Origin of the sequence: Candidatus Ruminimicrobiellum ovillum (assembly GCF_002392975.1) — a bacterium.
In the GTDB taxonomy this organism is placed as follows: domain Bacteria; phylum Elusimicrobiota; class Endomicrobiia; order Endomicrobiales; family Endomicrobiaceae; genus Ruminimicrobiellum; species Ruminimicrobiellum ovillum.
This window is the reverse complement of sequence record NZ_DGIC01000010.1, coordinates 107474-313488: the sequence shown is the minus strand read 5'-3', so window position 1 is coordinate 313488 and position 206015 is coordinate 107474. Positions and strand designations below refer to the sequence as shown.

Below are 206015 nucleotides of genomic sequence, written 5' to 3'. Positions count from 1 at the left end.
GACGGTGTTTTGTACGGTTCCGGAGCACTCGGCGGCGTAATAAACATAATAACAAAAACACCTACGAAACCGCTTGAAGGCAGCATAGATGTTTCTTTCGGTTCATTCAATACACAAAATTCTAAAGTGTATGTAGGAGGATTACAAAGTAACATATTATACGAAGTTGCCGCAAACAAAATAACCAGCGACGGACATTTAGAAAATTCACAATATAACGCAACAGATTTATATGAAAAGTTGGGATATATTTTCAGGGACGGCTCTTCGTTAATTTTTGAAGCAAAACAGTTTCAAGGTGTAAAACATGAACCGGAAACAAGAACGAAAGACGGCGGTATGATTTATTTAAATAATTATTGGGAAGATTATCACAGAAATTCATATCAATTGAATTTCGATAAACTTTTTTCAAGAGGGAAATTAACGATTAGAGGATACAGAAACGAAGGTGATCACAAATTTTCAAACAATTGGCATTCAAAAGACAGTTTGACCGGTGCAATGGCAAACTATGATTGGGAAATAGGCGATAACAATTTGTTGAAATTAGGTGCTGATTATAAACAACAGGAAGGAGAGCTGTTGACTCAATCCGCAAGCGGAAGAATGAACATCGGTAATTGGAAACTTTATGAATATGCATTTTATGCTTTAGATAAACACAACTTTACCGACAAATTAACTGCAGTTGCAGGTGTAAGATACAACAACAACGAAATTTCCGGAGAACAATTTATTCCTAGAGCAGGATTGGAATATGCTTTTACCGAAAGTTTATTGGTTAAAGGTTTATACAGCAGGGGATTTAGAAGCCCTTATTTAAACGAGTTATATTTAGTTCCGGTAAGAAACGAAAAATTGGAAGCAGAAATTGTCGACAATTATGAAATAGGTGCGGAATTTAAAAAAGATGACTTTATTTTTAATGTTACCGGTTTTGTTATGAAAGGCGATAACTTAATACAAAAAGCTCCCAACAAAATGGCTCCGCCGCCGATGCTTTTACAAAATGTCGGAGAATATGAATTTAAAGGTGCGGAATTATATTTAAGTTATATATTTAACAATTTTATTGATGCACAAGCGGGATATACTTATTTTGATGCCGGAGAACATACACAAGGAAGACCTCAAGATAAAATAGATTTAAATGTAAATTTTAAAATCAGTAAATGGGCTTTGGCATTGAACGGAATGTATATAGGAAACTATTACAGTCAGGATAACAAAGCAGAAAGATTAAGTGATTTCGCCGTTGTTAGTGCAAAGTTAAGTTATGAAGTAACCGACAATATAAAATTGTTTGTTAACGGAGAAAACTTAACAAATCAGGAATACGAAATATTTTTAGACAGAGATGCAGACAATTATCCTATAGCAAAAATGCCCGGTACTGCAGTATATTTCGGAACACAAATTAAGTTTTAATTAAAGAATTGAAATATTTTTAAGAGAGCAAAATTTTTATATTTTGCTCTCTTTTTTAATATGAAAACAAACCTCTGCCGTCCATAACTTCCAGAGCTTGAATTCTTTTTTCTATCGGCGGATGTGTGCTTGATAAATTTGATAAAAAATCAAATAAACTTACTTTTTTCTTTAATGGATTTTCTATGCACATAGGTGCCACAAGTTCATTGTTATTAACTTTACCGTTAAGAACGTCAACTATAGGAGAATTATTAATCTTTCTAAGTGCGGAAATCAATGCTTGCGGATTTCTTGTTAAAAGAGCGGATTTTGCATCCGCCTGAAATTCCCTTGTTCGTGACACGGCAAACCTTATCAACGGAGCCACAACATACCCATACAAAAGAAAAGCCAATCCGATTAACAATAATATTGCTCCGCCCTTATCGTTACTTTTTCTTGAAGATCTTCCTCTGCCAAGAGATCTAACCATAATATAGCCGACATATGTAAAAAAACCGATTAATAATGTGACTATCATCATAAGCTTTGTATCTTGATGAAGAATATGTGCAACTTCATGAGCTATAACCGCTTCAAGTTCGGAATTATCTAATGTTTCTATCAATCCTTTTGTAAGTATTACGGCACAATTATTTTTGTTTGTTCCTACAGCAAAAGCATTTAAACCCTTTTCGTATTCCATTATGTAAAGATTCGGTGTCGGTATTCCCGCCGTTATAGATACATTTTCTAAAATTCTACTTACTTGCTTTTTTGCGTCTTGCTGAATAATAAGTTCGATTTCGCGAGTTATAAACGCTTCAAGTCTGGATCTGTCTGCTGTTTCTATAAAGCTTTTTGTAAGTATTACGGCACTGTCTGCTTTGGTTCCGACAATCAAAGATTTTCTTCCTAATTCATCTTCAACAATATATAAATTCGGCGTCGGTATTTTTGCTTTTACTGATATATTTTCTAAAATTTGTTTTATTTCTTCGAGCGGTATTTTTGGTTTCAAAGTATCTTTTTTTATGGATAAAGTTTCCAACTTTCTTTTGATATCATCGTTGTAACTAACAGGTTCTCTTTGTATTTTTATTGCGTTTACCGTATTTATTATCATATTACAGCCTTCAAAAAAAGCTATAACCGTCCATAAGGTAGAAACCAGAATACATGCAATAAACAATATCCAATAATTATTAATAATTTGGATAAATACGGAACTATTATCAACTCTCATTTCGGGGAATAGTAAAAGCGCGACATATAATGCGACAAACATTAACACCAACAGACTTACAGGAAACAATAAAATTAACAAGACTGTTTTTCTTTTATTATTTTCGATATAATCGTAAGTTGTTATCATAATAATTTATTAAAATGATACTTTTACCGCTTTTCTTTCTTCTTCGTTTTCCAAGTTGAAAAATTGACCTTTTTCAAAATTGAAGAAATTTGCAATTATGTTGCTGGGGAACATTTCTATTTTAGTATTTAAAGCCAAAACATTTGTGTTATAGAATCTTCTTGAAGACTGAATTTTGTTTTCTGTATCTACAAGTTCTCTCTGCAATTCCAAAAAGTTTACATTTGCTTTTAAATCGGGATAATTTTCACTTAATGCAAATAAAGATTTTAATGTTCCGCTCAAAAAGTTTTCCGATTTAGCCTGTTCTTCTATGGTTTTGTTACTTGCAGACATCGCCATATTTCTTGCTTTTATAACCGCTTCCAATGTTGATTTTTCGTGTGCGGCATATCCTTTAACAACTTCAACCAAGTTCGGTATTAAATCGTATCTTCTTTTTAATAAAACATCTATATCACTCCAAGCTTCTTTCATTCTGTTTCTCAGTAAAATTAATCTGTTATAGGTTGACCACAAAAAAATAACTGCAATAACAACTAACACACATAAAACTATTAAAGCAATAAGCATTTTGGTTCTCCTTTTAATAAAATTTTACTCAGCAATATTATATCATACTTTTACAAAATTTTTTGATATTTTATATAATAAATCTAGTTAATAAAAATCGGAGTTTTTACATGAGACAACCGCACGGACAAAATTTTTTAACGGATAAAAATATTGCTCACAGAATTGTTGAAAGTGCAGATATACAAAAAAACGATACGGTTATAGAAATCGGACCGGGTAAAGCAGCACTTACCGACATTTTAAAAGATTATACCGATAACCTTATTGCTGTCGATATAGATTCAAATTTAGCACAAGCATTACAAACAAAATATAAAGACAATAAAAATATTACCATAATAAACAGAGATTTTCTAAAGTTTGATTTACCCGACACAAAATTCAAAATTGTTGCAAATCTTCCTTACAATGTGGGAACGGCAATAGTTCAAAAATTTTTACCGAACAAGAATTTTGTTTCCGGCGTAATAATGTTACAGAAAGATGTTATTACAAGACTTATTAGTAACGAAGGAACAAAAGATTACGGTTACATTTCTTTATTCAGACAATATTATGCCGATGCGGAGTTTTTGTTTGATGTTCCTCCGGGATGTTTTAATCCGAAACCTAAAGTTATGTCTGCCGTGGCAAAATTTTATAACATATATCCTCAAGAACCGAATACAAAACTTTTTCCGTTAATAAAACATTGCTTTACAATGAGAAGAAAAACAATGTTAAACTGTTTATCGACATTTTTAAAATCAGATAAAATACAAACAGCAAAACTTTTAACGGACAACAACATAGATGTAATGCTTCGTCCGGACAAACTTACTTTAGACCAGTACAAAATGTTAGCAACAACTTTGTAGTTCTGTCGTTCAAACTATAAGCTATAAGCTTTAAGCTCATATTATTTTTTTTCTAATTGATTGATTCTTTCTTCGAGTTTTCTTTGTTCGTTAAGAACATATTTCATTGCATCTGCAACAGGATCGGGAAGTTTGGAATGTTCCAATTTTGTGATTTCGTCTTGAGTATTTCCCATACTTACTCTTGCGGGAATACCGACAGCCGTAGCGTTTGCGGGAACACTGTGCGTTACAACGGATGCCGCACCGATTCTGGCATTATCCCCTATAGTTATTGCTCCCATAACAATAGCATTTGAACCGACAATAATGTTATTACCCAATGTAGGATGTCTTTTGGTTTTTTCCAAAGATGTTCCGCCCAAAACTACACCTTTATACAACAAAACATCGTTTCCTATTTCGGTAGTTTCCCCTATAACGATTCCCATTCCGTGATCTATAAAGAATCGTCTTCCTATTTTTGCTCCCGGATGAATTTCTATACCGGTAAAAAATCTTGTTATATGAGATAATAATCTTGCTAAAAAGAAAAATTTGTGTTTCCACAAATAATGTGCAAACCTGTGCGACCATATAGCATGAAGTCCCGGATAGCATAAAACCACCTCTAACCAAGATCTTGCCGCAGGATCTTTTTGAAAAACAGTTTGAACATCTTCTTTTAATAATTGAAATTTACCCATAGGTTAATTATACAAAAAAATATCTTCTTTTGTATATTAAAAAAATATGTTAAAATATGAGATTATGAGATATCTTAAAAGTTTGTTTATCATGTTTGCATTGATTTTCTTTTCTTATGCAAATGCACAAGCCTTTTTCTCAAAAGATGATATAGGTTCAACAACAGCACAATTTTTAAAGCTCGGTATAGGTGCAAAAAGTGCGGGTATGGGAAATGCCGTTACAAGCGTTTATAATGGAACGGATGCCGTTTATTGGAACCCCGCAAACTTAAATTATGCCGAAAAGAAAGAACTTTCTTTTTCTCATACAATATGGTTTGAAGACGTAAACTACGAATGGTTGGCTTTTGTTTTACCTACTTCCGAATACGGAGTTTTCGGGTTAGGCATGCAGTATGTTTCTTACGGAAATATAGATAAAATAGACAATCAACAAATTTCCGACGGTTCAATATCTCCTTTGGATATGGCATTATACTTATCTTATGCAAACTCTAACGGAAATTTGGATTTCGGTTTGAATTTAAAATATATTTATTCAAAAATAGAACAATCCGCTTCTGCGATAGCATTGGATTTGGGTGCCAAATATAATTTAACCGATAAAATTGCTGTCGGTGCCGCACTTACAAATTTCGGTACGGAGATGAAATTTGATAAAGAGACGGAGTCTTTACCTTTGTTATTTAAGATCGGAGCTTCATATTTTGTAATTAACGATTGGCTTGTTTCTTTAGATTTAAATTTTCCTAACGATAACGAAGTATATGTTAATTTCGGAACACAATACAACATTGAAATTGCGGAAAACTTAAATTTTGATTTAAGAGCAGGTTATGAAGGAAGGAACAAAGATATTCCCGGGTTTAATTGGATAAATCTCGGGTTTGGTTTAGAATATTTGGATTATGTGTTCGATTATGCTTTTGTTCCCTACGGTGATATTGGAATGACTCACAGATTTTCTTTCAGTATAAAGTTCGGTAAAACGGTAGAAAAGAATAATACGGTATCGCCGACCGAGACGACACCTTCCGTAGAAGTGCAAACCGAGACAAAAGAACCGGAAAAATCCGCAGAAAAAACCGATACACCGAAACAAACAACACAAACTCGGCAACAGCCGGAAATAACGGAAACTTCTAAACCGGCAGAAAAAACTGCTGCACAAAAACAGCAAGTTGCACCGCAAACAGAAAAAAAAGAAACTGTTGAAAAAGCAGAAAAAACAAATACAACACAACAACAAACAAAAAAAGTTAATACGCAAACACAGGCAGGGAAAAAATGATTATAGGATTAACAGGATCGTATTGTTCGGGTAAAGACACAGTTGCAGATTACATTGTTAAAAATAACGGTTTTACACATTTTTCGTTGTCGGATGAAATAAGACTTTTAATGAAAGAGCAGGGGATAGAACCTACAAGAGAAAATTTAATTAAGTTCGGAACACAATTAAGACAAGATAACGGTAACGGAGTGTTGGCAAAATCCGTTATGAAAAAATTTGAAGACGGTAAAGATTATTGTATTACTTCAATAAGACACAGTGAAGAAGTAAAAACATTTAAAACAATAAAGAATTTCGTTTTAATAAATGTAGATGCTCCCCAAAAAATAAGATTCGACAGAATGCAACAAAGAAAAAGACCGGGCGATCCGCAAACATTGGAAAAATTTATTGAACTTGAACAAAAAGAATCGCAATCTTCGGGTTCAGGTCAACAAGTTGCATTGTGCTGCACAATGGCAGACCTTGTTTTTGTTAATGATACAAACGATATAAATTTACTTTATTCAAAGATAGATAATCTTTTAAAAGATTTAAAATCAAAATATCATGAATAATGCAGATGTTATAGTAATAGGTGCGGGGGCTTCCGGGCTTATTGCCGCGGGTATTTCCGCGCAACAAGGGAAATCCGTTCTGTTACTGGAAAAGAAAACAAGACCTGCAATAAAACTTTCCATTACCGGTAAAGGCAGGTGCAATGTTACAAACAGTGCAGATTTAAAAGAGTTTGTCGATAGTTTCGGTAATAACGGCAAATTTTTATATAGTGCATTCGGCAAATTTTTTAATACCGATACCATTAACTTTTTTGAAGAGTTAGGGGTAAAATGTAATTTGGAACGAGGCGGAAGATATTTTCCCGAAAGCAATGATGCTCACGATGTAGTAAATGCTTTAATAAAATTTGTTAAGAATAACAATGTAAAAATTATTACCGGCAGCGAAGTAACAAAATTTGTTTGTAAAGATAAAAAAATAGAAAGTGTTTTATTAAAAAACGGCACACAATATTCCGCAACAAAATTTATTTTAGCAACGGGCGGAAAATCTTATCCGTTAACCGGTTCAACCGGTGACGGTTACAATTTAGCAAAGAGCGTGGGGCACACTATAATAAAACCGCAACCTGCACTTGTTCCTTTAGTGTCCGACGATAAAAATTTAAAAAAATTAAATAAATTAAAACTTAAAAATATTGAAATTTCAGTTTTGGCAGATAACAAAGTTATAACAAAACTGTTCGGAGAAATAGAGTTTACAATTTTCGGGTTAACAGGTCCTTTAATTCTTACGATAAGTTCGCAAGTGTTTTCTTTGCTTGAACAGAAAAAGCTTGTTGAAATATCCGTAAATTTAAAACCTGCTTTAGACGACAAACAGTTGGACGACAGACTTGTAAGAGAGTTGAACAACTTCGGTAATTTGCCCGTAAGAAACATGTTAAAAACTCTTTTACCGATACAGATGATAGAACCGTTTATGGATAAAAATAATATAAAATGGACAGAAACTTGTTCCGCAATAAACAAAGAAAAAAGAAAAAAAATATTTGACGGATTAAGAAATATAAAATTCAAAATTATCTCCACAAGACCTATAGATGAAGCCATTATTACAAAAGGCGGAATTTCGTTAAAAGAAGTGGAACAAAGCACAATGAAATCAAAGTTAATAGAAAATCTTTATTTTTGCGGAGAAATTTTAGATATAGACGGACCGACCGGCGGATTTAATTTGCAAGCGGCATTTTCTACCGGATATTTGGCCGGAAAAACGGAGGAATAGAGGGATAGAAGGGAGTATTTATATGAGTGTTTTTGAAATAATAATGTTATTATCTTTTGCAAGTGCATGGCCTTTTTCAATTTATAAAAGTTACACTTCAAGACAAAATGCGGGTAAAAGTCTTTTATTTATGTATGTTGTGGAACTTGGATATGTTGCGGGTTTGTTTCATAAATATTTTTATAATATGGATGGCGTTTTTTATCTGTATTTATTTAATTTTCTGTTAGTATTAGTAGATATTTGTTTATATTACAGAAATTTGTTAATCGCAAAAAAAATTATATAATGAATATAAGTTAAAACTTTTTCGGAGGCCAAAAAATGAGTAGGGCAATGATGATATACTTTGTAGCTTATTTAATAGCAAATTTTGCTGCAATAATGCTTACAGCAGCAATAGTAAACGGTATCCGTTACGATACCATAAAACTTTTCTTTTTTGCAATACTTATAACCGTTTTTCAATTTGTTTTAGAACATTTTTTCAAACTTGATATAATTTTAACCATATTTATTTATCCTATTATATACATGTTTGCAATATACATTTTTTCAAAAATTACAAAACTTGTACGAGTAGAAGGATTTGGTGCCTCAATAAAAGCTGCTCTTATGACAGTTTTTTTTCAACTTTGCACAAAAGCTCTGTTTGCCTGGAAATTAGCAAGAATTTTTAATATATAATTAAAATTAATGTTAATGGTTGGAATAGAGTTGTGAAGTTTCGGCTTCGGCGATAATATCGTATATCCCTTCAATTTCTTCTATTGTCATACCGTCTTTACAGTAAGCGGAATAATATCCGTTTGACGCAGCCATATTCATAACATAGATTTTATCTTCCGTTCCTCTGATTTTTAAAGGAACGGCACCTTTCAACATAATTTCTTTATTTACAGGATATTCTATATATACTCCGCTAATATCACCGTCATTGGCAAGTTTTTCGGTATCTGTTTTTCTAACACAAACAGTTCTTGTTTCATCCAACGGATAATTTATTTCTATCATATTTTTCATTGCTCTGACATCACATTTTGAAAGTTTTAACGGAAATGTAAAACCTGCAACAAGCGATGCTTGTTCAAAGTCCGTCCCGCAATCCGTCCAAGGATTTGCCATACCTATAAGCTTAGTTTTTTCTTCAACAACTTTTCCCGAACAACCGACTAAAACAACGAATGTTAATAATAAAAATATTATTTTTTTCATATAAAGCTCCAAGTTAAACAATTTTTATGATAATTTATATTTAATGTCGTTGTCGTTTAAGACCTTAAGATTTTATGTTAGAATGAAGCAACTAACGAATGAAGTGTACGTAAAAGTAAGCGTCAGCGATTGGTACTCGATTGAGCCAAATACAAAGTTATAATTTAAAAGATAAATCCGTTTAGCCAAAACAATAAAAAATTATGCGGCAGAAAGAATAGCTTTAATGTTTTGTACTTCTTCGCCGTTTATCAAAATTTGTGCAAAATTAATTTCGGGAACATCTATAACAAACAATTGCAATAAGTCTGCCAAAGCCAAAGCTTTATCTTGCGGTTTAGTTTCGGTATTATTCACTGCTTCAAATAATACATTTATTTGTTCTCTTAAAGGACGATTGCCGTCCGTATCGGATAAACCGTCAATTTTTACACCGGCAACCTTTTCCAATGCTTTTATGTAAGGAATTTCGTCTTTGCCATAAACATCTTCTGTTTCTATACCGGACTCAAAACATAATAATCTTGCTTCAACAAGAGCTAATGCATAATTTTCAAAATCATCCGTATTCGAATATTCTTTTTTAACATACTTTTTAAATTCGGTAGTTTCAAGAATACCTTGCACTATAGCGCCAAACTGTTTTAAAACAATTTTTCCTTTCTGTTCATTTTTATAATTAACTAAAGCGTCAAGCAATTCGCCTTTTAATATCGGCGTTTCGGCGAGTTTTATTTGTCTTGTTGCACCCGACAACGATTTATAACTCACATAAACATTTAATGCCGCTTCTATAAGTTTATCGTCAACATTTTCACCTTTTCTTACTGCCGAAAGCAACTTGTAGAAAACAGCCGAATTTTCTTCCTGTATATAATATCCTTTTTCAGTCGCAGCAAGTCTCCCGGTATCTGCAGCTTCTGACAAAGTAGCGGCAATACGGCTTCTGTTACCGAGTCTTGCTCTTAAAAACTTTACCGGATTAAAACTGAAACCATCATCGGAATGTTCGGCAAAATCCACAAGCCATCCGGGAATTATAACAGTTTGTGCCTTTTCAAATCTTTTTATCGTATCCACTACATCCGATGGCATTATACTATCGGGAGAAATTGAATTTTTATCAACATAAAACAATATCGTTGCATCTTCCGGATAAGTCCGTTTATCGTTCATATCCGACAACGAAACGTTTACTATATCTTCATTTCTAAACTTAAAATCCGACATTTTATTTTCGGTATCAAGTTGAACACCGATATAACCTGATCGAGTTAAAACATTTAACACTTTTTCAATATTGTTCACTGCCGTTTCAATATTTTGTACTGCAAACGCATTGTTTGTGTCAATTCTTTCAAATTGTAAAATTACACCTTCAACAGCAACAAATTCATTTTTGTTTAAAATATATTTTGAAGAAGACATTTTATCCGTTAACGAAGATATATCAAAGTTTAATTCATCGTTTGTAATTCTGTGTGTAAGTACTACTCTAATATTTTTATTATGTGCTTCCATAATTAAAGTTCTTAATGTTTCTGTAGATAGTTGACTTGAAACAACTATTGTATCGAAATTTTTACCCACAGTTTCGGCAACCCTGTTTTGTACAGATTCAATAGAAGAAAGTTCATCTTCAAAAACATAGTCCATATTTATCGGCATTTTTTTCATTGCCTTAACTCTTTCTTCACTTCTTTCGGATTGTAAAGCAATTTCAATATTTTCAAATATCGGCATTTCCGGATTTACCGGAATTATTTTATCAGATAATCTTCCGAGCAAGACTTTTCCTTGTTCGGTTTCTTTAACTCTTTCTTCAAATATAATGCGGTTTGTACCGTTATTACTTAAAGCATCGAAAATATCGGTAGAGTCGGCATTTGAGAGAATTGAAGTAAAGTATACATCAATATTTTCCCCGATCGACATTTTTGCGGTTGTAAAACCGAGCGAGTCATCTTTCTTTATATTTTCCGGGAAGAGATTATCGTCAACATAATTTGCTATAACCGCAACTTTAACACCCATATCGGAAAGCTCTTCAATTCGATTGCGAACAACATTGTTATATTCGGATGTGTTTATTACATAAGTTGTCGCATCGAGTTTTTTTATTTGTCTTTTTATTGTAACCGTTTTTATAAAATTTTTTGTCCGCTCAATAAAAGAGTATATAACAGCTTCAATATTATTAAGCATATGTAAAACAATGTTTACGGCTTTTCCGGTTATAGTTGCACCGCCTGCAAGAGTAGTAGCTTTTATTATAAATGCCAACCTGTTTTCCATAAAAAGTTTCAGATTTTCGTTTCCGCTTATGAACTGTTTATGTTTGTCGAGAAATTCTTTTTGTGTCATTGTTCTGCTTACAATCGCCATCATATCACCGAGTTCACGAAAAGGTGCAACAAAAATCGAATAAATGTCTTTAATTGCATTTTTTAAAGGTCCTGATTTTATATTTTCAATAAAATTCGGATATGATACTGTAAGTGCCGCTCTTAAAGGTTCATCGACACTTTCTGTTTTTTGCTCATTGCTTTTATATAATACAACTGCCTCGCCCGGCATTACGACATATACATTGTTGTAAACTTCGTTTCCCTGTGCCGATAAATCTAAATCTCTTGTAGAACAATAAACCCGCCACGGACCTGTTTTTTGTGAAGAAGGAAGTTTCCAATGAATAGGGGTGTCTGTCATATTCATCAAAACCACAGTATCATCATCGTAAATACCATATTCTTTAAGACGATCTCCCGAAATCATAAAACCGAAATGTTGTTCCTGCCAATCTTGAGATTGTGCTTCTCCGCCATCGGGATGCAACCACGCAATATCTTTATCACCGTTTTCATTTACCGCTTTTCCGGATAAAGGTTTCCATTTAGAACTATCCAAAGAAGGATGTTCCGCACGATATTTCGCAAGTGCTCCCATATATTTTGCCAACGGTGCCTGATTATCCCAGCGCATATTCAAATATTCGTTGCTTTGATTATACGGATTATTGTTTCCGTGCTGTGTTCTTAAAAATTCATCTCCCATAGAAAACATTACCGGGCCTTGGCAAAAAGATAAAATTGTCATAGCTGCGGCAACATATTCACCTATATGTTCATTATCGTATCCCAACCCCATACCGTACTCGTTAGGACCGTCATTATTGTTCCACCCGTTATCAAGATTATTTTTTTCACGAACAGCCAAAAGTTGAGCATAAGGATGACCGTCGTGTGAACCCATATAATAAACATAAGGTTGTCTTCTGCTGCCTACTTCATTGGGATCGGCAATAGCGGCAGCAAGAGCTCCAGGACCTGACCTTCCCATTATAAAATTACGAATTGCTTCTCTTATTCCGCTGTTCCATGTAAAAATATCTTTATGGAAATCGTCGGTAAAATAAGAGCTTACACCTTTTACACCGCCTGTTGCCATATATCCTTCGGCCACTACATCTATACCCTCTTTTTCTTTTATTGTTGAAAGAATTGCACTGTTATTAAATATTTGCATATATGCCGAATTAGGATCGAATTCTCTTGTTTCTTCATTTCTTGCTGCAGCAGCCATCAAATCGTGTCGAAACAAACGGACACCCATAAGAGCATACATTTCTTTATATTTTGTCATCATATTAAGCACTACGGGGTTGTTTGTATTGAAAGCATTTCCGCAACCGGAAGCATCGTCGTAGCCGGCCTTATTGTTGGGATTAAGCAAATAATAAGTTGAATTATCCAACAGTCTGTAACATAAAGAAGGATCTGTTTGAGCAGAACCTTCTCCCGTATGGTTATCAACCACGTCCATCCCGAAACGGATACCGTTTTTGCTTAATTTTCCTATAGTTTCTTTCAAAGTTATTAAATTTTCCTGCGGGTTTGACGGATCACCGAAATCCGGATTTAAAGCAAAAAATGTTACCGTTTGATAACCGGAATTATTTCTTAAACCTCTTTCATGAGAATACGGATCGTTTGCATCGGACTGTATCGGTTGAACTTCAACCGTATTTATTCCTATGGATTTTAAATGTTCAATAACATCATCGTCCGCAAGACCTTGCAATCTGCCTCTTTTTTCTTGCGGTAAATCTTGTTTTAAAGCGGTAAAACCGCCTACATGCAATTCATAAATAACAGGCCTTTGACTCTCTAATAAAACCGGAGGTTTTACCGTCTCAACGGAATCCAATTTTCTTAAATCCACAACGATAGATTTAGGGACAAAAGGTGCGGAATCTCTTGTATCGGGCTTATACAAATTCCCTTTTTCGCACACTATTAAAGAATCGTCAAAAACAAAACGGGATTCCTGTTGGAACGAAAAGGGATCTACCGCAAGTTTGTTCGGATTAAAATAATGTCCGTTTTGCGGTTCGTACGGGCCGTGTGCACGAAAACCGTATCTTTGTCCCGGCTTTATATTGGGAAGATAAATATTCCAAACGTCTTTTTTATTTTTAGACATTTCGTATCTTGTTTCGTTGCCTTGTTCATCAAAAAGACATAATTCCATTTTTTCGGCATTTTTAGAATATACTCCGAAATTGGTACCCTGCCCGTCATAAATAGCACCAAGCCCGTTTCGTTTCATCAACTCATAAATGCTGGTTGTTATATATTTATCTTTTGTAAATTGAATTTCCGAACGGGAAGCTACTGCTTTTGCATTATGAAACATATGTAAAACGTAGTTTACGGCTTTTCCTAAAATATTGTTTCCGCCGAACATAACGGTAGTTTTTATTATCGAATCAAGGGCTCGTTCCATAACCATTCTTGTATTTTCATCACCATTTACATATTGTTTATGTTTTTCAAGAAAATCTTTCTGTGTAATTGTACCGCTTACTATTGATGCCATATCATTAAGTTCTTTAAAAGGAACTATAAAAATGGAATAAAAATTTTCAACGGCAACAGCCAACGGTTTAAATTTAATTTTTGATGCAAGAGATGATTTATAAATTGAAAGTAACGGTTTACCATTATTATTTTCTATTAAAGCAATTTTGGTTTCTATATATTTTCTTTGTTCCGTAGAAAACTTTTGTGCGGCATTTTTTAATAAATTTATAGTTTGTTCATTCAAATAATTTTTATTTAAGGTATCAAACACGGCATCAATTTCACTGTTAGTAACGTTGTGTCTTACAGACAAAATTAAAAAGTCTATTACTGCATTTTGAACCGCAATACCATCGCTAACGTCTGTTTCGGTAACAGAAGCAGGTGTTTCTTCTTCTATCGGTTCGTTTTCATAAAATACTTTACCGTTTTTAATTGTAAGTTTTTGACCATTAGCATTTATATATATTGTGTCCGGATTAATTTCTATATTTTCTATTTCTACAACTTTTTTCCCGTAACCTGAATTTATTGTATCTTCTATAATTTTTGCATCAAGCATTTTGTTTGCTTGAAGCTTTCTTAAAGTTTGTTCGGAAAAAATTATGGTAAATACGGCTTTAACGGGATCTACCGACAACGGAGACATTTCAAAAACTGCAGATTTTTTAATAAAGTCAAACGCATTTCTTTCAAACATTGATGCTTGACGGGTAATTATGGAATTGTATACTTTATCGTATTCGGAAATTGTGCCGACCGTTTCCGGGGTAATAACGACATAACTTTGTTTTTTATCTTCAAGAAGTTTTGAAATTCCCGCCGTATGGAACCCGCCGGAAATTATAACATCTATTTTTGCAGCGTTTTTTAACATGTTTTCAGCATTGCTATTACGTACGGGTTTTACTTTTGATATATTTTTATCGTTTCCGGTAACGATAGATTTAACAAAATATTCGTCACGGTCGGTATTTACCGAATAGAACTTTTCTGCCGTATCAATAGAACTTTTTAAAGCATCAAGATTAGAAGAAACTATATATTTGTTTAATATACGTTCAAACTCACTAAAAGCATAGTTATAATTTTTATATTCTCTGTAATTTATTTTGTTTTGTAACAAAGATTCGAAAATCGAAACAAATCTTTCCAGAAACAAAACTTCTTGTTCGCTTAAAGTCATTGACGATTTGTTTCTTATTTCGTTTACAAACATTTCTTCTTGACGAACAAAATCGATAGGGTTTGTTTGTGAATTGAGCAGAATATATGAAGAAAGCAATTTTATTTGCGGAAAATTTTCATAATCTTTTGTTTTTTGTAAATATTTACTTAATTCAAGATAAAAAACTTTTTTTGTTTCGGGAGATTTTGATAGTTCGGTAAGTGCTTTATATTCTGCAAAAGATAATTCTTTTTTCAATAAATTTACGGCATTTGCCGTTTCTTTGGATATGGTATCGGTATTGATTTTGTTTCTTATCGAAAGAATTTGTTTAAACAAAGAAAGTTGCGGATATTTATCTGTATTTATACCGTATTTACGTGCAAACTTAAATAAAGTTTTAAAATATTTTTCTGTGACAATTTCGTTTTTCTTATGTTTTTGAGACAGTTCGAGAATTTTTTTATTATCTTTGCCGTAGTTCTTCTGCCCGAGAAGCTCTATTTGGCGGTGTAACGGTAAAAGTTGTGCTTCAACAATTGACTGATTCCTTTTCATTTCAGCAAGTCTTAAAAGATTTGCGGAATATGCACTGAAATTTTCGGCACCTTTTAAAATATTTGTTTTGTTTTCCGTAACGGAAAAATATTCCGCACCGGACAATTCCCCTACGGACATCATTGCTTCAATAAAAGCTTTCTTGGTTGAATTGTCGGATATATCGGCAAGCCATTTTGTGCTTAGTTTTCCTTGCGGAGCACCTTCAACATAAATATCGGATATACCATAGTTTTTATCCAAATAGGAAAGTATTGAAGATATATTTTTTTGTGTTTGATAGTCGCCATGCAAATCTTGAATTTGAACTATAACTTTTGATGTTGAAAAATCCGCAGAGTTTGTAACTTTTCCTAAATTGAAAGGAATTGCATTTTCAACATATGCGGGATATACCGAATTTACAGGTATTGTTGCCGGTGCGGCAAAACCGGAAATGCCGGATGACGACAGGATTAATCCCATCGTTATAAAAACAGATATGCACTTGTTTAGCAAAGTTTTTTTCAAAAGCATTTTATATTTTTATAGTTTTGTTTTTATACAACACAACAACAAAGCTACGACATTTTAACCGTAAATGCCCTCCTACACATATATTCTAACTCATATTCTGTTTTATCTCAATAGTTTTAGTATTATAAAAGTTTATGAGTTATATGCTTCAAATAACGCTTTTAACAATTCCTGGCCTTTTATCATTGTCTTATAATCAACATATTCGTTGCCGGAATGCATATTGCATACTGTTGCCAGCCCTATCAAGTACGGGGAAAACTGTTCACCTTTAGCATTTTGTTTGTTGGCATAAATATGGGTTTCAGCTCCCGCATGGAACGATGAAATTTCAGGTTCTATCCCGACTTGTCGAGCTACTTTTGAAAATAAATTCGGCATGTATTCGTCTTGATTTTTTTCGAACATCGGCATTTTTACATTAAATACAATTGTTGCCGTTGCAATACCTTCATATTGTTTATTAAATTCATCAACTGTTTTTTGCATGGTTTGTATAAGTTCGTTTTCTTTCACTTTGTTTGAACTTCTTATAGAATATGTTGCTGCGGCATCTGTGTTTATAACATTTGTAACATTTAAGTTGCCTGAAGAAATTCCGCCGATATTACAAGAAGTTACAACTTGCCCGTTTTCACTGTAAAAAACACCTTGCGGCATATCGGAAACCAAATCCGCAATTAATTTTGCTGCATTTTTTCTTGTGTTATCTCCGATATCGTTCCCGGAATGTCCGCCTTTTGGCGCTGATACTTTTAAATTTACATCCACATAACTTGCACCTGCAACCAAACATTGTCCGAGAGCATCACTGTCTAATACCAACACATACTTTGAATTTATTTTTGAAAAGTCTGTGTTTTTTATACCGGTCATACCGTTTTCTTCATCTCTGGTGAAATGAAGTTCCAATCCGCCGTGTTTTATATCAGACCTTTTTACAAGCTCTTTTGCAAAATACAATGCATTTGCAACTCCCGCTTTATCATCCGCACCCAGAGTTCTGCCTTTGGCTTTTATTAAATCGCCGTCCAAATAAGGAACAACGGGGGAATCGTCTCCCACAACATCCATATGCGAAGATAACAAAATCGGTTTTTTTGTTGTATCCGTTGCAGGTACTGTTATGTATATATTTTTATAGTCGTCTGTCTCGCAAGGCAAATTATTTGCTTTACAATAATTGCAAATCCAATCGATAACTTTTTCCTCTTTTAGTGACGGTGACGGTATTTCCGCTATAGAACAAAACAAATCTACCAATTCATTATTTTTTCTTAATTCGTTAATATTCATAATTTGCTCCTAAATTTTTTATTTTTCTTAGTGATTTTATTCTAACATAGTTTAGTTTTAATGTAAATTGAAAATTTCTTTTTTGTCGTTGGTTGCTCTCAAAGGATTTTAGGATTTTAAATAAGAATAAAACATTTACCGACTGCAGTGTACAAAAGTGAAACGGTACATAAAGGAGGGAAATGCAAAATTATTATTTAAAAGATAAATCCGTTTCGCTCAAAAACAAATTTCAATTATTTGCTAACTTGTTTGCTAATTTATACAATAATTGAAATTTATTTCGGAAGATAAATATGAATTTATTAAATAATATCAGCAATTTTTTCGGTAAATATATGGCTGTGATAGTTCTTGTTGTTACAGCCGCAACTTTATTTATTCCGCAAACGGGATTATGGGTTTCGTTATCGTGGATAAATTATCTTCTTATGATAATAATGTTCGGTATGGGACTTACTTTAAAGTTTGAAGATTTTAAGCTTGTTTTTGTTCGCCCGAAAGATATTATTACAGGTTGTGTTGCGCAGTTTACCATAATGCCGTTAATTGCTTTTATGTTATGTAAACTGTTTAACCTTGATGCCGCACTTATGACCGGTGTTATTCTTGTAGGTGCTTGTCCGGGAGGAACATCAAGCAATGTTATTACTTATCTTTCTAAAGGGGATGTTGCATTATCGGTAAGTATGACAAGCGTTAACACAATACTTGCTCCAATTCTTACTCCTTTAATTACATACCTTTTATTAAGTACCACCGTCAATGTCGATACTTATTCAATGTTTATTTCCATTATAAATGTGGTTATTATACCGATAGTTTTAGGTTTTATTATAAACAAATTTTTCGGAACATTTACTCAAAAAGCGATAAAAGTTCTTCCGGTGATTTCCGTTACAGGTATTTGTATGATTGTTGCAAGTGTTGTATCGCACAACGCATCAAAAATTTTATCCACGGGTCTGATAGTATTTACCGTTGTTATCTTACATAATGTTTTAGGTTATGCTTGCGGATTTGGGCTAGGAAAAATGTTGAAATTTAACATACCGAAAACTAAAGCAATTTCGATAGAAATCGGTATGCAAAATTCAGGTCTTGCAACAAGCCTTGCATCAACATCGTTTGCTTCTCTTGCCATGGCTACCGTTCCGGGAGCAATTTTTTCGGTATGGCACAATATTTCCGGAGCAATTTTAGCAAACATTTTTAACCGTTGGAATGAAAATAAAAATGAACAGATTAAAAAACATTTTCAGGGGATTTAAATACAGAAATTTCAGGTTATTTTTCCCTTCTCTTGCTATAACCCAAATAGGGTTATGGATACAGAATGTTGCTATTAGTTGGCTTGTTTACGATATAACAAAATCTGCTTTTACTATGGGCAGTTTAACTTTTATAAGTACTGCACCATTGTTTATTTTGTCCCCTTTTACAGGTGCGGTTGTAGATAAATATAACAGACACAAACTGTTAATCATTGTTCAATCTTTATATATACTGCAAACATTTTTAATGACAATTGTTGCTTTTTCCGGATTATTAAACCTTTATCTTATAGTAATTTTAGGTGTATTTTTAAATACGGTTGCAGCCATTGATGCACCGGTAAGACAATCGAGTTTCGTTCTTTTGGTGGATGATCCGAAAGATTTAGGTAATGCTATTTCGTTAAATGCTTCTTGTTTTAATCTTGCAAGGTTTATAGGTCCTGCCATAGGCGGACTTATTATAGGTTATTTAGGTGCAAAATATTGTTTCCTTTTAAACTTCTTGGTTTTGGTTCCCACTTTTTTTCTAATAAAAGCAATGAAAATAAAAGATTTTAAAAATAAAGAAACACAAAAAGAAAACATTTTTAGTTCAATTAAAGAAGGATTTTTATATTCAATAAAAAATTCGCCGATAATAACGGCACAAGTATACCTTTTTCTGTTTAGTTTTTTGGTTATGAGCTATCCTATGCTTTTACCTATATATACGGCGGATGTTCTTGTTTCAAAAGCGGATATTTTGGGATATTTGCTCGGTGCAACAGGTGTAGGTTCACTTACTGCATCTTTACTTATTGCATCTAAAATGTCGGTAAAAGGGTTACGAAGAATTTTGTTTATCGGTTGTATATTTGTAAGTTCCGCTTTTATTTTTACCGGACTAAATTCCAACCACTATTTTGTTTTGATAGCAATGTTCTTTTTGGGGGTAGGTTCAACATTTTTTATAACGCCGCAAAATGTGTTGGTACAAACTGCTGTTGCGGACGAAAAAAGGGGAAGAATAATAAGTTTAAATGCTTTATGCTTTTTAGGAACATTTTCTTTAAGCAGTTTTTTTACCGGTTCTGTTGCACAAAAAATTGGAATATCGAACACTTTTGTTTTTTTAGGTGTTACGGTTTTTATAATAAGTTGTTTGTTTAGTTACAAAATGTCTAAATACGATTACACTAAAAAGATTAATTAAGATTGAACAAAAGAGCAGAAGTGTTAGCTAATTATGTAAAAAAACATAACATTGCAGCAACAAAATATAAAGATTACGGCTGGCCGGAAAAGCAGATTCCTTTAGATTAAACAAGAAAGTAGACAAATTTCCTTTCCTTATTTTAAAAAATGACCAAAAATTGAAATAACAAAACTCCTTATTTCAAAAAATACTCAAAACTTGAAATAATAACTTGTCTTATTTCAAAAAATAGCATAAAATTGAAATAAGAATTTAATAAAGAGGTTTATAAAGGTGGATAATTTTAAAAGAAAAAACAAACTCATTGAGAAACAGATATTACGAACTTAATAAATATTTAGATTTATTCAAATAAAACAATACAGAAAAATAAAATGTATTAGAATACATTTTTTTAAAAATAATATCTATGGAGAATATATGAAACCTGGATATAATTACGAAATATTTGTAAAAGATATGTTTGATGCTATTATTAAAGCCGATAATATTGTTGGGCAAAAAAATATCAAGATAGAAATGCACAAAAAAATTTCTGATAATTGTGGTGTTGAAAGAGAATTTGACATTTACTGGGAATATGAAATAGCAGGTATAACATATAAAACAGTAATAGAATGTAAAGATTATAATAATACAATAAGTGTTGATAAAATTGATGCTTTCATAGGTAAATTAAAAGATATACCCGATTTAAAAGGCATTTTTGCTACTAGAAAAGGATATCAAGCTGGTGCTAAACAAAAAGCTATAACTAATAAAATAGATTTGTTAATTGTTCGAGAATTGACAAATGATGATTTTACTGATAAAGACGGAAATCCATTATTAAGAGCTGTACAAACAAATATTACTATTCTGCCAAGTTTTAAAATATTAGATCTTAATATAACATTAGATAAACAATATATACAAAACAATAAAATTGATGAAAAACAATTTTTAGGTAAAAAAATTTATGATACCGAACAAACTTTAATTGAAGATTTATCAAAAAACAAAACTTATCTATTAATTGAACTTTTAAAGGATATTATTAACAATTGTAAACATATACCTGGAATATATGAAAAATCTCTATGTTTTGATAATGCTTTTATTACATATCAAAATAAGACAAAGACAAAATTAAAAGAAATAAAAATTAAATATTGTATTTCAAAACCAATAACAACAATTTTTACAATTGATGCAATGAATATATTTCATGGAGTTATCGAGTATTTATCCAAGAATTCAAAAAAATTTGTTAGTAAAGATGGAAAAACAAAAGATATACTTTAATTTTAAAACATTTATTATTTAATATTATCTAGATTTTTGACAAATATATTGTAAAACATATTTGATTTTTAATAAAATAATAAAAAATTACTAAATGTAATTTTTTATAAAGCTTAATATTGATACATTTTTTTGGTGGAAGATTTAATCTTCGCCTATTTATAGCAATATAAATACGGTTACGAACTCCAAAAAAAGTGTCACCTTTTATAAGAGTATTCTATGTCTGAAATATGGCATAGATGCTCGGGTGACCTTTTTTATGTGGGCTTCGTAACCGCACTTAAGGAAGGTCGCCTTTTATTTTGTATAAGAAACCTTACAAAATGTCAAAAATAAAAAGGAGAGAAAAATGAAATTAAAAATTTTACTTTATGCTGTTATTATTTTTTTATCTTTAAATTTTTGCGCAACTAATTTAATGGCTAAAAAAAATGAAACTAAAATCGCAGAAGCAAATTCAAGGGTTATAAATGGTATTCAGTATATTTATACAAATGAATATCTAGACAAAATAAAAGATATTAAATTTATATTTACTATTGATGAACTGAAAAATTTAGAGCCTGATCTTTTGTTAAATAGATATTATGAAATAAATAAAAGTACAAAAACATGTGATAATAAAGCTTTCTTTGAAATAAGTCAGGAAATAGATAAATTTTACAAGTTTATTAAAGAAATTAAAACTAAAATAAAAAACGAAATAATAGATGAATCAAATACAATTAATTCTATTAGACAATACAAGAAATTATCTTATTCGTTTGATCGCAATCTCATTCCTATAGAAATAAAAGAAAATATTTTTAATTTAAATTTAGAAAAGTTGCTTGATAAAGAAAATAATATTAACAGTATGGGTTTAGATTATGAAAAGAATTTATATTATAACCGTCTAAAAGAAAATAAAAAATATCAGGAAAATCAAAAGCAAATAGATAATAAACTGAATAAGAAAGCTAGTTTATACGATTATATCATGGCAAGTAATTTTTGTAGTTATGATCCGTACTATATGCCGGATAATATAAAAAATCATACATTGTTTACTACTGATATGATAGTTTTACAAGTAATTCCTAATGGCATTTTAGCTATTCAAAATATTCCGCGACAATATCAATATGGTTATAGTGACTTTTATGGTACATGGAATCAATTGGCATATGGACATAAGGGGACAGAATACCCTACTATATTTATTAAGACAAACAAAAGCTTTATTGTTGGACAAACAATACGTGAATATATAAGATATTCAGGAAAAAACTTTACATATCCAACAACTTATGGTACAGCTACTGTAATGGTATTTAATATTGTCAGTGATTATTCAAAAAAACAAGATCAATATTTTGCTCTTGAAGAAGAAATAGAAAATTTACAAAAACAACAATTTGAATTTGAAGAAAATGCAAGAAAAAATTTTTATTTTTATAAATAATAGGAGAAAAAAATGAAAAAACTATCAAATTTATTAGTACTACTATTTTTATGTTTATCTAGTGTTAAATTTATTTATGCGGAAAGATTATATTTAACAAATGATATTTATTTTGAGAAACCAAAAATAGAGTTAGAAGTTAATAGTAGTTCTCCTAACACTAAATACTCGAAAACTATAATACTTGAAGATTTTGTTTTAAAAAAGAAAGATAAAAATAATTATTTTTATGTGGAAGCAACTTACTATGGTGGAGAAAAGAAACCAAGTTATACAAAACAAGAACAAATTGAAGGACATGTAGGTAAAGGAAAAAGAGAGTTGAAATCTTTGGCTTGTACAAATATCAAGGAAACAATATCGAGTAAAACAATAAATGGTTTCAATGTGACAAGCTTCATTACAACAGGCATTAAAAACAATAAAAAATATCACACTGAAGAAATACTTGTTTATGATGATTATGATACAGAAAACGAAATGTATAGAAGTTTTTGGATTTACTATGTGTGTTCAGATAATCTATTGAAATATGCAAATGAAATGATAAATTCAGTTAATAAGGAATAAAAATTTAAAGAATTATAGTCATTTTGTAGTTTAAGACCTTAAGATTTTGTGTTAGAATGAAGAAACTCAGGAATGAAGTGTACTTGGATCCCGTAAGGGTGTACTCGATTTCCTGAGTTTCAATATTATAACCAAAATATTAAGGTCGCTATAAGTTGTTAACAAGTAATTTGCAATTACTTGTCAATCTGTAACACCGCAACAAACGCTTCCGGCGGCAGTTCAACCTTCCCGAACTGTCTCATCTTCTTCTTACCTTCTTTCTGCTTTTCAAGAAGTTTTCTCTTTCTGGTGATATCACCGCCATAACATTTTGCAAGAACATCTTTTCTCATAGCAGAGATTGTTTCTCTTGCTATAATCTTATTATTTATTCTTGCCTGTATAGGAATTTCAAACATGTGGCGGGGAATAATTCCTCTTAATTTTTCCGTTAAAAAGTGTGCGGCAGTTTGTGCCTTATCTTTATGAACTATAACTGAAAAAGCATCCACAACTTCACCGTTAACAAGTATTTCAAGTTTTACTAAATCGCCGAGTTGCGGTGCTATATGTTCGTAATCGAACGATGCGTACCCTTTAGATACGGATTTGAGTGCATCGTAAAAACCTACAATAATTTCCGCTAATGGAATTTCGTATTTTAAAATGGCAATTTTCATGTTAACATATTTCATGTCAACCTGTTTGCCTCTTTTCTTTTGACACAAATCCATTAGTCCGCCGAGATATTCGGTAGGAGAAACTATCGTTGCCATAACATACGGTTCCCAAATTTCCTGGATTTCCGCATTGTTGGGAAACTTCGCGGGATTATCTATTGTTACCATCTGATTTTTTGTTTTTACATTGTATATAACGTTAGGTGCGGTAACCAAAAGGTTTAAACCGAATTCTCGCTCTAATCTTTCTCTAACGATTTCCAAATGAAGATGACCTAAAAATCCGCACCTGTAACCGAACCCTAAAGCTACGGAAGTTTCCGGAACATAAGTTAAAGAAGCATCCGAAAGTTGCAACTTTTCAAGAGCAACTTTTAAACTGTCGTAATCGGATGTGCTGTAAGGATAAAGACCTGCAAACACAAACGGATTAACTTCTTTATAACCTGCATGCGGATGAGTTGTAGGTCTTGAACTTTCAGTTATTGTGTCACCGATTTTAACATCTTGTATTGTTTTTATACCTGCAACGACAAAACCTACTTCACCGGCAGAAAGGCTGTCCGATTCTACGGGTTTTATTTTCATATATCCGACTTCAAGCACTTCGTATTGAGCACCTGAAGCCATAAATGTTACTTTCATACCTTTTTTGATTGTACCGTCGAACACTCTTATAATAATGACAACACCCTTATAAGAATCATAAAATGAATCGAATATCAAAGCGGATAACGGGTCTTCTTTTTTGCCTTGCGGTGCGGGGATATTTGCTATAACAGAATCTACAATTTCGTTTATACCGATACCTTCTTTTGCACTTGCAAGTATAGGTTGATCTATAACTTCCAAAGCATCCGTCATTTGTTCATAAGCGGAATCTATATCGGCGGTAGGTAAATCTATTTTGTTTATTACCGGAATAATTTTTAAGTTGGCATTTTTTGCAAGCATAGTGTTTGCAAGAGTTTGTGCTTCAACACCCTGCGATGCATCTATAACCAAAAGTGCACCTTCACATGCTTCCAAAGCACGGGAAACTTCATAAGTAAAATCCACGTGGCCGGGGGTATCTATAAGATTTAAAATATATTCCTGACCGTCTTTATCTTTATACTGCATTTTAACGGCTTTTGCCTTTATCGTGATACCTCTTTCTCTTTCAAGTTCCATACCGTCGAGAATTTGATCTTTCATTTCTCTTTTTGAAATGGTACCTGTATATTCAAGAAGTCTGTCGGCAAGAGTACTTTTACCGTGATCTATATGTGCAATGATGCAAAAATTTCTAATGTTTTTCAAAGTATTTTTTTCCTTAATTGTTTTAAATATTCTCTTTCATTTGTTTAACATACTCATCTTCGGGATAAAGCTGTTTCAACAAATTGTAAACTTCTTTATAACTTTCTTTATCTTGTTTTTTATTATAAACAACTGATAAATTTTTTAGGCCATCACTATTGTTCGGTACATATTTCAAAGATTCAATATACGATTTTTCAGCATTATCCAAATTGTTCAAAGAAAGCTCTAAATTACCGAGATAAATACATGTTTGCATATATTCTTCTCTTCTTCTTTCTTTCCAATTTTCTTTATAAAAATTGTGCGGTTTTTCTTGCAATAAATTTGGGAAATTAAGATGATCCAAATATTCTTTTTCGGCTAACTCGGGGTGACCCGCTTGACCATATAAACTTGCCAATTGATAATATGTTTGCGGGAATATCGGATCTATTATTTTATATTGGTTATAATATTTTATTGCTTGATTCAAACAATAATCTCTTTTTGTTGCTGCATCTTGTTTTGCCTGTTCGTTATTTTCCTGTGTATATTTGTTTACAAAATTATTGAAATAACTTACAAGTTTTGCATATACCAGCCCAACCAAAAACTTTGACTGAACATAGTTCGGTGCCAATTTCCATATTTCGTTATATTCCGCAAGTGCTTTTTCGGGATCATCGTTTTGCCATCTGTCGTTATAATTGTTTGCTTTAAAGTATCTCGGCATAATAAATGAAGGGTTTTTCTTTATTACTTCAGCATATAATTCTATCGCCTTTGTAAAATTACCGGCTTTTGAATATTGTATTGCCTGAGAATGTATTGCATCTGCCTGAAACTGTCCCCAAAAAATGCATATAAGATATATCGACATAGCCAAAACTGAAATTTGACATATTCTTCTTATTATAACAGGAACAACAATATTATTTTGGTCATCGACTCCTTCTTTTTTCAAAGAAATTATTGCAATAGAAATGATTGACCCTATTAACATCCACAACATTACACCCGAAGACACGAATCTTAACGACACACATACACAATCATGAGCAAGTTGCGCAACTATTGCCGAAACAAAACCTAACTGTAAATATGATAATGTGCTTATATTCTGATTGTTTTTTCTAAAATAAGATAAACTTCTAAAACCGACAGTTAAAACCATAAGCAACAATAGCAAAAATATACCGAGGCCTATTATCCCTTCATCATAAAATACTTCAAGATATTCATTTTCCGGATGATCGCTTTCAGTATTATGCATACCTTCTATAAAAAATATTTGCGGTCTTCTGTATGAAGGATATGTTAAATAAAATGTTCCTATACCCGTACCTATAATAGGATGAGTATTTATCATTTCCCAACATGAAAGCCATGTAAATACTCTGAAAGATGAACTGTCCGGTCTTTTTTTAAGTTGTAAGAATATACCGCCGCTTACTACGGATACAGTTATTAAAGCCATTAATAAAATAAGTATTACTTTTTTTCTTCTTGATATGTTTAATATAAAACCTATAAACAAAAATGCAAAAGCTATAATACCTACACCAAAACCTATCCAAGCTCCTTTTGAGTATGAAAAAATCGTTGAAAATGTTATGAGTGCCCACAAAAGTAAAAGATGAAAACTTTTCTTTTTAAAAAACAATGCTAAAACTATAGGACTCATTACAACAAGGAAATCGCCGAAAAAATTAGGATTGCCGAATGTAGAAAATATTCTGTTTCCAAAAGCCCATCTCCAAATAAAGGGATCCAACCCCTTTGCAGGAGGTGCAGGGAAATATCTTGTATCTATGAATTGAATTACCGCATATATACAAACAATATATGTTGCAAATATTAAAAAATTTACAATCCTTTTTAGACTTTTTTTATCTTCAAAACAATCTATTATTATTATTGCTAAAAAACAATATATAAATCTTCTTATAAATTCGTTTAATGATGCCAAATGAAACGGGGAATGTAAAAGAGAAATTAATCCCGATAACAAAAATAATATTATAGGCAGTAAAACAATTATATTTTTTCTGAAACTGTAAAAAAAATCACTTTCGAACTTATAAATAAGCCACGAACAGATTAATGCCATACCGCCGATTTGAACTATTGTTATTTTTATTTGTGCGGAATCGTAAGTGCCCAAATAAAAACTTACCGCCACTAAAAAATAAAACAGCGGTAATCCGTAAAGTACAAATTTTGAAGAAACTTTTTTTATAATATTTGAAAACATTTTTTACCTTAAAAAAGAAATAAGCCGACAATAGGATTTGAACCTACGACCCATCGCTTACGAAGCGATTGCTCTACCAACTGAGCTATGTCGGCAAATTTTTATAAATTATATCATATATTTATGTTAAATTAAAACTAATATTTTAACAATATTTTTTTCATATCAATTACAGCTTTTTCAAGGCCGTCAAATACCGCTTGAGCTATAATCGAAAAACCGATATTCAGTTCATTAATATTTTTTATTGAACATATATCGTAAACATTGTTATAATCCAATCCGTGACCGGCATTAAATATTAAATTTTGCTGTTGAGCCAACATTGATGCTTGTTTTATTTTTTCAAGTTCCGATAATGCTTTTTCTTTCCCCAACTTAAACAAGTTTGCATATTTGCCGGTATGAATTTCTATTGCATTTGCTCCGATATTCGCACAAGCTTCTATTTGTACAGGTTCGGGATCTATAAACATACTGACTATTATACCGTTATCTTTAAGTTTTTTTACAACTTCCGCCAAATAAGTTTTTTGACCGGCAACATCAAGACCGCCTTCGGTAGTAACTTCCTGTCTTTTTTCAGGTACTATGCAAACAGAATAAGGTTTTAATTTAAGTGCAATATTTACAATTTCTTCACAAGCTGCCATTTCAAAATTAAGTTTTGTTCTCATGCACTGTTTTATTTCGAAAACATCTTTATCTTGAATGTGTCTTCTGTCTTCTCTTAAATGTGTAGTTATGGAATCCGCACCTGCTTTTTCGCAGATTGCAACCGCTTTCACCGGGCTTGGATACTCTTCCATTCTTGCTTGTCTGAGAGTTGCTATATGGTCTATATTTACACCGAGTTTTATCATTTATTTTTCCTTTACTGTTTTTTCTATTTCTTTTTTAGCAACATTTATAACATCTTGTGCTATTTTTTTAATTTCTTTTTTATCCTGTCCTTCGAGCATCACTCTTAAAAGTTTTTCCGTTCCGGAATATCTTACTAAAATTCTTCCGTTATCTCCAAGTTTTTTTTCAATTTGTTTTATAAGTTTTGTGGTTTGCGGTAACTTTTCCAACGGAATTTTTTCTAAAACCTTTTCATTAATAAGAACTTGAGGATACTTTTTTATCCAACCACACATTCGAGAAAGAGGTTTATTTTCTTTTGTTAATATATTTAATAACTGTAATGCACTTATTAATCCGTCACCGGTATCGAGAAGTTGTTTAAAAATAATGTGTCCGGACTGTTCCCCGCCGATAATTGATTTATGTTTTATTAAATCTTCGTAAACATATCTGTCACCGACTTTACTTGTAACAACTTTTATTTTTTCTTGTTTTGCGGCTTTTATAAGACCGAGGTTTGCCATTACAGTTATAACAAGTGTATTGTTTTTTAGTTTATTGTTATCTTTTAAATATTTTGATACTACACCCAAAAAATAATCGCCGTCGCGAACTATACCTTTATCGTCGACTGAAATTACTCTGTCGGCATCGCCGTCAAAAGCAAATCCACAAAAAGTTTTTTTTGCTTTTACGACTTTTGCAACCGTTTCGGGATGTAATGCACCGCAGTTTAAGTTTATATTTTTGCCTGTAGGTTTATTATTTATGACTACGACATTAGCTTTTAGTTTCTTTAATACTTCCGGAGCAATTTTATATGATGCACCGTTTGCGCAGTCTATTGCTATTGTTTTTCCTTTCAATGCATCTTTAGGCATTAATGATATTAAAAATTTTTCATATTGCTTTACTAAGTTTTTACCGGAAACATTTTTTATTTTTGAGTTTTTCGATAATACTCTTTTTTCTTCAATATATTTAACTAAATGTTTTTCTAATTTTGCTTCGACTTTATCGGGAAGTTTTTTTCCCTTAGACGAGAAAAACTTTATTCCGTTATCCAAATACGGATTATGTGAAGCGGATATTACTATACCCGCCTGATAATTGTTGTTTTTTAACAAATATGCTACCGCAGGTGTAGGTAACACACCTAAGTCGGTAACTTTTATTCCTGCGGCATTTATACCGTATTGCAAAGCTTTTAATATTCTTTTGCCGGACTCTCTTGTATCTCTTCCGATTAAAATTCCGTTACCTTTCTTATCGAGAGTTTCTGCAAGAACATAACCTATTAAAGAAACTGTATTGTTATCAAACGGAAATTCGTTTGATTTTCCTCTTATACCGTCCGTACCGAAAAATTTCATACCGTTACCTTTATAAAATATATTTTGTAATATTATACACAATTATGTTCACTTTATAAATGAACTTTTATAATAAATTTTTCTTTTCCGTTAAATAATTAATTCTTTCTCTTTTTTTCAAAAGCTCGTCTATCTTTTCATCAATTATAACATCAGACTTCTTTATTGGTTTTGCTAAACTTATACCTTCCAAATCTTTACATCTGCTAAGTGCAACATATAACTGACCGGGAGCAAATGCACCATACCCCAAATCTATTAAAACATTATCGAAAGTTTTGCCCTGACTTTTATGTATTGTTACCGCCCAAGCAAGTTTCATAGGATACTGTGAAAAAGAACCGGCGTTTTCCGTTTCTATAATATTTAACTCTTTATTCCATTTATATCTGAAAAGTTCCCACTTGTATTGTTCTACAATTTCGGTTTTCCCGTTTTGCATTTTAACATATATTTTATATTTATCGTCGGATAAATCTTTTATAATATCTTCGATAACTCCGATAGAACCGTTCACCCATCTGTTTTTACTATCGTTATTTAACATCATCACCTGCGCCCCGATTTTCAGTTTAAGTTCATAATTTACGGGAAACGCGGAAACATTGTCCACATCTTCGGTTTCTGCCGTAAAAGTGTACGGATCGCAATGTATTTGTCCTAAAAATTTGTTGTTATAAAATTCCGCCGATTTGTTTGTTGTCGTCAATAAAACCGACAATTTTCTGTTTTCGGATTTTTTGTTCACATTTTTATTTAAAGAATCTATTATTTCGGAATTTACATGATTTGTTCTTATTGAATTAAGTATGTCTATAAATTTCTCGTCGGTTTGTCTGTAAACTTTTTGAAATTCTATTACATGACAAAATGTTTCGTTCATACATTTTGCACTGAAAAAGTACGGACTGTCATAATAATTGCGGAACAAAAATTCTTCTTCTTTTGTAACTACCGGCGGCAATTGCATTAAATCACCGATAAAAAGCATCTGTACTCCGCCGAACGGCAACTTCGGTATAGGACCGTTTAATCTTAAAAATTTATCCACACAATCTAAAAGATCAGCTCTTAACATGGAAACTTCATCGATAATAATAGTTTCCACATTTTTGTATATGGAATTTTTACCGTATCTTCTTTTTGTAACTTTGTCTAATGTGATATCTGTTTTAAATTTAAAAAAAGAATGTATTGTTTCACCGCCGGCATTTAAAGCAGCAACTCCGGTAGGTGCCAATATTACAAATTTTTTCTTAAACTGTGAAACGAGATACTTTAAAAAAGTGGTTTTTCCGGTTCCGGCCTTTCCCGTAACAAAAACATTATCGTTTGTTTGCAACAATATTTTTAAAGCATCTTGAAACTCTTCATTTATTTCTATTGACATTTATATACCTGAATAAGACATACATATAGATTATATTTTTTATACTTATCCACAAGTTAATAACAATTATCTTTTTTTGTGGATTTTTTGTTTGAAATTATTAAAATCAATTGATTTTTCAATTGTTTTTACTAAAACACAAAGCAAACTATATTATACAAATTATATAAAAACACACTACTTTATACACAATTGTTAATTACTATTTTTTTAAAACATTTGATATTCTTTCCAATTCTTCCAAACTGCTGTAATTGAATATAATTTTACCTTTTTTACCATTGCCTGTAATAGCAATTTTTGTTCCGTATACTCTTTGCAAATCATCAATTAAATTTGTAATTTCAACATCTTGTTTTTTTGTTACAACAAATCTTGTTACTTTTCCTTTTCCTTGAGCTACTTTCGTTTCGACATCTCTTACCGTTAAACCGTCATTTAATATTTGGTTAACCAACTCTTGTACTTTATTTTCGTCGTTTATACTTGCCAACATTCTGCCGTGACCGGCCGATATTTTGCCTTCAATTATCATATTTTGAACATTTTCCGGCAAATTCAATAATCTCATTGTGTTTGCTATTACCGATCTGTTCTTTTTTACTATAGATGATATTTGTTCTTGTGTATATTTATATTCTTCAGAATATTTTTTATATGCTTTGGCTTCTTCTATTGGGTTTAAATCTTCTCTTTGTATATTTTCTATTAAAGCAAGATCCAATTTATCTTTATCCGAAGCGCCCTCTTGAATTATTGCTCTGATTTCAGTAAGACCGGCAAGTTTTGATGCTCTTAATCTTCTTTCACCGGCTATAAGTTCATATTCTCCCGGTGCAACCGAACGAACTACAACTATAGGTTCTATTAATCCGTTTTGTTTTATAGATTCCGCAAGCTCTTGTAACTTCTCTTCATTAAAAATTGTTCTTGGCTGATGTCTGTTAGGTTTTATTTTATCAATACTAATATTTTCTATTTTTTCCGCTGCATCATTATTTTGATTTGCTGTTAACGGTGACATTATTGCTTCTAGTCCTCTACCTAATTTCATTTTTGACATTTTATATCTCCTTTTTAATTAATTTTACAGTTTATTTATTGTGCTGCATTAGGAATAACGTTTTGTCTTTGCAAAAATTCCGTAGCAAAATCCAAATAAGATTCCGTTCCTTTACAACTTTTATCGTACAATATTACAGGTTTTCCGAAACTCGGAGCTTCCATTAATTTAACCGTTCTCGGGATTTTGGTATTATAAACTTTATCACCGAAAAATTTTACAACTTCATCTACAACTTGTTGCGATAATTTTGTTCTGCTGTCAAACATTGTAAATAAAACGCCTTCTAGGTCTAAATGATATGTTTGCATTAATGTAAATATAGTTTTTGAAAGTTGACCTAAACCTTGCAATTCAAAAAATCCGCATTTCATGGGAATTATTACGGTATCTGCGGCAACTAAAGAGTTAATTGTTAAAAGTCCAAGAGTAGGAGGACAATCTATTATTATATATTTGTAAACTTTTTGGAACTTTTCCAAAGCCATTTTCAATCTTTTTTCTCTGTTTTCCATATTAACCAACTCTATTTCCGCACCGCTTAAATCAATACTTGCCGGTGCAATATCGAGCCAATCCATTTCCGTAGTTTTAAGAATATCTTCCAAGGCAACTTCATCTATAAGCACATTATATATTGTTTTTTTAATACCGGTTTGATCTATTCCCAAACCGCTTGTGGTATTGCTTTGAGGATCCATATCTATCAACAAACATTCCTGCCCCAAATGAGCTAAACTTGCTGCAAGGTTTATTGCAGTTGTTGTTTTCCCTACCCCGCCTTTTTGATTTGCAATGGCAATTACTTTACTCATAATAATTCTCCTGACTTAACTTCTAACTGTTTCACATGAAACAATTATATATTTTATTTTATTATAGAATCATACATTCTTTGAGCTTCAGAATTTATATCTCTATTTTTTTCTTCTACATTTTTTTCTTTAATATAATTTACAGATGATATAACGTTTGTTTGTTTTTTGTATTCTATTGAACGATTTATCGTTAAACTTAACATTATAGATATAGTAATTATAGCCATTGTCGATAAATATATATATAAAAAGTATTGAAATGCTATATTTTGTGAATAATTAAAATTTTTAGAATTGCTTTCGGCTAATATTATAATAAGGGGAAATATTACCATTAAAAAAATTGTGAATTTTCTCCAGTCCGCACCACAAATATCCAATGAATACTCTTCAAAAAAACTAATGGATTTATTAATTTTATCACAATATTCTTTCAATTTTTTATCTTCGTCCCACCCCTTTAAAATGGTTATTGACCGCTTTGAAGACTTTAACATAAGATCATAAACATAATATACAGAACGTTTATCCATTGTTAATCTTCTTCTGACATATGCTTCTTTTATATTTTTATATTTTCTTATTTTTGTTGTAAAAGGTAAGAAAAAATATGTTGAATATAGCAATGCTGTGAGTTCATTGTTGATGATTTTTAGTTCAAATTTTTTTGGAGCTGACAAATATATTATAAGAAACCCAAGAAAAGCCACAAGTATATTTAATACCAATATAGCCGTAAAATTCATACTATCTCCGCTTTAAATTGTTCCACATGAAACATTTGTATTTTATTTCTATTTTATTAAAGAATCATATATTTTTTGTGCATCAGCAGCCAGCCTATCCCATTCTTTAATACTTTCTTCATCTATATCATATTGTTTATTACCGGTGTTAGTTTTCTTATTTTTATGTCTATCTAAAGAATTTAATATTACGCTTGACAATACAAGTACAAAAAATATAAGTGCCGATATCATATATGACATAAAAAGCTCCATCATATGTCCATCTGTCATAATATTAATTTCAGGCTTACCATTAAAACATATTAAGAATAAAATAAAAACAAAAAAGCAAACAACTATACTCATTTGAAACGAAGAATTATTCAATAATATGTATTCCCCGGAAGAATTAATACTTTGAATAATAACTTCACATTCTTTCGACAATTCTTTCTTATTTCCTTTCTTCAATGATATATTCTTCCCGGGAATATGTAAAATAAGTTCGTATATATTATGTTTCTTGGCACTCGACATATCTCTATTTACAGATAATTCTATATTCTTTAAAGTATGGTATTCCGTTACTTTTGTTCTAAACGGTAAGAAAAAATAATTTGTATATATTTTTAGTGGCGCAGTACTATTGACACCATTAATTTCAATCTTTTTTGGAGGAGAAAAATATATTAAAAACAATTCCAAGGCCACAAAGAAACCGGTAAATAATAATATAGTTCCGAAAAATGATATAATTTCGAAATCCAATTTTATTCTCCTGTAATTGTTTCACATGAAACAATTATATATTATTTAACAATTTTTTACAATATACTTTTGTTTTAAATTTTTGTTAATTATACACTATACATTGTAAATTATAAATTGTCGTTTTGTTTCACATGAAACATTCACCGCTTATCAAAATAACTCTAATTGTTGTTTTTCCGGAATTTCTTTGCTTTCAAAAGTATTTAAATATTGAAAAATATCATTATTATTATAAATCATATTATGTTTTTGGCATGTTTTATAGAATATATTCATTAGATGTTTATTATTTGGACTGTTCAATATATAATCAGTTCCATAGGTTTTTATATATTTTTCTTTTAATCGGGGGAAATATTTATCTAATTTTTTGTAAAAGTATTCTCTGTTACCGTCCCTTAAAGTTACACCCATACCGAAACATATTATCCCGTAAACATTCGCTTTTACACAATAATCCAAAATACCGGTCAGATTTTCTTCGGTATCATTTATAAACGGCAATATCGGTGTAAGCCAAACAACTGTCGGAATATTATTTTGATTAAGTATTTTTAATGTTTCAAATCTTTCTTTGGTAGTGCTAACATTTGGCTCTATTATTTTGCAAAGTTTTTCATCGAAAGTGGTTAATGTCATTTGAATAACACATTTTGTTTTACTGTTTATTGCCTTTAAAATATCTAAATCTCTTATTATTGATGATGATTTTGTTATAAGTGTGGCCCCGAAACCATATTTATATATTAATTCCAATGATTTTCTTGTATTTTTTATTTCTTTTTCTAAGGGGATATACGGATCTGTCATGGAGCCCATACCTATCATACATTTCTTTCTTTTACTTTTGAGAGATTTCTCTAACAGTTCTATAGCATTTGATTTTATTTCTATATCTTCGAACGGATGTTGCATATTATAAACTTTACTTCTTGAATCACAATATATGCAACCATGGGAACAACCTCTGTATAAGTTCATCCCGTTTTTGGCAGACAATATAGTTTTTACCTTTGTATAATGCATATTTTATCCAAATTATAAATGTTTCACATGAAACAATACTGTAATCTATAACTTATAATGTAAAATATATAATTAACAACTAAAATAACTACCTTATTCTTGGCATTCAAAGACTTTTAAGATTTTAAATTATAACAAAGTATTTACCGACTGCAGTGTACATAAGGAAAAGCGAATGCGACCGGTACATAAAGAAGGTAAATACAAAGTTATAATTTAAAAGATAAAGCCGTTTAGCTAAAGTTGTTTGTTTAAGTTTTTAGCATACTCTTTAAGTTTAATAAGTTTATCATAATCTTTATTTAATGTCATAAAATAAGTATTATTTTGAGTGAGGGGATCTTGTTTTAGTTCTTGAGGCAATGTTTGCCAGTCTTTGGTATATGGTATCGGACTATATTCCGATAAGGATATTCTTGAACCCAAACCATGAACATATTCTATAGATTCTTTAATATTTTCTATGTTTTGTCCCGGCATACCTATTAAAAGATACGTTATATATTCCCCGCTTTTATATCCTGCATTATTCAAATATTTTATTGTTCTTTCATACTCATTGTTACTAACTTTATTGTTGCTGTTTTTCTGTTCTTGGGTATTAGAAGTTTCCAAACTGAATCTCGGTTGAATAAATTTAGCATTGAACATTAGTTCAGCAAGTTCTTCATCCAAAAATCGAGCATGTAAGCCGTTGGGAGTATGGAAATAAAAAGATTTATTATCTTTTATCATACTTTTCAGCATAACTTTTATTAGTTTATCCGAATTGAATATCAATGCATCATCATAAAAGGCTATGTTCTGTATATTGTTTTCTGTTAATTTATATATTTCATCTTTTATTGTTAACGGATTTTTTATTGTATATGTATTATTATTTAATATGTATTGCGCACAATAATTGCACTTAAACGGACATCCGATACTTGTTTTTAACACAATGTATTCTTTGTTCTTGTAAAAAGAGTAGTCCGGACACGGGAAATCTGTAAAATTTGAAGTTAATTCAGCCGCTATATTATATTTTTTTAATATCGGATTAAAATTATTGAAAGATCCTATTACTACATCATCTATAGTTTTTATTGTTCTTGCATGTTCATTACACAATGTGGCATATATACCGCTGAGAATAATCGGGACATCAGGAAATATTTCTTTTAATAATTTTGATACCTCTATTATACCCAAATACCAATAGGTCATAATGGAACCTATTATTATAATGTCCGGCTTTTCTATGTTTCGAAAAAAGTTTTCTGCTATATCGGAAGGAATACCATATCTGTGATATTTTCTTTTAATATTGCTTATTACTCTGGGTTTTTCTATTTCTTGTTGTATATAATGACCGCATCCGTATTTGTTTGACGGCTGTTTTGATACACCGGGATAATTTCTGTCCATATAATCAAACAACTGTACATCTATATTTTGTTGTTTTAATATTGAAGATAAATATAGAAGCCCAAGAGGTTTTGCCCACAAATCATATGCGGCAAAATCGTATATCGGGGGATTAACTAATAATATTTTGGTCATTTTAATGGTTTTTATTTGTAAATTGTCTTTATTTACTGTCTTTCAGTTGTTAATTATAAATTATACATTATAAATTGTAAATTGTCGTTTTGTTTCACGTGAAACATTAATTAATAAAATTTTTGCTTTTTAATACCTAAGATAATAAGTATACTATATAATCTAAAACTAATTAAATCTTTTATAGAGTATATTATATTTCGCATTCGCCTGAAATGTTTTCTGCTAAGTCTTCTTCTGTTATATTTTATTTCTATCGTTTTAACATCAGCATTTAAATATTTCGCTCTTAATATTATTTCCGTTTCAATAAAGTTAGAACTTATTGCATTTGGAAATGCCTTTTGTAACAAATCTTTTTTTATTATAAAAGTATAATTACAATCTGCTATATCTATCAATGCCAAGGGGAAAAATATGTGTAAAACAACTCTATTGAAAACAGAAACAAATATTCTCCAATTTGATAAATCCGAATACCCCTTTCTTTCCAACACCAATAAATCGAAAGGATACTTTTGTTCAATTATGTTACAAATATCTTTCGGATCTAACGGCAAATCTGCCGAATTGAACAAAACATAATCGTTTAATACTTTTAAAAAGCCATATCTTAATGACTTTGCTATACCTATATTTCTATGATTTTTTAAAACTATTAAATTGGGGTATTTTATTGATAAATCAATGAGTTTTTTGTTGGTATCATCATTGCTGCCATCGTTAATAACTATTAGTTCGGCCTTTTTAAAATTTTTACATTCCAACATTGTTTGTTCTATGGCGAACATTATGTTTTCCTGTTCATTATAAACAGGCATTATTATGGATAATGATATTTCCGAACACTTCATTATAATATATCCTATAAAACATCACTAACTTTTTTACAAACAACATCCGATTGTTTTAAGTATTGTTCGGGAAGACTTGTGGTAACCGTTACACAAAACATTTTTGCCGATTTTGCAGCTTTTATGCCATAGGGGGCATTTTCTACAACTATACATTCACCGGGTTTAACTTTTAATTGTTTTGCCGCAGTCAAATATGAATCCGGATAAGGTTTTCCTCTTTTTATCATATCCGCCGCTATTATTACATCGAATTTGGATACTATCTTTTTAGGTAACATGGATTTTACTTTATCTCTGTTGGAACCTGTAACTATTGCAAGCAAAAATCCTTGTTTTTTCAATCTGTTTAGCACTTGTTCAATATCCGGAAACAAATGAACTTTGAAATACTTTTTGTATAATTTATCTCTTAATTTTAAAACTTGTTCTATAATTTTATCATCACATTTAATGTTATCTCTTTTAAAAAATCTCTTAACACAAATTTCACATTTTTCACCTTCATTTTCATAAATATCAAAAGGGGAAACGGTAACTTTATACTTTTTTAATGTTTCAAACCAAGAAATAAAATGATATGGCATGGAGTCAACAATAACTCCATCCATATCAAATAAAACTGCTTTATATTTTTTAAAATTCTTAATCTTTTTTGCTTTCAATCTTCTAATCTTCCAATATTTTGTCGTTGTTGTGTGCAGTTGTCGTTCAAACCTATAACCTTATCACCTTATAACCCTATAAACTAAAAATTGCCTTTGGCAATTTTTATAGTCCCAAGGCCACTTTGTCATCTACAATAGAAACATTATTTTTTTGCAGTATATCTATTGCCTTTTCAACGTTATCGAATTTTAATACCATTAATGCTTTTTCACTGGCTTTTTCAACAAAGCCGTACATATATTCAAGATTTATATCGTTATCAGCTAAAACTTTTAATGCTTTTGCAAGTCCGCCCGGTGTATCGGAAACTTCAACAGCAACAACAGGAGCTATTTTTGCAATAAAACCGTTTTCTTTTAAAACTTTTTTTGCTTTTTCAGTATCATTTAAAACTACTCTTAGTATTCCAAATTCAGGAGTTTCAGCAATCGTAAGAGCTTTTATATTTATGTTATTATCACCCAACAATCCGCAAACGTTTGCAAGTCTTCCTTTTGTATTTTCAATAAAAATTGATACTTGGCTAATTGTTTTCATTATTCCTCCTAAAAATTGCTCTGCAATTTTTACAAAAAACTTTTCAACTCTTCAACCTTTCAACTTTTCAACTAATTTTTGCAAAGCAAAAATTAATGTAGGTTTCTCTTATCAATAACTCTTTTAGATTTTCCTTCGGTTCTTGCCAATGTTTTCGGTTCCACTAACCTAACATTAACACCTAAACCTATGGTGGAATCTATTGCTCTTTTAATTGTGGCTTTTATATTTTCCAAAGCTTGCAATTCATCGGTAAAGAATTTTTCGTCAACTTCAACCAACACTTCCAATTTATCCAACGAACCGTCTTCTCTGTCAACTATCAACTGATAATTAGGTAAAGCACCGTCAACCTGCAACAAAGCATGTTCTATTTGCGTCGGGAACACATTTATTCCCCTGACAACTATCATATCGTCTGTTCTGCCTTTTATTTTGCTGAGTCTCGGAACTGTTCTTCCGCATTTGCAAGTTTCATAAGTTATTGCAACTATATCTCTTGTTCTGTATCTTATTAAAGGAATTGCCTGTTTTGTTAATGTTGTAATTACAAGTTCTCCCGGTTGGCCTTCAGGAACAGTCTGGTTTGTTACCGGGTCAATTATTTCAGGATAAAAAAAATCAGACCAAATATGAAGACCTTCTCTTGCCGTACATTCCTGTGCAACTCCCGGACCGCAAATTTCGGAAAGTCCGTAAATATCTGTTGCTTTCATATTCAAGGTTTTATCTATCGTATCTCTCATGGCAATACTCCATGGTTCGGAACCGAATATTCCCACTTCCCAACTTGATGTTCTCGGATCAACTCCCAATGCTTTCATTTCTTCTGCCAAATATAAAATATAGCTCGGAGTACAAGCTATAATTCTCGGTTTAAAATCCTGCATTAACTTTATTTGTCTTTTTGTTTGCCCTGTTGCTGCAGGAATAATTGTTGCACCGAGTCTTAATGCTCCGTAATGAAGCCCTAAACCGCCGGTAAACAGTCCGTATCCGTAAGATATTTGAATAATATCTCCCCTTTTACCGCCTGCACAAGCAATGGAACGAGCTGCAACATTTGCCCAAAGATTAAGATCTCTTTTTGTATAACCTACAACCGTAGGATTACCTGTTGTTCCGCTCGATACATGAATTTCCGCAACATTTTTAATGTCCGTTGAAAAAAGTCCAAACGGGTAAGAATCTCTTAAATCTTCTTTCGGTGTAAAAGGTAATTTTGTAATATCGTCGATAGATTTAATGTCTGTCGGTGTTATTCCCAACTTGTTAAACTTCTGTTTGTACACAGGTGAATTATCATAGATGTATTTTACAACTTTTACTAATCTTTCCGATTGTAAATTTTTTAAGTTCTCTCTGGATGCACATTCAATTGCTTCATTGTAAATCATACAACTCTCCTCTTTAACGACTTATAACAACTATTTATACTATCGCTGATTTAAAAATTTCCAAGTTTTTTTCTACAAACTGTGGTTTTATAACCTGCTTTAATGCTTTTTCCCAACTTTCTTGTGAAATCTTTAAATGTTTTGATAATACTCCCAACATATACGTATTTAAAAATTTAGGATTTGTTATTTTTTCTTGTCCTTTAACAAAATCTTCAAACAAATCCACACCGTCTTTTTTTAACATAAATTTCATTCTTTCATGTTCACCTTTTTCAAAGGAAAGCAAGAAATCTGCTTTACCGCACTCTATTATCGGCGAAAAAACCTCTTTTCCGAACCTTAAATGAGATTCTACCGAACCCCCTCTTTGTGCCATACCGTGCACTTCGGATTTTTTTACATGGTGCCCGTCGTACATTGCAGCAAGCCCTACGATTTCCGCTGCGGTTAAAATACCTTGACCGCCTGTACCACAAAATAATATGTTTATTGTATCCATTTTATATACCTTCCCCTATTCAAACTTTTAAAATTTTTATTTAAAAAGCATGATTAAAGCCGTTTATGAGTGCAGAAAAATTTAAAGTAAAAATTATAAATTCTTAAATTTTTAAACCGCTGATGTTTGAGTTTTTTTCGCTACATTATGTCGTTAGAAAAAAACGAGTTCTGCGGTTGGCTTTAAATTTTTCAAACGAATGGCTTTTTTGCTTGAAAATATAAAATTTTAAAAGAACTATTTCATTTCTTCCAATGCACCGAATTTGCATTGTTGTACACAAACGTTGCAACCTGCACATAAGTTTTCGTTCAATTTTATGTTTCCGTTTTCGTCTTTAAATATTGCAGGGCAATCCACGCTTACACACATATAACATTTTTTGCATTTATCAGCATAAAATTTCGGTGCAGGTTTTTTACTTCTGTCTATCATTTTGCAAAGACCGATTCTTACTATCAAAACAGAAAGTTCGTCTTTTGCGGTATATTCTTTTATTTTAGATTCTATTACGGCTGAGCTGTCGCCTATAACTTCAACATTGTCAGCACCGCACGCTTTACATAAAGTAACCAAATCGAGTCTCTTTGTTTGTTCCCCTTTAGCGGTAACTCCCGTTGCAGGGTTAGGCTGTGCTCCCGTCATTGCCGTCGTTCCGTTATCAAGGATAATTATTACACCTTTAGTTTTATTGTATGCACAATTAACAAGCCCTTCTATACCTGAATGACAGAATGTTGAATCGCCGATAACTGCAACTGCTTTATCTTTACCTAAAATTTTGGTTAAACTGCTCATTATCGTTACACTTGAACCCATACAAACTGTGGTATGAAGCGCGGATAACGGCGGTGTTGCACCGAGTGTATAACATCCGATATCACCGGCAACAACAACTTTGGTTTTTCTTAAAGCAACAAATGTTGCTCTGTGGGGACATCCTGGACACAAAACAGGTTTTCTTCCCGCCTGAGGATATGTGGTTTTAGGTTTACCTTCAACTATATCTCTAACAGATTCCGGATTAAGTTCCCCTACTCTGTATGTATAATGTTTTCCCTGACATTTTATTCCCATCTGTAAAAGATGTTCTTCTATAAAAGGTTCACTCTCTTCAACAACAACAACTTTTTCCATTTGAGAACAAAACTCTTTTATTTTTTTGTCCGGAAAAGGAAACGGCATTGAAAGTTTTAATACGGAAGCATTCGGATACACTTCTTTAACATACATATATGAAACACTGTCCGTAACTATACCTAACTTTTTATCTTTTATTTCAATGAAATTTTCCGCTAAATTGTCGGAAAATTCCTGCATTTTTAACAATTTTTCTTCCAAATCTATATGTTTCTTGTAAGCATTTGCCGGAACCATAACATATTTTCTCGGATTTTTTTCGAAAGGTTTATCGGCAACTTCCGTTCTTGTACCTATTTCAACAGTTTCTTTGGTATGAGCAACTCTTGTAGTCATTCTAAATAAAACAGGGGTATCAAACTTTTCGCTTATTTCGTAAGCAAGTTTTATTAATTTTTTTGCTTCCTGCGGAGAAGAAGGTTCAAGTAACGGAATTTTTGCAAACTTTGCAACAAGTCTGTTATCCTGCTCGTTTTGAGACGAGTGCATTCCGGGATCATCACCGGTAACAATAACAAAACCCGCATTAATTCCCGAATATGTTGCCGTCATTAAAGGGTCCATCGCAACATTTACTCCCACATGTTTCGACGAATAAATTGACCTTACTCCGGCAAAAGCAGCTCCCAAAGATACTTCAAAAGCCACCTTTTCGTTTATTGACCACTGTGCATCTACTTCTTTAAATTGTGCCAAATACTCTAAAATGTCTGTTGCAGGTGTTCCCGGATAGGAAGCTGCAAATTTTAGTCCTGCCTCGTAAGCTCCTTGTGCAAGAGCCTCGTTTCCTGATAAAAGTTTATAGTTTTTCATAATTGCATATTTTATATAATTTGACGGCTGTTGTGCAAGGAAAAATAATGATTTTTTATCGGGTTGTTTTTGTTGTAAAAAAATATCAACAAAAAAATGGTATAAAATATTTTTTATTATGCTATAATTTGTAAGATATGAAAAAATTTTATTCATATATATTATTACTTTTTATCGCATTTTTTATAGGTTGTACAAGCGATAATATGGAAATAGATATCACAAAAATGCCAGAGGTTGAAACTGTTGTTATTCAACCCGGAGATGTTTTCGGTAAAACTTTCGAGCAAACAAAATTATCCAAACAAGAAAGTTTAAAAATTTTAGCGGAATTAAAAAAGTATATCAACATTAATAAATGTAAACCTAACGAATTCTATGAAATAACATATTCCACCGATACCGCTATAGAAGAAACTTGGACAAATTTTAAGTTTTTCCCGGAAGGACAATATTTTTATTCCATAGATAAATCTACCGATAATGTTATAACTTCCGAAAAACTTGAATTGCAAACAACTTCACAAATTTTTGAAGTGTCGGGAACAATAGAAAATTCGTTATGGGAATCAATGTCCGCTTCCGAAATAAAGCCTGCTATTATTCTTGATTATGCCGACATGTTTGCATGGCATATAGATTTTCTTACCGACTGCAGACCCGGTGATATTTATAAACTTATATATGAAGTAAAAACATTGGAAAAGAAAGATACCGTTCTTTCTTCGGAAATTATTGCAGGACAATATATTACGGCAACATCAACAAATACCGCAATAAGATTTGTAAATTCTAAAGGTGATGAAGGATATTTTGATGAAAACGGTAAATCGGTAAAGAGTGCATTTTTGAAAGCACCTTTGCAATTTAAAAGAATTTCTTCTTATTTTAAAAAGAAAAGATTTCATCCTATATTAAAACGTTACAGAGCGCATGAAGGTATAGATTATGCAGCACCTATAGGAACACCGGTATCGGCAGTAGGTGACGGTGTTGTAACAAAATCGCAATACAGCGGCGGATACGGTAACCTTGTAATAATAAAACATCCTAACGGATATGAAACTTATTACGGACATTTGTCTAAATACGGTAAAGGTATAAAAAAAGGTGTCAGAGTTAAACAAGGACAAGTTATAGGTTATGTAGGTTCTACGGGACTGTCAACAGGTCCTCATTTGGATTTTAGAATCAAAAAGAACGGAACATTTTTCAACTATCTTACTATGAAAATGCCGCCAACTTATACTTTAACCGGTAAAGATAAAGAAGATTTTGATTTACATAAACAAGAACTTATTAACAAGTTTAACCAAATATAAAATTTTGTAAAAATTTGTTTTAAAAAACAGCAAAAATTTTAGTAATTTTTTTGCTTGACTTGTGTGTATCAATTTTATATACTCTTTTGACGATAAAACTTACAAATATTATTTTTATTTTTTTTAAGTTTTTTATATTTTTTTAAATAGTTATCCACAATGTGGATAAGTTTGGGGATAAAATGGAAGTTTCTATTACAGACGCATGGAAAAAGGTTGTGGATAACTTAACATTATCCGTAGGGCAGGGCGCAGTAAATTTGTGGTTTACGGGTGTAAAACCGGTTTCTTTAAATGAAAGTGTTTTTTTAATTTCCGTACCTACAAAGTTTTATTCCGATTGGATAGAAAAAAATCAACAATTTAATATTGAACAAAATTTAAAGGAAATTTATTCTAAAGATATAAAGTTGGAATATAAGATTGAAAAAGATATTTCCGACGAAATGACAAAAGTTCCTACTATACCTATACACAATGATACTCCTGTTCCTTCAATAATAAAAGATCAACTTAATCCGAAATTAACTTTCGACAGATTTATTGTAGGAAATTCCAACAGATTTGCTTCCGGTTGTGCCGAAGCGGTAACAAAAAATCCCGGAAAACAGTTTAATCCTTTATTTATATACGGCGGTGTGGGTCTGGGTAAAACTCATTTAATGCATGCTATAGGTAATGAATTAAAAAAGAATTTTCCTAATTTTAGAATATTATATGTAACATGCGAAAAATTTGTTTCCGACTTTATTGAAGCTATAAGATTTCCGGATAAAATGCCGGCTTTTAAAAATAAATACAGAAATCTTGATTGTCTTTTAATAGACGATATTCAATTCCTTACAAAAAATGCAGGAAGATCTCAAGAAGAGTTTTTTAACATATTTAATACGTTAAAAGATAGCGGTAAACAAATTGTTATTGCTTCCGATAGACCTCAAGATAAATTGGAAGTTGAAGAAAGATTGGTATCAAGGTTTAAATGGGGTAATACCGTTGATATTCAAAAACCGGATTTGGAAACAAGAATTGCAATATTAAAGAAAAAAGCCGAAGAAGAAGGTTTTTCCGTTCCCGAAGATGTTATATTATTTATCGCTTCACAAATAAAATCCAACATCAGAGAATTGGAAGGAACATTATTAAGAGTTACGTCTTTTATTAAATTTACAAATACACCTTTTACGTTAGATGCTGTAAAAACAATATTAAAAGATATTGTGGTTCCTGAAGAAAATGTACAAATAACTATAGATAAAATACAAAAAGTTGTTGCGGAAGAATATCATTTAACGGTAAAAGATTTAAAAGTTAAAAAAAGAACCAATCAACTTGCTATGCCCAGACAAATAGCAATGTATTTGGCAAGATCTTTAACTGATATGTCTACTACGGCAATAGGTGACACTTTCGGCGGAAGAGATCATACTACCGTTATGCATGCTTATAATAAGATAGCAAAAAAAGTTAAAGATGATGCTTGGTTTGCTGCCGAAATAAATAAAATTATTAAATTGATAAAAGAAGATAATTAGTTGTTAATATTTTTGTTAATTTTTTAATTTTTATATAAAAAATAATTTTTGGTTCTAATATGTTAATAAAATTAAAAAATTATTAACATAGTTATTAACTTTAATTTTGTAAAAAAAATATTTGATAATTATAATTTTTTTTATTTTTAATTTAATTATCAGGTTATTAACAATTATTATTATTATTATTAATTTTTTTTAAATAAAAAGGAGGAAAAAGTAATGAAGGTAATTTGTGCAAAAGATGAATTAATAAAGGGGATGCAAATAGTCCAGCCTGTGATAGCTTCAAAAATAACTTTACCTGTACTTTCCAATTTTTTATTTGAAACGGAAAAAGATAAAATAAAATTATCCGCTACGGATTTGGAAATAGGTGTAACTTGTTATATAAAAGCGGAAATAGTAAGTGAAGGTGCAATTACAATACCAGCAAAAAGATTTTCCGATATTATAAAAGAAGTTTCGGACGGTAATATAGAAATAAAAGCAGATGAAACAAATCAAATAAACATAAAAGCAAATAAATCTAAATTTGTTTTGATGGGTATAGATAAAAAAGATTATCCTACATTACCTGATTTTCAAAAGGAAAATGTATTTTCTTTAAAAAAACAAGTATTAAATTCCATGCTTAAAAAAACTATATTTGCAGTATCTAAAGATTCTCAAAGATATGTTTTAAATGGAGTATGTTTAATAGTTGAAGACGGAACAATAAAAGCGGTTTCTACCGACGGAAGAAGATTATCTTATATTAGCAGTGACGGTATAGATAAAAAAATTAAAGGTAAAGTAATTATTCCTACAAAAGCTGTTTCTGATATTTTAAGATTGATTTCCGCTAACGATAAAGTTGAAGAAGTTCAAATAAGTTTAAGTGACAATTTAATGACTGTTATGATAGGAGATATAACTTTCCAAACAAAATTAATAGAAGGTGTATTTCCTAATTATGAGCAGGTAATACCTAAAAAGGCAATGTCAAAAATAAAATTAAATGTTGCAAATACAATATCTGCGGTAAAACAAATGGCTTTACTTACCGGAGATAAACTTGTTGCAGACAGAGCATCGTCTATTAAGTTAAGTTTTGAAAAAAATAAAATGATAGTTTCGGCAAATACGGTAGGTTTGGGTTCCGGAGAAGCAGAAGTTGAAACGGAATATTCAGGTGAAGTATTTGATATAAATTTTAATCCGAATTATATAAAAGATATTTTACAAAACATAGAAGATGAAAATATTTATTTTGCATATACTACTTCTCAAAATCCAGTAGTTATAACCCCGGAAAAAGATAAAAATTATCTTTGTGTAGTTATGCCTATGAGATCGTAATAAAATGAAATTTACGGAAGTTTCGTCGATAATAAAACAAATTTCTGATAAATTAGGTTTAAATGACGACTATTTTATTATTATGTCCAAATGGCAACAAGAAGTAGGCAATAATAAAGTAGAGTTAAATGGTTTTAAAGACGGAGTACTTTTTGCATCTGCAAAATCGGCAGTTTATGTAAATGATTTGAATTTAAGAAAAAGACAAATTATAAATAAACTTAATCAGTATTTAGGAAAAAAACTGATAAAAAATATAAAGTGTGAAATTAAGTAGTAAAAGATATGGAGGAAGTTAATGACTAACGAAGAACAAAATAAAGCGGCATCGAATTATGATGCTTCGAAAATTCAAGTATTAGAAGGTCTTGAAGCTGTCAGAAAAAGACCTGCAATGTATATCGGTTCAACATCCGAACAAGGTCTTCATCATTTGGTTTATGAAACCGTAGATAACTCTATCGATGAAGTTTTGGCGGGTTTTTGTAAAAATATCGATGTTACAATTCATCCGGATAATTCAATAACGGTATTGGATGACGGTAGAGGTATTCCTGTAGATCCGCATCCTAAATATAAAGATAAATCAGCACTTGAAGTTGTTATGACGGTTTTGCATGCCGGCGGAAAATTCGATAAGAATTCTTATAAAGTTTCCGGAGGTTTGCACGGTGTCGGAGTATCGTGTGTAAATGCTCTTTCTACAAAATTGGTGGTTGAAGTTTACAGAAACGGAAATATTTACAGACAGGAATATGCTAAAGGAAAACCTACAACAAAACTCGAAATAATAGGTAAAACCGACGACAGAGGAACAAAAGTTACATTTTTACCGGATCCCGAAATATTTTCCGTTACAACATATTCTTTCGATACATTGGCTAACAGATTAAGAGAATTGGCATTTTTAAATGCCGGTGCAAATATTACAATTATTGACGAAAGACAAGATAAAGAATACACTTTCCATTATGAAGGCGGTATAAAAAGTTTCGTTTCTTATTTGAATACAAATAAACAGGTTATAAACAAAGAACCTATATATTTCACAAAAAACAAAGATAATGTGGATGTTGAAGTTGCAATGCAATATAATGATTCTTACAACGAACAAATTCACACATTTGTTAATAACATTAACACTGTCGAAGGCGGAACACATTTATCGGGTTTCCGTTCGGCATTAACAAGAGTTGTTAACGATTATATTAAGAAAAACGAATTATCAAAAAATAAAAATTTAACTCTTTCCGGAGAAGATGTAAGAGAAGGTTTAACTGCAGTTATTTCCGTTAAAGTTCCCAACCCTCAATTCGAAGGACAGACAAAAACAAAGTTGGGAAACTCCGAAGTTGAAGGTATCGTAAAATCTCTCGTCGGTGATGCACTTGCAACATTCTTGGAAGAAAATCCGGGAATTGCAGGACAAATATTGGAAAAATCCATTAATGCCGCAGAAGCCAGAGAAGCCGCAAGAAAAGCAAGAGAACTTACAAGAAGAAAAGGTGCTCTTGATTCGGCCGCTCTTCCGGGAAAACTTGCGGATTGTTCCGAAAAAGATCCTCAAAAAACAGAACTTTTCATCGTGGAAGGAAACTCTGCAGGAGGTTCTGCAAAGCAAGGCAGAAACAGAGCATTCCAGGCAATACTTCCTTTAAGAGGTAAAATCTTGAATGTTGAAAAATCTCGTCTTACAAAAATGTTAACAAACGAAGAAATTAAGACGATGATAACCGCAATCGGTGCAGGTATCGGTAAAGGTGAAGGTGAATTTAACATAGATAAAGTAAGATACCACAAAGTTGTTATCATGACCGATGCCGATGTCGACGGTGCACATATCAGAACACTTCTTTTAACATTTTTCTACAGACAAATGCCTCAACTTATAGATAACGGTTATGTTTATATTGCACAACCGCCTTTGTATAAAGTTAAAAAAGGTAAAAAAGAAATGTATTTACAGACCGAAGCAGAACTTGATAAATTTTTGTTTAAACAAGGTTTGGACGGACAGTCGATGATATTGTTAAAAGACGGACAACAAATCGGCGATGTTATAGACCAAAAACAATTAACACAAATTGTAGATTCCATTGCGGAACTCGATAACCTTATAATTAAAATTACAAAGAAAGGTTTAAAGTGGAGTGAATATCTTAAATTCAGAGAAGAAGGCAAAATGCCTCTTTTCAGAGTTGTAGATCAAAATCAGGTAAGATATATTTATTCCGATAAGGAATGGAAAGAATTTAAAGCGGAACTTGCGGAAAGAAAAAAACAAATGCAACAAGACAACGGTGAACTTCCGGTTGACGGTTTAACCGAAGATATATTGCCTGAATATAAAGAATTGTGGGAACTTCCGAGAATAAATATTTTGGCAAACAAACTTGAAAGCAAAGGTTTACACTTGCACCATTACGGAACAACACACGTAAGACCTGTTTACAGATTAAAAGGCGCAAACAATGATGTTCACGATTTGTCATCGACAAATCAGTTGATAGAACAGATTAGAGAGTTGGGAAGAAAAGGTGCAACAATTCAAAGATATAAAGGTTTGGGTGAAATGAACCCCGAACAACTTTGGGAAACAACAATGGATCCCGCAAGAAGAAAAATGTTGCAGGTTAAACTTGAAGATGCAATTGAAACAGACAGAATATTTACAACACTTATGGGCGATAAAGTTGAAGCAAGAAGAGCATTTATTCAGGCACATTCGTTAGATGTAACCAATTTGGATATTTAACAAATTGCAAAGCAATTTGTTGAGGCATGGATGTATAGAAGTATATAGGAATAGAAACGACAGTTTAATGGTTGAAAAACTAAGGAGTATATAATGGCAGAAGATAAAGACTTAAATAAACCGACAGAAGAAAAAGAGGTAGTTATAAATCCGGGAATTCTTCCCACAAATCTTCAAGATGAAATGAAATCATCTTACATAGATTATGCAATGAGTGTTATTGTAGGTAGAGCATTGCCAGATGTAAGAGACGGTTTAAAACCGGTTCACAGAAGAATTTTGTATGCAATGAAAGAAATGGGTGTAAGAAGAAATACACCTTACAAAAAATCCGCCAGAATCGTGGGTGATGTGCTCGGTAAATATCATCCGCACGGAGATTCTTCGGTATATGATGCACTCGTAAGAATGGTTCAAGACTTTTCTATGAGATATCCTCTTGTAGACGGGCAGGGAAACTTCGGTAGTGTTGACGGTGACGATCCGGCAGCTATGAGGTACACCGAAGTAAGAATGGACTATATCGCAGACGAAATGCTTGCCGATATAGATAAAGACACAATAGATTATATTCCGAACTATGACGGTTCGCTACAAGAACCTTTAATACTTCCTACAAAACTTCCGGAACTTTTAATAAACGGTTCATCGGGTATCGCAGTAGGTATGGCAACAAATATTCCTACACACAATTTGTCTGAAGTTATAGACGGAACAATCGCTTTTATAGATGATCCCGAAATTTCAATATCCGAAATAATGAAATATATCAAAGGTCCCGATTTTCCTACGGCAGCTTTAATTTTAGGTAAAGCCGGAATTAAAGATTATATGGAAACAGGTCGCGGTTCCGTAAAAATGAGAGCTAAAACCGAAATTGAAGAAATGAAAGGCGGAAGAGAAGCTATTATTATTACCGAACTTCCTTACCAAGTAAACAAAGCTATGCTTATCACATCGATAGCAAATCTCGTAAAAGATAAAAAGATAGACGGTATTTCCGATTTAAGAGATGAAACCGACAGACACGGTATGAGAGTTGTTATTGAGTTAAAAAGAGATGCAAATGCTCAGGTTGTATTAAACCAATTGTTTAAACATACACAAATGCAAACAAGTTTCGGTGTTATAATGCTTGCACTTGTTAACAACAAACCGAAAGTTTTAAATATTAAAGAAATGCTTTACCATTTCGTAGAGCACAGAAAAATTATTGTTGTAAGAAGAACAAAATTTGAACTTAAAAAAGCGGAAGCAAGAGCACACATTTTAGAAGGTTTGAAAATTGCAATCGACAATTTGGATGCCGTAGTAAAAACAATAAGACAATCCCCCGATACAGATACCGCAAGAATTAACTTAATGGAAAGATTCAGATTATCAAAACTTCAAGCACAAGCAATTCTTGATATGAAATTGCAACAGTTGACAGGTCTTGAAAGAAAGAAAATAGATGAAGAATATATAGAAGTTATCAAAAATATCGAAAGATTAAAATCTATTTTGGAAGATCCTAAAAAAGTTTTGGCAATAATTAAAGACGAATTGTTACAATTAAAAGAAAAATACGGTGACAAGAGAAGAACTCATTTAACTGCGGATGCGGAAGATTTCAATATTGAAGATTTAATTCAAGAAGAAGAAGTTGTGGTTACCGTATCAAATGCAGGATACATTAAGAGAATACCTGTAAATACATACAGAGTTCAGGCAAGAGGAGGCAGAGGTGTTGTAGGTATGACAACAAAAGAAGATGATTTTGTTGCAAAAATGTTTGTAACATCTACACATGCTTACTTGTTGTCGTTTACTACAAGAGGAAGATTGTATTGGTCCAGAGTATACGAAATTCCCGAAGGAACAAGAACATCTAAAGGTAAAGCTATCGTTAACATAATTCAGTTATCAAGTCCGGATGAAAAAATTACTGCTTCAATTCCTATAAGATCGTTTAATCCGAAAGATATTAAAGACGAATATTTGTTAATGTGCACAAGAAAAGGAACAATAAAGAAAATAGCATTATCCGAATTTGCCAACCCGAGAAGAGGCGGAATTATAGCAATAAAATTGGAAGACGGCGATATATTGATGGATGTTAAGAAGATAGAGAAAAATCCTGAAGTTGTTATAGCTACAAAGAAAGGTATAGCAATAAGGTTTAAAGAACAGGATGTTAGAGCTATCGGAAGAGCAGGCCAGGGTGTAAGAGGTATAACGCTTGAAAAAGATGATGAAGTTATAGGTATGGAAGTATTTTCACCTGAAGATGTGTTTGTATCTGTAGCCGAAAACGGTTACGGTAAGAGAACCGAAGTAGGTAAATACAGACTACAAAAGAGAGGCGGAAAAGGCGTTATAAATATGCAAACTTCCGAAAGAAACGGAAATGTTATATATATCGGAAAAGCAAACGAAGGTCAAATAATGCTTATAACCGAACACGGTATAACAATAAGAAGTAAAGTAGACAAAATTTCCATTATAGGAAGGAACACTCAAGGTGTAAGACTTGTAAGGCTTGAAGAAGGCGATAAAGTTGCATCTGTTGCAACGGTAGTAGGTGAAGAAGCCGAAGAAGAAACAAAACCTACGGAATTGGAACAAGCCGCACAAGAAACAAAATCTGAAAAATAATAGATTTCTATTATTTTTAAAATAAAACGAAAGAGAGATGATAGGTAAAAATATCATCTCTCTTTTTATCTTAAAAGATTGTTATCAATAAGAAAATGTATTATACTTTAATAGTATACTATGATTAGAGTTTTATCTGTTTTTACACTAGTTTGTTTTCTTTTAACTAATGTATTGGGCGGTGCCTTTGCCAATACAGCGGTATTTCCGTTGCCGTATAAGTATGACAATAATGAAATTATTACAAAATGCGATACACTGTCCGAGTATGCACAAATAACAGAAAATATTTATAAAAAAGATACTCCGTTAGTTGTAGTAATACACGATTTGCATAACAACTCAAAAGTTCAACAAAACATAGAACAAATCATAAACTTTATTTCCAACAATTCGAAAATAAATAAAATAATAATAGAAGGTGCACCCAACAAACAGATATCAACAAAATTATTTTCTTCAATAGAAAACAAACAATTTATTAATAATATAACAAACGGTTTGTTAAATGACGGGAAAATTTCAGGTGCGGAATCTTTTGTGATAAAAAACGATTTACACAATTTGTACGGACTTGAAAATTGGGATATATATAACAAAAATATCGAACAGAACTTATTGTTAAAAAACAAATATTTACAAGAAACGGATAAAATTTACGATTCTTTTGTAAAAAGCAGAATATATTTTTCAAAACCGCAACTGTTTTCTTTATTTTCACAAGACACGGATTTTGAACAGCGAATTATAAATTTATATGAATTCTGTAATGATAATAATATTGATATAAGTCTTTATTCGGAAATTAACAAATTTATTGCCGTAACAAAATATAAAAACAAGAAAAACATATCAAAAGATTTATCTCGTTTATTTAATGATATAAAGAATAAAATCCCATACCAAAATTATATGCAAATTACCGCTCTTTTAAAAAATATGGATGTAAACGCTAAAGAAAAATTAAATTTAATATTTAATATTATAAAAAACAGTTCACCGGAAACATTGTTAAAATATGAACCGCTTGTTTTATACTTTAATAATATTGAAACAAGAACAAATATTAATTTTTATGCACTCATGCAACAAACAGACACTCTTGAAAATTTTGTCCTGGATAATTTTGTTGATTATAATGAAAAAGAATTAATATTGGTAGATAAATTTATACATATTGTGTCGGAATATGCAAAGTTATCCATATCTTACGATCAATATAAATATTTTGAACAAAATAAAGAGTATTTATATAACGTATCAATAAAATATTTGGATATTCAATCACTAAAAACAATAAACGATATTCTAAAAGATGAAGATTTGAAAAATTATCATTTAACAAACGAACAAAGAAACAAGATTTTTTACGGCAATATAAAATCGTTAATTAATATTTCCGACAATGATAATATGGAAGTAACGGAAACAAATATAATAGAAAACTTAAAAAATATAGATTCGGTAAACATTGTTGTCGTAGGAGGATTTCATAGCGAACTTACGGATATATTAAAACACCAAAACGTTTCAGTACTGTCTGTTATACCGAGAGTTGAACAATTAACCGATTTTGATAACGAACTTGTAAGGACCGAAAACGTTGTTTATAAAAATGCTTTAGCCCCGCCGACTATTTTGATACAAGCCGATGTTTCCGCAATTGCTTCGATAATAAAACAGTGGTCATATTCCATGACAAATTCCGGTATAGATTTTTTCCGACAAAAGCAGGCAATTAAAAGATGGTTATCGGAAAATAAAGTAGATTTAGAGTTTGATATTGTAAATGAAACACTATATTTAGGTTCTGTTCCGATAGATGATATATTAACTCCCAAAACAAGATATAAAAAAGAAGATAACAACCGTAAAAAAAGCACTATTTCCGATATTATGTGGAAGTTGCACGATATATATTCAAATATAAAAACATTTATATCACAAAAAACAAGGAGTATAAAAAAACTGTTTGGCGGAATTAACACATTTACCGATATTTCTTCTTTATCTTCGCAATATATATCAAGAAAATTATTGAACGAAAGAATAATAAAAAATGAATACCAAAGAACACTTAACAGTTTAAACCAAAAAATGCCGGATGTTATAATAATTTCCGTAAGCAGCGAACAGGATAAAATTTTTTGCGAACAGGTGTTGGCAGATATCAAAACTCATCCGAGTTTTCAAAACACGCAGATACATTACATAATGAAAGAACAAGCGGGAACCGCCGAAGGTTTTATAAAATCTATGGAATATTTAAAATCTTCGGATTTCGGGAAAAATTTCAAAGATTTAACTTCGGTAATAATAGATATAGATACAAACGAAAAAGAAAATATAGCAAGACAAGATCTTCCAATGAAATTTAACGGACGAAATATAACTCCTTTGGAGTTAGCGGTGCTTAACGGTATAAGAGCATGTCATAAATTTAAAACAGGCGGCGGTATTGCGGTTATAGATCCGCAAAGTATATATATAGGAAATATGCTTCCTACCGAAGATATTACTTTTATATCGTCTGCAGTTAATATGGAAGAAATTCAACATCACAGACATTCGTTAATAATTAAAGATTATCCCAGCACATTGGAAGAAATTTATTACGGCTTTACACCCGAAAACATTTCCGATATTGTTGAGAGAAAAGGTATAGAGCACAGAAACTTTTATAATTTCGATAATAACAGAATGAGACAATTTGAAATCGCTACCGGCAATATTCTTATCAGTTTTGACGACGAAACAAAATATAAAGAGTTTTTTAATTTTATATCGGAATACGGAAACAATCTTAACAATTTGTCGGAAAAAACACATTTGTTTCAACATATATTTGTTCCTTTTATCAGACTTAAAAACAAACAAAATGTAAGTTCGTATTTTGCAAAAACGGCATCCGCACAAGACAGAGACATATTTATTGATTTTGCCGATAGAATCGCTAACTATTATCAAAACAGCAGTTTAATACAAGAAATGAAGTTCGGAGTGTATCATCAGTCCAAATCTTTATACAGCAGAAATTTTACAAGGCAACTTATTAATAAATTATCGGGAATTTTTAAATCAAAACAATTTCAGCATATAAAACAAAATACAAAATCAACAATACAACAAAAGCAGGTTGTAATAACCGAAACTTTTGATGAAGATAATGCCTTATCGAGAGCATATAAAATGTTGTCGCAAATTCAGGATAAGCAGTTGGATTCATCCGTTGATTACGAACAGGTGTATGACACATTGATAGAAATATTTAGAACAACCCCCGTTCAAAAAGAACTTTATACTTCCGAAAATGTTAATACGGCAAAACTTTATAAATATATGTCCGATATTATAAGCAACACAATTGCCCAAATAAACAACGAACAAATTTCAAATACAAACAGAATAGAAAGAACATACTTGGAAAATTTAAAAATAAGTTTTCTTTCTATGCAGCATTACACAATAGAATATTTAAGATTGTTGGATTACACAACGAATTTATCCACTTTGGGAAGTTATATATTTCCTAAAAGTTCTTTTTTCGAAAAATCGAAGTTAATGCCGTTAAACAGACTTATTTTCGGACTCGCAAGAGGCATAAAAAAATCCAAGCAAAATGTACGAGAACAGCTTGCAACCGTATATTCTTCGGGAAACTTTTTAATAGATTCGTTATATTCTTTTCCTATACTTAAAAACGATATTGAATCATTCATAACAAGTGTTGAAAATCCTAAGGAAAAGACATCCGTAGGTATACAAAAAGAATGGGGAAGCAGAAGAGCCGTTCAAAGATTTTTGTCGTTGTCCATTGCATTACAATCTTTTATGACTACAATAATAACGGCATTAAGTACATCATCATTTACCGTAGCAACAGTTTCTACGGCGGTAATTTCTTTAATGACAGGATTAGGACTTTCCGTTTTTTTACATAGAACGGGAATCGGTATGGGTCAAAATGATAAATTTTATAATGAAAAGAAAAAAGAAATAGAAAATGAACTGGACGGTCAAAATTCCATAAAAGAATCTATGGATTTTTTTGCTTACGATATAAATAAAATTTCGCAGTTGGAAAAATTTTATGCCAAGTTAGCAAAGAATGCATCAAGAGAAAATAAAGAATTGTTAAATTCAACATTAACTTTGTTACATCAATATAAAGAGAACTGCGATTTAATGTTGATAGCCCCGATTTTAAATAACAGCAGACAGCTTTATATATTACTTGCCGGAAGATCCGATTTGCAGTTGCGATTATTACAGTTTATAGATTATTTAGAGAAATTAAACATTGAAGATGAACCGAAAGAATATAAGGGTATAAGTCACGGATTTGTTTCCGATAGAGAAATTCAAGAACAAGAAATCAACGGACATTTGAAAAATTGGTTTGAAATTTTAAAAACAAAATCTGTTACCAAAGAATCAATTGATAACATAATAACAAATGCCACCGAAATAATAGAAAAAACAAATTTTAATCCGACCGTATTAAAAGGAACAAATAAAGATGTTATTATATCTCAATTACAAGATTTTATTTCTTTTTATAACGACACCGTAAAATTATATTCGGCACTTACAAAACAAGAACAAGACAAATTAAGACCGGAAATAGAAATATTGGAAAAGATGGGAGAATATGCAACTCAATATTATAAAGCATTAAATTATTTGGTAAGTTTGGAAATTTTATACGGATATAGAGTTTCCAAAGGAAACAAACTTTACTTTTTGGAACTGACAGGCTTAATGTCGGTTGTAAGAAATGTATATGGTATACAAGCCGGAATATTTTTATCGAAGAGAAGATTTTTAAAATCCATTACGGCGGTAAAAAATACAGGTAACGAAATACTAAACGGATTATATGACGACAAAATTGAAGAAACGGTGGATTCGTTTTTCAAAGAGAAAGAAAGCCCGAATTATTTTTATTTAGGTATTATAGAAAGTTGGAAAGACAGAAAAATGTTGTCGAGATTTTTGCCGTTGGTTTTATTTATACAAAAAGTTGCAACATCCGTAATTTCCGGCTCATTTTATTTTCAAACATTTGTGATGTCGTTTTTTACGGGTGTAGGTTTAACTGTAAGCTTGCATTGGCTTTCAATAATGATAGGATTTTTTAAAACTTTAGTTATAAGTAAAAAAAATATATCCGCAAAAGAAGGAAAAAATACAATAGAAACCAACAGACAATTGTTGTTGCAAAAACATATAGATGAATTGGCAAAAGTTCCGTACGGACAAATGCCCGACTTGATAATTTTGGTCGGTTCTCAAAGCAGATACACGGCAAAATCGTTAAATGAGGGTGTAAGAAATATAAGAAAGTTCGGAAATTTACAATCCGTTCCTATAGAATCCATCGTTACAAAAAACGACGGTAACGGTAACAGTTTGTTGGATGTATTTAATTTTATTCAATCAAAACAATTTGAAAAAGATTATCCTTCACTATCGCAAAAAGATTTAAGAGATTTAAAAATAGTTGTAGTTAATATCAATGAAACAAATTCGTCCGCAATAAATCAACAGCTCGATATGGAAATACTCGATAAACAAACAACACCGTTGGAACTGTCTTTGTTAAATGCTGTTTGTATGATACAAAAAAATAAAGGACAAAAAGGGAATATCGTTATTGCCGATCCCGGATATATGTATTTGGGTAATTTAACACAAACGAATAATATAACCATGTTTGCTTCGAATGTTACTTATGAACAATTAAAAAATCAAAGTTTACCGCTATTAATTTCGGATCAAGCCGATTTTTCTCAAGACGGCAGCAGCCGTTTAAAAAAACTTTACAGAAATTTCGACTACAAAAAAATATCGAATATTGCCGTGGCATATATGTTTAGTCGTATGTATGATACCGATAATATTTCTCTTGTTCAAATGCCGGCATATGCCGGGCTTATAGGTATGAATTTTGACGACGATAATAACTTTGATTTATTGTTGAAGTTTATGAACATTGCAAGGGAATATGAACAATCTTATAAAGGAAGGAAATTTAAAATCGATCTGATTCAACATTTGCTTACTCCGTTAACAATGTTAATGAATAAAGAAAATATTTTTGTTTATTTGGAAGTTTTAAAAGTTCCCATATCGAATTTGAATCCTCAAATAAAAAAAGAATACGATGATTTCTTTTACGGATTGTTCGACAGGCTTAACAACGAATTTCAAAATGGAATTTCAGATTCGTTTATTAATGTTGTATCGTCGCAGGATTCCACTTTAACCAGAAGCGGCATTCTGGGAAATATTTTCTATAAGAATTTTATTTCGTTGTTGAGCACTCTAAAAAATTTCAATGCAGGTAAAGCGGTAGATAAAATTGCGGATACAATGAAAAATATGTTTGTATCTCAAAAACAATCCGGTATTTTAATTGTTCCGCAACTGACACCGTTTTCAAGACATCAACTTTTTGCATTCGATAACGAGCTCAGCGGTAACATTGCAATTACATCTTTTGATCAATTATCGGACGACAAAAAAGATTCGGGTGTAATTATTAATGTCCCCGTTGAAAATACCGTAATTCCCGCAAAGGTATATTATGATGTTATTGTAGATAACAAAGGAAATAATCATGTTGTTGTAGCATTTATGCCCGTATTGCTTGATAATATTGATATGTATTCTTCCGTAACGGAAACGGATTTTATAAAATCGATTTTATCGGAAGATAAAACAAAACAAAACAAACTGAGAAAACAATTATTTATCGGCAGAGCAACATTAGCATTTATTAAAGAATTGCAATCAAATTCCAAATTAAATTTTATATATGATAATTCCGATTTTATGGCGGACAATGTTGACGCATCTTATATTGTATCTTTCGACGATTCCGGATTATTCAGTGTTGCCGAACTTATAAAAGATGATTTTTTCACGGATACCGATTTACAAAATATTAAACATATAAACATTGTTACAAATCAAAAATCAACAAATATTACGGTGGATGATATAAAAAGGTTACGATTATCACCGTTGGTTAATAAGTATGAAATATCCGACAACGAACAACTGAACTTATCGTTATTATTTAAACTTGTATCAAATTACAATTATTCGTTTGAAGATTCGGATTTTTCGTTATTTTTGAAAAATCCGAAACAATATGCACAAGATATGCTGAAAAAAATATTCGACACAAAAACCGTAATAAGAGATTTTTCTAACATAAACACTGTTACGGAAACGGATATAAATGCGCTTTCTTCGGAAGAGTTTAAATATTTGTTAAATGATGTTAAACCGGAAAGCATTATAATAAAAAATGTTTTTTATCGTGGAACGGAATTATTTAATATTTATTCGTTGGATATTTATTCCGAAATAGACAGGCTTAATAATACCGAATTAGATAAATTTAAAACTTTATTGGACGGCAATAATACTTTAAACAACAGTAAAATTTTTGTTTTAAATAATTTGTTGCAATACATAAAATCAAATAAACAGGAATACGAGCCGTTCAAACAATTTTGTGAAGGTATGTCCCCCGAATTAAAAAAAGAATTGGAGCTTTTAACTGCCGGAATGATTATAAATAACCAATCAGTTACCGAAGAAACAATTGAAAAATTAAAAGCGGAAAATTCGGATAAATGGAATTATTATTATGAATTAAACCAATATATGCAATATATAGCATATATTCGTTATCAACAAATTACGGAGTTGTCGCAATTGTCAAATACCAAAATAGTGTTCGGTATAGATATTTCGCAAACTTCGTTAACACAAACTGTTTCCCAAATAAACAATCTTCATAAGATGTTTGGTATTAACGGTTTTAAATTAAACGGATTACCGAATAATATTTATCAGCAACAAACAATTGCATATATTCATAAAAATATAACCAATGATATTGTTTTAATTTTTGATGATATAACACAAACAATAGATGTAAGCGGATATAACAATATTATTTGTTTATCAAACACAGTCTCACAAGAAACAACAAATCATTTGAAAATTGATTTATCTTCAACGGAAGATATAAACGACTTTTTAACAACATTATCAAAAAATAATAAATTGATGACATTATATATTGATATGAGCAATATTACGGGTAATTCCGCTATTTTAACAAGATTTTTCTCGTTGATAAATTTATTAAAGAGTGCCGATACTTTTGATTATGTAGAATACGGCAGGCATTTTATAAACAAATATAAAGATGATATTTTATTTGATACTAAAAAAGGAAATATTAAAATAATCGATATTTCAAATATAGATGATATGAACAAAACAAATTGCTTTTCTTTTGTTTATAAAGTTTTGTTTGAAGCAAATATAAACGACATAAATAATGACGAGTTGTTTGAATTAATAGCTCACTTATATATGCAATATGAATATTCAAACGATTTAAATAAAGAAAAAATAGTATTAGAACTGAAAGGTATACTTTTGGCTATAGCACAACTTCAACAAATTACGGAAATTTCATTTGAAGATAACGGTATTGATTTCAATAACATCAATTCGATACTTGCTTGTGCCTAATAATCAACCGAGCACTTTCATTATGTGCATTGTTATTTTGTTAATCCCGCCGGACATTATCAGTATTCCCATAAGTATTAAAAGTGTTCCGGAAACGATTTCTATTACTTTGTAATATTTTTTTAACGAGTTAAACAATGTTAAAAATTTACTTACAAATAATGCGGTCAGTATAAACGGTATTGCAAGACCTAAAGAATAAATTAAAAGTAAAAGCGTTCCTTTTGCAATTGTTCCTTGAGTTGCTGCCATTATAAGAATAGATGCAAGTATCGGGTCAACGCAAGGTGTCCAACTGAATGCAAAAGCGCACCCTATAAGATATATGGTGAAATAGTTTGAAGTTCTTTTTATTTTGTCCATCCAGGCGAACTGTTTATATAAAAGTTTTATTTTGAATATTCCGAGCAGATGTAACCCGAAAATAATAATAATTATTCCGCCGACCGTTCTTAAAATATCTATGTTATTTAAAAAGAATTGTCCTATAATTGTTACCGATAATCCCAAAAACACAAATACTGTAGTAAATCCCAACACAAAACAAATCGATGATAAAAAAACGGATAACAAATTTTTTCTGTTATCCAATTCTTCTATAGACAGGCCTGTAACTAATGTTATATATACGGGTATAAGAGGCAAAATACAGGGACTTATAAAAGTTAATATTCCCGCAAAAAGACTTGCAAATATTGGAAAGTTACCTAACTCTTGCATTATTAAGGTTTTACCTCAAGCATTTTTTGTATCGGAACAATTGCTTTATCCGCAATTTCTTTAGGAACTTTTATCTCGTTATTCATTTCTTTCAGAACATTTAACACTTTATCCAACGAATTTTTTTTCATGTTTGGGCATACCGCCAAATCCGTAACGGGATAAAACTTTTTGTTTGGATATTCTCTTTGTAATTTGAATGTTATCTCGTTTTCCGTTCCTATAATAAATTCTTGTTTATCACTTTTTGCAACATAATTTAATATGCCGGTTGTGGATAATACTTCGTCTGCAAGTGCAACCGTTTCAGGGCAACATTCCGGATGAACCAGAAAAACCGCATTAGGATGCATTTCTTTTTGTAATGCAACATATTCCGGTAACATTTTCATGTGCGTGGGACAAAATCCGTTCCACAAAATAAGTTTTTTGTTTAACACTTTTTGTGCATAAGAACCTAAATTTCTGTCCGGACAAAATATTATTTTATCGTTTTGAACCGACTTAACCACATTTATTGCATTTGAAGATGTACAACAAATATCTGTTTCGGCTTTAACTGCCGCAGACGAATTTATATATGTAACAACCGTTGCTCCTTCATTTTCTTTTTTAAATTGTCTTAACTGTTCTGCGGTTATCATATCTGCCATAGGGCAACCGGACTGTAAATCGGGTAACAAAACTTTTTTATTCGGGCTTAATATGGAAGCGGTTTCCGCCATAAAATGTACACCGCAAAAAACAATAACATCGGCATTTGTATTTGCTGCTTTTCTGCTGAGCTCCAAAGAATCGCCTGTGAAATCTGCAATAGATTGTACTTCTTGCCTTTGATAATTATGAACAAGTATTACGGCATTTCTTTGCTTTTTTAAGTCTTGAATTTGTTGTATTATTTCTTCTTGCATAACATTTTACCCTTAAATTAAGATACGATTACTATACTAAATTCTCTAAATAATATTTTCGAAAATTATAAATTGTAAATTAGAAAAAAATCTATGATTTTTTTCTAACAATATTTCCGATAAATTTGCTTGTTCCTATAACGGCATACACAATGAATCCCAATATGAAAAGTCTGCCCCAGGAAGCAAGCGATATTCCTTCCGTTGAGAAGAATGTATTTACCGGAGAAACATATAAGAATATAAGTTGTGTTGCAAACATTATAAAGATACCGAGCCAAATGTACGGATTTGAAAATAAACCTAATGAAAACATAGATTTTGTCATCGAGCGGCAATTTAATAAATACATACTTTGACATACTATAAATACGGAAACCGCAACTCCTCTTGCCTGCGCAAGTGTGGCTCCGTGAGCAAGTTCATAATTAAACAATATTACTACACCGGTAACTATTATGGCACTTATAATTGCAAGTCTGTACCAGAAAACTCCGTCCATAATTTTCATATCCGAACTTATAGGTTCCCTTTCCATTATTCCTTCTTCTTTCGGTTCAAAAGACAGCATCATACCTAAAAATAATGCCGTAGACATATTTATCCACAGAATTTGTTTCGGTAATATCGGAAGTTCCGGCATGTTAAGGAAAATTGCCACCATCATGGCAATACCTTGTGCCATATTTGTAGGGAGTGTCCAAATAATAAATTTTCTTATATTATCAAATACACATCTTCCTTCTTCAACGGCAGCAACAATAGAAGCGAAATTATCATCGGTCAAAACCATATCTGCGGATTCTTTTGCAACTTCCGTTCCGGTTATTCCCATAGCAACACCGATATTTGCCTGCTTTAACGCGGGAGCATCATTTACACCGTCACCGGTCATGGCGGCAATGTTGCCTTGTACTTGTAATGCTCTTACAAGTCTTAACTTTTGTTCGGGAGTTACTCTTGCAAATACCGAATATTTTACCGCTATTTCCTTTAATTTTTCATCGTCATATTGTTCAAGTTGGCTGCCTGTTATTGCTGTATAGTCGGGATTTTCTCCTTTAATTATTCCTATAGCTTTTGCTATTGCCGAAGCGGTTAATGCATGGTCACCGGTAATCATTTTAATTTTTATTCCGGCACTGTGACATTTTTTAACGGCTTCTATAACTTCCGGTCTTGCGGGGTCTATCATTGCTTGAAGCCCTACGAAAGTTAATCCGGTTGCAATATCTTCATGTCTTAACTGTTTATGGTTTTCGTCTAAGTCCGTGTATGCAAAACATAAAACTCTTAAACCTCTTGTTGCCATTTCGTTTGCAACTTTAACTATTTCATCTTTATCGAAAGGTATTTTATTGCCTTGTTTATCAAGCATATAAGAACACATATTCGTAATTTTTTCTACGGCACCTTTTACAAACGCAATGTTTGTTCCGCCGTTTTCATGTAATGTTGCCATATACTGATATTGAGATTCAAAAGGTATAGTATCGAGTTTCGGATATTGTTCTACAAGCTCATCATTAAGTTTTGCTTTTGCTCCGGAAACTATTAAAGCACCTTCGGTAGGATCGCCTTGAACATCATTTTTTCCGTCAATATTTATTATTTTTGCATCGTTACATAAATAGCCTGCCGTTAAACAAAGTTTTAAAGATTTTGAATATTCTATACCTATAATCGTGTTGTTTTCTTTAAGTTTTAATTGACCGTCAAAACTGTAACCTGTCCCGGACACTTCTATTGTTTTACCGTCCGTAAACATTTCAACAACGGTCATTTGGTTTTCGGTTAAAGTTCCTGTTTTATCCGAACAAATTACGGTTGTGCTTCCTAAAGTTTCTACCGCAGGAAGTTTTCTTATAATGGCTTTTCTTTTAGCCATTCTTGAAACGCCGATAGCAAGAGTAATTGTCATTGCTGCGGGAAGGCCTTCCGGTATTGCCGCAACGGATAAACCGATAGCCGCCAAGAACATCAATACCCAACCTTGATTGTGGTATATACCTACACCGAATGTAACTACAGCCATAGTTAAAATTAAATATATTAAGAATATACTGAATTTTGCCATTCTTTGAGTTAACGGCGTATCCAATACATCCGCAGAAGAAATCAGTTGAGAAATTTTGCCGACTTCGGTATTATCGCCTGTTGCGATAACAACGCCTTTACCGCTGCCGTAAGTTACAAGAGTAGAAGCATATAACATATTTTTTCTGTCCGCCAAAACGGTTGAAGACGGTAAAGTGTTAATGTTTTTTTCTACAGGCAAAGATTCGCCGGTAAGGGCCGATTCGTTTATTTGCAGTTCTCTTGATGATATAAGTTTTATATCGGCGGCAACTTTATCTCCGGAAACAAAGAATAAGATATCGCCCGGAACAACTTCGGAAGAATCAATATGCATTCTTTTTCCGTCTCTCATTACCACCGCTTGAGTTGTCATGGACTTTGCAAGAGCTTCCAAAGATTTTAATGCTTTTGATTCTTGAATAAATCCCACTATTGCATTAACCAAAACAACACCGAATATTACACTGCAATCCGCCCATTGTTTCAAAAACAGTGTTATAAAGCCGGAAATGATTAACACATATAAAAGACTGTTATGGAACTGTAAAAAGAATCTTTTTATAGGACCGTCACCTTTTTTCTGTGTTAAAATATTTTTCCCATATTTTTGTTGTCTTTCGGAGATTTCGCTTTCTTTAAGTCCGGTATGAGCATTGCTGTTAAATTCTTTTAAGACATCGTTAATTTCAATACTATGCCAAAATTTTTGTTCTTGGTTTGTTCCGTGATTTTCCATCGTTTTTCCTCTGTTTTTGCGAGATTATTTAGTAATTACGAAAATTGCCTGTTGAGCAAATAAGTTCGGTAATATATGACAATATTTGTTATTAGCTATAAAATATTTTTCCATTATTTTGTACTTTCTTTCTTTGCAGAAAACTTCAAAATCTTTTATGCTTAAACATCTGATATTCGGAGTATCGTTCCATCCGTACGGAAGAGATTCCGTAACAGGTGCTCTTCCGCCGAAAAAGAGTTTACTTCTTACCGTTATATGAGCAAAGTTGGGAAATGCAACAATAACTTTTTTACCGATTCTTAAACATTGTTTTAATACTTCATCGGTTCTTGTAACCTGTTGCAAACTTTGGCTTAATATAACAAAATCAAAAGTATTATCTTTGTAAAAATCTAATGCCCCGTCTATATCCGAATGCATAACACATAACCCTTTTTCCACACATTTATATATTGCATCTTCGGATATTTCCACACCTTGAGTATTTGCTTGTTTATTTTGTTCAAGTAAAAACATTAAATCACCGTCACCGCACCCCAAATCCAAAACTTTTGATTTCGGTGTTACGATTCCGGCTATTTTTAAATGTGATAATAAAGTATTTTTATCTTTCACTACCAAAAACCTCATCATATAATCTGTTTAAAAAGTTTTTTACGAGTCTTGTTTCATCTTTTACTTCCAAAAGAAAAGCATCGTGTCCGTAAGTGGAAAATATGTTACAGTAAGTAACTTCCTGATTTTTCATCTTTAAAAATTTCACTATATTTTCCGATTGATACGGAGGATACAGCCAATCGGACTTAAAGGATATAACCAAAAATTTTATATCCAAATTTTTTTCTTCCGGTAAAAAATTGTCTTTTTGAACATCAAAATAATCTATAGCTTTAGATAAATATAAGTAACTGTTGGCATCAAATCTTTTTACAAAAGAACTTCCTCTGTATCTTAAATATTCTTCCACTTCAAAATCGGCATTGAAATCGAAATTTTCATTCGGTTCCGGATTTTTAACGGGAAACTTTTTCTGCATGGAATAATCGCTCATATATGTAATATGTCCCAGCATTCTTGCAACCGCAAGACCTTTATCCGGTTCGGGACCTCCGTAATAGTGTCCTTTTTTCCAGGCAACGTCGCCCATTATTGATTGTCTGCCGACTTCGTTAAAAGCAATTTGCTGAGGCGTGGATCTTAAAGTAATTGCTATTGGAATTGCTGAATATATAAATTCCGGATAATCCATTGCCCACTGTAATACCTGCATTCCGCCCATGGAACCGCCCGCAACGGAAAACAATTTTTCTATACCGAAATATTCAACCAATTTCTTTTGAGCTTTTACCATATCTGATATCGTTATTGCCGGAAAATCCGTTCCGTACGGAACACCTGTTGCCGGGTTTATTGATTCCGGTCCCGTAGTTCCGGCACAACCGCCCAAAACATTTGAAGCAATAATAAAATATTTGTTGGTATCAAAAGCTTTTCCTGGACCAACCATTGAGTCCCACCAACCGGGTTTTTTGTCCCCTTCGTGAAAACCCGCACAATGAGCATCACCCGTAAAAGCATGAGTTATCAATATGGCATTGTTCTTTTTTTCGTTTAAAGTTCCGTAAGTTTCGTAAGCTATTGTAACTTGCGGTAAACTTTGCCCGTTTTCAAGAACAAGGTTTTCAAAAGTAAAATATTTAGTTTGAACAATTCCTACACTATCTCTTGCCAAAATAAAACCTCATTTAAAATTAAAATAATAATGAATTTCATATTATAGTATTTTTTGCATCAAAAATATAGTGTTTATATGTTTTTTATATTAAAAAAAATTGCATAAAATTTATATTTTTGTTATTATCTAAAAGATATAAACAAGAATAAATTATCTTGTTTTTTTATTTTTCAAATTAAATTCGGAGGATATAAAATGCACATACTCGTTTGCATTAAACAAGTACCCGGAACGACCAATGTTCAAATTGATCCGGAAAGAGGTACTTTGAAGAGAGAAGGTGTTGAAGCTATAATAAACCCTTTTGATGAATATGCTATAGAGGAAGCAGTAAGACTTAAAGAAAAAGTCGGCGGTAAAGTTACCGTTATTACAATGGGACCTCCTCAAGCGGAATCCGCTTTAAGAGAAGCTATTTCAAGAGGTTGTGATGATGCAATTCTTATAGGTGACAGAGCATTTGCAGGTGCGGATACTTGGGCAACTTCCTATGCTATATCAACCGCAATTAAAACCATACCGGATTTCGGTGTAATATTTTGCGGGAAACAAGCAACAGACGGTGATACCGCACAGGTTGGACCTTCGGTAGCTGAAATGTTAAACATTCCGCATGTTGCATATGTAAGAAAAATCGAAGAAGTTACTGAAAATTCAATAAAAGTTCAAAGAATGATGGAAGACGGATACGATTTAATAGAAGCTCCGGTTCCTTGCTTGCTTACAGTAGTTAAAGAAATAAATACACCGAGAATTCCTTCGCTTAAAGGTAAAATGGCAGCAAAAAAAGCGGTTATAAAACAATTAAATGCAGCGGCAATAAATGCAGATACTAAAAAAACGGGTTTGGCAGGTTCTCCTACACAAGTTAAAAAGATATTTACACCTCCTCAAAGAACAGGCGGAGAAAAGTTTGAAGGTGAACCTCAAGATATAGCTGCACAGTTGGTAAAGAAGTTGGTGGACAACAGCTTAATATAGGAGAATAAAAATGGCTAATAAAATAATTGTAGATTTAGATAAATGTGTAGGTTGCGGAGCTTGTGAAGCTGCTTGTCCGTTCGGTGCAATATCTTTAAAAGACGGTAAAGCCGCAGTTGACGGTGAAAAGTGCAGATTTTGCGGTTCTTGTGTTCAGGCTTGTCCCGTAAGTGCAATCACAATGCAAAAAGAAGAAGTTAAAGATGCCGTAGATAAATCTTTATATAAAGGTGTATGGGTATATGCAGAACAAAGACACGGTGAAATATCATCTGTAGTATACGAACTTTTAAATAAAGGCAGCGAGCTTGCAAAAACATTAAATGTTCCTTTAAGTGCCATACTTATCGGTTCAAATATATCTGCAAAGGCTCAGGATTTAATAAACAGAGGTGCAGACAAAGTTTATGTTTATGATGATCCTATCTTGGCGGAATTTCAAGACGATCCGTATAGTTGCATATTGGCAGACTTAATAAAAGAAGAAAAACCTGAAATCGTATTGATGGGTGCAACAAATATAGGAAGATCTTTTGCTTCAAGAGTTGCAGCAAAAATTTATACCGGTCTTACTGCCGATTGTACGGCATTGGAAATAGATTCCGAAACAAGAAATTTAATGCAGACAAGACCTGCTTTCGGCGGAAACATCATGGCAACGATTTTAACACCGAGACACAGACCGCAGATGGCAACCGTTAGACATAAAGTATTTAAAGAAGCTAAAGTTCAAGAAGGCAGAACAGGTGAAGTTATAAATAAAACAGTAGATGCACAAAAAGTTATTAACAGAACAAAATTCATCGGTTTCTTTAAAGATCAAAGTGCAGATGTAAATATTTCGGATGCAGATATTATAGTTTCGGGCGGCAGAGGTTTAGGTAATCCGGAAGGATTTAAACTTATAAAAGAATTGGCAGACTTGTTGGGCGGAGCGGTAGGAGCATCAAGAGCAGCCGTAGATGCCGATTGGATACCATATTCTCATCAGGTTGGTCAGACCGGCAGAACGGTAGCACCTAAAATTTATATTGCTTGCGGTATTTCTGGACAAATTCAACATATGGTCGGTATGAGTTCATCGGATACAATTATAGCAATAAACAAAGATAAAGATTGCCCTATGATGCAAACAGCAACATATTCGTTGGTTGGTGATTTGTATGAAATTATTCCGGCAATAATAAAAGAAATAAAAAATGTTAAAGGATAAGGAGAGGTAAAAGTAAAATGAAAAAATTAGTAATGTTGGTAGCAGTATTTGTAAGTTTGGCAGCAGTTTCGGTTTATGCAGCAGATTCGTCACAGTTTATTGACATTTGTAAAGAAGGCGGAATAGCAGCAATACAAAGTATGTTAACCACAGGTACCGTTGATGTAAATGCTGTTGCAAAAGAAACGGGAAAAACAGCTTTGATGTCAGCTTGTGAAAACACATCATCTTCAGCAGTTGCTATAGTTGGTTTGTTATTGAATAAAGGTGCAGATGTTAATGCAGCAGATGTTCTCGGAAAAACAGCTTTGGATTATGCAAAAAACAATGTAAAATACGGCGATAAAATTGTTCCTCTTTTGGAAAAAGCAGGTGCGGTTAAATCGGCAGTTAATACAATAAAGAATTCTTCTGCAACAGTTTCTGAAATGGCAACGGCAGCAGCAACGGCAGCAGCAATACAATATGCAACATCCGAAGAAGTTTCAACAAAAGATCTTGCAACAACAGCAGCAAATGCAGCACAACAAACAGCAGCAGCAAAATCAACAGAACCTAAACAAGAAGAAGCAAAAGAAGAAGGCGGTTTCTTCAGCAAATTGTTTAGTTTCTTTAAGAAATAAGTTTTTTGACAAGTTTTTCTACGATGATAAATTGTAGAAAAAAACAAATTATGATATAATTTGAAAATAAATCTGGAAAGGTCGCATAGTTGGTCTAGTGCGCCGGTTTGCTAAACCGGTGTACAGGTGAAAGCCTGTACCGAGGGTTCGAATCCCTCCCTTTCCGGATTTTTTTATTTTTAATAATACATTTTTGTATAATATTGATTGTAACAATAAGTTGAAACGGAAGTCTAAAATAATAACGATATTATATAAAGGAGCATTATTATGAAAAAAATATTTTCAATAGTTGCAATGTTGTTTTTTGCTACGGGCTTGTTTGCTGCAAACACCGTAAATATGAAACTCGGTAAATTTGATGTAACGGCAATACAAATACAGCCAATGAACCACAAAAAAGAATTGTTTCGCTACAAAGATGAAAAAAAACTTCAAGAATTTTTAAATCAAACAGATTCAAATGCATCTGCAATAAATGTTTTTTATGTTGATACCGGTGACCACAAAATATTGTTTGATACAGGCATAAATGCACCTGCATTATTGGAAGCATTAAAGAGTATCAATGTTGATCCTAAAAATGTGGATATTATATGTATTACCCATATGCATTACGACCACATAGCAGGTCTTATAAACGACTATAACAAAACATTCCCCAAAGCAAATGTTTATATTGCTCAAGAAGAAATCGATGCAAACAAAACTTCCGAAGTCTTGTTGGCATATCCGAACAGAATAAAATCATTTAAACAAAACGAACAAATATTGCCCTTTATAAAATCTGTTCCGGCATTCGGACATACTTTAGGACACACAATGTTTGAAGTTACAAGCGAAGGACAAACAATGTTGGTATGGGGCGACATTTTGCATGCACCTATACAATTTCAAGATCCCGAAATTTTTTTGGTATATGATACAGATCCTATACAGGCATTATCTGTAAGGAAAAAAGTTTTGAAAGACTATGCGGATAGCGGCAAATATATCGCAGGTGCACACCTTTTGAATTGCGGTATAGGTAAATTGCAAAAAGATGAAACCGGCAAATATCAGTTTGCTTTTGTTCAACAATAAATAATATTTTCTTGACATTAGAGCTACTCTAACTTATAAAATAATAAGATAGAAGAATGGAAAAGGAAATTAAAAGATAACAAAATTTGTTTTTAACAAATTTTACAAGTTAGCTTCCAAATCCTCCAATCTTCTAATCATCTAATCTTCTAACAAATCTGGAGGGTTTTTATGAAAAAAATAATGGTTTGTGCAGTAGTGGTAACAATTTTAACTTGTGGATTTATGTTGTTCAAAAATAATAATGGAGGCGAGGTTATGGCAGAATCAAAAAGCAACAAGAAAGTTTTGGTAGCATATTTCAGTGCAAGCGGAGTAACGGCAAAGGTTGCAGAAAGACTTTCTAAAGCAACCGGAGCAGATTTATTCGAAATTAAGCCTGCACAACCATACACAAGTGCAGATTTGGATTGGACAAACAAAAAAAGCAGAAGCTCGGTAGAAATGGATGATAGAAATTCCAGACCTGCTATTGCAAATAAAGTTGCAGATATGAGTCAATATGATGTTATTTTTGTAGGGTTCCCTATTTGGTGGTACAGAGAACCTTCAATCATAGATACATTTATGGAAAGTTATGACTTTTCAGGTAAACAAGTTATACCTTTTGCAACTTCCGGCGGTTCGGGAATGGGTGATTCCGGCAGCATTATGCAAAAGTTATCACCTAAAGCTAAAGTTGACAGCGGAAAAAGATTTAGTTCCGGAGTTTCTGAAAAAGATCTTAAAGATTGGGCTGCTAAGTTTTTTTAAAGTTGCTTCATTATAGCCTAAAATCTTATTTTCGGAGGGATTGTATGAACAGAAGACAATTTTTAAAATCTACGCTATTTACAGCAATAGGCGCGGTTGTATTATCTGCATGTAAAAAAGTTACTGCGGAAACCAAAAAAATTGTAGGAAAAGTTTATACAAAAAAATTTAAAAATCTCGATATATCCGCTATCGGTTTTGGTCTTATGAGACTTCCTCAAAAATTAGGCGGTCCGGATGTTGAAGCAGTTCAAAAAATGGTAGATTATGCAATGGAACATGGCATAAACTATTTTGATACCGCATGGTTTTATCATGGCGGTAAATCGGAACTTACGGCCGGTAAAGTATTAAAAAAATATCCCAGAAACAGTTTTTATTTGGCCGACAAACTTCCGTTAAGTCGTCTTGGCGGGAAAGATACAGTTATACCGACTTTTAATGAACAGTTAAAAAAATGTCAGGTAGACTATTTTGATTTTTATCTTGCACATAATATAAATAAAAGCGAATGGGAAACAGTAAAAAATTATGATGTTTACGAACAACTTTTACAAAAGAAAAAAGAAGGTAAAATAAAATATTTAGGCTTTTCCATTCATGATACACCGGAACTTTTAGAAGAAGTTATCAGCACATATAAGTGGGATTTTGTTCAACTTCCAATCAACTTAATAGATTGGGAAAAAACTGATAGCAGCGGTTGGTATGGCGTAAATGCAAAAAAACAATATGAAATTGCGACAAAAGCAGGTCTTCCCGTAGTTGTAATGAATCCTTTAAAAGGCGGACAATTATCTACACTTAACAATGCTGCGGTAGAATTATTGAAAAAAGAAAATCCCGATGCTTCTCCGTCTTCATGGTCATTGAGATATGTTGCATCTTTAGAAAATGTTTTTTGTGTGTTAAGCGGTATGACGGAAATGGAACATATGGTAGATAACGTTAATACATTTATAAATTTTAAACCTTTAACCGAAAAAGAACAAAAAGTACTTTCCAATGCTATTGCCGTATATAAATCTTCCGGAGCAATAACATGCACTTATTGTCAATATTGCGTAGGATGTCCGATAGGAATAGATATTCCGAAAAATTTCAATATATACAATCAATATAAAGCAGACAACAAAAAAGAAAATTTTATTGCCGCTTATGAAAGTATTAAAGCGGAAAACAGAGCCGATAAATGTATAAGCTGCGGAGTATGTAAACCGAAATGTCCTCAGAAATTGGATATTCCGACATTATTGAAAGATGTTGCAGCTCTATACAAAAAATTGAGTTAACAATGTTCAGATCGATGAGAAGATTTAAACAACAATTAACACAAGAAGAATGTGTTGAAATATTAAACACCGAAGTCAGAGGAGTGTTATCCGTATTAGGCGATGATGATTATCCTTACGGTATTCCGATAGACTTTTATTATAACCAACAGGAAAACAAAATATATTTTCATGGCGCCAAAGAAGGTCACAAAATAGATTCAATAAAAAGACATAACAAAGTTTCGTTTTGCGTTTATGATAAAGGTTACAAAAAAGAAGGTCATTGGGCTCTGTATTTCAAAAGTGTTATAGTTTTCGGTAAAATAAAAATAGTTGAAGATTTTAACAAAGCGGTAGAAATTTGTCGTAACTTATCTTTAAAATTTACAAAAGATACTTCCGAAATTGATATAATGATAGAAAAGTATGCAAAAAATGTAATGTGTTTGGAAATGGACTGTGAACATATTACAGGTAAATCCGTAGCGGAAAAATAATATGGAAGAAGAATCATTATTTGAAGATAATACCAATCAACCATTGGCTTGGCGGTTAAGACCGAGAAATTTGGAAGAATTTGTCGGTCAACAGCATTTAGTCGGTGAAGGAAAAATATTAAGAAAGCTTATAGAAAACGATAAGATTTCTTCCATTATATTTTGGGGTAATCCCGGAATAGGCAAAACTACTCTTGCAAGAATTATTGCCAACAAAACCAACTCAAAATTTATAGATTTTTCCGCCGTTACAAGCGGAATAAAAGATATTAAAGAAGTTATGGCTCAAGCCGAAAACAACAGAAAGTTCGGTCAAAAAACTATAGTGTTTGTGGACGAAATTCATCGTTTCAATAAAGCACAACAAGATGCTTTTTTACCGTTTGTGGAAAAAGGCAGCATCATTTTAATAGGAGCCACAACCGAAAATCCTTCATTTGAAATAAATTCCGCTCTTTTATCCCGTTGCAAAGTTTTTGTTTTTAAACCGATAGAAACTAAAGATTTGGTAAAACTTTTACAAAGAGCAGTTACCGATGAAAGAGGGTTTGGTAAAGAAAAAGTTGTAATATCGGACGACATGCTTAACATTATTGCCGAATTTGCCAACGGTGATGCAAGAACGGCGCTTTCAACTTTGGAAATGGTGGTTTTAAACGGTGACATGGACAAAAACGGTAAAATTACCGTTACAAAAGAAACTTTGGAACAATGTATTTCAAAAAAGAATTTGTTGTACGACAAAAATGGTGAAGAACATTACAACATAATTTCGGCATTACACAAATCCATGAGAAATTCGGATCCGGATGCTGCGGTTTATTGGCTTGCGAGAATGTTGGAAGCAGGCGAAGACCCGTTATATGTTGCCCGCAGAGTTACGAGGTTTGCAAGTGAAGATGTAGGTCTTGCAGATCCCAGAGCACTGGAAATTGCGGTAGCCGCATACCATGCTTGCCATTTTATAGGTATGCCGGAATGTACCGTTCATTTAACTGAAGCTGTTGTTTATATGTCTTTAGCACCGAAATCCAATGCAATGGATACGGCATATCATCTTGCCGCGGAAGATGCAAGAAATCACCTTGCGGAACCTGTACCGTTAGTAATAAGAAATGCTCCCACAAAACTTATGAGAGAACTAAATTACGGTAAAGGTTATCAGTATGCACACGATACAAAAGATAAACTTACAAATATGCAGTGTTTGCCGGACTCTTTAAAAGATAAAACTTATTATTATCCTACGGAACAGGGGTTGGAATCCAAATATAAAGAAAGATTGAAACAAATAAAAGACTGGAAAAAAGCACATAAATAATTCTTAATCATTTATATGCGAAACGAATTTATTTTTTAAATTCTAACTTAAGTACCAAGCGCTGTCACTTTATTTTCATTTTATCTTTTTCAATGCTTTCCAACCAAGTAGTTGTTTGCTTTGTGTATCCGTATGCAGACATATGAGTTTTATTTTGTGCTTCTCCGATTACAATAACATACACACCTTTATTTGTTTTTAACGATTTATCAAATTTTATATCATCAAAATGTCTTTCGGCTGCCGCTTTTCAAAAATTTTTATAGTTGCCAAAATAGGTATTAAGATTATTTACTGTGTTTGTAACGGTATTAATTTTATAATTATAAATTAAAAGAAAATTGAATAATATCGATAATATTAACGGTAAAAAATTGTTTTTGCGACAAACAAAAACAGTTTTTATCATTTGTTTGTTAGTTTTTATAAATCAGAAATTTGACTGCATTGGTCCTAATTTTTATAATATAGAGCATATTAATATAAAGGAGAACAAACTATGATAAAAAGAATATTTATAAGTTTGTTGACGGTGTTATTTTTTTCGGGAGGAACTATTATGGCTGCGGATGATTTATTAACCACAAAAGAAAAAAATATTGTATCGGTATCTCAATATACCGCTACGGGTGACTTACAAAATTTAAAAAAAGCCGTAGATAAAAGTTTGGGTGACGGTTTAACCGTAAACGAAATAAAAGAAATTATGGTTCAATTATATGCTTATTGCGGTTTCCCGAGAAGTTTAAATGCTTTGGGTGTTTTGCTTCAATCAACAAAAGACGGTTCTTTTATTGAAGGAAAAGAAGGAAAAAAATTATCTAAAAAAGAAGACAAAAATAAAGTAGGAACAAAAATTCAAACAGAGCTCGTAGGAAGTCCGGTTAAAGGTGAACTTTTTGAGTTTGCACCTGCGATAGATGAGTATTTAAAAGAACATTTATTCGGCGATATTTTTTCAAGAGGAATCTTGTCCTATAAAGAAAGAGAAATTGCAACAATTGCAGCATTATCTTCCATTGAAGGTGTTGATTCTCAACTTAAAGCGCATATTCAAATAGGTAAAAATAATGGTTTAACCGACGGACAAGTAACACAAATTCTTGTAATGACATCAAAACCGCAAACGGAAGTTTTTGCCATAGGCGAACCTAATCCTTATTCAAAATATTTTATAGGTCAAAGTTATTTGAATATGTTAACTACCGAACAAGTTGTAACGGCAAATGTAACTTTTGAACCTAAATGCAGGAACAATTGGCACATTCACCACAAAGGAGGCCAAATCCTTTTAGTTACCGGCGGCAGAGGGTATTATCAAGAATGGGGAAAGCCGGCACAAGAACTTAAAAAAGGTGATGTTGTAAATATTCCCGCAGAAACAAAACATTGGCATGGTGCGGCAAAAGACAGTTGGTTCAGTCATATAGCAATAGAAGTTCCGTCCGAAGGCGGTTCAACGGAATGGTGTGAAGAAGTTTCGGATGAAGAATATGAGAAATTACCTTAATAACGGAAGCAGTAAAAATGTAAAATTTCTCATGGGAGAATTTAAATGAATAAGAGTTTGTTAGTTGCTGTTTTATTTTTTTGTTGTATGGTAACATCTTTGTTTGCAGACAGTTCGAGTGATATTTTTATGAAATATTTTCAAAAAGCCGAAGATTTAAAACAACAAGGTATAAGTTATAATTTATCTGCCACAACAAACGATAATAAATCAATTTACGCAACAATATACATGAAAGGAGATAAAATAAGAATGGACGCTGCCGAAGGTGCCACGATTATAGATATTGCAAAAAGCGAAATGTATATTTTTTCCGAAAAAGATAAAACTGCAATAAAGATGATGTTAAATATGGAACAGGTTAAACAAGCAACATTGGATATTTCCCAAGAAAAAGCAAAAGAACTGGTTTATTTAAAAGAAGATACAAGAAACGGATATGCTTGTAAAGTTTTTAAAGCAAAAGACGGAAATAAAGGTGTAGAATATTATATGACAAACGAGTATGGTTTCCCTACTTATGTAAAAGAAGAAAATATCGAAAGCACAATAACAGACTTTAAAACAAATCCGATAAAAGACAGTTTATTTGTGTTACCGGAAGATATTAGTGTAATTGATATGGGAAACATAACTGCATTGGCGGAAGAATTTACTCAACAACTATCGGAAGAAAAAGTTGATATCGGTGATAAAGTGAATGATTATTTAAAAAACAGTGTTAATGATGCTGTTGTAAGAGACATGAAAGAAAGTGTACGGGAATTTTATTCTGAGCAGAAATCAAAACTTAAAAAAGAAACTAAGGAAAAAACTAAAGGAAAAACGAAAAAGTAATCGAAAAATTTTTAGAAATATAATATTTGAAGCGGAATTTTAAAATTTGACAGTTGTTTTTTTATAATATAAATTCATACTTATCCAATAGACAAAAAATTTTTATTTAAGTAGAATATACAAGTCAGTAAAATCGGGGCGTGGCGCAGGTGGCTAGCGCACTCCCTTGGGGTGGGAGAGGCCGCTGGTTCAAATCCAGTCGCCCCGATTTGTTAAATGATAAAAAGAGTTTCGTAAGCACTTTCTTAAAAGAGAGATTTTTCGAAACTCTTATTTTTTTATAATAAAATGAATAACAAAACATATTATAAAACCAACCACAAATCACCTTTAGGAAATATCGTAATTTGTTGTGATGAAGACGAAAAGATTGTTGGGTTATGGTTTGAGAATCAAAAATATTTTGCAGATAATATTGACGGTAAAATAACAGAAAATAATAATTTAAAAATATTTGTTACGGTAAAAAATTGGTTAGACAAATACTTTGCAGGCAAAAAACCGAACATAAAAGAAATACCGATAAAATTTATCGGGAACGATTTTAGAAAATCCGTTTGGAAAATACTGTACAAAATACCTTACGGTAAAACTTTAACATATGGTGATATATCAAAACAAATTGCTAAACAAAAAAATATAACAAAAATGTCTGCACAAGCTGTTGGCGGTGCAGTAGGGCATAACCCTATATCAATAATTGTTCCGTGTCACAGAGTAGTCGGCAAAAACGGGAAATTAACAGGTTATGCTGCAGGATTAAGTAAAAAGAAAAAACTTTTAGAACTTGAACAAGTAAATATGGTAAAATAGTTTTGTGTACATTGCTTAATAAAAAATTAAAGCAAAAGGAGAAAAAGATGAAAAAACTTTTTGCGATATTGTTTTTGACGGTAGCATTAATAACTCCTGTTTTGGCAGAAAATGATAAAATTCTTGAAGTAATACCAAAAGTCGGCTATGTACTTTCACCGGAACTAACACCTAAAGAAGGTTCGTCCGTATCAGCCGGTTCTTTATTATCCATCGGTGCGGAAATATTTTTTGATACGAAAGTCAATTTGTTTTTAGGTGTAGGCGGTATGTGGGGACAAGACACCTCTGTTAAACATTCAAACTTGGATATGGGTTTTATAAATCTTTATTCCGAAGCAAAATATAAATTTTTAATAAATATTTCTAAAAAAGAATCTTTATTTGTATACCCGTTATTACAATTAGGTGTCGGGTTTCCGTCTTGGTATGCTTCCAATTCTGACGATGTTAAAGAAGTTACGGTAGTTCCCGGATTTTATTGGGGTACAGGTATAGGGATAGAATATAGAAATATAGTGATTGAATCTATATATGGTTGCAATTATTCGAAAAATCGATATAAAGAACGCAATTTCGGAGATGATGAAACTTTTTATACTGAAGATGATTATTTTAGTGATGAAGAAAATCCGTTCTCATATACAGCATTTAGAATTAATATAGGATACAAGTTTGATTTTTAATTTATAATAGTATCGGACAATATTTATGGCTTCATTAAAACATAAAATAATTAAAGTTAAAGCAGAAAAGATAGTTTTTCCCGGAAATGTTTTGTGCAGATGTGAAGATGGTATAGCTCTTTTTACCGAAGGTTTACTTCCCGGTGAAGAAGCGGAAGTTTTTGTTACAAGAGATAAAAAATCGTACAGAGAAGCCAAACTTGAAAAGATATTAACACCATCCCCTTTAAGAATTGAACCGAAATGTCCTGCGTTCGGTAAGTGCGGCGGATGCTCGTTTGAGCATACGGAATACAAAAATCAAATACAATTTAAAACAGATTGTGTTAAAGAACTTTTAAACTTTTTAGATGTAGAAATACCAAAAGCAAAACAAAGTCCCGTACAATGGAACTACAGAAACAAAATGGAGTTCAGTTTCTATAACGACACTTTCACCAATCTTTCTTTAGGTCTTCATTGTAAGGGAAGTTTTTATAAATATTCCGAAGTTCCTCCGTGCTATATTTCTCATGAAGATATTATAAAAGCATGCGAAACAGTAAAAGAGTTTGCAATAAATACAGGTTTAAAAGCATACAACAACAAATCTCATGAAGGTTTTTTCAGACATCTTGTTCTAAGAAAAGGTGTTAATACCGGCGATTTGCTTGTAAATATCGTCACCAACAAACAAGAAGATATAAACAAAATTTTTTTTGACGGCATTGTAAAACAGTTGTCATATTTTTGTTCAAGTATATACTGGACACAAAACTCAAAGTTTTCCGACGCGGTTAATGCCGAAAGTATAACATTGTTATCCGGTAACGAAAATATTACGGAAACTTTAACAGTAGCGGAACAAAAATTTAATTTTTCCGTTGCTCCGTTTTCTTTTTTTCAAACCAACACAAAAGCAACGGAAGTTTTATACAACACTGTAATAGAACTTTTGCAGCCCGACAAGCAAGATACATTGCTTGATATGTATTGCGGAACCGGAGCAATAGGAATATGTTTATCCCCGCATGTAAAATCTGTTGTCGGTGTGGAACAGGTAGAAGCTTCTATTGAAAGCGCTAAACATAATGCAAAGATAAATAATATAAATAACATTGAATTTTTTGCACAACCTGCACAGGATTGGGTAAAACAAAATGATAAAAAGTTCGATTGTGTTATTATAGATCCGCCGAGAGCAGGCCTTTTTGAAAATGTTATAGAACATCTTTTGTTTTTAAATCCTAAAAAAATAGTTTATGTTTCGTGTAACCCGTCAACTTTGGCACGAGATTTAAAACTGATTACAAAAGACGAAAAATATAAAGTTATAAAAGTTTGCCCGGTGGATATGTTCCCGCAAACTTATCATATTGAGACGGTAGTTTTACTGGAACAAAAATAAAACTTTTGGAGCAACAAATGAAAAATCTTATTGCATATTGCGGGTTGGATTGCGAAAAATGCGAGGCAAGGTTAGCAACAATAAATAACGATAATGAGTTAAGAAAAAAAGTTGCAGAAAAATGGAGCAAATTAAACAATATTACTATTACTCCGGAAATGATTAATTGTGAAGGTTGCAGAATAGACGGAAAGAAAACAGTATTTTGCGATAAGCTTTGCCAAATAAGACAATGTGCTATGAACAAAAAGTATGAAACTTGCGGTGATTGTAACGAAATGAAAACATGCAAAAAAGTTGCAATGGTTGTCGGTAATAATAAAGATGCACTCAAAAATTTAGAAAAATAATTGTTTGGAAATATAATGATTGAAACAGAAAATTTAAAAATCTATGTAGCTTCACAAAACGAAATGGAAAACTTCATTGAGTTACAAACTAATGAAGTTTTAAAAGCTGCTTATACCGAAATGTTGACCGGATGTATTGAAAACCCTGAACAGTGGGAATGGTATGCAATTTGGATGATAGAACTTAAAGACGGAACACATATCGGTGAATTATGTTTTAAAGGTCTTGATTCAAACGGAGTTGTAGAAATAGGTTATGGCATTATGGAACAATATCAGGAACACGGCTATGCAACCGAAGCGGTTAAAGCAATTTCTGCTTGGGCATTTCAAGAACCTAAAGTTACAGCCATAGAAGCAGAAATAGAAGATAAAAATATAGCTTCAAAGAAAGTTCTCGAAAAGTGCGGATTTGTTTTTACCGGAAAAAACGGTAAAGAAGGACCTCGTTACAAATTAACAAGATAACAGGGTGATTGGGGAATAAAGTGGCTTCAAGTAAACAATATTTAGAATTTATTTTAGAACAACTTTCCAATTTAAAAGGCATATCATATCGTGCAATGATGGGCGAATATATAATTTATTATCAAGGTAAAATTGTCGGCGGAATTTATGACGACAGGTTTCTTGTAAAACCCACAAAATCGGCTATAGCAATGATGCCGAATGCAACTATGGAATTACCTTATAAAGGTGCTAAAGAAATGTTGCTTGTTGATGAAGTGGATAATAAAGAGTTTCTGAAAGAATTATTTAATGCAATGTATAGTGAATTACCTGCATCAAAGAGGAAAAAATGAACAACATAATAATCCGTTTAGAAAAGAAAGAAGAGTATAGGGAAGTAGAAAATCTTGTCAGAGAAAGTTTTTGGAATGTGTATCGTCCGGGCTGTTTGGAACATTATGTTCTTAATCAGTTAAGAAATGATAAAGATTTTGTTAAAGAACTTGATTTTGTTATGGAAAAAGACGGCAGGATAATAGGGCAAAATATGTTTATGAAAGCTGTTATTAAAGCAGATAACGGAAAAGATATTCCCATTATGGCTATGGGACCTATTTGTATTGCTAACGAACTAAAAAGACAAGGTTATGGAAAGAAGTTGCTTGATTATTCCATAGATAAAGCAAAAGAACTTGGTTGCGGTGCACTTTGTTTTGAAGGTAATATAGATTTTTACGGTAAAAGCGGATTTACTTTTGCAAGTAAATTTGGAATCAGGTATCACGATTTGCCCGAAGGTGCGGATGCTTCTTTCTTTTTATGTAAAGAGTTAATGCCGGGTTATCTTGCCGGTGTTACAGGTGAATATACACCGCCGAAAGGATATTTTGTTAATGAAAAAGAAGTTGAAGAATTCGATAAACAGTTTCCGCCTAAACAAAAATTAAAACTTCCGGGACAAATTTTTTAGGAATTATATATGAAAACACAAGAAGATAGATTAAATTATTTAATAGAAAAATTTAAAGAAGAATCTTTGGAATATAAAAATTTAAAAACACCTGCAGATGTTGAAGATAAAAAAATATTGTTAAGATCTTTAATGAATGTAAGACCGCCTAAAGAAACTTCCGGAGAAATATTAAAAGTTCAAGATGAGTATCTTACGGAACGAAATAAAGAAAAAGGTATTGTTTATTTAAAAGATATTAAAACGATAAAGGAAACTATTAACAGTAAACATCCGTATTCACAAAAGATTTCTGTTTGGCAGGGAGATATTACAAAATTATCTTGTGATGCAATAGTAAATGCTGCAAATGGCAGAATGCTTGGTTGTTTTGTTCCTATGCATACTTGTATAGATAACTGTATTCATACTTTTGCAGGCGTTCAATTAAGATATGAATGTAACAAGATAATGAATGAATTCAGGAAAAAATACGGTGATGATTATGAACAACCGACATCCGTTCCGATAATTACAGACGGATATAATCTTCCCGCAAAAAAAATTATACATGTTGCGGGACCTATCGTTACCGGAACACTGACAAAATCTCTTGAACAAGACTTAAAAAAGTGTTATAAAAATATTTTAGACATATGCTTGGAAAACAGTTTAAGGTCTGTGGCTTTTTGTTGTATATCTACCGGAGTATTTCGTTTTCCAAACGAAAGGGCTGCAGAAATTGCCGTTGAAACCGTTACAAATTGGCTAAAACAAAATGAAAGTAAAATAGACAGAATAGTATTTAATGTCTTTAAACAAGAGGATAAATTTTGTTATGAGCAATTCTTACAACAATAAAACAAATAATGGTTATCTTTATGCAGTACAGAAGGGGATAGAATCGGATTTCTTCGGGCAAGTATCTTCTTTGGGAAAAGATATATCAAGAAAAGAAAAAATAAAATTTTTAAAAGAAGAACTTTCTTCGGCAGATGCAATTTTGATAGGTGCCGGAGCAGGTCTTTCAACTTCTGCAGGGTTTACTTATACAGGAGAACGATTTACAAAATATTTCTTTGATTTTGCACAAAAGTATGGAATTAAAGATATATATTCCGGAGGATTTCACCACTTTAAAGACAAAGAAACTTTTTGGGCTTGGTGGGCAAGACATATTTATTACAACAGATATATTGATTCCCCTAAACCTGTACATAAAGAACTTCTTGAACTTGTGAAGGATAAAAACTATTTTGTGATTACGACAAATGTTGACCACTTATTTCAAAAGGCCGGTTTTGATAAAACCAAACTTTTTTATACTCAAGGTGATTACGGTTTGTTCCAAAGTATTAATCCGGAAAACAAAAAAACTTATGATAACGAGCAAATAGTTATGAAAATGATGGCCGCTCAAGGTTTTGTTAAAGATGATAACGGAGTATATCAAGTTCCGCAAGATAAAAATATTTCAATGCGAATACCTTCGGAACTTATACCGAAATGTCCGGATGATAACAGTGATGTTGTTATGAACCTGCGTATGGACGACACTTTTGTTGAAGATGAAGGGTGGCGTAAAGCATCAAGAAATTATTATAACTTCCTTATGAAAAACCAAAACAGTCATATTTTGTATTTGGAACTTGGTGTCGGAATGTTTACACCGGTTATAATAAAAATGCCGTTTTGGCAAATGACATACGAAAACGAAAATGCAAGATATATTTATATAAATGTAAAAGATTTATTTTCTCCCGAAGCAATAAAAGACAGAACCGTTTCTATTAACGGAGATATAGGGGAAGTTTTGAAAGAACTGTAACCACTTTTGGAGGTATTATGAACGAAATAATTAAAGCAATGATGGAAAGAAGAAGTATAAGAAAATTTAAATCCGATATGGTTTCAAAAAAAGATATAGAAGAAATAATACAAGCAGGCCTTTATGCCGCAAACGGTATGGGAAGACAAGCTGTTATTACAGTTGCCGTTACAAATAAAAAATTAAGAGATAAAATCGCGGAAGATAATCGTAAAATCGGCGGTTGGAACAAAGGTTTTGATCCGTTTTACGGTGCCCCTGTTATTTTAATAGTTCTTGCCGAAAAAGATTGGCGAAACAGGGTTTATGACGGTAGTCTTGTTATCGGTAACATGATGCTTGCAGCCCATTCTTTAGGTTTGGGAAGCATTTGGATACACAGAGCAAAAGAAGAGTTTGAAACGGAAGAATATAAAAAATTGTTAAAAGATATCGGTATTCAAGGTGAATGGGAAGGCATCGGCCATTGTGCAATAGGTTATGTTGACGGGGACATACCTAAACCGGCACCAAGAAAAGAAAACAGAGTGTTTTTTGTAGAATAACAGTTATTATAAATGTTTTTCAAGTTCGCCGAAAAATTCCGTAGCTTTTGTTTGGAAAAAGTAGTCGGTAATTTGGTCTGTATAAGCAGATTCCAAAGTGTTAACTTCTACAATCTTTGCACCATACCTCTGTGAAGTAAAAGGCAGGTAGCATGCCGGCATAACTTGTCCTGCCGTTCCTACAATAATAACCAAATCTGCTTTTATTGCCATATTTGTAGCTTTATCATAATTGTTTTTGTTTATACCTTCTCCGTAAAAAACAAAATCGGGTTTAAGTATTCCGTTACAAGACGGACATCTCGGAATATCTTTTGATATATCTATCTCGGAAGTTTTATATCTTAAACCGCAATCTATACAAGCCAAAGTATTAATTGTTCCGTGAAATTCTACAACGTTTTTTGAACCTGCGGCTTGGTGAAGCCCGTCGATATTTTGTGTAATAATACCTTTTATAATACCTTTTTTTTCAAGGTCACCTAAAACTTGGTGTGCTTTGTTTGGTTTTGCCGTTCCCATTGAATTGAAGAAAATTTTTCTCATTTCTTCCCACGATTTTTTAGGGTTGGAATAGAAAAAACTTAACTCTATAAATTTCGGATCATATTTGTTCCACAGTCCGCCCGCACCGGTAAAAGGAGGGATACCGCTCTCGACGGATATTCCGGCACCCGTAAAACCGATAGCATATTTTGATTTCTTTATCAGGTCTGCAACTATTTCAATGTTATTCATAAAAATATTACACCCCTTTTATTTTTGTTTTTCTTCCGCCCAAGATTTTCTGCCGTATATAGGTTCTACATTTTTAAATGATGTTCCTTCAACAGTTTCTGCCATAAGAGCAAGAGTTGAAGCTTTCGGGAAATGTAAGTTTGGTTGCAAACTTACGGAACTTTTACCTAATTCTTTTGATAATATTTTGTTGTAAGTAGTAACAGCATTACCGATGATTATTATTTTATCTTTATACTTTTTTAGTTTCTTTACAAAAATTTCTATAGGAACTATAACAATTTTTTCTTTTTCTTTTACATAAACTTCGTTTCTTAATGCATCTGTTGCAGGAACGATTTTTATGTTTTTTATGTTTAGTTGATTTTTTAATATTTCCAATGTGTCCAATGAAACTATCGGTTTATTTAATGTTTGTGCCAATGTTTTTATTACCGACATTGCAACTCTTATTCCTGTAAAACTTCCCGGCCCGCAGGAAACGGCAAATTTGTCGATATCTTTAAGTTCCCATTTCGCACCTTTAACTATTTTTTCTACCAACGGAACTAAAACATCTGAATGAATTTTTCCCGCATTATAAAAATATTCCGTTACGATATTGGAATTTTCACTTATTGCTATACTTAATGATGATCCTGAAGATTCTATAGCTAAAATTTTCATAAAAATCTCTCTGTTTTAATTTTTCTGCCTGTATCGGTGTAATCTATGTTTATTTCCCATCTTTGTTTAATATTATAATATTTTAATCTGTCGCACCACTCAATTAAAGAAATGCCGTTACCGAAAAGGTATTCATCTATACCCAAATCCAAAGTGTTGTTTTCATTAAGTCTGTACAAATCCAAATGATATATCGGACAGAGTTTCGATTCAAACTCGCTTACAAGCATAAAACTTGCGCTTCTGACAAACTTTTTTATTCCGAAATATGATAAAATTCCCTGAATAAAAGTTGTTTTGCCAGCACCTAAATCACCGTTAAAAAAAACTATATCTTTCGGTTTTAATATTGAAGCAAACTTTTTACCCAATTCTCTTGTTTGGGTGTCGGTTTCGGTATAAAAAGTTTTGTTTTTAAAAGTGTTTATATCCGTTGAATTTAACTTTTTTTGTTTTACCATTTTGTAAATATGTTACCTTTCCGTTATTTATATATCCTATACAAGTTGCATTCGGTAAAAGTTTTTCCAACTTTGTTTTATCTTTTTTGTTTATCGTAAAAACAAGTTCGAACTCTTCACCGCCGAACAAAGCACAGTTACATAATTTATTGTAATCTTTATCGGTATATTTTATTAAATTTTGAGATAAAGGTATCTTTTCCATGTTTATAACAGCACCTTTATTTTCGGTTAATAATTCTATGGATTTAAAAAGTCCGTCCGAAGAATCTGTCATGGATGTAACTTTTATCGCTTTTGATATTAAATTGGCTTCTTTTAATCTTGCCTGCGGACCCAAATGTTTTTTTATGAGATTTTTTTCACAAGCGGTTAGATTCTTTTTGGCTTTTGATAATATTTCAAGACCGGCAACACTGTCTCCGAAAGTTCCGGTGACAAAAATTAAATCTCCGTTTTTTGCGCCCGTACGGGGTATAGGTTTGTTGTAACATATGCCTACTAAAGTTACTGATATTGTAATATCTTTTGCACCAACCGTATCGCCTCCCGAAAGATGTATACCGTATTTATCACAGGTACTTTTTATTGAATTAAACAATTCTTTTACAAAATCAATAGAAGTGTTTTTAGGTATGCCAATCGAAATAAAAGCATACAAAGGTTTTGTGTTGCCCATTGAAGCAATGTCGCTTACATTTACTTCTATTGCTTTTTGCCCTATTTGTTTTGCTGTTGCCCATTGCCTTTTAAAGTGAACATTTTCAATTAAAATGTCGGTAGTTACTATATATTTTGCTTTTGTATGCGGATTGAAAGAAAAGCAGTCATCACCTATATCCAAACACACATTATGATAACTTTTCGGCTTTGAATTGTGTTTTTTTATAAAATCTATTAGTCCGAACTCACCTAAATTGTTTATATTTTTCCCTTTCATAATGCTAATTATACTATATTTAAGTTTGAAAAACATATAATAATTTTGTAAAATTCTAAGGCTAATATAATGTAGGTAAATTATGAACAATATTTATGGTGTGATACTTGGAGCCGGTGAAGGAACAAGAATGAAGTCTTGTTTGCCGAAAGTTTTGCATAAAGTTGCAGGGAAAGAGTTAATTTCTCATGTGATAGACTGTTTGAACAGTGCGGTAAAAATGCAAAAACTTGTAGTAGTTGTAGGCAGCGGTTCCGATTTGGTTATTGAACATTTGGAAAAATATAATGCAGACTATGTTTTTCAGAAAGAAAGACTCGGTTCTGCACATGCTCTTTTGCAGGCTAAAAATAAATTAAAAAATCTTGACGGGCAGTTGATTGTTATGTGCGGTGACACTCCGCTTGTAAAAGCTAAAACCATTAAAGATTTATTGAAATATCATACAAAAAATAAAAACAATGCTACCGTTTTATCGGGCATGGTACAAAATCCGTTCGGTTATGGCAGAATAGTCAGGAATTCAAAAGGAACGGTTAGTTGTATAGTTGAAGAAAAGTCCGCAACCGATGAAGAAAAAAAGATTAAAGAAATAAACAGCGGTATATATTGTTTTGATTTGAAGGTTCTTTGGAAAGCATTAAATAAGGTGGATAATAAAAACAACAAAAAAGAATATTATCTTACCGATGTAATTGAAATATTAAATAAAGACGGTTATAAAACCGATGCCGTAGCATTAACTACCGAAGAAGAAATATTAGGTGTAAACGACAGGAAACAACTTGCCGTTGCCGAAGATATTTTAAGGATAAGAAAAAACAATGAGCTTATGGCAAGCGGTGTTACTATCGTTGATCCTAAAACAACATATATAGACAGCGATGTTGTTATAGGTCAGGATACAATAATAAAACCTAACACATTTATCGAAGGTAAAACAAAAATCGGTAACAATTGTGTTATAGGACCTGATACGACAATAACGGATTCCGTAATAAAAGAAAATGTTTTTATAACTTATTCTTATATTGAAGAATCGGAAATTGAAAAAGGTGTAAAAATAGGACCTTTTGCGCATATAAGACCGAAATCTTTATTAAAAGAAAACGTTAAAGTAGGAAATTTCAGTGAAGTAAAAAAATCCGTTGTAGGATACGGTTCGAAAATTAACCATTTATCTTACATAGGTGATGCAACAGTAGGTAAAAATGTAAACATAGGTGCAGGTACAATCACTTGCAACTATGACGGCAAAAACAAATTTCAAACAGTTATACAAGATGATGTTTTTGTCGGTTCTAACGTAAATCTCGTTGCTCCGGTAAACATAGGGAAAAAAGTTCTTATAGCTGCCGGTTCGACAATAACCGATAATGTCTCGCCAAATAAGCTGACTATAGCGAGGGCAAGACAAATAGTAAAAGTAAGAAAAAAATAAGAGGACAAAATGAAGCTAAAACTTATCGCAGGTAATGCAAATCCAAAATTAGCACAAGAAATTGCCGGAAAAATGGGAATAGAATTAAGTCCTGCTACAATAGGAAGATTCAGTGACGGAGAAATCCAGGTAAAAATTACAAACAGTGTAAGAGGTGCGGATTGTTATATTCTTCAACCTACATGTGCTCCTGTAAATGAAAATATTATGGAATTGTTGGTAATAGCTGATGCTTTAAAAAGAGCTTCCGCAAGAAGAATAACGGCTGTTATTCCTTATTACGGTTATGCAAGACAAGACAGAAAAGCAGAACCGAGAGTTCCTATTACATCAAAACTTATAGCAAACCTTATAACGGCTTCCGGAATAGACAGAGTTTTAACCGTAGATTTACATGCAAGACAAATTCAGGGATTTTTTGATATTCCCGTTGACCACTTGTATGCAAGACCGGTTTTGTTCCAATATTTTAAAGATTTGAATTTAGATAATCCTATAGTTGTATCACCGGATGCAGGCGGTGTGGAAAGAGCAAGATCTTTCGCAAAACTTTTAAATGCTGATTTGGCTATCGTAGATAAAAGAAGACCAAGACCTAACGAAGCAGCTATAATGAACATTATCGGTGATGTTAAAGGAAGAAATGCAATTATTCTTGATGATATGATAGATACAGGCGGAACATTAACAAAAGTTGCCGATGCAATAAAAAATGCGGGAGCACTTAAGGTTTATGCGGCAGCATCGCACGGAGTTTTGTCCGGAGAAGCTATTGATAAAATACAAAAATCCGCTTTGGAAGAAGTTGTTATAACAAATTCTATTACACACGATGCAAATTTGCCTAAAATTAAAGTGTTGTCTATAGCATCTTTGCTTGCGGAAGCAATAACAAAAATATATAACGATGAGTCTTTGAATACGCTTTTCGTTTAAAAATAAATAGCAGAAATATAAATGGAGGAAGTTATGAAGCAGGTAGTTTTAGAAGCAGAAATGAGAGATGTATCAAAAAACTTGAATGTTCTTAGAAGTTCAGGAAAAGTTCCGGCAGTGTTTTACGGTAAAAAGGAACAACCTATAGCAATAAGTGTTGATGCAAAGAAATTTATGTCTATAGTAGAAAAAGAAGGAGCAAATGTTATCATTGAATTAAAATTCAAAGATTCTTCGAAGCCGGCTATTGTTAAAGAATTGCAAAGACATATTCTTACACAAGCTCCTAACCATATAGATTTTCAATCAATTTCGTTAACCGAAAAAATTGAAATTCTTGTTCCTATACACGTTGAAGGTATTGCAGACGGTGTAAAAAATGCAGGCGGTACATTGGAACATGTTATGAGAGAAATAAAAGTTCAATGTTTACCTACAGATATGCCGTCCAAAATCAGTGTTGATGTTACGGCATTGAAAGTTGGAGATGATATCACCGTTGCACAGTTGCCTAAGATTGATGGTGTTGAATATGTTCACCACGATAAAGATGCAGTAGTTGTTACAGTTATAGGACAAACAGTTGAAGAAGAAAAACCTGCAGAAACAGCAGAAGCACAAGCTCCTGAAGTTATAAGCAAAGGTAAGAAAGAAGAAGAAGGTGCTGCAGCTCCTGCAGAAGGTGCAAAGAAATAATTTGTTCGTTGAAAGGTTGAAAGGCTGAAAGGTTGAAAGGTTTTTTGTAAAAATTGCAAAGCAATTTTTGATAAATAATAAAAATACCGATAAACCACTCACCTCTTCACCAGAGCAAAGCTCGTTCAACTATTCAGCAAAATAAAATAGTATTATTTTGATTATTAAAGTGTTCAAATTAGATTGTTGTATATAGTTAGATATGAGTAATAATATTAAATTTGTTGTAGGCTTGGGTAATCCGGGCGAAAAATATAGTAATACTCGTCATAATTTCGGTTTTAAAGCAGTTGATAAAATTGCCGAACAAGAAAATCTTTCTTGGAAAAACTGGAATGATATGGCGAGTATTACATTTTATAAAAGAAACGGGGAAAATATACTTATAGCTAAACCGATGACATTTATGAATAATTCAGGGTTTCCGGTTGTAGCTCTTTTAAAATATTATAAAATTTTACCTCAAGATATGCTTGTTTTGTATGATGATTATTCCATACCTACAGGTGAATATAAATTTAGAGCAACAGGCTCTTCCGGCGGACATAACGGTGTAAATTCAATTATTACACAAACCGGAACAACTGCTTTCCCGAGAATGAAGTTAGGTATGGGCCCGTTACCCAAATATGCAAAAATAGTAGATTTTGTTTTATCAAGATTCAATGACGAAGATACGGAAAAAATGAATTCGGTATTGGACAAAATAAAAAATATTGTCGATACGATAATAGATTTGGGTTTTGATAAAGCAATTTCCAGAATTGCGCAGGATAAAAACAAATAAAATGAAAATAAAAGAACTTTTCGAAAAAAAAGAAAAAACTTTTTCTTTTGAAATCTTTCCTCCGAAAACTCCGGAAGGGGATATAAAATTAATACATGAAACATTAAAGGAACTTTCTCTGTTAAAACCCGATTTTGTTTCTTGTACTTACGGCGCTGCAGGCGGAAACAAAGATAAAACTTTAGCATTGGTTGAACATATCCAAAAAGCTTACGATATTCCATCGATGGCACATTTAACATGCATAAGCCATACTAAAGACGAAATACACGAAATAGTAAAAAAGATAAAAGCCAAAGGTATACAAAATATTCTTGCATTAAGAGGAGATCCTCCGAGAGATAATCCCGATATGGTTCCCGGTATAGATAACTACAAACACAGCAGTGAACTAATAACTTTTTTAAGACAGGAATATAAAGAAGATTTTTGTTTGGGTGTTGCCGGTTTTCCCGAAATGCATCCGTTATCACCTACGAGAGAGTCTGATATAAAATATTTAAAACATAAAATTGATTGCGGTGCGGACTTTATAATAACTCAACTTTTTTTTGATAATCAAATTTATTTTGATTATGTTAAATCGGTAAAAAGTGCGGGTATAATAAAAAGAATAATTCCCGGAATTTTACCGATAACATCTTATGACGGTTTAATAAAGTTTTGTAAAACATGCGGAGCAACCGTCCCGGAAAAAGTTCATAAAATTTTTGCTCCGATCAAAGATAATCCCGAACAAATTGTTAAAGCCGGCATAGAATTTGCTATAAATCAATGTAAAGAACTCTTATCAAATGGTGCTCCCGGAATACATTTTTATTCTTTAAATAAAGTTCAACCGCTAAAAGATATAATAAATTCTGTTAGATAGTATCATATTAAATTTTTATTGATAAAAAAGGAATAATAGGTTATAATTTGTGAATATGAAATCAAAAATTATTATAACACTTTTGTCGGTTATAATATTTACACAAGTTGTATTTGCAAAAGGTGTCGGAACGACAATGTTTCAAATTTTGCAAATGCCTATGACCGCATACGATGCCGCACTTGCAAATACATCAATTTCCGGCGAAATATCGGCCTTATCCAATTCCTCACTAATTCCTTTTTTGTTTCGTTCGTTAACATTGTCGCATGTTGTGTATCTTGAAGATATGAGATATAGTGTTGGAGCCGTAAATGTTCCTTTAAATAAAAATTCGGGAATAAATTTTAGTTTTTGTTATTTCGATTCGGGTAAAATGGATAAAATTTTGGATGATGACGGCAGATATAAAGAAGATGGCTCTTTCAGTGCCAACGATAAAGTTTTTAATCTTTCTTACGGAACAAGAATCGGAGAATCTTTATCTGTAGGTTTATCATTAAAATATATAGAACAAAAAATAGATGATGTGAGTTATTCCGGTTTTTTAGCGGGGTTAGACGGATTATATTTCGTTTCAAACGATGTTTTCGTCACATTAGGTATAGATAATTTCGGATCCGATATTGATGGATATAGTGTTCCTACAAAAATTTATTGCGGATTGACCGGTAATTTTAATGAAACCATGACGGGAATTGTTCAGTTTGACAGTTATTATAATGAGGACTTATCCGAACTAAAGTTGGCTATAGAAAAAAAAGTGGATAAAATTGATATGAGATTCGGTTATATTATTCCCGGCAAAGAATATAACGGTACCAATAATCCCGTTCTTACAAATTTAACTATCGGTTTGGGAATTAATTTTACAAATTGTTTTGTTGACTATGCTTGGTTACCTAAAGGAGATTTAGGTAATGTGCATATGTTTACACTTAGGGTAAATTTTTAATATTATGAAAAAAATATCTTTATTATTTATTATTTTTAGTTTAATGTTTACATTATCGGAAACATCTTTTGCCGTAATGGCAAATCCTAAAATCATAAAAGAAACACAACCCGATGGCACAGAGATAAATATCAGATTATTAGGAGATGAATTTTATAGCTGGTTTGAAGATGATAAAGGATATACCATTATACAAGATACGCAAACAAAAGTTTGGTCGTATGCCCAACAAAATGATTTCGGTGAATTGGAACCGTCCGCAAATCTTGTAGGAAAAATAAAACCGACACAATTAAATATAAGGAAATCTTTAAAGGATAATAATAAGTTTTTTAGAGCGGACCAAAAGAGATTGGAACGTAGTTCCAGAACTCAAAAAATTTTACGTTCGAATATAAATTCCGAAACGGCAAGTATAGACGGAGTTCAAAAAGCAGCTTCCGTTACCGGGAAAAAAACCAATTTTGTGTTGTTGATAGAATTTAAAGATTTAAAATTCAGCGATAATCCTCCTTTTAAAAATTCGACTGATAGCCAAATTGTAGCGGCATTCGATAATTTGTTTAATAAAAAGGGATATAGTGCAGATGGAGCAGTAGGTTCGGTAAAAGATTTTTTTACCGAGGCTTCTTATGGTAAGCTTGAATATAATACCGTTATATCACCTATCATAACATTAAACCAAAGTTATAAAGAGTTTTCTTGGAATCAGCCTGGCGGTGAAGATGCGGCCGTTGCAAAACTTCAAGAGGCAATAAGAAGTTCTTTGGAAGAGTTGGATAATCAAGGTTATGATTTTAAAAGATTGTGGCCTAATTCCAATAAACCCGATGTGTTTTCTATTCTTCATGCCGGCGGCGGTGCTGAAAGCGGAAATCTTGATTTTATATGGTCTCATCAATGGTTCATAGAACCTATTACGTTGGATAATATCACATTTGAATCTTATCAAACAGAACCTGCGGGAAGAGGCAAATACGGTAATCAAGGTCTTATAAGAATAGGAGTTCTTTGTCATGAAACGGGACATGTTTTTGGATTGCCGGATTTATATGATGCGTCGTATTATACCAGTGGTTTGGGAGATTTTTGTTTAATGGCCGGCGGAGAGTGGAACGGGAGTGATGGTGCATGTCCTGCACATCCGAGTGTTTGGTGTAAAAATGAGTTGGGATGGATAACCTGTAAAAGAGCTGTTGAAGGAATAAATACTATAGGAGAATCTGCTACGGATGATGAAGCTTTTTACAAGTTTGCTCCTTCAAGTTTTAATTCAAAGGAATATTTCCTTATGGAAAACAGGCAAGCAGTAGGTTTTGATAAGGAAATGCCGGGAAGCAAAAGAGGTATATTGATTTATCATATTGATGAAACAATGAAAAAAGATCGTGGTAATGATACAAGATATAATACTCATTATTTAGTTTCGTTGGAAGAAGCCGGTTCCGGCACATCTAATTGGGCGCATTTTCCTTGTATGAGTCCCGGTTTTAATGGTACCGATACAGATTACTTTAGAAACAATACCGTGTCTTATTTTAATGATGATTGTACATCGAGTCCCAACAGCAAAAGTTATGACGGAAAGTTGTCCGGTATAAAAATTTCCGAAATATCTTCGAGCTCTTCTTTAATGACTTTTGCATATGGAAAAGATGTCGTTATCGTTGATGATTTATCAAATGTTGTATGTTTTCCTAATCCTGCAAGACAAGGATATATAAATATAATAAATCTTCCTACAACTGTAGATGAATTCAGTGTTGAAATTTTTACTTTAACATCAAAACTTATAAGATCTTATTCTGTGGATGATACTGAATATACTGATGATGGATTTAGAAAAATAACATGGGACTGCAAAAATTCGGAAGGGGAAGATGTTGCGCCCGGAGTATATCTTATAATGATAAAAAACAGTTCCAAGAAAAAAATATTTAAAGTTGCGGTGATAAGATAAAACGACAATTTATAATTTATATTTAAAAGATGTTCTTGTATTTCAAGAACATCTTTTTTTCTATTGCATATACTTCGTATCTCAAAGCTTTATATTTCAATGCAATACTAAAATCTATAATTTTTGAATATTCTTCCAATACTCTTAAAGATTCTTCGGCTCTTTTAAAATTTGCTATTACAATATTTCTTAAATTTTGTCTTGATTGTTCTTTAGCTTTTCTGCCGGAATCTTTTATGCTGTCTCTTGCATTAAGCATTTGTTCATATTGGTCGGTTAAATATTTTGATGATAAGTGTCTTACTTTTCTTATTTTTTTGTATAAAGTATCGTCACACAAAACAAATCTGCAGGTATCTTCAACCACCCGCAGACCTTCTTTACATCTGTTTAAGTTAGTATCTAAAATTCTTATGAATCTTTTTTCCAATTTCAACTTTTCAACCATTCAACCCTTCAACGAAAAATCACTTTGCGATTTTTCCATATCTTTCAACGATAAGTTTTATTAAGTTGGTTGTCGATTTCCCTTCAACAAGCGGATATCTGTAAACTTTTTTTACAAATTCTCTGCCGACGATATCTTGTATCTTGTAATCTCCGCCTTTAACGAGAACATCCGGTTTTAATTTGCTTAACAATTCGTAAGGAGTTTGTTCACCGAACACTACAACATAATCTATACAACTTAATGCTGCCAACAATTTTGTTCTGTCTGTTTGCGGAACCAACGGCCTTTTAGGCCCTTTAAGTCCCGCTAAAGATTTATCGGAATTTATTGCAACTATCAAAACGTCACCCAAAGTTTTTGCTTTTTGGAATAAACTTACATGACCGATATGTAACAAATCGAAACAACCGTTAGTGAAAACAATCTTTTTGTTTTCTTTCTTTAGTTGTTTAACGATTTCTATTATTTTTTTTCTTGAACAGATTTTTTTATTCTGCAAAGATTTTTTCCTCTACCAATTTTGCAAGTATGTGTAAAACTAATATGTGGCACTCTTGAATTCTTCCGGTAACTTTTGAAGGTGCTCTGTAGCACATATCGGATAAAAGTTTTAATTGTCCGCCGTCTTCACCGGTAAGACCTATAACAAAAAGTCCCATTTCTTTAGCTTTTTCAACGGCTTTTATAACGTTTTCGGAATTTCCGGAAGTTGTTATAGCAATAACAATATCACCTTTATTTGCAAAAGCTTCTATTTGTCTTGAAAATACATATTCATATCCGAAATCGTTACCTATTGCGGTAAGTGAAGAAATGTTTTCCGTCAATGCTATTGATGGTAATGCTTTTCTGTTTTTTTCGAATCTGCAAACAAGTTCCGCAGAAAAATGTAATGCGTCACAAGCAGAACCGCCGTTACCGAAAATAATTGTTTTTTTACCGTGCTGATAAGCCTCGTTTATTTTATTTGCTATGGATTGTATATATACCAATTGACCTTCATCCAACATTTTTTTCTTTGCATCGATACTTTCTTGAATTAAAGAGATTATTGTGTTTTTCACTTTTCCTTTCCTCCAAGTTTTTATTTATTGAAAACATATTTCGGTAAAAAGTCGGTACAAATATTTCCTTCGTGGAAATATTCGTTAGCCATAATTTTTGCATGCAGCGGAGCCGTATTTTTTATTCCCTCTATAGTAACTTCTTTTAATGCTCTGGACATTTTTGATATAGTCTCTTCTCTTGTAGGCGCATAAGCTATAATTTTTGCGATAAGGCTGTCGTAAAAAGGCGGTATTGTGTAACCGGAATATACATGAGTATCTACTCTTATTCCCGGTCCGCCGGGTAAATAAAGTTTACCGATTTTTCCCGGTGAAGGTATAAAATCTTTGTCGGGATCTTCGGCATTTATTCTGCACTCTATCGCATGATTTTTTATTTTTATTGCACTTGAATCAAATGAAAGTCTTTCACCTGCCGCAAGTCTTATTTGTTCTTTTACCAAATCTATTCCCGTAACAACTTCTGTTACCGGATGTTCTACCTGTATTCTTGTATTCATTTCCATAAAATAAAAATCCATATGTTTGTCTACAAGAAACTCTACGGTTCCTACGGTTATATATCCTACGGCTTCAGCCGCACTTTGAGCGGCTTTTCCCATTTTCTTTCTCAAGGATTCCGAAATAAAAGGTGACGGACTTTCTTCTACCAATTTTTGGTGTCTTCTTTGAATAGAACAATCTCTTTCCGGAAGATATACAACTTTACCTTTACTGTCTCCCAATATTTGAAACTCTATATGGTGAGGTTCTTCAATATACTTTTCCATGTAAACATCGGGGTTACCGAAATTTGCTTTTGCTTCGGTTTGTGCCATAATAATAGAATTTTTAAGAGCTTCCTGGCTTACAACAACTCTCATACCTTTACCGCCGCCGCCGGCAGTAGCTTTTATTATTACCGGATATCCTATTTTTTCGGCAAGTTTATATATGTTAGGATCATCTGCCGATACAGGACCGTCAGAACCTGGAACTACGGGAACTTTAGATTTTATCATGAGTTGTCTCGCGGCAATTTTATCACCCATTTTTTCAATGGAACTTCTTTTAGGACCTATGAAAGTGATACCGCAACTTTCACAAACTTCTGCGAAATATGTATTTTCGGCCAAGAACCCATATCCCGGATGAATAGCATCTGCTCCGGTAATTTCGGCAGCGGATATTATACTTGGAATATTTAAATAACTTTCACTTGCAGATGCGGGACCTACGCAAACAGACTCGTCTGCCATTGTTACATGCATAGATTCTTTGTCGGCCTCGGAATGTATAGCAACCGTTTTTATACCAAGCTCTTTAGCTGCTCTTATTACTCTGCAAGCTATTTCGCCTCTGTTGGCAATCAATATTTTTTTAAACATTTTTTATTCTCCAAATTACAGTTATTCGGCGGCAGTATCTACCAAAAACAATTCTTGTCCGTATTCTACGGATTGTCCGTTTACTACACAAGTTTTTATAACTTTACCTTTCGCTGTGGACATAACATCTTTTATTATTTTCATGGCTTCAATAGCACCTATTTTTTGTCCGATTTCAACATGGCTGCCTTCAGTAATATAAGGCGGTTTATCGTGAGCAGGGGCATTGTAAAATGTGCCGACCATTTTAGATTTTATAGGAACAATTGTATTGCTTTTTTCGGCAACAACTTTTTTTGGAATTTCAATTTTAGGTGTAACTTCGCTCTTTTTTATATAGATAGAAGTTTCACCGGATTCATATTCCATTTCTTCGATATCCGTTTCTCTTATGGATTCTAAAAATTTTTTAATTTCGTTAGTGTTCATAATACCTCAGATAAACAATTATTGTGAAATTCTTTCTACGTATTCTCCGGTTCTTGTATCAACTTTTATTCTGTCGCCTTCTTTAATGAACAAAGGAACTTTTATTTCCGCACCGGTTTCTATTTTTGCAAACTTTGTTAAGTTTGTTACGGAATCTCCTTTTATTCCGGGTTCTGCTTCGATAATAGTCATTTCAACTATCAAAGGCATATCTATACCGATTAACTCTTCTTCCAAATATATTGCATCGATTTCCTGGTTTTCTTTCAAATATTTTTCTTTTCCGTCCAACTTTTCTACCGGAACTTCAATTTGTTCATATGTATTCATATCCATGAAGTTGTATTTATCGCCGTCGGCATACAAGAATTGTTTTTTGTGTCTTGTTACCGATAATTCTTCAAATTTTTCACCGGATTTAAATGTTCTGTCGATAGTGCCGCCTTTTTTTACATGTCTTAACTTAACTCTCATAACGGCACCGCCTTTACCCGGTTTATGGTTTTGGAACCATGTTATTTGGTAAGGCTCATTATCAACTAAAATTACCATTCCGTTTCTGAAATCTGCTGTGGAAATCATTTTTTTCTCCTATTCATCTATTAAAATTAATCTAAAACTCATTTAGAATATGTCTAATAATTTTATCTAAAAAGCAGATACATTGTCAAATTAAATACAATTAGTAATTAGCAATTAGAAATTTCGGTGCTTTTTATTTTTTTAGATTTTTTGAAAAGCAAAAAATACATTAATTGCTAATTGTTTTTTCTAGTATTTTGCGGTTGTTAAGACTTTATAACCTTTTTTTGTAACAAGAACGGTATCTTCAATTCTTACACCGAATTTTTTATCCAAATATATTCCCGGTTCAATTGTTATTACCATGGCATCTTTTAAAATATCTTCGGATTTTTGACCGATTGTAGGCGCTTCGTGTATATTTAGTCCGACACCGTGCCCTGTTGTATGAATAAAATTTTTTTCAAAACCTTCTTTTTTTATTTCTTGCCTTGCAAACAAATCTATATCGCTTGCTTTCATATCTTGTTTTACATTTGATAATGCTTTATCGTGAGCAAGTTTTACGATATCCCATATTTTTCTTTGCTCTTTGTTTTCTTTTCCTATAAAAAATGTTCTTGTTAAATCGGAACAATATCCGTTATAAATACACCCCATATCTATAAGAACTACATCGTTCTTTTGTATTTTTCTGTTACCGCTTATATGGTGCGGGTTTGCCGAATTCGGACCTGAAGCAACTATCGTTTTAAAACTTTGTACCACATGCTTTTTAGCAAACTCTTCTTCAATTTTAAAATGAATATCAAGTTCCGTCATGCCCGGAACAACGGCTTTTTTTATTGTTTCAAATACTTCGGAAACAAGAATGCATGCTTTTTGAATATTTTTAATTTCCTGTTTATTCTTTATTATTCTTTTTTTTGAAAAAGTATCGGTGTCGACACTAAAAGATATATTGCTTTTTTGAAGTTTAGTGTTTAACAGTTGAAACAGATTATAATCAATATCTGTTGTATCTATACTTAAATTTTTAATTTTATATTTTTTACATATTTCTATAAGCTCATCGCTGAAAGAAGTTTTTATAATAAAGATTTTTGCTTTGTTTTTAAAATGTTGTTTTACTTGCCCGAAAATCATTTGAGAAGTAATAACAATAAATTTTTTGTTATGTATAATCAACCAAAAACCTTCAAAAGTCGCTTTTGTAATATAAAAAATGTTTTTACCGTTAGTTAATAATAAAGCCGTGTTTTTCATAAGTTTCCCCTAAAAAGATATTAAAAATTATACTATATTTACAATATTATTCATAATAAAAAAGTCTTTAAAAAAAAGTAAGTATATTGTATAATTAACTATATATACAAAGTTTTTTAGGTTGGTTGAGGAAATGATTAAAATTTTGGTTTGTGACGATGAAATTTTTGCCAGAGATGCTATGGCAAGAATTATTAAAAGAAAAGGTTTTGATGTTGTCGTTGCTTCCAACGGCGAAGAATGTATTGAGCTTTTTAAGAAAGAAAAACCCGAAGTTGTTTTTTTGGATGTTATGTTACCCGATTTGGATGGCGACCACATTCATAAATATTTAAAAGAATTAAATGAAGATGTAAATGTTTACTATATTACCGGTTCTGACACGGTTTTTACCAGAGAAAATGCAAAAATGGCGGGAGCTAAGGGATATTTACAAAAACCTGTAGATATAGATTTATTGTTTAAGACATTGGATTCAATAAAGAAAGATTTCGGAGAATAAAATTGAAAAAATTTGTATCAATTTTGCTTACACTATGTTTTTGTGCGAATATTTCATTCGCTTTTGATCCTTATGCCGATGAAGAAATAGAAAAAAAATCATATAAAAAATTATATTACGGAATAGCGCTCACGTTGCTTGGAGGATTTCTTGCTTACGATGGCTTTTCTTTGGAGAAAGTCGATGTTTCCAAACCAAGTGTGGATTATCTTACCGTATCCCATTCGGAATGGATACAAAATCCGGGAGGAGATTTTTCGTATCAACTAAGATCAGGAATATCTCTTAATAACGATACAGGTGTTACTTATTTCACTAAGGATGACCAAGATAAAATTACGAAAATTACGGATTATAGTATATACGAAATAAAAAAAGTGGAAGCAGATGAAACAAGTAGATATGATCCCAAGGATTATGACCAATATACAGTAGAACAAAATATTCTCTATAACAATGGCAATGTGGATTTAAAAAATCTTACAATAGAAGTCAGATATAAATTTGATGATGGGTATATTGCTATTGATAAGAATGGGACAGTTCGTCATATAGATAAAAATGGACGTTATTCTTATGAAGATGAACAAGGAGATATACATTATGATTATGTAGAAAATCAAGGGTATCATATAGCAGGAATTAATTATAAAGAAGATTTTATAGTTGATGTTAAATATGACAGTAGTGTTCCAAGCAACGAAAAGCCTGTTACAATGAAAGATATGAAGGATGAGGGGTATGATGATCCTAGAATTAAAACATACACATATACGGATGAAAACTCTAAGTTGACGGAATTGAAAAAAGGAGATTCCATAACTTGGCAAGATATTTGGGAATATTCTACCATTCAAACGGATGCACCTGCAGGGAAGCAGAGATCTGCTCATTTTTATGATGAAGGAGATGAAACTTCTTATAACGATGGTACTACAGGATTAAACTTGGGCAAAGATTCAACTGTTCTTATGGAAGTTAGAGTAAAGTTGGAAAAAAATAAACAATACACTCCCATATACGAAACAAGGCATAAAAGTGATTTGGAAGGTGTTGCCGGTATATTTGTAGGAGTTGCGGGTATTTATTTTATAATCGATCATTTTTTTGATATGCGCAAATTTAATGCTTATGCTAAAAGACACAGTTTGAATTTGAGAGTTGCAACGGCTTCTAACCAATATAAGTTGATGTTGCAGAAAAGAATATAATAAACAGGAAAAAAATATAGGAGTATAATGAAAAAAACATTTGTACTGTTAACGGCTTTGATACTTTTTTCTTCAATTTGTTTAGCCGTTCCTTCTCAACCCCCTTCTCAACCTACAGATAAATCTTCTTTCAGTACTTCCGTTCCTTCACACTCTATACCTCCGGAACCGACTTTTATAACTTCAAATATTTCTACACCTTATCCGACAAACAAATTTTTTAACTCGGTAATAAATAATATATATCATAACTATTCGTTAAATATGTATACATATCCGCAGGTCGTTAGAGCCGAAAGCACGGGTCTTTTGATAGAATTGCCGGATATAAAACATTCTACAATTGAATATTCGAATATAGGATATTCTGCAGACAGAATGAGTTATAAGGACAATGATTATGAGACTGGAGCTGACAGTTATGCCAATATGATAGCGGTTTCCGTTTCCACAACCGTTTCAAACGGATACACAGTTTCATTCCCGTCCGCAAAATTAGACGGATATTCCGATTTTGCCGCAACGGTAAGATGGGAAAATGACGATAATTATTGGATGAGATCAACTATAGTTCAAGGCTCCCCTTTTTCTTATTATGAATTTTGTGAAGGAGCTTATCCTTCTTTAGGGTTTCCGTATGAGTGGGGCAACTATTGGGACGGTTCAACTCCCGGATATACTTTATATAATGCTATAACCGGAGAACAAATAGAAGAAACGGATTTGGAATATACTTCCGATGCCGTAATTTTGCATGTTCATCTTATAACAAAAGATGTTTATTACGGAATATTCGTTCCGGCAGGTACAAAATTTGTTCAAGACAGCAACAATTTGAGAGGCGGAACAAATTATTTCCCGTGGGTTAGAACGGTAATTAATTTTACAGGTAATGACAGATATATGTCGATAGCTCTTCTTCCTTCAACAAGTTTGGAAGAAGCCTTAGAAGACGTAAGCACTTACTATAAATATGCTTACAATTTCGTTACGGATACAAAAGTAGATTGGGAAGTTTCTTCATCCGATTATTCTTCAAAAACCACTTTTAGTATAACAACCATACCAAAAAGGACCGATGTTGCCGGGCAACAGGAAGGAACAATTTTTTGTTTGTATCCTCATCAATACAACAATTTATATTCGACAACCGATATTATGAATAACAAAACTTTTAATACTTTAAGAGGTCTTTTAAAAGTTGCTAAAGGTAGTAGTTTTTCGACAAAAATCAATTTTAAAGGAATAGTTCCTTTCTTTCAATATGATTTAACCGATATAGAAACGGATTTATCGGAATATTTGGAAACGGATGCTGCGGCAATTTCAGTAAGCGGAGTTTCCGGAAATCCTTACAGAGCGGGTAAAATTATTGCAAAGCTTGCAAATTTGTTACCGATAGCGGATAACTTAAAAGATGATACGATAAAAAAAAGTATTACCGTTAAACTAAAAGCTCTACTTACGGATTGGTTAACATATTCAGGTAACGAGCAAAGCAAATATTTTGCTTACGATACCACTTGGGGAGGACTTGAAGGTATAAAAGATGACGAATTTTATTCTTTTAGATATAATGATCACCATTTTCATTTCGGATACTTCATTTATTCCGCGGCAATACTTGCAATGTATGATACCGAGTTTGCAAACGATTACGGCCAAATGGTAAATCTTTTAATAAAAGATATTGCCAACACAAAAAGGAATGATTCAAGTTTTCCGTTTATGAGACATTTTGATTTTTATGAATCTCACAGTTGGGCAAACGGTATGGGCGGACAAGATAACGGCGGTATAGATCAAGAATCTTCTTCGGAAGCAATGAATGCATGGAGTGCAATATATATGTGGGGACTTGCAACAAATAATGACGAATATAAAAAGTTGGGTGCATATTTGTATTCTAACGAGTATGAAGCGATAAAATATTATTATTTTGATATAGATAAAAATATACTGAAAGATTCCTATAAACATAATTCCGTTGGAAGGCTTTTTGCCGGAAGCATATCTTATGATTTGTTTTTTTATCCTATGGTCCCGCAAACAATAAAAGGTATACAAGTTTTGCCTATGACTCCGGCAATGACATATTTCGCTTATGATAAAACATATTTGAACGAATTTTATGAAGATTGTGTAAGCGACGAAAGATCAACTCCTGAGTTATGGTACGATATTTGGGCGAGACTTGTTTCTTTATATGATCCTGAAACAGCAATAGATAATTTTGAAACAAATAAAGGAAGTGAGCCTGATGATGGCGGTACAAGAAGTTTTACTTATCATTTCATCAATTTCTTTAACAAATACGGAACACCGGACTTTGATGAAAACACAAAATACACTGCCGATGTTTCAAGTTATATTATATTAGACAATAACGGAACAAAAACATATTGTGCATATAATCCGGATAAAACCAGAAAATATATTCATTTTTATTCTAACGGGGCGGATTTGGGATATTTGACGGTAAAAGGAAAATCTTTTGCATTAGCCCAAGAATTATCTAATAAAGCACCGACCGAAAAAATTATGGTATATCCTGTTCCGTATAAACCTAACAGCGGCGGAAGATACGGCGGAGAAGGAATATATTTTTCAGGTGTAGATGAAGGAACCGATATACAAATATTTAATGTTGCCGGTGAAAAAGTTTTTGAAACAACGGTTGAAGAAGCGGATGAATTCTTGTGGAATGCCAAAAATAATGCCGGTAACAGTATTTCTTCCGGAATATATTTTTATTATATAAAAACATCGGAGGGTAGAAAAGTTAAAGGTAAACTTGCCATAGAAAGGTAGTTTTTAACTGAAGAAAATAACATGAAAAATATTATTATAAGATGGTCTGTTTTTTTTATTTGTCTGTTTGTTGTTTGTTTTGTTGTAAACAAAAAAGTTCATGCAATTGCTCAAGCAAACTTGCAGTCTGCAATGGTTTTAACTCTTCCGCAATATACACAGCAAGAACTCATTAGTGATGTTCAGGCAAGGATGAAGTATTTGCTTACAAGAACAAAGGGTGTAAAATTTCTTATACATAAAGTGAAAAGAGGAGAAAATCTTTGGGGAATAGCAAAAAAACACGGATATTCCGTCCATACCGTTATAGGTTGTAACCCTCAAATGAAAACTTACAATGTAAGCACAAACGAAAAATTATTAATGCCTTCGATAGGAGGAAGTCTTCATCCTGTAAGCAAAACCGATACCTGGCAATCCATAGCGGAAAAATACAATATCGAAGAGTCGGTATTAAAAGAAACGAATTATAATGTTCAGGATTTAACGAGTGAACCATATATTTTTATTCCAGGTAAAAAACCTGCGGTAGAATTGTTAAATGAGTCTATGCAGGAAAAATATGCTTTAAGAGATTTGTTCAGATCACCTCTTGCAGGTAGACTTTCAAGTACATTCGGAACAAGAAGACATCCGGTAACCGGTAAAGTAAGCAAACACGGCGGAATAGATATTGCGGTAAAAACCGGAACTTTGGTAGGAGCGGCGGCAGATGGTATTGTTACCGTTGCAAGTACTAATGTAGGACATTACGGAACAGCAGTTTTTATCGATCATCAAAACGGATATATAACTCATTACGGACATTTATCTAAAATTCTTGTCAGAGTAGGTCAAAAAGTAAGAGCAGGTCAAATTATAGCTAAAAGCGGTTCTACGGGAAGATCTACAGGTCCGCACCTACATTTTACCGTTAAGAAAAACGGTGTCAGCTTAGATCCGCTAAAATTCTTGTGGTAACCAAACGATAATTAGCAATTAGAAATTAGTAATTAGTAATTTCGGTGTCCTTCGGACAGATATACTATTTCGTTAAGTTTTCGAGAATTAAATTTTTTACTTGTTCGGTAACGTTTCGTTTCGGTGAAGCAAAAACCGTTTTTATTATTAAATCAGCGGTCAATTCTTTAGCTTTCAAAAATTTTGTGTATCTGTTACCGTTTTTTAAATCAAGTCCGCTTATATCCGTAGAATCCGTAAATACGGCAAATGTTTGTATAAAAGGTCTGTAAAATTCGTCACGAATATTAAAATTGTTTTCTTTCAATATTTTTTCTATTTTTTTGCTTACCTGTTTAAACTGATTATCTGTTTGTTCAAAAAGATTTCTTCTTTTTTCCGACAATATTTCTTTTCCGTCAATAATAATTTTTGTATCTTCGTTTGCACTTCCTATAAGTTTGGCATTAGGAAAATATTTTGTTTCAAAAATTAAAACTGTAAACGGTAAAGGCGGTTTTGTAAAAGCTATAACATCTATTTCCTGACCTAACACAACGGCGTTTTTTTTTGGAGACAAAACAACTTTATTAAATTGTGATATTTTATTAAAAATTTCTTCTTCAAACATTCTTCCCGCACCGGTTTGAGATTGTTGTTTGTTATCTAACATAGAAGATAAAAGAGTGTTTTGCGATTGTAAATCCTGAACGGTTTTGTTTAAAGAACTTTCTTGAGTTCTGAGAGCTTTTCTTACTTTCACTATTAACTCGGTTTCCGTAACCGGTTTGGACATAAAATCAAAAATCATATCACCGGCAACTTCCGTTACGGATTCTCCGTAAGTTTTTTCCATTGCCGATAACAAAATAACTTGTACTGACGGTGCGGTTTGTTTTATAAAAGGCAAAATATCTATTCCCGTTTCACCTACCCCGAAATGAATATCCAAAATTAACAAATTTATGGCATTAGGATTGTTAAGCAAAAACTTTTTAATTTCAAGTGTCGAAGAAAATTGTTTTACTTCCACATTATCGAAATGTTTAAGTATGGTTCTTTCAAGAGCGTTTCTTATATTGGAATCGTCATCGGTTAAAGCTATAATTTTTTTCTCCATTTGTTCTCCTTAAATTTTATATACAGGTATCGAAATATTTGTTTTTAATCCTTTTTCGTCGTTATTTGTAACATTTGCTGCTGTTATTTTTCCGTTTAACACGGAAACGAAATAAGCGGTATGAATAGTTCCTTCGCCGAGTCTTTTACCTTTTGAACTTTCAACTTGTTCTTTATAAAGTTTTTGCAATTTCAGTTCATCTACTCCGCCGGCATTATCCGTAATCGATATTATCAAATTTTTTGAATCTTGTGACAACTTTAATGAGACATTTAATTTGGCAACAAACTTATCGTCAAGCAACAATTTTTGCAAAGCAAATATAGAGTTATCTAAAACATTGTTTATCGCAATAAAAATTAATCTGTTTGTATAACAGTAAAAAGCATCCGTATCATTATTGAACTTGTCGAAACTGATTTTTATATAAGGTGCCAATTTTAAATTATAAAATTCTATTTGATTTTCTATTTGTTCTTGAATATAAGAAACTCTGTTTTTGGACAGTCTTCCCGTACCCAACTCTTCAATGTGTTCTCTTGTATTTTTTTGGTTTTCCAAGATAGCATCTTTATAAGGTTTTACTATCTTTTCGTAAACTTCCGATAATAAATCGTTAAATCCCGTTTTAGTTTTTTCCAACTCGTTTATCAAATCGTGTCTGCTGCTTCTTAACAATTCAACGGTATCCTGCGACCAATTAAGTTCCAAGGCTTGAAGTTTTTGTCTTTGTGTGTCGAAAGAATCAGAAATTTCAGTTATGGTTTGTTTTTTTATGAGCTCGTTTTCAAGAGTTATGTCTCTTGTCATATTATTATTATGCTTGTCTATAAGAATAAAAGTTACAATCAAGATAATGAGCCATAAAAAGTTGCTTACATTTGCCGGTGCAACCGAATTTGTTTGATAGTATCTTATCGGTGTTATTCCCGTCAGATTTATAATAATGGATATATATATAAGAACTACAATTGACGATATCAAAAATAATGTTAATATAAAATTAACAATATCCGAATCAAACTCTTTTTTATTTAAAATGTTTCTTTGCAAATAACTGAAATCAAAAGAGTTTTTCTTTATGGGAATTATTGTTCTTAAAAACAATAAAAGAATTATTATGATAAGCGGGAAAGAAATCATTTCCAAAAAAATAAAATCTTGAGTGGAATTAATTGAAATGTCTGTCATAATTGTTGTTAATATTGTGGTTGAAACGGTTTTTACCGTGGTAATATAAATGTAGCCTGTAATAACAAATATTATAAATTCCACAACGGAAATGTTTGCCATGCAAATTTTAAACCAAGGAATATTATTTTTTTTAATTTTTTGTTGATAATGTTGAGTAAACATTGTTGTGTTATATTTTAAAATTGTCATTGAAATGACAGATCCTATAAATACCGTAACTATAATGTTTGGAATTTCTATAAAAGTTTCGGCAATATAATTTGCCGCTATTGCCAACAGTCCGGAATTATCTATAAGAAAAATATTTCTGAAAAGTTCGGTAAAATAAATTGAATAAGGTTGTTTAAATATCGCATCGTGAAAAATTACATTTTTTATTATTGATGACGGTATTGCTATTATAAGTCCTGCCGCTATTGCCGCAAATAACACAAATTTAATAACTATAAAAAAAGTCTGTTTAAAACTGTTTTTGTTTTTGCTTTTAGTGTTAAAAATAGTTAAATTTCCGGTTTCGGCAAGCCAACCCCAAACAATGGCTCCTGTCATATTGATTACTGCCAAATAAATAAAATGCGGCGAGGTAATGTTTGCCAAAACAATAGGTGTTGCAATTGCGGCAATTAACGCCCAAACAGTTCCCAGTGTCATTGCAATCACAAAAGTTCCTACCATATCGAAAGTCAAAAATCTGTAACTGTTTTCATAAACGAAACTATGTCCTGCCCAATTTAACAACACGGCAAAACATGTTATAAGAATATGAAACCTTTTTCTGTAAAAAGAATCATATATATCGGAAAATGCATTTTTAATGCTCATATTAATATAATAGGAATAAAATGAAATTTTTGCAAGATATTTTTATAATATATAAAAATTTGACAAACTTCTTAAGATTGTTGTATAATACCAAGACAAGTTTTTGGCTTTGGGAATGTGGTGTAGCCTGGTTTAACACACTGCCCTGTCAAGGCAGAGACCGCGGGTTCAAATCCCGTCGTTCCCGCCAAGAACTAAAATAAAAGTCCTTCCTTATTCGGAAAGGGCTTATTTTTTTTGGATAATAATATGAAATTTGGTAAATTTACCGATGTAGCAGTTGAAAGTGCTCATAAAGGTGCAGAAGTATTATTAAAATATTTTAATAATATTAAAAAAATCGAATATAAAGGCAGAATAGATCCCGTAACAATAGCTGACAAAACTTCGCAAAAAGCAATAGTCGATAATATAAAACAATATTTCCCTTTACATAATATTATTGCTGAGGAACAAGATTCAACTTTAGCACAAAACAGTAACGACTATTGTTGGATTATAGATCCGTTGGACGGAACCGTAAACTATGTTCACGGTGTTCCCACTTTTGCAATATCCATAGGATTAAAATATAAAAATGAAATAATATCGGGAGTAATATATGCTCCCGCTTTAAAAGAAATGTTTGTTGCTCAAAAAGGTAAAGGTGCATATTTAAACAATAAAAAAATTTCCGTTTCTAAAATAAAAGATATGGTAAGAGCTTTACCGGTAACCGGTTTTCCTTACTATGTAAAAGAAAAGCCTACAAGAGTAATAAAAAATTTTAAAAATATAATGCTTGAAACACAAGGTTTAAGAAGGTTCGGTGCGGCAGCAATAGATTTGGCTTATGTTGCCTGCGGAAGATTTGATTTCTTTTGGGAAGAAGGATTAAAACCTTGGGATGTGGCTGCCGGAATTGTTATATTGAAAGAAGCGGGCGGAAAAATAACCGATTTTTCCGGCGGTAAAGATTTTATATTTGGTAAAACAATCGTTGCTTCAAACAAAATATTACATAAAGATATATTAAAGGTTTTAAATGAAACAGGAAAAAGTAAATAAGATAATAAAAATACTTGATAAAGAGTACGGTGATGTTGATATTGCACTGAACTTTTCAAATGTATTTGAACTTATGGTGGCAACAATCCTTTCGGCACAATGTACCGATAAAAGAGTAAACATTGTAACCTCTACATTATTTAAAAAGTATAAAACCATAAAAGATTATGCTAATGCGGATTTGAAAGAATTTGAAAATGATATAAAATCTACGGGCTTTTACAGAAATAAAGCAAAAAATATTATAGAAACGGCGAACGTAGTATTAAATAAGTTTAACGGTGTTGTTCCTAAAACGATGGAAGAACTTACAACACTTAAAGGTGTGGCAAGAAAAACAGCAAACATAGTTTTGGGCAGCGGTTACGGAATAAATGTCGGTATAGCGGTTGATACACATGTTATCAGATTAACTAATTTAATAGGATTATCAAAAAATTCCGATCCTAAAAAAATAGAAAAAGATTTAATGAAAATCATTCCGAAAAAACATTGGAAAAATATTTCTTTTATGATACAAACATTGGGCAGAAGAGTATGTATAGCAAGAAGGCCGAAATGTGATATTTGCCCTGTAAATAAGTTGTGCAATTATTATAATAAGAAAGTTAAAAATTGACTGTTTTTTAATATTTTTATATACTTTACAAGCTTTATTTTGTTATGAATGGTAAAAATGGTGCGATGCCCGAGTTGGTTAAGGGGACGGTCTGCAAAACCGCCTTGCATCGGTTCGAATCCGATTCGCACCTTTTTTGTTTTGCTCGGTTAGCTCAGTTGATTAGAGTGCTTCCTTGACGTGGAAGAGGTCGTAGGTTTGACTCCTACACCGAGCATTTTAGGAACGGCAATTATCAATTAGTAATTAGCAATTGATATGTATGGGGGTATCATGGCAAGTAATTTTTCGTTTGATATTGTATCCGAAGTAAATTTTATGGAAGTTGATAATGCCATAACTCAGGCACAAAAAGAACTTTCGCAAAGATACGATTTTAAAGGTTCAAAATCTTCCATAGATTATAATAAAGCCGATAAAAAAATCACTTTAATCGGTGATGACGAATTTAAACTTAAAGCATTAATAGATATAGTTGAAGGAAAGTTTGCAAAAAGAGGTGTTCCTTTAAAATCTATGGAATTTAAAGCTAAAGAACAAGCTTTTGAAGGAACAATAAGGCAAGTTATAGAACTTATCAGCGGTTTACCGAGCGACAAAGCAAAAGAATTAACAAAAATGATAAAAAACGAAAAGTTCAAAGTTAATACACAAATCGAAGGTTCTAAAATAAAGGTAACTTCACCTAAAAAAGATGAGCTTCAAGCGGTAATAGCATTTTTGAAAAATGCAAAGTTTTCATTGCCGTTACAGTTTACAAATTACAGATAATTCCGTAGATTGTAGATATTTAAAAAAAACTTTTATATAATAGTGCAATATCATTTTGGAGAGATGGCCGAGTGGTTGAAGGCGCAGTCCTGGAAAGACTGTTTATCGGTGACGGTAACAAGGGTTCGAATCCCTTTCTCTCCGTAGGTGTTTTTTTGTAAAAAAGCACAAAGAATTATAAATGGATCAAGAACAGGATTAAGGAGAAAAAGTATGAAAAAGTTAGTAGCAGGAAGTTTGGCATTTGTGTTTGCATTAGTGTTAAGCACAAGCGCATTTGCAAGAACGTTGGAAATCACCGAATATTGCGGTGAAAACGGATTAATAAACAGAGGTAATGATCCGGTTCGAGTCGGAGACGTTTTAAATGTTAAAAATGATATTACTCAAGAGGCGGATGAAACCGGTTATATTGAACCAAATTTGATTTTATCTTATGGAATAACAATAAATGGTAACGGACATACATTTGATGGTAACGGATATGATGGATTTCATATGTCGGACTATAATTCAGGAGAATTTCAATCATCAACAATCAACAATGCAACATTAACTAATTATAGCGGTAACTATTTAGTTGGTGTTTCTGCTAGTGATTGGCCGGGTGTTGAACTGACATTGAAAGATGTAAATATAATAGATAATGATGCTTCTATTAATGTTGGTTGGGCATCTACACTTAACATTGTTTCTAATGGAACGGTAAATATTTCAAGTAATACCGGTGGTATAGTTAATGAAGAAGGTGGTACTATAAATTTTAAAGGTAACGATGTATATATAGCAAATACTTCAGTAGAAAACAATAGTGAAATGTATAATGATAGTAATTTAACTATAGATAGCGACTTAACAATTGGTGAAATGGGTTCATTTGAAAATAGAAAAACAGCAAATTTAAATGGTGCAGTTGGCGGATATGGTTATGTACGTAATTTTGGAACAATGAATATAGGCGGGGATGCTTCCGGTTTTACTGGTGATATTTATGTAGATAACGGAACTATAAACTTATTGAAAGGTGGTACATATTTCAATGGTGCCTACTGGCATACTTATGCAGGAAATACTACACTTAATTTAATAAATGAAACTATAGATAATATAGTTATGCAAAATTTGGAATTGAGCAGAACCACCATGAAAGTGAATATTGATGTGGATTTGAGCGCAGGACAAAAGAGTGCAGGTGATTATTTGGACATAGGATACGTATATAACAATGATTATCCTAAGGAAAGAGTTGTAGCAAGAGCCGCTCAGCTTCCAAACGATGATTTTACCCCGATATCCAAAATCTTGATAGATAAAATAAATGTTTTGGCAGATAGTCCCGATGAAGAAGAAGTAAGCGTAGAAATAGCAAATTCTGACTATCAAGAATATATACATTTAGCAAGAAACAGAGCATATAGTACATATTACGGATATAATGTAAAAATTTCTTCTTCCGGAAGTACTCCGGGAGAGATAAACATAGTTAAAGCTTCCGATAATTCCGACTCTTCGAATGTAGATTACGGAAACAAATTAATATTCTCAAGAATAGATGATAAAGCAAGAAATCCAAAATTGTTACAATCTAAAGTAGCAATAGCGGGATCAAATATATCTCAAGACGAAATATTTACAACGGTATTTAACAATGCAGGAAACTATACATTCTTCCAGAAACAAGGTTCGAATGCCGGAGATGTAGAAGACAGAGACGCTCCTACATTATGGGTAAAAGCATTCGGAAGTAAAGAAGATGTAGATTTGGAAGAATATACAAAGGTAGAAACAACATATTACGGTGCGGTTGTAGGATTGGATTGGGACAGACAATATACCGACAACTTTGATGCAACATACGGAATATTTGCAAGTTATGTCGGCGGCGAATTGAAAGATGATGATTGGGATAACAAAGTAAAACAAAACGGCGGATATGTCGGTGTAAGAGGAAACTGGTATTTCGGAAAACTTTTTGTTAACGGTATAATAGATTATGCATTAATACAAAATTCCGCAGATACAACAGAAGATTCCAACGATTTCAATTCACAAGTTGCAGGTCTTGCTGCAAGATTAGGTTACAACTTTGAAGTAGCAAGAAGAAGTTTCACAATACAACCTAATTTAGGTGTAACCGGCAAATATATAATAACGGACGATTACGATACAACAATAGACGGAGATAAGAGAAAATTATCTATCGATGATATAACAAATATTACAATTGAACCGGGCTTAAAATTAGTAAAGAATTTAGGAAAATGTTGGATATTGACCGGTGAAGGAAAATATGTAATAGAAAATGTTAGCGGAGATGTAACGGCAGACGATATAGTATTACCGGATACAAGCTATGACAATTTTGCAAATGTAGGATTAGGAATTGAAAAGATATGGGGATATACTGTATTGCAATTGAAAGCAAATAAGACATTCGGCGGAAGAGACGGATTCATAATAAATGCAGGAATAGAATTTAAATTTTAAGTAACCGGTAAAAAAGGAGATAAAATAGAATGAAGAATATATTAAGTTTAGTAATGATGTTGTTGTTGGCAGTATGTGTAACAAGTTGCGGATCAAGATATGCAAGGCCGGACAGATGTGTATGTGACTTAACGGACCCTGTACCTGTAGCAGCACCGGCACCGGAACCCGAACCGGAACCTGAGCCGGAACCCGAACCCGAACCCGAACCGGAACCGGTACAAGCAATAAAAGAAGTTATACAAGAAGCAGTAAAAGAAGAAAAGAAAGAATTTACAATAGATTTTGAAAAGATAGCAAACCAAAGCTTGTTTGAATTTAACTCCGATAAAATATCGGAAGATAATCATGCAGGGTTGGATGTAGTAGCAAAGTTCTTAAAAGAAACACCTAATGTAACAGTAAAAATAGAAGGACATACGGATAATATCGGATCACAGGAATATAATCAAAACTTATCTGAAAGAAGAGCAAAATCCGTAGCTAAATACTTAGTTGATAAGGGTGTGGAAGAAGACAGAGTAGCAACGGAAGGTTTCGGATTCTCTAAACCGATAGCAAGCAACAAGACTGCAGAAGGAAGAGCAAAGAACAGAAGAACAGAAATGAAGTTCACAATTAACGGAGAAGAACAGGAACCTGTAGTTCAACAAGAAGAGTTTGGTAAAACAAAATAGTTTAAAAGTTGTAAAAAATAGAAAAGGAAGGGAATAAACCCCCTTCCTTTTTTATTGGTTTAAACTATATTTTCAATTGCTGTTTCCAATCATCCAATCTTCTAATCTTCCGTCGTTGTTGCTTCCATACATCTATACATCCATCCCTCTATCCCTCAAAATTTGCTTTGCAAATTTTCAAATCCGCTGTTGTGTGTGGCATCTTCAATAATTACACAATTTGATTTATCAACAAGTTCCAATGTAAGTTTGTATGGAATGATTTTATCTTTTTTACCGATATAGTGCGTTTGTTCTATATCTGGTACAGTATCCAAATCCAAAGAATCTTTTAACGGAACATAATTAAAATATGTTGTCCATCTCGTATGGTTTAAAAGTCCGGCAACCGTTATCCATTTAACAATATTTATTTCTTTTTGATATTGGTTTATTATAAGTCCGCAAAGTAAACCGCCGCCGGAATAACCTATTAAAACAACTTTTTTATCACCTGCAATTTGTTTTATTGCCTGAGCCATATTATCGACTATTTTTTGTGAAAATCTGCCTGTTGTCCAGTCGATGCTGTTATAATTAGTGTTTTTAATGTATTGGCACGGTCTTGCCAAATAAACAACATTGGCGTTGGTATCGTTAAAAGCAATATTTCTTAAGAAATAACTTTTAGGTGTAGGGTCTGTTGTCGGATAACCGTTAGGAGTATAAGCATGACCGTCACCTTCTACATAAATTCTTATCGGCAAACTTTCATCTTCTGTTTTTTGCCAACTTGCCAAAACATAGTCATCCGTAGTTATTTCTCTATATATAAAATCTTCCGGAGGCTTTGTTTGCATTGTAGAACAGGAACATAAAAAAAAGATAAAAGATAAAAAAATAAAAATTTTTTTCATGTTATTTTATTACCTGTTTTAATATATCGTCGGTTTCAATAAAATTTATTGCTTTATCGAAAGAATCTTGTTCCGATAAAACCGTATAATAATTTTGTTTTATTGCAGGTGCAAGTTTTAATGCTTTTATAAAATCATCTTTGTTTATCGGATCTTTAGCTGCAAAACTAAAAAATCCCGTTTTTAGTAAAAAATTTTTTACTTTGTCTTGTTGATTGTTTTGTAATAATGAACATAAGTAAGTTGCTGTTCCTACTTGCAAACCGTGCATTTTTGGATTGGCAGAAACCGCATCAAGAGCGTGCGATATCAAATGTTCGCTTCCGCTTGCAGGTCTCGAAGATCCGGCAATTTCCATCGCTATACCGCTTAACACAAGTGAGTTTACCATTCTGTATTTGAATTCGTTGTCTTCGGGTTTTAAGGTGTTGCATAAATATACTATATCCAACGAATTGTGAGCCATAAGACCTGCAAAATCGTTAAAATATTCGTAACCTTTTAAAAAAGATTGTTTCCAATCGTAAAGTGCCGTAATTTTTGAAATTGTGTCACCGATACCTGAATAAAGTGAAGATATCGGGGCGTTTGATATTACATCAATATCGGCAACTACTCCGTAAGGTATTGTGGATTTTATGCTTTTTCGTTTACCTGCAACAAGCAACGATGTGTTCGGACTGCAAAATCCGTCGTTTGATACCGATGTCGGAACGGTTATGTAAGGCAGTTTTAGTATATGTGCACAATATTTCCCGTAATCGAGCGCTTTACCGCCGCCTATACCCAATAACACTTTGGTAGTGGAGGGAATTTTAAATGCGGTATGTATCGCATTTTCTATGTTAATATCCGAAATGGTATCTTTATGAACAATTTTTATATTATATTTTTCAAGTCCCGAATAAAGTTTGTCCGCAACAATGTTTTCTATACCGTCACTGAAAAAAAGAGCAATATCGGTAAAATTTCTGTCAACGAGATATTTGCCTATTTTTGCAATTTTTCCGTTACCTATTTTAAGTAAAGAAGGGATGTTTATTTCCTTATTGTTCATATATGCTCCGGATATAATTTAGTATATCTTTAAAATCGTTAAAAGGTTTTGTTTTTATATTTTTCTCTTTACATAATTCCAAAAGCATATCTTTTGCAAAAACAACATCTGCGATTTGTGCCGATTTAAAGTCCGGTTTCCCGTCACCGGCATATATGGTAAAAAAACCGTCATCTTTTAATTTTTGAACTATTTTTTCTTTGGATATTCCCGTATTTGAATTATAGTAAGGTGAAGTTTCTTCCGGTGCAACAAGTTTCATTCCGTCTTGTTGAGAATATGTTGCATCGTTTGAAATCAAGATAATATTATATTTCGATAAAGTGTCGACAATTCTTTTTTTTATGTAATAGTTTGTTCCCGCACTGCAAATATAAAAAGGAATTTTTTTCTCCATACAATATTTTGCCGTATCATAAAAGAAAGGATCAACTTCTATTGTGGAAATAAATTCGTCAAGTTCTTGTTGAGTTAAATGTATTTGAGAAAATATTCCGGTAAGTGCATCAATGTGTTTTATTTTACCGTTAAGATAATCGTTCCATGGTGCAAGAGCATCTTTTTTATCTTTTAAAAGGGTATCTATTACCATATAAAAGAAATCTTTTTTTGATATGGTTCCGTCAAAATCACTTATTAAAACAATTTTTGTTTTCATAACAATTTATTATATAAAATTTGGAGTAAAATTTAATTAAAAAACAACCTGTTTTTTCTTGATTTACCTTGCAGTATTTTTATAAAATTATATGGTTGTTATAATTTAAAAAACCGGGTTAAAAAATATATGAAAAATTTAATGAAAATATTTTTGAATAAAGGATATTTTCCTTTTTGCGTGTCTCAATTTTTGGGCATTTTCAATGACCAGTTCTTTAGAGTAGCATTAGCTATATATATAATGATGGGAGCAAATTCCCTGTCGCAGGGTGCAAGGTATTTCTTTGCCTCGTTTTTGATAGCGATATTTATGTTGCCGTCGTTACTGTTTTCGGCAACAGCCGGCGAAATTGCCGATAAATACAGAAAAGATATTATTATAAGAATTGTAAAAATCGCTCAACTTTTATTGGCTTTTATAGGAATAGCCGGTTTCTTGTTGCACAGTGTTACAATTTTGTTGATAGTATTATTTTTGGCAGGCACCATTTCAACTTTATTTTCTCCGACGAAATACAGTGCAATTCCCGAATTTTTGAAACAGGAAGATCTCGTTGCCGGAAACACAATAATTCAAGTCGGAAATTATATTTCAATGTTGTTGGGGATTGTTTGCGGTATATTGGTGTACTCGATAGACAGAAGTTGGCTTTTTCTTATATATTTAGCGGTAGCGGTAGCAGGATTTATTTCTTCTCTTTACATTCCGGAACTGAAAACAAGCATACAAAAATTTAAAATTTCAAAAAATTTCATTAAGACAACAATAAAAAATATGCACTATTTAAAATATACAAAAGATATTTATATGTGTATTTTGGGCATATCCTGGTTTTGGTTTATAGGTGTTGTTTTGGTGTACCAAATTCCGAACTTTGCGGAAATCGTTTTGAAAGGTCAAAAAGATTTATATACATTTTTGGCATTGCTTCTTACATCGGGAGTTTTTGTAGGAGCATTACTTTCATATTTTTTATTAAAGAAAGAAATATCCGTAAAGTATGTTCCGATATCCGTAGTTTTAATGACATTTTTTATTGTGGATTTGTCGTTTAGTGCGAAATATGTGCATCTTGCATTAACTACAAACATTGCATTAAGCGGTTTCCTTTCAACTTTTTCCGGTATTAGGATAATAATAGATGTTTTTGCATATTCTCTTTTTGCTGGCCTTTACATTGTTCCTTTGATAACAATGTTGCAGGTTTTGGCAAAAAGGAAAATCAGAGCAAGAGTTTTTGCCATAAACGATATTGTTAATGTACTGTTTATGATAGCAGGCTCTTCCGTTTGTTTCTTGTTTATAAAAATGGGGCTTGCTTTCCCTGTGGTTTTGACAATAATAGCTTTATTTAATGTGCTTGCAGCAATATACATATGTACTCTCTTACCCGCACATCTTTTAAGAATAATAGCTAAACGATTTATAGATATCTTGTATAAAATAGAAGTTGTAGGTATGGAAAATTTTGAAAAATGTAAAGGCGGAACTTTAATTATTGCAAACCACACTTCTTTAATAGACGGTCTTATTCTTTCGGTAACTTTCGGAGAAAAACTTTCGTTTGCCATTAACAGCGATGTTGTAAACAAATTTTGGTTAAAACCTTTCTTAAAAATAATAAAATATTTCCCCGTAGATAATACGAATGTGATGGTTGTTAAATCCATAATTGATGAAATAAAGCAAGGCGGAATAGTTGTTATATTTCCGGAAGGAAGAATTACAACTACCGGCGGACTTATGAAAGTTTATCCCGGTCCCGCCGTTATTGCCGACAAAAGTGATGCAGACATTTTACCTATATGTATAGAAGGAATTCAGTATTCCGACTTTTCATATTTCGGAGCAAGAACAAAAAGTAAAAGACAAAGAAAAATTAAACTTACAATTTTGCCTCCGAGAAAACTTGATGTAAACCAATCATTGTCCGATGCAAGAAGAAGAAACATTGCCATGACAAAACTTTACGATATTATGTGCGAAATGAAGTTTGCAAGCAATTTTTCCGATAAGACTCTTGTTGAATCTTTAATAGACAGTTTATCTTTGGTCGGAAGAAGAAAAGAAATATTGGATGATATTAACAGACAACCCATAAGACTTGGAAGATTTTTAGGTGCGATATTTGCTTTCGCACATAAAATAGTTAAACAAACACAAAATAAAGAGTATGTCGGAATTATAGCGGCCAATACAAAAACAATGATAGAAATATTTTTTGCTTTGTCGGCACTGAACAGAGTTCCGGCAATGATAAATTTTACCGACAGTATAGAAAACACTCTATACAACTTAAAAAATGTCGGTATAACAAAAGTTTATACTTCAAAAAGGTTCATAAAAGCTTCGAATTTAGGTAATTTAATAAATGCTTTGAAAGAAAATAAGATAGAAGTATTTTTTGCGGAAGATATTAAAGACAGTCTTACATTGTTTAACAAGATAGCGGCATATATAAAATCTTATTTTCCGAGAACATACTATAAAAATATTTGTTCTACTTTCGATGTGTTTTCTCCGGCCGTTGTATTATTTACATCGGCATTTAAAGGAAAAAGTAAAGCGGTGGTTTTATCGCACAAAAATATACAGGCATCCAGAGCACAACTTTCAAGTGTTATGGATTTCGGTATTATGGACAGTTTCTTTAATGCAATGCCGATATTTTCTTCTTTAGGACTTGTTGCGGGAACACTGTTACCTTTGCTTAGAGGCATAAAAGTTTTTGAATATCATTCACCGTTACATTATAAAATGGTATCGGAACTTGTATACGATACGGATTCCACCGTTTTGTTGGGAACGGACACTTTTCTTAACGGGTATGCTCAAAATGCGCACCCTTACGATTTTTATGCAATAAGGTATGTTATAGCCGGAATAGAAAAACTTAAAGAAGAAACAATACATATTTGGGAAGAAAATTTCGGTAAAAGAATTTTTGAAGCTTACGGAACAACTGAAACGGCTTCAACTATTTCAATAAATACTCCTATGTATTTTAAAGAGTACAGCGTGGGAAGATTTTTACCGTCCGTTGAATGTAAATTGGAATCTACCGCGGCTTTCGTAGGTTCAAGTCATTTGTTGGTAAAAGGTCCCAATGTTGCAAATTGTTATATAGAAAACAAACAACTTGTTTCCAAAAAAACAGAAGGGGAATGGTTTGATACTGGTGATATCGTTGAAGTGGACAGAGAAGGGTTTGTTTTCATGAAAGGTAAATCAAAAAGATTTACGAAAGTCGACGGAGAAAGTATATCGTTAACCGAACTTGAATTTAATATATCCAACATTTGGAAAGAATCTAAAAATGCGGTTTTAACGGTTCAAAATAACAGAAAAAAAGAAATAGTATTGTTCACGACGAACCAATCCGCTACATTGGAACAATTACAAAAAGAAGCAGATGAACATAAAATTGAAAATTTCGTTTTACCGAACAAAATAATTGTTGTAGAAAAAATTCCTATTATAGGAACAGGTGCTACCGATTATACGAAGTTGCACGAAATGTTTAAGGAACTTAACAAATGATAAATACATTGGCAAAAATTTTGATTAATAAAAAATTAGTAATCGCTTTATCCAAGCTTTTCCTGGGTGTTCAAGTAAAAGGGTTGGAAAATATTAAAGATTTACAGGGGAAGGCTTTGTTTGTTGTAAATCATAATTCTTTTATAGATGCATTTTTGTTGTGGGCATTTATTCCGGAAGAATTATGTTTTACCATTAATCCTATAGTTGCAAAAAAATGGTATGTAAAACCGTTATTGAATATTGCAAAATTTTTCAAAATAGAACCTAACAACCCTATGGCTGTAAAATCCATGATAAGAGAAGTAAATAACGGACACAAAATAGTTATTTATCCGGAAGGAAGAGTTACCTCTACCGGCAGCATGATGAAAATTTATCCCGGTCCTGCAATGATTGCCGATAAAACGGATGCTCAAATAGTTCCCATATATATAGACGGTACTCAATATACAATTTTTTCTTATTACAGAAACAAAGTTAAAATAAGACCTAGAACAAAAGTTGTATTAAACATTTTTAAACCTACAAAATTAAATGTAGATAAAGAGTTGAAAGGCGAAGAAAGAAAAAAAGAAATTACAAAACAGCTTTTCGATATTATGACGAATGCAAAATATTATTCCGCAAGCGATCAAAAAACTTTGTTTGAATCTTTAATCGAAGCAAAAAATTTTGTGGGAAGAAGATTTAAGATTGTAGAAGATATAGCAAGAAAACCTATAAATTATGGCCAACTTCTGACTGCCGCATTTGTTTTAGGTAAACAGTTCACAAAGCACAGTAAACAAAAAGAAAAGGTAGGTTTTTTAATGCCGAATGCCGCAGCATCCGTAGTTGCTGTTTTCGGTATGCAGGCGTATAACATTGTTCCGTGTATGTTAAACTTTTCCACCGGAACAAAAAACATGATTTCCTGTTGTAAAACCGCTGCAATTAAAACGGTATATACTTCGAAACAGTTTGTTATAAAAGGCGGTTTTACCGACCTTATAAAAGTAATGGAAGATGAAGGTCTTCAAATAATTTATCTTGAAGATTTGAAAAAAGAAATAACTTTACAGGAAAAACTTACCGGTTTATTTGCTTCATTCTTTCCCAAATATTATTACAACAAAATTAAAGGTGATGTGTCTGTAGAAAAAGATCCTGCCGTGATTCTTTTTACCAGCGGTTCGGAAGGTGTTCCTAAAGGTGTTGCTTTAAGTCACAGAAATATACAGGCAAACTTAAACCAAATAAGAGCTGTTTTGTTTTTTGACACTCAAGACAGATTTTTTATGGCATTACCGATATTCCATTCTTTCGGGTTCACTTGCGGAATGGTTCTTCCTATAACAAGTGCCATAAAAGTTTTCTTTTATCCTACACCGTTACATTATAAAATTATTCCGGAACTTATTTACGATACAAATTCAACAATTACGTTTACCACGCCTACGTTCTTTAGCGGGTACGGTAAAAGTGCACATGCTTACGATTTTTATTCTATAAGACTTGCAGTTGTGGGCGCGGAAAGAGCAAAAGCGGAAACTGCAAAAAGTTTGTTTACGAATTTCGGTATAAACCTTTTGGAAGGTTACGGTGCTACGGAAACAGCCCCTGTTCTTTCGGTAAATACACCTATGTATCATAAAAAAGGTTCCGTAGGAAGAATTTTCCCCGGTATACAAATGAGATTGGACGAAGTTCCCGGAATAAAAGACGGTAAAAAGTTGGTAGTTAAAGGCAGAAATGTAATGTTGGGCTATATAAAGAGCGACAATCCGGGAGTAATACAACCTTTGGAAGACGGTTGGTACGATACAGGTGATATCGTTTCCGTAGATAAAGATAATTTCATTACTATAAAAGGCAGAGCAAAAAGATTTGCAAAAATTGCCGGTGAAATGGTTTCGTTAACTGCCGTAGAAGAAATGATAACGGCTCTTTGGCCTGCTTATAATCATGCGGTTGTTGCAATACCGGATGAAAAAAAAGGTGAACAGTTAATACTTTTTACAACAAGACCTAACACGACTTTTAGTGAAATAAGTGCTGCTTTTAAAGCGCAGGGTTCAAGCGATTTGTTTGTTCCTAAAAAGATAAAAGTGCTGGAAGAAATGATTATTATGGGTAACGGTAAAGTTGATTATGTTACCCTTGGTCAGAAAGCACTTGAGTTGTTTGCCTAAATTTTCGCAAAGCGAAAATTTGAGGAATAGAAGTTTGGAAGTATAGAAGTATAGAAACTTTTTGCAAAGCAAAAAGTTGAAGGATGGAGGTATAGAGGTCTGGAAAGATAGAAATTAACTGCAAACAGAAAAAACAAATTGTTTCTTTGTAGTTTCTATACATCCGGTCATCCATACATCTGATCATCAAAATTGCGATGCAATTTTAGTCCATACATCCTTCCCTCCATACATCCATACCTCAAAAAAACTTAAAGTTTTTTAAAATATGCAAAAAGATTTATAATGTACATATATTATGCATAAAAATTAAGGAAGTTTTATTATGAGTACAAGAGAAGATGTAAGAAATGTAGCAATAATAGCCCATGTTGACCATGGTAAAACAACAATAGTAGATTCAATGTTGAAGGTTGCCGGTGAATGGACGGTTAAAGATGATGAAGTTCAAGATACCGTTTTGGATTCCGATCCCATTGAAAGAGAAAGAGGTATCACAATACTTGCAAAGTGTACCTCAATAAAATATAAAGATCATACCATAAACATAGTAGATACTCCGGGACATGCCGATTTCGGCAGCGAAGTTGAAAGAGTATTGAAAATGGTGGACAGTGCAATTCTTATGGTAGATGCGGCCGAAGGTCCTATGCCGCAAACAAGATTTGTTTTAAGAAAAGCATTGGAACTCGGATTAAATCCCATAGTTGTTATAAACAAAATGGATAAACCGCAAGCCAATGCCAGTAAAGCGATAGATGATATATTTGAATTGTTTATGAAACTCGGCGCAACAGACAGACAACTTGATTTTCCTATCTTTTATGCTTCCGGCAGGGAAGGTTGGGCAAGCACTAAGATAGATGCCAAAGGAACTGATGTTTCTCCGTTACTTGACGGTATAATAAAATATGTTCCGGCACCTGAAGCAGATAAAGATAAACATTTGCAAATGCAAATAACAATGATAGATTATAACAACTTTTTAGGCAGAGTAGGTATAGGAAGAATTTTAAACGGTTCAATTAAAAAAGGACAAACGGTTCTTCTCGTAAATAAAGACGGTTCAACTCAGGCAAAAGCGGTGAAAATAGAAAAGTTTTTGGGACTTTCAAAAGTTGAAGTTGAAGAAGCCTGGGCGGGAGATATAGTTTCCATATCCGGTCTTGAAGGCTTAAAAGTCGGTGACACGATTTGCGAATTGGAACACCCGTTACCGCTTGAACCTTTGTCTATAGACGAACCCACAATATCCATGGATTTTTTAGTTAACGATTCACCTTTTGCAGGCAGAGAAGGTAAATTTTTAACATCAAGACATTTAAAAGCAAGACTCGAAAAAGAAGCTCAAACCAATGTCGGTTTAAAAGTTGAAGAACTTGAAGGTGAAGGAAGATTTAAGGTTTCCGGCAGAGGAGAACTCCATTTAACCGTTCTTATAGAAAATATGAGAAGAGAAGGTTTTGAACTTGCAGTATCAAGCCCTGAAGTTATTTTTAAAGAAGTTGACGGGAAAATGTGCGAACCTATGGAATATCTTATACTTGATATAGATTCCGATTTTCAGGGAGTAGTTTTTGAACTTATCGGTAAAAGAAGTGCACAACTTGAAAATATGGTAAGTGAAGGTAAAGATCATTTAAGATTGGAATATATTATTCCGTCAAGAGCATTGATAGGATTTAAAAACGAATTTTTAACCGCAACAAAAGGTACCGGAATAATGCATCACAGTTTTTACGGATATTTACCGAAAGCGGACATTTCCTCATTAAGAGGTAACGGAGTATTTATTGCTATGGCTCCGGGAAAAACCACCGCTTATGCTTTACATAATTTGGAAGACGGCGGAGAGATGTTTGTAGGTCCTGGTGAAGAAGTTTATGAAGGTATGATAGTCGGACAAAATTCCAGAGAAAGAGATCTTGTGGTTAATCCGTGCAAACCTAAAAAACTTACCAACATGAGAAGTAAAGCGGCAGATGAAGCATTAACATTAACACCGCACAGAGTTATGAGTTTGGAACAATCCGTGGAATACATTGCTCCCGACGAACTCGTGGAAATTACACCTACATCATTGAGATTAAGAAAAAAGATATTAAATGCTTTGGACAGAAAAAGAACTGCAAGAAACGAAAGATACGAAGAAGCTCAACTCGAGCAGGAAGACTAAAACGACAATGTACAATGTATAATGTATAATGTACAATTAAAAAACTAAAAACTTGTCCGAAGGACACCGAAAATTATAAATTATAAATTGTAAATTATAAATTGCCGTTAAAAATGGTATAATAAGAAAAATTATTTTAGATAGGAGCAAGTAAGTATGAAAAAATTATCTTTATTGGCAGTAGCGGTATTTATGTTGTTTTCAACAGTAGCATTTGCAGGAACGAAAGAAGGTTTGGAGTTGGAATTGAAACAGTTGTCGGTTAGTATCACAAGTACCGAAGTTCACAATTCTTCGACGGCATTTACAACGGCAAGATTAACGGCTGATCCTCAAACGGCAATTCAAGGTAAATTGGATTTTGATGCAAGATATTTTTTACCTAAATTCTTATGGACAAATAATCTTTACATGGAATATGGTAAAACAACGGTAAGACCTGTAGACAAAGAAGAACTTACAACCGAAAATGCAGATAAAATTACCGTAACATCGGATTTAACATACAGATTATGGACAGTAGAAGAAGATTTTATAGGCGGTTTTGAGGCGGGTCCTTTTGCAAATATCGGTTACGAAACTGAATTTGATGCTCCTGAAGTAGAAATAGATGGTGAAAAAGTAACAGGAAACAGAAAACAAATTTTAAGAGGTAAAGCAGGTTTTAAACTTTTCGAAGGAAAATATTTGAAAGAACTTTATTCGGCTTATGTATTTGAAAGAGATTTTACAAATACACCGGAAACAAACAGATCGGCTTTTGAAGCAGGTTTCAAAGCTGAAGCGGAAATAAGAGAAGGTGTAAAATTTGTAGCATGGTCATATTACAGAGATTATTTATCACAATCAGAAGATTATATAAGCGATTTGGATTATGAAGTAGAAGCAGAATTAAGACTTGATGTAAAATTGTGGAACAATCTTTCGGTAGCACCTTTTGTTAACTATTATTGCGCATCTGCACAACATTTTAATTGTGTAGCTGATAACTGGTACACAGGTGTACAAATTTCTTACAGCACATTCTTTAAAAAAGCTAACGAAATATAATAATTTTAAGTTAACATAATAAAAATAAGCTCTATTGTTAAAATAGGGCTTATTTTTTTTGTCAATAAATGGTAAAATTACTCTAATAATATTATAGGAGAATTTTATATGAAAAATATGCCGGAATTTAATAAAGTATCAAAACAATTATTACAGGCAATGCCTTACCAATATGTCGGTAACAATATAAATGTTTGTATAGAAACAGACGAATTTACATGCCTTTGTCCGTGGACGGGACTTCCTGATTTTGCACATTTAAAAATTCAGTATGTTCCCAACAAAGTCGTTGTTGAACTAAAATCTTTGAAAATGTATTTGCAATCTTACAGAATGGTTGGTATGGTTCATGAATCCGTAGTAAACAGTATTATGAAAGATATTAAACAATTATTAAAACCTAAACAGATATATGTTGAATTAGTATTTAAAATTAGAGGCGGAATTACAACAACAGTTTCCGCAGGCAGCATTAAAGAAGGTAAAAAATAAATGTCGAAATCGATAGCATTTGTCGGTAACCCCAATGTCGGCAAGTCCGTAATATTTAATAAACTTACCGGCCAATATGCGGTTGTTTCAAATTATGCAGGTACTACAGTTGATGTTACAAGAGGAAATATTACAATCGGCAGTGAACAGTATCAGGTTGTAGATACTCCCGGCACATACTCTTTAATGCCGTTATCAGAAGACGAGCAAGTTACAAGAGATTTAATAATAAAAGAAAAACCTAACATTATAGTACAAGTATGCGACATGAAAAATATCGAAAGGTCGCTGCACTTGTTCTGTGAACTTGCATTGTTTAAAATACCTATGGTGTTGGTTTTGAATATGAGAGATGAAGCCATTCAGTCGGGAATTAGAATAAATATAAAGAAGTTAACGGAAATTTTAGGTGTTCCGATAACCTGCTGTACAGCAACAACCGGTGACGGTGTGAGTGATATTTTAAAAATTATACCGCAGGCGACCGTAAGCAACTTAAATATTGAATATAAAAACAGTAAAGATATTTTAACAATAGAGAACGTTTTAAAAGATAAAACTTCAATAGCTAAAGCGTTGGCTGTATATTTGTTGTCGGGCGATAAAGATATAAAACAGTATGTTCCGCAAAAGTTGCAGGAAAAAGTTTTTAAGTTGGTATCGGATACTGTTAAAAACGAATACAAAATGTTTGCGGCACAAATATTTCACGATAACAATGAAACAATATTAAAAATCGTTTCCGAAGTAAAAAAAATAAAACACAGAAAACATAAAAGTGTTATGGAAAAGTTAGGCAACATTTGTTTGCATCCGTTTTGGGGAACGATAATAATGTTGTTCATTATTTTTATAATGTACGAATTCATTGGAGTGTTTGTTGCAGGTGTCGTTGTAGATTGGATACAAACAAAAGTTTTTGAAGAATTGATAAATCCGTTTATTGCAAACTGTTTTGATTATTTGGGAACGGGACCGGTTGTAAATTTTGTAAAAGATTTGTTTGTAGGTCAGTACGGAATTTTTACAATGGCAATACCATATGCTTTTGCAATAATATTCCCTATAGTTATTGCATTTTTTTCATTTTTCGGAATATTGGAAGATTCAGGTTATTTGCCGAGATTGTCGGTAATACTTAACAGATTGTTTTCACTTGTAGGTTTAAACGGTAAAGCCGTTCTTCCTATGGTTTTGGGAGTAGGTTGCGGAACGATGGCAGTATTAAGTTCAAGAATACTTGAGACAAAAAAAGAAAGAATGATAGTTGTAATTTTGTTATCGCTTTCAATACCGTGTTCGGCACAGTTGGGTATAATTCTTGCGATGTTATCTTCGGTATCTTATAAAGCAACAATTGTTTGGCTGTTGTGTATATTGTTTTCGCTTTTCTTAGTTGGAAAAATTTTGGATTTTTATGTTAAAGGTGAGTCCACAAACTTTATTATAGAAATTCCTAAAATGAGAATACCGTCAATAATAAACATTTTATCTAAAGTTAAAATGAGACTTGTTTGGTACATGAAAGAAGTAGTTCCTTTATTTATTTTAGCTACGGTCGGTTTGTTTTTTATGGACAAAATTCATTTGCTTACAACACTTGAAAGATGGTTTTCACCGATAGTAGTAAAATTTTTAGGGCTACCTATAGAAACGACAAGCACATTTATTATGGGCTTTTTAAGAAGAGATTACGGAGCATCCGGAATTTATACTTTGGCACAAGACGGACTTTTATCCGGAACACAAATTTTGGTTAGTGCGGTAGTTATAACATTGTTTGTTCCTTGTCTTGCGCAAAGTTTGATGGTAATAAAAGAGCATGGAATAAAAATTGCTTCAATAGTTTTTGTTGCGATTACAACATATGCGGTATTGTTTGGAGGAGCTTTAAGGTTTGTTATTGCATTGTTTTAAGCTAAACGACTTTATCTTTTAAATTATAACTTTATATTTACCTTCTTTATGTACCGGTCGCCTTTGCTTTTCCTTATGTACACCGCAGTCGGTAAATATTTTGTTATAATTTAAAATATAGGAAGTCTTTGAAAGTAATCAACTACTAAGTTGAATTTTATGTTTTTAGAATTTGCAAATTTAAAGACAACTACACAAAAAAGTTTAGGAGTCTATTGTTTGTATGAAAATAAAAGAAATTAAAATCAATAAATTTAAACGATTCACAGATTTAACAATAACAGGTATTCCAGAAACTGCAAAACTTATTGTATTAGTTGGCCCAAATGGATGTGGAAAAACTTCATTGTTTGAAGCATTTAATGTATGGTATCAAATTAAAGGATTTGGTATGTTAGGAACAGAAGATAGTAAGTATTATGTAAAAAAATCCAATTATAATGATATTCAAGAAAATGCATATGGTTCTTTTTTTAGAAATATTGATAGAACAATTAATTTATATTATTATGGATCAACATTAAGTAAGGGACAAATTTGTGAAAAATTTTATTTTAGATCTGCATATAGAAATCAATCAAATTTTGTAATATCAAGTTTAAGCAAAAAAGAAAATCCTGTAAAAGATAGAAATATTAATAGTAAAACATTAATAACGACAGATGCTACTGTATCAGATAATTATAATCGTTTAATTTCTTCAACCATATCAAGTCTGTTTATGAAAGAAAATAATACTAAAAGTGTAGAAGAATTAAGAAAAGAGTTAACAGGAAAAATTCAAAATTCACTACATAATGTATTTGAAGATTTGGAATTATCATCATTAGGAAAACCATTAGAAAATGGTTCTTTTTATTTCACAAAAGGAATTTCGAAAGATTTTATTTATGCTAATTTATCAGCTGGAGAAAAATCGGCTTTTGATTTAATATTAGATTTAATCATAAAATCCAGTTACTTTACAGATACAATTTTTTGTATAGATGAACCAGAATCTCATATGCATACAACATTACAAGCAAATTTATTGAAAGAATTATATTCTTTGATTCCTGGAAATTCTCAGCTTTGGATTTCTACTCATTCTATGGGAATGCTGAAAAAAGCGAAAGAACTTGAAGAAGAAAATCCTGGAACTGTAATTTTTTTAGATTTTGAGAATAGAGATTTTGATAATAAAGTTGTTATGACTCCTTCAGGAATTGATTCAACTATGTGGAAAAGATTTTTAGATTTAGCTCTTGGTGATTTATCAAAGCTTATTGCTCCAAAAACAGTTGTATTTTGTGAAGGGAATACAAACGGAAGAAAATATAAAGATTTTGATGCTCAAATATATACAAAAATATTTAATAGTAAATATCCGGATGTTTGTTTTGTTTCTATTGGTTCTTGTTCTGAAATTGAGAATGAAGGAAATATCAGTATGAAAATAATTTCTCAAGCTTTAAGTAATTCTAAAATAATTAAACTTGTTGATAGAGATGATAGGAATGATAATGAAATAGAAGAACTAAAGAATAAAGATATAAAAGTTCTGTCTAGAAGGCATATAGAGTCTTATTTGTTAGATGATGAAATATTGAAGCTTCTATGTGAAAAAGAAAATAAATCGGATAAATATGATGAGATTTTATCTATAAAAAAAGCAAAATTAGAAGATTCTATTTCGAGAGGAAATCCAAAAGATGATATAAAATCTGCGAGTGGTGACATTTATGTTGAGATAAAGAAAATATTACAACTATCGCATAGCGGAAATACCAAAGATGCATTTTTTAGAGACACATTAGCACCTCTAATTACGCCAGAAACACAAGTTTATAAAGAATTAGAAAAAGATATATTTGAGGGCATTAATTAAAAAATTTGATAGCCAAAAGATAAAATTGTCATTTGAATTAAAATGCTGAGATAAAAGTGTAAAACAAAAACTTGACAAAGCATACAGATGTATGTATAATAAAGAAATGAATAACAAACTATTATCCACATCGGAAGTTTGCGATAAATACAATATATCACAAGCTCTTCTTTATGAATTTAAAGAAGAAGGACTTATTTATTTCCCTACAAAACATATACAGCAGTATTTGTGGGATGAAGAAACATTAAATAAACTTTCAAATATACTTAAAAAAAATACAAAAAATTATAAAACCACCGCTATTAATAACAGAAGATATTTAGGAAATAAATATAAATTATTACCTTTTATAAAAGAAATAGTTGAAAAGCATTGTAAAAATATCAATACAGTAGCAGATATTTTTGCCGGAACGGGTGCGGTCTCGTCAGCATTTACTGATAAAACATTAATTACAAACGATAATATGTATAGTAATTATATATGTCATCTTGCTTGGTTTGGAATAGAAAAAGTTGATACAAATAAAATAAAAAAAATTATTATTGATTACAATAACATAAATCCACAAAATGATAATTATATGTCAATAAATTTTTCAAATACATATTTTAATAAGAATGTTTGTAAAAAGATAGGTTTTATAAGAGAGGATATTGAAAAAAAATTTAATTCCAAATTTATAAACGAAAGGGAAAGAGCAGTGTTAATAACATCTTTATTGTATGCTATGGATAAAATTGCTAATACTTGTGGACATTATGATGCTTATAGAAAAAGTGGAGAATTAAATAAAAAATTAGAACTGGCTGTTCCTTTAATTTCAAACAATTTAAATAAAAAAAATAAAAATTATAATATTGATGCTAATGAGTTGGTAAAAAATATAAAAGCAGATTTAGTTTATATTGATCCGCCTTACAATTCAAGACAGTATTGTGATGCTTACCATTTACTTGAAAATGTTGCAAGATGGCAAAAACCTAAAGTATCCGGTGTTGCTTTAAAAATGCAAAGAGACAATTTAAAAAGTGATTACTGTACACAAAATGCTACAAAAGCATTTGAAGATTTAATAAGTAATATAAATGCAAAGTATATATTGTTATCATACAATAATATGTCTAATAAAGGTAATAGTAGATCAAATGCGAGAATTAGTGATAAAGATATAATAAGAATATTATCAAACAAAGGTAAAGTTACAGTTTTTTCAAAAGAATATAAAGCATTTACTACAGGTAAATCAAAAATAGAAAATAATGAAGAAAGATTATTTTTATGTGTTTGTGATAATAATATTTTTGAACAAAAAAAATTTATACAATCCCCTTTAAATTATACAGGTGGTAAGTATAAAATTTTATCTCAAATTTTACCATTATTTCCAAAAACAATAAGTTCCTTTGTAGATTTGTTTTGTGGTGGATGTAATGTAGGTATAAATATTAATAGTGATAAAATAATTTTAAATGATACAAACTCTTATTTAATAGGGATATATAATACTTTTAAAAAATTAAGCAACAAAGAAATTTTTTCTTCTATACAACAAATAGTTTCTAAATATAATCTTTCAAATACAAGTAAATATGGATATGAGAAATATTCAGCGAATAGTTCTGAAGGTTTAATGAGATATAATAAAGATAACTTTATAAGAATGAGAAATGATTTTAATTCTTTAACAGAAAAAGATGATGATTATTATATTTTACTATATGTTCTTATAGTTTTTTCCTTTAATAATCAAATAAGATTCAATAAAGAAGGTAACTATAATTTACCTGTAGGAAAAAGAGATTTTAATTTAAAAATGCAAAAAAAACTTTCAGATTTTATAGATGTCATACATAAAAAAAATTACATCTTTACAAATAACGATTTTAGGAAAATTAAAATAAATAAATTAAAAAAAGATAGTTTTGTATATTGTGATCCACCATATTTAATAACTTGTGCAACTTATAATGAACAAGACGGCTGGACACAAAAAGATGAAAAAGATTTACTTGAATTTTTAAATCTTTTAAATAAAAACAATATAAAATTTGCATTGTCTAATGTACTAGCAAATAAAGGAAAAGAAAATAAAATTTTAATGGATTGGATAAACAAATATAATTATAAAGTTATTCATTTGAATAATAGTTATTCAAATTCCAATTATCACACGAAAAACAAAGAAAAAATTACAGATGAAGTTTTAATTATAAATTATTAAGGAAAAGTATGACATTACCTAACATTCCGTTCAAAAGTTATTGTTGGAACATTGGAACTACAAGTTACAGAACCAAACAATTTAATTTTAATATTGAAAAACAACTTTCGTTGCTTGATGAATTTTGGAACAAACCTGGAAACACAAACCAAAATTGGATTAATAATAATTCTTTGCAAAAAGATTATTATAATTTTTTAAAAGAAAATAAATTTATTGTTGGAAATGCAAAAAGACCTGATAAAGATGCAAGAGAAAAAACATCCGGTTTGGTTGAAATAGGTTTAATAGATAATGATAGAAAATTAACACAAGTTGGTAGAAAGTTATTAGGAATAAGTAAATTAGGTAATTTTAATAGTGACAATGAGTTAAATATAGCAAAAGATAGTTATATTTATTTAAAGCAACTTTTAAAGATGTCGACAACTGTTGAAAATAAAACAGTTCGACCTTTTATATTATTAATTTATTTTTTATCTAAATTGGAATATTTAACAAAGGAGGAATTTTGCTATATATTACCATTATGTGTTGATGATTCTATAGCACAAAAGGCAATAAACTTTATAAAAAAAATAAGAAAAGACAATGGAACAATAGACAATTTTATAATAGATTTTATTTTTAACAATGATACATATAACAAAGCATTAAATGTATTTATGAGTAATAAAGACAGTGAGAAGTTAATTACAACAATAGGTATTAATAGAAAAAGTAGAACTTATGATAAACCATACTATAACTTTTATGAGATACTTAAAGAAATTGCATTAAAAAGAAAGTTAAAAAATAATATTTTGAAATTATATAAACAAACAGAAAAAATAAATGGTAAAGCAAAAAATTTTTGGAAAAAATATTTGTTTTCTTCAACAGAAAAAAACAAATTACAAAAAGAACCTTTAAAATGCTTAAAAGAAAATTCATTATTAAACAAAAATAAAACAGAATTTAAAACGGAATTCTTTAAACTTTTACACTTATTTAAAATAAAATCAACATTATCAGATTATTTGGATTTAAATAGAAGATATTTCAAATTAACAGATATAATAATTTTTGAAGATGAAAAAATAAAATTAGATACTTTGCCATATTATTATTTTAAGAATAATATAAATGAACTTTATAATTTAGCATTTACAAAGTCCGATATTTTAGAAAAAGATTGCAATATTACTGAAATTTGCAATGATTTAATATTTGATGAAAAACAAATATTACATATTATAAATTCAGAAAGAAAATCAAAGTATTCATCACTAAAAGAATTTACTAATTCTGTAAATGACGAAAGATATGTTAGATTTAATAATTTAATATCTACAAAGTTTTCAAATGAAAAAATAATTGATTTATTAGAATTGTTTGAGACAAGAAGTGATGATAAAATAAATGAACTTGTTACATATAATGCTGATATCCCTACAATTTTTGAATATATACTTGGAATTATTTGGTATAAGATAAGTGAATATAAAGGGAAAATATTGGATTATATGAATTTGTCTTTAGATGCAGATTTATTACCTAAAACACATGCTGTTGGTGGTAGTGCGGATATTATATATAAATACGATAAAACAAATGTTTTCCCAGAACATGCAGTGTTATTAGAAGCAACATTAACTAATAATCAAAATCAGAGAAGAGCAGAAATAGAACCTGTTTCAAGGCATTTAGGCGATTATCTTTTGCAAACAGAAAATAATAAATCATATTGTATTTTCATAAGCAACTTTTTAGCTATTAATGTTGTTTCAGATTTTATTAATAGAAAAACATATCATCATTACTCTAATGATGGAACAAAATCTGTGACAGGCTTAAAAATAATTCCGTTACAAACATCAGAACTAAAAACTATTATAAAAAAAGGATTAAAATATAAAAATTTATATTTGTTATTTGATAAAGCATATTTATCAAATGAAAAAGCAGATAGTTGGTATAACAAGAATATAGTTTCTACTCTATAATAATTTAAGTTTTGGGGGGTAAAAATGGCAAAAGGAATCATTTATCTAATGACAACAACTGTATCTGGATTGATTAAAATTGGAATAACAGAATATAAACAGTTTTTAGAAAGAATGAGATTTCTTGAAAGCAATGGTTATCGTAATGTGACAGGACTAAAAAGATTTTTTGCCATAGAAGTAGAAGATTATAAAGCAAAAGAGGAACTTTTACAAGAAATTTTCAGCAAATATAGAGTACCTAATACTGAATTATTTGTATTAGATATTGAATTAGTAAAACAATTATTATTAGCTTTTGATGGGAAAGTTATTTTTCCGGCAGAAGTAAATAGACAAGAAGATTTTAAAGAAATTACTAATCAAAGAAAACAAGAACGATTGTTTAATTTTTATAATAAAGGTATTAAAAACGGTGACAAAATAGCTTTTGTATATGATGGAAATGTTACAGCAAAAGTTGTAAGTGAAAGAGAGGTTGAATATGAAGGACAAGTTTATAAACTATCACCATTAGTTTATAAACTAATGGAACAAAGAGGGAAATTAAATAAAAGTGGTGCTTATCAAGGTGCAAAATATTTTAAATTTAAAGGAAAAGTTTTAACAACTATTAAAGATAAAATTTAAAATAGAATATCTCATATTTATTGGTTTCTTTTAAGGAATTTTTAAATGAAAACAAAACTTATAGAAAATAACAGTAATGATTTGGTTGTATTTTTAACAGGTTGGGGATGCGACGATAACCAATTCAAAAATTTTTCTTCAAGCAAAAATTTGTTGTTATGTTGGGATTATTCCACATTGGATTTTGAGTTTGATTTCAGTAAATATAATAAAGTAAGTTTGTTAACTTATTCTGCAGGTGTTTTGATAGCTTGTTTGTTGCAAGATAAATTTCCTGAATTCGATAAGAAAGTTGCTGTAAACGGTAATCCGTTAATGACAGATAAGAAGTTCGGTATAAGTAAAAAAATAATAGATTTAATGTTAAACTTAAATTTAGATAACTGTATGGATTTCATATCGACATATCTTGTCTACGATGAACAAGAACTTAAAAAGTTTCTGTCTGCACCTTCTTACAGACCGTTTGAAAGTTCAAAGCAGGAAATAATAAAGTTACAGGAATATTGTAGTTTAAAGTTTACACCGATAGAATTTGATAAAGTGATTTTGTCCGATAATGATAAAGTATTTAATCCGGCTACACAACAGGAATATTTTAAAGATAATTTTGTGTTGTTAAAAAATGCATCACATCATACACCGTTTTTGCGATTTAGTTCCGTTGACGAAATTTTTAATTTGTAGGTAAAAAGGGGAAAAATGAATCCAAATCCAAACAAAATATTTCCTAACAGAAAAATTAAAACAATAACAAATGTTAAACCTGCGATAAAAAACAAAAATATTATTGTCGGAGACTTTACTTATTTTGCAGATACCGATTTTGAAAAGCATGTAACACACCATTATGATTTTATCGGGGATAAACTGATAATAGGAAAATTTTGTCAGATAGCTGCAGGTGTAAATTTTATAATGAATGGTGCAAACCATCAAATGAATGCGGTTACAACATTTCCTTTTTATATTTTTGAAGGTTGGAAACAACAAGTTCCTCCATTAAATAAAATGCCTGTAAAAGGTGATACAATAATAGGAAACGATGTTTGGATAGGACAAAATGTAACAATTTTGCCTGGAGTACATATCGGTGACGGAGCAATTATAGGATTAAATTCCGTTGTAGGAAGTGATGTTGCTCCATACACGATAGTTGCAGGTAATCCTGCAAAAGTAATAAGAAAAAGATTTGATAATCAGTTGATAAAATTGTTGCTTAAGTTAAAATGGTGGGATAAGAGCATAAAAGAAATTAACGACTTAATTCCGATTTTAACGGATAATAATTTAACAGAAGTAAAGAAGAAGTTGAAGAAATTAGTTCTGTAAAAACAGTTCTTTTACAATTTCTCATTTACAAGCAAAAAAGCCATTCGTTTGAAAATTGAAAACCAAAGGCCAACCTCGGAGAGCTTTATTTTATAAACTCTCCGCCCAACGGCAACGCTTTTTTCTAACGACCTAATGAAACGAAAAAAGCTCAAACAATGACACATTGCCCTACGGGAAAAAACTTGATTGATTTATAGTTTTTTGTTTTCAATTTTCTGCACTCATAGACGGCTTTAATTATGCTTGTAAACGAAAATTTTAAAAGTCTGTCATTGCGAGGCGGTGTAACCGTCGTGGCAATCCGGTCGTTGTCGTTTTGTCGTTGTCGTTAGATTTACAAGTTCGTAAACGAAACGAAGTGTTTTCAAAATGAAGTGTACTAAAAAGATAGCGGAGCGAATGAGTACATGATTTTTGAAAACACAAAGTTGCAGTTAGAAATTGTAAATCGTTATAATCTGTAAAAGGAGCAAAGTATGGCTATAAACATTCACAAAAGTAAAGAAAACATAGATATCGAAGAAGCTCTCGGAGTAATTTGGACATCTCTTCAAAGAAACGAAGATGATTTTGAAAAAGTTTCCGAAACAATAGAAAAAGGCGTATCCAAAAATATAACGAATGTTCTGTTGGAAAAGAATTTTATAATTAAAGAAAAAAATAAAATAAAACTTACCGATGCCGGTGAAGATTTAGGTAAACAACTTACAAGAAGACACAGACTTACCGAAAGATTGTTAGCTGATGTTTTGGATTTTAACAGACAGGATATAGAAAAAATCGCTTGTGATTTGGAACATAACCTTTCCACCGATTTGGCAGACTCGATTTGTACGTTGCTCGGGCATCCGAAACAATGCCCGCATGGAAATCCTATTCCGGAAGGGAACTGTTGTAAAAATTCAAACAGCAAAATAGAATCTATCGTTGTTCCGTTATCAAAAATAGATATTGCCGAAGAAGTTACTCTTTCGTATATAGTTACAACAAATCACGACTATATGCACAAACTTTTATCTATCGGTTTGGTTCCGGGAACAAAATTGAAATTACACCAAAAGTTTCCTACATATATCGTGAAGGTTAACGAAACACAAATTGCTTTGGACGGTGAAGTTGCAAATCTTATTTATGTAAGAAAATAAGCATGTAAAGTTTTGTATAATTTAGGGTATGAAAGTTATAAAAATTGTAATATTAACATTATTGATAACATTTTTATTATTTGCAGCATCTGTTTATATAACTTTTAAATATATTCTTACTCCCGAGAGAATAAAAAATTATGTGCGAACTTATGTAGAAAGAACTATTGATGAGCAATTTGAAAAATATAAAAAAGAACTGTTGGACAAAATATCTTTTTCGGGTTTTTCAAGTGACAAAGAACAAAAAACGGAAAACAAGGATGATAAAAAACCGGACGAAAATATTGAAAGTGTAGAAGTGTTGGAAAGTGTAGGAGACATAAATTATTTAGCTACAAAATTTGCGAATATAGATATGGTGCAAGGAATAAATGATGTGAATTTGTTAAGTCACAAAGTGTTTGGTGATGTTAATTTGAAGATAGAAAAATTAAAAAATAAAGTTACGGAATATTTTTCAAATAATAATAAGAAAGAGGAGTAAAATGTTTAACGGAAAACAAAGAATACATTTCGTCGGTATCGGCGGATCCGGTATGAGCGGAATTGCCGAAGTGGCACTAAATTTAGGACATCAGGTTTCAGGTTCGGATATTAAAAAAACAGAAGTAACACAAAGACTAAAAGAATTAGGTGCAAAAATATATATCGGTCATAAAGCCGAAAATGTAAAAAATGTGGATGTTGTCGTAACATCTACAGCAATTTCAAAAGATAACCCCGAAGTTAAACAGGCAATAAAAGAAAAAATAATTATTATTCCCAGAATAGAAATGCTTGCGGAACTTGCAAGATTAAAATATACAATAACTATTGCGGGAACACACGGCAAAACAACAACAACATCAATGACATCAATGATATTGGATGAAGGCGGATTTGATCCTACAATAGTTATCGGCGGAAAACTGAAAAATTTGAAAACAAATGCAAGGCTCGGTAAAGGCGAATATATAATTGCCGAAGCAGACGAATCCGACGGATCGTTTTTAAAACTTTCACCTGTACTGACAATAGTTACAAACATAGATAACGACCATCTTGATTATTACGGTTCTATGGACAACTTAAAACAGGCTTTTATTAAACACATAAACAGTCTTCCTTTTTACGGTTGTGCAATGGTTTGTACCGATAGCCCTTTGGTTAAAGAAGTGTTACCTTATGCAACAAGAAAATATATCACTTACGGATTTAAAAGTAACCCCGACATAACCGCAACGGATATTACCGTTGTTAACGGTAACACGGAATACAATGTTATTTATAAAGGTAAAAAACTCGGTAAAATTTTGTTGAAAGTTCCGGGTGAACATAATGTGTTAAATTCGTTGGCGGCAATAGGTATCGGGTTACAATTTGATATACCGTTTGTTACAATAAAAGAGGCTCTCTTTAAATTCGGAGGAGTAGGAAGAAGACTTGAAGTTAAAGGTGAAAAAAACGGTATAACTGTTATTGATGATTACGGTCATCATCCTACAGAAATTAATGCTACACTTTCGGCACTAAAACATAACTATCCTCACAAAAGGTTAGTTACAATATTTCAACCGCACAGATATACAAGAACAAGAAATTTGTATAAAGAATTTGGGAAAGCTCTTAAAAAAGCGGATGTCGTTTATATTATGGATATTTATGCTGCAAGCGAAAAGCCGATAAAAGGTGTAACCGCGGATTTAATAGTAACGGCTGCAAAACAAAATAAATGTAATGTAGAAAAATTTACGGACATAAAATCGATAGCACAGACATTAAAAGAAAACGATATTTTATTAACGCTCGGTGCGGGTAATGTTTGGCAACAAGGTGAAGAATTATTGAAAATATTGTAATACAAATTAAGGAGAGAAAATGATTAATTTTAAAAGTTTGGCAATTTCTGTAATAACGGTTTTTTTTATGGTTTCGGCAGTTTTTGCTGATGGTGAAATTATAACAAAAAGTCCGTATGGTGATTATGTTTACGAAACTACGATGAAGACATTAGTTGATAAGGGTATTTCCGATGAAATTAAACTTGTAAACAAATCCTCGTATCCGCTGAAATTTATATCTTGTACTGTTAGAATCAACGGCAGAGATCATGATATGAGACCTATACCGTTATTAAGGTTTGGAGTTTCGGAAAGCTTTAATGGCTTTTTTAAGGATGATATGACCAGAGAGTTTTCTAAATATTTTGGGAAAGATGGAAGATTCTCACATAAAAATAATAATTATATCAAATTCACTTTTAAATTTATGGACCACGATGCCGATGTAGCCATAACCGATGTTTATAATGAAGATAAAGATTTATGTTTTGTTGTTTCCGATGTTGTAAAAGATACAAATGTTACGACGAATGCCGGTACCGTTGTCGATGAACAGCCTGCCGTTGAACCTAAACCTGAACCTGCAAAAACACAGGAAAAAGTATCGAAACAAGAACCTAAATCCGAACTTGAATCCGTTCAACCGCAGGAAAAAATTCCGGGAACAAATATATCCGAACAAACTCCCGAGCCTGTACCTGCATCGACAAGCGATGATAAAATAGTTGTTATAGAAGGTAAAACTTATTTGCTTCACGACGGTAAAGCTTATATTGTACAATAACTGTATACAAAAGCATAAAACTGTAAGTTTTGGAGAATAAGTATTATTAATACGGAAGAATTTTTGTCATCAATAAAATGTAATTATAAATGCAATGAACCGTTATCAAAACATACTACATTGTGTATCGGCGGCAATGCCGACTGTTTTGTTGAAGTTGAAACGGAAGAACAATTGGTATCATTGTTAAAATTTATAAACGAAAATAGCATAAAATTTTTTGTTATCGGCGGCGGTTCAAATCTTTTGTTCAGCGATGAAGGATTTAAAGGCATAGTATTAAAACTATCCGGTGAATTTTGCAAATATGAAATATCCCGAAATAATGTTATTTGCGGAGCGGCGGTAAGTTTGGCTTATTTGGCAATAAAAACAGCCGAACACGGTTTAAGCGGGCTGGAATATCTTTCGGCAATACCGGGAACCGTAGGCGGTGCGGTGTTCGGAAATGCCGGTGTAAAAAATTGTTCGATGTCCGACATTGTTGATAAAATAGAAGTTATAGATTATTCGGGTAACAAAAGAGTTTTAACTAAAAATAATATTAATTTTGAATACAGGAAAAGTGACTTGCAAGGCAACATTATAACCAAGATATTTTTTATCTTGAAAAATGCTGATAAAAATGATATTTTAAAGACGATTTCACAAGAGCGAAAAAGAAGAATAAATTCGCAACCAATCGGCACTAAAAATGCGGGGTGTGTATTTAAGAATCCCGAAAGTGATAGTGCAGGACGACTTATAGACTCTCTAAATCTTAAAAATTACAGTGTCGGCGGAATAAAAATATCCGATGTGCATGCAAATTTCTTTGTTAACGAAGATAACGGCTGTGCACAAGATATGTTAAAGTTAATCGATTTTGTAAAAGATGAAGTTTACAAAAAATATAGTATAAAACTTGAAACGGAAATAAAGATAATAAAATGATAAATTTAAAAAAGAAAAAAATAGGTGTGTTGTGCGGCGGAACATCGTCGGAAAGAGAAATTTCTTTAATGTCGGGAAAAGCAGTTTATAATGCAATAAAAAAGTTGGGCTTAAAAGTTGTATTGATAGATGTAAACAAAAATGTAGCGCAGAAGTTGGTAAAAGAAAAAATAGATTTGGCATATATAACTTTGCACGGAACACCGGGTGAAGACGGAACAATTCAAGGTATGCTTGAAATTATGGGTATTCCTTATACCGGTTGCGGTGTATTTTCGAGTGCCGCAACAATAGACAAAATAATATCGAAAAAAATGTTTGAAGCCGCAAAAATTCCAACGGCAAAATGGACAATAATAGAAAAATTAAAACCGTTCGAAGAAATATCGTATCCTGCGGTAGTAAAACCGGCATCGCAAGGTTCTGCAATAGGAATATCGATAGTAAAAAATAAAAAAGAATTTGAAAAAGCCGTAAAACTTGCTTTTTCTTACGAAGACAGAATATTGGTGGAAAAATATATTAAAGGTGTGGAAGTTACCGCAGGCGTATTAAACGGTAATCCGTTACCAGTTATAGAAATTGTGCCTAAAGGTAAATTTTACGATTTTAAATCTAAATATACCGCAGGGCAATCAACACACATTATTCCTGCAAGATTACCGGAAAGAGTATTGAAAAAAATACAAAATATCGCACTTAAAGTTTACGACGAGTTCAGATGTAACGGAACATGCAGAGTTGACATGATAGTAGATAAAAATAACGATATATATGTTTTGGAAGTAAATACGCTGCCGGGTATGACACAGACATCATTGTTCCCGGATGCGGCAAAGCATATGGGTTTAAGTTTTGAAGATTTGGTTTTGGAAATTTTAAAGTCGGCAAAATAAAATGGCTATAAAAATAGTTAAAGATAAAATATCAATAAAGAAAAGACCTGTAAAAAAAACCGCCAAGAAAAGAACTAAAACAAGCCATACAAGAAATATAAATATGGCTATTTCTTATGGAAGTATCAGTATAAGAAACAGAGGCGGGAAAAAGAAGTTGTACGGAAAAATTTTCCGTATACTGTTTAAATTGGCTTTTGTTATTTGTTTAGCGTTTGCATGTGTATATGCATATAACCATTTAGTGAAATATTTGTGTTCGTTGGAAAATTTCTTTATAGAAAATATTGAAATTACGGGTTGTGAAAATGTTACCGAATCCGAGATAAAAGAATTGATACCTTTTCAAAAAGGTGACAGCTCTTTTGCGGTGAGGTTATATCAAGCTGAAAAAGATTTAAAAGAATTTAAAGCCGAACTTAAAGATGTTTCAATGCACAGAACCGACTGGGGAAGAAAAATAGTTGTTTCTTTAACCGAAAGATTGCCGGAAGTTTTTATCAATATTGACGATAAAAAATTCGGACTTGATTTTGATGACAAACCGTTCCATTTGAGAGGAAATATGTCTTTGATGAATGTTCCGACACTGGTTTTTAACAGTGATAGGGAAAGAAAAGATTTACTTTCTTTTTATCAAAAAATAAAACCTCAAATAACAAATGTAGTTTCCGATATTAACGAAATAAAATACGGTGAGGTTGAAGATATTATTTTAACCGTGAACGGAAAAACGGATATTTATTGGGGCTCGCCGAAAGAAAAAAATACGGACGATAAAATTTTAAAACTTGAACGAGTTTTAAAATTTTTGGCAACGACGGATAAGAGTATAGAAAGTATAGATTTAAGTTTTCTTGATATGAATAAAAATAAAGTTTTGGTAAAATATTCGGTTGTTGACGAAACAAGCAAGATATAATACAGGAGTAAAAATATGGAAAAGTTAGATGCTCTTATAAGCTTGGATTTGGGTACAAGTTCTATTCATGGAGTAATTGCAAAGATAAATTCGGAAAATAAAATAGAAATTTTGTCGGCAGATACATTTGTTTCCGACGGTGTAAAAAACGGTGTGATTTCGGATATAGGTGCTGCCGAATTTACGGTAAAAAAGTTTTTGTCAAAAGCAGAAGAAGAATTTAAAGTTGAAAATATAGATATGTTGTGTGCCGTAAGAGGAGCGTTGATAGAGGTTAACAATGCCGATACGAGAATGAAAATAGATGAAGATGATGGCGGTATAGTTACGGACCAAACGATTGCCGAAATTACGGAGAGATTGGAAGAAACAAAGAAAATTCCCGACACAAAAGAAATAATTGAAATAATTCCGCAACAATATAAAATAGATGAACAAATAGTTGCGAATCCGGTTCGTATGAGCGGTAAATATTTGGAATTGACGGCTCTTATGATTTCCGGAACAAAAAGTAATATGTCTAATATTAAGCAGGCAACCGGAGGTCACAAATTAAAATACGGATACAGTTCCATTTCCGATACTTTGGTTTCCAATGACGATAAAGAATTGGGTTGTATATTGGTGGATATCGGCGGAATGACTACCGGAATTGTAGCTTATCTTGAAGGAAAATTAAAGTATTCTTTTGAGCTTCCTTTCGGTGCCGATTATATAACAAGAGATATTGCCGCAAAATTAAAAATAACAAAAAAAGAAGCTACAAAAATAAAAGAAACTTACGGTGTTATTTTAGAAGAGCTTATAACCGATAATACTGAATTTGAATATTCCGTTCCGGGAAACAAAACACAAAAATTTACTGTAAGAGAATTGGTAGATATAATAAAACCTCAAGTTGAGACACAATTGGAACAAATAGAAAAAGCATTTAAGCAAAAAGGTATAGCTTTAAATGAGTTTGTAGGCGGTTTTATTCTCACCGGCGGAGGCTCGTTACTTAAAGGTATGCCGGAAGCTTTTTCGAAATATTTCGTTTCGGTAGCAAAATGTGCAAATTTTACCGACGAAGATTTTGATTGTTACGATGATAAGATAATAAATTCACAAGTTTATACTACGGCTCTTGCCATACTAAAAAACAATTTAAAAAATTTAAGTTCTTCAATGATGTCCGAAGGTGTTAGTCGCAGACAAAAAAAACACGGATTTGCGGATACTCTTAAATCCTGGTTCAACAATTTCAAGTAAAATTTAACGGAGTTTATATATGGAAAATTTGGAAATAAGGTTTCCCGGTAATAATGAAACCGCTAAAAATAATACAAATGTTGTTGCAAGTCGTGCAAATATAAAAATTATAGGTGTGGGCGGAGCAGGAACAAATGCTATCACCAGAATGGTAACCGCAAACATTTCCGGTGTTCAGCTTTATGCCGTAAATACCGATAACGATAGTTTAAGAAAATCTGCCGCGGAAAATAGAATTTCCATAGGAACAGGTTTAGGTGTCGGAGGAGATCCCGTAAAAGGTGAGATGTATGCGGAAGAATCAATAGACAAATTCAGAGATATGTTGCAAGGTGCCGATATGGTATTCATTACTACCGGTATGGGCGGCGGAACAGGAACGGGCGCAGCGCCTGTTATTGCAAGAGTTGCAAGAGAACTGGATGCGGAATTGCAGAAAATGGGAAAAAGAGGAATTTTAATAATAGGTGTTGTTACAAAACCGTTTTCTGCCGAAGGCTCCGAAAGAGTGGAAAATGCAAAAAAAGGTATAGCGGAGTTAAGAGAATATACCGATGCATTGATAGTTATTCCTAACGACAGAATTTTTTCTTTGATAGATGAAAAAACACATTATGAACAAGGTTTTGTTTTTATAGATGATGTTTTAAGAAGAGCAATAGAATCTATAACCGATACCATAACAAAAACGGGAACAGTAAATATAGATTTTGCCGATATCAATAATATTTTAAAAGGTGCAGGAAATGCCATAATCGGTCTTGGTGACGGAAAAACACTTGAAGAAGCTTTTAATAATGCTATTACGAACAAATTTGTTGAAGGTGACGATATAAAAGAAGCAAACAGAATTTTAATAAACATTTCTTATTCAAAGGTAAGTGAAATTGCCGTAGGTGATGTACGTTTTGCTCAAGAATATATTCAAAAAGAATTTAAACATTATATATCATTAAAAATAGGTAATACCGAAAATAATGATCTTGATACAAAAATAAGAGTAGCAATAATTGCTTCGTTTAAAAAAGAAGAAGAAAAACAAAAAGCAAATAATGATTTATTTGAGGACGCGGAAGCTCAAAAAAAAGAAGAAGAAAAAGCTGCCGTTAAAGAAGATTCTATCGATGTTTTCGGCAGACCGGCCTACGAAATACATAAACCCAGAAAATTATAAAGGTTATGCAAAAAGATAATATCGTAACTATCGAAAAAAACTTTGACACTTTTCATTTAACCACAACAAGATATTGCGGTAACATGAAAGATATAAATGAAAGGAAATCTTTTTGTAATTTATTCGGTATAGATTCAACAAAAATAGTTTTTGCAAATCAGGTTCACGGAACCATGGTGAAAAAAGTTTCATCTGCCGATTGCGGAACTTTTATTGCCGATTGTGACGGTTTAATAACAGATGATAAAAATATATTTTTATGTATATTTACTGCCGATTGTATGCCCGTATTTTTAGCTTCAAGAGATTATTCCGTGGTTGCCATGGTACATGCGGGGTGGCGGGGACTTGCAGGCGGTATAATTGAAAGTGCGACAATAAGATTTTTGGAAGATTTCGGTATAAGCACACAGGATATATTTGCTTATGTAGGTCCGCATATAGGACAATGTTGTTACCAGGTGGGGGATGAACTTAAAAAAGCTTTTAACAGACCTGCCGATGAAGAATATTTTTCTTTGGCAAAAGAAGCACAAAGACAGTTTAAAAAATTAGGCATAAAAAAATCGTATATAAATTCTCATTGTACCTGCCACGAATACGAAATGTTTTTTTCTTACAGAAGGGAACCTACCGACAAAAGAATAATGTCGTTAATTAAATGTAAATAAATCCGTAAACAAAAAAAGCTTGGAACCGTTTGTTCCAAGCTTTTCGATATTTTTAAAAAGTGCTGAGGGGCAGAATCGAACTGCCGACACAAGGTTTTTCAGACCTTTGCTCTACCGACTGAGCTACCTCAGCACTTTACTTCTTATTCTTGTATAAGATCTTCCGATTTTTCTTCAACCGGAGCAACTTCTTCTTCAACCGCCGGAGCTTGTTTCTTAAAAGCTTTTGAATATCTTGCTTTACCTTTTTCTACAAACTCTGAAACTTTTGTTTTGCTTTCGGCAACAAATTTCTTGCCTTTTTCTTTTAAATCCGTTCCAACTTCGCCTGCATCTTCAACGAAATCTTCTGTTAATTTTTTCAAATGAGCTCTTGTTTCTTTTCCTGTTTTGGGAGCATACAATAAAGCTGCTGCCGCACCTACAACTGCACCTAATAAAAAAGCAAAAAGACCACTATCTCTGTTATCCATATAATATGCCTCCTACTTCTTTTTTCTAAAGATCATAGCTGTTGCTGCAGGTAAAACTGTTGCAACTATCTTAACCCAAGCCTTCGGGAAAAAGCTTGCAACTTCCATAACACCTTCGGAAACTTTATGAACAGAATCTAATTCAACATTAACTTTGTCTATAGTTTCTTCTAACTTTTTTGTTGTTTTCGCAACTTGAACCAAAGTAAGTATAAGATAAATTATCGCAACTATAAGTGCTACTGTCAACAAAACTATACAAACCGTAATTATTTCGTTCATATCTTTTAAATTCTACCAAAAAAATATTTTTTTTTCAACTATATAATTGTTTTTCCGGACTCAAGTTCAAATAAATGAATCTTTTTCAAATCAAAAACCAACTCGATAACCTGGTTGGGTTTCGATTTATTATTTGAATCCACTTTTGCAACCATTATGTTTTTGCCTGTATTAAAATGCAAATAAATTTCGCTTCCCAAAGGTTCAACTATATCTACCGTTGCGGAAAATCCGCTGACTACCTGATGGGAAATACTTGCAAAAAGCTTATCGTAAATATCTTCGGGTCTTACACCCATAACGATTTTTTGATTAACAAACGGTTCAACTTTATCTTTCATAAAGTCGGGAACTTTAACATCAAAAGAACCTTCTTTTAATACTAAACCGTCATTTTCTTTATATACTTCAACATTGAAGAAATTCATCGGAGGTGTTCCTATAAAACCTGCAACAAATTTGTTTGCCGGTTTATCATAAAGTTCCAACGGACCTGCGATTTGTTGAATAATACCGTCTTTCATTACACAAATTTTATCACCCATTGTCATAGCTTCCGTTTGGTCGTGTGTAACATATATCATTGTACTTTGTAATCTTTCATGCAATTTTTTTAATTCGGCTCTCATTTGAACTCTTAACTTTGCATCAAGGTTGGAAAGAGGTTCATCGAATAAAAATACTTTAGGTTTTCTTACAATTGCTCTGCCTACTGCAACTCTCTGTCTTTGTCCTCCGGAAAGTTGTTTTGGTTTCCTGTCCAACAAGTGGGCAATACCCAAAATGTCGGCAGCTTCTTTAACTCTTTTATCTATTTCCGCTTTATCATAACCTTTAAGTTTTAAAGCAAAAGCCATATTTTGGTAAACTGTCATATGAGGATATAAAGCATAGTTCTGGAAAACCATTGCTATATCTCTGTCTTTTGGAGGAACATCGTTAACTCTTTTGCCGTCTATAAATATATCACCTGCGGTAATATCTTCAAGACCTGCAACCATTCTCAAAGTTGTGGTTTTACCGCAACCGGAAGGTCCTACGAGAATACAAAATTCTTTATCTTTAATTTCCAAGTTAAAATCTTTAACGATTTTAACATCGCCATAACTTTTGTATACATTCTTTAAAATAATTTCGGCCATTAATTCCTCCAAAACAGCTACAAAAATACGATTGTTAGAATAAAATTATATACTTTTGAAAAAAGATAGTCAACAAAAAATTGCTTGCAGCGATTTTTTGGTGGTTTGACACTTCTTCCTATATAATGTAAAATAAAAAGATATGTTTTACGAATATAACAAAACTTATATACAAAATTTTTCGTTTCAAAAGAATTTTGAGTTTCGATGGTGAACAGTGTACAGTTTTCAGTATTTTTAACCGAAAAAAACTCAAAAGGGGAAATTTATTATGTCAAAATTAAGTAACAGTAAAAAAATAATTTTAAGTGAAGAAGATATACCTAAACAATGGTACAATATACAGGCGGATTTGCCTCATCCTTTGGAACCGGCTTTTAATCCTAAAACCGGAAAAATCGCAACAAAAGAAGATTTGTGCAAAATTTTTCCCGAAGAAATAGTTGAACAGGAAGTAAGTACGGAAAGATGGATAGATATTCCCGACCAGGTAAGAGACGCTTACAAAATATGGAGACCTTCTCCGCTTGTAAGAGCAACAAATCTTGAAAAATTTTTGGATACGCCTGCAAAGATATATTTTAAAAATGAAGGTGTAAGCCCTTCGGGCAGCCACAAATCCAATTCCGCAATAGCACAAGTATATTACAACAAGAAAGCCGGAACAAAAAGAATAGCAACCGAAACCGGTGCGGGTCAGTGGGGTTCGGCTCTTGCTATGGCTTGTAAAATGTTCGGTATTGAATGTGTGGTATATATGGTGAAAGTTTCGTTCCAACAGAAACCATACAGAAAATCACTAATGCAGGTTTACGGAGCAAATGTATTTGCAAGTCCTTCAATGCAAACCGAAGCGGGAAGAAAAGTTTTGGAAAAAGATCCTGACTGCACGGGTTCTTTAGGTATAGCAATATCCGAAGCAATAGAAGATGTTTTAACACACAAAAATGCAAAATATTCGTTGGGCAGTGTATTAAACCATGTTGCAATGCACCAAACGGTTATAGGTTTGGAAGCAAAAAAACAATTGGAAGTTATAGATGAATATCCTGATATAGTAATAGCTTGTTTGGGCGGCGGTTCAAACTTTTCCGGTTTGGCATTTCCTTTCATAATGGATAAGATAAACGGAACACACAAAGATTTAAGAGCAATAGCTGTTGAACCTTCGGCATGTCCTAAACTTTCCAAAGGTGTATATGCTTACGATTACGGTGATTTATCCGGTTTTACACCTGCATTCAAGATGTATACATTAGGTCATACATTTATGCCGAGCGGTATACATGCCGGCGGATTAAGATATCACGGAGCATCACCTTTGGTTTCTGCAATAGTAAAAGAAAAACTTGCAGAATCCGTAGTGGTAAAACAAAGAGAAGTTTTTGAAGCGGCGGTAACTTTCGCAAGATGCGAAGGAATACTTCCCGCACCGGAATCTTCTCATGCAATAAGAGTAGCAATAAACGAAGCATTAAAAGCAAAAGAAGAAGGCAAATCTAAAACTATATTGTTCAATTTGTCAGGTCACGGACATTTTGATTTAACCGCTTACGAACAATATTTGGCAGGAAAAATTCAGGATTGCAATTATTCCGAAGAAGAAGTTCAAAAAGCATTAAAAGATTTACCGAAAGTAAACTTGTAAATTTTGTAAAACAAAATTTGGTGAAAAGGTGAACACGAATTGTTTTACAATTCGTTGGTGAAAGGGTGAAAAATTTGTCATCCCGCACTCGATGCTGGATCTCATAGTTAAAAGCAGTTATCGTAAAACCCTTTAAACTATTCACCATTTAAGCAAAGATATGGAGTATTTTTATTATGGCTAACAAGACAGGAATTATTTGTACAATGGGACCTTCCACAAGGTCTGCAAAAATAATAAAGAGTCTTTCCGATAACGGAATGACCGTTGCAAGACTCAATTTTTCTCACGGAACTTTCGAACAATACGAAAAAGATATTGCTTTAATAAGATCCGTAAACAAGAAGTATAAAAGAAACATTAAAATTTTAGGTGATTTGGAAGGACACAGAATAAGAATAGGTATGTTGGAAGGCGGAAAACCTGTTGCACTGAAAAAAGATCAAAAGGTTGTACTAACCAACAAAAAACTTATAGGAAACTCAAAAACTCTTTCAATAGATTATTCCGGTCCTATGTCCGATTTGAAAAAAGGACTTGAAATATTTATCGATGACGGCAACTTAAAACTTACCGTTGTATCTGCCGGTAAAGATTCCGTTACAACAGTAGTTGGAATGGATTACCTTTTAAAAGAACATAAAGGTATAAACATACCTGCCGCAAAATTACATTTCCCGGAGATTGAAGAACACGATAAAAAACATATTGAATTTGCAATAAAAAACAAACTTGATTATATTGCAAACTCTTTTGTAAGAAACAAATCCGATATGAAATATTTGAAAAAAGTGGTTTCACAACAACATCCGAAATGTCAACTTGTGGCAAAAATCGAAGACAGAGAAGGAATAGATAATGTTGCTTCAATTTTAGATGTTTGCGACGGTATAATGGTTGCAAGGGGCGATATGGGAATATCCATTCCGTTATGGACGGTTCCCGTAGTTCAAAAATATATAATAAGAAAATGCAGATCAAGACATAAATTTGTTATAACGGCAACACAAATGCTTGAAAGTATGGTGGAAAATCCGGTTCCTACAAGAGCTGAAGTCAGCGATGTTGCAAATGCAATTATAGACGGCAGCAATTTTGTAATGTTGTCTGCGGAAACTGCCGTAGGAAAATATCCCGAAAAAGCAGTTGAAATGATGGGCAATATTATAAAATTTACCGAAAAAAATATTTACAGATTACCGTTAGTTTAAAATTTGCGGAGCAAATTTTTGTGAAAAGGTGAACACAAATTGTAAACAATTTGTTGGTGAAAGGATGAATAGTTTTTTTGTTCTATACTTGGTATAAGAGCTTGCAGTTATTGTTAAAACCTTTAAGCCTTTCACCTATTAACCCTTTAAACTAAATTACGGAGTATTTTTTTAATGAAACAATTATTATTTTCTCTTTTAGCAATGAGTTCCGCGCTTATAGGAACATTTGTGGTGTTAAAATTTTCCGAATGGGCAAGAAAAAATTCCATATTGTTAATAGGTTTTGCTGCGGGTGTTATGTTATCCATAGCATTTGTTCATTTGTTACCGGAATCGGTGGAGCATAATCCTAACGCAATAATTTATGCTTTTGTCGGTTTTTTGTTTATGTTTGCAATTCAACATTTTATATTTTTTCATCCTTGTCACGACGATCATTGTCATGTTCATTTGGGAACACTTTCCACTTTCGGTTTATCATTACATTCTTTTTTTGACGGTATAGTTATAAGTATAGGATTCGGAGCAAATGCTTATATAGGACTTATGACAACAATAGCAATAATGTTGCACAAGTTACCCGACGGTGTAACTATTACGGGAATTTTGATGCATTCAAACAAATCGATAAAACAAATAATATGTTATTCGTTAACGGTAGCAATATTTACTCCTGTAGGAACATTGGTAGGTCTTTTCTTTTCCAACCAAATAGCACATTTAATAGGCAGTTTCTTGGCATTTACCGCAGGAACATTTATTTATTTGTCCGCAGCGGATCTCATTCCGGAAACACATAAAGCATCCAACAAAAAAGCGGGACTTTGTTTATTGTTGGGTGTAATAATCGTTTCTTTCTTAGGTCACATCGCCCACTAAAACGACAATTTATAATTTATAATTTACAATTTATAATTAACGACCAAAACGGCAATTTACAATTTTTGATTTATAATCTATAATTATCAGTTGATATTATTAATATTATTCTATTTTTAAGGAAAGTCATCATGAAAAAAATAAAAATTTTTTTGATTTCATTAGCAGGTTTAGTTGTAGTTTTATCCATTGCTGCGGTTATAGCAATAAAAGTATTTTTGCCGGAAGACAAAGTAAAAACTTTGGTTGCCGATTATGCAAGAACCAATTTTAACAGAGAAGTTACATTCGACAAACTTTCAATTAAACTTATCGGTATAGATTTAAAGAATTTTAAAATGTCGGAAAAATCTACACTTAACGACGGAACATTTATAAAAGCGGACGATTTTATAGTAAAAGTTTCACCGCTTCCGTTACTTGCAAAGAAAGTAAAAATAAGTAAAATTTTGTTGGATTCCATAGATATAAACATAACAAAAGATGAAAACGGCCTTTTCAATTTTGACGATATAATAAAATCGTCCCAAAGCGAACAATCTCAACAAGAACAAAAGAAAGAACAAGTTTCCGATACAAAAAGTTCGTCAGGTTCGTTCGATTTAAACATACATCGTTTCAATATAAAAAATGCAAATATAACATATATAGATAAAACATCAAATTTGGAAGCAAGTATTAAAAACTTTAACTTAAAAACAAAAGATTTTTCGCTTACCGATATGTTCGGTTGTGAAACTTCTTTCGATTTGGCGGTTAAACAAAACAAACTTAATATTTCTTTACCGTTAAAAGCAAATTTTAAAACGAATTTAAACAATTTCGATATGGATAAATTGTATTTGGATGTTGAAACTTTTGAAACAAACTTTAATAATGCAACAATAAGTTTGCAAGGTAAAATAGAAAATATAAATGCTCCCAAAATAGATTGTAATCTTATATTGAAAAATATAGATGAACAAACTTTTAAAGATTTCTTCGAATGTAAAACTAAATTTAAAGCAGATGAAATAACATTTAAAACAAAATCGGTAGTAAACATTTCTTCAATGAATGCGGATATTGAAAGTTTAAGTTTGGTTTTACCGAACTCAACCGCGGATTTGGAAGGAACAATAGATTGGGGCAAACAAGATGTGGAATATAATTTAAAACTTAATCTCGATTTACTTATAGATAACTTCGCAAAACTTGTTCCGGAATACAATTTAACGGGAAGATTCAAAACAAATGCGGAAGCAACTCAAAACTTTTGTGAGGGAACATTTGCTTTTGAAAACATTTCTTCCGATTCGGAATACGGTAAAGTTTCAAACTTAAATACGAATATTTATTTTAAAGCCGAAAACAGTTCTCCGTTATACAAAGCAGACTTTTCAACACTCTCTATAGATTCTCTTGCTTTCAACATTAAACAGTTATCTTTAAAGTATAACGATGCAGACATTTCTTTGGTGGGGGAACTTACAAAACAGTTACGGTCCGCACTTACATTAAATTTAAAATCCAAAAATATTACGGATAGCACATTTAAAAGTTTTTATAAAAGTCCTGTAAAATTTATACTTCCTACACTCGATATCGATACAATTTTAAGTTTTAATTTAAATACTAAGGCAGCCGACATAACAAAATTAAATATAAAACTTCCCGATTCATCCGCGAATGTTACAGGGTTACTTAATTGGAAGAACGAAAAGAATTTCGTTTACAATTTAGCATTAAACCTTAACTTGTTGTTGGATAACATTGCAAAAAATTTCCCCGAATATAAAATGAAAGGTAAAATCGTTTCCGATGCCAAAGTTTCAAACAACGATTTTTCAGGTAACTTAACTTGTTCCAATGTGGCGTTTGAATATCTGCCTATGGCTTCCGTTTCCAAGCTTAATTTGGAAGCAACTGCAAAATCCAAAAAGAATATAGTAATAAAAACTATTAACGGTATATTCAACGAAGGTAAGTTCGAAGGTAACGGTTCTTTAATAAATAAAGATATAAAGTTAAACTTCAATATGGACAAACTAAAAATTGTTGAAGATACAAAATCAAATTCTAAACAACAAACTAAAAAAGAAGAGAAAAAAGCAACAACAACAAAATCATCATCATCTTCGGATTTTAATTATAATATTTATACAGATATAACAATAAACGAAATAAATGTTCCTTATTTGGTAAGCAAAAAAGCTACACTAAAAACCGCACTTAAAACAGTAACAAGCACATGCAAAAAAACTAACGGAACATTTGCTTTAAATATCGGTGCGGGAACGATTTCCAATGTTAACAAGTTAACCGAAAACAAAATCGCTAAAACATTTTTGTTGTTGTTTAATATTGTAAACAATAACAGAACCGAAGAAACAAAAGCGAACAGTAAAAACGATATAAGTTTTCAAAATGTCGCTTGTGATGTATTGTTTACCGACGGTGCAATAAAAACAAATGATGTTTCAATAAAAATTCCTACCGCAAAAATTATTGCCGGCGGAACGGTGGATTTAAAAACAGAAGCATTAAACCTTGCAGTAACTGCCGGTGATTATACCGGAATGAAAATTAAAGGAACAATGTCCGATCCGAAAATTTCTTACGATGTTGCCGCGGCCGTAGTAAGTGCTTTAGGTGACAAAAATGTTACAAATGCTTTAATGGGATTGTTCGGAAAATCCAATAAGAAAGAAGAAACAAAAAAACAAGAAACAACAACATCATCACAACAGGAAACTGCTGCACAGCAAGAAAAACAAACCGTTAAACAAGAAGATGCAAAGCAGGATGAAATAAAGCAAGAAACAGTTCAAGAAACAAAGCAGGAACCTGTACAGGAAGTTAAACAGGAAGAACAAAATACACAAGAAACCGTAAAGGAAGAACCTAAACAGGAAACTGTTCAGGAAACATCACAGGAAACAAAGCAGGAAGAACCAAAAACAGAAGAAACCGCAGATAACAATTAGAAATCAGTAATTGGTAATTAAATAGTAAAAAACGGGGGAAAATCCCCCGTTTTTTGTTGTAGAAAGCAACAAAAATTGATATTATTTACAAATATTACAATAGTGTAACTTTTTTGATATATTTATAGTCTAATTTAATGACAGGTTATAAGATTATAGGGTTATAAGGTTATAGTTTTTTGTCATCCCGGACTTGATCCGGGCTCTTGTAGTTAAAAGCAGTTGTCGATAAACCGATAATCCAATAATCAAAAAAATTACGGAGTAATTTTTTAATGAAGAAATTTTTATATATTTTATTATTATTTTGTTCGGCGGGCTCGCTGCATTGTTTGTTTGCCGAAACTTTAACCTGGCAGGATTGTATTGATATTGCAAACAAAACAAACAATACTCTTGTGATGGCAAAACAAGATTTGAAAATTGCCGAATACGATTACAATGTTATATTAAACAAATATTATCCGTCCGTAAATTTCAGGTACGGATTTACAAGGTCGGGTAACGGGCACACGGCAAACAATTGGAGTGCAAGTTTAAATGCATCACAAACAATATACAATTTTCAGTCCAACGCACAAATACACAGCCAAAAAGCGACAATAAATAAAACCGTTGCACAACTTACAAAATCTTCATCGGATGTTTATTTTTCCATAAGACAAGCTTTTTTGCAAATGTGTTATGCTCAGGAAAATATTACTCTTTTGGAAAATATTTATAACATGAGAAAACAGTCTGCCGATATTGTCAGGTTACAATACGAAGGCGGTAAAGAAAGCAAAGGTAACATGTTAAGAGCACAGGCACAAAAACAGTCAGCTTATGTAAATGTGTCTAATGCCAAAAGAGATTTGGCTGTCGCAAGAAGAACGCTTGCACAAAATTTGGGAACGGAACTGTCTTCGGTATGTATGGTAGATTATAAATTGGAAGAAGTTGATGATAACACAAAAGTTGATGTTGATAATGCGGTGGCAAATTGCCCGGATGTAATACTTTCATCGTCGTCGGTTGAAATAACAAGATACAGTATAGATTCTACAAAAGGAAATCTCTATCCGAATATTTCCGCTTCTGCTTCCATAGGTGTTTCCGACGAAAATAATCCAATACCGCCTGCAGACAGCAAAAATTGGAGTGTGGGAGTAGCACTTAACTATCCTATACTTTCCGGCGGTATCACAAGTACATTAAATTCTGTTAAAGCGGCAAATACTGCTTTGGAAAAAGCTCAGGAAAGTTACAAACAAACAATACTTGCAACAAAAACAAGTTTGGAAGAAGTTTTGGCGGATATTGAAAGAACAAAAGATAATATAGAAATTTACGGAATGTTTTTGGAAGCGGCTACACAAAGACAGAAAGAGGCAACAATAAAATACAGAGCGGGAACCATGGAGTTTCAAACTTGGCAGGATATTGAACAGGAATATGTTAACAACCAAATGTCGCATCTTTCCGCTTTATATAATTATAATTTGGCATTGGCTAAAAGAGATAAATTATTGGGTGATACCCACGGAGAAATAAAATGAAAAAAGCAGCAATAATTTTTACCGTACTTCTTGTACTCGGGATAATAATAACTTACCAACTTAGAGATAAAAAAGAAAAAGTTGTTGAAATAAAGTATGCTCCTCATACTGTAACAACGGCAGATGTTAAAGAAATTATTGATACTACCGGTGAAGTGTCCGCATTAAACAGAGTGGAAATAAAACCTTCCGTTTCCGGCAGAGTAGACAGGCTTTTAGTTAACGAAGGAGACACGGTAAGAAAGGGGCAGGTGTTGGCATATTTAAGTTCTTCCGACAGGGTTGCGATACTTGATGCCGTAAGGGCAAACCCCGACGAAAATATAAAAGATTGGGAAAACACATATAAAGCAACGCCTGTAATTTCGCCGATGAACGGTAAAATAATTTTAAGAAATGTTGTTGAAGGACAAACCATTTCGACAAGTGATATTTTGTATGCTTTGGCAGACGAATTAATAGTTCTTGCAAGTGTAGATGAAGCCGATATCGGTAAAATTAAAAACGGACAAAGAGCAGAAATAACTCTTGATGCTTACAAAGATGTTACCATTAACGGTAAAGTGTTCCAAATTTTGGAAGAAGGTAAAAATGTAAGTAATGTTATTACATACTATGTAAAAATAAGACCTGAAAAAACGCCGGAATTTTTTAAATCGTTAATGACGGCAAACATAGATATTATAGTTAAAGAACAAAAAGATGCCGTAGTTATTCCCTGGGACAGTTTTGTTGAAGATGAACAGGGAGAATGTTTTGTTTTGGTCGGCGATGAAATGCAACAGACAAGACATAAAATAACCACCGGTATTTTTGACGGAGACAATGTTGAAGTAACTTCAGGACTTTCCAAAGGTGACACGATTTTAGTTAAACAAGACAAATATAATATTGCTACAACAAAAGAAACGACAAAAGGATTTTTGTCGATGGGACCGGGAAAAAGAAAAACAAACAAAGAGATTTTAAATAACGGACAATCGGGACAAAAACCGTCACAAAAATAGTTGAACGTCAGGTTATAGAGGGTTATAAGGTTATAGGTTGAGAACGACAACGACTGGATTGCCACAGGGCTAAAAGCCCTTCGCAATGACAAAAAAGGTCGTCATTACGAGCGAAGCGAAGTAATCCAGTGCCGTGTCATCCCGCACTTGATGCGGGATCTCGTTGTTAATCCCATAACCTAAAATTAGGAGTAATTTTTTTAATGGAAAAGCATGTACCATTATTACAAATAAAAAATATTACCAAAGTTTATAATGTCGGCGATAACCGTCTTGATATTTTAAAAGGTATAAACTTAACCGTCGAAGAAGGCGAGTTTGTAGCCATTATGGGGCCTTCCGGTTCCGGTAAATCCACTTTGATGCATATATTAGGATTGCTCGACAGACCTACCGACGGTGTATACGAAATATACGGCGAAAATGTTTTAAAGTTTAACGATAACCAAACGGCATTTTTAAGATCGAAAATTATAGGTTTTGTTTTTCAACAATATAATTTGTTAAATAAAATGACCGCTACAGACAATGTTGCTTTGCCGATGGTGTATTCCGGCGGTAAAAACAGAAAAGAAAAAGCGGAACAGTTACTTAAAGAGGTAGGGTTAAGTGACAGAATAGAACATAAACCCACACAACTTTCCGGCGGACAACAGCAAAGGGTGGCAATAGCAAGATCTTTGGTAAATGACCCTAAAATAATTTTTGCCGATGAACCTACGGGAAATTTATCTTCAAAACAATCCAACGAAATAATGCAGATATTAACCGACTTAAATAAAAAAGGTATAAGTGTTATTTTGGTTACCCATGAGCCCGATATTGCAAAATGGGCGGACAGACTTATAATGATTAAAGACGGACAAGTTTTGTCCGACACAATTCAAAAGAAAAAAGAAAGAAAAGATACAAAACCTTTGAAAATAAAAAAAGAATCTTCGCATTTAAGTATAGCCGAATTTGCGGAAAACTTTTTTTCCGCAATAAGAGCAATTATTTCAAACAAAACAAGATCAATTTTAACTATGCTTGGTATTATCATAGGTGTTGCTTCAATTATATCCATGTTAGCTTTAGGTAACGGTGCGCAAAAGGCACTCGAACAACAGATAACATCTATGGGAACCAATTTATTATATTTAATGCCTGGAAGAATTTCGTTAGGCGGTGTTTCCGGGTCAGTGGCAAGAAGAATATATTTGAAAGATGTTGATGCTCTTGCGGAAAATAAGGAACTTATAAAAAATATAGATCCGAATGTCAGCGGTTCTGCACAAATAGTTTACGGTAACAAAAATACTAACACCTCTATTACGGGAGCTACTCCCGTTTACCAATATTTACAAAATGCCGTTCCGCAATACGGCAGATTTTTTACAAAATCGGAAAACGAAAATTTATCTAAAGTGTGTGTTATAGGTACAACCGTAGTAAAAAATCTTTTCGGTAATGAAAACCCCGTAGGTAAATATATTAAAATTAACAGAAAACAGTTCAGAGTTATAGGTGTTTTGCCCGTGAAAGGTGCACAAGGTCCGAGAGACGGCGATGATATTATAATTGTTCCGTTAAATACCGCAATGAAAAGATTGTTCGGTACACAATATGTTTCGTCGGTATCGGTTGAAGTACAAGACGGTAAAATGAGTGAAACGGAAACTTATTTGTTGCAAACAATGCTTGAAAGAAATAAGCTTACATCCGAACAGGCGGATGCTTTCAGAATAAGAAATATGTCGGATATGATACAAATGCTTACATCCACAACACAAACCATGACTATGCTGTTGGGTGCCGTTGCCGGTATCTCGTTGATAGTCGGCGGTATCGGTATTATGAACATAATGCTTGTAAGCGTAAGCGAAAGGACAAGAGAAATAGGTTTAAGAAAAGCTATCGGTGCAACAAGAATTGCAGTTCTTTTACAATTTTTAATAGAGTCTTCGGTACTGTCTTTGCTGGGCGGAATACTTGGGGTGAGTTTAGGTATCGGAATATCGGTTATTGTATCTAAAGTTGCTGGGTGGGCAACATTTATATCTACTTTTTCAATTGTGTTATCTGTAGGCTTTTCTGCGATTGTAGGTATAGTGTTTGGTTTATGGCCTGCGAAAAAAGCATCGGAATTATCACCGATAGAAGCCTTAAGATACGACTAATGACAGGTGAAGAGGTGAAAGGGTGAAAAGTTTTCGGTGTCCTGCGAACGAATATCTTATAGATTACTTCGCTTCGGCAAGCCTTGCCTAAATTCAAAATCTTACGCCGAATCGATTGATGACAATTATTAATTAGAAATTAGTAATTAGTAATTAATGAAACAGTAATTTGTAAGGCTTGTAACTTTTTTTATACATGTGTTATCTAAACTGATAGTAGGCTATAAAGTGATATGGTGAATCTATAAAGATTAGTCCGAAGGACACCGAAATTGATAATTGTAAATTAAAAATTATAAATTGTAGTTTTAAGGGGGATAGCATGAAAAAAATTTTAAGTTTGGCAGTAGCATTGTTGGTAACAACTTCTTTGTATGCGGTACCGCCGCAGGAAAAAGGTGATATGCCTGAACCACCACATATGCATCATCAAAAGATGGGACTTGATTTTGAAAAAATAGCTAAAGAATTAAACATTACGGATGCTCAAAAGACACAATTGAACGAAATGATGAAAGAAGATATGTCAAGAAAGAAAGAGTTAAGACAAAACATCAAACAAAAAATGGATTTGATAGATGAAGAACTAATGAAAGAAAATATTGATATGAATGTTATAAACAAATTAGCAGCCGAAATTCAACAAACGAGTGCCGATATTTCAAGAATAAATATTGAAAGTAAATTAAAAGTAAGAAGTGTTTTGTCTTTTGAACAGTACACAAAAATGGAACAAAGCAGAAAAGAAATGATGGCTAAATTTAGAAAAGATAAACAGGATAAAGTTGAAGAGAAAATCCAACCTAAAAAAGATAAAAAAGCAAAAAAATAATTCTTAAAATAAAAAAAAGGCAGCGAGAAAACCCTCTCTGCTTTTTTTTATGTGTAAAAAAATTTAAAACAGTGCAGCTTTCAAATTTTTGTCGTTATGATTAAATATTTTTTTAATAAATCTTTTACATTTTGCGGTTGGAGTGTTATATTTTTTCAATTTATTTTGTATTTCCTGTATTTTTGTTTCCGCTGCTTTTTTACCTTCGTTTACCATCAAATTAAATTTGTTAAATTCAGACCATGATATTTGCTTTATGTTAGGTTCTATTATAACATCTGCATTTTTTATAAGTATTTCATAAAACAAGTGACTTGCAATAAAGTTGCATCTGTTCATAATATCTTTTGCATTTGCAGGTAAAGTTTCCAAAGTTTTTAGTTTGCTTTTAACATCCGATGCTAAAACAAAGTCCGCTCCGAACATTTTTGCTACGGTTACAGGCGTAACGTTAACATGTGCACCGTCGGTATACCAAACGTTATCTATGTTTACAGGGGGAAAAACTCCCGGAATTGAAGCTGATGCCAAAACGATTTTTCTTAAAGGACCTTTAGTAAATATTTTTTCTTTACCGTTGGTAATATCCGTTGCCACACAAGCAAACGGTATATTTGTATCGGATATATCCATATCGGGAATTACGGTATTAACCAAATCTTCCAAAATAGAGTGAGATAAAAATGAGCTGCCTCCTTCCTGAGAACCGTATTTAACGAACTCTCTTGCTTTTCTTATCAAACTTCTTGCGGAAGTTACCTGGTTTTCATCTTGCATTTTCTGCATATTCATTTTAGAAAACAGTTTATTGAAAAAATAATCTTTTAAAGTTTTTTCTATTGTTTCGGGCTTTTCTCCTACGGCATACAAACAACCGATAACCGAACCCATGGATGTTCCGGTAATATAATCGAACTTGATATTGTTTGATTCCAAAACTTTCAGTACACCGATATGTGCTAAAGCTCTTGCTCCGCCGCCGCCCAATGCTATTGCTGTTTTCATTAAAGTTATCCTCTTTTTATTTCTTACCTAATTGTCCGCATGCCGCACCGATATCCAAACCTTTAGGTTCTCTTATGTTTACCGTTATACCGTTCAATTTTAATATTTTTTTGAAATTTAATATTGATACTTGTAACGGAGTTTTGTAATCGAAACTGTTAGTTTCGTTGTAAGGTATTAAGTTTACCTGCACACTCGGATTTACAAGTCCGTTTGTTTTCATAAGTCTTGCAAGTCTGTGAGCGTCCGTTGATGTATCGTTAAAATCTTTCAACAAAATATATTCTATTGTTACTCTTGAACTTGTTTTTTTAAGATAGTATTTGCAAACATTTAATAAGTCGGATATTGTTGTACCGAAATTGTTGGGAATTATTTTTGTTCTTTGTTTGTCGTCGGTTGCGTGCAGTGAAAGCGCAAACCGTACACCGTACATTTCGTTTGCAAGATTTTTTATTGCCGGAATTATTCCCATGGAAGAAACGGTAATATGTCTTTTACCGATATTCATTTCTTTTTTTGATATAAGAGTTTTTATTACCGATGTTAAATTTTTATAATTCAGCATAGGTTCTCCCATACCCATAAACAAAATACCGGACACTCTTTCTTTTATATCGTTTTCTATGTGCAAAATTTCTTCCAAAATTTCGCCTCTGGATAAATTTCTTACAAATTTAGTTTTGCCGGATAAACAAAATTTACATGAAACGGGACACCCTACCTGCGTGGAAATGCAAACTGTTTTTTTGTTGTCCGCAGGTAAACATACCGCATAAATATATTTGTTGTCGTAAGTTCTGAATGTGTAACGGACCGTTCCGTCAAGAATGGATTCATCTTTAATTACATTGGTAAAACTTCTTAACGTAAAAGAAGATTCGAGGTTTCCTCTGATATCTTTGGATATGTTTGTAAATCCCTCAAAATCCAAAACTTTTTTTGAGTATATCCATTGAATTATTTGGTCTGTTCTGTAATTTTCGCTGACGATAGGTTTTAAGACAGAATATAATTGTTTAGGTTCTATATCAAGTAAGAATTGTTTTTTTTGTTTAGCCATTAATATATCACCTTCGGAGTTCCTTGATTACTGTTTTTAAAAACTCCGGCCATTTCTTCAAGTTTTTTTATTCTGTTATCTATAGGGGGATGAGTAGAAAATAACCCCTGCAAATTTTTACCTGTTAAAGGATTAACTATAAACATGTGTGCGGTAGATTCGGATACATTGTTTTGTTGCCTTGAGTTACCGTAAGCCAACTTTCTTAATGCTGAAGCAAGTGCCAAAGGGTCACCGGAAATTTTTGCACCGTCGGCATCTGCAATATATTCTCTTGATCTTGAAATTGCCATTTGTATAAGACTTGCGGCAATAGGAGCAAGTATCATTAAAAGTAAGGTGATAATCAGGTTGGAATTGTTTCTGTCGTTTCTTCCTCCGCTTAACACAAGGCCGAATCTTACAAGATACATAATTGCACCCGATAAAGTTGCCGCTATACAACTTATTAAAATATCTCTGTTTTTTACATGAGCAAGTTCGTGAGCCAAAACTCCTCTTAATTCTCTATCATCCAATAATCTTAAAATGCCTTCGGTAACAGCAACGGCTGCATGTTGCGGGTTTCTTCCCGTAGCAAAAGCGTTCGGCATATTTGTGTTTATTTTATAAATTTTCGGAACCGGAATTTTTGCCTGCATGGCAAGTTCCGTTACTATGCTGTGGAGTCTGGGATCTTGTTCCTGAGACACGGGTTTTGCTCTATATGCCGCAAGAACCATGGAATCGGAAAAAAAGTAAGATATAAAATTCATTACTATTGCTAAAATTAAGGCAATTTGCATACCTTTGACTCCGCCTAGAAGTTCACCTATAAACAAAAAGAAAACCGTCATTAATAATAACAGAAAAAAAGTTTTAATTGAATTTCCGTTCATTACCAATACCTCTTACGACAAAAATTATTATCATATTATACTAAAATTTTTCTCTTTTGTTTGAAAAATATTGTGTAAAAATTATAAAATATACAAAATGTCTATATTATCTAATTGTGAAATTAAATGCAGTTGCGGAGAAACTTTCGAAGCGGAGCTTTGGAAGGCAATAAATGTGTTTGATGATCCCGATTTAAAAGAGGTCCTTTTATCGGGCAGATTTAACACGGTAGAATGTCCGAAATGTCATAAAGTTTTTTATCATGAACATTTCTTTATGTATCAAGACCTTCAAAACGAACTTATTGCTTATGTCTATCCTAAAGAAGATGAAAAAAATGCAAAGAGTTTAAGAAAAAAAATGTTGTCCGATTTTACCGCTCTATCCAAAGAAATAGAGGAGTTGGTATCGATAGATTTTGAACCCGTAATATATTTCGGTGTGGAAGATTTAATAAATACAATAAAAAACGAAGACTATATAAAAGACGAAATAGATATATTGACTTTTATCGCAAAAAGAATAGAACTTGATTTGATAAAAATAAAACCGGCAAAAGCAAGAAATTTGTGTATATTGCATACGATTCCCAAAAGTAAAAAATCAAGCGGTGATATAAAAAAAGATATTGTTTCGGGATTGGAACAGTTGTTAAAGTATAACCCTAACTTAGCCGAATACGAAAATTTTCTTGCAAGAATAAAACAAAATCTTTCTTGTTTGGATGAAATTCTCTTACACAAAAAAGAAAAATGACGGTAGAACAGGTAATAGGAATTATCTTAATTTTGATAAATGTACCTTTCGGTTGGGGCGGAGCTTTGGTTTGCGGATATTGCGGTCAAAAAACAGGAAAAAAGTTTTTTTATGTTTTATCGATCGCTGTATATATATTATCTTGGATTATGCTTGCTGTGGGTGTTTTGTTGTGCGGAAAGCCGTATGCCGAGTATATAATTGAAAATTATGTTGCAAAATATATAGTTCCGGCAGTTTTTGTTACTCTGGCTATTGTAATAGTGTTTTTGTTTGTTTACAGAAAGAAGATATTTAAAAAGTATAAAAATGAAAAAACTTATTGATTTTTCTTATTGATTTTAGTTGACAAAATCATGTTTTTCTTATATACTTTTATAGATAGTAAAAGGGATATTTTGTGATAAAAAAAATAACGGCTTTAATAACTATAGGGTTCTTGTGTGTCCAACCATGTTTTTGCATGGACGAGTTTCTTGAAGAATGTCTTAAACTGGCACAGGCACGAGACCAAAAAATAGCGGTAGCAGCGGAACAGGTGGATTTAGCTCAATTAAGAGTTGTAAATTCCATCCGTTCTCATTTCCCGCAGTTATTTTTACAGGCCGAACAATCGAAAGGTAAAACAGCTTTGTATTCCGGCATGTCTGACAGCAGTATAGGAAGTGAAACCGAATATAAATCGGAAAGTATAGGTGCAAGAGCTACAATGCCTATATATACCGGTGGTGCAAATAAAGCTAATTATAAATATAACAAAATGATGAAAGATGCCGCAAAGTATAATTATACTAAGGCTAAAGAAGACTTGTATGCGAATGTGAAACTTGCTTATTACGAATACCTTACTTTAAAAATGGAATATGCTGCTTTAAGTAAAGCTTTTGAACAGGTTGAAACTTTATTTTTAAAGACGAGAGTTGAATATAAAGCTAAGGCTATATCAAATCTTGACTTGGCCGAATCTGAAAATTTTAGGGATAAAGTTGCAAATTTGTTAAGCACTTCAAGAATAAATCTTGAATTTTCTACACAGAAATTAATAGAAACCGTAGGTGTAAATACGTTGGAAGAAATTCCGGCAACCGTTTCGGATGAGTTGCCTTCGGACGCTTTTGAGATAGCTTTTACGGCACAAGATTGTGTAAGTTTTGTTCAGTCTAATAATCTTGATGTGCAACTTGCAAGATTACAACTTGAAATGGCCGAACAAAAAATCAAAATAAGTAAATCCAAAGTTCATCCTCAATTGGCATTGGAAGGTTTTTACGGAAAAACAGGAGAAGCTTTTATTACCGAACCGTTAGATCTTACCACTCAGTGGTCTTTAGCGGCAAAACTTTCGTGGGGATTATGGGGAAATTCTTTAGCTGCAAGTTACAGTATGGATAGAACGGATCCTGCAACGATTGTTGATGCAAGTAAAAGAGTTGAAGTTGATACGTTGTCTGTTCAATTAGGTGTTTTAGATGATATACAGTTTTTTATAGATGCTAAAGAAAGTGCTGTTTCTCAAAGACAATTAAATGCAGAATTGATGGATTTGTTGAAAAACAGCAGACTTTCGGTTGAAAAAGCATACAATGAATATATACTTTCTTTGAATAATGCAAGAACTACCAGAAACGAGTTAACCGTTAAAGAAAGAAAACTTGCACTTATGAAAAAGAGAAATGATTTGTATGAAATAGAAACGGTAGCTTTGATGGAAGAAAGTTGGAATTATGCCGAGGCTATAGCAGCTTTTGCGAAAGCTCTTTATTCTAACCATGCGGCAATAGTAGAGTTGGAAAAACTTACTTTAATGAGTTTAAGATAATTTTTTGGAGGAATATTTTGAATTTCAAGTATTTATATTACAAGTTTATAGAAAGTGTTACTTACAGGTACAATCAAATATCACAAAAGTATCCTAAGTTTAAAAGAAATGCAATAATTACACTTGCATGCTTGGGTCTTATTCTTTTGGGTATTTTAATTTATTTCGTTTATTTTGCAAAAGAAAAAGTTGTCGAAGAGAAACAGGATATGATAACGGTGAAGGTTAAAAAAGCTAAAAAAGAAGATTATAAAGATACATACACTACAATGGGAACGATAAAAGGTGCCGTTGAAAACGAAATGAGATTTGAACTTGACGGGCAACTTGCATCTTATAACTACAAAGAAGGTGCAAGACTTAAACAGGGAGATGTTATTTGTTCTTTGGATCCTAAAGATGCAATGACGAAAGCGGACTATGCACAAAGTAAATATAAGAGTGAAGTTTCCGCATATAATTCAGCTATGGAAAGATACAAAGTTTATGAAGAGTTGTACAGAATGAAAGCTCTTTCGGAAAGTAAATTATATGAAGCAAAATATGAAATTCAATCTGCCCGTTCGAAGGTAAAAGCTGCTTTATCCGAATTGGAACTTTCTCAATCGAATTTGGCAAAAACAAATATGTTGGCACCGAGTGACGGAATTTTGGCCGAAATAATAATAAAACCCGGCGATTATATTACACCGCAAGATGTTATAGCAAAATTTATCAGTGACAAAGGAACAAATTTTGAAGTTGATATTCCTGAAAAAGATGTTCATAAACTTGCCGTAGGACAAACCGTAACCATCAATTGCGACTCTTACCACGGTAAAGAATTTTATGGCACATTAACGGAAATCGCTCCTACGGTTAAAGAAAGAACGAGAACATCAACAATAAAAGTAAGTGTTGAAAATGATGAAGGAAAATTAAGATCCGGTATGTTCGGAAGAGGAGTAATATTACTTAAAGAATTGAAAGATGTTATGCTTGTTCCAAATGATAGTATCGTCTCTTTAGGCGAAAATGCATTTTTGGTTCCCGTAGTTTCTCCGGATTACAGAACACCGGGTGAAGGAACAATTTTGATGAGACCTTGCCAGTTAGGCGAAAAATTGACGGATAAAACTGTTGTTGAACAAGGTATCCAAATAGGTGAACTTGTTGTTATAGAAACCCAGGGACAATTAAGTGACGGAATGAAAGTTAAGTTCTTGGAAGCAATAGAAGATACTGTTGATACAACACCGAAAAAATAAAGATAAGTTTATAGGATGATAAACTTTTTGCGGAACAGAAAGTTGGTAAATTGGTGAATGGTTTGAACTATATATCCAAATAAACTAACGGATAGTCAATAGTCCGTAGGGCACCGATGTATATTTTTGATATGCAATTGCAGTTCAAAGGATAATAAATGATAGAATTCGGAATAAAAAAACCGGTAACAACTTTAATGCTTGTTATTGCCATGATTTTATTTTCCGCTATCACAACCTTTAGAATCCCCGTAGAATTAAATCCAAGCGCACAATCCGGTTTAGTAAGTGTTATTACAAGACTCAGAGGCGGTGTTGCCGCCAGTGAAGTTGAAAAATATGTAACAAAACCGTTAGAGGAAGTTTTTGCGGAACTTAACGGTTTAAAAGAAATGATTTCTTCGTCCAAAGAATCGGAATCAAATATTATGATGATGTTTCATCATAATGTAGATACGGATTTCATTGTTATTGATATAAGAGAAAAAATAGCAATGATAAAACATAACCTTCCGAAAGAGACAGAAAAACCTATTATTGCAAAATTCGAACAATCTGACAGTCCGATATTGATATTGTCTTTAAGCTCCGAAGAAAAAACGCCTGAACAGTTAAGAGAAATTGCCGAAGAACAACTGAAAGAAAAAATTATGAGAGTGGCAGGTGTTGCAAATGTTGAGTTCGGTGGCGGAAGAGAAAGAAAGTTCTTGATAGAGATGGATAATGCAAAACTTTTGGGATACAAACTTTCCATTCTTGAGGTTGTTCAAAAAATCAATCTTGCAAATTTATCGATTTCCGCGGGAGAAATTACAAGAAACAGTAATAAATTCGTTATAAGAGCTACCGGTGAATACAACAGTATAGAAGAAATACAAAATACTGCCATAGCTATTACTCCTTCAGGTTCAATAGTAAGAATAGGAGATATTGCCTCTATAAGAGATTCTTATTATGAACCGACATCTTATTCAAGGCTTAATGTTCAGGATGTTGTTTCCATTTATATTCAAAAAGAATCTACCGCAAATACTATAACCGTTGCAAAAGAAGCTTTACAAATTATCGATAAACTTAAAGAGATTTTAGATCCCGATATCAATATAACTATAGTTAAAAATGATGCGGAATATATTCAAAAAGCAATTTCATCACTCGTTGAAGCGCTTGTTTTGGGCGGTATAATCCTTGCCGGAGTATTGTTCCTTTTTATGAAAAATGTAAGAAGTATTTTTATAGTTGCAACAACAATGCCGTTAAGTTTGTTTATGTGTATCATTCTTATGTATTTCACAAACCAAACATTTAACATAATGACGTTGAGCGGTCTTGCCATGGGTATGGCAAATGTTATGGATAATTCTATCGTTGTATTGGAAAATATAGCTTTTCATCATCACAGAAAAACTTTTGCTACAAAAGCCGAACTTGTTGTTAGAGGAACCGCGGAACTTTGGCAACCGATATTTGCATCTACGGTTACGACAATAATTGTGTTTTTGCCGTTAGTATTTTTGGAACCGGAAATAAGGCAGATGTATGTTCCGTTCGGTTTAACCATAACTTTTGCATTGGTAGCTTCGGTTGTTGCTACAATGATGTTTATTCCGGTGGAAATTTACAGATGGCAAAATAAGTTCGATTTGGATTTTCAAAAATGGTACATAAAAGTAAGACATATTTACGGAAGAATATTAAAGTTTTGTTTTAAGTGGCAAACTTATGTTTGGTTATTTACGCTTCTTTTATTTTTATTGTCGGCAAAAATAATGATGACGAGAGATTCCGAATTTATGGATCCGGGCAGTGTTAACACTTTTCGTATAGGTGTACAGTTTCCTCCCGCAACAAGAATAGAAGTTTCAAACGAAGTTGTAAGGAAAATGGAACAGGCTTTAATGAGTTATCACGATTGGGTTGAAAGAGTTTCTTCGAAAGTCGAAAAACTTCACACATTTGTTGAAGTAACCGTTTATGAAAGAGCGGAAGAATTTAAAGAAGAATTTAGAAAAAGGTTCGGAGAATTTTCGCCGGCATTTGTATATTTTCAGGATTCGCAAAGTTCCGCTTCAAAAGAAATATATGTTGATTTTTACGGGCAGAACTATGATACTTTAAAACAACTTGCATTTTCCGCTTCCGGCAGATTGCAGCAGGTTAAAGGTCTTACAGATGTTAAAATAAGAATGAGAGAAGATGAACCCGAAGTTATTTTAACCGTTGACTATGACAGATTGGCGGTTTTCGGGTTAACTACATATTATTTCAGTAACACATTACATTGCCAACTGAGAGGTCTTATTGCAACACAGTATAGAACCGAAGGTAAACAGATAGAAACAATATGCAGACTCTATCCCGACAGTATAACAAATGTTGAACAAATACCGTTTATAGGAGTCGTTAATCCGAGAAAAGATGTTGTTTATGTCGGGCAGGTTACCGATATGACACAACTAAAATCAAATCAGGAAATTTGGAGAAAAAATAAAAAAAGATTTATACAGATAAGTGCAAACAGGGCAAAAATAGGACTTACAACGGCAGCAGAAAAAATAAAAGCGACATTAAAAGGTGTGGCTTTTCCTCAGGATTATTCTTTTAATATTTCCGGTGATTATGAAAAAACCGTTAAAAACAGAGGACAATTTATGCTTGCCGTTGCACTTGTTATTATACTTATATTTTTTGTTCTTGCATCCATATTCGAATCTTATATGCAACCGGCTTTAATAATGTTTGCATTGCCTTTAAGTATGATAGGAGTAGCTTTTTCGCTGTGGATATTTAAAAAGCCTATCAGTTTGGGAGTGTGGATAGGTATAATGATTTTGTTCGGTTGTATTGTGTACAGTTCTATTATTATTGTCGATAAAATAAACCAGAGACGAGTAGGCAGAACAAATTTGTTGAGAGTTATTTTTGAAAGTTGTAAGGAAAGACTAAGACCTGAACTTATAACCATGCTTATGAAAACATTGGGACTTTTGCCTATGGTTTTAAGTAGAGACGAATCTGCTTCCATGTGGAGATCGTTGGGACTTACGGTTTTATGCGGAACGATAACAGGAACGTTACTTACAATGCTTATAATTCCTACGGCATATTATGTATTGGAAAGGCCGAAAAGCAGTTTTTATAAATTCTTTAAAGCTCTCGGTTTGATGTTCTTATTTAACTTATTTAGTAAAATGTATAAGAAGTTTTCAAATCGGGACAGGGAAGAGTTTGAAAATATATAGTAACGAACGACAATTTATAGTTTACAATTTACAATGTATAATGTCGGTAAAAATTGCACAGCAATTTTTGATAAGTTGTAAGTGTTTTGTTTTGTACAAAATATGATAATTAATTAAAAATTAATAAAGTGAATTTTATCAAAAACTATAAGCTATAAGCTCTAAGCTTTAAGCTGATATAAGAGAGAAAAAATTATGAGTTTATTAAGATTGCCTGTAGATAGACCGGTAACCACCGTTATGATATTTTTATCCGTAATACTTATGGGTGTTATTGCATGGACAAGAATTCCTCAAGAATTGTTCCCTGCAATGGAATACCCTCAAATTACTATTGTTACAAAATATGAAGGTGCAGGTCCTGAAGAGTCGGAAAAATTAATAAGTAAGTTAGTTGAAGAGTCTGCCGGAACGGTAAAAAAAATTAAAAGAGTATCGTCTATATCCAAGGAAGGAGTGTCCATAGTATCATGCGAATTTTTGTGGGGAACGAATATGGATTTTGCTTCAATGGATATAAGAGAAAAAATAGATTTGATAAAAGAATCGCTGCCTAAAGATGCTCTTGATCCTGTTGTATTAAAATATAATCCTATGCAGGTGGAAGCGATGATTTTGTCTGCCACATATAAAGATATGCAACCCACTTTAATGGAAATGGCTGATTTAAGACATATGCTGAAAAAAAACGTGAAAGATGAATTTGAAAGATTGGAAGGTGTTGCAAAGGTAGATTTAAAAGGCGGAGAACAAAAAGAAATTTTGGTGGAAATCGATAAAGGAAGACTTCTTGCAAACCAATTGGCAATTACGGATGTTATTACATCTTTGCAGACCGCAAACATTACTTATCCTGCCGGAACAATCAAAGAAGAAAAACATGAATATATAGTTAAAACCGTAGGTGAATTTAAAGGTATTGAAGATATTGAAAACCTTTCGTTCGGTAAGCAAGATCAGCGAGGAGGAAACGCAAGATACAGAAGAGACAGAACTTATCAAGGTGAAACAGGTGAAAAGATTGTTTATATGCGAGATGTTGCCGATGTAAAAGAATCTTTGCAAGACAGAAAAGGTATGTCCAGGTATAATTCGCAAGACAATATTTCTATCGGTGTTTATCCTCAGTCCGGAGCAAATCTTATAAATATGTCAAAAGTAGTACAAGATAAATTGAAAGATATTAAAGAAAAACTTCCTGAAAATGTTGATATAAAAGTAATTTACGATCAATCAATATTTATTAAGCAATCGTTAACAAGTATATATCAGTCGGGCTTGCAAGGTATATTATTAACTTTTATTTTGTTATATTTCTTCATGGAAAGTTTTGTAGGTTCTGCAATTATCAATACCGCAATACCTATAAGCTTGTGTGTTACATTAAGTATTATGTATTTTCAGGGAATAACAATCAACTCCATGTCTTTGGGAGGATTAACTATCGGTATCGGTATGGTTGTTGATAACGGTAACGTCGTTATAGAAAATATTTTGATGGCACTGCATCGAAACAAACATTTACCAAAAAAAGAATGTATTTATCAGGCCTCATCCACGCTTCTTGCACCTATTTTAAGTTCCACAATTACCACCATTGCAATATTCATACCTTTTGTGTTCGTTGCAGGTATGATAGGACAATTATTTAAACAACTTGCTTTAACAATAACTTATGCTATGATAGCATCTATATTTTCAGCTATGTTTTTGGTGCCGAGACTTTCACTTACGGCAAATGTTCACAATATTTCGGTTACTGCGGGAAGAAAAGCAATACAGGAATATTTTGTTCCTATTTTGAAGTCTACACTTAATCTAAAAGCTTTACAAGTTTTCACTTTTGTACTTTTATATGCATTGCTCGGTGCTATGATAGTTTATTTTATACCTAAAGAATTTATGGCAAAATCCGATGAAAGAAGATTTGTTTTAAATGTGGCAATGCATCCGGATACTCCGCTTGAAATTACCGATGGTGTGGTAAGAAAAATAGAAAAAGCAATTTCAAAATACGATGAAGTAAAAGACGTTTCAACGACAGTAGGTTCTACCGGAGAAGATAATAGCGGAGGAGGAATAGAAACATCCGGAAGTTATCAGGCAAGAATAATAACAAACTTAACTTCGAAAGGACTGTCAACAAACGAAATCGTTGCCGATTTAAGCGATGAAATAAAAAAATGGAATATGAAAGATCTTGATGTTGAATTTATTACTCAACAGGGACTTTTCGGCTCCGGTATAGGTTCTACTGCCGGTGTTACGGTGGAAATAAAAGGTAAAGAATTGTCGAAATTAAGAGAATATGCGGATAAATTAAAAAATCAAATGGAAGGTATGCCTCAGTTTTACGGTATCAAAATCGATCCTTCCGATGAAGTTCCCGAACTGAGACTTACAATCGACAGAGAAAGAGCATCATTGTTCGGACTATCTACACAGGATATTGCTGCCATGACTCTTGCGGGAATAAAAGGGTTCGTTGCAACAAAATTAAAACTTCCCGACGATGAAATGGATATAAGAGTTAGAATGCAACCCAAAGACAGAGACACATTGGATAAAGTTTTGGAAATGACAGCATACTCGCAATGGGGTATGACAATTCAGTTAAAACAGATTGCACAAGCAAATTTTGTAAAAACCTTACCTGCAATCAAAAGAATCGAAGGAGAAAGAACATACCTTGTTACGGCAAACGTTAAAGGTAACTTTACTTCAGCTGTAGGAGAATTGCAAGAATTGTTAGATGATTCATATAACAATAAAGACATAAGCACTTTTATTACGGGAGAAATGCTTGCAATGAAGGAAGCGTTGTCTCAAGTATCGTTTGCATTGATATTGGGTATTATAATTATTTATATGATATTGGCATCTGAATTCGAATCGTTATTACAACCTATAATAGTTATGACTGCAGTTCCTTTAGGTATAATAGGTTCTTTATTAACGCTTCTTGTTACGGGACAATCAATCAACTCGATATCTATGTTGGGTATAATAATGTTGGTGGGTAACGTTGTTAATATTTCTATTTTGCTTGTAGACAGATACAACTATCATCTTTCTCAAAATCCGGGCAAATACGATGATATGCTTGAATTAAAAAAGATGGTTGTTTCAACAACGGCAGACCATTTAAGACCTATCATAATGACAACATTGACTACAGTTGTAGGTCTTATTCCGTTGGCACTCGGTCTCGGTGAAGGTGCTACAACCAACCAACCTATGGCTATAGCTGTTTGCGGCGGTCTTACTTTTGCATTAGGCTTGGCATTACTATTTGTTCCGTTTATTTATTTGTACTCTAAAGGTATGAGAAACAGAAGGGAAGAAGAAATAATTTATTAATATCTTGTATACTTAATTATTTTTAAGAGATTTGTTTGTCTTTATTCTTATCTTCTTCTTTTTTCTTTTTGAGATATTTTAAATATTCCGGGAAAGATACTGTTCCGGCCTCTTTTTTCTTTTCTTTATCGTAAATTCTTACAAAAGCACCGTACTTGTTTGTTAATTCTATTTTTTCCAAATCGTCAGACACTTGGTTATCAAACCATGCCGATGCAACAATATCGTTTTCTATTCTTCTTGTTTTTGTTAAAGATACAAGTTCCGTTCTCAATATTTTTCTTATTTCATCGAGAAGAGGGGTAGATTCTTTAAAGACGACATATAATATCACGGGATATTCTTTGTTATATTGCTTTATTTGAACTTGATAGTTTTCTCTGTCTATTGTTTTTATTTGCACATCTTCTCGGTTGTTATCGGTATTTTCGGCAAAACAAAAAGTCGGTAATATAAATAAAGCAAATATGAAAATACTTTTAAATAAATTTTTCATTTTAAAATATCCTTTACGAGTTTATGTTCCAATATTTTTTTTACAACCTGCTCCGGAGATAAATTGTCGGTATCTATTGCAAATGCGCATTGTTCGTATGCCTTTTGTCTTTGAGCTAACAATTTTTTTATTCCTTCCAACGGATTAAGCATTTGTTTTATTAAAGGTCTTGTATCGTATTCATACAATCTTTTAAAAATATGTTCCGGAGATGCATATAAGTTTATTATTATTCCGTTTCTGTTTAAGTTTTTAACATTTTCGGGATTAACTACAACTCCTCCGCCGCAGGAAATAACACTGTCTTCAAGGTTAGATATTAGGGCAATGGTTTCGGTTTCGAATTCTCTGAATTTCGGTTCACCTATTCTTTTAAAAATTTCTTTTATTGATGCGCCTAACTTCTCTTCGATAACTTGGTCCGTATCAAAAAATTGTCTGTGCAATTCTTCGGCCAACAACTGCCCTACGGTTGTTTTGCCCGTTCCCATAAATCCCGTTAAAACAATATTTTTCATTATATTATTTGTATCCTCGATACATAAGCCTTATAATTGTTTTTCATGTCTTCCAAACAATCTCCGCCGAACTTTTCTACCATTGCTCTTGCAAGTTCGAAAGCTACGGCAGCTTCACCAACAATACCTGCGGCAGGAACGGCACAAACATCGCTTCTTACCGCTTCAGCTTTTTCAACTTTTTTCGTATCTATATTTACGGATTTTAAAGGTTTCGATAATGACGGTATCGGTTTCATTGTACAGGATATTTCGATGTTTTCTCCGTTACTCATACCGCCTTCTGTTCCGCCTGCTCTGTTGGTAGTTCTGTAAAAACCTTTTTTATTTGAATAAAAAATTTCATCATGTGAAGCAGAACCCAAAGTGCTTGCAAATTTTGTACCCATACCGACTTCCACTGCTTTAATCGCCTGAATAGACATTAAACTTTGTGCAAGTCTGCCGTCAAGTTTTAAGTCCCATTGGGTATGACTTCCCAACCCGATAGGAACATTTTCGGCAACAACTTTAAATTTTCCACCTAAAGTGTCGCCTTTTGAACTTGCCTGTTTTATTATTTGAATCATTTTTTTTGATGCTGTTTTATCCGGACATCTTACAAAAGACATTTCAGCCAAATGTTGAATTTGCGATTTATCTATGCCCGACATCTTTGCGGAAACTTTTCCTATTGTTTCAACGTAAGAATAAATATTTATTCCGAACTCTTTTAATAATTCTCTGCAAACTGCACCTACTGCAACTCTTGCGGCGGTTTCTCTTGCGGAAGCTCTTTCCAAAATGTTTCTGAAATCATCCACACCGTATTTCATAAGCCCTGCCAAATCGGCATGGCCCGGTCTTGGTTTTTTTAGATGTTTACCGTCGATATCCACGCTTGTCGGAGACATCACCGATTGCCAATTTTCCCAATCTCTGTTAAAAATAAAAAGTGTTATCGGTGAGCCCATAGATTTTGCATACCTTACTCCGGACAAGATATGAACCTGGTCTGTTTCTATGTTCATTCTTTGTCCTCTGCCGTAACCTTTTTGTCTTCTTGCAAGATCTACATCTATATCTTCCGTATTTATGTTAAGTCCTGCCGGAATACCTTCAAGTATCGCTACTATTCCTTGTCCGTGCGATTCGCCTGCTGTTGAAAATCTTATCATATTATATCTCCTAAAAATTATCGTATTGCTTGTATTGCACTGTGAACATTGGTTACACCGATAATTTCAATTTTACCTTTATAATTTAAACTTTTTAAATTGCTTTTCGGGATAATCGCTTTTTTAAATCCCAACTTTTCTGCTTCGGTTAGTCTTTCTCTTATTTGGGATACCGCTCTTACTTCACCCGCAAGACCGACTTCACCGAAAATAACTGTTTTGTCCGGGCAAACAACTCCGTTGTTTGCAGAAGCAATTGCACATGCTATAGCTAAATCCGATGCCGTTTCTTTTATTTTTATGCCACCGACAACATTTATAAACACATCCTGATTATCAAGCGGAATACCGATTCTTTTTTCAAGCACGGCGATAATTATTATTACTCTGTTTAGATCGTACCCGGAAACCATTCTTCTCGGTAGTCCGAAATTTGTTCTTGCAACAAGAGACTGTATTTCTATAAGTAATGGTCTTGTTCCTTCAATTGAAGAAGTAACCACATTTCCGGCAACTGTATTTGAATTTTCGCTCAAAAAAATAAGTGACGGATTTTCTACTTCTTTTAATCCCTCCGCTTTCATTTCAAAAATACCAATTTCACTTGTCGGTCCGAACCTGTTTTTATATGCTCTTAAAATTCTGTATATTTGTTGTTTTTCATTTTCAAAATACAAAACGGTATCAACGATATGTTCCAAAATTCTCGGTCCCGCCAAATCTCCGTCTTTAGTTACATGTCCCAATATAAATACCGTTATATGTTGAGATTTGGCTATTCTTAAAAGTTCCGCGGAACATTCTCTTACTTGCCCAACAGACCCGGGAGCCGATGAAAATTCCGGATGATATGTCGTTTGTATTGAATCTATAACCAAAAATTTAGGCTGTATTTTGTTTATTGCGGCAACTATATTTTCAAGGTTCGTTTCGGATGCGAGAAAAATATTGTCTTTTGAAATATTTAATCTTTCAGCTCTTGATTTTACCTGTGAAAGAGATTCTTCTCCGGATATATATAATACTGTTCCTGTCTTGGAAAGAGCTCCGGAAATTTGTAACATTAAAGTTGATTTTCCTATTCCGGGTGCACCGCCAAGTAAAGTTAAAGACCCGGGAACAATTCCGCCGCCTATCATGTGATCAAATTCTTTTATTCCGGTTTTTATTCTTTCAAAACTTTTAACCGCAACATCATTTAACGGAAATGTGCCGGAAGAAAAACCCGTCAATTGTCTCGTTGATTGATTGGAAGATAAAATCGGTTCTTGTTTTTCTTCTACGAAGGTGTTCCACTTTGAACATCCCGGACATTTCCCGAGCCATTTCGGGGATTCGTAACCGCAACTTTGACATACAAATACTGTTTTAACTTTTTTGCTTTTCACAAAACTATATAGATTTATTAAAGTATGAAATGTTTATAAACGGAAGAATTTACACAAAATATGTGCAGTTTTTTTCTATACCTCAATACCTCTATTCCTCCATCCTTCAGGTGTTTATTTTGAACTTGTTGCAGCTATACCTGCAACACCGAATATACTTGCAAGATCTTCATCGGTAACTTTAAGTTTAATGTACGGCATAACATTTGTTTTTGTAAGTGTGTCTTCAACCTGAACACCGATATATAACCAGTTGAAAATACCGAGTCTTGCACCGAGCACAACATTCGGTTTATCTTTATCCGGATCATCTTTCTTGGCTGTTTCCGTTCTGAATATTGCTTCGGCATTAATATAAAGTCTTCTCATAGGTCCGTATATCTTATCAAAAGGAGACCAACCTACGCCTACCCCGCCTTTACTTCTCATAACACCGCCGTAAGCTTCAAAGTTTTCCGATCTGAATCCCATGAGAGCATCAATTTTGTTCATATTATTTCTTTCAAATTCGTCATCTTCATTTGTATAATTACCGATATTATCTATACCGATATAATAGAATTTATGATTTGTAGGTCTAAACCTTATGCCGAAAGAATTACGATATTTTTCGTTTCTTGTATCGAATTTGCCCATGTATTCCCAATCGATTTCAAGTTTCTTTGTTTTGGATACAAATTCTTGTAATTGTTGAACCGTAACTTTAATATCGCCGACGGTATCTTTAAGTTTATTTGCCATTTCTTCATCGTTTATTAACGTGGAAATAGTTCCGTCGCCTTCACTTACTTTTGTTACCAATTCATCGATTCTTTCGGAAACTTTTTTAAGTTCAAGAACAATGTCTCTTATATCTTGTTTATTTTCTTGAGTTATACTATACAGGTTAGAAGAAAAGTTTTTGAAATTGTCGATAACTTGTCCGATTTGTTTTTCTTTATCAGAGATTGTTTTACTTACTTTTTTAAGATTTTCTACAGTATCATAAAGGTTTTGGAAGAAATCTTTATTTAAACCGCTGGAAGCACTGCCTAAAACTTCATCAACTTTTTTTACCGCATTTTCTATCAATTCTTCAAGAGATGCTCCTTTTGCGGCATTAATGGTTCCGCCGGGTTCTATAACGGCATTTGTAGGAGTTCCTTGAGTAAGTTCTATATACTTTGTGCCTATTATTCCCATAGAAACTATTTTTGCTGTTGCATCGGAATATAATGTTATGTTTCTATCTATAACAAGCACTACTTTTGCTTTGCCGTTTTCCAAAATAATATCTTTTATGTTACCCACATCAACACCGGAAATTTTTACTTTAGATTTTTTCGGAAGACCGGCAGTATTTTCAAAGTAAGTGTTAACAACATACTTTGAGGTTAAACTGTAGTTTCCCAACATCATTATGGTTATAAGAACCGCTACTATGCCTATAGTTACAAAAATTCCAAGCTTTAATTCGTTAGACACAAGAACCCCTTAAAATACAATTTATAATTTACAATGTACAATTTATAATTAACTGCAAAAACTTTTAAAATTTTCATTTTAAAGGAACATTTCTTCCAATTAGTGCATTGCAAAAGACATTTCAACCGGTATCGGTCCTACACTTGAACCGTCAACAAACTGTTTTAACATTTTATCGTTAACCGATTTAGGATCAGCGATAGTCTTTTTCAGCTTTTCTACCGTTCCTTCAAAAATAACTTTGCCTAAATACAACATTATTATTCTATCCGCTATTTTATAAGCGGAATTCATATCGTGAGTAACAACTATGGATGACACTTTTAATTCTTTTTTCAAATGAATTATAAGTTCACCTATAACATCGGACATTATAGGGTCAAGACCGGTAGTCGGTTCATCGTAAAAAATATATTTCGGTTGATAAGCTATCGATCTTGCAAGTCCGACTCTTTTTTTCATACCGCCGCTTAATGCGGAAGGTTTTAATTTTTCTATATCGGAACTTAATCCGACCATATTTAAACAAGAAGAAACTCTTTTTTTCATTTCTTCTTCGGATAAATTGGTAAGATTTTTCATTCCGAAAGAAACATTTTCTTCTATTGTTAAAGAATCAAATAACGCTGCTTCCTGAAACAAAAAACCAATCTTTTTTTGAATTTCTCTAAGATTTTTTTTATCGGTTTTTGTTACATCTATACCATCGATAATAATCTTACCTGAATCCGGTTTTATAAGGCCTACGAGATTTTTAAGTAAAATACTTTTTCCCGTTCCGGACCCGCCTATTATAACAAGAGTTTCACCGTCTTTAACTTCAAGACTTACACCTTGCAACACTTTTTTTGTTTCAAAAGATTTATATAAATTTTCAACCTTTATCATTATCTTATTATTTTATAATTTTTATATTGATTTTCCAATATGTTAATAAAAAACGGGAAGAATTTAAACGGCAATTTATAATGTAAAATTTATAATTTATAATTAACAACAACAGCGAATGATAATTTATAAAAAACAAAGGAACGGAAAGCTTTTCCTTTCCGTTCCTAACATTAATTATACATTGTACATTGTAAATTATAAATTGTCTTTCTTTTCTTCAACTTTAGGTTGTTCTTCTGTTTTCGGAGTGTCGCCTTTAGCTGCTTCGTCCGCGTAGTTCATTTGCAAATTGGAAATTGTATCTTCCAGTAGCTTTTCTTCCGTTTTGGTTAAGTTTCCTTTGGTTTTATCTCTTAACATCAAAAGCATATCAATCGTTACTTGAGCAGACTTTAAATCTCTATGTATTTTCCCGTCCATTTGACTTGGTACTTTACCTAACTGTTGCCAACATGCGGAAGCAAACATAGATATTAAACTGAATAAATGTTGATTAAGTTCTTTTGGATCCATTTTTACTTACCTCTTTATTTAAAGAATTTGTCTATGGTTATTTGTATTCTTTTTAACACTTCATCTTTTCCCATAACTTCCATCATGTGGAAAAGGCTCGGTCCTTGTGTTCTTCCGGAAATTGCAACTCTTATCGGATGGAACACTTTACCGTTACTGAAACCTAACTCCACCGCCAAATCTCTTGCGTATTTTTCAAGAGCTTCCGGTGAAAAATCTTGTTGGTTAGGTAATCTTTTTAATGTTTCTTCCAACACAACTTTAGAACTGTCTTTTTTTGTTTCGGATAACAAAACTTTTGATACCGCTTGTTCATCAAAAGATAATTCTTTAAAGAAGAAATCTACAAGTCCCGGAATATCTTTTAACAATTTTATTTTTTCATGTTCCAAAGATATTGCTTTTTTAAGTAACTCTCTGTCCCAATCTTTTATCAAATCTTGTTGGTTTGTATATTCTATCCAATCTATAAACAAATCATAAATTTCCTGGTCTGATTTACTTCTGATATACTCTCCGTTCATCCACAACAACTTTGAAGGATCAAATGTTGCAGGGCTTGAATTACATCTGTCCAACGAAAAATTTTCTATTAAACTGTTGCCGAAAAATAATTGTTGGCTGTCTTCCGTTGACCATCCTAAAAGAGCCAAATAGTTTATTAATGCATCTTGTAAATATCCTTCTTTCCTGTATTCGAGAACGGAAGTGTGACCGTGTCTTTTTGAAAGTCTTGCGCCGTCTGAACCGAGTATCATGGATAAATGTGCAAATACAGGGGGTTCCCAACCTAAAGCTTTAAATATGTGAATTTGTCTGGGAGTGTTTGAAATGTGATCGTCGCCTCTGATTACATGTGACATTTCCATTAAATGATCATCTATTACACAAGCAAAATTGTATGTAGGAACACCGTTTGCTTTCATCAAAACAAAATCGTCAAGCAAAGCATTTTCAAAACTTACATGCCCTCTGACAACATCGTCAAACTCTATTTTGCCTTCTTTAGGCATTCTGAATCTTATAACTGCAGTTCTGCCTTGTTTTTCATATTCTTCCTGTTGCTCTTTAGTTAAGTTTGCACAATGTCCGTTATATTTAGGAGGCTGTTTTGCAAGTCTTGCCTGTTCTCTCATTTTTTCCACTTCTTCCGGTGTGCAATAACATTTATATGCATAACCTTTTTCAAGCAGTATATCTATATATTTTTGATATATTCCATGCTCTTTTCTTTTCATTTGATAATAAGGAGCATATTTTTCAAGTTCGTTTCCCGGACCTTCATCCCAGTTAAGTTTCAACCATTTCATTGCATTTATGATTATACCCGTTGAAGCTTCCGTGGATCTTGCTTCATCGGTATCTTCTATTCTAAGGATAAATGTCCCTTTTTCTTTCTTTGCATAAAGATAGTTAAAAAGTGCTGTTCTTACTCCGCCTATATGTAAATCGCCTGTAGGTGAAGGTGCAAATCGTACCCTAATACTCATTTTATTTCTCCTAAAAAATATATATAGTTTGTATATTATACAAAATATTATTTAAATAGTTTAATTTGTGTTAAAATATTAGTATGAAACTTTTTTGATGCTTATTTTGTCTAAATATTATAAAATAAGTATAACAAGGGAGGGATTACAATGAAAAGCATAAAAATTATAGTAGGTTTGTTTTTGATATTTGCTTTACCTATATCATCTTTTGCCGTTCCGCCAAGCAGAGGACATGGCAGTACACCGCCGGCACCTGCACACAGTGGCGGTCATCACGGACATCCCGGAGGACATCCTGGCGGTCATCCCGGTCATCATGGCTATCATCGCAATTATCACGGTTATTATTATAGCGACTATTATACAAGAGATGCTTTTTGGACATTTTTAGGTTTTTCCGCATTAACGGCTATTGCTGTTGCCGCAAGTACCTCTAAAAAGAAAAAAGAAAAAGTGGTTGTTGTTGAAGAAAAAGAAGAAGAACCGGAAGATTTAACTCTTACGGCAGAACAGCAGGCGCAGTTACAAAAATTGTTTGACGAAAATAAAGACTATATTGCAAAGTTAAGAACCGAAAAAGATTCGAAAACGACTGCTTTGGAAAAAGAAAAAAGTAAAGCAAAACCGGATGAAGCAACCATAGCAAGTTTAGAAAATGAAATTTCACAGTTATCAATGAACATATTCAGAGTTACACAAAATACGAAAAAGCAGATACAAACAATACTTACTCCCGCACAATATGAACAATATGAAGATGTAAGACTCTAAACTGCAATATATAATGTACAATTTATAATTAACGACAAACGGCAATTTATAATAACAAAAAACGGGAAGAAACCTCTTCCCGTTTTTTTATTATAACTATAAAATATAAACTACTAAAACCGCTTTGCTATTTTTAGAAAGCGTACTTTATTCCTAAATTAAATCCTACTCCGCTTCTTGAACCGCTCTTTCCGCTGACTTGTCCGTAACAGCTCCAAGGACTATTCAAGAAATCTTTACTTACTCCAACCCCATACTCGAAATAAGGATCCATTTCCAAACTTTTTACTTTATTTCCGTTTATTTTTGTTGATGTTTCACCTGTGTTTATTGCTACATCAAATAATCCGTATGGTGCCCATCCGTTTGTTAAACTTAAATCCAATCTTAGTCCGGGTTGAATTAATATATTACTTATTCCGTCGTCTTCTATTTTGTTACCTTGAACATTTGTAAAGTCACTTGAGGTTAAACCAATATACATCAATATAATGTTGGGTTGCAAAGTGAAATTTTTTCCCAAATCAAAATCGTAACCGGTTTTAAGTCCTAAAGAATAAGTAATGTTTTCAATATTATCCGAACCTAAATCATTATCGGCAGTTACTTTGTTGGTTCCCGCATTAACAGTTGCACCTAAATACCATTTATCTTTGATAATTGTTCCGGTTATACCTAACATATAATTTGTTTGATTCATTTTTACAGAATCGAATTCTTGTTTTCCGCCGGTATATCCCAAATAAAAAGATAACAATTTGTCTTTCCCTACCGGCAAATCTATTCCCGCAAGAGTTCCGTACATTGTGTTATCCACTTTCGAATCGGCACCTACATCAACCGTATCGCTTACAACATAAGGTCTTAACCATAATGCTCTTTCAATACTTCCGTTTTGTTCGAAAACTTGGTTGGTGTTTGCTGAAGCATATAAAGGTGTTTTTGCAGCTGCTCTTGTTTGTGAAACTTTGTTATCCATGTTTGCAAATGATTGGTTTGCTATCGTTACTTGCGCTAAATATCCGCCGGCCAATCCCGATACTGCAGATTCGTTGGATATAGGATTTTCTTTACCTTGTATAAAATTCATGTTACCTGTTTCTTGATCATAAGTTACATTATATTCATACATGGTCGAATATGCTTTATCTACAGATTTCACAATACCTTTTAAAGTATCTCCGGTTATAAAATCTAAACTTATTTCTTCTTTTTTGTCAGAATCTTTCGTAATATTGATTGCTGTTACATTTACTTTTCCGTCTCCGGAAAAATTGTTTGCCGTTATTGTGTCCATTTTTTCATTCTTTAAATCGGCATCAACTTTTAAATTCAAGATATCAGACACTTTCAAACTGTTTGCAAATTCATAATCTTGTATTATGGAATTTGCAAAATCTATTGTTGCACCGGAAATATCATAGGTGCAGTTTGAATTAAATAAAGTTCCGTTTTTTCCTAACTGCACATATGCTCCGTTAATATTTATTTTTCCCGTGTAGTCGGACATATCCGCATTCAATATTATTTTCGAAAAATCGTCAAATATACCTAAAATAACATAATCATAAGAGTCAAAACATAGTTCACTATCAGAATCATAAGAAACAAGCTTATCGTTAAAAATTACATTTGCGGCACCGGTTACAAAAGTCATCCCTCCGCCAACATTAAATATTGCGATATCGTTTCCTGTAAATTCAACATCTTCACTCATTGCAAAAAATGTTAAGCCTCCATAATTGTATATTGCCGAATTGTTATTATTTATAAACTTTGCCCCATCTCTAAAATATATCCTGGCATTCTCATCATTATATATTGCACTTCCTTGGTTTGCTTGATTGGAAATAAAAATTGGATTTTTTATAAATTCAATATAACTGTCATTATATATAGCTCCCCCGGTGTTTGCTGTAGCTATATTAGATTCAAATTTTGTATTTGCACCAAAACCAATTGCTCCTAAATTTTCTTGATTATATATAGCTCCCCCGGCAGTTGCGGTATTGTTTCTAAAAGTAACATCGTTACCTACACTTATACATGAATGTTTTGAATTGTTATAAATAGCACCACCTGATCCGTATGCGGTATTGTTTTCAACTGTTATGTTTGAACCGATTCTTGTATTCCCGTAATTATCAACTACCGCACCATAGTCTCCGTAAAAACCGGATACGGTTTTTATATTTTCTATCATTAAAGTTTTAGAATCATAATCATCGGTACTGGTACCTACGGATATTCCTTTTTTGTTGTTTGAAGTTATATCGTAACCGTTTCCGTTTATTGTAAGTTGTTCGCCTTCTAAATTTCCTAAATTTTGAGACAATGTTTCGTTGTTTGATAAATTATATACTTTGTAAGATGTTGTATCGGTTACAAGTTGTGAAAATGTTTGTGCTTGTGTTAAAACTTCATAGTCGACATCTTTACCATTTGAATTTTCTGTGAATTTTACTGTTTTTCCGTTTTGAGTTACTTTTAAATCTGCATAAAGGTTTGGACAAGGGCCGTTTGAAACAGATATCACAGTAAATGTTCCCGTATTATCGGTTATTGAATTATTTTTAATGTTTACATTTGTTAATGTTATTTTTGAATGATTATCTCCATTTGTAAGAGAAAATTTGTCACCTGTTGATAGATCCCCTTTCAAGTTTGCATCTATTTCCAAAAACATATCACCTGAAAAATTAGCAGATAGAATATTGTTTATGTTTTGGTTTATTAAATTTAAGGTTCCGTCGTTTGATTTCAAACTTGTGTTAGAAATTTTTCCGTCGTATCCCAATTGAAGCGTACTACCGGACACTAAGTATATTTTTCCATTATATCCGGACATGTCCTCATTAAATATCGTTTTCCCGAGACCTTCTATAGATATTTCTGAATATTCATTTTCAGATGTTATTCTATCGTTAAATATTATATTTGAACCATAATCTGAAAATAAATCAATAGTTCCTTCATTGTCATGTATTGCATTGGATACTCCGTTTGCGGTGTTTCCGGTAAACACTATATCTTCACAATCGGCAAATATTTGTAAAGCACCATGATTATATATTGCACCACCATAATCGTTTGCGGTATTATTTATAAATTTTGTTCCGCCCAATATTTCCAAAATACCGTCGTTATATATCGCACCGCCTCTTTTTGCCGCATTTGAATCGAACAGTGCACCTAGGTATATACCAAGTACAGGTTTTTCGTTATCGGAATTAGAAAAGCCGTTATATATTGCTCCGCCATCATTAAGTGCTCCATTATCTATAAATTGTGCATTCGCATAAATAAGTGTATTTCCTCCAAAACAATTTTCTATGGCTCCGCCAAACATCGTAGATGAGTTAAAATTATTTAAAAATTTCACATTGTTTTTTATTGAAAGTGTTCCATCTTCGTTAGCTATGGCTCCCATATAATAATTCGGATCTGCATTTGAGTTAAATTCAACATTGTTTCCTATTACTATATTTCCTTTTTTATTATAAATGGTTCCTCCCGTATTCGATGTAAAAGAAGAGCCGTCACCTATTTTTAAGAAAGCATCTTCAGATAAAGTTATCGCGAAAGAATCATTATTTTTAAAAGTAACATTGTTTAATATTAAAGTTCCTTCAACTCCGAATATTCCAAGATAATCATCCGTGGAAAAATCACTATAGGTTTGTTTCTCCTCTATCAAGGTTTCACCTTCAAGTATATGTCTAAAATTGTTTTCCGTATCCGCAAAAGATGTTGCAGATAAAAAAATAGTCAAAAATAAAGATAATAATAGCTTTTTCATTTACGACCTCCAAATAAAAATTTTTAGTGCATGTTTATAAATGTTAAATTCGTGAAGAAAAGTTGAAAATTTGGTTTTGACTTAACAAATTTGAAAAAGATATTATAACTTATATTTAATATAATTGCAATGTAATTTATAATAACAAAAAACGGGAAGAAATCTCTTCCCGTTTTTTGTGTTGCAATATGTAAAGTAAATTGGTACAATAAACTCGTATCAGAATTAGAAAAACAAAACAACATCACATTATTTCATTAGAAATCTGTATTTTTATCTTTATCGCAAACAAGAAAAAAAATATTAAATATTGTCGGAGGGAAGATGAAACGAAATAAATCTTTGGTAAAAATTTTTCCTTTAATGTTATCAATAATATTTCTAAATTCACAGGTCGCTTTTGCTACATATGAAATAATTACCGCAGATTGGGACTTTACCGCAAATAGAGAAAATTATAGTAATTATCATGAAAAGAGTGGTCATGGTGGAGTTTTTCTTGTTAAGGGAAAATTAACAGTAAGAAGCGGTGCTACTTTTGAGGAAAACAGTGCACATTATTCCGGCGGAGCAATAACAGCAGCTGGAGGTACGGTTTACATAAGTGCAGATGCAAATTTTAAGAATAATTATGCGAGATATGGTGGAGCAATATCTCTAACGGAGGTTCCCGCGGAAGTTATAGTAGGTAATAGAGCTCTATTTGAAGATAATTACACATACTACGAAAAGGAATCTGAATCTGACCCATATACTGCATCTGATGGTGGAGCAATATGGAATATGGAAACTTTTACCATAGGAGACTATGCATATTTCAAAGGAAATCATGTTGATGAAGATGGTTGTGAAGGTGGTGCAATATATAATCTTGATCGTTTTACAATCGGAAATTATGCAAGCTTTGTTGAGAATTATTCAGAGAAAGGTTCGGGTGGTGCAATACATAATAGTGTTTGGGGTCGTTTTAAGATGGGTGTTTCTTATTTTAAAGGGAATTCGGCAAATGAGTTTGGCGGTGCAATATATAATTCCAGTGAGTTCACTATAGATGATTCAACTGCCCAAGATAACGAACCTATGTTAAGTCAATCTATACAGAAAATAGGTGGAGAAAATTTTCCCATGCAGACGGTAGGAACCATTTTTATGAATAATGTCGCAAATTATGGCGGAGCTGTATATAATGATGGTAGTAAAATTAAAAGCGGAACAGACGAAGGACTTTTTACAATGAAAAATAAGTTTGATGTTGCCGTTTTTGATGATAACTATGCGAATACCGCCGGTGGTGCAATATACAACAAAAAAGGAACGGTTGAGTTAGGAAATAATATGTTGTTCGTTGAAAATGGTGCCGGTGATTACGGCGGAGCACTATACAACGAAGGAGGAACAATAACAATTGGTTCCGGAGCACAGTTTATAGAAAATGAGACAATAGATGATGACGGTGGAGCAATATACAACGAAGAAGGGACAATAACAGTTGGTTCAAATGCATTATTTGAAGGAAATACATCACAAGATGATGGCGGAGCAATATATAATGGCGGTGACGGAATATTTGTAACAGAAGAAGGTGTACAGTTTATAGAAAATGAATCAAATTATTGGGGCGGAGCAATAACTAATTGGGGTGAGTTTACAATAAAAGACGGAGCAAAATTTATTGGCAATACTTCAACATATAGCGGCGGAGCAATATATAACGGTGATGAAAGCATATTAAATTTAATAGCAAACACAAAAAATGTGGAATTTACATGGAACGAAAATAATGGCGGTCAATCAAATGCAATATTTAACAATGGTGGAACAATAAATTTATGGGCAAGTGATAAAGCCGACATTATTTTTAACGATCCGATAACGGGAACAAGTGATGGTAGTATAGCCATAAATGCATCGATACCAAATTATGAGTACAAAACAGGAACAGGTAAAATACTTTTGAATGCGGATATGGGCGATTATAACGGGGAAATATGGTTTTATAGCGGAACAATAAAATTGGGTGAAGACGGAACTTTATTTGGTAGTAATAATGGTATAACAGTTATAAATGTAACAAATGCAACGATAGATATGATAAACGGTAAAACAGCGAATGCAGAATTTGGCAGAGACGGTTTAGTAGCAATCACGGATAAACTAAATTTAAAAGTGGATGCCGATTTAAAGAATAAATCAATGGATATGGCTTTGTTTTCTGTAGTTCCTATCGGAACCGGTAAAGTAAATGTAAAAGAAATAAATATAATTGAAGATAACGAGGGAACGACGAGAGTTGATTTTGCATGTATTCAGGAAGGAAAAATAACAACTGTAGGTCATGCAAAATCCGTATTATATAATTATGATGCGAAATTAAATTATGGAACAATTGAGTTTTATATTGATGGTAATTATTATGGTGATGAGCCCGGATATTACTATACATTTACAAGAAAAGGTGCAAATCCTGTAACGGCAATAGGAGCGATTTCAGCAAGTGTCGGTGGATATGCGACACAAAGTATTGTAGCGGAACAAGCTTTTGCAGGTATGAACAGCAAATTCTCAAATAATAAAAAGTCAGCAGGTATAAGTTCTTCCAATTTATATGTTTCCGCCGGAAATCAAGTATTTGATGAAACTGGTAAGATAGAAAGAGGAGCATGGTTAAGGCCGTTCGTATTAAACGAAACGGTAACAGTAGGCGGCTTGGATGTAGATAACAGTTTATACGGAACACTTGCCGGAATAGATTTGCCTATGGGACAAGATAAACAATTGTCGTTTTATTTAGGATATGCGGGAAGCAAACAAGAAGTAGAAGAAGTAAAATCGAACCAAACAGGATATGTGCTTGGTGCTACCGGAATGTTAATGAAAGAAAAGTGGTATTTGGGAGCAACGGCAAACATGATATTCAATAAAGCATCCGTAGATACTGATGACGGGATAAACGATATAGATATGAATATGTTTGGAATTGCAGTAAAAGCCGGATATAATTATGTGATAAACGAAAAGTGGACATTGGAACCGAACGCAACATTGATGTACGGAACAGTAAATTGCGGAGAATATGAAACAGCACTGACAAAAGTAGATAGTTTGAGCGTAAACAACATATTGTTTGAACCGCAAGTAAAAGCAAGATTACAAATGAAAGACGGATGGCAACCTTATGGCTTGTTGGGATATGCAGCAAACTTAAGTTCAAAACCTACGATTAAAACCGAATTAGGAGATGTAGATCTTGACAGTATAGACGGATATGTTGAATTTGGTGCCGGAGTAAATAAAGATTTTATAAATACAGCATGGAGTTGTTATGCACAACTAACCGGAAGAAGCGGTGGAAGAACAGGCTTTGCAGGAAACTTGGGAATAAAATATAAGTTCTAACGAACTTATAGCGACCGAAATATTTTAGCTACAACTTTGAAATGCAAGATCTTATGTACTCTTTACGGGCTTATAAAATTTTAATAAAATAACAAAAAGCAGGAAGGGTTTCCCTTCCTGCTTTTTACATTCATTGTACATTGTAAATTATACCTTATACATTGTTGTTTTTAGTATATGATTTTATTTAAAGGATATTCAATAATCCCTTCCGCACCAGCTCTCTTAAGTGCCGGAATAACTCTTTTTACAATATTTTCTTCGATGATAACTTCCAAAGCTATCCAATTACCGTCACTCAAATTTGAGATTGTGGGTTTTCTTAATGCCGGCAATATTTTTTCAACTTCAGGCAACTTTTTGAAAGGTATATTCATTTTTAAACCAACCATACCTTCCGCATTTAATGCACCTTGTAAAAGTATTGCAAGATTTTCGATTTTTTCTCTTTTCCAAGAATCTTTCCAAGAAGAATTGTTTGCAATAAGTCTTGTTGTTGAAGTTAAAATTTCTTCAACTATTCTTAGGTGATTTGCTCTTAAGGAAGAACCTGTTTCGGTAAGTTCAACGATAGCATCTACAAGTTTACCTGCTTTAGCTTCCGTTGCACCCCAAGAAAATTCTATGTTTGCTTTAACTTTGTTTTTTGCAAAATATTTTTTTGTATAGTTTAAAAGCTCTGTTGCAATTCTTTTGCCCTGCAAATCTTTTACGCTTTTTATTTTTGATGCTTCAGGGACTGCCAACACCCATCTTACAGGTCTGAAACCTGACTTTGCATATCTCAACTCGCAAACTTCTTTAACTTTTGCATTTGTTTCGCATATCCAATCAAAGCCGGTAAGACCTGCATCAAATACACCGTCTTGAACATATTTTGCCATTTCTTGAGATCTTACAAGCATAACTTCTATTTCTTCATCGCTGCATGTAGGGAAATAAGATCTTGAAGAAACATTTATTCTTATACCTGCTTTTTTAAATAATTCAATAGTTGATTCTTGTAAACTGCCTTTTGGAAATCCTAATCTTAATTTTTTCACTGTTATTCTCCTAAATATTAAATGTATTTATTTTTTATCAAACTTAAAATTCGGAACATATTTCCCGAATACGGGCAACACTTCTTTAGACAGGTTCGATATATATGTTGTTGTTGCCGTTTCTGCTTTGTTTTCGGAATTATTGAAAGCCGGTATTACAACGTTTGCCGATAATACGAGCCATATGAAAATTCCCAAACAAGCGCCTGCCAATTTGTCGAATATAGATAAATAAAAAAACTTAACTATTCCGAATATAAAAAGACCGATTAAAAATATTATAATCGCTACCGCAGCAAAAATAAAATAATAATTTATGCCCGACTGATACGGATAATTTTCCGCTAACACTATAGCAAAAAATCCTGCGGCTACCGCAAAAAAACTTTTAATTATACCTGCATAAAAACCTATATACAACAAAAATGCCAACAACACAAACAAAATAATGTTAATCAATAAGCTTAACATGATTTATGTATTATTATACCGCTTGCCAATTTCGGGAAAAAGTAAGTTGATTTTTGCGGCATATTTTCGTTGTTCAATGCAATTTCTTTTATTGCTTCCACCGGTGTTGCAGGAACCAAAATTGCAATTTTTTTCGTTTTCTTGGCAAGAGAAATTGCTTCTTTTTCGTCTTTAACATAAACATATTTGTCTGCAGCAACCTGTTCTTTAGGTATCAATATGTTGTGCAATATGCTTACACCCAAATTTCTGAAGGCCGAACAGTTTTTCGGCATAGCTTTTTTAAGCAATGCTTCATTCTTTATAACCAAAGTTCTGTATTTGCCGTCTTTAAACAACAAAATCGGTTGAATTTTGGCTTTTTGAAGCTTATAAAAATCTTTTTGAGGTAAAACATTAAAATATTTTTCAATGTTTTGTTCAAGATTTTTAGGTTCTTCGATAACTCTGTGTGTAGGCCATATTGAAATACCGCTGTCTTCCATAGGGCATAAATATGCAAGAACATATCCGTATTCGTTTTTATCGGAAAACTTTTTATCTTTGCCTTTCATATATTGCAAATAGTTCCAAGATGTTTCGTATCTGTGGTGACCGTCGGCAATAAATGTTTTTTTGCTTTTCAATGAACTTTCTACTTCTTTTACTATTTTTTCATCATCTATAACCCACAATTTATGAGCTGTTTTTTCTTTATCTGTTGCAACTGAAGTAGGTTTTTTCTTTGATATTTTTTTGCATAAATTAACAATTTTTTTCTTATCATCGTTAAACAATAAGAAAATCGGACTTAAATTTGCTTTAACGGCTTTTAACAAACTCAATCTGTCTGCTTTCGGTTTGGAAAGAGTTTTTTCGTGAGCTTTTACTGCTCCGCCGTGAGGATTTTCTATTTTTAATGCCGCAAAGAAACCTCTTCTTACCATTTTTTTGCCATGGTCTACAAATGCTTGTTCATAGAAATATAGAGCAGGTTTTGTTTCTTGCAACAAAACATTTTTATCTAACCATTCTTTGAACAAAACATTTGCTTGCGCATACTTGTTCCTTTTACCTTTTGGGTCCGAAAGTTCCAATTGGACCATATTATATTTAGATTTTGCTTTCAATTTTTTCTTTTCTTCCGCACTTATTACATCGTAAGGAGGGCAAATTTCGTTCGTAATGTTTGCTTTAGAATATCTTACACCGTTAAATGCTTTTATTATAGCCATTTTAACACTCCTGTTTTTAAAATATTATTGATTTTACATAATATTTCGGTATGTTGTCAAAAAAACGGATAAATTGTGAAAAATCGGTAAAAAAACATTTTTTTTTGTTGCGGTTATTTTATTCAAGTGCTATAATTAGAATGTATGAAAAGCATCTTAAAATGCGTTTTAGCTTTTTTTGTTTTCTTTTCGATGGTAGATTTGTCGGTAATAAATCTATTAAGAGATTTTCGTTTTGATACAAAAACTACAGCAGCAATATCAATGTCGGAAGTTGTAAATGTTCAGTATGATTTATTACAAAAAACAAAAAATGTTGTAGCAACCGTATGTGACAATATAGCAAAAGATGTTATAAGTTTGTTAGCTCCGACACAACAAAACAATGTATTTCTTGCTACTAGTCAAAAAGAAAGAAAATTAAGTACCGACAGCTGCTTTAATTTTGTTAAAGTTGTTCTGTCGGTATTTGTTTCAAGTATAAGTTATGTATTAAAAGACACTAAGGTGCCGTTGTTTTTCTTTGTGTTTGTATTTGTATTTTTACTGAGGTATCTGGGGCTTTTATTTACATTTGACGGGATAACTATCTCTAAACGGTATAAAAAGGCATATAGCATGTAGTAAATGCTATATGCTTTTTTTATTGTAAGGAAGGGGAATTATGATAATAAAATTTATAAAGAAAAAAATTAATTTAATAAAAATTTGTGCTGTTTTTACAACCGTATGTTTTGTTGTATCAACATTGGGTGCAAACTTGTATGCCATACCGTTGGCAGAAAATGCAAACCAAAAATATGAAGATGTATTTAATAAAGTAAGCAGTATAAGTGCCGAATACGGAAAAATAACATCGAGTAAAGATGCACAAAGTGATATAACCGTAATAAATATTCAGGACTTGCATTGCCATCCTCAAACACAAAGAAACATATCTAAAATAATTACCCAAATTGCCGATAAGTATAATTTAAAGAAAATCTATGTTGAAGGCGGATACGGAGATATAGATGTAAGTTGGTTGGATACAATAAAAGACGAAAAAATAAAAAGACAAATAATAGAAGGTTTGTTGGAAGAAGGTATATTAACCGGAAGCGAATATTATAAGTTAACAAACAACAATGAAGTGGAATTAAAAGGTATAGACGAAGAACAAATACACAAAGATAATGTAAGAAGATTATCTTGGATTATAGAAAACCAATCCAAATATAGAGATGTAATAACAAAAGTAGAAAACGAAATAAACATTTTGGAAAAAATGTATGTAAACAGCAGAAACGAAAGATTCAACAGAGATATAGAAAAATATTTAACAAGCAAAATAGATTCAAGAAGATTTTACAGACAATTGGCTAAGTATGTCAGAGATATTAACGAAAATCCCGAAAAATACAACAATATAACCGCAATAAGATTGGAAGATTATCCGAACATAACAAAGTTCATCGCATTAAGAAAAACTTCAAAAGATATAGATGTAAAAGAAGTAACACAACAGTTACAGATGGTGATAAACGAATTAAAAAACAAATTACCATACAATGTTTACACGAAATTGTTGAGCGAAACAGAAAATTTAAGCGACAGTCAAAAAGTGGTTGAACTTATAACAATGCTTTGTAACAAAGAGGGAATAGATTTAGAAAACAAATATAAATCATTACATACGTTTTTGGAAAGTAACGGAATAAACAGAGAATTAAATACGGTAGAACTTGTTCAGGAAGAAAGACAGTTGCTTTCGGAAATAAGAAAAGCTCTTTCTTACAATAATGAAGAATACGAAATAACTTTTGTATCCGATTTCAGTAAATATTTTAAAGATTATTTGGAATATAAGTTGACCGATGCGGATTGGAAATATTTTGAAAAAGAATTCGATCAATTCATAACACTGTATTCTAAATATGCTACCGTAAACAGAATACAGGAAATATACGGCGATTTTGATGAATTAAACAAATATTACAAAATAAACGATCAAAGAAACAATGTATTCGTCGCAAATTTATTAAAAGATGAAGAAATAAGTGTATCGGAAACGGACAGGGTAAGACAAGAAGAAGAAATATTAAAAAATTCAAAAGAAGTAATAATTGCGGTAACCGGAGGTTTTCATAGCAGTGAACTGGAAGAAATATTAGCTAAAAAAGAAGTAAATACTATTGTAATAACTCCGTCAATATTTGAAGGAATAGAAAAGGCAACAAAACAGTATAAAGGAATAATTAAGGACCAAAGCAGATTTTTCCAACATCAAGCTTTGGCATACACATTGGCATCTTGTTCTTCAACCGATTATCAGAAGAATTTGTTGTATTCGATGGCAAAAGATATTCTCGGTGGCAATGTTGAAAGATTAAAAGAGGTTTTTGGCGGAAATGTTGATTTAACTGTTTTTGATAATTTAAAACCGTTAACGGAACAGGAACAAGAACAAATTTCCGATCAAAAAAATCTTATCGCAGTTGCGGCATCAATCATGGTTGACTTTTTGCCGAAACAAGGCGGTATGACTGTTCTTCGTCCGAATACGGATAGTGTTATTTTGGAAATTTCCGAAAAATTAGTATCTGAAGGAATATTCTTAAGTAAAGGCCCTGTTTTCGGTGCGGAAGAAGCGGGATTGCCGACATTAAACGGAATATCTCCGGAAGTATATTCAAGAATGCATACCGTTATACAAGAAGCATTGCTTGCGGCAGAAGGATTTTCTGCCGAAGAAAGTTATACGGAAAGTGTAACCGAAGAAGAAAGTGTTGAGGAAATTGAAGAAACGGAAGTTTCTACCGAAAAAGAAGAAACGGAAGATAAAGTAGATTCAAGTTATCTTTCCGAAGAAAGAAAAGCAGAACTTTTAGGTAGGTTTTACAATAATAACAGAGAAGCTTTTTACAGATTAATAAATATTTGTTGCAGACAGTCGGTTCAATTTGATTTATCGAAAGATAGTGCTCTTTTGGATATGTTTATAAGAAAGTACAATTCTTACGGATACGATTTGGATACTATGGATGAAATTATAAGAAGGAGTGTACATGTTGCAAAAACATTCTTTTTTGATACGGATTTAAAGTTTGCTGCTTTTGAAAAGTTTGTTGATTTTTTTGATGATGACAGCATAGATAAGAATGGTGAAGTAGAATATATAAAATATTTCAGAAGGTTGTTTGCCTTAAATCAAGAGTACTTGAAACTTTTCTACGAAAAAATAGATGGATTATCCGCTACTGATTTGGTGTTTTATTACGAAGCGGAAGATATAAATGTTGGTTTGAACTATTTATTTAAAAAGTTTGGTAAAGAAATTACAAAATTAGGTGAATACGATTATATAAGATTAGTTGATTTGTTTGATAATATAGAAAAATTGAATTATCTTTCCGAAGAAGAGTTTTCCTATTTGATGTCTTTGCCGAACGAAATTTTCAGTTATGTATTAAAGATATCGGCAGATTCTTCTCAATTGAAGACCAAACTGAAAGTCGGTAGAAAGTATGGCGATAAAAAATATGATGAGACTTTATCAAAATCTATTTTTGCCAATGCCGAAAAATTAGAGAATCTAAGCGTATTATATTTTATACCTTTTACCAATCTTAATAAAGAAGCCTTGATTTTTATTTTAGATAATGCAAGAAACTCTTCCGATATAGAAAAAATATTGTCCTTATGTAAAGGAATGGGACTATCTACACAATTTGATAAATCCGGTAGTGTTAATGATTTTGTAGATCCGAGATTTAAAGCTCTTGTTAAATATATTTCCATAGGAGACAGAGATTTTTATAGCAAATTGTTTGATTATGGTTCAAAAACGGTAAACCTTATTGTGGATAGTGTCGATGCCGAATTTGTAAGGGATTATATTTTTAATCCGAATTATGAAGAAATCTATAAAAAGTTGTTTGTAGGATTGGTTGATTTGGAAATAAAAAGTCTTGCCGTTGAAAATGACTATTTTGCATTAAAACTTATTTTGAATAAAGATTTTAATAGAATTTTAACGGAATCGAGATTGGATAATATATCCGACAGAGATAATATAGTTGCAAGATATTATTCGGCAATAGCCGTTTCAAGAATGGTGTATGACGGAGCAAGACAAGAAGTTAGCGATTATTCTTTTGAAAATGAAAAATTTGCATCGCTTATGCAAAAAGCTACAAGCATATATATAAGAATGATGAAAGCAATGTTGAATGTTATATTGATAGATTCAAACACGAAAATATATGCTCTTTGTAACAGCGAAAGATTGTTCGCTAAAGACAGATTTAATATAGACAGTTTAAGAGAAATTATAGAGTATATGGGAATACCTATAGATATTCCCGAAGAAAATGTGTACAAAAGACTTGGAAATAACGATAATGCATCAAAAATGTGGCTGCAGGCAATAGAAAATTTTATAATTGACTCCGATAAAACAAAAGGATATTTTGTTTTCAGGGGACATGGTGGAGAGGAATCTTTATTGGTTTATGATCCCGGTGTTAGACAAAACGGGTTAGCTACCGGTCACAAAGCGGAAAGAATTACTCCGGAACAATTAGCGGATTCTTTATTTAAATTAGCTACAAGAGAACAAAATCCCGTAAATTTAAAGAATATAACAATAGATTTAAGTTGTTGCAACTCTTATTTCTTTGCAAGAAATGTATATGATATATTGGAACAAAAATTTAGAGCGGAAAACAAAGCGGAATCTTATCCTACAATAATAACAGCGGCAGGTCTTGAAACAAAAACAGGAATTACGGATTTTCGAAGGATGGAAGGAAATTTACATAAAGGGATAAACAAACTTTTAAGAAATTTCCAAAGAGGTTCAATACCTGTTTTATCCTTGGGAATGATAGGTTTATCGGAATACCTGTTTACGGAATCCAATATTACAATGTTTACATCTTTCTTTGATAAAAACTTGTTGAAAGATATTTCCGAAATAAAAAGAGAAATTTATGATTATGTAAATTACGAGCAGGTTTCAAGAAAAGAAGAAGTTAAAATTTCCGAAGAAAAGGAAGATGATTCTGAACGGGAAAAAGAAAAAAGAGGAAAACTTTCGGCTTTTCTGCCTACATCTGTTACTGAGGCTTCCGTTTTCGGAGCGGATAAAGCCGCACCGGTATGGGAAGAAGTTATTTACAGAGCTATTCCGGCTATGATTTTTACGGGTATAGTAATTGCGGCAACAATGTTTTTCCCTGCAATACCGGCAGTGGCTATAATTGCAAAGATGGTATGTATAGGTATATTTTCTTTCTTTCAAACAAGATTTGTAGCGGCACACATAGTAACGGATTGGGTAAAAGCAAAAGATTCAGGCGGACCTCTTGTTTTAAGGAATTTATTAGAGAATAAAGATTTGACAGTCAAAGGCAAAATAAGTAAGTTGTTGGAAATTATAAAAGAAAGAATATTAGTAATATTTCCAAGTTCAGTTTTAGAAAAAGAATTCAGTATTTTTTATAAAACAGATAACCGAGCCGATCTTCATAAAAAAGGACTTATTATCCCTACGGTAACATTTACCATCCCTTATATAATAGCAATGATTTTTTTCAATTCAATGCCTGCTGTTGCGATAGCAACAATAGTTTCAATGATTTTCCATTACATAAATAATAAAGTAGCAAAAACTTTGGAAGAAAAAGAATTGTTGCAAGAAAAAGCCATAACTAAAGATTTTCATGATATTCAAAGAAGATTAAGACATGTTAAACTTTTAATAGAAAATCCTCAAGTAAAAGTAGATTTGCCTGTAATAAAGGAAGGATCTTTTGCAATAAAATTCGGTTTGGAAAATATTGAAGAAAGAAGAGCCGAATATTTATTGGAGTATGAAAAGGTAAGAATAAATTTTGTTGAAAGACTTAATTGGGAAATGGCACAAGCAGAAACAGTAAAGAACGAGCTGGAAAGAATAGGAAGTAAAAAAAGAAAAACGAAAAAAGATAGAGAGAAAATAGAAGAATTAAAAGAACAGTTAAGAAGAATAGAAAACGAATATCCGAAAATAAAATCGGAATTACTTTTTACCGATACAAAAAAAGTTGAAGAAATTATAGATAAAATAGATGAACTTTTACCTATATTCGAAGAATTGGATATTATTTTGACAATGATGGAAAATTTTATAGCCGCCAACGGAGATACCAAAGAATCAAGAGAATTGGAAAGAGAATTTTTAGAGTTTGCCGAACAAACTTTTATGAAAAAGTTGATGTCTTTGTATGATGCAAAAGTTACGGGAGTACATGTTAGAAGAGTAGTTTCCTTTTCAAATCTTATCGGAAGAAATATGCCGTTCGGTAACAACTTAAGAATGATGTACAAACTTATGCTTTCGTCCATATTGCATGATATAGGTAAAAATTTAGTTCCGGAAGTAATTCTCAATAAACAAGGCTCTTTCAACGAATTGGAAAGAGATATGATGGAATTCCATGTCGTATTTGGCGGTCTTATATTGAGGAGTTCAATATTGAAAGAATTATCTTATACTGCGGAAAATCATCATTTTACAAAAGAAAGTTCACCGAAAAGTTATAGTTACAAAACAAAAATGGATTATATGTTCGGTTCTTCTCATTATGAATATGATGAAGAAGAGGCACAAATTGCAAAAGTGGTTACACTTACGGATGTTTACGAAGCGGTAAGCCCTAAATTGTCTTTTGCTACCGAAAGGACATATCAGTTTGCGAGAAAAATAAGAGATATATCTAACATATTGGAAAATATAGACGTCGGTTTAAACGAATCTCAACAAAAACGAGTTATAGCCTTGTTATCAGAAATAGCACAAATTGAAAATGAAGAAGATATACCCAAAAGACAAGAAATGGAACAAAAATTTATAAAAAAAGTATTGTATTCCCATAGTAAAGATATCATTATAAATTATATAAGAGAACAAAATAATGAACTTGTCAGAGAGAATGCTTTTAAAATAATATTTACCGAAAGTCCTCAGTACATATTTAATAAACTCGGAAAAACGAGAGCAGAGTTTTTGGATGATTTCAAAAATGATCCGAAAGGTACCGTAGATAAATGTATGAGTTTGGTAGACAATTCCAATTTTGAGTTTGATACGGAAGTTGTAAGAGCCTTTTTGGAATTTTATTTCAGCTATGGGGATGTTAGAATAAACGATTCAATACTGGAAAGTTTAAATAAAGAAAGAGAAAATGCTTTTGTTGTGTTTATTAAGGATAAGTCATATTCTTTATATAGGATATTTAAAAAATTTAGAACGACAGTAATGATGTATGCTCCGATAATAGCTTCAATCTTCCCGGAAGAAGGTGTTTCCGTAAAAGAAAAATTTAATATAGATACGGATATTATAGGTCATGATGTTGTAATTAAGAAAAGAAATGGTGATACAAATTTTCTTCATTTTGATGAAAAAGATTTTCGGGAAACGGGAAGAAACTATTCAGGTGTCAAAAATGGCTTGAGTAGTTACGGAATACAAGAAATCAAATATGATGAAGACGGCAAAATTGTTGACATAATACTTGAACTCGGAGCGGAGATAGATTCGGACACTTCAAAAACGAAAATGATTGAAGGCAGTGAAACCGATAACCTTTCATTTGCAGATATAGAAGAACAGATAAAAGAAAATTATGAAAGAAAACATCATCACAAATTGGAACAGGAAGGATTTTTGTTAAAGTCTATAATGGAAGATGCCGGGGTAACAGAAACAGTAGAAATTTATTTGGATGATGATGTAAAAAGTATTTTAGCTGCAATAGAGGATGCGATAGATAATAATAAACTAATGGTAATTCATGTATTTAAAAAAGGGTTTACAATACAGAATTTATCTTTATGGCAGAGATATCAAAAATATATAGAAGTTTATAGTCTTTTAGATTCAAAGAGTAAATTTGAATCAACTCTTTCAAAATCTTCAACCGCGGAAAGACAATATATAAAGCAAGTAGAAGAAGGTTTAACCGACGAAGAAAAAAAAGATATGGAGTGGACAAAAAAAAGTACGGCTACAACATATTTTGCTTTACGAGAAATATTGAAGAATAATTTCGATCATGGTAACTTAGGTTTATTCGAATATCCTATTGCATTGCATATTTCAAAAGATAGTAACGGCAGAGTTACTGAATTTTCTACATATAATCTTTCCACAAAGCCTATAACACTTGATAGAACCGAAGAACAATCACTTAAAAGGTTGATGTATGAAGCTTATATTTCTGGTTCCCATAAAGGTACGGAATATATGACGGATAGTTTCTTTACAAACTTGAAATATGGCGATGATATAAAAGTATCAGTTGGTGAAGAAGTTTATAGAATTTATAGAACAAAAGTTACATTAAAAACCGAGCAGGAACAAGAACAGGCATTAGAAAAATATAATCAATATAAAGAAGAACAAGCTGAAAAGAGACGTCAATATGAAGAAGCGTCAGCTGAGAAGAAAAAAGAAATAGAAGAACAAGAAAAGAAAAGAAACTTAGCAGCATTTTGGGAAGACTTTTTCTCAATTCTAAAGCCGTTAGGACTTAAGAGAGATGATCGCCCATATATTTGGGAAGAGGGATTTTTTAGATATTTACCTACGGCATTGATATTGTCACATGTTATCAACCCTATCGTTGGTATCGGTGTACAACTTTTATTTATATCGGCACACTCCATAGTAAAATGGAGCGTAGCAAGGAAGACGGCAAAAGAAAAAGGTGAAAAAGAAGTCGGTATAGGTGACTTATTTAAACAAGTTGGTAAAGATATAAAGAATTTAGGTTTACCTACTTTAGCAATAATGTTGCCCTATGTCGGAACTTTGTTAGCTTTTGCGATAAATCCCGCGTTGTCAATTTTAATAACACCGGCATTCTTTATGTTTGCAGATGTAATAGTTCAATGGATAACAAAAAAAGATTCCGGCGGGAAGATAACAATAAATAAAAATTTAGTAGTAGCAGCAGTGATATCTTCCCTATTAGCATATACATTATTACCTGCCATTCCCGTAATAAATCCTTTAGTAAATGCATTAATAAACCCTGTATTAGCAGTAAATACCGCAGGTGCCGGATACTTACACTACGAATATAATAAGAGACAAGAAAATCGTGGTAAGTTGTTATCCATAATATCAGTAGATGAAAATGAAGATGAAGTGATTGATGGTTCTGATCAAATCATTCGTGCAAAAAGTAGAAGAGAAAACAAAGGTCTTTCTTTCAATATTAAAGAGTTCTTTAATAAAAAAGGTATTGAAATTCTGCATAAAGATGGTTCCGAAATTAGCTTTGATTTTGTTTCAAGATATAAAATGCCGGAAAATTACGAAGAAAACTATAAAATAAAAAAAGCAAAAAATTATTGTACATGGGACAATAAGATATATTTGGATGGTGGTAGTATAGTGATGATTGACCTTTCACTTGAGGATGGATATGAATTTGTTAATGGCGAAGATAAGACTATTGATGTTGTACGAGGTGGTAGTAACAGCGTAAAAATTTGGAATGTAGAAACGGAAGAAGAAATAACAATTGAACTTAGTCTTAATAATGATGGAAAAATAAGTGGGACTGTATCACATTATAGTAGAGTAGATTCCGGACGAAGAGTTAGTGATCGAAGTATTGCTAGTGATAGAGATACTACAAGAGATCTTGATGAGAATCTAAAAGAAACTTTCGGCGTAGAAAAAATTAGTTATGAATATGATGATGTTAATAAAAAATATTCGGTAGAAGTATCTTTTAAGGATGGAACTACAGGTGCCGTTGAACTTCCCAGTGATGATCGTACTGTATATTTAAATCATGGTGACTATATATTTTGCTTTAATAGACAGTATTGTGCACCGATAAATATTTATGAAATCGATACTACAATCTTTACTAAGGATACGAGTCTTAATGCTGAGCCTACAGATTTTATTTTTAATACCGACGTTTTATATGCGGATATGCCCAGAGGTTATAGATTAAATGATTTTACGGATAGAAAATTTATAATTAGAAATGGTGATAGTGAGTATATGCTTTATTTTGATTCTAAAGATGAAGTTTTATACGAATTTACAAACGATTCTGTAAAGAGAAAATTAAATATGAGAAAGTTGGAAGATTATGGAATAATAAATTTTCAGCAAAGAGGAGGCAAAATTACTGAATTGTTACTTGCTGAAGGTGTAAATATGCAAATAGATGTAAGGCAACCGATAGAGATAAAAACAGATGCTGACATAGAAGCTATGATGATAGAATTTGCATTGAACCAAGATATGAAATTAATTGATTTGTCTAATCGGAGTTTGAGAGACAGATTATACAAAATCGGTATGCCAGAGGAACAATTTAAAAATAGATTGCTTGCGGCAGGGCTTTCTCAAACAGAAGTTTCTAAAATAGATTTTAATAAGGCTAATCCATTGGAAGCTCTTGATAAAAACATAATGAAAAGTATAAATTTGAATAATGGAGTGCAAACATTGGGTGGGTTACGAATAAAAAGGATTTTTAGCGATTTAGATTTAGAAAGAGATATAATAGAAGCTATAATAGAAGAGGTTGCATTGAATCAAACCATGAATTTAGCTGATTTATCCGGTTCAACTTTGAGAGATAGATTAGATAAAGTTGGTATGACAGAGGACAAATTTAAAAGCAGATTGCTTGCGGCAGGGCTTTCTCAAAAGCAGATTAGAAAAATAGATTTTAATAAGGCTAATCCATTGGAAGATATTGCAGAAAGTGCAATGAAAAATATAGTTTTAGAAGGTGGATTACAGACACAAAGAATTCTTGATACGTTACCGAGACGATTAAAAATGGATGTTACCATGGAAACCAGAATGGAAGAACTTGTATTGAGTCAAACAATGTCTTTAATTTCGTTGTCAAATCCGAATTTGAGGGACAGGTTAAATAAAGTCGATATTTCAGAAGAAGAATTTAAAAATATATTACTTGCAGCCGGATTTCCGGAAACAGAGGTTAGCAAAATAGATTTTAATAAGGCTAATCCATTGGAAGATGTTGATCAAAATATAATGAAAAGTATAGTTTTAAATGGAGGATTACAAACACAAAGAAATCTTGATGATTTGAATATAGAACAAGTTATACCGATGTTAAAAATGGCATGTCCCTCTCTGACTGATGCAGAACTTAAAAGAATAGCCAGAACCAGACATTTGGATGAAGATATTAGGGAAAAAATACAAGCTGTCAATTATCAGGGAAATATAAGATTAGAAGATATAGATTTGTTTGATGAACAAAAATTGCAAGATATGTTAAAAAATAATCCGATGATATATTCAATGTTTTTAGAGGCTCTATTTAGAACAGCCATTGCCTTAGATTTAATTGATAAATCTAAACAAGAAAAAGATGTAACTCTTGATCAGTTGATAGACGCTATACATAATGTCGGTATTAGTAAAAAGTTCTTTGAGACTCAATTAAGGGGTTATTTCGGTGAAATATATTGTACAAAAACAATTGTTGCCGGAGTATTTGATGGTATGACTTTAAGATTGCAAATGCCTGATGATTCAAATGAACCGGGTATAGATTTGATAGATCCTGTTACGGGAACGAAGATACAAGTGAAAACAGGAGACTCAAAAATAGTTAAGGGCCATCTTAGTAAAAACTGGAAAACAAGAGCTCAAGATACTTTTTTTAGACGTGGTTTTGGACGTAAAATGATTCCTGTGCTTACCGTAACATCCGTAAAGAATAATCCATATGGAGCCAATGAAGAAGTACAAAGTTTTGGAATAGAATCAAAAACTATAACAGAATGGATAAAATATTTGTTGGATTATAAAACCAACGGGAAAAATTTGGATAAAATTGTAATGAGATCTAGTCTTGCAGATAAATTAAAAATTATTGATGAAGATCTTCCTATAAGAGCATCAGTAGCTTCTATAAAAAAGAAATTTGAAATCGGACGAGTAGCAAGACAACAAAGTCCAGAATTTTCTAATGTGGCCATCCTTCCGGAAAATATAGGATTGGTAAACAGAATAATGCAGAGTACATTCGGAAATGCATTTATAGCTGCAACAGTAATAGCAGTTAAAGAATTCAGAGCAAGCTTAGAACCGAATTTTGTAGATTTGCACCAAACCGCTGCAGGTAAACGAGGCGCACAACAAGTTGCAAGCTTGGCAAACAGATACAATATAACAGAACAAGATTCAATAACAGCAAAAATAATAAAGAGCATATTGGGAATAATATTTAAAGGTGCAAGCATAGTAAAACATATAGCAATAGATTATAGATATATAAAAGCAAGCGGAATACAAGAAGCAATAAATATGTTCGGAAAAGATGCAATATTGAAAGAGGACGGACAAATAGAAGTAGCAATCGTCGAGGATATAGAATTGTTGCAAGACAGCTTTACTTTAGTAAATACGGGATTAAAAGTTGACGGAGCAAGTATATACAGAATAAAAAATACCGATTTGTTGATGTATGGAGCAAAAGGACAACAGTCAATAAAAATAGTAAAAACATTGAACGATTCAAACTTGTTAAACGAAGATATAATTGAAATGTTAAGAGCTAACGGAGAAAATGTAGATGAAATACAGGCTCAAGCAATGGCAACAAAATCGGGTGAGGGAATAAGCGTAACCGATGATATTATAGAAATAGGAGAAATGGAACTTACAGGAAAATCTCCTGAACAAGTAAAACAATTTGTGGCTTCGGCTTTGGAAATAAAAAGAGTAATGGGAATAATGTATGGCCAAAAAACAATAATAGACTTGAAATCCGTAACCGATATAGAAAAATTAAGAGCGACAGTATATAACGGCAGAGCAAGAAAAGTGATAAGTAAAGCACAATATGAAAATCTAAACTTAACCGAAGCAGAAATAGAGCAATTAAAACAAGAAGGAATAGAAATATACATAGATAACGGTGAAATAGTATTAAGTGAAGCAGAAGTAAAAGATTATAAGAATAAAGGCATAGCAGGACAAATAATAAGAGATAAAGATGGCATAAAAATAAAAGATTACAGTACCGAAGAAGAAACAAAAATAGAAGAAATATTGGAAGATCAAAATATAGAAAGTAAAATATTAACGGCTGAAACGCCTATACTGATAGGTATAGATATTTTAACAAAGCACTTTAAACAAGGAAATGTTACTGCTGTTCAAAGAGAGTTTGGAGCGTTGCTTGGGAAAATTAAGATGAGTTTAAATTTAGGAGAATTAAATTCGAATGATATAGAATATATGGGATACAACATAAACTTCAACAGAATTCCGACTTTAACACAAGAGCAGATAGATGAAATGTTTGAAAAAGTCGGTGATGAATTACAAATAGTAGATAAAGCCAAACTAATAGAAATAATAGGTCCGGAAACAGAATTTGCAATAATATTAAAAACAATAAAAAATAAAGATGCGGAAAAGAGACTTAAAGAAATAGTTGCAGAAAGAATACTTGCAAAAACAGCATTAACCGAAAATAATAAAGAATTTGGATTAAAAGATAAGAATTTAGAAATTTTGTTAGGAAGAATGTTGTTGGCACAGGTTAACAATACAGATAAACAAAGAACAAATATCAGTGATAATTTTAAAGGCAGTATGAATGAGGTGATGGAAAAGATAAAAGAAGAAACAGAAAAAGCAATGCAAAAGGACGAAGTAGCGATAAATACAATAATAGAGTTAATATTGGCTTACGGTGATAACTACAAAGAAAAGCAAATAGCAAGAGATATTGACAAAAACGATATAAGAAACTACAGGGCAATGATGTCAGCCGCATAACGATAAAACTGCAATTAGCAATTATAAATTAGTAATTAGTAATTTATGTAAAAACGGGAAGAATTTTCTTCCCGTTTTTTGTATAATAAACTCTATGAAATATTTATTAATGTTTACACTTGTTTTCTGTATGTCTTCTTGTGCGGTGTTGGATTATCCCAAAAGAATTGCCGGATATTCAATTAAAAATTTCGAAACCGAACAAGACGGCA

General features: G+C 32.4%; 158 protein-coding genes and 8 tRNA genes (1 of these 166 cut by a window edge). 102 read left to right on the top strand and 64 right to left on the bottom strand.

Going from position 1 to position 206015, the window contains the following annotated elements; translation table 11 throughout:
• On the top strand, positions 1-1431 hold a 1431-nt coding region (locus B2Y85_RS05980; protein ID WP_372519565.1), incomplete at its 5' end, for a TonB-dependent receptor plug domain-containing protein.
• Positions 1432-1486: 55 nt separating this feature from the next.
• On the opposite strand, the gene B2Y85_RS05975 is transcribed toward B2Y85_RS05980, so the two are convergent.
• Positions 1487-2788, bottom strand: coding sequence for a M48 family metalloprotease (locus B2Y85_RS05975; protein ID WP_372519564.1), 1302 nt, complete (start codon positions 2786-2788; stop codon positions 1487-1489).
• Positions 2789-2797: 9 nt separating this feature from the next.
• Entirely contained in the window at positions 2798-3361 is a 564-nt protein-coding gene (locus tag B2Y85_RS05970; RefSeq protein ID WP_372519563.1) for a LemA family protein, read from the bottom strand.
• Between the two features lie 110 nt (positions 3362-3471).
• Here B2Y85_RS05970 and rsmA point away from each other — a divergent pair, with 110 nt between their 5' ends.
• Positions 3472-4221, top strand: coding sequence for a 16S rRNA (adenine(1518)-N(6)/adenine(1519)-N(6))-dimethyltransferase RsmA (gene rsmA, locus B2Y85_RS05965; protein WP_372519562.1), 750 nt, complete (start codon positions 3472-3474; stop codon positions 4219-4221).
• A gap of 41 nt (positions 4222-4262) precedes the next feature.
• Here the strand turns inward: rsmA and cysE are convergent, their stop codons facing one another.
• Entirely contained in the window at positions 4263-4907 is a 645-nt protein-coding gene (cysE, locus tag B2Y85_RS05960; RefSeq protein WP_372519561.1) for a serine O-acetyltransferase, read from the bottom strand.
• Between the two features lie 64 nt (positions 4908-4971).
• Between cysE and B2Y85_RS05955 the strand changes: the two genes are divergently transcribed.
• The 5 genes from B2Y85_RS05955 to B2Y85_RS05935 are packed head-to-tail and all read left to right on the top strand — an operon-like array spanning position 4972 to position 8679.
• Entirely contained in the window at positions 4972-6201 is a 1230-nt protein-coding gene (locus B2Y85_RS05955; RefSeq protein WP_372519560.1) for a PorV/PorQ family protein, read from the top strand.
• Positions 6198-6761, top strand: a complete 564-nt coding sequence (locus B2Y85_RS05950; RefSeq protein ID WP_372519559.1) for an AAA family ATPase — start codon at positions 6198-6200, stop codon at positions 6759-6761. Before B2Y85_RS05955 ends, B2Y85_RS05950 begins: the two co-directional genes overlap by 4 nt.
• Complete coding sequence (locus B2Y85_RS05945) at positions 6754-7992, top strand: NAD(P)/FAD-dependent oxidoreductase (protein WP_372519558.1); 1239 nt, start codon at positions 6754-6756, stop codon at positions 7990-7992. Before B2Y85_RS05950 ends, B2Y85_RS05945 begins: the two co-directional genes overlap by 8 nt.
• Before the next feature lie 22 nt (positions 7993-8014).
• Positions 8015-8281, top strand: coding sequence for a hypothetical protein (locus B2Y85_RS05940; protein WP_372519557.1), 267 nt, complete (start codon positions 8015-8017; stop codon positions 8279-8281).
• A 35-nt stretch (positions 8282-8316) separates the two neighbouring features.
• A complete protein-coding gene (locus tag B2Y85_RS05935) occupies positions 8317-8679 on the top strand; it encodes a hypothetical protein (protein ID WP_372519556.1) in 363 nt (120 codons plus the stop codon).
• Positions 8680-8691: 12 nt separating this feature from the next.
• Here the strand turns inward: B2Y85_RS05935 and B2Y85_RS05930 are convergent, their stop codons facing one another.
• From B2Y85_RS05930 to B2Y85_RS05920, 3 genes are all read right to left on the bottom strand, one after another.
• Positions 8692-9207, bottom strand: coding sequence for a hypothetical protein (locus B2Y85_RS05930; protein WP_372519555.1), 516 nt, complete (start codon positions 9205-9207; stop codon positions 8692-8694).
• 201 nt (positions 9208-9408) lie between these two features.
• Entirely contained in the window at positions 9409-16305 is a 6897-nt protein-coding gene (locus B2Y85_RS05925; RefSeq protein ID WP_372519554.1) for an alpha-amylase family glycosyl hydrolase, read from the bottom strand.
• Positions 16306-16443: 138 nt separating this feature from the next.
• Complete coding sequence (locus tag B2Y85_RS05920; protein WP_372519553.1) at positions 16444-17607, bottom strand: M20/M25/M40 family metallo-hydrolase; 1164 nt, start codon at positions 17605-17607, stop codon at positions 16444-16446.
• 296 nt (positions 17608-17903) lie between these two features.
• Between B2Y85_RS05920 and B2Y85_RS05915 the strand changes: the two genes are divergently transcribed.
• The 5 genes from B2Y85_RS05915 to B2Y85_RS05895 all read left to right on the top strand — a co-directional run bounded on the left by B2Y85_RS05915 (position 17904) and on the right by B2Y85_RS05895 (position 23380).
• Positions 17904-18878, top strand: a complete 975-nt coding sequence (locus B2Y85_RS05915) for a bile acid:sodium symporter family protein (protein WP_372519552.1) — start codon at positions 17904-17906, stop codon at positions 18876-18878.
• Entirely contained in the window at positions 18844-20076 is a 1233-nt protein-coding gene (locus tag B2Y85_RS05910) for an MFS transporter (RefSeq protein WP_372519551.1), read from the top strand. The genes B2Y85_RS05915 and B2Y85_RS05910 overlap by 35 nt, the downstream gene beginning before the upstream one ends.
• 423 nt (positions 20077-20499) lie before the next feature.
• On the top strand, positions 20500-21363 hold the full coding sequence (locus tag B2Y85_RS05905; RefSeq protein ID WP_372519550.1) for a restriction endonuclease: 864 nt from the start codon (positions 20500-20502) through the stop codon (positions 21361-21363).
• Positions 21364-21715: 352 nt separating this feature from the next.
• Positions 21716-22810, top strand: a complete 1095-nt coding sequence (locus B2Y85_RS05900) for a hypothetical protein (RefSeq protein ID WP_372519549.1) — start codon at positions 21716-21718, stop codon at positions 22808-22810.
• A 12-nt stretch (positions 22811-22822) separates the two neighbouring features.
• The gene (locus B2Y85_RS05895; RefSeq protein ID WP_372519548.1) at positions 22823-23380 is read left to right on the top strand and encodes a hypothetical protein; all 558 of its coding nucleotides are present in this window, start codon (positions 22823-22825) and stop codon (positions 23378-23380) included.
• Between the two features lie 176 nt (positions 23381-23556).
• On the opposite strand, the gene lepA is transcribed toward B2Y85_RS05895, so the two are convergent.
• From lepA to B2Y85_RS05805, 18 genes are all read right to left on the bottom strand, one after another.
• Positions 23557-25344: a translation elongation factor 4 gene (gene lepA, locus B2Y85_RS05890; protein ID WP_372519547.1), complete on the bottom strand. Its 1788-nt coding sequence runs from the start codon at positions 25342-25344 to the stop codon at positions 23557-23559.
• A gap of 22 nt (positions 25345-25366) precedes the next feature.
• Complete coding sequence (locus tag B2Y85_RS05885; RefSeq protein WP_372519546.1) at positions 25367-27580, bottom strand: O-antigen ligase family protein; 2214 nt, start codon at positions 27578-27580, stop codon at positions 25367-25369.
• Between the two features lie 22 nt (positions 27581-27602).
• Positions 27603-27675 (bottom strand) — tRNA-Thr (locus B2Y85_RS05880).
• Positions 27676-27717: 42 nt separating this feature from the next.
• A complete protein-coding gene (locus B2Y85_RS05875) occupies positions 27718-28443 on the bottom strand; it encodes a pyridoxine 5'-phosphate synthase (RefSeq protein WP_372519545.1) in 726 nt (241 codons plus the stop codon).
• Positions 28444-29841, bottom strand: coding sequence for a phosphoglucosamine mutase (glmM, locus tag B2Y85_RS05870; protein ID WP_372519544.1), 1398 nt, complete (start codon positions 29839-29841; stop codon positions 28444-28446). It lies immediately after the preceding gene.
• Positions 29842-29866: 25 nt separating this feature from the next.
• Positions 29867-31189 carry an ATP-dependent DNA helicase gene (locus tag B2Y85_RS05865; protein WP_372519543.1) on the bottom strand — a complete coding sequence of 441 codons (1323 nt, stop codon included), beginning with the start codon at positions 31187-31189 and terminating at the stop codon, positions 29867-29869.
• 202 nt (positions 31190-31391) lie between these two features.
• The gene (locus tag B2Y85_RS05860; protein ID WP_372519542.1) at positions 31392-32252 is read right to left on the bottom strand and encodes a ParB/RepB/Spo0J family partition protein; all 861 of its coding nucleotides are present in this window, start codon (positions 32250-32252) and stop codon (positions 31392-31394) included.
• A gap of 35 nt (positions 32253-32287) precedes the next feature.
• Positions 32288-33067 (bottom strand): ParA family protein, encoded by a 780-nt coding sequence (locus B2Y85_RS05855; RefSeq protein ID WP_372519541.1) that lies wholly within the window; start codon positions 33065-33067, stop codon positions 32288-32290.
• 53 nt (positions 33068-33120) lie between these two features.
• Positions 33121-33816, bottom strand: a complete 696-nt coding sequence (locus tag B2Y85_RS05850; RefSeq protein ID WP_372519540.1) for a hypothetical protein — start codon at positions 33814-33816, stop codon at positions 33121-33123.
• A gap of 48 nt (positions 33817-33864) precedes the next feature.
• On the bottom strand, positions 33865-34566 hold the full coding sequence (locus B2Y85_RS05845; RefSeq protein WP_372519539.1) for a hypothetical protein: 702 nt from the start codon (positions 34564-34566) through the stop codon (positions 33865-33867).
• 153 nt (positions 34567-34719) lie between these two features.
• Positions 34720-35595, bottom strand: coding sequence for an SPL family radical SAM protein (locus B2Y85_RS05840; protein WP_372519538.1), 876 nt, complete (start codon positions 35593-35595; stop codon positions 34720-34722).
• A gap of 237 nt (positions 35596-35832) precedes the next feature.
• The gene (locus tag B2Y85_RS05835) at positions 35833-37140 is read right to left on the bottom strand and encodes a B12-binding domain-containing radical SAM protein (RefSeq protein ID WP_372519537.1); all 1308 of its coding nucleotides are present in this window, start codon (positions 37138-37140) and stop codon (positions 35833-35835) included.
• Positions 37141-37250: 110 nt separating this feature from the next.
• On the bottom strand, positions 37251-37994 hold the full coding sequence (locus B2Y85_RS05830) for a glycosyltransferase family 2 protein (RefSeq protein WP_372519536.1): 744 nt from the start codon (positions 37992-37994) through the stop codon (positions 37251-37253).
• Between the two features lie 11 nt (positions 37995-38005).
• Positions 38006-38659, bottom strand: coding sequence for an HAD family hydrolase (locus B2Y85_RS05825; protein ID WP_372519535.1), 654 nt, complete (start codon positions 38657-38659; stop codon positions 38006-38008).
• Between the two features lie 106 nt (positions 38660-38765).
• Positions 38766-39200, bottom strand: a complete 435-nt coding sequence (locus tag B2Y85_RS05820) for an ACT domain-containing protein (RefSeq protein WP_372519534.1) — start codon at positions 39198-39200, stop codon at positions 38766-38768.
• A 92-nt stretch (positions 39201-39292) separates the two neighbouring features.
• Positions 39293-40597: a phenylacetate--CoA ligase family protein gene (locus B2Y85_RS05815; protein WP_372519533.1), complete on the bottom strand. Its 1305-nt coding sequence runs from the start codon at positions 40595-40597 to the stop codon at positions 39293-39295.
• A 34-nt stretch (positions 40598-40631) separates the two neighbouring features.
• Positions 40632-41099 (bottom strand): indolepyruvate oxidoreductase subunit beta, encoded by a 468-nt coding sequence (locus B2Y85_RS05810; RefSeq protein WP_372519532.1) that lies wholly within the window; start codon positions 41097-41099, stop codon positions 40632-40634.
• Between the two features lie 237 nt (positions 41100-41336).
• Positions 41337-43208 carry a thiamine pyrophosphate-dependent enzyme gene (locus B2Y85_RS05805; RefSeq protein ID WP_372519531.1) on the bottom strand — a complete coding sequence of 624 codons (1872 nt, stop codon included), beginning with the start codon at positions 43206-43208 and terminating at the stop codon, positions 41337-41339.
• Here B2Y85_RS05805 and B2Y85_RS05800 point away from each other — a divergent pair.
• From B2Y85_RS05800 to B2Y85_RS05770, 7 genes are all read left to right on the top strand, one after another.
• Positions 43190-44374: a M23 family metallopeptidase gene (locus B2Y85_RS05800; protein ID WP_372519530.1), complete on the top strand. Its 1185-nt coding sequence runs from the start codon at positions 43190-43192 to the stop codon at positions 44372-44374. The two genes, B2Y85_RS05805 and B2Y85_RS05800, sit on opposite strands and share 19 nt — an antisense overlap.
• Positions 44375-44556: 182 nt before the next feature.
• Positions 44557-45909, top strand: a complete 1353-nt coding sequence (gene dnaA / locus B2Y85_RS05795) for a chromosomal replication initiator protein DnaA (protein WP_372519529.1) — start codon at positions 44557-44559, stop codon at positions 45907-45909.
• Between the two features lie 222 nt (positions 45910-46131).
• Positions 46132-47250 carry a DNA polymerase III subunit beta gene (gene dnaN, locus B2Y85_RS05790; protein ID WP_372519528.1) on the top strand — a complete coding sequence of 373 codons (1119 nt, stop codon included), beginning with the start codon at positions 46132-46134 and terminating at the stop codon, positions 47248-47250.
• Between the two features lie 4 nt (positions 47251-47254).
• On the top strand, positions 47255-47527 hold the full coding sequence (locus B2Y85_RS05785) for a DUF721 domain-containing protein (protein ID WP_372519527.1): 273 nt from the start codon (positions 47255-47257) through the stop codon (positions 47525-47527).
• Between the two features lie 21 nt (positions 47528-47548).
• Entirely contained in the window at positions 47549-50005 is a 2457-nt protein-coding gene (gyrB, locus tag B2Y85_RS05780; protein WP_372519526.1) for a DNA topoisomerase (ATP-hydrolyzing) subunit B, read from the top strand.
• A 93-nt stretch (positions 50006-50098) separates the two neighbouring features.
• On the top strand, positions 50099-52642 hold the full coding sequence (gene gyrA / locus B2Y85_RS05775) for a DNA gyrase subunit A (protein ID WP_372519525.1): 2544 nt from the start codon (positions 50099-50101) through the stop codon (positions 52640-52642).
• 120 nt (positions 52643-52762) lie between these two features.
• On the top strand, positions 52763-61204 hold the full coding sequence (locus B2Y85_RS05770) for a hypothetical protein (RefSeq protein WP_372519524.1): 8442 nt from the start codon (positions 52763-52765) through the stop codon (positions 61202-61204).
• A 3-nt stretch (positions 61205-61207) separates the two neighbouring features.
• On the opposite strand, the gene B2Y85_RS05765 is transcribed toward B2Y85_RS05770, so the two are convergent.
• From B2Y85_RS05765 to metX, 5 genes are all read right to left on the bottom strand, one after another.
• Positions 61208-61924 (bottom strand): cytochrome c biogenesis CcdA family protein, encoded by a 717-nt coding sequence (locus B2Y85_RS05765; protein ID WP_372519523.1) that lies wholly within the window; start codon positions 61922-61924, stop codon positions 61208-61210.
• 2 nt (positions 61925-61926) lie between these two features.
• A complete protein-coding gene (gene nadA / locus B2Y85_RS05760; protein ID WP_372519522.1) occupies positions 61927-62835 on the bottom strand; it encodes a quinolinate synthase NadA in 909 nt (302 codons plus the stop codon).
• A 91-nt stretch (positions 62836-62926) separates the two neighbouring features.
• Positions 62927-65650: a cation-translocating P-type ATPase gene (locus B2Y85_RS05755; RefSeq protein ID WP_372519521.1), complete on the bottom strand. Its 2724-nt coding sequence runs from the start codon at positions 65648-65650 to the stop codon at positions 62927-62929.
• Positions 65651-65674: 24 nt separating this feature from the next.
• Positions 65675-66268 carry a methionine biosynthesis protein MetW gene (gene metW / locus B2Y85_RS05750; RefSeq protein WP_372519520.1) on the bottom strand — a complete coding sequence of 198 codons (594 nt, stop codon included), beginning with the start codon at positions 66266-66268 and terminating at the stop codon, positions 65675-65677.
• Positions 66258-67385: a homoserine O-acetyltransferase MetX gene (metX, locus tag B2Y85_RS05745; RefSeq protein ID WP_372519519.1), complete on the bottom strand. Its 1128-nt coding sequence runs from the start codon at positions 67383-67385 to the stop codon at positions 66258-66260. Before metX ends, metW begins: the two co-directional genes overlap by 11 nt.
• 198 nt (positions 67386-67583) lie before the next feature.
• Here metX and B2Y85_RS05740 point away from each other — a divergent pair, with 198 nt between their 5' ends.
• The 22 genes from B2Y85_RS05740 to B2Y85_RS05635 all read left to right on the top strand — a co-directional run bounded on the left by B2Y85_RS05740 (position 67584) and on the right by B2Y85_RS05635 (position 84488).
• Complete coding sequence (locus tag B2Y85_RS05740) at positions 67584-68369, top strand: electron transfer flavoprotein subunit beta/FixA family protein (protein WP_372519518.1); 786 nt, start codon at positions 67584-67586, stop codon at positions 68367-68369.
• Between the two features lie 10 nt (positions 68370-68379).
• Entirely contained in the window at positions 68380-69582 is a 1203-nt protein-coding gene (locus B2Y85_RS05735) for an FAD-binding protein (RefSeq protein ID WP_372519517.1), read from the top strand.
• 17 nt (positions 69583-69599) lie between these two features.
• Positions 69600-70205: an ankyrin repeat domain-containing protein gene (locus tag B2Y85_RS05730; protein WP_372519516.1), complete on the top strand. Its 606-nt coding sequence runs from the start codon at positions 69600-69602 to the stop codon at positions 70203-70205.
• Positions 70206-70279: 74 nt separating this feature from the next.
• A tRNA-Ser gene (locus B2Y85_RS05725) sits at positions 70280-70371 on the top strand.
• Positions 70372-70475: 104 nt separating this feature from the next.
• Positions 70476-71288 carry an MBL fold metallo-hydrolase gene (locus tag B2Y85_RS05720; RefSeq protein WP_372519515.1) on the top strand — a complete coding sequence of 271 codons (813 nt, stop codon included), beginning with the start codon at positions 70476-70478 and terminating at the stop codon, positions 71286-71288.
• A 225-nt stretch (positions 71289-71513) separates the two neighbouring features.
• Complete coding sequence (locus B2Y85_RS05715; RefSeq protein WP_372519619.1) at positions 71514-72041, top strand: flavodoxin; 528 nt, start codon at positions 71514-71516, stop codon at positions 72039-72041.
• Positions 72042-72085: 44 nt separating this feature from the next.
• Positions 72086-73333: an aldo/keto reductase gene (locus B2Y85_RS05710; protein WP_372519514.1), complete on the top strand. Its 1248-nt coding sequence runs from the start codon at positions 72086-72088 to the stop codon at positions 73331-73333.
• Complete coding sequence (locus B2Y85_RS05705; RefSeq protein ID WP_372519513.1) at positions 73264-73812, top strand: pyridoxamine 5'-phosphate oxidase family protein; 549 nt, start codon at positions 73264-73266, stop codon at positions 73810-73812. The genes B2Y85_RS05710 and B2Y85_RS05705 overlap by 70 nt, the downstream gene beginning before the upstream one ends.
• 1 nt (position 73813) lies before the next feature.
• A complete protein-coding gene (locus B2Y85_RS05700) occupies positions 73814-75133 on the top strand; it encodes a replication-associated recombination protein A (RefSeq protein WP_372519512.1) in 1320 nt (439 codons plus the stop codon).
• A 499-nt stretch (positions 75134-75632) separates the two neighbouring features.
• Positions 75633-76643: a carboxymuconolactone decarboxylase family protein gene (locus B2Y85_RS05695; protein WP_372519511.1), complete on the top strand. Its 1011-nt coding sequence runs from the start codon at positions 75633-75635 to the stop codon at positions 76641-76643.
• A gap of 45 nt (positions 76644-76688) precedes the next feature.
• On the top strand, positions 76689-77480 hold the full coding sequence (locus B2Y85_RS05690; protein ID WP_372519510.1) for a DUF4412 domain-containing protein: 792 nt from the start codon (positions 76689-76691) through the stop codon (positions 77478-77480).
• 134 nt (positions 77481-77614) lie between these two features.
• Positions 77615-77688, top strand: a tRNA-Pro gene (locus B2Y85_RS05685).
• A gap of 80 nt (positions 77689-77768) precedes the next feature.
• Positions 77769-78293 (top strand): methylated-DNA--[protein]-cysteine S-methyltransferase, encoded by a 525-nt coding sequence (locus tag B2Y85_RS05680; RefSeq protein ID WP_372519509.1) that lies wholly within the window; start codon positions 77769-77771, stop codon positions 78291-78293.
• Between the two features lie 47 nt (positions 78294-78340).
• On the top strand, positions 78341-78979 hold the full coding sequence (locus B2Y85_RS05675; RefSeq protein ID WP_372519508.1) for a hypothetical protein: 639 nt from the start codon (positions 78341-78343) through the stop codon (positions 78977-78979).
• Positions 78980-79004: 25 nt separating this feature from the next.
• On the top strand, positions 79005-80366 hold the full coding sequence (gene rlmD, locus B2Y85_RS05670; protein ID WP_372519507.1) for a 23S rRNA (uracil(1939)-C(5))-methyltransferase RlmD: 1362 nt from the start codon (positions 79005-79007) through the stop codon (positions 80364-80366).
• A 17-nt stretch (positions 80367-80383) separates the two neighbouring features.
• A complete protein-coding gene (locus tag B2Y85_RS05665) occupies positions 80384-80716 on the top strand; it encodes a DUF3795 domain-containing protein (protein ID WP_372519506.1) in 333 nt (110 codons plus the stop codon).
• Between the two features lie 15 nt (positions 80717-80731).
• Positions 80732-81184 carry a GNAT family N-acetyltransferase gene (locus B2Y85_RS05660; protein WP_372519505.1) on the top strand — a complete coding sequence of 151 codons (453 nt, stop codon included), beginning with the start codon at positions 80732-80734 and terminating at the stop codon, positions 81182-81184.
• Positions 81185-81204: 20 nt separating this feature from the next.
• Positions 81205-81519 (top strand): TfoX/Sxy family protein, encoded by a 315-nt coding sequence (locus tag B2Y85_RS05655; protein WP_372519504.1) that lies wholly within the window; start codon positions 81205-81207, stop codon positions 81517-81519.
• A complete protein-coding gene (locus B2Y85_RS05650) occupies positions 81516-82136 on the top strand; it encodes a GNAT family N-acetyltransferase (RefSeq protein ID WP_372519503.1) in 621 nt (206 codons plus the stop codon). Before B2Y85_RS05655 ends, B2Y85_RS05650 begins: the two co-directional genes overlap by 4 nt.
• 9 nt (positions 82137-82145) lie before the next feature.
• A complete protein-coding gene (locus tag B2Y85_RS05645) occupies positions 82146-82976 on the top strand; it encodes a protein-ADP-ribose hydrolase (protein ID WP_372519502.1) in 831 nt (276 codons plus the stop codon).
• Positions 82954-83943 carry an SIR2 family NAD-dependent protein deacylase gene (locus tag B2Y85_RS05640; protein WP_372519501.1) on the top strand — a complete coding sequence of 330 codons (990 nt, stop codon included), beginning with the start codon at positions 82954-82956 and terminating at the stop codon, positions 83941-83943. Before B2Y85_RS05645 ends, B2Y85_RS05640 begins: the two co-directional genes overlap by 23 nt.
• 17 nt (positions 83944-83960) lie before the next feature.
• Complete coding sequence (locus B2Y85_RS05635) at positions 83961-84488, top strand: nitroreductase family protein (protein ID WP_372519500.1); 528 nt, start codon at positions 83961-83963, stop codon at positions 84486-84488.
• A gap of 6 nt (positions 84489-84494) precedes the next feature.
• Here B2Y85_RS05635 and B2Y85_RS05630 read toward each other — a convergent pair whose 3' ends face one another.
• From B2Y85_RS05630 to thiL, 4 genes are read right to left on the bottom strand one after another with little or no spacing between them, the layout of a single operon-like run.
• The gene (locus B2Y85_RS05630; RefSeq protein WP_372519499.1) at positions 84495-85226 is read right to left on the bottom strand and encodes an SIR2 family NAD-dependent protein deacylase; all 732 of its coding nucleotides are present in this window, start codon (positions 85224-85226) and stop codon (positions 84495-84497) included.
• An 18-nt stretch (positions 85227-85244) separates the two neighbouring features.
• The gene (gene tsaB, locus B2Y85_RS05625) at positions 85245-85892 is read right to left on the bottom strand and encodes a tRNA (adenosine(37)-N6)-threonylcarbamoyltransferase complex dimerization subunit type 1 TsaB (protein ID WP_372519498.1); all 648 of its coding nucleotides are present in this window, start codon (positions 85890-85892) and stop codon (positions 85245-85247) included.
• A complete protein-coding gene (gene tsaE, locus B2Y85_RS05620) occupies positions 85889-86353 on the bottom strand; it encodes a tRNA (adenosine(37)-N6)-threonylcarbamoyltransferase complex ATPase subunit type 1 TsaE (protein WP_372519497.1) in 465 nt (154 codons plus the stop codon). The genes tsaB and tsaE overlap by 4 nt, the downstream gene beginning before the upstream one ends.
• The gene (gene thiL / locus B2Y85_RS05615) at positions 86307-87293 is read right to left on the bottom strand and encodes a thiamine-phosphate kinase (protein WP_372519495.1); all 987 of its coding nucleotides are present in this window, start codon (positions 87291-87293) and stop codon (positions 86307-86309) included. Before thiL ends, tsaE begins: the two co-directional genes overlap by 47 nt.
• Positions 87294-87375: 82 nt before the next feature.
• Here thiL and glmU point away from each other — a divergent pair, with 82 nt between their 5' ends.
• The 7 genes from glmU (at position 87376) to B2Y85_RS05580 (ending at position 94939) form a co-directional block, all read left to right on the top strand.
• Entirely contained in the window at positions 87376-88734 is a 1359-nt protein-coding gene (gene glmU, locus B2Y85_RS05610; RefSeq protein WP_372519494.1) for a bifunctional UDP-N-acetylglucosamine diphosphorylase/glucosamine-1-phosphate N-acetyltransferase GlmU, read from the top strand.
• Between the two features lie 9 nt (positions 88735-88743).
• Positions 88744-89670, top strand: coding sequence for a ribose-phosphate diphosphokinase (locus B2Y85_RS05605; protein ID WP_372519493.1), 927 nt, complete (start codon positions 88744-88746; stop codon positions 89668-89670).
• 33 nt (positions 89671-89703) lie between these two features.
• Positions 89704-90366: a 50S ribosomal protein L25 gene (locus tag B2Y85_RS05600; RefSeq protein WP_372519492.1), complete on the top strand. Its 663-nt coding sequence runs from the start codon at positions 89704-89706 to the stop codon at positions 90364-90366.
• 202 nt (positions 90367-90568) lie between these two features.
• Complete coding sequence (gene pth / locus B2Y85_RS05595) at positions 90569-91153, top strand: aminoacyl-tRNA hydrolase (RefSeq protein WP_372519491.1); 585 nt, start codon at positions 90569-90571, stop codon at positions 91151-91153.
• A gap of 1 nt (position 91154) precedes the next feature.
• Positions 91155-92024 carry a methylenetetrahydrofolate reductase [NAD(P)H] gene (gene metF / locus B2Y85_RS05590; protein ID WP_372519490.1) on the top strand — a complete coding sequence of 290 codons (870 nt, stop codon included), beginning with the start codon at positions 91155-91157 and terminating at the stop codon, positions 92022-92024.
• A gap of 49 nt (positions 92025-92073) precedes the next feature.
• On the top strand, positions 92074-92979 hold the full coding sequence (locus B2Y85_RS05585; RefSeq protein ID WP_372519489.1) for a hypothetical protein: 906 nt from the start codon (positions 92074-92076) through the stop codon (positions 92977-92979).
• A gap of 4 nt (positions 92980-92983) precedes the next feature.
• A complete protein-coding gene (locus tag B2Y85_RS05580; RefSeq protein ID WP_372519488.1) occupies positions 92984-94939 on the top strand; it encodes a M6 family metalloprotease domain-containing protein in 1956 nt (651 codons plus the stop codon).
• 22 nt (positions 94940-94961) lie between these two features.
• Here the strand turns inward: B2Y85_RS05580 and B2Y85_RS05575 are convergent, their stop codons facing one another.
• The 7 genes from B2Y85_RS05575 to B2Y85_RS05545 all read right to left on the bottom strand — a co-directional run bounded on the left by B2Y85_RS05575 (position 94962) and on the right by B2Y85_RS05545 (position 100041).
• Positions 94962-95387 carry a thiamine-phosphate pyrophosphorylase gene (locus tag B2Y85_RS05575; RefSeq protein ID WP_372519487.1) on the bottom strand — a complete coding sequence of 142 codons (426 nt, stop codon included), beginning with the start codon at positions 95385-95387 and terminating at the stop codon, positions 94962-94964.
• Between the two features lie 19 nt (positions 95388-95406).
• On the bottom strand, positions 95407-95889 hold the full coding sequence (gene rfaE2 / locus B2Y85_RS05570) for a D-glycero-beta-D-manno-heptose 1-phosphate adenylyltransferase (protein WP_372519486.1): 483 nt from the start codon (positions 95887-95889) through the stop codon (positions 95407-95409).
• On the bottom strand, positions 95879-96454 hold the full coding sequence (locus tag B2Y85_RS05565; protein WP_372519485.1) for a D-sedoheptulose-7-phosphate isomerase: 576 nt from the start codon (positions 96452-96454) through the stop codon (positions 95879-95881). Before B2Y85_RS05565 ends, rfaE2 begins: the two co-directional genes overlap by 11 nt.
• A 20-nt stretch (positions 96455-96474) precedes the next feature.
• The gene (gene accC, locus B2Y85_RS05560) at positions 96475-97824 is read right to left on the bottom strand and encodes an acetyl-CoA carboxylase biotin carboxylase subunit (protein WP_372519484.1); all 1350 of its coding nucleotides are present in this window, start codon (positions 97822-97824) and stop codon (positions 96475-96477) included.
• A gap of 21 nt (positions 97825-97845) precedes the next feature.
• On the bottom strand, positions 97846-98253 hold the full coding sequence (locus tag B2Y85_RS05555) for an acetyl-CoA carboxylase biotin carboxyl carrier protein (RefSeq protein WP_372519483.1): 408 nt from the start codon (positions 98251-98253) through the stop codon (positions 97846-97848).
• Positions 98254-98271: 18 nt separating this feature from the next.
• On the bottom strand, positions 98272-98835 hold the full coding sequence (efp, locus tag B2Y85_RS05550; protein WP_372519482.1) for an elongation factor P: 564 nt from the start codon (positions 98833-98835) through the stop codon (positions 98272-98274).
• A 189-nt stretch (positions 98836-99024) separates the two neighbouring features.
• The gene (locus B2Y85_RS05545; RefSeq protein ID WP_372519481.1) at positions 99025-100041 is read right to left on the bottom strand and encodes a M24 family metallopeptidase; all 1017 of its coding nucleotides are present in this window, start codon (positions 100039-100041) and stop codon (positions 99025-99027) included.
• Between the two features lie 133 nt (positions 100042-100174).
• Between B2Y85_RS05545 and B2Y85_RS05540 the strand changes: the two genes are divergently transcribed.
• Genes B2Y85_RS05540 through B2Y85_RS05525 form a run of 4 tightly spaced genes read left to right on the top strand, consistent with a single transcriptional unit; the run spans position 100175 to position 105525 of the window.
• A complete protein-coding gene (locus tag B2Y85_RS05540) occupies positions 100175-100543 on the top strand; it encodes a response regulator (protein WP_372519480.1) in 369 nt (122 codons plus the stop codon).
• 2 nt (positions 100544-100545) lie between these two features.
• Positions 100546-101754: a hypothetical protein gene (locus B2Y85_RS05535; RefSeq protein WP_372519479.1), complete on the top strand. Its 1209-nt coding sequence runs from the start codon at positions 100546-100548 to the stop codon at positions 101752-101754.
• Between the two features lie 27 nt (positions 101755-101781).
• Positions 101782-104565 carry a glycosyl hydrolase gene (locus B2Y85_RS05530; protein WP_372519478.1) on the top strand — a complete coding sequence of 928 codons (2784 nt, stop codon included), beginning with the start codon at positions 101782-101784 and terminating at the stop codon, positions 104563-104565.
• Between the two features lie 21 nt (positions 104566-104586).
• Positions 104587-105525: a peptidoglycan DD-metalloendopeptidase family protein gene (locus tag B2Y85_RS05525; RefSeq protein ID WP_372519477.1), complete on the top strand. Its 939-nt coding sequence runs from the start codon at positions 104587-104589 to the stop codon at positions 105523-105525.
• A 64-nt stretch (positions 105526-105589) separates the two neighbouring features.
• Here B2Y85_RS05525 and B2Y85_RS05520 read toward each other — a convergent pair whose 3' ends face one another.
• Positions 105590-106624: a response regulator gene (locus B2Y85_RS05520; protein WP_372519476.1), complete on the bottom strand. Its 1035-nt coding sequence runs from the start codon at positions 106622-106624 to the stop codon at positions 105590-105592.
• Between the two features lie 9 nt (positions 106625-106633).
• Entirely contained in the window at positions 106634-108640 is a 2007-nt protein-coding gene (locus B2Y85_RS05515) for a hypothetical protein (RefSeq protein WP_372519475.1), read from the bottom strand.
• A 111-nt stretch (positions 108641-108751) separates the two neighbouring features.
• Here B2Y85_RS05515 and B2Y85_RS05510 point away from each other — a divergent pair.
• The 9 genes from B2Y85_RS05510 to B2Y85_RS05470 all read left to right on the top strand — a co-directional run bounded on the left by B2Y85_RS05510 (position 108752) and on the right by B2Y85_RS05470 (position 114241).
• Positions 108752-108830, top strand: a tRNA-Asp gene (locus B2Y85_RS05510).
• A 59-nt stretch (positions 108831-108889) separates the two neighbouring features.
• Positions 108890-109687, top strand: a complete 798-nt coding sequence (locus B2Y85_RS05505) for an inositol monophosphatase family protein (protein WP_372519474.1) — start codon at positions 108890-108892, stop codon at positions 109685-109687.
• Entirely contained in the window at positions 109665-110306 is a 642-nt protein-coding gene (gene nth / locus B2Y85_RS05500; RefSeq protein ID WP_372519473.1) for an endonuclease III, read from the top strand. The genes B2Y85_RS05505 and nth overlap by 23 nt, the downstream gene beginning before the upstream one ends.
• A gap of 59 nt (positions 110307-110365) precedes the next feature.
• Positions 110366-110439: transfer RNA gene (locus B2Y85_RS05495), tRNA-Cys, on the top strand.
• Between the two features lie 10 nt (positions 110440-110449).
• Positions 110450-110523 (top strand) — tRNA-Val (locus tag B2Y85_RS05490).
• Between the two features lie 56 nt (positions 110524-110579).
• Positions 110580-111077 (top strand): YajQ family cyclic di-GMP-binding protein, encoded by a 498-nt coding sequence (locus B2Y85_RS05485; protein ID WP_372519472.1) that lies wholly within the window; start codon positions 110580-110582, stop codon positions 111075-111077.
• A 57-nt stretch (positions 111078-111134) separates the two neighbouring features.
• Positions 111135-111221 (top strand) — tRNA-Ser (locus B2Y85_RS05480).
• 69 nt (positions 111222-111290) lie between these two features.
• Entirely contained in the window at positions 111291-113564 is a 2274-nt protein-coding gene (locus B2Y85_RS05475) for an autotransporter outer membrane beta-barrel domain-containing protein (protein ID WP_372519471.1), read from the top strand.
• Positions 113565-113593: 29 nt separating this feature from the next.
• Entirely contained in the window at positions 113594-114241 is a 648-nt protein-coding gene (locus B2Y85_RS05470) for an OmpA family protein (RefSeq protein ID WP_372519470.1), read from the top strand.
• A gap of 155 nt (positions 114242-114396) precedes the next feature.
• Here the strand turns inward: B2Y85_RS05470 and B2Y85_RS05465 are convergent, their stop codons facing one another.
• The 3 genes from B2Y85_RS05465 to B2Y85_RS05455 are packed head-to-tail and all read right to left on the bottom strand — an operon-like array spanning position 114397 to position 116852.
• Positions 114397-115080 (bottom strand): hypothetical protein, encoded by a 684-nt coding sequence (locus B2Y85_RS05465; RefSeq protein WP_372519469.1) that lies wholly within the window; start codon positions 115078-115080, stop codon positions 114397-114399.
• Between the two features lie 58 nt (positions 115081-115138).
• A complete protein-coding gene (locus B2Y85_RS05460) occupies positions 115139-116194 on the bottom strand; it encodes an iron-containing alcohol dehydrogenase family protein (RefSeq protein ID WP_372519468.1) in 1056 nt (351 codons plus the stop codon).
• Positions 116184-116852, bottom strand: coding sequence for an MtnX-like HAD-IB family phosphatase (locus B2Y85_RS05455; protein WP_372519467.1), 669 nt, complete (start codon positions 116850-116852; stop codon positions 116184-116186). The genes B2Y85_RS05460 and B2Y85_RS05455 overlap by 11 nt, the downstream gene beginning before the upstream one ends.
• A 129-nt stretch (positions 116853-116981) precedes the next feature.
• Between B2Y85_RS05455 and B2Y85_RS05450 the strand changes: the two genes are divergently transcribed.
• The 22 genes from B2Y85_RS05450 to pgeF all read left to right on the top strand — a co-directional run bounded on the left by B2Y85_RS05450 (position 116982) and on the right by pgeF (position 145847).
• The gene (locus B2Y85_RS05450) at positions 116982-120395 is read left to right on the top strand and encodes an MFS transporter (RefSeq protein ID WP_372519466.1); all 3414 of its coding nucleotides are present in this window, start codon (positions 116982-116984) and stop codon (positions 120393-120395) included.
• Complete coding sequence (locus tag B2Y85_RS05445) at positions 120392-122569, top strand: AMP-binding protein (RefSeq protein ID WP_372519465.1); 2178 nt, start codon at positions 120392-120394, stop codon at positions 122567-122569. Before B2Y85_RS05450 ends, B2Y85_RS05445 begins: the two co-directional genes overlap by 4 nt.
• Positions 122570-122894: 325 nt before the next feature.
• Positions 122895-124745: a translational GTPase TypA gene (typA, locus tag B2Y85_RS05440; protein ID WP_372519464.1), complete on the top strand. Its 1851-nt coding sequence runs from the start codon at positions 122895-122897 to the stop codon at positions 124743-124745.
• 156 nt (positions 124746-124901) lie between these two features.
• Positions 124902-125795 carry a hypothetical protein gene (locus tag B2Y85_RS05435; RefSeq protein ID WP_372519463.1) on the top strand — a complete coding sequence of 298 codons (894 nt, stop codon included), beginning with the start codon at positions 124902-124904 and terminating at the stop codon, positions 125793-125795.
• Between the two features lie 108 nt (positions 125796-125903).
• Positions 125904-126287 carry a preQ(1) synthase gene (gene queF / locus B2Y85_RS05430; protein ID WP_372519462.1) on the top strand — a complete coding sequence of 128 codons (384 nt, stop codon included), beginning with the start codon at positions 125904-125906 and terminating at the stop codon, positions 126285-126287.
• Positions 126288-128204 (top strand): ferrous iron transport protein B, encoded by a 1917-nt coding sequence (gene feoB, locus B2Y85_RS05425; protein ID WP_372519461.1) that lies wholly within the window; start codon positions 126288-126290, stop codon positions 128202-128204.
• Between the two features lie 223 nt (positions 128205-128427).
• Positions 128428-130071 carry an AAA family ATPase gene (locus B2Y85_RS05420; RefSeq protein ID WP_372519460.1) on the top strand — a complete coding sequence of 548 codons (1644 nt, stop codon included), beginning with the start codon at positions 128428-128430 and terminating at the stop codon, positions 130069-130071.
• Between the two features lie 106 nt (positions 130072-130177).
• Entirely contained in the window at positions 130178-132298 is a 2121-nt protein-coding gene (locus B2Y85_RS05415; protein ID WP_372519459.1) for a Dam family site-specific DNA-(adenine-N6)-methyltransferase, read from the top strand.
• 110 nt (positions 132299-132408) lie between these two features.
• Positions 132409-134283: an AlwI family type II restriction endonuclease gene (locus tag B2Y85_RS05410; protein WP_372519458.1), complete on the top strand. Its 1875-nt coding sequence runs from the start codon at positions 132409-132411 to the stop codon at positions 134281-134283.
• 24 nt (positions 134284-134307) lie between these two features.
• Positions 134308-134913: a GIY-YIG nuclease family protein gene (locus B2Y85_RS05405; protein ID WP_372519457.1), complete on the top strand. Its 606-nt coding sequence runs from the start codon at positions 134308-134310 to the stop codon at positions 134911-134913.
• A gap of 45 nt (positions 134914-134958) precedes the next feature.
• Positions 134959-135600: a pimeloyl-ACP methyl esterase BioG family protein gene (locus tag B2Y85_RS05400; RefSeq protein ID WP_372519455.1), complete on the top strand. Its 642-nt coding sequence runs from the start codon at positions 134959-134961 to the stop codon at positions 135598-135600.
• A 15-nt stretch (positions 135601-135615) separates the two neighbouring features.
• A complete protein-coding gene (locus B2Y85_RS05395; RefSeq protein ID WP_372519454.1) occupies positions 135616-136245 on the top strand; it encodes a CatB-related O-acetyltransferase in 630 nt (209 codons plus the stop codon).
• A gap of 479 nt (positions 136246-136724) precedes the next feature.
• Entirely contained in the window at positions 136725-137393 is a 669-nt protein-coding gene (locus B2Y85_RS05390; RefSeq protein WP_372519453.1) for a metal-dependent transcriptional regulator, read from the top strand.
• 28 nt (positions 137394-137421) lie between these two features.
• Positions 137422-137880 (top strand): hypothetical protein, encoded by a 459-nt coding sequence (locus B2Y85_RS05385; protein WP_372519452.1) that lies wholly within the window; start codon positions 137422-137424, stop codon positions 137878-137880.
• Between the two features lies 1 nt (position 137881).
• On the top strand, positions 137882-139234 hold the full coding sequence (murC, locus tag B2Y85_RS05380; protein WP_372519451.1) for a UDP-N-acetylmuramate--L-alanine ligase: 1353 nt from the start codon (positions 137882-137884) through the stop codon (positions 139232-139234).
• A gap of 19 nt (positions 139235-139253) precedes the next feature.
• Positions 139254-140000 (top strand): hypothetical protein, encoded by a 747-nt coding sequence (locus B2Y85_RS05375; protein ID WP_372519450.1) that lies wholly within the window; start codon positions 139254-139256, stop codon positions 139998-140000.
• Positions 140001-140063: 63 nt separating this feature from the next.
• Complete coding sequence (gene murB, locus B2Y85_RS05370) at positions 140064-140933, top strand: UDP-N-acetylmuramate dehydrogenase (protein ID WP_372519449.1); 870 nt, start codon at positions 140064-140066, stop codon at positions 140931-140933.
• Positions 140930-141829 (top strand): D-alanine--D-alanine ligase, encoded by a 900-nt coding sequence (locus tag B2Y85_RS05365; RefSeq protein ID WP_372519448.1) that lies wholly within the window; start codon positions 140930-140932, stop codon positions 141827-141829. The genes murB and B2Y85_RS05365 overlap by 4 nt, the downstream gene beginning before the upstream one ends.
• Position 141830: 1 nt before the next feature.
• Positions 141831-142751: a cell division protein FtsQ/DivIB gene (locus B2Y85_RS05360; protein ID WP_372519447.1), complete on the top strand. Its 921-nt coding sequence runs from the start codon at positions 141831-141833 to the stop codon at positions 142749-142751.
• Positions 142752-142766: 15 nt separating this feature from the next.
• Positions 142767-144002 (top strand): cell division protein FtsA, encoded by a 1236-nt coding sequence (ftsA, locus tag B2Y85_RS05355; RefSeq protein ID WP_372519446.1) that lies wholly within the window; start codon positions 142767-142769, stop codon positions 144000-144002.
• 19 nt (positions 144003-144021) lie between these two features.
• Complete coding sequence (gene ftsZ / locus B2Y85_RS05350; protein ID WP_372519445.1) at positions 144022-145176, top strand: cell division protein FtsZ; 1155 nt, start codon at positions 144022-144024, stop codon at positions 145174-145176.
• Between the two features lie 5 nt (positions 145177-145181).
• Complete coding sequence (gene pgeF / locus B2Y85_RS05345; RefSeq protein ID WP_372519444.1) at positions 145182-145847, top strand: peptidoglycan editing factor PgeF; 666 nt, start codon at positions 145182-145184, stop codon at positions 145845-145847.
• A 60-nt stretch (positions 145848-145907) separates the two neighbouring features.
• Here pgeF and B2Y85_RS05340 read toward each other — a convergent pair.
• From B2Y85_RS05340 to B2Y85_RS05325, 4 genes are all read right to left on the bottom strand, one after another.
• Positions 145908-145980, bottom strand: a tRNA-Phe gene (locus B2Y85_RS05340).
• Positions 145981-145990: 10 nt separating this feature from the next.
• Positions 145991-146320, bottom strand: a complete 330-nt coding sequence (locus B2Y85_RS05335) for a YtxH domain-containing protein (protein WP_372519443.1) — start codon at positions 146318-146320, stop codon at positions 145991-145993.
• Positions 146321-146332: 12 nt separating this feature from the next.
• Positions 146333-146602 carry a hypothetical protein gene (locus B2Y85_RS05330; protein WP_372519442.1) on the bottom strand — a complete coding sequence of 90 codons (270 nt, stop codon included), beginning with the start codon at positions 146600-146602 and terminating at the stop codon, positions 146333-146335.
• Positions 146603-146640: 38 nt separating this feature from the next.
• Positions 146641-147744 carry an ABC transporter ATP-binding protein gene (locus tag B2Y85_RS05325; protein ID WP_372519441.1) on the bottom strand — a complete coding sequence of 368 codons (1104 nt, stop codon included), beginning with the start codon at positions 147742-147744 and terminating at the stop codon, positions 146641-146643.
• Positions 147745-148015: 271 nt separating this feature from the next.
• Here B2Y85_RS05325 and B2Y85_RS05320 point away from each other — a divergent pair, with 271 nt between their 5' ends.
• From B2Y85_RS05320 to B2Y85_RS05285, 8 genes are all read left to right on the top strand, one after another.
• Positions 148016-149392 carry a TrpB-like pyridoxal phosphate-dependent enzyme gene (locus B2Y85_RS05320; protein WP_372519440.1) on the top strand — a complete coding sequence of 459 codons (1377 nt, stop codon included), beginning with the start codon at positions 148016-148018 and terminating at the stop codon, positions 149390-149392.
• Positions 149393-149568: 176 nt separating this feature from the next.
• Positions 149569-150603, top strand: a complete 1035-nt coding sequence (gene pyk, locus B2Y85_RS05315) for a pyruvate kinase (protein WP_372519439.1) — start codon at positions 149569-149571, stop codon at positions 150601-150603.
• A gap of 174 nt (positions 150604-150777) precedes the next feature.
• Positions 150778-151485, top strand: a complete 708-nt coding sequence (locus B2Y85_RS05310; RefSeq protein WP_372519438.1) for a ZIP family metal transporter — start codon at positions 150778-150780, stop codon at positions 151483-151485.
• A gap of 131 nt (positions 151486-151616) precedes the next feature.
• Entirely contained in the window at positions 151617-154451 is a 2835-nt protein-coding gene (locus B2Y85_RS05305) for an AsmA family protein (protein ID WP_372519437.1), read from the top strand.
• Between the two features lie 275 nt (positions 154452-154726).
• Entirely contained in the window at positions 154727-155989 is a 1263-nt protein-coding gene (locus B2Y85_RS05300; protein WP_372519436.1) for a TolC family protein, read from the top strand.
• Entirely contained in the window at positions 155986-156996 is a 1011-nt protein-coding gene (locus tag B2Y85_RS05295) for an efflux RND transporter periplasmic adaptor subunit (protein WP_372519435.1), read from the top strand. The genes B2Y85_RS05300 and B2Y85_RS05295 overlap by 4 nt, the downstream gene beginning before the upstream one ends.
• A 203-nt stretch (positions 156997-157199) precedes the next feature.
• Positions 157200-159155 carry an ABC transporter permease gene (locus B2Y85_RS05290; protein WP_372519434.1) on the top strand — a complete coding sequence of 652 codons (1956 nt, stop codon included), beginning with the start codon at positions 157200-157202 and terminating at the stop codon, positions 159153-159155.
• A 322-nt stretch (positions 159156-159477) separates the two neighbouring features.
• A complete protein-coding gene (locus B2Y85_RS05285) occupies positions 159478-159987 on the top strand; it encodes a Spy/CpxP family protein refolding chaperone (protein WP_372519433.1) in 510 nt (169 codons plus the stop codon).
• Between the two features lie 63 nt (positions 159988-160050).
• Here B2Y85_RS05285 and B2Y85_RS05280 read toward each other — a convergent pair whose 3' ends face one another.
• From B2Y85_RS05280 to htpX, 3 genes are read right to left on the bottom strand one after another with little or no spacing between them, the layout of a single operon-like run.
• Positions 160051-160992, bottom strand: coding sequence for a patatin-like phospholipase family protein (locus B2Y85_RS05280; RefSeq protein WP_372519432.1), 942 nt, complete (start codon positions 160990-160992; stop codon positions 160051-160053).
• A 16-nt stretch (positions 160993-161008) separates the two neighbouring features.
• Positions 161009-162055 (bottom strand): 23S rRNA (adenine(2503)-C(2))-methyltransferase RlmN, encoded by a 1047-nt coding sequence (gene rlmN, locus B2Y85_RS05275; protein WP_372519431.1) that lies wholly within the window; start codon positions 162053-162055, stop codon positions 161009-161011.
• Positions 162055-162933 (bottom strand): zinc metalloprotease HtpX, encoded by an 879-nt coding sequence (htpX, locus tag B2Y85_RS05270; RefSeq protein WP_372519430.1) that lies wholly within the window; start codon positions 162931-162933, stop codon positions 162055-162057. The genes rlmN and htpX overlap by 1 nt, the downstream gene beginning before the upstream one ends.
• Positions 162934-163030: 97 nt before the next feature.
• Here htpX and B2Y85_RS05265 point away from each other — a divergent pair, with 97 nt between their 5' ends.
• From B2Y85_RS05265 to B2Y85_RS05240, 6 genes are all read left to right on the top strand, one after another.
• A complete protein-coding gene (locus B2Y85_RS05265; RefSeq protein ID WP_372519429.1) occupies positions 163031-163690 on the top strand; it encodes a CpXC domain-containing protein in 660 nt (219 codons plus the stop codon).
• Positions 163687-164016, top strand: coding sequence for a hypothetical protein (locus B2Y85_RS05260; protein WP_372519428.1), 330 nt, complete (start codon positions 163687-163689; stop codon positions 164014-164016). Before B2Y85_RS05265 ends, B2Y85_RS05260 begins: the two co-directional genes overlap by 4 nt.
• Positions 164017-164090: 74 nt before the next feature.
• Positions 164091-165509 carry a TolC family protein gene (locus B2Y85_RS05255; RefSeq protein WP_372519427.1) on the top strand — a complete coding sequence of 473 codons (1419 nt, stop codon included), beginning with the start codon at positions 164091-164093 and terminating at the stop codon, positions 165507-165509.
• Positions 165510-165526: 17 nt separating this feature from the next.
• Entirely contained in the window at positions 165527-166756 is a 1230-nt protein-coding gene (locus B2Y85_RS05250) for an efflux RND transporter periplasmic adaptor subunit (protein ID WP_372519426.1), read from the top strand.
• A gap of 158 nt (positions 166757-166914) precedes the next feature.
• Positions 166915-169998: an efflux RND transporter permease subunit gene (locus tag B2Y85_RS05245; protein ID WP_372519425.1), complete on the top strand. Its 3084-nt coding sequence runs from the start codon at positions 166915-166917 to the stop codon at positions 169996-169998.
• A gap of 195 nt (positions 169999-170193) precedes the next feature.
• Positions 170194-173358, top strand: a complete 3165-nt coding sequence (locus tag B2Y85_RS05240; protein WP_372519424.1) for an efflux RND transporter permease subunit — start codon at positions 170194-170196, stop codon at positions 173356-173358.
• 22 nt (positions 173359-173380) lie between these two features.
• Here B2Y85_RS05240 and B2Y85_RS05235 read toward each other — a convergent pair whose 3' ends face one another.
• The 8 genes from B2Y85_RS05235 to gltX all read right to left on the bottom strand — a co-directional run bounded on the left by B2Y85_RS05235 (position 173381) and on the right by gltX (position 181275).
• Entirely contained in the window at positions 173381-173854 is a 474-nt protein-coding gene (locus B2Y85_RS05235) for a hypothetical protein (protein ID WP_372519423.1), read from the bottom strand.
• Positions 173851-174372 carry a shikimate kinase gene (locus tag B2Y85_RS05230; protein ID WP_372519422.1) on the bottom strand — a complete coding sequence of 174 codons (522 nt, stop codon included), beginning with the start codon at positions 174370-174372 and terminating at the stop codon, positions 173851-173853. Before B2Y85_RS05230 ends, B2Y85_RS05235 begins: the two co-directional genes overlap by 4 nt.
• Positions 174372-175529, bottom strand: coding sequence for a chorismate synthase (gene aroC / locus B2Y85_RS05225; RefSeq protein ID WP_372519421.1), 1158 nt, complete (start codon positions 175527-175529; stop codon positions 174372-174374). The genes B2Y85_RS05230 and aroC overlap by 1 nt, the downstream gene beginning before the upstream one ends.
• Positions 175530-175546: 17 nt before the next feature.
• On the bottom strand, positions 175547-176917 hold the full coding sequence (gene radA / locus B2Y85_RS05220; RefSeq protein WP_372519420.1) for a DNA repair protein RadA: 1371 nt from the start codon (positions 176915-176917) through the stop codon (positions 175547-175549).
• Positions 176918-177031: 114 nt separating this feature from the next.
• Positions 177032-178381, bottom strand: coding sequence for an MlaD family protein (locus B2Y85_RS05215; protein ID WP_372519419.1), 1350 nt, complete (start codon positions 178379-178381; stop codon positions 177032-177034).
• Positions 178382-178480: 99 nt separating this feature from the next.
• Positions 178481-179269 (bottom strand): ABC transporter ATP-binding protein, encoded by a 789-nt coding sequence (locus B2Y85_RS05210; protein ID WP_372519418.1) that lies wholly within the window; start codon positions 179267-179269, stop codon positions 178481-178483.
• Positions 179270-179467: 198 nt separating this feature from the next.
• Entirely contained in the window at positions 179468-179785 is a 318-nt protein-coding gene (locus tag B2Y85_RS05205; RefSeq protein ID WP_372519417.1) for a DUF1844 domain-containing protein, read from the bottom strand.
• A 14-nt stretch (positions 179786-179799) separates the two neighbouring features.
• Positions 179800-181275: a glutamate--tRNA ligase gene (gene gltX / locus B2Y85_RS05200; protein ID WP_372519416.1), complete on the bottom strand. Its 1476-nt coding sequence runs from the start codon at positions 181273-181275 to the stop codon at positions 179800-179802.
• 150 nt (positions 181276-181425) lie between these two features.
• Between gltX and B2Y85_RS05195 the strand changes: the two genes are divergently transcribed.
• Positions 181426-182049, top strand: a complete 624-nt coding sequence (locus B2Y85_RS05195) for a Spy/CpxP family protein refolding chaperone (RefSeq protein ID WP_372519415.1) — start codon at positions 181426-181428, stop codon at positions 182047-182049.
• A gap of 133 nt (positions 182050-182182) precedes the next feature.
• Here the strand turns inward: B2Y85_RS05195 and B2Y85_RS05190 are convergent, their stop codons facing one another.
• Entirely contained in the window at positions 182183-185848 is a 3666-nt protein-coding gene (locus B2Y85_RS05190; RefSeq protein ID WP_372519414.1) for an autotransporter domain-containing protein, read from the bottom strand.
• Between the two features lie 324 nt (positions 185849-186172).
• On the opposite strand from B2Y85_RS05190, the gene B2Y85_RS05185 reads away from it, so the two are divergent.
• Complete coding sequence (locus B2Y85_RS05185) at positions 186173-189244, top strand: autotransporter domain-containing protein (protein WP_372519413.1); 3072 nt, start codon at positions 186173-186175, stop codon at positions 189242-189244.
• A gap of 170 nt (positions 189245-189414) precedes the next feature.
• On the opposite strand, the gene hisG is transcribed toward B2Y85_RS05185, so the two are convergent.
• The 3 genes from hisG to B2Y85_RS05170 are packed head-to-tail and all read right to left on the bottom strand — an operon-like array spanning position 189415 to position 191972.
• Complete coding sequence (gene hisG, locus B2Y85_RS05180; protein WP_372519618.1) at positions 189415-190293, bottom strand: ATP phosphoribosyltransferase; 879 nt, start codon at positions 190291-190293, stop codon at positions 189415-189417.
• Positions 190294-190314: 21 nt separating this feature from the next.
• The gene (locus tag B2Y85_RS05175; protein ID WP_372519412.1) at positions 190315-190758 is read right to left on the bottom strand and encodes a hypothetical protein; all 444 of its coding nucleotides are present in this window, start codon (positions 190756-190758) and stop codon (positions 190315-190317) included.
• Complete coding sequence (locus B2Y85_RS05170) at positions 190752-191972, bottom strand: DUF1015 family protein (protein WP_372519411.1); 1221 nt, start codon at positions 191970-191972, stop codon at positions 190752-190754. The genes B2Y85_RS05175 and B2Y85_RS05170 overlap by 7 nt, the downstream gene beginning before the upstream one ends.
• 144 nt (positions 191973-192116) lie before the next feature.
• Between B2Y85_RS05170 and B2Y85_RS05165 the strand changes: the two genes are divergently transcribed.
• The 3 genes from B2Y85_RS05165 to B2Y85_RS05155 form a co-directional block, all read left to right on the top strand.
• The gene (locus B2Y85_RS05165) at positions 192117-192596 is read left to right on the top strand and encodes a hypothetical protein (protein WP_372519410.1); all 480 of its coding nucleotides are present in this window, start codon (positions 192117-192119) and stop codon (positions 192594-192596) included.
• 40 nt (positions 192597-192636) lie between these two features.
• Entirely contained in the window at positions 192637-205803 is a 13167-nt protein-coding gene (locus B2Y85_RS05160) for an HD-GYP domain-containing protein (RefSeq protein ID WP_372519409.1), read from the top strand.
• A gap of 94 nt (positions 205804-205897) precedes the next feature.
• Positions 205898-206015, top strand: partial view of a hypothetical protein gene (locus B2Y85_RS05155; protein ID WP_372519408.1) — the 5' end (the start) only. Its footprint extends 281 nt past the window's final position; 118 of the gene's 399 nt are visible here — the first part of the coding sequence; its start codon is at positions 205898-205900; its stop codon lies off the right edge, out of view.

Coding starts and splice junctions, on each gene's coding strand:
- B2Y85_RS05975 (WP_372519564.1), bottom strand. CDS start 2,788: ATGATAACAACTTACGATTATATCGAAAATAATAAAAGAAAAACAGTC.
- B2Y85_RS05970 (WP_372519563.1), bottom strand. CDS start 3,361: ATGCTTATTGCTTTAATAGTTTTATGTGTGTTAGTTGTTATTGCAGTT.
- rsmA (WP_372519562.1), top strand. CDS start 3,472: ATGAGACAACCGCACGGACAAAATTTTTTAACGGATAAAAATATTGCT.
- cysE (WP_372519561.1), bottom strand. CDS start 4,907: ATGGGTAAATTTCAATTATTAAAAGAAGATGTTCAAACTGTTTTTCAA.
- B2Y85_RS05955 (WP_372519560.1), top strand. CDS start 4,972: ATGAGATATCTTAAAAGTTTGTTTATCATGTTTGCATTGATTTTCTTT.
- B2Y85_RS05950 (WP_372519559.1), top strand. CDS start 6,198: ATGATTATAGGATTAACAGGATCGTATTGTTCGGGTAAAGACACAGTT.
- B2Y85_RS05945 (WP_372519558.1), top strand. CDS start 6,754: ATGAATAATGCAGATGTTATAGTAATAGGTGCGGGGGCTTCCGGGCTT.
- B2Y85_RS05940 (WP_372519557.1), top strand. CDS start 8,015: ATGAGTGTTTTTGAAATAATAATGTTATTATCTTTTGCAAGTGCATGG.
- B2Y85_RS05935 (WP_372519556.1), top strand. CDS start 8,317: ATGAGTAGGGCAATGATGATATACTTTGTAGCTTATTTAATAGCAAAT.
- B2Y85_RS05930 (WP_372519555.1), bottom strand. CDS start 9,207: ATGAAAAAAATAATATTTTTATTATTAACATTCGTTGTTTTAGTCGGT.
- B2Y85_RS05920 (WP_372519553.1), bottom strand. CDS start 17,607: ATGAATATTAACGAATTAAGAAAAAATAATGAATTGGTAGATTTGTTT.
- B2Y85_RS05915 (WP_372519552.1), top strand. CDS start 17,904: ATGAATTTATTAAATAATATCAGCAATTTTTTCGGTAAATATATGGCT.
- B2Y85_RS05910 (WP_372519551.1), top strand. CDS start 18,844: ATGAACAGATTAAAAAACATTTTCAGGGGATTTAAATACAGAAATTTC.
- B2Y85_RS05905 (WP_372519550.1), top strand. CDS start 20,500: ATGAAACCTGGATATAATTACGAAATATTTGTAAAAGATATGTTTGAT.
- B2Y85_RS05900 (WP_372519549.1), top strand. CDS start 21,716: ATGAAATTAAAAATTTTACTTTATGCTGTTATTATTTTTTTATCTTTA.
- B2Y85_RS05895 (WP_372519548.1), top strand. CDS start 22,823: ATGAAAAAACTATCAAATTTATTAGTACTACTATTTTTATGTTTATCT.
- B2Y85_RS05885 (WP_372519546.1), bottom strand. CDS start 27,580: ATGTTTTCAAATATTATAAAAAAAGTTTCTTCAAAATTTGTACTTTAC.
- B2Y85_RS05875 (WP_372519545.1), bottom strand. CDS start 28,443: ATGATAAAACTCGGTGTAAATATAGACCATATAGCAACTCTCAGACAA.
- B2Y85_RS05865 (WP_372519543.1), bottom strand. CDS start 31,189: ATGTCAATAGAAATAAATGAAGAGTTTCAAGATGCTTTAAAAATATTG.
- B2Y85_RS05860 (WP_372519542.1), bottom strand. CDS start 32,252: ATGTCAAAAATGAAATTAGGTAGAGGACTAGAAGCAATAATGTCACCG.
- B2Y85_RS05855 (WP_372519541.1), bottom strand. CDS start 33,067: ATGAGTAAAGTAATTGCCATTGCAAATCAAAAAGGCGGGGTAGGGAAA.
- B2Y85_RS05850 (WP_372519540.1), bottom strand. CDS start 33,816: ATGAATTTTACGGCTATATTGGTATTAAATATACTTGTGGCTTTTCTT.
- B2Y85_RS05840 (WP_372519538.1), bottom strand. CDS start 35,595: ATGCATTATACAAAGGTAAAAACTATATTGTCTGCCAAAAACGGGATG.
- B2Y85_RS05835 (WP_372519537.1), bottom strand. CDS start 37,140: ATGACCAAAATATTATTAGTTAATCCCCCGATATACGATTTTGCCGCA.
- B2Y85_RS05830 (WP_372519536.1), bottom strand. CDS start 37,994: ATGAAGTGTTCGGAAATATCATTATCCATAATAATGCCTGTTTATAAT.
- B2Y85_RS05820 (WP_372519534.1), bottom strand. CDS start 39,200: ATGAAAACAATTAGCCAAGTATCAATTTTTATTGAAAATACAAAAGGA.
- B2Y85_RS05815 (WP_372519533.1), bottom strand. CDS start 40,597: ATGATTTACAATGAAGCAATTGAATGTGCATCCAGAGAGAACTTAAAA.
- B2Y85_RS05810 (WP_372519532.1), bottom strand. CDS start 41,099: ATGGATACAATAAACATATTATTTTGTGGTACAGGCGGTCAAGGTATT.
- B2Y85_RS05800 (WP_372519530.1), top strand. CDS start 43,190: ATGAAAAAATTTTATTCATATATATTATTACTTTTTATCGCATTTTTT.
- B2Y85_RS05805 (WP_372519531.1), bottom strand. CDS start 43,208: ATGAATAAAATTTTTTCATATCTTACAAATTATAGCATAATAAAAAAT.
- dnaA (WP_372519529.1), top strand. CDS start 44,557: ATGGAAGTTTCTATTACAGACGCATGGAAAAAGGTTGTGGATAACTTA.
- dnaN (WP_372519528.1), top strand. CDS start 46,132: ATGAAGGTAATTTGTGCAAAAGATGAATTAATAAAGGGGATGCAAATA.
- B2Y85_RS05785 (WP_372519527.1), top strand. CDS start 47,255: ATGAAATTTACGGAAGTTTCGTCGATAATAAAACAAATTTCTGATAAA.
- gyrB (WP_372519526.1), top strand. CDS start 47,549: ATGACTAACGAAGAACAAAATAAAGCGGCATCGAATTATGATGCTTCG.
- gyrA (WP_372519525.1), top strand. CDS start 50,099: ATGGCAGAAGATAAAGACTTAAATAAACCGACAGAAGAAAAAGAGGTA.
- B2Y85_RS05770 (WP_372519524.1), top strand. CDS start 52,763: ATGATTAGAGTTTTATCTGTTTTTACACTAGTTTGTTTTCTTTTAACT.
- B2Y85_RS05765 (WP_372519523.1), bottom strand. CDS start 61,924: ATGCAAGAGTTAGGTAACTTTCCAATATTTGCAAGTCTTTTTGCGGGA.
- nadA (WP_372519522.1), bottom strand. CDS start 62,835: ATGCAAGAAGAAATAATACAACAAATTCAAGACTTAAAAAAGCAAAGA.
- B2Y85_RS05755 (WP_372519521.1), bottom strand. CDS start 65,650: ATGGAAAATCACGGAACAAACCAAGAACAAAAATTTTGGCATAGTATT.
- B2Y85_RS05740 (WP_372519518.1), top strand. CDS start 67,584: ATGCACATACTCGTTTGCATTAAACAAGTACCCGGAACGACCAATGTT.
- B2Y85_RS05735 (WP_372519517.1), top strand. CDS start 68,380: ATGGCTAATAAAATAATTGTAGATTTAGATAAATGTGTAGGTTGCGGA.
- B2Y85_RS05730 (WP_372519516.1), top strand. CDS start 69,600: ATGAAAAAATTAGTAATGTTGGTAGCAGTATTTGTAAGTTTGGCAGCA.
- B2Y85_RS05720 (WP_372519515.1), top strand. CDS start 70,476: ATGAAAAAAATATTTTCAATAGTTGCAATGTTGTTTTTTGCTACGGGC.
- B2Y85_RS05715 (WP_372519619.1), top strand. CDS start 71,514: ATGTTGTTCAAAAATAATAATGGAGGCGAGGTTATGGCAGAATCAAAA.
- B2Y85_RS05710 (WP_372519514.1), top strand. CDS start 72,086: ATGAACAGAAGACAATTTTTAAAATCTACGCTATTTACAGCAATAGGC.
- B2Y85_RS05705 (WP_372519513.1), top strand. CDS start 73,264: ATGTCCTCAGAAATTGGATATTCCGACATTATTGAAAGATGTTGCAGC.
- B2Y85_RS05700 (WP_372519512.1), top strand. CDS start 73,814: ATGGAAGAAGAATCATTATTTGAAGATAATACCAATCAACCATTGGCT.
- B2Y85_RS05695 (WP_372519511.1), top strand. CDS start 75,633: ATGATAAAAAGAATATTTATAAGTTTGTTGACGGTGTTATTTTTTTCG.
- B2Y85_RS05690 (WP_372519510.1), top strand. CDS start 76,689: ATGAATAAGAGTTTGTTAGTTGCTGTTTTATTTTTTTGTTGTATGGTA.
- B2Y85_RS05680 (WP_372519509.1), top strand. CDS start 77,769: ATGAATAACAAAACATATTATAAAACCAACCACAAATCACCTTTAGGA.
- B2Y85_RS05675 (WP_372519508.1), top strand. CDS start 78,341: ATGAAAAAACTTTTTGCGATATTGTTTTTGACGGTAGCATTAATAACT.
- rlmD (WP_372519507.1), top strand. CDS start 79,005: ATGGCTTCATTAAAACATAAAATAATTAAAGTTAAAGCAGAAAAGATA.
- B2Y85_RS05665 (WP_372519506.1), top strand. CDS start 80,384: ATGAAAAATCTTATTGCATATTGCGGGTTGGATTGCGAAAAATGCGAG.
- B2Y85_RS05660 (WP_372519505.1), top strand. CDS start 80,732: ATGATTGAAACAGAAAATTTAAAAATCTATGTAGCTTCACAAAACGAA.
- B2Y85_RS05650 (WP_372519503.1), top strand. CDS start 81,516: ATGAACAACATAATAATCCGTTTAGAAAAGAAAGAAGAGTATAGGGAA.
- B2Y85_RS05645 (WP_372519502.1), top strand. CDS start 82,146: ATGAAAACACAAGAAGATAGATTAAATTATTTAATAGAAAAATTTAAA.
- B2Y85_RS05640 (WP_372519501.1), top strand. CDS start 82,954: ATGAGCAATTCTTACAACAATAAAACAAATAATGGTTATCTTTATGCA.
- B2Y85_RS05635 (WP_372519500.1), top strand. CDS start 83,961: ATGAACGAAATAATTAAAGCAATGATGGAAAGAAGAAGTATAAGAAAA.
- B2Y85_RS05630 (WP_372519499.1), bottom strand. CDS start 85,226: ATGAATAACATTGAAATAGTTGCAGACCTGATAAAGAAATCAAAATAT.
- tsaB (WP_372519498.1), bottom strand. CDS start 85,892: ATGAAAATTTTAGCTATAGAATCTTCAGGATCATCATTAAGTATAGCA.
- tsaE (WP_372519497.1), bottom strand. CDS start 86,353: ATGGTAAAACAAAAAAAGTTAAATTCAACGGATATAAACACTTTTAAA.
- thiL (WP_372519495.1), bottom strand. CDS start 87,293: ATGAAAGGGAAAAATATAAACAATTTAGGTGAGTTCGGACTAATAGAT.
- glmU (WP_372519494.1), top strand. CDS start 87,376: ATGAACAATATTTATGGTGTGATACTTGGAGCCGGTGAAGGAACAAGA.
- B2Y85_RS05605 (WP_372519493.1), top strand. CDS start 88,744: ATGAAGCTAAAACTTATCGCAGGTAATGCAAATCCAAAATTAGCACAA.
- B2Y85_RS05600 (WP_372519492.1), top strand. CDS start 89,704: ATGAAGCAGGTAGTTTTAGAAGCAGAAATGAGAGATGTATCAAAAAAC.
- pth (WP_372519491.1), top strand. CDS start 90,569: ATGAGTAATAATATTAAATTTGTTGTAGGCTTGGGTAATCCGGGCGAA.
- metF (WP_372519490.1), top strand. CDS start 91,155: ATGAAAATAAAAGAACTTTTCGAAAAAAAAGAAAAAACTTTTTCTTTT.
- B2Y85_RS05580 (WP_372519488.1), top strand. CDS start 92,984: ATGAAAAAAATATCTTTATTATTTATTATTTTTAGTTTAATGTTTACA.
- B2Y85_RS05575 (WP_372519487.1), bottom strand. CDS start 95,387: ATGGTTGAAAAGTTGAAATTGGAAAAAAGATTCATAAGAATTTTAGAT.
- accC (WP_372519484.1), bottom strand. CDS start 97,824: ATGTTTAAAAAAATATTGATTGCCAACAGAGGCGAAATAGCTTGCAGA.
- B2Y85_RS05555 (WP_372519483.1), bottom strand. CDS start 98,253: ATGAACACTAACGAAATTAAAAAATTTTTAGAATCCATAAGAGAAACG.
- efp (WP_372519482.1), bottom strand. CDS start 98,835: ATGATTTCCACAGCAGATTTCAGAAACGGAATGGTAATTTTAGTTGAT.
- B2Y85_RS05545 (WP_372519481.1), bottom strand. CDS start 100,041: ATGAAAAACACGGCTTTATTATTAACTAACGGTAAAAACATTTTTTAT.
- B2Y85_RS05540 (WP_372519480.1), top strand. CDS start 100,175: ATGATTAAAATTTTGGTTTGTGACGATGAAATTTTTGCCAGAGATGCT.
- B2Y85_RS05530 (WP_372519478.1), top strand. CDS start 101,782: ATGAAAAAAACATTTGTACTGTTAACGGCTTTGATACTTTTTTCTTCA.
- B2Y85_RS05525 (WP_372519477.1), top strand. CDS start 104,587: ATGAAAAATATTATTATAAGATGGTCTGTTTTTTTTATTTGTCTGTTT.
- B2Y85_RS05520 (WP_372519476.1), bottom strand. CDS start 106,624: ATGGAGAAAAAAATTATAGCTTTAACCGATGACGATTCCAATATAAGA.
- B2Y85_RS05515 (WP_372519475.1), bottom strand. CDS start 108,640: ATGAGCATTAAAAATGCATTTTCCGATATATATGATTCTTTTTACAGA.
- B2Y85_RS05505 (WP_372519474.1), top strand. CDS start 108,890: ATGAAATTTGGTAAATTTACCGATGTAGCAGTTGAAAGTGCTCATAAA.
- nth (WP_372519473.1), top strand. CDS start 109,665: ATGAAACAGGAAAAAGTAAATAAGATAATAAAAATACTTGATAAAGAG.
- B2Y85_RS05485 (WP_372519472.1), top strand. CDS start 110,580: ATGGCAAGTAATTTTTCGTTTGATATTGTATCCGAAGTAAATTTTATG.
- B2Y85_RS05475 (WP_372519471.1), top strand. CDS start 111,291: ATGAAAAAGTTAGTAGCAGGAAGTTTGGCATTTGTGTTTGCATTAGTG.
- B2Y85_RS05470 (WP_372519470.1), top strand. CDS start 113,594: ATGAAGAATATATTAAGTTTAGTAATGATGTTGTTGTTGGCAGTATGT.
- B2Y85_RS05465 (WP_372519469.1), bottom strand. CDS start 115,080: ATGCAAACAAAGCCTCCGGAAGATTTTATATATAGAGAAATAACTACG.
- B2Y85_RS05460 (WP_372519468.1), bottom strand. CDS start 116,194: ATGAACAATAAGGAAATAAACATCCCTTCTTTACTTAAAATAGGTAAC.
- B2Y85_RS05455 (WP_372519467.1), bottom strand. CDS start 116,852: ATGAAAACAAAAATTGTTTTAATAAGTGATTTTGACGGAACCATATCA.
- B2Y85_RS05450 (WP_372519466.1), top strand. CDS start 116,982: ATGAAAAATTTAATGAAAATATTTTTGAATAAAGGATATTTTCCTTTT.
- B2Y85_RS05445 (WP_372519465.1), top strand. CDS start 120,392: ATGATAAATACATTGGCAAAAATTTTGATTAATAAAAAATTAGTAATC.
- typA (WP_372519464.1), top strand. CDS start 122,895: ATGAGTACAAGAGAAGATGTAAGAAATGTAGCAATAATAGCCCATGTT.
- B2Y85_RS05435 (WP_372519463.1), top strand. CDS start 124,902: ATGAAAAAATTATCTTTATTGGCAGTAGCGGTATTTATGTTGTTTTCA.
- queF (WP_372519462.1), top strand. CDS start 125,904: ATGAAAAATATGCCGGAATTTAATAAAGTATCAAAACAATTATTACAG.
- feoB (WP_372519461.1), top strand. CDS start 126,288: ATGTCGAAATCGATAGCATTTGTCGGTAACCCCAATGTCGGCAAGTCC.
- B2Y85_RS05420 (WP_372519460.1), top strand. CDS start 128,428: ATGAAAATAAAAGAAATTAAAATCAATAAATTTAAACGATTCACAGAT.
- B2Y85_RS05415 (WP_372519459.1), top strand. CDS start 130,178: ATGAATAACAAACTATTATCCACATCGGAAGTTTGCGATAAATACAAT.
- B2Y85_RS05405 (WP_372519457.1), top strand. CDS start 134,308: ATGGCAAAAGGAATCATTTATCTAATGACAACAACTGTATCTGGATTG.
- B2Y85_RS05400 (WP_372519455.1), top strand. CDS start 134,959: ATGAAAACAAAACTTATAGAAAATAACAGTAATGATTTGGTTGTATTT.
- B2Y85_RS05395 (WP_372519454.1), top strand. CDS start 135,616: ATGAATCCAAATCCAAACAAAATATTTCCTAACAGAAAAATTAAAACA.
- B2Y85_RS05390 (WP_372519453.1), top strand. CDS start 136,725: ATGGCTATAAACATTCACAAAAGTAAAGAAAACATAGATATCGAAGAA.
- B2Y85_RS05385 (WP_372519452.1), top strand. CDS start 137,422: ATGAAAGTTATAAAAATTGTAATATTAACATTATTGATAACATTTTTA.
- murC (WP_372519451.1), top strand. CDS start 137,882: ATGTTTAACGGAAAACAAAGAATACATTTCGTCGGTATCGGCGGATCC.
- B2Y85_RS05375 (WP_372519450.1), top strand. CDS start 139,254: ATGATTAATTTTAAAAGTTTGGCAATTTCTGTAATAACGGTTTTTTTT.
- B2Y85_RS05365 (WP_372519448.1), top strand. CDS start 140,930: ATGATAAATTTAAAAAAGAAAAAAATAGGTGTGTTGTGCGGCGGAACA.
- B2Y85_RS05360 (WP_372519447.1), top strand. CDS start 141,831: ATGGCTATAAAAATAGTTAAAGATAAAATATCAATAAAGAAAAGACCT.
- ftsA (WP_372519446.1), top strand. CDS start 142,767: ATGGAAAAGTTAGATGCTCTTATAAGCTTGGATTTGGGTACAAGTTCT.
- ftsZ (WP_372519445.1), top strand. CDS start 144,022: ATGGAAAATTTGGAAATAAGGTTTCCCGGTAATAATGAAACCGCTAAA.
- pgeF (WP_372519444.1), top strand. CDS start 145,182: ATGCAAAAAGATAATATCGTAACTATCGAAAAAAACTTTGACACTTTT.
- B2Y85_RS05335 (WP_372519443.1), bottom strand. CDS start 146,320: ATGGATAACAGAGATAGTGGTCTTTTTGCTTTTTTATTAGGTGCAGTT.
- B2Y85_RS05330 (WP_372519442.1), bottom strand. CDS start 146,602: ATGAACGAAATAATTACGGTTTGTATAGTTTTGTTGACAGTAGCACTT.
- B2Y85_RS05325 (WP_372519441.1), bottom strand. CDS start 147,744: ATGGCCGAAATTATTTTAAAGAATGTATACAAAAGTTATGGCGATGTT.
- B2Y85_RS05320 (WP_372519440.1), top strand. CDS start 148,016: ATGTCAAAATTAAGTAACAGTAAAAAAATAATTTTAAGTGAAGAAGAT.
- pyk (WP_372519439.1), top strand. CDS start 149,569: ATGGCTAACAAGACAGGAATTATTTGTACAATGGGACCTTCCACAAGG.
- B2Y85_RS05310 (WP_372519438.1), top strand. CDS start 150,778: ATGAAACAATTATTATTTTCTCTTTTAGCAATGAGTTCCGCGCTTATA.
- B2Y85_RS05305 (WP_372519437.1), top strand. CDS start 151,617: ATGAAAAAAATAAAAATTTTTTTGATTTCATTAGCAGGTTTAGTTGTA.
- B2Y85_RS05300 (WP_372519436.1), top strand. CDS start 154,727: ATGAAGAAATTTTTATATATTTTATTATTATTTTGTTCGGCGGGCTCG.
- B2Y85_RS05295 (WP_372519435.1), top strand. CDS start 155,986: ATGAAAAAAGCAGCAATAATTTTTACCGTACTTCTTGTACTCGGGATA.
- B2Y85_RS05290 (WP_372519434.1), top strand. CDS start 157,200: ATGGAAAAGCATGTACCATTATTACAAATAAAAAATATTACCAAAGTT.
- B2Y85_RS05285 (WP_372519433.1), top strand. CDS start 159,478: ATGAAAAAAATTTTAAGTTTGGCAGTAGCATTGTTGGTAACAACTTCT.
- B2Y85_RS05280 (WP_372519432.1), bottom strand. CDS start 160,992: ATGAAAACAGCAATAGCATTGGGCGGCGGCGGAGCAAGAGCTTTAGCA.
- rlmN (WP_372519431.1), bottom strand. CDS start 162,055: ATGGCTAAACAAAAAAAACAATTCTTACTTGATATAGAACCTAAACAA.
- htpX (WP_372519430.1), bottom strand. CDS start 162,933: ATGAACGGAAATTCAATTAAAACTTTTTTTCTGTTATTATTAATGACG.
- B2Y85_RS05265 (WP_372519429.1), top strand. CDS start 163,031: ATGTCTATATTATCTAATTGTGAAATTAAATGCAGTTGCGGAGAAACT.
- B2Y85_RS05260 (WP_372519428.1), top strand. CDS start 163,687: ATGACGGTAGAACAGGTAATAGGAATTATCTTAATTTTGATAAATGTA.
- B2Y85_RS05245 (WP_372519425.1), top strand. CDS start 166,915: ATGATAGAATTCGGAATAAAAAAACCGGTAACAACTTTAATGCTTGTT.
- B2Y85_RS05240 (WP_372519424.1), top strand. CDS start 170,194: ATGAGTTTATTAAGATTGCCTGTAGATAGACCGGTAACCACCGTTATG.
- B2Y85_RS05235 (WP_372519423.1), bottom strand. CDS start 173,854: ATGAAAAATTTATTTAAAAGTATTTTCATATTTGCTTTATTTATATTA.
- B2Y85_RS05230 (WP_372519422.1), bottom strand. CDS start 174,372: ATGAAAAATATTGTTTTAACGGGATTTATGGGAACGGGCAAAACAACC.
- aroC (WP_372519421.1), bottom strand. CDS start 175,529: ATGATAAGATTTTCAACAGCAGGCGAATCGCACGGACAAGGAATAGTA.
- B2Y85_RS05210 (WP_372519418.1), bottom strand. CDS start 179,269: ATGATAAAGGTTGAAAATTTATATAAATCTTTTGAAACAAAAAAAGTG.
- B2Y85_RS05205 (WP_372519417.1), bottom strand. CDS start 179,785: ATGGATCCAAAAGAACTTAATCAACATTTATTCAGTTTAATATCTATG.
- gltX (WP_372519416.1), bottom strand. CDS start 181,275: ATGAGTATTAGGGTACGATTTGCACCTTCACCTACAGGCGATTTACAT.
- B2Y85_RS05195 (WP_372519415.1), top strand. CDS start 181,426: ATGAAAAGCATAAAAATTATAGTAGGTTTGTTTTTGATATTTGCTTTA.
- B2Y85_RS05190 (WP_372519414.1), bottom strand. CDS start 185,848: ATGAAAAAGCTATTATTATCTTTATTTTTGACTATTTTTTTATCTGCA.
- B2Y85_RS05185 (WP_372519413.1), top strand. CDS start 186,173: ATGAAACGAAATAAATCTTTGGTAAAAATTTTTCCTTTAATGTTATCA.
- B2Y85_RS05175 (WP_372519412.1), bottom strand. CDS start 190,758: ATGTTAAGCTTATTGATTAACATTATTTTGTTTGTGTTGTTGGCATTT.
- B2Y85_RS05170 (WP_372519411.1), bottom strand. CDS start 191,972: ATGGCTATAATAAAAGCATTTAACGGTGTAAGATATTCTAAAGCAAAC.
- B2Y85_RS05165 (WP_372519410.1), top strand. CDS start 192,117: ATGAAAAGCATCTTAAAATGCGTTTTAGCTTTTTTTGTTTTCTTTTCG.
- B2Y85_RS05160 (WP_372519409.1), top strand. CDS start 192,637: ATGATAATAAAATTTATAAAGAAAAAAATTAATTTAATAAAAATTTGT.